The sequence below is a fragment of the Cytobacillus kochii genome (assembly GCF_044790165.1).
GTDB lineage: Bacteria > Bacillota > Bacilli > Bacillales > Cytobacillaceae > Cytobacillus > Cytobacillus kochii.
The window spans coordinates 3,862,725-4,093,410 of record NZ_CP085254.1 but is presented as its reverse complement, the minus strand read 5'-3'; the positions used below and the strand labels follow the sequence as shown (position 1 = coordinate 4,093,410).

The 230,686-nt window shown below is 37.1% G+C and carries 213 protein-coding genes, 1 tRNA gene, 1 other RNA gene, 3 pseudogenes and 1 riboswitch (2 of these 219 only partly in view); of the genes and pseudogenes, 185 read left to right on the top strand and 33 right to left on the bottom strand.

Translation table 11 applies throughout. The features are described from left to right. The 7 genes from rsgA to LG276_RS20855 form a co-directional block, all read left to right on the top strand. Positions 1-640, top strand: the 3' portion of a protein-coding gene (rsgA, locus tag LG276_RS20885) for a ribosome small subunit-dependent GTPase A (RefSeq protein WP_251162199.1). Its footprint begins 455 nt before the window's first position; 640 of the gene's 1,095 nt are visible here — the last part of the coding sequence; its start codon lies off the left edge, out of view; the stop codon is at positions 638-640. Positions 641-1,012: 372 nt separating this feature from the next. Then, positions 1,013-1,813 (top strand): MBL fold metallo-hydrolase, encoded by an 801-nt coding sequence (locus LG276_RS20880; RefSeq protein WP_251162198.1) that lies wholly within the window; start codon positions 1,013-1,015, stop codon positions 1,811-1,813. Positions 1,814-1,839: 26 nt separating this feature from the next. Next, positions 1,840-2,466, top strand: a complete 627-nt coding sequence (locus LG276_RS20875; protein WP_251162197.1) for a histidine phosphatase family protein — start codon at positions 1,840-1,842, stop codon at positions 2,464-2,466. Between the two features lie 12 nt (positions 2,467-2,478). Then, complete coding sequence (locus LG276_RS20870) at positions 2,479-3,510, top strand: DUF2804 domain-containing protein (RefSeq protein WP_251162196.1); 1,032 nt, start codon at positions 2,479-2,481, stop codon at positions 3,508-3,510. 16 nt (positions 3,511-3,526) lie between these two features. Next, positions 3,527-3,829, top strand: a complete 303-nt coding sequence (locus tag LG276_RS20865; RefSeq protein WP_251162195.1) for a hypothetical protein — start codon at positions 3,527-3,529, stop codon at positions 3,827-3,829. Positions 3,830-3,850: 21 nt separating this feature from the next. Continuing rightward, on the top strand, positions 3,851-5,068 hold the full coding sequence (locus LG276_RS20860; protein ID WP_251162194.1) for an MFS transporter: 1,218 nt from the start codon (positions 3,851-3,853) through the stop codon (positions 5,066-5,068). Between the two features lie 569 nt (positions 5,069-5,637). Next, complete coding sequence (locus LG276_RS20855; RefSeq protein ID WP_404292746.1) at positions 5,638-5,835, top strand: hypothetical protein; 198 nt, start codon at positions 5,638-5,640, stop codon at positions 5,833-5,835. Positions 5,836-6,130: 295 nt separating this feature from the next. On the opposite strand, the gene LG276_RS20850 is transcribed toward LG276_RS20855, so the two are convergent. Then, positions 6,131-7,285, bottom strand: a complete 1,155-nt coding sequence (locus LG276_RS20850; RefSeq protein WP_404292744.1) for an acyl-CoA dehydrogenase family protein — start codon at positions 7,283-7,285, stop codon at positions 6,131-6,133. A gap of 214 nt (positions 7,286-7,499) precedes the next feature. On the opposite strand from LG276_RS20850, the gene LG276_RS20845 reads away from it, so the two are divergent. The 8 genes from LG276_RS20845 to LG276_RS20810 all read left to right on the top strand — a co-directional run bounded on the left by LG276_RS20845 (position 7,500) and on the right by LG276_RS20810 (position 13,322). After that, positions 7,500-8,252: an amino acid ABC transporter ATP-binding protein gene (locus LG276_RS20845; protein WP_251162191.1), complete on the top strand. Its 753-nt coding sequence runs from the start codon at positions 7,500-7,502 to the stop codon at positions 8,250-8,252. Positions 8,253-8,269: 17 nt separating this feature from the next. After that, the gene (locus tag LG276_RS20840) at positions 8,270-9,115 is read left to right on the top strand and encodes a transporter substrate-binding domain-containing protein (RefSeq protein WP_404292742.1); all 846 of its coding nucleotides are present in this window, start codon (positions 8,270-8,272) and stop codon (positions 9,113-9,115) included. 51 nt (positions 9,116-9,166) lie between these two features. Next, positions 9,167-9,865, top strand: a complete 699-nt coding sequence (locus tag LG276_RS20835; RefSeq protein ID WP_224937224.1) for an amino acid ABC transporter permease — start codon at positions 9,167-9,169, stop codon at positions 9,863-9,865. Positions 9,866-9,883: 18 nt separating this feature from the next. Next, positions 9,884-10,636 (top strand): amino acid ABC transporter permease, encoded by a 753-nt coding sequence (locus LG276_RS20830; protein WP_281202718.1) that lies wholly within the window; start codon positions 9,884-9,886, stop codon positions 10,634-10,636. A gap of 152 nt (positions 10,637-10,788) precedes the next feature. Further along, complete coding sequence (locus LG276_RS20825) at positions 10,789-11,112, top strand: PadR family transcriptional regulator (protein ID WP_404292739.1); 324 nt, start codon at positions 10,789-10,791, stop codon at positions 11,110-11,112. Beyond that, positions 11,105-11,662 (top strand): HAAS signaling domain-containing protein, encoded by a 558-nt coding sequence (locus tag LG276_RS20820; RefSeq protein ID WP_404292737.1) that lies wholly within the window; start codon positions 11,105-11,107, stop codon positions 11,660-11,662. Before LG276_RS20825 ends, LG276_RS20820 begins: the two co-directional genes overlap by 8 nt. Then, positions 11,655-12,452 carry a DUF4097 family beta strand repeat-containing protein gene (locus tag LG276_RS20815; protein ID WP_281202716.1) on the top strand — a complete coding sequence of 266 codons (798 nt, stop codon included), beginning with the start codon at positions 11,655-11,657 and terminating at the stop codon, positions 12,450-12,452. Before LG276_RS20820 ends, LG276_RS20815 begins: the two co-directional genes overlap by 8 nt. A gap of 213 nt (positions 12,453-12,665) precedes the next feature. After that, positions 12,666-13,322, top strand: a complete 657-nt coding sequence (locus tag LG276_RS20810) for a hypothetical protein (RefSeq protein WP_404292735.1) — start codon at positions 12,666-12,668, stop codon at positions 13,320-13,322. 243 nt (positions 13,323-13,565) lie between these two features. Here LG276_RS20810 and LG276_RS20805 read toward each other — a convergent pair whose 3' ends face one another. Then, complete coding sequence (locus LG276_RS20805; RefSeq protein WP_224937218.1) at positions 13,566-14,774, bottom strand: M20 family metallopeptidase; 1,209 nt, start codon at positions 14,772-14,774, stop codon at positions 13,566-13,568. A 141-nt stretch (positions 14,775-14,915) separates the two neighbouring features. Between LG276_RS20805 and LG276_RS20800 the strand changes: the two genes are divergently transcribed. The 6 genes from LG276_RS20800 to LG276_RS20775 all read left to right on the top strand — a co-directional run bounded on the left by LG276_RS20800 (position 14,916) and on the right by LG276_RS20775 (position 22,458). Beyond that, positions 14,916-16,715: a sigma-54-dependent Fis family transcriptional regulator gene (locus tag LG276_RS20800; protein ID WP_289434718.1), complete on the top strand. Its 1,800-nt coding sequence runs from the start codon at positions 14,916-14,918 to the stop codon at positions 16,713-16,715. A 141-nt stretch (positions 16,716-16,856) separates the two neighbouring features. Next, positions 16,857-18,050, top strand: coding sequence for an iron-containing alcohol dehydrogenase (locus LG276_RS20795; RefSeq protein ID WP_224937216.1), 1,194 nt, complete (start codon positions 16,857-16,859; stop codon positions 18,048-18,050). 22 nt (positions 18,051-18,072) lie between these two features. Then, entirely contained in the window at positions 18,073-19,410 is a 1,338-nt protein-coding gene (locus LG276_RS20790; protein ID WP_404292732.1) for a GntP family permease, read from the top strand. A 21-nt stretch (positions 19,411-19,431) separates the two neighbouring features. Continuing rightward, positions 19,432-20,895, top strand: a complete 1,464-nt coding sequence (locus LG276_RS20785; protein WP_095371764.1) for a CoA-acylating methylmalonate-semialdehyde dehydrogenase — start codon at positions 19,432-19,434, stop codon at positions 20,893-20,895. An 89-nt stretch (positions 20,896-20,984) separates the two neighbouring features. Then, complete coding sequence (locus tag LG276_RS20780) at positions 20,985-21,644, top strand: carboxymuconolactone decarboxylase family protein (protein WP_095371765.1); 660 nt, start codon at positions 20,985-20,987, stop codon at positions 21,642-21,644. Between the two features lie 367 nt (positions 21,645-22,011). Next, positions 22,012-22,458, top strand: a complete 447-nt coding sequence (locus LG276_RS20775) for a VanZ family protein (RefSeq protein ID WP_224937213.1) — start codon at positions 22,012-22,014, stop codon at positions 22,456-22,458. Positions 22,459-22,660: 202 nt separating this feature from the next. Here LG276_RS20775 and LG276_RS20770 read toward each other — a convergent pair whose 3' ends face one another. Further along, on the bottom strand, positions 22,661-22,987 hold the full coding sequence (locus tag LG276_RS20770; protein ID WP_251162482.1) for a YnfA family protein: 327 nt from the start codon (positions 22,985-22,987) through the stop codon (positions 22,661-22,663). 65 nt (positions 22,988-23,052) lie between these two features. Here LG276_RS20770 and LG276_RS20765 point away from each other — a divergent pair, with 65 nt between their 5' ends. Both LG276_RS20765 and LG276_RS20760 read left to right on the top strand, forming a co-directional pair. Then, the gene (locus LG276_RS20765) at positions 23,053-23,283 is read left to right on the top strand and encodes a hypothetical protein (RefSeq protein ID WP_251162180.1); all 231 of its coding nucleotides are present in this window, start codon (positions 23,053-23,055) and stop codon (positions 23,281-23,283) included. Between the two features lie 216 nt (positions 23,284-23,499). Then, positions 23,500-23,682 (top strand): hypothetical protein, encoded by a 183-nt coding sequence (locus LG276_RS20760; RefSeq protein WP_251162179.1) that lies wholly within the window; start codon positions 23,500-23,502, stop codon positions 23,680-23,682. 30 nt (positions 23,683-23,712) lie between these two features. Here the strand turns inward: LG276_RS20760 and LG276_RS20755 are convergent, their stop codons facing one another. The 3 genes from LG276_RS20755 to LG276_RS20745 form a co-directional block, all read right to left on the bottom strand. Then, positions 23,713-25,242 carry an amidase gene (locus LG276_RS20755; protein ID WP_281202714.1) on the bottom strand — a complete coding sequence of 510 codons (1,530 nt, stop codon included), beginning with the start codon at positions 25,240-25,242 and terminating at the stop codon, positions 23,713-23,715. Positions 25,243-25,876: 634 nt separating this feature from the next. Then, positions 25,877-26,158: a hypothetical protein gene (locus LG276_RS20750; protein WP_251162177.1), complete on the bottom strand. Its 282-nt coding sequence runs from the start codon at positions 26,156-26,158 to the stop codon at positions 25,877-25,879. 132 nt (positions 26,159-26,290) lie between these two features. Further along, complete coding sequence (locus LG276_RS20745; protein ID WP_251162176.1) at positions 26,291-26,977, bottom strand: hypothetical protein; 687 nt, start codon at positions 26,975-26,977, stop codon at positions 26,291-26,293. A gap of 802 nt (positions 26,978-27,779) precedes the next feature. Here LG276_RS20745 and LG276_RS20740 point away from each other — a divergent pair. From LG276_RS20740 to LG276_RS20730, 3 genes are read left to right on the top strand one after another with little or no spacing between them, the layout of a single operon-like run. Next, the gene (locus LG276_RS20740) at positions 27,780-28,205 is read left to right on the top strand and encodes a hypothetical protein (RefSeq protein WP_404292728.1); all 426 of its coding nucleotides are present in this window, start codon (positions 27,780-27,782) and stop codon (positions 28,203-28,205) included. A gap of 23 nt (positions 28,206-28,228) precedes the next feature. After that, on the top strand, positions 28,229-28,993 hold the full coding sequence (locus tag LG276_RS20735) for a hypothetical protein (protein ID WP_224937207.1): 765 nt from the start codon (positions 28,229-28,231) through the stop codon (positions 28,991-28,993). Between the two features lie 57 nt (positions 28,994-29,050). Next, the gene (locus tag LG276_RS20730) at positions 29,051-29,476 is read left to right on the top strand and encodes a hypothetical protein (protein ID WP_404292726.1); all 426 of its coding nucleotides are present in this window, start codon (positions 29,051-29,053) and stop codon (positions 29,474-29,476) included. A 446-nt stretch (positions 29,477-29,922) separates the two neighbouring features. Here LG276_RS20730 and LG276_RS20725 read toward each other — a convergent pair whose 3' ends face one another. Further along, complete coding sequence (locus LG276_RS20725; RefSeq protein ID WP_095371775.1) at positions 29,923-30,537, bottom strand: nitroreductase family protein; 615 nt, start codon at positions 30,535-30,537, stop codon at positions 29,923-29,925. A 128-nt stretch (positions 30,538-30,665) separates the two neighbouring features. On the opposite strand from LG276_RS20725, the gene LG276_RS20720 reads away from it, so the two are divergent. After that, positions 30,666-31,001: a helix-turn-helix domain-containing protein gene (locus LG276_RS20720; RefSeq protein ID WP_095371776.1), complete on the top strand. Its 336-nt coding sequence runs from the start codon at positions 30,666-30,668 to the stop codon at positions 30,999-31,001. A 155-nt stretch (positions 31,002-31,156) separates the two neighbouring features. Then, a complete protein-coding gene (locus LG276_RS20715; RefSeq protein ID WP_224937204.1) occupies positions 31,157-31,606 on the top strand; it encodes a DUF1569 domain-containing protein in 450 nt (149 codons plus the stop codon). 4 nt (positions 31,607-31,610) lie between these two features. On the opposite strand, the gene LG276_RS20710 is transcribed toward LG276_RS20715, so the two are convergent. Together LG276_RS20710 and LG276_RS20705 are read right to left on the bottom strand one after the other, a co-directional pair. Continuing rightward, positions 31,611-32,072, bottom strand: a complete 462-nt coding sequence (locus LG276_RS20710; protein ID WP_224937203.1) for a low molecular weight protein-tyrosine-phosphatase — start codon at positions 32,070-32,072, stop codon at positions 31,611-31,613. Then, complete coding sequence (locus LG276_RS20705) at positions 32,065-32,676, bottom strand: TetR/AcrR family transcriptional regulator (protein ID WP_404292724.1); 612 nt, start codon at positions 32,674-32,676, stop codon at positions 32,065-32,067. The genes LG276_RS20710 and LG276_RS20705 overlap by 8 nt, the downstream gene beginning before the upstream one ends. Before the next feature lie 170 nt (positions 32,677-32,846). Here LG276_RS20705 and LG276_RS20700 point away from each other — a divergent pair, with 170 nt between their 5' ends. Continuing rightward, on the top strand, positions 32,847-33,617 hold the full coding sequence (locus LG276_RS20700; RefSeq protein WP_224937201.1) for an SDR family NAD(P)-dependent oxidoreductase: 771 nt from the start codon (positions 32,847-32,849) through the stop codon (positions 33,615-33,617). A gap of 49 nt (positions 33,618-33,666) precedes the next feature. On the opposite strand, the gene LG276_RS20695 is transcribed toward LG276_RS20700, so the two are convergent. After that, a complete protein-coding gene (locus LG276_RS20695; RefSeq protein ID WP_404292721.1) occupies positions 33,667-34,461 on the bottom strand; it encodes a GNAT family N-acetyltransferase in 795 nt (264 codons plus the stop codon). 354 nt (positions 34,462-34,815) lie between these two features. Here LG276_RS20695 and pgsB point away from each other — a divergent pair, with 354 nt between their 5' ends. From pgsB to LG276_RS20615, 16 genes are all read left to right on the top strand, one after another. Further along, positions 34,816-35,997, top strand: coding sequence for a poly-gamma-glutamate synthase PgsB (gene pgsB, locus LG276_RS20690; RefSeq protein WP_404292719.1), 1,182 nt, complete (start codon positions 34,816-34,818; stop codon positions 35,995-35,997). Positions 35,998-36,009: 12 nt separating this feature from the next. Next, positions 36,010-36,459: a poly-gamma-glutamate biosynthesis protein PgsC gene (gene pgsC / locus LG276_RS20685; protein ID WP_095371783.1), complete on the top strand. Its 450-nt coding sequence runs from the start codon at positions 36,010-36,012 to the stop codon at positions 36,457-36,459. 18 nt (positions 36,460-36,477) lie between these two features. Beyond that, entirely contained in the window at positions 36,478-37,632 is a 1,155-nt protein-coding gene (locus tag LG276_RS20680; protein WP_224937198.1) for a CapA family protein, read from the top strand. Beyond that, positions 37,629-37,787, top strand: coding sequence for a hypothetical protein (locus tag LG276_RS20675; RefSeq protein ID WP_251162169.1), 159 nt, complete (start codon positions 37,629-37,631; stop codon positions 37,785-37,787). Before LG276_RS20680 ends, LG276_RS20675 begins: the two co-directional genes overlap by 4 nt. 13 nt (positions 37,788-37,800) lie before the next feature. Continuing rightward, positions 37,801-39,420 (top strand): gamma-glutamyltransferase family protein, encoded by a 1,620-nt coding sequence (locus LG276_RS20670; RefSeq protein ID WP_281202713.1) that lies wholly within the window; start codon positions 37,801-37,803, stop codon positions 39,418-39,420. Positions 39,421-39,669: 249 nt separating this feature from the next. Next, positions 39,670-39,891, top strand: a complete 222-nt coding sequence (locus LG276_RS20665) for a DUF3311 domain-containing protein (RefSeq protein ID WP_224937195.1) — start codon at positions 39,670-39,672, stop codon at positions 39,889-39,891. Beyond that, complete coding sequence (locus LG276_RS20660) at positions 39,891-41,357, top strand: sodium:solute symporter (RefSeq protein ID WP_224937194.1); 1,467 nt, start codon at positions 39,891-39,893, stop codon at positions 41,355-41,357. Before LG276_RS20665 ends, LG276_RS20660 begins: the two co-directional genes overlap by 1 nt. A gap of 16 nt (positions 41,358-41,373) precedes the next feature. Continuing rightward, positions 41,374-42,996 (top strand): amidohydrolase, encoded by a 1,623-nt coding sequence (locus LG276_RS20655; RefSeq protein ID WP_251162167.1) that lies wholly within the window; start codon positions 41,374-41,376, stop codon positions 42,994-42,996. Positions 42,997-43,355: 359 nt separating this feature from the next. Further along, positions 43,356-44,726: a hypothetical protein gene (locus LG276_RS20650; protein ID WP_224937192.1), complete on the top strand. Its 1,371-nt coding sequence runs from the start codon at positions 43,356-43,358 to the stop codon at positions 44,724-44,726. Next, positions 44,683-45,414: a 3-deoxy-manno-octulosonate cytidylyltransferase gene (kdsB, locus tag LG276_RS20645; RefSeq protein ID WP_095371787.1), complete on the top strand. Its 732-nt coding sequence runs from the start codon at positions 44,683-44,685 to the stop codon at positions 45,412-45,414. The genes LG276_RS20650 and kdsB overlap by 44 nt, the downstream gene beginning before the upstream one ends. Further along, positions 45,407-46,288 (top strand): 3-deoxy-8-phosphooctulonate synthase, encoded by an 882-nt coding sequence (gene kdsA, locus LG276_RS20640; protein WP_224937191.1) that lies wholly within the window; start codon positions 45,407-45,409, stop codon positions 46,286-46,288. The genes kdsB and kdsA overlap by 8 nt, the downstream gene beginning before the upstream one ends. Continuing rightward, the gene (locus LG276_RS20635) at positions 46,251-47,234 is read left to right on the top strand and encodes a KpsF/GutQ family sugar-phosphate isomerase (protein WP_341097966.1); all 984 of its coding nucleotides are present in this window, start codon (positions 46,251-46,253) and stop codon (positions 47,232-47,234) included. Before kdsA ends, LG276_RS20635 begins: the two co-directional genes overlap by 38 nt. An 11-nt stretch (positions 47,235-47,245) precedes the next feature. Next, complete coding sequence (locus LG276_RS20630) at positions 47,246-47,767, top strand: HAD family hydrolase (RefSeq protein ID WP_251162164.1); 522 nt, start codon at positions 47,246-47,248, stop codon at positions 47,765-47,767. 12 nt (positions 47,768-47,779) lie between these two features. Beyond that, positions 47,780-48,199: an HIT family protein gene (locus tag LG276_RS20625; protein ID WP_404292715.1), complete on the top strand. Its 420-nt coding sequence runs from the start codon at positions 47,780-47,782 to the stop codon at positions 48,197-48,199. A gap of 20 nt (positions 48,200-48,219) precedes the next feature. Further along, the gene (locus tag LG276_RS20620) at positions 48,220-50,424 is read left to right on the top strand and encodes a hypothetical protein (RefSeq protein ID WP_404292713.1); all 2,205 of its coding nucleotides are present in this window, start codon (positions 48,220-48,222) and stop codon (positions 50,422-50,424) included. Next, positions 50,421-51,533, top strand: a complete 1,113-nt coding sequence (locus tag LG276_RS20615) for a capsular polysaccharide biosynthesis protein (RefSeq protein WP_224937186.1) — start codon at positions 50,421-50,423, stop codon at positions 51,531-51,533. Before LG276_RS20620 ends, LG276_RS20615 begins: the two co-directional genes overlap by 4 nt. On the opposite strand, the gene LG276_RS20610 is transcribed toward LG276_RS20615, so the two are convergent. After that, positions 51,530-52,036, bottom strand: coding sequence for a sigma-70 family RNA polymerase sigma factor (locus LG276_RS20610; RefSeq protein ID WP_404292711.1), 507 nt, complete (start codon positions 52,034-52,036; stop codon positions 51,530-51,532). The two genes, LG276_RS20615 and LG276_RS20610, sit on opposite strands and share 4 nt — an antisense overlap. 455 nt (positions 52,037-52,491) lie before the next feature. On the opposite strand from LG276_RS20610, the gene LG276_RS20605 reads away from it, so the two are divergent. The 7 genes and pseudogenes from LG276_RS20605 to tagH (LG276_RS20575) all read left to right on the top strand — a co-directional run bounded on the left by LG276_RS20605 (position 52,492) and on the right by tagH (LG276_RS20575) (position 63,206). Continuing rightward, complete coding sequence (locus LG276_RS20605; protein ID WP_404292709.1) at positions 52,492-54,720, top strand: CDP-glycerol glycerophosphotransferase family protein; 2,229 nt, start codon at positions 52,492-52,494, stop codon at positions 54,718-54,720. Between the two features lie 12 nt (positions 54,721-54,732). Continuing rightward, positions 54,733-56,052 carry a glycosyltransferase family A protein gene (locus LG276_RS20600; RefSeq protein WP_404292707.1) on the top strand — a complete coding sequence of 440 codons (1,320 nt, stop codon included), beginning with the start codon at positions 54,733-54,735 and terminating at the stop codon, positions 56,050-56,052. A gap of 177 nt (positions 56,053-56,229) precedes the next feature. Then, positions 56,230-57,123: a UTP--glucose-1-phosphate uridylyltransferase GalU gene (galU, locus tag LG276_RS20595; protein WP_404292705.1), complete on the top strand. Its 894-nt coding sequence runs from the start codon at positions 56,230-56,232 to the stop codon at positions 57,121-57,123. 41 nt (positions 57,124-57,164) lie between these two features. Then, positions 57,165-59,690: a CDP-glycerol glycerophosphotransferase family protein gene (locus LG276_RS20590; protein ID WP_404292703.1), complete on the top strand. Its 2,526-nt coding sequence runs from the start codon at positions 57,165-57,167 to the stop codon at positions 59,688-59,690. Positions 59,691-59,855: 165 nt separating this feature from the next. After that, a complete protein-coding gene (locus LG276_RS20585) occupies positions 59,856-60,689 on the top strand; it encodes an ABC transporter permease (protein WP_404292701.1) in 834 nt (277 codons plus the stop codon). A 14-nt stretch (positions 60,690-60,703) separates the two neighbouring features. Beyond that, a pseudogene (gene tagH, locus LG276_RS20580) lies at positions 60,704-61,489 on the top strand (teichoic acids export ABC transporter ATP-binding subunit TagH); the annotation flags it as partial. A 121-nt stretch (positions 61,490-61,610) separates the two neighbouring features. Continuing rightward, on the top strand, positions 61,611-63,206 hold the full coding sequence (gene tagH / locus LG276_RS20575; protein ID WP_404292699.1) for a teichoic acids export ABC transporter ATP-binding subunit TagH: 1,596 nt from the start codon (positions 61,611-61,613) through the stop codon (positions 63,204-63,206). 51 nt (positions 63,207-63,257) lie between these two features. Here tagH (LG276_RS20575) and LG276_RS20570 read toward each other — a convergent pair whose 3' ends face one another. Further along, positions 63,258-64,181: a LytR family transcriptional regulator gene (locus tag LG276_RS20570; RefSeq protein ID WP_251162155.1), complete on the bottom strand. Its 924-nt coding sequence runs from the start codon at positions 64,179-64,181 to the stop codon at positions 63,258-63,260. Between the two features lie 253 nt (positions 64,182-64,434). On the opposite strand from LG276_RS20570, the gene LG276_RS20565 reads away from it, so the two are divergent. Continuing rightward, positions 64,435-66,852, top strand: a complete 2,418-nt coding sequence (locus tag LG276_RS20565) for an N-acetylmuramoyl-L-alanine amidase (RefSeq protein WP_404292697.1) — start codon at positions 64,435-64,437, stop codon at positions 66,850-66,852. Positions 66,853-66,876: 24 nt separating this feature from the next. Here the strand turns inward: LG276_RS20565 and LG276_RS20560 are convergent, their stop codons facing one another. Both LG276_RS20560 and tagD read right to left on the bottom strand, forming a co-directional pair. Beyond that, positions 66,877-68,091: a CDP-glycerol glycerophosphotransferase family protein gene (locus LG276_RS20560; RefSeq protein WP_251162153.1), complete on the bottom strand. Its 1,215-nt coding sequence runs from the start codon at positions 68,089-68,091 to the stop codon at positions 66,877-66,879. Further along, positions 68,084-68,482, bottom strand: coding sequence for a glycerol-3-phosphate cytidylyltransferase (tagD, locus tag LG276_RS20555; protein WP_251162152.1), 399 nt, complete (start codon positions 68,480-68,482; stop codon positions 68,084-68,086). The genes LG276_RS20560 and tagD overlap by 8 nt, the downstream gene beginning before the upstream one ends. A 426-nt stretch (positions 68,483-68,908) precedes the next feature. Here tagD and LG276_RS20550 point away from each other — a divergent pair, with 426 nt between their 5' ends. The 4 genes and pseudogenes from LG276_RS20550 to LG276_RS20535 all read left to right on the top strand — a co-directional run bounded on the left by LG276_RS20550 (position 68,909) and on the right by LG276_RS20535 (position 78,069). Continuing rightward, complete coding sequence (locus tag LG276_RS20550; protein ID WP_404292695.1) at positions 68,909-72,235, top strand: CDP-glycerol glycerophosphotransferase family protein; 3,327 nt, start codon at positions 68,909-68,911, stop codon at positions 72,233-72,235. A gap of 28 nt (positions 72,236-72,263) precedes the next feature. After that, positions 72,264-73,460 (top strand): annotated as a pseudogene (locus LG276_RS20545) (CDP-glycerol glycerophosphotransferase family protein); the annotation flags it as partial. A gap of 367 nt (positions 73,461-73,827) precedes the next feature. After that, on the top strand, positions 73,828-76,605 hold the full coding sequence (locus tag LG276_RS20540) for a glucosaminidase domain-containing protein (protein ID WP_404292693.1): 2,778 nt from the start codon (positions 73,828-73,830) through the stop codon (positions 76,603-76,605). A 165-nt stretch (positions 76,606-76,770) separates the two neighbouring features. Continuing rightward, positions 76,771-78,069 (top strand): O-antigen ligase family protein, encoded by a 1,299-nt coding sequence (locus tag LG276_RS20535; RefSeq protein WP_404292691.1) that lies wholly within the window; start codon positions 76,771-76,773, stop codon positions 78,067-78,069. Between the two features lie 61 nt (positions 78,070-78,130). Here LG276_RS20535 and murJ read toward each other — a convergent pair whose 3' ends face one another. Beyond that, positions 78,131-79,666: a murein biosynthesis integral membrane protein MurJ gene (gene murJ / locus LG276_RS20530; RefSeq protein ID WP_404292689.1), complete on the bottom strand. Its 1,536-nt coding sequence runs from the start codon at positions 79,664-79,666 to the stop codon at positions 78,131-78,133. A 99-nt stretch (positions 79,667-79,765) separates the two neighbouring features. Here murJ and LG276_RS20525 point away from each other — a divergent pair, with 99 nt between their 5' ends. From LG276_RS20525 to LG276_RS20510, 4 genes are all read left to right on the top strand, one after another. Continuing rightward, the gene (locus LG276_RS20525) at positions 79,766-80,497 is read left to right on the top strand and encodes a WecB/TagA/CpsF family glycosyltransferase (RefSeq protein WP_404292687.1); all 732 of its coding nucleotides are present in this window, start codon (positions 79,766-79,768) and stop codon (positions 80,495-80,497) included. Between the two features lie 77 nt (positions 80,498-80,574). After that, entirely contained in the window at positions 80,575-81,681 is a 1,107-nt protein-coding gene (locus tag LG276_RS20520; protein ID WP_404292685.1) for a glycosyltransferase, read from the top strand. Positions 81,682-81,825: 144 nt separating this feature from the next. Continuing rightward, the gene (locus LG276_RS20515) at positions 81,826-82,875 is read left to right on the top strand and encodes an MraY family glycosyltransferase (protein ID WP_224937166.1); all 1,050 of its coding nucleotides are present in this window, start codon (positions 81,826-81,828) and stop codon (positions 82,873-82,875) included. Between the two features lie 242 nt (positions 82,876-83,117). After that, positions 83,118-83,645, top strand: coding sequence for a hypothetical protein (locus LG276_RS20510; RefSeq protein WP_404292683.1), 528 nt, complete (start codon positions 83,118-83,120; stop codon positions 83,643-83,645). 256 nt (positions 83,646-83,901) lie between these two features. Here LG276_RS20510 and LG276_RS20505 read toward each other — a convergent pair whose 3' ends face one another. Together LG276_RS20505 and LG276_RS20500 are read right to left on the bottom strand one after the other, a co-directional pair. After that, the gene (locus tag LG276_RS20505) at positions 83,902-85,008 is read right to left on the bottom strand and encodes an LCP family protein (protein ID WP_341105694.1); all 1,107 of its coding nucleotides are present in this window, start codon (positions 85,006-85,008) and stop codon (positions 83,902-83,904) included. An 88-nt stretch (positions 85,009-85,096) separates the two neighbouring features. Continuing rightward, positions 85,097-85,735 carry a YigZ family protein gene (locus LG276_RS20500; protein WP_224937163.1) on the bottom strand — a complete coding sequence of 213 codons (639 nt, stop codon included), beginning with the start codon at positions 85,733-85,735 and terminating at the stop codon, positions 85,097-85,099. Positions 85,736-86,072: 337 nt separating this feature from the next. On the opposite strand from LG276_RS20500, the gene LG276_RS20495 reads away from it, so the two are divergent. From LG276_RS20495 to hpf, 21 genes are all read left to right on the top strand, one after another. Beyond that, positions 86,073-87,215: a sensor histidine kinase gene (locus LG276_RS20495; RefSeq protein ID WP_095371820.1), complete on the top strand. Its 1,143-nt coding sequence runs from the start codon at positions 86,073-86,075 to the stop codon at positions 87,213-87,215. Between the two features lie 73 nt (positions 87,216-87,288). Next, positions 87,289-87,972 carry a response regulator transcription factor gene (locus tag LG276_RS20490; protein ID WP_224937162.1) on the top strand — a complete coding sequence of 228 codons (684 nt, stop codon included), beginning with the start codon at positions 87,289-87,291 and terminating at the stop codon, positions 87,970-87,972. Between the two features lie 308 nt (positions 87,973-88,280). Further along, positions 88,281-88,529: a hypothetical protein gene (locus LG276_RS20485; protein WP_404292680.1), complete on the top strand. Its 249-nt coding sequence runs from the start codon at positions 88,281-88,283 to the stop codon at positions 88,527-88,529. A gap of 445 nt (positions 88,530-88,974) precedes the next feature. Then, entirely contained in the window at positions 88,975-89,814 is an 840-nt protein-coding gene (locus LG276_RS20480) for a DegV family protein (protein WP_341105699.1), read from the top strand. Between the two features lie 83 nt (positions 89,815-89,897). Beyond that, on the top strand, positions 89,898-91,385 hold the full coding sequence (locus tag LG276_RS20475) for a DEAD/DEAH box helicase (RefSeq protein WP_404292678.1): 1,488 nt from the start codon (positions 89,898-89,900) through the stop codon (positions 91,383-91,385). Further along, positions 91,378-92,061 carry a ComF family protein gene (locus LG276_RS20470; RefSeq protein WP_404292676.1) on the top strand — a complete coding sequence of 228 codons (684 nt, stop codon included), beginning with the start codon at positions 91,378-91,380 and terminating at the stop codon, positions 92,059-92,061. Before LG276_RS20475 ends, LG276_RS20470 begins: the two co-directional genes overlap by 8 nt. 58 nt (positions 92,062-92,119) lie before the next feature. Next, positions 92,120-92,527: a TIGR03826 family flagellar region protein gene (locus LG276_RS20465; RefSeq protein ID WP_404292674.1), complete on the top strand. Its 408-nt coding sequence runs from the start codon at positions 92,120-92,122 to the stop codon at positions 92,525-92,527. A gap of 146 nt (positions 92,528-92,673) precedes the next feature. After that, positions 92,674-92,949 carry a flagellar biosynthesis anti-sigma factor FlgM gene (gene flgM, locus LG276_RS20460; RefSeq protein ID WP_095371825.1) on the top strand — a complete coding sequence of 92 codons (276 nt, stop codon included), beginning with the start codon at positions 92,674-92,676 and terminating at the stop codon, positions 92,947-92,949. Positions 92,950-92,961: 12 nt separating this feature from the next. Beyond that, complete coding sequence (locus LG276_RS20455) at positions 92,962-93,444, top strand: flagellar protein FlgN (RefSeq protein WP_404292672.1); 483 nt, start codon at positions 92,962-92,964, stop codon at positions 93,442-93,444. A gap of 24 nt (positions 93,445-93,468) precedes the next feature. Then, positions 93,469-95,328: a flagellar hook-associated protein FlgK gene (gene flgK / locus LG276_RS20450; RefSeq protein ID WP_404292670.1), complete on the top strand. Its 1,860-nt coding sequence runs from the start codon at positions 93,469-93,471 to the stop codon at positions 95,326-95,328. Between the two features lie 14 nt (positions 95,329-95,342). Then, the gene (gene flgL, locus LG276_RS20445) at positions 95,343-96,395 is read left to right on the top strand and encodes a flagellar hook-associated protein FlgL (RefSeq protein ID WP_404292668.1); all 1,053 of its coding nucleotides are present in this window, start codon (positions 95,343-95,345) and stop codon (positions 96,393-96,395) included. A gap of 63 nt (positions 96,396-96,458) precedes the next feature. Next, complete coding sequence (locus tag LG276_RS20440; protein WP_289434657.1) at positions 96,459-97,037, top strand: DUF6470 family protein; 579 nt, start codon at positions 96,459-96,461, stop codon at positions 97,035-97,037. A 12-nt stretch (positions 97,038-97,049) separates the two neighbouring features. After that, positions 97,050-97,502 carry a flagellar assembly protein FliW gene (gene fliW, locus LG276_RS20435; protein ID WP_322909704.1) on the top strand — a complete coding sequence of 151 codons (453 nt, stop codon included), beginning with the start codon at positions 97,050-97,052 and terminating at the stop codon, positions 97,500-97,502. Beyond that, positions 97,490-97,717 (top strand): carbon storage regulator CsrA, encoded by a 228-nt coding sequence (gene csrA / locus LG276_RS20430; protein ID WP_251162132.1) that lies wholly within the window; start codon positions 97,490-97,492, stop codon positions 97,715-97,717. Before fliW ends, csrA begins: the two co-directional genes overlap by 13 nt. Before the next feature lie 254 nt (positions 97,718-97,971). After that, complete coding sequence (locus LG276_RS20425) at positions 97,972-99,156, top strand: flagellin (protein WP_404292665.1); 1,185 nt, start codon at positions 97,972-97,974, stop codon at positions 99,154-99,156. A 205-nt stretch (positions 99,157-99,361) separates the two neighbouring features. Beyond that, positions 99,362-99,709 (top strand): flagellar protein FlaG, encoded by a 348-nt coding sequence (locus LG276_RS20420; protein WP_404292663.1) that lies wholly within the window; start codon positions 99,362-99,364, stop codon positions 99,707-99,709. Between the two features lie 127 nt (positions 99,710-99,836). Beyond that, on the top strand, positions 99,837-101,936 hold the full coding sequence (gene fliD / locus LG276_RS20415; RefSeq protein ID WP_404292661.1) for a flagellar filament capping protein FliD: 2,100 nt from the start codon (positions 99,837-99,839) through the stop codon (positions 101,934-101,936). Between the two features lie 11 nt (positions 101,937-101,947). Further along, a complete protein-coding gene (gene fliS, locus LG276_RS20410; protein WP_251162129.1) occupies positions 101,948-102,346 on the top strand; it encodes a flagellar export chaperone FliS in 399 nt (132 codons plus the stop codon). Continuing rightward, positions 102,343-102,693 (top strand): hypothetical protein, encoded by a 351-nt coding sequence (locus tag LG276_RS20405; protein WP_224937146.1) that lies wholly within the window; start codon positions 102,343-102,345, stop codon positions 102,691-102,693. Before fliS ends, LG276_RS20405 begins: the two co-directional genes overlap by 4 nt. A gap of 9 nt (positions 102,694-102,702) precedes the next feature. Further along, on the top strand, positions 102,703-103,080 hold the full coding sequence (locus LG276_RS20400; protein WP_180316929.1) for a hypothetical protein: 378 nt from the start codon (positions 102,703-102,705) through the stop codon (positions 103,078-103,080). A gap of 151 nt (positions 103,081-103,231) precedes the next feature. After that, positions 103,232-103,780, top strand: a complete 549-nt coding sequence (gene hpf, locus LG276_RS20395; protein WP_095371838.1) for a ribosome hibernation-promoting factor, HPF/YfiA family — start codon at positions 103,232-103,234, stop codon at positions 103,778-103,780. Positions 103,781-103,909: 129 nt separating this feature from the next. On the opposite strand, the gene LG276_RS20390 is transcribed toward hpf, so the two are convergent. Continuing rightward, entirely contained in the window at positions 103,910-104,557 is a 648-nt protein-coding gene (locus tag LG276_RS20390) for a GntR family transcriptional regulator (RefSeq protein WP_224937145.1), read from the bottom strand. A 214-nt stretch (positions 104,558-104,771) separates the two neighbouring features. Between LG276_RS20390 and LG276_RS20385 the strand changes: the two genes are divergently transcribed. Genes LG276_RS20385 through LG276_RS20355 form a run of 7 tightly spaced genes read left to right on the top strand, consistent with a single transcriptional unit; the run spans position 104,772 to position 111,622 of the window. Further along, positions 104,772-105,746: a metallophosphoesterase gene (locus LG276_RS20385; protein WP_224937144.1), complete on the top strand. Its 975-nt coding sequence runs from the start codon at positions 104,772-104,774 to the stop codon at positions 105,744-105,746. Beyond that, positions 105,743-106,528: a tyrosine-protein phosphatase gene (locus tag LG276_RS20380; protein WP_224937143.1), complete on the top strand. Its 786-nt coding sequence runs from the start codon at positions 105,743-105,745 to the stop codon at positions 106,526-106,528. Before LG276_RS20385 ends, LG276_RS20380 begins: the two co-directional genes overlap by 4 nt. 21 nt (positions 106,529-106,549) lie before the next feature. Continuing rightward, a complete protein-coding gene (locus LG276_RS20375) occupies positions 106,550-107,374 on the top strand; it encodes a metallophosphoesterase family protein (RefSeq protein WP_404292658.1) in 825 nt (274 codons plus the stop codon). Between the two features lie 18 nt (positions 107,375-107,392). Beyond that, positions 107,393-108,718 carry an ABC transporter substrate-binding protein gene (locus LG276_RS20370; RefSeq protein WP_289434648.1) on the top strand — a complete coding sequence of 442 codons (1,326 nt, stop codon included), beginning with the start codon at positions 107,393-107,395 and terminating at the stop codon, positions 108,716-108,718. Between the two features lie 24 nt (positions 108,719-108,742). Continuing rightward, the gene (locus LG276_RS20365) at positions 108,743-109,705 is read left to right on the top strand and encodes a carbohydrate ABC transporter permease (RefSeq protein WP_404292656.1); all 963 of its coding nucleotides are present in this window, start codon (positions 108,743-108,745) and stop codon (positions 109,703-109,705) included. Between the two features lie 13 nt (positions 109,706-109,718). Next, the gene (locus tag LG276_RS20360) at positions 109,719-110,534 is read left to right on the top strand and encodes a carbohydrate ABC transporter permease (protein ID WP_095371844.1); all 816 of its coding nucleotides are present in this window, start codon (positions 109,719-109,721) and stop codon (positions 110,532-110,534) included. 20 nt (positions 110,535-110,554) lie between these two features. Next, positions 110,555-111,622, top strand: a complete 1,068-nt coding sequence (locus LG276_RS20355) for an ABC transporter ATP-binding protein (RefSeq protein WP_404292654.1) — start codon at positions 110,555-110,557, stop codon at positions 111,620-111,622. 255 nt (positions 111,623-111,877) lie between these two features. On the opposite strand, the gene LG276_RS20350 is transcribed toward LG276_RS20355, so the two are convergent. After that, positions 111,878-112,306: a VOC family protein gene (locus LG276_RS20350; protein WP_289434640.1), complete on the bottom strand. Its 429-nt coding sequence runs from the start codon at positions 112,304-112,306 to the stop codon at positions 111,878-111,880. A 461-nt stretch (positions 112,307-112,767) separates the two neighbouring features. Next, a complete protein-coding gene (locus tag LG276_RS20345) occupies positions 112,768-113,073 on the bottom strand; it encodes a YkvA family protein (RefSeq protein ID WP_095371847.1) in 306 nt (101 codons plus the stop codon). 351 nt (positions 113,074-113,424) lie between these two features. On the opposite strand from LG276_RS20345, the gene LG276_RS20340 reads away from it, so the two are divergent. The 20 genes from LG276_RS20340 (at position 113,425) to LG276_RS20245 (ending at position 136,190) form a co-directional block, all read left to right on the top strand. After that, positions 113,425-114,492: a YecA family protein gene (locus tag LG276_RS20340; protein ID WP_289434637.1), complete on the top strand. Its 1,068-nt coding sequence runs from the start codon at positions 113,425-113,427 to the stop codon at positions 114,490-114,492. Between the two features lie 189 nt (positions 114,493-114,681). Beyond that, positions 114,682-117,207: a preprotein translocase subunit SecA gene (gene secA / locus LG276_RS20335; protein ID WP_251162118.1), complete on the top strand. Its 2,526-nt coding sequence runs from the start codon at positions 114,682-114,684 to the stop codon at positions 117,205-117,207. Positions 117,208-117,337: 130 nt separating this feature from the next. Beyond that, positions 117,338-118,448, top strand: a protein-coding gene (gene prfB / locus LG276_RS20330) for a peptide chain release factor 2 (protein WP_157733891.1) whose coding sequence is annotated in 2 segments (ribosomal slippage) — positions 117,338-117,409 and positions 117,411-118,448 — 1,110 coding nt in all. Because the reading frame shifts where the segments join, the coding sequence is not laid out codon by codon here. 564 nt (positions 118,449-119,012) lie between these two features. Further along, complete coding sequence (locus tag LG276_RS20325) at positions 119,013-119,585, top strand: hypothetical protein (protein ID WP_251162116.1); 573 nt, start codon at positions 119,013-119,015, stop codon at positions 119,583-119,585. Positions 119,586-119,624: 39 nt separating this feature from the next. Continuing rightward, on the top strand, positions 119,625-119,819 hold the full coding sequence (locus LG276_RS20320; RefSeq protein ID WP_251162115.1) for a hypothetical protein: 195 nt from the start codon (positions 119,625-119,627) through the stop codon (positions 119,817-119,819). Positions 119,820-120,335: 516 nt separating this feature from the next. After that, positions 120,336-121,211: a YitT family protein gene (locus LG276_RS20315; RefSeq protein WP_251162114.1), complete on the top strand. Its 876-nt coding sequence runs from the start codon at positions 120,336-120,338 to the stop codon at positions 121,209-121,211. 56 nt (positions 121,212-121,267) lie between these two features. After that, a complete protein-coding gene (gene cccB / locus LG276_RS20310) occupies positions 121,268-121,621 on the top strand; it encodes a cytochrome c551 (protein ID WP_224937129.1) in 354 nt (117 codons plus the stop codon). 527 nt (positions 121,622-122,148) lie between these two features. Continuing rightward, on the top strand, positions 122,149-122,835 hold the full coding sequence (gene ftsE / locus LG276_RS20305) for a cell division ATP-binding protein FtsE (RefSeq protein WP_251162113.1): 687 nt from the start codon (positions 122,149-122,151) through the stop codon (positions 122,833-122,835). Beyond that, positions 122,825-123,718 carry a permease-like cell division protein FtsX gene (ftsX, locus tag LG276_RS20300; RefSeq protein WP_251162112.1) on the top strand — a complete coding sequence of 298 codons (894 nt, stop codon included), beginning with the start codon at positions 122,825-122,827 and terminating at the stop codon, positions 123,716-123,718. The genes ftsE and ftsX overlap by 11 nt, the downstream gene beginning before the upstream one ends. A 91-nt stretch (positions 123,719-123,809) precedes the next feature. Continuing rightward, positions 123,810-125,192, top strand: a complete 1,383-nt coding sequence (locus tag LG276_RS20295) for a murein hydrolase activator EnvC (protein WP_224937126.1) — start codon at positions 123,810-123,812, stop codon at positions 125,190-125,192. A gap of 288 nt (positions 125,193-125,480) precedes the next feature. Next, positions 125,481-126,917 (top strand): S41 family peptidase, encoded by a 1,437-nt coding sequence (locus tag LG276_RS20290; protein ID WP_373370923.1) that lies wholly within the window; start codon positions 125,481-125,483, stop codon positions 126,915-126,917. Positions 126,918-127,421: 504 nt separating this feature from the next. Continuing rightward, positions 127,422-128,615, top strand: a complete 1,194-nt coding sequence (locus LG276_RS20285) for a PDZ domain-containing protein (protein ID WP_289434623.1) — start codon at positions 127,422-127,424, stop codon at positions 128,613-128,615. Positions 128,616-128,781: 166 nt separating this feature from the next. After that, a complete protein-coding gene (locus LG276_RS20280) occupies positions 128,782-130,254 on the top strand; it encodes an ATP-binding cassette domain-containing protein (RefSeq protein ID WP_289434621.1) in 1,473 nt (490 codons plus the stop codon). A 502-nt stretch (positions 130,255-130,756) separates the two neighbouring features. Further along, positions 130,757-131,191 (top strand): MarR family winged helix-turn-helix transcriptional regulator, encoded by a 435-nt coding sequence (locus tag LG276_RS20275; RefSeq protein WP_289434619.1) that lies wholly within the window; start codon positions 130,757-130,759, stop codon positions 131,189-131,191. Positions 131,192-131,233: 42 nt separating this feature from the next. Further along, positions 131,234-132,175, top strand: coding sequence for a ring-cleaving dioxygenase (locus LG276_RS20270; protein ID WP_289434617.1), 942 nt, complete (start codon positions 131,234-131,236; stop codon positions 132,173-132,175). A gap of 22 nt (positions 132,176-132,197) precedes the next feature. After that, positions 132,198-132,794, top strand: a complete 597-nt coding sequence (locus LG276_RS20265; protein WP_251162107.1) for a flavin reductase family protein — start codon at positions 132,198-132,200, stop codon at positions 132,792-132,794. A 14-nt stretch (positions 132,795-132,808) separates the two neighbouring features. Next, the gene (locus LG276_RS20260; RefSeq protein WP_289434614.1) at positions 132,809-133,414 is read left to right on the top strand and encodes an alpha/beta hydrolase; all 606 of its coding nucleotides are present in this window, start codon (positions 132,809-132,811) and stop codon (positions 133,412-133,414) included. Between the two features lie 18 nt (positions 133,415-133,432). Next, the gene (locus tag LG276_RS20255; RefSeq protein ID WP_224937119.1) at positions 133,433-134,035 is read left to right on the top strand and encodes an NADPH-dependent FMN reductase; all 603 of its coding nucleotides are present in this window, start codon (positions 133,433-133,435) and stop codon (positions 134,033-134,035) included. Positions 134,036-134,107: 72 nt separating this feature from the next. Continuing rightward, positions 134,108-134,716, top strand: coding sequence for an NAD(P)H:quinone oxidoreductase (gene wrbA / locus LG276_RS20250; protein ID WP_095371864.1), 609 nt, complete (start codon positions 134,108-134,110; stop codon positions 134,714-134,716). A 349-nt stretch (positions 134,717-135,065) separates the two neighbouring features. Continuing rightward, positions 135,066-136,190 carry an AI-2E family transporter gene (locus tag LG276_RS20245; protein ID WP_224937117.1) on the top strand — a complete coding sequence of 375 codons (1,125 nt, stop codon included), beginning with the start codon at positions 135,066-135,068 and terminating at the stop codon, positions 136,188-136,190. Positions 136,191-136,502: 312 nt separating this feature from the next. Here LG276_RS20245 and LG276_RS20240 read toward each other — a convergent pair whose 3' ends face one another. After that, positions 136,503-136,907 carry a hypothetical protein gene (locus LG276_RS20240; RefSeq protein WP_224937116.1) on the bottom strand — a complete coding sequence of 135 codons (405 nt, stop codon included), beginning with the start codon at positions 136,905-136,907 and terminating at the stop codon, positions 136,503-136,505. A 267-nt stretch (positions 136,908-137,174) separates the two neighbouring features. Here LG276_RS20240 and uvrB point away from each other — a divergent pair, with 267 nt between their 5' ends. The 5 genes from uvrB to LG276_RS20215 all read left to right on the top strand — a co-directional run bounded on the left by uvrB (position 137,175) and on the right by LG276_RS20215 (position 144,433). Then, positions 137,175-139,154 (top strand): excinuclease ABC subunit UvrB, encoded by a 1,980-nt coding sequence (gene uvrB / locus LG276_RS20235; protein WP_251162104.1) that lies wholly within the window; start codon positions 137,175-137,177, stop codon positions 139,152-139,154. 9 nt (positions 139,155-139,163) lie between these two features. Then, positions 139,164-142,043, top strand: coding sequence for an excinuclease ABC subunit UvrA (gene uvrA / locus LG276_RS20230; protein WP_289434610.1), 2,880 nt, complete (start codon positions 139,164-139,166; stop codon positions 142,041-142,043). Between the two features lie 147 nt (positions 142,044-142,190). Continuing rightward, entirely contained in the window at positions 142,191-142,535 is a 345-nt protein-coding gene (locus LG276_RS20225; protein WP_095371868.1) for a hypothetical protein, read from the top strand. 422 nt (positions 142,536-142,957) lie between these two features. Beyond that, positions 142,958-144,070, top strand: coding sequence for a DUF4097 domain-containing protein (locus LG276_RS20220; protein ID WP_251162102.1), 1,113 nt, complete (start codon positions 142,958-142,960; stop codon positions 144,068-144,070). Between the two features lie 18 nt (positions 144,071-144,088). Continuing rightward, positions 144,089-144,433: a phage holin family protein gene (locus LG276_RS20215; protein ID WP_095371870.1), complete on the top strand. Its 345-nt coding sequence runs from the start codon at positions 144,089-144,091 to the stop codon at positions 144,431-144,433. 20 nt (positions 144,434-144,453) lie between these two features. Here the strand turns inward: LG276_RS20215 and LG276_RS20210 are convergent, their stop codons facing one another. Beyond that, positions 144,454-145,077 carry a TetR/AcrR family transcriptional regulator gene (locus tag LG276_RS20210; protein ID WP_289434608.1) on the bottom strand — a complete coding sequence of 208 codons (624 nt, stop codon included), beginning with the start codon at positions 145,075-145,077 and terminating at the stop codon, positions 144,454-144,456. A 157-nt stretch (positions 145,078-145,234) separates the two neighbouring features. On the opposite strand from LG276_RS20210, the gene LG276_RS20205 reads away from it, so the two are divergent. After that, positions 145,235-146,017 (top strand): SDR family oxidoreductase, encoded by a 783-nt coding sequence (locus tag LG276_RS20205; protein ID WP_224937111.1) that lies wholly within the window; start codon positions 145,235-145,237, stop codon positions 146,015-146,017. Positions 146,018-146,179: 162 nt separating this feature from the next. Here LG276_RS20205 and nagA read toward each other — a convergent pair whose 3' ends face one another. Further along, entirely contained in the window at positions 146,180-147,337 is a 1,158-nt protein-coding gene (gene nagA, locus LG276_RS20200; RefSeq protein WP_224937110.1) for an N-acetylglucosamine-6-phosphate deacetylase, read from the bottom strand. A gap of 238 nt (positions 147,338-147,575) precedes the next feature. Here nagA and hprK point away from each other — a divergent pair, with 238 nt between their 5' ends. From hprK to LG276_RS20095, 21 genes are all read left to right on the top strand, one after another. Continuing rightward, a complete protein-coding gene (hprK, locus tag LG276_RS20195; RefSeq protein ID WP_095371874.1) occupies positions 147,576-148,511 on the top strand; it encodes an HPr(Ser) kinase/phosphatase in 936 nt (311 codons plus the stop codon). 34 nt (positions 148,512-148,545) lie between these two features. Then, a complete protein-coding gene (gene lgt / locus LG276_RS20190) occupies positions 148,546-149,382 on the top strand; it encodes a prolipoprotein diacylglyceryl transferase (RefSeq protein WP_095371875.1) in 837 nt (278 codons plus the stop codon). A 27-nt stretch (positions 149,383-149,409) separates the two neighbouring features. Beyond that, positions 149,410-150,348, top strand: a complete 939-nt coding sequence (locus LG276_RS20185; RefSeq protein ID WP_224937302.1) for a nucleoside recognition domain-containing protein — start codon at positions 149,410-149,412, stop codon at positions 150,346-150,348. After that, positions 150,341-150,991 carry a pyrophosphatase PpaX gene (gene ppaX, locus LG276_RS20180; protein ID WP_224937108.1) on the top strand — a complete coding sequence of 217 codons (651 nt, stop codon included), beginning with the start codon at positions 150,341-150,343 and terminating at the stop codon, positions 150,989-150,991. Before LG276_RS20185 ends, ppaX begins: the two co-directional genes overlap by 8 nt. Further along, entirely contained in the window at positions 150,988-151,491 is a 504-nt protein-coding gene (locus LG276_RS20175; RefSeq protein WP_289434606.1) for a DapH/DapD/GlmU-related protein, read from the top strand. The genes ppaX and LG276_RS20175 overlap by 4 nt, the downstream gene beginning before the upstream one ends. 577 nt (positions 151,492-152,068) lie before the next feature. Continuing rightward, positions 152,069-153,250 carry an ATP phosphoribosyltransferase regulatory subunit gene (locus LG276_RS20170; protein WP_095371878.1) on the top strand — a complete coding sequence of 394 codons (1,182 nt, stop codon included), beginning with the start codon at positions 152,069-152,071 and terminating at the stop codon, positions 153,248-153,250. After that, positions 153,247-153,891, top strand: a complete 645-nt coding sequence (hisG, locus tag LG276_RS20165; protein ID WP_224937105.1) for an ATP phosphoribosyltransferase — start codon at positions 153,247-153,249, stop codon at positions 153,889-153,891. The genes LG276_RS20170 and hisG overlap by 4 nt, the downstream gene beginning before the upstream one ends. Then, positions 153,892-155,181, top strand: coding sequence for a histidinol dehydrogenase (gene hisD, locus LG276_RS20160; protein WP_224937104.1), 1,290 nt, complete (start codon positions 153,892-153,894; stop codon positions 155,179-155,181). Continuing rightward, positions 155,178-155,765, top strand: coding sequence for an imidazoleglycerol-phosphate dehydratase HisB (hisB, locus tag LG276_RS20155; RefSeq protein ID WP_224937103.1), 588 nt, complete (start codon positions 155,178-155,180; stop codon positions 155,763-155,765). The genes hisD and hisB overlap by 4 nt, the downstream gene beginning before the upstream one ends. Beyond that, on the top strand, positions 155,766-156,404 hold the full coding sequence (gene hisH, locus LG276_RS20150) for an imidazole glycerol phosphate synthase subunit HisH (RefSeq protein ID WP_224937102.1): 639 nt from the start codon (positions 155,766-155,768) through the stop codon (positions 156,402-156,404). Continuing rightward, positions 156,401-157,132, top strand: a complete 732-nt coding sequence (gene hisA / locus LG276_RS20145) for a 1-(5-phosphoribosyl)-5-[(5-phosphoribosylamino)methylideneamino]imidazole-4-carboxamide isomerase (protein WP_224937101.1) — start codon at positions 156,401-156,403, stop codon at positions 157,130-157,132. The genes hisH and hisA overlap by 4 nt, the downstream gene beginning before the upstream one ends. Further along, positions 157,122-157,880: an imidazole glycerol phosphate synthase subunit HisF gene (gene hisF, locus LG276_RS20140; protein ID WP_289434603.1), complete on the top strand. Its 759-nt coding sequence runs from the start codon at positions 157,122-157,124 to the stop codon at positions 157,878-157,880. Before hisA ends, hisF begins: the two co-directional genes overlap by 11 nt. Continuing rightward, positions 157,877-158,515, top strand: coding sequence for a bifunctional phosphoribosyl-AMP cyclohydrolase/phosphoribosyl-ATP diphosphatase HisIE (gene hisIE, locus LG276_RS20135; RefSeq protein WP_224937099.1), 639 nt, complete (start codon positions 157,877-157,879; stop codon positions 158,513-158,515). The genes hisF and hisIE overlap by 4 nt, the downstream gene beginning before the upstream one ends. A gap of 411 nt (positions 158,516-158,926) precedes the next feature. Beyond that, positions 158,927-160,423, top strand: coding sequence for a tetratricopeptide repeat protein (locus tag LG276_RS20130; RefSeq protein WP_224937098.1), 1,497 nt, complete (start codon positions 158,927-158,929; stop codon positions 160,421-160,423). Positions 160,424-160,516: 93 nt separating this feature from the next. Continuing rightward, positions 160,517-161,470, top strand: a complete 954-nt coding sequence (gene trxB / locus LG276_RS20125; RefSeq protein ID WP_224937097.1) for a thioredoxin-disulfide reductase — start codon at positions 160,517-160,519, stop codon at positions 161,468-161,470. A 186-nt stretch (positions 161,471-161,656) separates the two neighbouring features. Continuing rightward, positions 161,657-162,154, top strand: a complete 498-nt coding sequence (locus LG276_RS20120) for a hypothetical protein (protein ID WP_404292650.1) — start codon at positions 161,657-161,659, stop codon at positions 162,152-162,154. Positions 162,155-162,405: 251 nt separating this feature from the next. Next, entirely contained in the window at positions 162,406-162,864 is a 459-nt protein-coding gene (locus LG276_RS20115) for an 8-oxo-dGTP diphosphatase (RefSeq protein WP_095371889.1), read from the top strand. A 25-nt stretch (positions 162,865-162,889) separates the two neighbouring features. Further along, on the top strand, positions 162,890-163,780 hold the full coding sequence (gene rapZ / locus LG276_RS20110; RefSeq protein WP_095371890.1) for an RNase adapter RapZ: 891 nt from the start codon (positions 162,890-162,892) through the stop codon (positions 163,778-163,780). Continuing rightward, complete coding sequence (gene yvcK, locus LG276_RS20105) at positions 163,777-164,745, top strand: YvcK family protein (RefSeq protein ID WP_095371891.1); 969 nt, start codon at positions 163,777-163,779, stop codon at positions 164,743-164,745. The genes rapZ and yvcK overlap by 4 nt, the downstream gene beginning before the upstream one ends. Before the next feature lie 27 nt (positions 164,746-164,772). Beyond that, positions 164,773-165,720: a DNA-binding protein WhiA gene (gene whiA, locus LG276_RS20100; RefSeq protein WP_095371892.1), complete on the top strand. Its 948-nt coding sequence runs from the start codon at positions 164,773-164,775 to the stop codon at positions 165,718-165,720. A 20-nt stretch (positions 165,721-165,740) separates the two neighbouring features. Then, positions 165,741-166,004, top strand: a complete 264-nt coding sequence (locus LG276_RS20095; protein WP_095371893.1) for an HPr family phosphocarrier protein — start codon at positions 165,741-165,743, stop codon at positions 166,002-166,004. Between the two features lie 505 nt (positions 166,005-166,509). On the opposite strand, the gene clpP is transcribed toward LG276_RS20095, so the two are convergent. After that, complete coding sequence (gene clpP, locus LG276_RS20090; protein WP_095371895.1) at positions 166,510-167,109, bottom strand: ATP-dependent Clp endopeptidase proteolytic subunit ClpP; 600 nt, start codon at positions 167,107-167,109, stop codon at positions 166,510-166,512. A 287-nt stretch (positions 167,110-167,396) separates the two neighbouring features. On the opposite strand from clpP, the gene LG276_RS20085 reads away from it, so the two are divergent. After that, positions 167,397-167,468: transfer RNA gene (locus tag LG276_RS20085), tRNA-Arg, on the top strand. 436 nt (positions 167,469-167,904) lie between these two features. On the opposite strand, the gene LG276_RS20080 is transcribed toward LG276_RS20085, so the two are convergent. The 4 genes from LG276_RS20080 to LG276_RS20065 form a co-directional block, all read right to left on the bottom strand. Further along, positions 167,905-168,372, bottom strand: a complete 468-nt coding sequence (locus LG276_RS20080; protein ID WP_404292648.1) for a hypothetical protein — start codon at positions 168,370-168,372, stop codon at positions 167,905-167,907. A gap of 117 nt (positions 168,373-168,489) precedes the next feature. Further along, on the bottom strand, positions 168,490-169,347 hold the full coding sequence (locus LG276_RS20075; RefSeq protein ID WP_404292646.1) for a manganese catalase family protein: 858 nt from the start codon (positions 169,345-169,347) through the stop codon (positions 168,490-168,492). A gap of 644 nt (positions 169,348-169,991) precedes the next feature. Then, a complete protein-coding gene (locus LG276_RS20070; RefSeq protein WP_404292644.1) occupies positions 169,992-170,246 on the bottom strand; it encodes a YueH family protein in 255 nt (84 codons plus the stop codon). Positions 170,247-170,447: 201 nt separating this feature from the next. Further along, on the bottom strand, positions 170,448-170,900 hold the full coding sequence (locus LG276_RS20065; RefSeq protein ID WP_095371898.1) for a hypothetical protein: 453 nt from the start codon (positions 170,898-170,900) through the stop codon (positions 170,448-170,450). Between the two features lie 190 nt (positions 170,901-171,090). On the opposite strand from LG276_RS20065, the gene LG276_RS20060 reads away from it, so the two are divergent. The 25 genes from LG276_RS20060 to LG276_RS19940 all read left to right on the top strand — a co-directional run bounded on the left by LG276_RS20060 (position 171,091) and on the right by LG276_RS19940 (position 202,587). Next, positions 171,091-171,366 carry a hypothetical protein gene (locus LG276_RS20060; protein ID WP_224937093.1) on the top strand — a complete coding sequence of 92 codons (276 nt, stop codon included), beginning with the start codon at positions 171,091-171,093 and terminating at the stop codon, positions 171,364-171,366. 396 nt (positions 171,367-171,762) lie between these two features. Then, positions 171,763-175,959 carry a S8 family serine peptidase gene (locus LG276_RS20055; protein ID WP_404292642.1) on the top strand — a complete coding sequence of 1,399 codons (4,197 nt, stop codon included), beginning with the start codon at positions 171,763-171,765 and terminating at the stop codon, positions 175,957-175,959. Between the two features lie 332 nt (positions 175,960-176,291). Further along, positions 176,292-177,524, top strand: a complete 1,233-nt coding sequence (locus tag LG276_RS20050; RefSeq protein WP_251162092.1) for a helix-turn-helix domain-containing protein — start codon at positions 176,292-176,294, stop codon at positions 177,522-177,524. Positions 177,525-177,608: 84 nt separating this feature from the next. Then, a complete protein-coding gene (locus LG276_RS20045) occupies positions 177,609-178,622 on the top strand; it encodes a DUF3231 family protein (RefSeq protein ID WP_224937090.1) in 1,014 nt (337 codons plus the stop codon). Positions 178,623-178,631: 9 nt separating this feature from the next. Beyond that, the gene (locus LG276_RS20040; protein WP_224937089.1) at positions 178,632-179,099 is read left to right on the top strand and encodes a hypothetical protein; all 468 of its coding nucleotides are present in this window, start codon (positions 178,632-178,634) and stop codon (positions 179,097-179,099) included. A gap of 367 nt (positions 179,100-179,466) precedes the next feature. Next, positions 179,467-179,552, bottom strand: a riboswitch (cyclic di-GMP riboswitch). A 225-nt stretch (positions 179,553-179,777) separates the two neighbouring features. Further along, the gene (rpoN, locus tag LG276_RS20035; RefSeq protein ID WP_224937088.1) at positions 179,778-181,112 is read left to right on the top strand and encodes an RNA polymerase factor sigma-54; all 1,335 of its coding nucleotides are present in this window, start codon (positions 179,778-179,780) and stop codon (positions 181,110-181,112) included. A 19-nt stretch (positions 181,113-181,131) separates the two neighbouring features. Further along, positions 181,132-181,380: a glutaredoxin family protein gene (locus tag LG276_RS20030; protein WP_224937087.1), complete on the top strand. Its 249-nt coding sequence runs from the start codon at positions 181,132-181,134 to the stop codon at positions 181,378-181,380. 194 nt (positions 181,381-181,574) lie between these two features. Next, positions 181,575-182,603, top strand: a complete 1,029-nt coding sequence (locus LG276_RS20025; protein ID WP_404292639.1) for a sugar-binding transcriptional regulator — start codon at positions 181,575-181,577, stop codon at positions 182,601-182,603. A gap of 15 nt (positions 182,604-182,618) precedes the next feature. After that, positions 182,619-183,626 carry a type I glyceraldehyde-3-phosphate dehydrogenase gene (gap, locus tag LG276_RS20020; protein ID WP_224937085.1) on the top strand — a complete coding sequence of 336 codons (1,008 nt, stop codon included), beginning with the start codon at positions 182,619-182,621 and terminating at the stop codon, positions 183,624-183,626. 284 nt (positions 183,627-183,910) lie between these two features. Then, the gene (locus LG276_RS20015) at positions 183,911-185,095 is read left to right on the top strand and encodes a phosphoglycerate kinase (protein ID WP_251162086.1); all 1,185 of its coding nucleotides are present in this window, start codon (positions 183,911-183,913) and stop codon (positions 185,093-185,095) included. Between the two features lie 26 nt (positions 185,096-185,121). After that, on the top strand, positions 185,122-185,883 hold the full coding sequence (tpiA, locus tag LG276_RS20010; RefSeq protein WP_404292637.1) for a triose-phosphate isomerase: 762 nt from the start codon (positions 185,122-185,124) through the stop codon (positions 185,881-185,883). Further along, positions 185,876-187,408: a 2,3-bisphosphoglycerate-independent phosphoglycerate mutase gene (gene gpmI, locus LG276_RS20005; RefSeq protein WP_404292635.1), complete on the top strand. Its 1,533-nt coding sequence runs from the start codon at positions 185,876-185,878 to the stop codon at positions 187,406-187,408. Before tpiA ends, gpmI begins: the two co-directional genes overlap by 8 nt. A 90-nt stretch (positions 187,409-187,498) precedes the next feature. Further along, positions 187,499-188,794 (top strand): phosphopyruvate hydratase, encoded by a 1,296-nt coding sequence (gene eno / locus LG276_RS20000; protein ID WP_095371910.1) that lies wholly within the window; start codon positions 187,499-187,501, stop codon positions 188,792-188,794. Between the two features lie 160 nt (positions 188,795-188,954). Beyond that, on the top strand, positions 188,955-189,860 hold the full coding sequence (locus LG276_RS19995; RefSeq protein WP_404292633.1) for a tyrosine-type recombinase/integrase: 906 nt from the start codon (positions 188,955-188,957) through the stop codon (positions 189,858-189,860). 664 nt (positions 189,861-190,524) lie between these two features. Then, entirely contained in the window at positions 190,525-191,484 is a 960-nt protein-coding gene (locus LG276_RS19990; RefSeq protein ID WP_404292631.1) for a hypothetical protein, read from the top strand. 422 nt (positions 191,485-191,906) lie between these two features. Beyond that, the gene (locus LG276_RS19985) at positions 191,907-192,350 is read left to right on the top strand and encodes an HNH endonuclease (RefSeq protein WP_404292629.1); all 444 of its coding nucleotides are present in this window, start codon (positions 191,907-191,909) and stop codon (positions 192,348-192,350) included. Positions 192,351-192,677: 327 nt separating this feature from the next. Beyond that, positions 192,678-193,454 carry a hypothetical protein gene (locus LG276_RS19980; RefSeq protein ID WP_404292627.1) on the top strand — a complete coding sequence of 259 codons (777 nt, stop codon included), beginning with the start codon at positions 192,678-192,680 and terminating at the stop codon, positions 193,452-193,454. Positions 193,455-193,615: 161 nt separating this feature from the next. Next, a complete protein-coding gene (locus tag LG276_RS19975) occupies positions 193,616-195,604 on the top strand; it encodes an excinuclease ABC subunit C (RefSeq protein WP_404292625.1) in 1,989 nt (662 codons plus the stop codon). Positions 195,605-196,210: 606 nt separating this feature from the next. Continuing rightward, positions 196,211-198,220, top strand: coding sequence for a hypothetical protein (locus LG276_RS19970; RefSeq protein ID WP_404292623.1), 2,010 nt, complete (start codon positions 196,211-196,213; stop codon positions 198,218-198,220). A 580-nt stretch (positions 198,221-198,800) separates the two neighbouring features. Next, complete coding sequence (locus LG276_RS19965; protein ID WP_404292621.1) at positions 198,801-199,778, top strand: hypothetical protein; 978 nt, start codon at positions 198,801-198,803, stop codon at positions 199,776-199,778. Between the two features lie 250 nt (positions 199,779-200,028). Beyond that, positions 200,029-200,307 carry a recombinase family protein gene (locus tag LG276_RS19960; RefSeq protein WP_404292619.1) on the top strand — a complete coding sequence of 93 codons (279 nt, stop codon included), beginning with the start codon at positions 200,029-200,031 and terminating at the stop codon, positions 200,305-200,307. Then, positions 200,288-200,407 (top strand): hypothetical protein, encoded by a 120-nt coding sequence (locus LG276_RS19955; RefSeq protein WP_404292617.1) that lies wholly within the window; start codon positions 200,288-200,290, stop codon positions 200,405-200,407. Before LG276_RS19960 ends, LG276_RS19955 begins: the two co-directional genes overlap by 20 nt. 564 nt (positions 200,408-200,971) lie before the next feature. Further along, positions 200,972-201,082, top strand: a complete 111-nt coding sequence (locus LG276_RS19950) for a hypothetical protein (protein WP_404294463.1) — start codon at positions 200,972-200,974, stop codon at positions 201,080-201,082. Positions 201,083-201,326: 244 nt separating this feature from the next. Continuing rightward, complete coding sequence (locus LG276_RS19945) at positions 201,327-201,863, top strand: recombinase family protein (protein WP_404292615.1); 537 nt, start codon at positions 201,327-201,329, stop codon at positions 201,861-201,863. A 4-nt stretch (positions 201,864-201,867) separates the two neighbouring features. Continuing rightward, a complete protein-coding gene (locus LG276_RS19940) occupies positions 201,868-202,587 on the top strand; it encodes an endonuclease/exonuclease/phosphatase family protein (protein WP_404292613.1) in 720 nt (239 codons plus the stop codon). Positions 202,588-202,777: 190 nt separating this feature from the next. Here the strand turns inward: LG276_RS19940 and LG276_RS19935 are convergent, their stop codons facing one another. Further along, entirely contained in the window at positions 202,778-202,966 is a 189-nt protein-coding gene (locus LG276_RS19935) for a hypothetical protein (protein WP_404292611.1), read from the bottom strand. Between the two features lie 265 nt (positions 202,967-203,231). Here LG276_RS19935 and LG276_RS19930 point away from each other — a divergent pair, with 265 nt between their 5' ends. The 10 genes and pseudogenes from LG276_RS19930 to ssrA all read left to right on the top strand — a co-directional run bounded on the left by LG276_RS19930 (position 203,232) and on the right by ssrA (position 214,275). Then, the gene (locus LG276_RS19930) at positions 203,232-204,689 is read left to right on the top strand and encodes a hypothetical protein (protein ID WP_404292609.1); all 1,458 of its coding nucleotides are present in this window, start codon (positions 203,232-203,234) and stop codon (positions 204,687-204,689) included. Between the two features lie 417 nt (positions 204,690-205,106). After that, positions 205,107-206,843: a DNA/RNA helicase domain-containing protein gene (locus LG276_RS19925; RefSeq protein WP_404292607.1), complete on the top strand. Its 1,737-nt coding sequence runs from the start codon at positions 205,107-205,109 to the stop codon at positions 206,841-206,843. Between the two features lie 37 nt (positions 206,844-206,880). After that, positions 206,881-207,222, top strand: a complete 342-nt coding sequence (locus tag LG276_RS19920) for a nucleotide pyrophosphohydrolase (protein ID WP_404292605.1) — start codon at positions 206,881-206,883, stop codon at positions 207,220-207,222. Positions 207,223-207,437: 215 nt separating this feature from the next. Then, positions 207,438-208,313 (top strand): hypothetical protein, encoded by an 876-nt coding sequence (locus LG276_RS19915; protein WP_404292603.1) that lies wholly within the window; start codon positions 207,438-207,440, stop codon positions 208,311-208,313. Positions 208,314-208,555: 242 nt separating this feature from the next. Continuing rightward, positions 208,556-208,669, top strand: a pseudogene (locus tag LG276_RS19910) (hypothetical protein); the annotation flags it as partial. A 1,049-nt stretch (positions 208,670-209,718) separates the two neighbouring features. After that, positions 209,719-209,952 (top strand): preprotein translocase subunit SecG, encoded by a 234-nt coding sequence (secG, locus tag LG276_RS19905; RefSeq protein ID WP_224937080.1) that lies wholly within the window; start codon positions 209,719-209,721, stop codon positions 209,950-209,952. 115 nt (positions 209,953-210,067) lie between these two features. Next, positions 210,068-210,814 (top strand): carboxylesterase, encoded by a 747-nt coding sequence (locus tag LG276_RS19900; protein ID WP_095371912.1) that lies wholly within the window; start codon positions 210,068-210,070, stop codon positions 210,812-210,814. A 77-nt stretch (positions 210,815-210,891) separates the two neighbouring features. After that, positions 210,892-213,174 (top strand): ribonuclease R, encoded by a 2,283-nt coding sequence (gene rnr, locus LG276_RS19895; RefSeq protein ID WP_373370930.1) that lies wholly within the window; start codon positions 210,892-210,894, stop codon positions 213,172-213,174. Between the two features lie 100 nt (positions 213,175-213,274). Further along, positions 213,275-213,742, top strand: coding sequence for an SsrA-binding protein SmpB (smpB, locus tag LG276_RS19890; RefSeq protein ID WP_095371914.1), 468 nt, complete (start codon positions 213,275-213,277; stop codon positions 213,740-213,742). A 173-nt stretch (positions 213,743-213,915) separates the two neighbouring features. Next, positions 213,916-214,275, top strand: a transfer-messenger RNA (tmRNA) gene (ssrA, locus tag LG276_RS19885). A 68-nt stretch (positions 214,276-214,343) separates the two neighbouring features. On the opposite strand, the gene LG276_RS19880 is transcribed toward ssrA, so the two are convergent. The 3 genes from LG276_RS19880 to LG276_RS19870 all read right to left on the bottom strand — a co-directional run bounded on the left by LG276_RS19880 (position 214,344) and on the right by LG276_RS19870 (position 215,743). Beyond that, on the bottom strand, positions 214,344-214,763 hold the full coding sequence (locus tag LG276_RS19880) for a hypothetical protein (RefSeq protein ID WP_404292601.1): 420 nt from the start codon (positions 214,761-214,763) through the stop codon (positions 214,344-214,346). Between the two features lie 260 nt (positions 214,764-215,023). Next, positions 215,024-215,425 (bottom strand): ArsI/CadI family heavy metal resistance metalloenzyme, encoded by a 402-nt coding sequence (locus LG276_RS19875; RefSeq protein ID WP_404292599.1) that lies wholly within the window; start codon positions 215,423-215,425, stop codon positions 215,024-215,026. Between the two features lie 15 nt (positions 215,426-215,440). After that, positions 215,441-215,743 carry an ArsR/SmtB family transcription factor gene (locus LG276_RS19870; protein WP_404292597.1) on the bottom strand — a complete coding sequence of 101 codons (303 nt, stop codon included), beginning with the start codon at positions 215,741-215,743 and terminating at the stop codon, positions 215,441-215,443. A 185-nt stretch (positions 215,744-215,928) separates the two neighbouring features. Here LG276_RS19870 and LG276_RS19865 point away from each other — a divergent pair, with 185 nt between their 5' ends. The 13 genes from LG276_RS19865 (at position 215,929) to LG276_RS19805 (ending at position 230,295) form a co-directional block, all read left to right on the top strand. Then, positions 215,929-216,264 carry a metalloregulator ArsR/SmtB family transcription factor gene (locus LG276_RS19865; protein ID WP_251162076.1) on the top strand — a complete coding sequence of 112 codons (336 nt, stop codon included), beginning with the start codon at positions 215,929-215,931 and terminating at the stop codon, positions 216,262-216,264. A gap of 12 nt (positions 216,265-216,276) precedes the next feature. Further along, on the top strand, positions 216,277-217,578 hold the full coding sequence (locus LG276_RS19860; RefSeq protein WP_281202966.1) for an arsenic transporter: 1,302 nt from the start codon (positions 216,277-216,279) through the stop codon (positions 217,576-217,578). A gap of 12 nt (positions 217,579-217,590) precedes the next feature. After that, positions 217,591-218,013: an arsenate reductase (thioredoxin) gene (arsC, locus tag LG276_RS19855; RefSeq protein WP_307317771.1), complete on the top strand. Its 423-nt coding sequence runs from the start codon at positions 217,591-217,593 to the stop codon at positions 218,011-218,013. A 161-nt stretch (positions 218,014-218,174) separates the two neighbouring features. Continuing rightward, positions 218,175-220,076: a helix-turn-helix domain-containing protein gene (locus LG276_RS19850; protein WP_404292594.1), complete on the top strand. Its 1,902-nt coding sequence runs from the start codon at positions 218,175-218,177 to the stop codon at positions 220,074-220,076. A 268-nt stretch (positions 220,077-220,344) separates the two neighbouring features. Further along, positions 220,345-222,516 (top strand): acetate--CoA ligase family protein, encoded by a 2,172-nt coding sequence (locus tag LG276_RS19845; protein WP_404292592.1) that lies wholly within the window; start codon positions 220,345-220,347, stop codon positions 222,514-222,516. Between the two features lie 8 nt (positions 222,517-222,524). Continuing rightward, complete coding sequence (locus LG276_RS19840; RefSeq protein ID WP_404292590.1) at positions 222,525-222,974, top strand: MaoC family dehydratase N-terminal domain-containing protein; 450 nt, start codon at positions 222,525-222,527, stop codon at positions 222,972-222,974. A gap of 20 nt (positions 222,975-222,994) precedes the next feature. Next, complete coding sequence (locus LG276_RS19835) at positions 222,995-223,414, top strand: MaoC/PaaZ C-terminal domain-containing protein (protein ID WP_251162071.1); 420 nt, start codon at positions 222,995-222,997, stop codon at positions 223,412-223,414. Positions 223,415-223,427: 13 nt separating this feature from the next. Then, positions 223,428-224,591 carry a thiolase C-terminal domain-containing protein gene (locus tag LG276_RS19830; RefSeq protein ID WP_251162070.1) on the top strand — a complete coding sequence of 388 codons (1,164 nt, stop codon included), beginning with the start codon at positions 223,428-223,430 and terminating at the stop codon, positions 224,589-224,591. Between the two features lie 11 nt (positions 224,592-224,602). Further along, positions 224,603-225,013 (top strand): Zn-ribbon domain-containing OB-fold protein, encoded by a 411-nt coding sequence (locus LG276_RS19825; RefSeq protein ID WP_251162069.1) that lies wholly within the window; start codon positions 224,603-224,605, stop codon positions 225,011-225,013. 18 nt (positions 225,014-225,031) lie between these two features. After that, on the top strand, positions 225,032-226,228 hold the full coding sequence (locus LG276_RS19820; protein WP_289434553.1) for an acyl-CoA dehydrogenase family protein: 1,197 nt from the start codon (positions 225,032-225,034) through the stop codon (positions 226,226-226,228). A 21-nt stretch (positions 226,229-226,249) separates the two neighbouring features. Next, a complete protein-coding gene (locus tag LG276_RS19815) occupies positions 226,250-227,383 on the top strand; it encodes an acyl-CoA dehydrogenase family protein (RefSeq protein ID WP_289434551.1) in 1,134 nt (377 codons plus the stop codon). A 22-nt stretch (positions 227,384-227,405) separates the two neighbouring features. Continuing rightward, positions 227,406-228,878: an aldehyde dehydrogenase family protein gene (locus LG276_RS19810; protein WP_251162066.1), complete on the top strand. Its 1,473-nt coding sequence runs from the start codon at positions 227,406-227,408 to the stop codon at positions 228,876-228,878. Positions 228,879-228,894: 16 nt separating this feature from the next. Further along, positions 228,895-230,295 carry an MFS transporter gene (locus LG276_RS19805; protein ID WP_251162065.1) on the top strand — a complete coding sequence of 467 codons (1,401 nt, stop codon included), beginning with the start codon at positions 228,895-228,897 and terminating at the stop codon, positions 230,293-230,295. A 143-nt stretch (positions 230,296-230,438) separates the two neighbouring features. Here the strand turns inward: LG276_RS19805 and LG276_RS19800 are convergent, their stop codons facing one another. Then, on the bottom strand, positions 230,439-230,686 hold the 3' portion of the coding sequence (locus LG276_RS19800; protein ID WP_224937063.1) for a DedA family protein. The gene runs 388 nt beyond the window's last position; the window shows 248 of its 636 coding nt (coding positions 389-636); its start codon lies off the right edge, out of view; it ends in the stop codon at positions 230,439-230,441.

Genomic DNA, 230,686 nt, shown 5'->3' with positions numbered 1-230,686 from the left:
ATCAGATTTATGTAATGAAATAGAAGCAAGGCTTAATGAAATATCTTCTATTGCAATAGGTGTAGCAGTACATGTTACAACAAGTGTTTCTGATGAAGGGTACCATTCCTTAAAAAGTTATCTCTCTAGCGGTAAGACAGTAGCGTTTATAGGTTCATCTGGAGTTGGAAAATCAACCTTAATCAATTGTCTGATAGGGCAAAAAATATTAGATACGAATGGTTTAAGAAATGATGATAAGGGCAGACACACTACTACAAGACGAGAACTGATTATGTTGCCAAATTTAGGTGTTGTTATAGATACCCCCGGTATGAGGGAACTTGGGATTATAAGTGCAGATTTAACGACATCCTTTTCTGATATTAATCAACTTGCTTTTGATTGTAAATTTAATGATTGTACACATCAACATGAGCCGAACTGTGCAGTACAAAAGGCAATTAAAGATGGTTTTTTGTCTGTTGAGAGGTTAGAAAGCTATTGGAAACTAAAAAAAGAGACTAAGTATCAAGGTTTGAATTCTAAAATGATTGAAAAAGAAAAGACAAATGAAATGCTTAGTAGTATGGGCGGCATGAAAAACTTTAGGAATTTCAGAAAGTCCATCAAAGAACAGAGTAGAGATAAAAAAAGATGAAGTCTAAGAAAGGATTAAAATAAAGAATAGGGTAACATCTCCATGTTGAGCTGTTACCCTATTTTTTGATAGATAGGTTGTATAGTTAAATAGGATTTTTATTTTTGAAATAGTGTACATAAACTGAAGGACGAGATTGACACGCAATATCTTATGAACATAGAAAGAATAAGTTCAGAAGATAAAAGAACTGAAAAATGGCTTTCTTTCTTCCAAAACGATCCATTTAATAGAAGCTATTTAATACAAATGTTGATATCTCTTATTTAGATATCGTTATCTATTCACATCTACCAAAAATTGCTATACTTAAGAATAGACCAACCATTATACATTAAGTACCTCAAAAACTCTTCCATTCCAAAATTTGAAATGCAGGTGAAGCTTGTGTTAATTAAAGATTCTTGGTTTACTGTGCAATTAATTGATAGTAAAACGTATGCGATTAGTGAATATGGCCACTGGGAAAAAGTACATTCGTTTTTACTCATTGGTGAAGAAAAAGCGGTACTCATTGATACAGGACTTGGAATAGATAACATTAAACGTATAACCGATCAATTGACTTCCTTACCTATTGAGGTCATAACAACGCATGTTCATGTCGATCATATTGGTGGACATGGATTGTACGATACGATTTACGTTCATGAGCTAGATAAAGACTGGTTAGTTAATGGTATTAGTGGTCTTACGCTCCAACAAATCCGCACTGATATACAAAGAGATATTACAATCCCCACCCCAAAAACATTTAATCCTGAAACGTATCAGCCTTTTACAGGAGAGCCGACCGCTTTACTAGCGGATGGTGATGTGCTGCAATTAGGGAATCGAAAACTCAAAATCTATCATACGCCAGGACACTCACCGGGGCATATTACTATTTTTGATGAAACATATAACTACCTATTTACAGGTGATTTATTGTATGATACCGAGCCTATATTCGCTTTTTATCCTTCGACGAGTCCCTCTGATCTCGTACGATCAATTGAAAAAATAGCGCTGATTCCCAATGTTGCAAAAGTGTTCGGATCACATCATACATTAGGATTAGCACCGACTGTTTTGCAGGAAGCTTATGATGCAGTTCAGTATTTAAAGAGTCATCAATTGGATCAGTTTGGGACAGGCATACATTCCTTTCAACAGATAAGTTTCCGATTTTAGTTTTTGTACAGAAAGAAGGGTGAATGGTGAAAATATACATGACAAGACATGGTCAGACAGAATGGAATAGAGAAAGAAGGCTACAGGGAAGATTAGATTCTGACCTAACAACAATTGGGAGGGAGAACGCCAAATTATTAGGAGAACATTTAAGCAAAGTCCCGTTTGATGCGATTTATGCCAGTCCAAGTGGAAGAACGATGATGACGGCGAGCCTGATTAAAGGCAATCGCCCAATTAAGATTTTTACTGATGAGGATTTACAAGAGATTTATATGGGAAGTTGGGAGGGGCAGCAACAATCAGATGTAGAAAAACAATACGCAGATGAGTTCCATGCCTTTTGGCGTGCGCCTCATCTCTATCATCCAACAGAACGAGAAAGTTTTCAGCAAGTACAGGATCGAGCAGTAAAAATGCTAAAAAGAGTGATGACAAACCATAAGAATGGAAATGTTTTGCTTGTTACACATACGGTCGTAATCAAAACGCTTCTTGCCTACTTAAAACAAATACCTATGGAAAATCTTTGGGATGCCCCGTACATTCATGATACATGTCTTTCAGTAATTGACATTGTAAATGGTCAGAAAAATATCCTATTGGAAGCAGATATGTCTCATCTTCAACCGGACCAATATGAATTCACTTAGGGAGGTTACATTGTGCAGAGAGAAATGACGGAAGCGGGTCATCTTTTAAATGATAAAGGGGAACTTGTTCAAGCAGGGTATGCAAAACAGCTCCTGCTTACATATGATCGAAAGGCCATCAAGGCTCAAGCGTGGAGAATAAAGGAATGGGATTATTATTTAGTTTGTAATGATGATTTTGGTGTCGCTCTGACCATTGCCGACAATTCCTACATGGCTTTATTAAGTGTGTCTTTTCTTGATTTTAAGCGTGCTTCTTATCGAACGACAAGTATGATGAAGCCTCTTACATTTGGGAAGTTGAACTTACCGTCGACTTCAAAGGAAGGCGATATTGTTTACCAAGATAAGCGAATTAAGCTGTCTTTTTCGCATATAAAGAATGGTAGGAAATTATGTTGTCATATGAAAAATTTCGATGGTAAAACTAATTTTGCCTGTGACATTGATTTAGTTAATGAGGCTAAAGATTCTATTGTAATGGCTATTCCATTTAAGGAAGATCGACAAGCGTTTTACTATAATCAAAAGATCAATGGGATGCGTGCAAAGGGCAGTGTCCACTATGGGCAAACAGAATATCAATTTCAGGAAAAGAATAGCTTTGCTACATTAGACTGGGGCAGGGGTGTATGGACATATAAAAATACGTGGTATTGGGGATCAGCATCTGGTGTTGTCGAGGGGAAAACATTCGGTTTTAATATCGGCTATGGTTTTGGCGATACTTCACTTGCCAGTGAAAATATGCTCTTCTATGATGGAGTGGCCCATAAACTGGAAGAGGTTACTTTCCATATCCCACAAAATAATGGAATCTTTGACTATCTCTCACCTTGGCGATTCACTTCAAGCGATGGAAGATTCGAAATGGACTTCATCCCCATTTTAGATCGTAAAGACCACACCTCGGTCATAGTTATTTCTAGTAATCAGCATCAAGTATTTGGTTATTTCACTGGTAAAGCGGTATTGGATGATGGAACAACCATTGTACTGAAAGACTTTCTTGGTTTTGCTGAGAGGGTGGAGAATAAATGGTGAGGAAAAGGTGGTTATTATGGGTTGGTTAAATATAGGGAGTCTGGTTTTAGGCATGGTTGCTTGGATCTTACCTTTGCTGAATCTTAGTCGAGAACAAGAAAATACCAAACGGTGGACGACGTATTCATTTTTAAGTTTCATCTGTTGTAGTACGGCTATTTTATTCCAATTAATGGTGCAAAAATTTCTTGTAGAAATAGAAGATTTTAGTGCCTTGATGGATATAACCAGTTCAGCTGTCCTAGCTTCAAGTGTGCTTTTAATCGTGACAATTCTATTGAATGTATTGGCGTGGGTAAAATATACGAAAACGATATAGAAGGGGAATGAAGGTGGGTCGATGATAAACGGAGAATTTATCAAAGTGTGGAGTCATTACTTATCGCGTCTTTTAAGTGATCGTTTTTATGAACTTATCCTTCCCCTCATTGTTCTCGGTATTACTGGTTCTCCTATTGTAACGACGGCTGTATTAATGGTGCAAAAGGCGGCATCGATTCTCTTTGCCATTCCAGTGGGAACGTTTATTGAAAGAATCAATGTGGTGACTGTAGCTTGGGTTGCCAATTTCGTATACGGCTGTTTGTTATTTTTTCTTTCTTATATTTTCGCTAGAGGTATAGGGGACCTATGGTTGATCACTATCATTATATTTTTACTCGGTTTTGCTGGTCTTGTTATTCAAATTGCCCAACAAGCAATGATTCCCCGCATTGTTTCGAGAGAAAGGCTTTTAAGTGCGAATAATTTACTTGAGGCAGCGGATGCCATTGTTACATTCATTGGCCCAGCCTTAGGTGGCTATCTCCTTGCAACATATGGTGGCTCGACTACCCTCATCATTTGTGGCACGCTCTATCTCGCAGCCATGCTTCTGCTTATTTTCATAAAATACAATCATCAACCAACGGTGAAAAAACAACAAACTTTAGTAAAAAGTGTAAGGACTTTTATCGAAGAATCGAAAGCAGGAATGGGCCATCTTTTTATTAATACGCCACAAATGTTAATTACTTTAACAGCGATATCTCTCTCTTTTAGTACCACCTTTATCATCCTCAGTGTCATCATGCATGCAGATTTAACGCTATCTTTTTCAGAAACACAAATTGGACTGTTACTGTCATGCGCCGGTATTGGTAATCTGCTAGGTGTTTTTCTCATGCCGCGGTTTAAGCAAATGAATTGGCTACCTTTCCTAGGTATCCTCATGGCTGTCTCAGGGGTTGGGATTATATTTTTGACCACTAGTCATTTTTATTTGATGTGTTTGGGGATGGTTCTATTTGATGGTGCGCTATCAATGGGATTTGTTGTCCAAATCTCTGTCCAACAAGGAATTACACCCGATCATTTAATCGCTCGCGTCAGAAGCGCAGTACATGTTCTGACAAGTCTTACCGGAATGCTCGCTACTTTCTTAGCAGGGGTGATAACTGAATGGAACACTTATTTGCCCTTCTTAATCGGGACCACAATATTAAGCTTATTATCTCTGTTTCTATTCAAATATAGACACAATGGTGTGAGGCTAAGTGAGATGAGACCACTGGATTGAAGGGAAATAGGGATAGTGGAGGTAATTAGGGAAAAAAAGATAAAAAGAAGTGTTGGGAAATGTGAAAGTTTCAATACGAACACAGCTAGGATGAAAAGCAGAAAGATGAATTGTCAAATTGGAGATACGAACACAACTAGGATGGAAAGCAGTGAGATGAGTTGCCAAAATGGGAATACGAACATAACTCGGACGAAAAGCAGAAAGATGAGTTATCAATTTAGGAATGCGAACACAACTCGGATGAAAAGGAGGTAGGTGAGTTGCCAAAATGGGAATACGAACATAACTCGGACGAGAAGGAGGTAGGTGAGTTGTCAAAATGGGAATACGAACATAACTCGGATGGTAAGCGGTGAGATGAGTTGCCAAAATGGGAATACGAACATAACTCGGATGAAAAGGAGGTAGGTGAGTTGTCAAAATGGGAATACGAACATAACTCGGATGGTAAGCGGTGAGATGAGTTGTCAAAATGGGAATACGAACATAACTCGGACGAAAAGGAGGTAGGTGAGTTGCCAAAATAGGAATACGAACATAACTCGGACGAGAAGGAGGTAGGTGAGTTGTCAAAATGGGAATACGAACATAACTCGGATGAAAAGGAGGTAAGTGACTTGCCAAAATGGGAATACGAACACAACTCGTATGAAAAGGAGGTAGGTGAGTTGCCAAAATGGGAATACGAACACAACTCGTATGAAAAGGAGGTAGGTGAGTTGCAAAATGGGAATACGAACATAACACGGATGAAAAGCAAGTAGATGTGTTGTCAAAAACGAAATCCGAACACATCCCAAATGAAAATAAAAAGATGTGGTGACGGACCTAAAATAGTCATGAGAAAAAGCAAGCGGTAAGATAGATTGCCAAATTCGTGATGACAAACATAACAAGTGACAAAAATGCGCTGAGTCGAAATCCCCCATTCCCCTACTACAAATGTTATCCTCTCAGTTTGAACCTCCCCAATCACCTCCAAACGCTACTTATCGCCACAAAAAAAGACACGGAGAAATTTAATTTTGGAATTCCCTCGTGTCTGATTCTAGCTTGCCCTTATTTATAGACAGCAATCGCTGATTCGGCAAGTTTTTGAATGGTGATATTGTCCATTGGCGGATTATGAAGACCAGCACGGACGTCTCGGTAATATCTTTGAAGTGGATTATTACGTTGTAAGCTTTTTGCTCCTGCGACACGCATCGCTTTATCGACAACGGTAAGTGCTGCATGAGTGACTTGGTATTTAGCAACAGCTAGTTCGTTTTCAATATATTTTCTTCTATCTATATCATCGTATACTTCTGCCACGTGATAGAGTAGATGTCTTGAAGCAAGCAAAGCGGCATCGATTTCACCGAGAAGTGTTTGTACATTCGGTAATTCACTAATAGACCCCTTTATACTATTTGGTTTATGCTCTAAGGCAAATTGTACGGCATAATCTCTAGCTGCTTGAGCAATTCCGAGATAGCAGGCGGGGATATGTAATACCCATCCATTTAAAGATTTTCCCCTGTCAGCAATTGTTTCAACGAGTGCCTCTTCAGGAATGACTACTTGATCTAATACGAGATCATGACTTCCTGTTCCTCTCATAGCCACGACGTCCCATGTTTCGTCAATAGATAATCCTGGCGTATCTTTATGAATTAAGAAAAAGCCAATCGTTTGTTTCTCCTCTATCCAGGCAGAAGTGAGAAAATAGGTTAAAGCAGGCGACATGGTTGTAAAATTTTTACGGCCATTAATAACCCACGAACCTTTTTGGCGCACAGCAGTTGTTCCGGGTCTGCCACCTCTTGTCGGGCTACCTGTTTGTGCTTCGCTCACAGACCGGTTCACAAGTGCGCCTTTTTGTACATCATTTGCAAAAGAGGCAAGTTGTTTCTCTGTCCATAATTGCTTTTCATAGATTTCACCTAATCCACCAACATGCCAGCCGATACTTAAGGCAGTGGCACTATCGTAGGAAGCAAGGGTTTCTTGGAAAAGAACCATGTCATACACACCAAGCCCCTCACCCCCATATTTTTTAGGTAATGTCACTTTTGTATAACCTAATTCCACTAATTCACGAATATTCTCATGAGGGAATTTCGCCTCTTCATCTATCTCTTGTGAACGACTAAGAAACGTCGCTTTTTTTTTCTGTAATGCATGTAACCACTTTCTCTGCTCTTCCGTCTTCACGAATAATTGTGAAACCAATGTCTCTTCCTCCTCTAATGAACGATCTAATCCCTACTTCCTTTGTTGGTTTAAATGTTAAACAAGTGGTTCAGGTTCGTCAAGGAGGGGATACTGGTTTGTTGAAATATTTAAAAAATAATAAAATTCCGACTTTACATATAGAAATTGTTTTGTTAATCTTTTTTTATAAAATTCTAACACCGATGCAGTAATGCAGGAAAGTGAGGTTTAAATGATCTTACTGAAGCATATTCATAAAAAGTTTAAAAATAACCATGTATTAAAAGGTATTGATTTAGAAGTATCAAAAGGGGATGTTGTTACAATTATTGGTCCGAGCGGTTCAGGAAAAACAACGCTCCTTAGATGTGTGAACTATTTGGAAAAACCAGACGAAGGAACAATATCAATCCATGATTTAACGATACAAACAAAAAAACCAGTAAAGAAAGACATTCTCCAATTAAGAAGAAGGACGGCGATGGTTTTTCAACACTATAATCTTTTTGAGAATAAAACGGTTCTAGAAAACGTCACAGAAGGTTTAATCGTCGCACAAAAGAAATCGAAAAAAATAGCGAGAGAAATCGGGATAGACATTCTAACTAAGGTAGGTTTAGCAGATAAGATCAATGCGTATCCGCAACAACTTTCTGGAGGTCAAAAACAAAGAGTGGGGATTGCCCGGGCGTTAGCGCTCAATCCGGACGTTATATTGTTTGACGAGCCAACTTCAGCACTTGACCCGGAAATGGTAGGAGAAGTGCTAGAAATTATTCGAGAAATTGCTAGTGGTGGGGTTACGATGATGATTGTCACCCATGAGATAGATTTTGCTCGTGAGGTTTCGAATAGAGTGGTATTTATGGATGATGGCCAGATTATCGAACAAGGGCCGCCTGACGACATTCTTATTCACCCGAAACAAGAGAGAACAAGGAAGTTTTTAAAAAGAATAATGAAAGAACCAGACTTTACTATCTAAGAGAATGGAGGACTAAAATGAAAGGGTTAAATATTGCATTTTTAATTATAATAAGCGTTTTATTCATTGCTGGGTGCTCGTCTTCAAGTAATGGGACAACTGAAGATGGTAAGAAAGTTATTACTGTCGCCATAAGTGACGAGGTGAATCCACCATTCCTATATGCGGACGAGAATAATGAGCCAATTGGTTACGATATGGATTATTTGAAAGAAGTAGAAAAGAAATTAGAAGACTACCATTTTGAATATGTTTGGGGAGAAGAGGAAGCAAATTTAGTTGGCGTGGATACAGGCAAATATGATTTTGCGATTAATTGGTTTTTTAAAAACCCTGAAAGAGAAGAAAAGTTCCTTTATCCAGAACAGGAATTTGGTTATTCACTCACTTCTCTCGTAACACAACCAGATCGTGAAGATATCAAAACATTAGAAGATATGGTAGGCAAAAAATTAGCACCGATGTCTCCTAGTGGTGGTTTAAGAACAATATTAAATAGTTATAACAAAAACAATCCTGATGAGCAAATTGATATTGAGAGTATTGAATTTCCTTCTAATGCAGATAACCTAGAGCGGGTTAATGATGGTAAGGATGATGCCATGTTTATTAATGTAACAACATTCAATGCTGTCCAAAAAGAGTTGGATTTAAATTTGAAAGTGGCCGGGATTGTGTCAAAAGAGCCTGTTTATGCCGTTTTTAATAAAGAACACACAGAATTAGCTAAAGAGTTCGATGAGGTGACGAAAGAGCTTATTGAGGATGGTACCTTACCAGATTTGGCTGAAAAATGGTTTGAAGTCAATTTCTTCGAGAACTTAGATTATATCAATGAGGAAAACTATAAATTTAATCCGTAATCACATCGAATTACGGATTATTCTTTGTTATTAGAAAGGGGAGAAGGTTGAATGTCTGTGGTGAATGATTGGTTTAGTTTGTTTATACAAGTATTAGATAAGCTACCAATCACCTTATTTATGTTACTCATTTCATTAGTTTGTTCATTAGTCTTAGGCGTAGCTATAGCGATTATCCGTATTAAGAGATTCAAAGTACTTTATCAAATCGCAACATTTTATCTCTCATTCTGTCGATCGACACCCTTATTAGTGCAATTATTTCTTGTTTATTTTGGGTTACCACAGCTGTTATTAGCTTTTCAAATTGATATTAATAGTATGGATCGGATGATTTTTGTTTTAATTAGTCTCTCCCTGCATAATGCTGCTTATCTTTCAGAAGTTGTACGTTCTGCCTATTTGGCAGTTGGTGAGGATCAATTTGAAGCAGCATATAGTGTAGGAATGACTTATACACAAGCATTATGGAGAGTGGTGTTGCCTCAAGCCTTCGTTTTATCTTTACCGAATTTAGGTAATAACATTATCGAGCTATTAAAAGATACTTCCTTAGCATTCACGATTGGTATTATCGATATTATGGGTCAAGTAAGGATTATATTAGGTAATAACCATGGTATAGGTATGTTTGAGATTTATGTCGTCATTTCTCTTATATACTGGGGCACTTGTATTTTAATAGAAATGGTCATTAGTACATTAGAAAAGGTTTTAAAGAAAGGAAAGATCAGTTTATCCAAATTATAATGAAGGAATGAACACTTAATGCCTATGATCAATTTTGAATTTGCTATTGAGCAGATTCCAGAGGTTTTAAAAGGGGTGCCTATCACCTTAGCGATTGCTGTTGTTGCAATGGTGTTTGGATTGATATTCGGTCTGCTAATTGCTCTTTGCCGAATTTATCGCGTCCCTATCCTTAATCGCCTCTTCATTATTTATATATCATTTATTAGAGGTACGCCATTATTGGTACAATTATATGTATTCTTCTACGGTGTGCCTGTTCTATTAGAAAAAATGAATCAATCTTTCGGTACAGCCTATAATGCTGATCATATTTCACCACTGCTTTACGCTTTTATTGCATTCACAATTAATGTATCAGCTTATCAAGCAGAAATTATGCGGGCATCCTTAAATGCTGTACAAATCGGACAAATGGAAGCGGCCCATTCTGTGGGAATGACTACTTTTCAAGCGTTAAAAAGAATTGTCCTACCGCAAGCTTTCTTAGTGGCCTTACCAAACTTGGGAAATACATTTATTGGTTTAATAAAGGCGACTTCACTAGCATTTGCGGTAAAAGTTGTAGAAGTGATGGCACTGGCAAAAATCATTGCTAATGATGGTTATCACTTTTTGGAAATGTACTTAGTCGCTGCTCTCATCTATTGGTTGATTTGTTGGTTATTGGAAGTGCTATTTGCCTATATAGAAGCAAAAATGAGGAATAAAGAGATAAAGCAAAAGAAAATGAACACAACGATTAGTAAAGATGTTCCTTTAAGAGTCTAAAGCTAAAATGAAGTCTACGGGCTTCTTTTTTTTGGAAAATTTCATTCAGTACCTTGCAATGTATAATACTACCTGCTATAGTATGATTACAGAATTTAATAACACATATTGTTTAGTACTATATAATATATAGTAGTGGAAGGAGGAAGAAAATGAACGTCCAGTTTAAGAAGGGTGTGCTCGAGTTATGCGTCTTAGTTTTGCTTGATAAGCAGGATCATTATGGATATGAGCTCGTACAGAAGATATCTGATCAAATTCAAATATCTGAAGGTACGGTTTATCCATTATTGCGCAGGTTAACGAAGGAAGAGTATTTTACAACTTATTTACAGGAATCTAAAGAAGGTCCACCAAGAAAATATTATCAGTTAACAGATAAAGGACGCACATATTTACAGGCGTTGTTAGCAGAGTGGTACGAATTTACAAACGGGGTTAATCATTTAATAAAAGAAGGTGTTAAAGATGAATAAACGGGAATTTCTCATCACCTTAGAAGCGGAATTAAAAGATATTGATAAACAAGAAAGAATGGAATTACTTCAAGATTATGAAGCCCATTTCGAATTTGGATTAGAAGAAGGGAAAACAGAGGAGGAAATTGCTAAAGATCTCGGTTCACCGAGAGGCATTGCTAAGGAGGTTAAGGCGAGTTACCATATCGAGCAAGCAAAAGGTGATGGTGGCATCCAAAATATTTTGCAGGCGACATTGGCTGTCATTGGATTAGGTCTATTTAATCTAATCATTGTCCTCGGTCCCTTCCTTGCCCTCGTTAGTATAATCTTTTCCGGTTGGATTGTAAGTTTTGCAGGTATTATTTCACCTTTATTAGTGCTCATCGACATTTTTATAACCTCATCATTTGAATTAGTGAACTTATTTGCTGCTATTCTTTTTTGTGGGTTGGGGTTATTATTATTGGTCGCTATGATGTTTGTTACTAAATTCATGAAGAAAATTTTTATTCGTTATCTTTCTTATAACGTCTCGATTGTTAAAGGAGGTATGAAGGGTGATTAAGAAGTTATTATTAATTGGTGGATTGCTCGTTTGCGTTGGTGGAGTCGGGTTTGCGTTTACCTATGGGCAATTGCAAGCAGAAAATGTTTCGGAGACGAAAACAATTGAAGAAGCCTTTAACAATGTAGAGGTTAAAACAGATAATGCCCAAGTTATCCTCGCTCCAACCGATGGCGAGGCAGAGGTGAGATTAAGTGGTGAAATGAAAGGAAAAGAACATGAGGATTTCAAAGTATCCGTTGCAGGAGATACTTTGAAAGTAGAGCATCAAACGGATAAAAGGACGTTTCGCTTATTTAGTTTTGATTTAGAAGAGTTTAATAAACAAATAGAAGTTTATTTACCAAGAGAAGCATATGAAGAAATAAGTGTCGAAAGCAGCAATGGTGTCATAGATGTATCGGAGTTGAATGCCAATCAAGTCATATTAGATACGAAGAATGGAAAGCTACGATTAAAGCAACTTGATAGTGATTATATTCATGCAAAAACGAGTAATGGTGCAATCATTGCAAATGATATACAAGGTGAAATAAAAGCTCAAACGAGTAATGGCGCTATCCAAATGTCACTACCAACTATTCACTCTCCGTTAGACTTGGCTACTTCCAATGGAGCGATTATTGTTGAGGTAGAAGAAGCAGTTAACAATACAACCATCACAGCTAACACGAGCAATGGTTCGGTGCATATCCTTGGATCGAATGAAGGAAATCGAACCATTGGTGACGGGTCGGTAGAAGTGAAGTTGAAGACAAGTAATGGGAGAATTGAATTAACGGAAAAATAAGGAACGTAGGAGGCAGTCCCTTGAGGCTGTCTCTTTTTTCTCGGCAGAAACCCGTGCGTGGAAAATATTGTAATATATTATGTTGGGAGAGGGTGTCCCGGTGATTAAGAGTTGTTAAAAGGAAGGAATGTTGTACTCGGCTAGGAATTGAGGGGTAGTATAGAGAAAAAATAACTAATCTCGTCACTCAGACAGGAGGAAAAAACAAATGCGGTGTGTGCAAAAGCAAAGGAAAACTTAGAGCCAACTGCGTGTAAAAGAGAGATACGCGCAAAAGCAAAGAAAAACTTAGAGTCAATTGCGCGTAAAAGAGAGATACGCGCAAAAGGAAAGGAAAACGCAGAGTCAACTGCGCGTAAAAAGGAAATACGCGCAAGAGCAAAGGAAAACTTAGAGCCAACTGCGTGCAAAAGGGAAATACACGCAAAAGCAAAGAAAAACTTAGAGTCAATTGCGCGTAAAAGGGAAATACGCGCAAAGGCAAAGGAAAACTTAGAGCCAGTTGCGCGTAAAAGGGAGATACGCGCAAAAGGAAAGGAAAACGCAGAGTCAACTGCGCGCAAAAGGGAGATACGCGCAAAAACAAAGGAAAACGCAGAGCTAACTGCGCGTAAAAGGGGAATACGCGCAAAAGCAAAGGAAAACGCAGAGTCAACTGCGCGTAAAAGAGAGATACGCGCAAGAACAAAGGAAAACTTAGGGCCAACTGCGCGTAAAAGAGAGATACGCGCAAAAGGAAAGGAAAACTTAGGGCCAACTGCGCGTATAGGAGAAATACCGCAAAAGCAAAGGAAAACCCAGTGGCAACTGCGCGTAAAAAGGAGATACGCGCAAAAGCAAAGGAAGACCCAGTGGCAACTGCGCGTATAGGAGAAAAACGCGCAAAAGCAAAACAAAGCCCCACGCCAACTGCGCGTAATACAGTCTTATGCATATGGTAATTCCTCTTCTTGTAGAAGGCGACTTCTGACCATGCAAATAAAGTGGTAAGAAATTGCTGCCACAAGTATATAAAAAGAAGCATTCGCCGCCCTCAGTAAAACCTACACCCTCTTAGACTCTAAGAGTGGATCACATCAACTATGATTCTAAAACAAAGTGCCTCAGAACAGATTAAAGCGTCTCAATGACTGTGGTATCCACTACACCTTGTTGTTCCATATACTTTACTGTAGCTGTGGCGAGCATGTTTGCTGCAATGAGCATGCCTCTTTCATCAATATCAAATTTAGGATGATGATGAGGGTATGGTGTTCTTCCAACAATAGCTGCACCGGTATTGAAGAAGGTGCCAGGAACTTTTTGTAAATAGTAAGCGAAGTCTTCACCACCCATACGAGGGGCAATCTCTACAGCCGCAGTTACACCAGGAACCTCACCAGCTAATTGAGCAACAAACTTTGTTTCAGCTGCATGGTTGACAAGAGCTGGATAGCCATGAACATATTTATAATCATAACTTGCAGCCGCAGTTAAGCAGGTTCCTTCGATTACACGCTCGATTTCTCTTTCCATCCTATTCCTTATGTTTTCGTTAAAGGTTCGAACCGTTCCTGTAAGTGTGACAGAATCAGCTATGACATTGAATGCATTTTTGGCATCGAATTCACCAATAGAAAGAACAGCAGATTCGAGTGGATCAATACGGCGGCTAACGATTTGTTGGAGATTAACAATGAGTTGAGCGCCGAGAACGATACTGTCATTTGCTTCGTGAGGATGGGCGCCATGTCCACCTCTTCCCTGGAGTTTAATATGGAAGCGGTCAGCCGCTGCCATGAGTGGCCCAGAACGATAGCCGATTTCACCTAATGGTTCACCGGATGAAATATGTTGACCGAAAATAACATCGACGCCTTCCAAGCAACCATCTTCAATCATCGCAATCGCACCACCCGGCATATATTCTTCCGCATGTTGATGAATGAAGACAATTGTGCCCTCAATTTCATTTTGAAGTTTATTGAGTACTTTTGCTAAAACAAGTAATGTCGCTGTGTGTGTATCGTGACCGCAAGCATGCATGACACCGGGTTTTTTAGACTTATAAGGAAAATCATTTTCCTCATGAATGGGTAATGCATCGAAATCCGCTCTTAAAGCGATGGTTTTTCCGGGCTTTGCTCCATGTAATTTAGCGACAACACCACGCTCTCCTACACCAGTTCGGACTTCATGTCCAAGCTTTTGGTGATAGTTAGCAATGAATTTGGGTGTTTCCACTTCTTGAAAAGAAAGTTCAGGGTGCTGGTGCAAATGTCTTCTGATTTCAACCATTTCGTTATAATGTTCTTGTAGTAATGAATAAAGCTTTTCTAACATATAAATCCTCCTTCTATGTAAAAAAATATGGTGAATCCTTCATCACGTTTGAGTGAATAAGTTTATAATAGTTGAAGAGGAGAATAAATTCCAATATATTTTTAGAATATTTCGTTTTATTTCTTGCGGGAGGTGCCTTTCATGTTTATTGAAGACCGTTCAAAGACAAGGGAAAAGCTAGAAAGAGAGGAATTCTTGAAAGTAAGGTATTGGATGTCGCCTGATCCACCTTGTATTTCTTTAGGAGAAACGTTAGGACAAGCTGGTGAAAAGATGAATCGATATCAAGTAAGTAGCTTACCAGTCATTGATGATCATAAGAAGCTAGTTGGCATCGTATCTATGAAAAAATTATTTTCTTATCTTCTTAAAGGTCAAGATAGAGATGTCACCATTCATCCGGTGCCAACGAGGAATTTTGCCTATGTCCGGTTGGATGATTCCATCCTCTATGCAGCTTCCTTTCCTTATGAGGAACTGCCAGTAGTAGATGAAAATGATTATGTTGTCGGAATGATTCATACAAGAGAGATGATGGATGGATATAAAAAATGGATTCATCGCATTGAACAGCAAGAGAATGCCACAGAAGTATTGAAGGTTATTTTAGAACGAGCTTACGAAGGGATCGCTGTTGTTGATCAGTATGGGGTCGTGCAGGAATTTAATGAAGCTTATAGTCAATTTATTGGTGTGAAGAGGGAGGATGCGATTGGCCGTCATGTGACTGAAGTGATTGAAAATACGAATCTTCATCAAACGGTTAAAACAGCTACACCAGAACGTGGGGTAGTCCAAAGAATAAATGGTCAAGATATGATCGTTCACCGTATTCCACTATGGCAAGATGGGAAAGTGATTGGTGCCATTGGCATGCTTATTTTTGAGGGTGTGACAGAAGTATATAAAATCTATCAATCATTACAAAAAAATCAACAAGAAAACAGTATTAATCGTCCGCCCTTCGTCGAACAACTTAAAAACGATCGCCATGTTACATTAGACGATATTGTTGGTGAAAGTAGGGAAATTAAAGAGATTAAGCGATTAACAAGGCGTGCTGCGCGTACAATGGCTACCACACTGATTACGGGAGAAAGCGGAACAGGGAAAGAAATGGTTGCGAAAAGCATGCATGTATTGAGTCCGTTTGCCGAGGGTCCTTTTATTAGTGTGAATTGCGGGGCAATCCCAGAAAGTCTGTTTGAATCAGAGCTATTTGGCTATGAAGAAGGTGCTTTTACTGGAGCAAAGAAAGGTGGGAAATTAGGTAAATTTGAATTGGCGCAGTATGGAACGCTCTTTTTAGATGAGATTGGCGAATTACCTTTAGTCATGCAAACGAAACTATTACGAGTCTTGCAAGAAAAAGAAGCGGAGAGAATTGGTGGTAACAAGAAATACCCGATTCGTGCGCGGATCATTGCCGCAACTAATCGTAACTTGAAAAAATGTATTCAAGAGGGGAGCTTCCGTGAGGATTTATATTATCGTCTAAATATCATCGAAATTCCCCTTCCTTCCTTAAAAGAAAGGAAAACAGACATTCCGTTATTATTAAATGAATATACGAAAAAAATCTGCAAGCAATATCAAATCGAAGAGAAAATCTACACACCTGAAGCAATTGGAATGCTTGTACAACGGGATTGGCCGGGTAATATTCGTGAACTTGTTAATGTCATAGAAAGGTTAGTTACCCTCGTCGAACAACCCGTGATTGACATTACCCATATACATACTTATTTAGAAGAACAACCAAAATCCATCACAAAGGAACCTTCTTTAATAGAAGAAGCGAAAGATATGGGGAGAAAACGGGAAAGAGACCTCATTATAGATACTTTGCGTCAAGTTGGTGGCAATAAGAAAAAGGCAGCGGAACGTTTAGGTATTCATCGAACCACATTATATCAAAAGTTGAAAAAGTTTCAATTATGAATGAGTGTAGATATTTCACTACATAAAATCTACACATGTAGTGATTCTACTACACTACAACCCTTACAATCTTTTGAATGTAAGGGTTTTCTTTTTGGCACATCAATTGCATATAAATAAATGTATAGAGGAGGGAGAAAAATGAGTACGCAGATTTTTAGAACACCACAAACGGTCTTATATGGGAAAGGTTCTTTTGAAAAGCTTGGCGAGGAAGCCAGTTTAAGAGGAAAGAAAGCCCTTATTATTAGTGACCAAATTATTGATGGCCTAGGGTGGACGAAAAAAGCGGAAGCCATCTTAACAAAATCTAATGTTGAAACTATTCTTTATTTAGGTGTATCTACTGAACCAACTGATAAGTTTGTGGCAGAGGCATTATCTCTTTTTCAAAAGGAAGCCTGTGATTTAATTATTTCACTTGGAGGTGGAAGTTGCATTGACACAGCCAAAGCGGTAGCTGTATTAGCTACTAACAGTGGATATATTGGTGACTACATGGGCGCAGATAAATTAGCAAGTAGTGCGGCTATCGATCATATTTCTATTCCAACAACTGCTGGAACTGGATCTGAAGCAACAGATGCAACCATCATTACGAATACGACTAATGATGTCAAAATGATGATTAAACAACCAGCCTTTATGCCAACTGTAGCTATTGTGGATCCCGTGCTTTCGATGTCATCTCCCCAACATGTCACTGCAGCTACCGGGGTCGATGCGCTCAGTCACGCGATAGAAGCGTACATATCGAGAAAAGCACACCCAATGACAGATATGATGGCTATATCAGCTATGAAATTAATTGTCGAGAATATCGAGACAGCTTTTACAGATGGTGAGGATTTAGAGGCAAGAGAGGCAATGGCATTAGGTTCAATGCAAGCAGGGATGGCATTTTCTAACGCAAGTGTGTGTCTTGTGCACGGAATGTCAAGACCGATAGGTGCACTTTTCCATGTGCCCCATGGCTACTCCAATGCTATGCTATTGCCGGCTGTTCTAGAGTTTAGTAGAGAAGCTTGTGTCGATCGGCTAGCCGATTTAGGAAGAATCTTTACTAAAGGAAGTGAGCCTCTCACAAATGAACAAGCAGCCGATTTGGCAGTAGAATCTGTTAAAACGTTATGTGTGAACTTAAATATTCCTAATCTGTCTGGATGGGGAATAGATGAGAGTCTATTTAAACAATCGATTAGTAAAATGACGCATGATGCCATTGCAAGCGGTAGTCCTGGGAATAACCCGAGAGTGCCAACAGTTTCTGAGTTAGAAGATTTATATCTTGCTTGCTATCATTATCAATTTGCTCAAAAGGAACAAGTGAAGTAATAGTCCGGGGGAGGGCGTTTAAATGTTAGGAATGCTAGGGTTAATATTAGGTTTAGTCCTACTGATGTTTTTAACATTAAGAGGCATTAATATCATTATTGCTGCCATTCTAAGCTCGATTTTTGTTGCCATAACAGGTGGCTTAAATTTAGAGACGGCACTGGCAGGTTATTATATGGACGGCTTCACAAATTATTTTGCCTCTTGGTTCTTAATTTTCTTACTAGGAGCGATTTTTGGGAAGATAATGCATGAGACAGGTGCCGCTGAGAGCATTGCCCAATGGATTAAGAGAACATTAGGCGCGAAAAGAGCTGTATTTGCCGTAGTGGCTGCAGCCGCAATCATGACTTATGGTGGTGTAAGTTTATTTGTGGTCGGTTTTGCTGTTTATCCTATTGCTGTTTCATTATTTAGAGCGGCGAATCTTCCACATCGATTTATCCCTGCTGCCCTTGTGTTTGGATCGATTTCTTTTACGATGACCGCACCAGGTAGTCCAGAAATTCAAAACTTAATTCCAACTGAGTTTTTCGGTACAACTCCCACGGCTGGCGGTTGGGTCGGGGTACTCATGGCACTTCTTGTAATGATTACGGGAGGACTGTTATTAAGCAAATTCGTTCAAAATGCTGTTAAAAGAGGGGAAACTTTCTCATTACCAGGAAATAGGGCAAAAGAAGAAGTATCTGCAGGTTTGGCGGAGAAAACAGAAGGAGAAATCTTGGTAGAGGAAAAAACATTACCTCATATTGTTTTCTCAATTTTGCCATTAATCTGTGTTATTGTTATGCTAAATATTATTGCACAGTTTGCTTCTTCTACTGCAGCAGCCCTTATTTCATTAACGGCTGGTATTGTCCTTGCATGTCTGACGATGTACAAGTTTTTAGCACAATTTTGGAATGCGTTAGCAAAAGGAGCACAAGATGCACTTGTCGCCGTTGCGAATACTTGTGCGGTCGTTGGCTTTGGTAGTGTAGCTGCTCAAGTGTCTGCATTCGATACCGTAGTCGATGGACTTGTAAGTTTGCCAGGTCCACCTATATTAGGTTTGGCGGTGGCCGTCACATTAATTTGTGGAATTACAGGATCAGCCTCAGGTGGTCTAGGTATTGCTCTACCTATTTTAGCGCCGATCTATTTAGCTCAAGGTGTCGATCCAGGAGCCATGCACCGTGTAGCGACATTGGCTTCAGGTGGTCTAGATTCTATGCCGCATAACGGTTATGTTGTTACAACAGTGCGAGCGATTTGTGGAGAAACACATAAACGTGCGTACTGGCCAATATTCTGGCTCAGTGTAGTTATTCCAACCATTGCTATGTTACTAGCAGTAGTCTTGTATTCTATATTTTAAAATTTGAGAGGAGTATAACAAATGACAACAACTACAACATCTACATTAAAGAATTTTATTAACGGACAATGGGTAGAGGCAAAAACAGAAAACTATCAACCGGTTCCTAATCCAGCAACTGGTGAAGAGTTAGCGCAAGTACCGATCTCAACTATTGATGATGTCAATGAAGCAGTAAAAGCAGCAAGCGAGGCATTCAAAACGTGGAGTCAAACGCCAGTACCAAAAAGGGCACGCGTACTTTTTAAATATCAACAACTACTGGTCGACCACTGGGATGAGTTGGCACAGCTTGTAACCGAAGAAAATGGAAAAAGCTTTAAAGAAGCATATGGTGAAGTACAACGTGGGATTGAGTGTGTAGAATTTGCTGCAGGTGCACCCTCGTTAATGATGGGTAAACAATTACCTGATATCGCCACAAATATCGAATCGGGTATGTATCGCTATCCTGTGGGGGTTGTGGGCGGTATTACACCTTTTAATTTCCCGATGATGGTCCCATGCTGGATGTTCCCATTAGCCATCGCTTGTGGTAACTCATTTGTATTGAAGCCATCAGAAAGAACACCTTTACTTGCTAATCGCTTAGCAGAATTATTTAAAGAAGCAGGATTGCCAGATGGCGTATTGAATATCGTTCACGGTGCACATGATGTCGTGAATGGTTTATTGGAACATAAGGACGTTCCAGCTATTTCATTCGTTGGATCCCAACCTGTTGCTGAATATGTATACAAAACAGCTTCCTCTCACGGCAAGCGAGTACAGGCGTTGGCGGGAGCGAAAAACCATTCTATCGTTATGCCAACAGCTGATTTAGACGCTGCAGTTAAAGAAATTATTGGTGCAGCATATGGCTCTGCAGGAGAGCGTTGCATGGCATGTTCAGTTGTCGTGGCAGTAGATGATGTGATTGAGCCCTTATTGCAAAAATTAAATACCGCTGCTGATCAAATTACAATTGGTAATGGTATGGACGAAAATGTATTCTTAGGTCCAGTGATTCGCCCAGAGCATAAAGCACGTACAGCTAGTTATATTGAATCAGGGGAAGAAGAAGGTGCCGTTTTGGTACGTGATGGACGTAAGGATGAAGCTTACCATGAAGATGGTTATTTTATCGGGCCAACCATTTTTGATAAAGTAACACCGGAAATGAAGATTTGGAAGGATGAAATATTCGCACCCGTTTTATCAATTATCCGTGTATCATCTCTCCAAGAAGCAATTGATCTAACGAACCAATCAGAATTCGGAAACGGTGCTTGCTTGTTTACAAAAAGCGGCAGCGATGTCCGTCAGTTCAGAGAACGTATCCAAGTGGGCATGCTAGGGGTAAATATCGGGGTACCAGCACCAATGGCCTTCTTCCCATTCTCAGGTTGGAAAAATTCTTTCTATGGTGATCTTCACGCAAATGGTAGTGATGGTGTGGAATTTTACACACGTAGAAAAATGCTCACTCAACGCTGGGAGTTTTGATCGATTTAAAAGGAATTTGTCGAAAATAAAGGATTCTCTTCCTTTTTTCAAGAATATTTCTGGGGAAATAAAATGAATCGGAGGGGAATATGTTGGCAAATGACAGTTTGTATCAAAAATCAAAGATTAGTAGAATTGGAGAATTAGGAAAGTCAGCAGCGGAAGCCAATAAAACCTTTTTTGCCTTTGATAAGGCAGCATTAGCGGATGGCGCTATTACGGAAAGAACGAAAGAAATTATTGCTGTCGCCTGTGCTCATGTTACGGGGTGTCCGTATTGCATTGAAATCCATGTAGGTAATGCAAAGAAATTGGGGGTTTCAAAAGAGGAAATTACAGAAGCAGTCTTAGTAGCAACCGCTCTTAAAGCAGGCTCTGCCTTCGCACATGGCACTCATGCGTTAAATGCTTATGAGGAAGTAGAAGCAGATAACCTCTACCAAGCGGCTAATATGAAGAGAATGACTGAGTTGAAAGACTATGCTCCAGATGCGGTAAAAGGTTTCTTTGGTTTTGATGAAGCAGCTATGAAAGACGGGGCCATCAATAAAAAAGATAAAGAGCTTATTGCTGTCGCCGTTGCCCATATTACAGGTTGCGCCTACTGTATTGACATACACACAAAGAATGCGAAAAGACTCGGGATTACAAAAGAAGAACTTGTCGAAAGCATCTTTGTCGCAACTGCTTTAAAAGCAGGTTCCGCGCTAGCACACGGTATCAATGCATTAAATGCCTATGATGAATAGGTGAAATTAGATCACTCCACGGACATCATTGCCCGTGGGGTTTTTTTGATAGGTTAAATGGGGAGTCTAATAGTTTAGCCTCTCCTGAATAAAGTGGGAGAGATTAGGGTTACAACTAAAGGGATTGGCGTAGCTGTTAGCGTATGGGGGTCACGAGCACAAGAGGGAGGGGAGCTGTTAGAAGTGTTAGCAGAATGAGAAATGTACACAAAAGAATAGAAAAATACCAGTTGTACTGACAAATCACAAATGTGAACAAATGCTCTTTTTAGAAAATCGTCACTTGCCATATCTGTGCGTAATAACCGTGAAGGATGTCACCTACTAAGGTATAATAGAGTTATGACATATAAAGGACGACATGCTTATGAAAAAACAATTATATTGGCTCCCTAGTATTTTGTGGATGGCAATGATCTTTATTTTATCTCATCAACCGGGGACGCAATCAAGTCAATTAAGTGGTGGGATTACAGAAGTTATCGCTGCTTGGGTTCCATTTTCAATTGAAAACTTACATACTTTAGAGACTTTTATTCGCAAAAACGCGCATTTTTTTGCTTATTTTATTTTAGGGATATTTATTCTTTTTGCTATAAGACAAGGGAATATACTTACTCGTCAAAAGCTGCTTATATCCTGGATTCTCACAACAGTTTATGCGGCGTCTGATGAATTTCATCAACTTTTTATTCCAGGGCGTTCGGGTGAAGTAAGGGATGTATTAATTGATAGTGTCGGCGCAGCAACAGGGCTTATTTTATTTTCTATCGTTTATTATTGGCGGAAAAGTAAAAATCGTGGGTCCGTATAGTTACAAGAAGGTTCAAAAGGAGAAACGCCCACACAAAGACGGTTCAAAATCAGCATGAGATCGAAAATCACAAGAAGTGTGGGCAAATTTATAAAGTCCGCACTTGCTCCAATCACCCATTATGCAGACATCAGTCGCTTTTATCTAGAAAGACTTTTACATTACAATTAAACTAAGCACCAATACAGCATTAATCACATGCTTAATGACGAGGCGCTAGTAACATCACGCCAACACCAACCAAGCAGATGGCAGCTCCAATCCAGTCATACATATCAGGCGCTTTTTTATCAATGCCCCAGCCCCAAAGGACAGACAAAATAATGAATACACCACCATAGGCAGCATACACACGTCCGAAAGATGGGAAGGTTTGAAAGGTAGCAATCACACCATATAAGGCTAAGGCAACACCACCGCCAATTCCCCAATAAAAAGGTTTCCCCTCCCTTAGCCATAGCCAAATGAAATAACCGCCGCCAATTTCTGCAATTCCGGCTAATAAAAATAATATAATCGCACTCAAGATTTACTCAACTCCTATTTTCTATTTATGGTAAAATATAGGTAAAGATAACAAGGAGGGGTCATCTGATGAAAAAATTTTTAATATTCTTACTAAGTTTCACCGTTCTTATTTATGTATTTGAAATCGGATCCGGTCTAATCATGACACTTATGTATACACCAGAGATTACATTTGCTACAACACAAAGCCAAACAGTTGAATTTGGCACAATTTCTCATCCATTCTCCTATGTATTTGCATTATTCGCTAGCTGTATTGCTTATTTTCTATCTCAACGATTATATCATGCGAAGTAAACTTGAGGTCATGGTCATTGAAAAAGAAAAAAGATGAAGGGAGCAAAATAGAGACAGATGATGATTGGAAGAACTTTTTACGGTGCATCAACTGTTGGGGGAATGGCTATTGTTCTTGCCATCCTAGGGTATATCACTTATCTAATGAGTTAGTACAATCATGATGTTCTTTAAGAGCATCTTTTTTTATGGAGCATGAATATAAGGAGTGATTCAATGCTAACCTTCAGTTTCATCGGCATCTATTTGATGCCAGTCCTATGTATTGTTTTTTGCTTAAATTTGGTTTCCCTTTTGAAGAAAATCCGTGATGAAAAAGAAACAGAGAAAAATACTTTTTGGCTGACAGTATCGTTTAGCTTAATCATTTATACGATTATGAGTCTAGCAGCTAGGTAGAAAATAAAAAAAGCCCCTTCGATTGAAGGGCTACTCCTTTTTCACTAATTGCGGAGCTTTACGGCCACCGGCAGCTTTTTCATAGGCATAGGCCATACCAAGTATGTCACCTTCGCTCCACATTGTACTGAAAAAAGCGAGGTTAAAGGGGGAGCCGTTACTATAAAACCCTGCTGGTATTGTTATGAGTGGCAATCCACTAATATTAATTTCGGATATGGTAGAAGTCGCAACATCCTCACGATCTAAAGTTGGTACATCTTCTAGCATTGTTGGGTAAACAAAAGCATCTAATTGTTGCTCAGCCATAATGTAGGTAATGGTGCGTAACAGTTCGTTCTTCGTTTCTTTAAAGCGTGTTAAATCAGGTAAGCGTTCAGCATTTTCGAAAGCTTTGTCGGTTTCAAGTGGTCGGACAAAGGAAGCTAAGGGCTGGTCTTCTTCCCAAGGTATCGCTCCTGCTTTTAAGAAAACTTTTTCCATATTTAACGAAGGATCAAGGTTTTTGAAGTATTGATTAAGGTCGTAAAAAAAGGATTCTCTTCCAATCATTGTATCAATAGTTTTCATATATGGAGCCAGTGGCTTTACATGAAAAGGATCTTCAATCACCTCTGCACCCAGTGATTGCAATATTGAAATACTTTTTTTATAAAGTGCTTCCGTTTCTGCCGTCATTTTCGTTTCTCGCCAACTAGGGCCGTATAAACCAATTCTTTTCCCTTTCAAAGCATGTGATGAAAGGAAAGAGGTATAGCCCTTCTCTGGAATCGTACTAGAAATGGTTTTAGCATCATCAGGTGAATAGCCAGCGATAACATCAAGCATAATCGCTGCATCCCGCACCGTTCTGGCATGCGGCCCTAATACATCTCTTGTACTGCCAGCAAGCGGAGTCACACCTGTAGTAGGAATGAGTCCGAATGAAGGTTTAATGCCAACAATTCCTTGCGCTGCTGCTGGTACTTGTATGGAACCCGCTGTTTCTTCTGCTACTCCAAGAACGGTAAAATTACCAGATACGGCAGTAGCCGTGCCACTACTACTACCACCAGGTGTTAATTTTCTATTTACCGCATTGTATGTAGGACCTTTCCAACTAGTATTTGCGTGGTATGCACAACTAAAGGCAGGGATATTTGTTTTGCCGAGTATGATGGCATCAGCTGCTTTTAATCTAGAGATAATGGTGGCATCTTTCTGCGGTAATAATTCTATTCCACCTGTATGTTTAGAGAGTGGAGCCCAGCCAAATGTAGATGGAAAACCAACCATATCGACAGCTTCTTTCACAACTACGGGGATACCTGCTAATGGACCCAACTTTTTCCCACGCATCCGTTTCGCATCGATGGTTTTCGCATCAGTAAGCGCCTGTTCGTTCATAAATGTAAAAGCATTATATGTCGATTCATATTGTTCAATGCGCTCAAGAAAAGATCGAATGACTTCTTCAACTGTATACTCACCTGTATCATACAATTTGTGAAGCTGTTCAATTGTTATTTCCTCAAATAAAAATAAATGCTGATTTTCTGATCGTAACGAGTGCGTTTTCATCACATCATCTCCCTTCAACATTTGTGTATTTAATCTATACTATTACAATTGAGGAGCATTTGCATGATTATTGTTAGAAAATTTAACAAAATATAAAATATGTTATTGTGTTTGTGAGATGGGTTAATTTAAATCGGCCAAAGTGAACATTACTAATAAAAGAGTACACCATATGAAAACTCATTTAAATATATCATTTTGGTTTTATACATCGGTAGCTGGTGATATACTGATATTAGTAGGTAAGAAATTATGTTGTTTTTGCTCAATGCGTGTATTTAAAATCCATACTTTTGTTACTGTATAACGGAGATGGTGAAACATGACAGAGCCAGATGTACAAGTTCGTAAATTTAATTACGATGTAGATGAACGCTGAATCAAAACCATTCAACAAATTGATTGCGTTCGCAGCTCATTGAGTTTAAGATTCTAACCAAATCTCATTCTCGATGCAAACAGAAAAAAGGAAGGATGCCCTGCCAGGCACCTTCCTTTTTCCATTTTATTATCCACTAAGTAATCTAATCTAGATATTACACCAAAGTCCAAAGGCCAATCGAAAATAGCAGAGTTGAAGAAGGGAACCATCCTCCCCCAAGTATAAAAATCAAGATCTAATTACATAATAAACTTAAATCAGGTTTAACTTTTTCAACAATTTTACAAAAATCAAAATAAGTGATTCTTTTGGAATTTCACCAACTATGATGTAGTAATAAAGCAACCCTATTCCAAATAAAACGGCAATATATATCAAAAATCTCCCTATTACCGGTAAGGAGTTGACTATAGTTTCATACCATTGGATTGAAGTTACATTATTGTCTGGTTGTTCTTTCTTAATTATTGTGTGTTTTCTAAGTAGCTTATTTTCTTTTAATTCAGTAGGTTTTGTTGTTTTCTCAAATTGCATAATTTAAGTACCTCACACTTTCGTAATATTTTTTTTACGAAAGGCTGGCGACTTTCACTCTACATGTGAACATTTTACCATCTAGGGAAGAATTAGGGAATAAAAAAAGCAGCCATATAAGCTGCTTTTTTACTATTCAAATTTATACTCAACAGTTTGTTCACCAGTGATATCTTCAAATGTATCAGCATTCATTGTATTACCGAAAACCAATTTAACTGAATTAATATCTTTATCCTTGATAACAAAAGCGTCAGTATATTCCTTTTTCACTTTTCCTATAAACTCTGAATCTAAATCAGCGTCATCAATAAAGAAATCTTTCATCATACCGTCAATCTGTTCACCTTTATCAGTGATAACATTTACTAAGTCATACCATTCAATATTCTGATCTTGCGTGTTCTCAACATTATATTGGATTTGAACATAAGAAAAACCTTTTTCTAATAATTCCGCTTCTCCATCAATTGAAAAGGCCAAATCTTCAGCAAATACAGAATCAACATCTGATAACTCGATAACCTTAATATCTTGAATCGTTATTTTAAGTGGAGATACATTTACAGTTTCATTCACTTTATTTATTTTGATAAGTTCGGCAGTTCCAGCTTCACTTTCTGCTTTTTGACCGGGTTCTTCTAATATTGTATTTCCAGCTTCATCTTTCTTAGGCTCAGAAACTTTTTTGTCCTTTTGATCTGCTGCTTTAGGTGCTTCTTTAGGTTCATCCGCATTACTCGTAACTTCTTCACCACAACCAGCTAATACACCAACAACTAGTAGACCAATACCTATTAACTTATAAAACTTCTTCACTTGTTAAATTCCCCCATTTATTAATTTCAACTTTGTTATTATAACACTTAAACAATGAAAAAGGCACTAAAAAATTGGATATATATAGTAGTTACATGTAACTATTTATATAAAACAACAAAACCTTTCTTATCAGAGTAGAATAGGGGTTAAGAGCTTTGCTCTTTCGTTTTAATTTTTAATAATCTAATTTTACTAACCTTGTAGGGAGCCAAAAGGAGCTAGAGCAATTAATAAACAGTTGGAACTAGATCCATTCTACCTATGACTGCTGAACTACAGGCCTGCATCGTCACTTTTGCAGGTCTTTTTTTAATACTAAAACTACCTAGTAAATTGGAATGAGAGATAAGTATTTGGTAGAACAAGTGACCTATTAAATGGATGTGGAAGGTTGAATATTTTTCCTTATTTTTCTTGTTGTACATATAGGTAATTGGATTTAAAAGTCTTGCTAGCAAAGGAGTGGAAGCACTTCTTCTCTATTATTCAAGTGTGAATGAGTGTAAATAATAGGAAAAAAGAGAAAAACATAGATATCAATAATATATTCTGAATTTTTGGTAAACTATTACGTTTTTCATTATGATGCGTCTCATTTATACTACGTGTAGTGTTTTTTATCAAGAACAATATAGAACATATGAAAGAACAAATGACAAATGAAAGGGGGAAAGTGATGATTCTAGGATAAAAGTCACGGCAGTTGAATACTAGCTTTACTTTGTCCTAATAATGAACACACATCTATGGTTGATTCCCCTATGAAAAATAAATGTGAGCAAGAAAGGACAGTATGAGAGTGAAAAAGGTAACGACCATCACAATCATTATTTGTCTCATGATTGGTCTAACAGGTGTATTCGTTCAAGCATTTTCGAGCGAATCTCTAGGAAAGTGGAGTAATGAATTATTCGAGATAAGTGAGGAACAGACCAATAATGAGCTGGCAACCGCCTATGAATCTTGGTCTGAACAAATGAAACAGCAAAAGCTAGATGCACAACTAACCTATGAAAAAGCAATGGAAAAAAACGTAGTAGTTTCAAGTGAAGAAGCGAAAAAAGAGATCAACCAATACTTAACTTTATACAAAATAGATATTCAAAACATAAAAAAAGAACTAAGCCATTCATTTCATACGTATGAAGGTGAAAAGAAGGAAGAACTTAAATCTGAGATGGATCAAGAAATACGATTATTTTTAGAAGAAACGTTAGAAAAATAAATTTCGACAAAGGGGTCGGGAAGATGAAAAAGAAAATCATAGCTGGTGCAGTTACAGTCGGATTGCTAACCGGAGCAGGCTTCTCGTTAGCGAATACAGATGCGGGACAGGCTTTGAAAACTTGGTATGATAACTTATTTAACCAAACAAGTGCTGAGGTTCTAAGTGAATCGGATGCCAATTTTGAACAGTTATTAACAGAGCTCAGAGCAGAAAATGAAACATTAAAGGAGTTAGCAGCCAGTCAAATTGACGAGAAAACATTGCGTGAAATTGAAGGTTCTACTTTAGCTATTGACCAGGCCAAATATGAACATATTGCATCCCTCGATAGTGAGAAATTGTTGATCTTGGAAAATATGGATTATCAATTCTATCAACTATTTTTAGAAGGCTATTTTCATATTAAGGCAAAAGGCGATTTAATGCAGGAGGAAGCAACGGCTGGTTTCCAAGCTTTTGCTAGTGAGAAGGGCCAGTCGGCTTTAGAGCAAGTCACAGCGGAATTAAATCAAGCGAAAGCAGATGCAGTAACAGAACTTGAGCAAGAGATTGTAGCAGCGAAACAGGAAATTGTTACAAAAGTAGAATCTCAAGTTGAAATTAGTAGCCGAAATCTTCGTAATCAGGCGAATTGGAAGGCTGAAGAAATTCGAGAGGCACTAGATGCCATCCTTGCTAATTTAGTCGCAGAACAAGAGGCTGCTATAACAGCGAAAGCCGCTGAACTAGAGGCAGATGCAAAGATGAGTTTAGATGACGTTGTCAACAATATTGTCAATGATTAATTCGTTTCAGGGCCAGCTTACTTGGCCCTGGAAATCTCGTAAAGGGAGGAAAACAAAATGAATCATAAAAAAAGTAAATATATCAAAATATTGTTTAGTTGCCTTTTCGCAGGTTTCCTTCTTTCTGTTAGTTTTCGATTTGTGTCTGCAGGTGAAGATATGGAATCGATGCTAACGAATTGGTTCTCTGCAAAAAAAGTAGCGTCCATCGCCGAGATAGAAACGGCTGTAAACGAAGAAAAAAATAAGCAAATTGCTAAATTAAAAGAAGAAATCCCACAAAAACTAGCGGCAGCAGATCAACAAATAAAACAGAAAACGGAGTCAGAAGTAGCCAAACGTGTAGCTGAATTAGAAGCGTACACAAATGAATTGATTCAAAATTACGATCCAACCATTGAGGAGAATCAGAAAAAAATCGCTGAGTTAGAAGCCATAATGGAAGCAGCAAAGGCTGATATGACGGCAGTAGCTGAGGAGTAGTTGAGTGGATCCATTCTTAACTGATTCCACGACTTCATCACTAACACGGCCCGTGCCTTTATTGATAAAATTTGATTCGATGTGAGTTGAAACCAATCAAACAGAGATCCGCATTTGAAAGCTTGACGCGCTACCGGGTTAAACGAATCAAATTTACCGATGTCTCCAGTTAATTGACGTGTTTCCCACCTAATCTAACAAAAATAATCCAACACCTCCCTATATTGCTGCGTTTTCATATTAATCCACTCTAAGATTATTAAAATTTAAAAATCACCTGTCCTCATCTAAACCCAATCAAACTTCAATCTAAACTATGGATTCCAATTTCAATCCATAAAGGTCATTTACCGCACCATAAAAAAAACAAAGACCAAAAAGTCTTTGTTCACGCGTAACTTATTTTTCAATGGTTCTCATTGATAGTGGGTGCTATTTCCAAACGATTAATAAAACTTCACTACGCGCTCAAGAGGTAGTCTAGTTGTATTAAAGGCAGGTGCAGCGCTTTTGCCAATAGCGATTAATGTAATGGGGAATATGTTTTCTTCTAGCTCAAATTGTTTGGCGAAGGCAGCTTTATCGAAGCCTCCCATTACGATTGTATCTAGCTCACGTTCTTTTGCGAGCAGAAGCAATTGCATTGAAATCAGACCAGCATCATAGCTTGCGATGTTCATTAGTCCTTCTTTCGGTTGGCCAGGATAAAATTGGTGTGTATTGCTGATGGTACGGTCAGCAATGGATTGATCCATGTAACCAGCTTCGACATTTTGAGTATAGATTTCCTCAACATTTTTATAAGCCTCCGTATCACCAAGTACGGCAATAACAGCAGAAGCATTTTCTACAATCTTTTGGTTGTTGCCAAATACAGGTAAAGCCTTTTTCATTGCTTCATCTTGGATAGCGATAAATCTCCATGATTGTAAATTACTAGAAGAAGGAGCTGAAATAGCATGTGCTAATAGTTCTTCTAAACTTTCTTGATTTATTTTAAAAGAAGGATCGAATACCCTCACAGACTTGCGTTCATTCATAAGAGTAACTAATTCTGACATTTAACTCTCCACCTTTACTTATGTTTAGTAAGTTTATTTCGTTTATAAACTTACCATTCGTAAGTTATGTTGTCAACTAATGAATATATGGTACTATTTAATGAGGACAGGTAAAGGAGCTATAAAGAATGGATTGTAACCATAAATTGAAAACGGATTCTAAGCATATCTGTAGCAACTACCATGAAGCGATTGAATTTATAGGTCGCAGATGGATGGGCATGGTCATCTATTCCTTAATGGACGGACCGAAGAGATTTTCTGAATTAGCAGATGAAATTAATGGTATTTCTGACCGATTACTTACAGAACGGTTGAATGAACTCATTAAGGAAGAACTTGTGAGTAAAACATTTTTAGAAGATTCTTCGAAAAAAGTTGAATATGCCTTAACAGAAAGAGGAATGAGCTTGAAGAAAGTTATTGAAGCCATTCTTGCTTGGATTGCTGAAAACGAAAAGTAATAGTCGAGACAAATATTGTAGCTGAAGAACGAACAGATCTATAGAGGATTTGTTCTTTTTTTGGGCTCTTTTTTATATTAGAAGGAGTGTATAATTCTTTTGTTGAAAGCTATAGAGTGAATAATAAATTGTGAATGAAGAGGGGGAGAAGGGAAATGAAAAGTATCTATGATCCGGTATATTTAGAGGAAATTTTAACACGTATAGATCGTTTGAGTTCCAATTCAAAACGGCAATGGGGGAAGATGAATGTCGCCCAAATGATGGCTCATTGCTCAGCCTTTCAAGATATTGCGATGGGGGAATCTTCTCCAAAAAGGAGTTGGTTGGGAATCTTTGTAGGAAACTTCGCCAAACCGATTTTTTATAACGAAAAGACTTTACCTAAAAATATGTCTACGATTCCGACCATTTTAATTGTCAATGATAGGGACTTTAGCAAAGAGAAGGAAAAGTTGAAACAAAAATTGTTGCAATTCCATGCTGATGGACCAGAAAAGTGTACAACCCATCCCCATTCTTTTTTTGGTAAACTGACCGCTGAGCAATGGGGAAAGGGTATATACAAGCATCTAGACCATCATCTCAAACAGTTTGGTCTATAACGCATCATCTTCGTTCTTCCTTTATTTTCTTCATCAAGGCTTCACAACCAGCGCTCACTAAATCATATGTTTCCTGGAAATTCCCGGTATAGTAAGGGTCCGGCACATCCTTTGCACCTTCAGTTAAATCTAATAAACGGAATATTTTTGGATGCTGAGGTTGACCCAGTATACGGTATATATCTTTTATATTCGATTCATCCATTGCCACAATATAATCAAATACTTCGAAGTCTTCTTTCTGTAATTGACGTCCTTTTAATCCTTTAGAGGAAATACGATAGTCGTTTAAAATCGCGAGTGTTCCTTTATGTGGAGGCGCGTCAATGTGCCAAGAGCTCGTCGCTGCTGAATCTACGAATATTTCCTTCTCTAGTCCAACTTGTTCTACCTTATGTCTAAATATCGCCTCTGCCATTGGTGAACGACAAATATTACCTAAACAAACGAATAACACTTTAATCATGAGGCTGCCCCTTTCCTTTTACAAAAAATGATTCAGTCGAAACGACCATAAGTTCAACAATTTGTTCAGCCATATAAGTGGGTGTATGTGGAAAGTCCTCTTCAATCCAGCGAATAATGAGACCAGCAATGCCATTGGCTCGATAAATATATAACCATTTAGCGTCAACTGAACTGTCCTTAGGCAGAACATAGTCGTATTCATCTAAAAAAAGTTGTTCAATTGCTTGTGCCATTTGATAGCGGAAATCGACACGAATATGGTCACTTAATAATAATTGATATAGTGATGCATGTTCTTTGAAATAATTGAATAGAGTAATCTCCTCAATCGGAAGTTCTCGTAAATAAACTTGTTCATATGCTTGATAAGGAATACCAATTTGTTCAATCATCTCATGTAATGTCTCATCAATGACCTCTTTTAGTAACTCGTCCATCGAATGAAAATTGGCGTAAAATGTTCCACGATTATAATTTGTCTCTCTTGCAATCTCAGATATAGTAATTTGGGCGAAAGGCTTTTTGTATAATAATTCAATAAATTTTGTTTTAATAGCTGTGCGTGACCGTTGTACGCGTTTATCTAAAAAATCATGCTCCAAGAGAATCACCTCTTTCCTTATTATGTTGAATTCCTATATATTTTGCAATTTTACTGAACAAAATAAAATAGGTTGCACATTACTGAACAAAATGACCCAGTTTGTATATTGAGACACTAAAAATGATGAGATTTAATAGTAACTGAACAAAGGAAAGGGAGGAAAGAACAATGACATTTCCAGTATTAGAAGGTAAAGTCGCTATTATTACAGGCGCAGCAATGGGTATGGGGGAAGCGACGGCTAAACTTTTTGCAGAGGCAAAAGCGAAAGTAGTCGTAGCTGATTTTAATGAGGAAAAAGGCCAAGCAGTAGTAGAAGAAATCAAAGCTAGTGGCGGAGAAGCTGCTTTTGTAAAAGTAGATATCTCGAAATCAAAAGAAGTACAAAACATGGTGCAATTTGCTGTAGACACATATGGTAAATTAGATGTAGCTGTGAATAATGCTGCGCTAACACCAGATGATAAATTAGCCGCTGAGTTCGATGAAGATTATTGGCACCGTTTAATGTCTGTAGACTTAACAGGTACGGCTCTTTGTTTGAAATATGAGCTACAACAACTAGAAAAACAAGGAGACGGTGGTTCGATTGTTAATATCTCATCTGTAAGCGGATTCCGTCCACAACCACAAAATATTGCTTATGTAGCAGCCAAGCACGGAGTAGTTGGAATGACTAAAGTAGCTGCAATGGAATATGGTCCAAAAAATATACGTGTGAATTCAGTAGCTCCTGGTGCCATTGATACACCAATGCTTAGAGGTGCGCTTGATCAGTTTGGATTTACGGAAGAAGAATATGCTCCACAATTAAGCTTGTTGAATCGCTTTGGTCAACCAAGAGAGATTGCTCAAGCAAGTCTATGGTTAGCATCGGATGCATCTTCTTATATTACAGGTACCACTATTCATGCGGACGCTGGATATACATCTAGATAAGACGCAATTATGAGAGCTCTTTTTAAAAGGAGCTCTATTTTTTTACTCCTCATAACGATTCATCCCTCACCCATATCGCCTTCGTATAGGCAACCCTCATTCCTGCTCGCTCCATATTCCTCTGACTAACTGAACCATAGGAGGCTTGCCCAACTATCCATTTGCAGCCGATTTCCTGCGCATGTTGAATTCTTTGTTGAATAAGTGCAGACTGCACACCTTTTTGTCGAAAAGTAGGTAAGGTAGAAGCAGCGGCGAGGTTCCCCCCTTTTTCATTACAAAAAAGTACGCCGACACCAGCCGGTTCATGATCCACTAACGCTAAGTAAAAAGTCCATTCTGGTAACGAATAAAGGACAGCATTGTTTTGTGCTACGCCTTCAAGTAGGAAAGAAGGCATTTGAAAGCCTTGTGTGTATATGTCAGCAAAAGTCTGGAATTCATCTGGATGTAAGGCGCGAATTTCAATAGCGCTATTAACAGGTTTTATGGTATCTGGTAACTGCTTATATAAAGTGGTATGAAAGTCTATCTGATAAAAACCACGTTTGTGCAAAGCCTTTAATAATGATTGGGAATGATGACTTGGTGCAATTTCGAAGCGAACAGGAATATGTTTTTCATCATAAAAATTAACTATTTCATCAAGCAATAACTCGTCTTCTCCACAAAGCCCTTTGATCACATTAAAAGCTGGCCCCGGAATACTTTTAACGGTGTAAGCCATCGTTTGTCCGAATGATTGAATGGATACGCCCATTGGATTATTTTGTAGGTTTCCAATAGCAAGAAGGCGCGAAGTTAGTGTATCCATTTCGATTTGTTCCCATAATTTTTCATTCATACATTTCACATCCTTGTTCAACTTTTTTCGACACCCTTCTGGATATTTCCTCTTTGAGAAGTTTTTTTCTATCTTATGTCAGCATCGATGTCACCTGTCATCTAATTTTTATAAAAGAAATACCTACCTACGGACATAAAAAATGTTTTATAAGGAAAACGGTTTGAACAACTAGAAAAAATTGTTTATTAATAGTGATTTATCCCTCCGAAATTGTTGTTTTAAGTCAAATCTGGTTGTCATCTATCGGTAAAAAAAGTTTATTTCCATGTGATGGCTATGAAATATTTATATATTAATATATTAATCGTGCCAATTTGACAATGAAAAAAAAGGAAAAGAGGAGGCGGGCATATGTGGATTATTGTTGTTTGCTGTCTCATTTTATTAACGGCAGGAATTATGGAGAAAAGAAAACATCGTAAGAGGCTAGATGCGTTAAAGATACGAGTGAATATTAATGGAATCCGCGGGAAATCAACAGTTACAAGGCTTATTACCGGGATATTATTCGAAGCTGGTTATAAGACAGTAGGAAAAACAACCGGAACAGATGCGAGGATGATTTATTGGAATGATCCAGAAGAGAAACCAATCGTAAGAAAGCCTCAAGGGCCTAATATTGGTGAACAGAAGGAAGTGATTAAAGAGACGGTTGAGCGTGGGGCGGAAGCATTGGTCAGCGAATGTATGGCGGTTAACCCCGATTACCAAATCACTTTCCAAGAAGAATTACTACAAGCGAACATCGGCGTTATCGTTAATGTATTAGAGGATCATATGGATGTGATGGGACCAACATTAGATGAAGTTGCTGAGGCCTTTACAGCGACTATCCCACATAATGGTTATCTTATTATTACCAATGATGCATATCGTGCTTATTATGAAAAAGTAGCTGCGGAGCGTAACACGACCGTGATTGTTGCAGATAATAGTAAGATTTCAGAAGCATTTCTAAAACAGTTCGATTACATGGTTTTCCCTGATAATGCCTCTTTAGCACTGGCTGTAGCAGAAGCGATTGGTATTGATGAAAAAACGGCAAGACAAGGGATGCTCAATGCGCCACCAGATCCAGGAGCGATGAGAATTTCTCCAATTGGACATTCGAAAGAACCATCCTATTTTGTTAATGGCTTTGCGGCAAATGATGCGTCTTCAACTTTGAATATTTGGAAGCGAGTAGAAGAAGTTGGATACCCGACAAAGGAACCCATTGTTATCATGAATTGTCGTGCAGACCGCGTCGATCGTACGGAACAATTTGCTAGAGATGTACTACCATTTATCCCAATGAAAACACTTGTGGTGATTGGGGAATCGGCGGAACCAATTGTGAAAGCATACGAACTAGGACTTATACCTGCCCATTCATTAGAAAACTTAGAAGGGTCGGATACGGGAGAAATTCTCGAGCATTTAAAAGGAGAAATGAAAGGTTCTACCATTTATGGAGTCGGCAATATACATGGTGCTGCAGAACCGTTAATAGAAGAAATTCAACATTTGAAAATAAAACAATTAGTCAGTTAAGGAGCGTTTTCCATGTTTGGTGATGATTTATACATATCTCTTATTTTAGGCGTCCTACTCAGTCTCTTATTTGCTGAGAAATTTGGGATTATGCCTGCTGGGTTAGTCGTGCCAGGTTACCTGGCTCTTGTATTAGACCAGCCAATCTTTGTTTTAATAATTTTGCTCGTCAGTTTGCTAACTTATGTGATCGTAAAATACGGTGTATCAAAGGTCGTTATTTTATACGGACGTCGCAAGTTTGCTGCAATGCTGATTACCGGGATATGTCTCAAATTGATATTAGATTATTTTTACCCGATATTACCGTTTGAGATTAATGAATTTAGAGGGCTGGGAGTTATTGTACCAGGATTGATTGCAAATACGATTCAAAAACAAGGAGTTACCATTACATTAGGTAGCACACTGCTTTTATCCGCTGCCACATTTGGCATTATGTACGTGTATTACCTATTTTAAAGGAGAGAGAAGACCACAATGGAACATAAAAAGAAACCTAGGAAGCTTAATTTTCATGAACAACTTCTTCGTTTCTTAAAGAAGCAGAAAAGACGTATTCCTGTACATATCATGATTCTTTTTCCGGTGTTAATTGTCGCATTTGCTATTATCTATAGTTTTGATATTCGTACGGAGGCAGATGCTGAGCCAGAAGAGAATGCGCAAGTAACGGGCGTGGCTGTTGGAGATGTGATGGTCGGGAGACATGTGGAAGAAGTAACAAACCGTTATGGTTATGACTATTTATTCCGTTATGTAGAGCCTTTGTTTAATCAAGCGGACTATGCGACGGGGAATTTTGAAAATGTAGCAAGCGACCGAGAGCTTGAACCGATGGAAAACAAAGAGATTACTTTGCAAGCCAATCGTGAATCGGTTACGGCGATGAAGGATGCTGGTTTTCAAACGATGGCCATGGCGAATAACCATATGATGGATTACGGAGAACAGGGAATGATTGACACCCTTGATACTTTTCATGAACAAGGTATCGATGCCGTTGGCGCTGGGACAAATAGTACCGATGCTAGAAATCGTATTTCTTATCAGGAAATCAATGGATTAACGATTGCGACACTTAGTTTTTCCGACTTAAGTTCTGAAGAAACGAAGGCAGGAGAAAAACAAGCCGGGATATTAGATTTTGATCCAGCCACTTTTATCCCATTAACGGCAGAAGCAAAGAAAAAGGCAGATTACGTGATTGTCCATGCCCATTGGGGACGTGAATATAATAGTCGAGCGAGTGATCGACAAAAAGAGCTGGGAAGAGCGTTAGCAGATGCTGGAGCCGATTTAGTTATTGGACACCATCCCCATGTATTAGAGTCGATTGAGGTCTATGATGACACAGTTATTTTTTATAGCTTGGGTAACTTTATTTTCGACCAGGGCTGGTCAAGAACGAGAGAAACAGCACTCGTACAATTTCATCTCATGCCTACAGGGGAAACGAATTTCGAAATTACCCCTATGAAAATACGAGAAGCTACACCCGCCCCTCTATCAAACTGGGACAAGCTCTCACAGCAGTCAATTATCCGACAATTAACGAGAGACTTGGATGTGGATCACGCGACAGTTGATGATAAATTAACATTTACAGTTAAACAAAGGGAGGGAGAAGAATGAAGAAGGTATTGAAACGTTTATTGCCTTATTTATTTGTAGCCTGTTTATTCCTTTTCATCGTTGGCTTCAGTCAAACAGATACGCTAACAGAAAAAGAGGAACAAGAAATACAAATCGAGTTATTGAAGGTGAAGGTGCAACAAAACCAAGATTAAAGAAGGAGGAACAATGAAGAAAAAACTTATACTGCTAGGATTGCTGGTCGTTATTCTCATTGTGATTGTTCTTCTACGGGTTTTTGATGGAAAGGGTGAAGAAGAGGTGAGCCTCCCGATGATAGGAACAGAGAGCGGTGAATACGGGGTAAGTGCAAGCCACCCGTTAGCTGTAAAGGTAGGAATGGAAGTATTAAACGAAGGGGGTAATGCAGTTGATGCGGCTGTTGCTGTGTCTTATGCATTAGCCGTTGTCGAACCATATGGCTCAGGCCTTGGCGGTGGCGGGGAGACACTTGTATATCAAGAAGGGGTAAAGCCATTCGTTCAGCAATATAGAGAAATGGCTCCGCTCTCTTCGGAGGAAGTAGAATCAGATTCAGGCATTCCTGGATTTGTAAAGGGAATGGAAGATATTCATGAAGCTGAAGGAAGTATGTCGTTTAAGAAGATTATGGATAAAGTGATCCCACTAGCTGGAGACGGCTTCCAGGTAGATGAGGATTTATCTTATCGCTTTAAGGTAGCGCTAAATAATCGGATAGACGAGGATGAAGAATCACCTTTTATTATTGATGGGGAGCCGATAGAAGCAGGTGATCGTCTCGTGCAGCCAGCTCTTGCTCAGACGCTTAAAAAAATCCGTGATGGCGGTGCGGCAGCATTTTACCGAGGTGAGATGGCAGAGTCTTTCGCTGAGCAACATGAATCGTTTGACCGCAGTGATTTTAGTAAGTATACTTCACAAAAAATGAAAGCAGTGCATGGAGAGTTTATGGGATACGATGTTTTTTCATCTGCCCCACCATACTCAGGGCTGACCGTCATTCAATCATTACAGATGGCAGAGAAAGTATTAGAAGAACAAAAATGGGAAGATGAACCTTCATTTGTCGCCTCTTTCGGAGAAATTAGTAAAATTGCCTACGAGCAGAGATTATCGCAAATAGGGGATATGGATTATACCAATCTTGATTTGGAAAAATCAATGAGTAAAGAGTTTACTGATGAGTTGGTGGAGGAGCGTAAGGACATTTTCAAAAGTGCCCGATTAAATGATTCAGAGGCAGAACGTAAAGATTATGGGCATACCACTCATTTTGTTGTCGTAGATGATAGCGGGATGATGGTATCCACAACGAATTCATTAGGGAACTTCTTTGGAACAGGAGAGTATATGAAGGAAGGATTCTTCCTGAATAACGCACTCACCAATTACAGTGAAAATGAAAAAAGTCCGAATGTGTTTGAACCAGGTAAACGGCCAAGAAGCTTTATCTCGCCAACGATTCTAGCAAATGATAAAGAAGTTATCGGCATAGGCTCACCTGGAGGAAGAAGAATTCCTGCAGTGGTCACCGAATCCATTCTCTATCATCTTGTGTATGGTTATAGTTTACAACAAGCTGTGGAGCGACCACGTTTTTATTTAGAAGACGATAAAATTGAGATTGAACCAGGCTTCAAACGGGAAACCTATAACGAACTACAAAGTAAAGGCTATAAAGTGAAAATCAATGACAACGCCACTTACTTCGGCAGTGTCAATGCCTTATCCCTACAACTAAATGACCGTACATTAGACGGAGCTGCAGATCCCCGTAGAATAGGAGAATGGAAGAAAGCTGAATAAATGAAAAAGGCATTCAATCAAACGTTTGATTGAATGCTTTTTTTTGGGGAATTTAATCTGTGGTTAAGCAAAAGGTACCTCATATACTTTCTTTAGAATACCGCCATATTAATCATTTGAATATAGATGGAAAAACTTGTTGTCATAATGGGTGGTTAAATATTTTTACATTTTGTCGAATGATATCATTCTGTTAATAATAGATAATTATGAAATATCTGAATTATCATTTATAGAAAGGAGAAAAAAATGAAAAAGCGCAAATTTATTTCTTTGTATGTGGTTGTTACCATGATTCCGTTTTTATTACTTATTTTTCCGCTATTTGAATTAGTGAATCGTCCAACACCTATTATTTTGGGGCTACCCTTTTCATTTTTTTGGGTGATTTTATGGATATTCATTACATTTGTTGCATTAATTGTACTTTATTTTATTGATCCGGATAAAAATGAAGAGGGGGATTTTTAATGCCTCACTGGCAAATTGCATTGGTCATAATGATTGTATATTTAGTTGTATGCCTACTAGTTGGTATTTTTGCGGGTAGAGGGAGGGATAGTAGTTCGTTAGATGAATTTGCGGTTGCAGGAAGAGGGCTGGGTTTACTTGTCATGTGGTTCCTTATGGGAGGTGCGGTTTTTAGTGCTTTTTCATTTTTAGGCGCTCCAGGTTGGGCATATTCGCGTGGTGCCCCTGCTTTATATATTATTACATATACCGCATTTGCTATACTACCGTGGTATATTATTGGGCCTAAAATTGGGAAGATAGGTAAAAAGAATAATTTATATACTGTATCAGCCTTTTTGAAAGGGAGATTTAATAGTCCATGGCTGGCTATTGTAGTAGGTATGATTGCATTACTTGCTTCCATTCAATATTTGGCTACTCAGATGTCAGGCATGGCGATTATTTTCAATATTATGACAGAAGGGCGTATGCCTATCTGGTTAGGTGCGCTAATTTCTTACGGAATAGTGGTTGTATATGTGGCTACTGGTGGGCTTCGAGCAGCAGCATGGTCCGATGTTTTTCAAGGATTATTGATGATTATTGTTTCTTGGGTTGTAGGCCTCTCTATTGTTTATCAATTACATGGTGGTACATCTGATATGTTCACAACAATCGCCCGCGAAACACCTGAATTTCTTCAAATTGGAAAAGACGGTTCCACTATGAGTCCTATGGCTTTTACTACGATAATTCTTGTCTCTGTTATAGGTTTTCTCATGTGGCCACATCTTTTTTCTAAATCATATGCATCAAATGCCAAAATAATAAAGAAAACAGTACTTGCATATCCAATTTTTGCCCTATTCCTCGTCCCTCTCCTTTTAGTTGGTTATGCAGCTGTAGGGGTGGTCGATTCAGGGGAGTTGAGTAGCCCTGATCAGGTGCTGCCGTATTTAATTACGACAGTAATGAACCTTCCAGGATGGGTTTATGGGTTAGTAGGAGCGGGTGCTTTAGCAGCAGCGATGTCTTCAGCAGATGCCATCACTCATAGTGCTTCTTTGGAAGTGACTGATGGTGTTGTTAAGAATGTAAAAAAGAACTTAACAGATAAGCAAACACTATTAATTATGCGGCTTGGTGTATTTGTTATTGGTGGACTAGCTTACTATATTACTGTTTTTGGTGGACAAGGTTTAGTAGCTCTCCTTTTAGGAGCATATGGTGCTATTGTACAATTCGCTCCAGGTGTTTATAGTGCTTTATATTGGAGAAGAGCGACATCAAAAGGGGTATTAAGTGGGTTAATTATTGGCACTATTTTAAATTTCTATTATCAGCTTGTTGCTGATTCAGTTCCGTTTGATATCCATGCTGGTATTATTGGCTTACTAGCTAATGTATTTGTGATGATTACAGTTAGTTTGCTAACTAAACCTCAAGAAGCTGAACAAGTAAGTAAATATGTAGATGTAGCTTAAAGAAAGGAAGGTAAATATGATAGCAGATATCGTAATGACAAATGGTGAAGTACTGACAATGGATGAGAACAATAGAATTGATGAAGCGGTAGCGATTAAAAGTAATAAAATAATTGCAGTTGGCAAGAATTCTGAAATGAGTTCTTTCATATCTGATCAAACGAAATTAATAAACCTTGAAGGAAGAACACTTTTGCCAGGGTTTATTGATGCTCATCTTCATCTAACAATCTACGGGACGAATTTGCTTAGTGTTAGTTGTAAAGCTTCTCATATAAAATCCCTAAATGATATATTTAAAGATTTGAAAAAGAAATGTCAAGAGACTCCAAAAGGTGAGTGGGTACGTGCATGGGGGTTTAAGGAAGACGCTTTATTAGAGAAGCGTTTTCCAACAAAGCAAGAATTAGATCAAATATCGACTGAACATCCTATTGTTATTATTAGAACCTGTAATCATACTTCAATTGCAAATAGTAAAGCTTTAGAGATTGCAGGGATTAATGAACATACAAAGAACCCTGATGGAGGAATCCTAGAAAGAGATTGTTTAGGATTGTTGACAGGTAAGTTAATTGAAAATGCCCATATGCAATTATTTGAACATGCAGCGTACTCTAGTGAAGAACTAAAAGAAGGAATGGCTTTGGCATCTGATGATTTTGTTAAATATGGCATAACAAGTGTACATGATGCTGGAGCTTATGGAGATGGCGGCGAAACGATGCGAATGATGCAGGAAGCCGTCAATGAAAATAAGGTAAAGGTTAGGGTTTATGCCATAGTAGGGTCATTAACAAATTCACATGATTTCGTGAGGAATATGATTAATGAAGGTAAGTTTAGTGGTCAAGGGGATCATCGATTTAGAATCGGACCTGCAAAGCTGTTTACTGACGGTAGCAGTACTGGTCCAACTATTGCCACAAGAGAAGGTTACACGCATAACCCTAAAGATTTCGGTGTGATATATTATGAGCAAGAGGAGTTAAACCGTATATTAGGTGAAGCACATGATAACGGTTTTCAAATAACTGCTCATGCTCAAGGTGATAAAGCAATTGAGATGGTATTAAATTGTATTGAAGAGGCACTAAAAAAGAATCCGCGAGAGAATCATCGCCATCGAATTGAACATGCGGGTATTGCTGCACCTGATTTACAGGAACGAATAAAGAATCTAGGAGTTATTCCTATCCCTAACCCAGGATTTATTTACGTGAACGGTGATCATTACAAGGAATATTATGGAGATCGTGTAAATGTCATGTATCCTGCCAAAGACTATTTGGATAAAGGTATTATTATAGCTTTTGGTTCTGACACTCCAGTCATTGATTTGGATCCATTACTGGGAATTCATTCAGCAGTTAATCGAAAATCTAGCAGTGGTAATCCTATCGGTGATGAGCAGTCTATAGGAGTATTGGATGCAATTAGAGCTTATACATGGAACGGTGCTTATGCTAGTTTTGAAGAAAATATAAAAGGAAGTATAGAGACTGGAAAATTGGCTGACCTAACGATTCTAAATGAAAGTATACTAAACAAACCTATTAATCAAATCAAAGATATGTTTGTTGAAAAAACGATGATAAATGGTGAGTTTGTTTATTCTTGCCCGCAAAAGGTGCTTTAGGAAAAAAATAGAAGAATAGTAAAATATCTTTAATGCGATAAAAGCCAGAAGTGTATTTAAATACATTCTAGGCTTTTTTTATTATGTGAAACTTATTATATTGAATATTTTTTATATGATGTCGCCAATAGCGAGTCGTGTGGGGAAAGCACATTATATTTCCACTAACAAACGTACCTCTTTCGTTTTTAGTTTAATTGTAAACCCTCTATTAACTATTATGAAAATTTTCTAACAAATGTAAATGTCTATTAAATGGTTTGTAAATAATCGGTAAATCCATCATTTTCCGGCGATTGTCATGATACACTCTAGGCAAATAAAGCGTTAAATACAGCCGATGAATTTGGAGGATGCTAATGGCTCATTTCATGTTTATTCGAGGCAACCGCAATAAGAGGCTTTTTCATGATATTGGGGCTGAGTTGGAGCGAAAAGGTCATCAAGTTCATTTAATACAGCTTGAATTAAATGAGTTACTAATGAAAACGACCATTCCAACCGTTTTTTTACCTAATCATGTGGCGAAAGAGGAATACCCGATTAGTGACAAGGAGTTAATGGATCTACAGATATATAATATTACTTTTACAAAAAGGGTACTGCAAAAGGAAATCCCGCTAAGTGAGCTTAGGATGTATAAGCGGTACATGGCAGCACTAGATCACCTGATTGATAAGTACAACATAGAAGTAATTTGCTTGTTTAATGGCTATCACTGGATTGACCAAATATGCCGTTATTTAGCAAAGAAGAAGGGTTTGCGGACGTATTTCTTTGAAGATGGGCTGTTCAGGCCATATACGATTACGTGTGATCCGAATGGGATTAATGCCTGTTCGAGCGTCCCGAGAGACTTCTCCTTCTATCAGGATATGGAGGTCGACCGTCCGCGTCTAATGAAATTTATGTTTCGCCCGGAGGAAGAATCACTTAAGCACCTAAAGAGGGAAAATCTAGTGAAGGTTGCTTCAGCAAAACTATTATCAATGGCAGGGTCACTTTTGCGTATCCACCCTAACTATTTTGCTCATATTAATTTCTGGCAAGGACTCAAATATTTCGTTCATAAGAAATGGTATAGCCGAAGAAAGGAAGATGAGGTTGACTTGCGGGGTGAATATATCTTTCTCCCGTTTCAAGTGTCTCGTGATACGCAAATTTTTTATCATTCACCACATATTCAATCAATGGAGCAATTACTAGAAATTACTTTAAAAGCGGTGGAACAATATAACCAGACGTATCACAGGCAAATCAAAGTCATTGTAAAGGAACATCCTGAAGACTTATCAAGACAAAACTATCAATCATTAAAGAACAAATATACAAATGTACAATTTGTTCAAAAATATCGGATGGACAAGCTTTTGAAGGCTAGCTTAGCTGTGGTGACGGTCAATTCAACAGTCGGAATAGAAGCGCTTGCTCATTACAAAAAGGTGATTACATTAGGAGATGCCTTATACAATATTGACCCGCTAGTGGAAAGATGTCCGCATCCAGATCTTTTATATCAAAGTTTGCAAAAGTCATTATCGACCCCTTTATCTATAGATAAAATTGAAAAATTTCTCTATTATTTACGATTTCATTACCAAACAGAAGGTGTACTCAATCGACCTAATAAACAAACAGCAAAGAATTTAGCAAATAGATTAGAAGATTATGAGAGAGGTGTATTGGATGAAAGCGATTGGAATCATTCCCGCAAGGTACGCATCGACTAGATTCCCAGGTAAACCACTTGCACTTATTGCTGGTGTACCAATGATTGAACGGGTATATCGCCAAGTGTGCCAATCGGAAGAATTAGAACGCGTCATTGTCGCTACTGATCACGAAGAAATTAAACGAGTAGTAGAATCAATCGGGGGTGAGGCGATATTAACAAGCGCCGCCCATGAAACGGGCTCTGACCGTATGGCTGAAGTAGCATCCAATATAGAAGGTGACTTTTTCATTAATATTCAAGGAGATGAGCCCCTCATCCAGCCTACACTGATTAATGAGATGGTTCGTACCTCTCGAAAACAGCAAAATAGGGCTGTAATCACCGCTATGAAAAAAATTAATCGCCCTGAAGATATCACGGACCCAAATGTGGTAAAAGTCGTTACAAATGAGCAAAATGAGGCACTCTACTTTTCGAGAGCACCGATTCCTTTTCAAAGAGGCGAGAAAACCGATTATTTTAAACATATTGGTGTCTATGGTTATCCACGTGAAATATTAATGAGATTCGTTATGCTCCCACAAACACCGCTTGAACAAGCAGAAATGCTTGAGCAACTAAGACTGATAGAAAATAATATCCTGATTAAAATGATTGCAACAGATGACCCGTTCCATGGTGTAGACACAAAGGAAGATATTCAAAAAATAGAAGAGATTCTAGGGGGAAAACAGTATGTCTAAAACAGTCAGATTAAATGATGAAATCGTATTTGGCGGTGAGCGTCCTTTTGTATTGATTGCCGGACCATGCATGTTAGAAAGCAAAGAAGTAGTGATGGAGACAGCGGCAAGATTAAAAGAAATTACCTCTCATTTAGGCATTCCATTTATCTTCAAAGGGTCATTTGATAAAGCGAATCGATCATCTATATTTTCCGAAAGAGGACCTGGACTTCAAGCGGGATTAAACATGCTAGCAAATGTGAAGGATGCCTTCCGCATTCCTGTGTTATCAGATATTCATGAGCCTAGCCAAGCGGCTTTGGCTAGTCAAGTACTGGATATTATCCAAATCCCAGCCTTTCTTTGTAGACAAACAGACTTGCTTACTGCTGCAGCGAAAACAGGAAAAGTCATCAATGTGAAAAAGGGTCAATTCCTCTCTCCTACTGACATGAACAATGTTGTGACAAAGTTAAAGGAAGCAGGCAATGAGCGAATATTACTTACAGAAAGAGGCTCAACATTTGGCTATAACAATTTAGTTGTTGATATGCGTTCATTACCAATGATGAGAGAAATGGCACCAGTTGTATTTGATGCCACACATAGTGTGCAAATTCCAGGAGGCAATGGTACAAGTACAGGAGGGAAGCGTGAATTTGTTCCTTACTTATCTCGTGCCGCAGCAGCAGTTGGCGTCGACGCTATTTTTATGGAGGTTCACCCTAACCCTGAAAAAGCGTTATCTGATGGACCGAATATGGTGAAATTAAGTGATGTAGAACAAATATTAAAACCGATTGTAGCCATGGATTGTTTATTAAAAGCATCATCCTATGCAGGAGGGAATGAGCATGCTGAATATGAAAACGAACCAGCTGGATTATACTAATCACGTGATTTCTGTATTGGAAAAAGAAGCAACAGCTATTATGCAGTTAAAAGATCAAGTCGGTCCACATATCAATGAAGCGATTGCCATGATTCTCCAATGTGAAGGAAGAGTGGTTATTACAGGCATAGGCAAATCAGGCATAATTGCCAGAAAAATCAATGCTACTATGGCGAGTACAGGTACACCTTCTATTTTCCTTCATCCATCGGAAGGCTTACATGGAGATTTAGGGATGGTTACGGCTAAGGATGTAGTGATAGCGATATCAAATAGTGGGGAATCGGAAGAAGTATTACAGCTCATTCCATCCATAAAAAGAATCGGTGCGAAATTGATTAGTATTGTGAAAAACCCATTATCAACATTGGCTAGAAAGTCAGAGATCGTCCTTTGTATAGGCAATGTAGAAGAAGCCTGCCCACATGGTTTAGCTCCTACAACAAGCACGACGGTTACTTTAGCTTTAGGAGATGCCTTAGCCATTGCCTTACTAGAAGCAAGAAACTTTCAGCCAGAAGATTTTGCAGTCTTTCATCCGGCAGGCTCATTAGGTAGAAGATTATTACTTAAAACAGCTGATGTGGTCGCTAATACCCGCAAAAACCCGATTATTGCTACACATGCAACCGTTCAAGAGGCACTATTCTCTATGACTTTACAAGGAATGGGTGCGATCAGTGTAGTCACAGAGAAAAATGAATTATTCGGTATTTTAACAGATGGTGATATTCGAAGAGCATTTGCGATGACGAATACAATACTTGAAGAACAAGTCCTTCAATATTGTAATCCACAACCCTATTTTCTATCAGAAAATCACCTTGCTTCTGAAGCGAAGACATTAATGGAGCAGCATAAAGTAAATGTGCTGCCGATTGTCAATGACAAACATGAGCCCACTGGTATGATTCATATTCATGACCTTATGCATCTTGGGTTGTAGGAGGCACACTGATGAAAAATATTCGCTTAATCGTGTTAGATGTTGATGGTGTGTTAACCGATGGCAAACTCTTGTTATCAAGCAGTGGTGAAGAAGTAAAGGCATTTCATGTACATGATGGCATGGGAATTAGCCTAGCGAAGTTTGTTGGGATAGAGGTCGCGATTATAACAGGCAGACGATCTGCGGCAGTTGAGAAACGAGCTGCGGAACTGAACATCAACCATGTGCAGCAAGGTGTGAAAGATAAAGTATCCGCCCTTTTACAATTAGCGGGTGAATTAGATATTGATGTGAATCAAATGTGTTATATCGGTGATGATCTGAATGATATAGAAGCAATGAATATGGTCGGGTTAGCTGCATGTCCAGCAAACGCGATGGAGGAAGTGAAGCAAGAAGCGGAAATCGTTGCGGAACGGATGGGCGGTAATGGCGCAGTGCGGGAGATTATTGAATCCATTCTTCGTCAAAGTTTTGATTACGCGGCACTAGTAAAGGATTTTCTTAACCAACAGGCGGTCAGACAGTAAGGAGTGTTTCTCTTGAATAGCTGTGAAATTTGTGAAAAACAGTTAACTCATAAGCGTGAAGTAATTTACAGTAATGATCGGTGGATGCTTGTTGCGGTTGAATCAAGGACTGCATTGGGCTATTTACACTTGGAAACGAAGAGACATATTGAACAGTGGCACGATTTAAACGAGGCAGAACAGCATGATTTTTTTCATATCGTCAAAGTGGTTGAAAGCGCATTGAAAGAAATAATTGGCAGTGAACGTTTATATATGACTTCAATGAATGAGCTTGTACGGCATCTTCATTTTCATCTTATCCCACGACTAGAAGGTAGTGCTAAGCGGGGGCTGCCATTTATTTCTGAGGTCATTGGAGGAGTCCCATCCGTATCTCTAAAGGAAATGGATTGGGTCAAACGATTGAAAACACATTTCGTACATGTATAAAGGAAGGAGGTATTGTACGTATGGGTTGGAAAAAGACAATAAAAAAAGGTTTAAAACAACTTTCACTGAAAAAAGGGAACGAACAAAAGCCATTTATTGAAATGGGAGAGAATTGGAGCAAAACTGAGGCAGTGCCTGTCGCCTTTATGTTCGGCTTTAATCCTTGGAAAAGGGAACATAGCAGCAAATTTTTCTCAGAATATCGCACCGCGTTTGTTTTTGGCCAAGGGGATTTAAAAAGATTGCAACCTTTCATCAAAAAGGCTTCTCAGGTAGTATTTATCGTCTGGGGATTCAAAGAACCTGAAGGGCTAACTGCTTATGCAGCTAAGAAAGGTATTAAAGTCCTTCGTGTGGAAGATGGCTTTGTCCGCTCAGTAGGCTTAGGTGCAGCCCATACGTTTCCTCTATCCATTGCTGTTGATTCAAAGACCCTTTATTTCAATGCTCGGCAACCATCAGATTTAGAAGAATTATTAAATACTTACGAGGTATCAGGAGAAATGTTGCAGCGTGCAAGAGAATGTCGGCTACAGCTTATTCAACAGGGCGTATCAAAATATAACCATACGGCGCAAACTGATATTCAAAAGATTTATGGTGAGAAAAAGTCAAAGAGAATTTTAGTTATAGGGCAAGTAGAAGATGACGCATCCATCCAATATGGACTAGAAGCGAAAATGACCAATAATGATCTCGTTCGTGCAGCTGCAAAAGAGCATCCAGAATGTGAAATCATTTATAAGCCACATCCCGATGTTCTTGGCGGATATCGCAAAGCATTTTCTAATCCAATGGATGTGACCGATGTGGCGAAAGTTGTAACTGAACCGCTTGGTATCGTTGATGCGCTCCAGACGATTGATCATGTATACACGATGACTTCTCTCGTTGGCTTCGAGGCCCTTATTCGCCGTATACCAGTTACTTGTTACGGATCGCCATTTTATGCAGGCTGGGGCTTAACAACAGATAGGCAGCCAAACGCTAGAAGGCAACGGAAACGTACGATTGACGAGTTATTTGCGATTAGCTATCTTGTGTATCCGCGGTATATGAACCCAGATACCGGTGAACATATTCAACTTGAAGAAGCAATGAAAATCTTAATTAGACAACGTGCAGAGAGTATGGAGCTAGAGGGTGATAAGAAAAGACAAGCACTTGCCTTTTCTGAAGCTGAACAATTATATAAACAAGCATTAAGTTTAGTTTATCAACCTAGAAGAGAGCAAGTGTATATTGAACTCCTAAATGATGCGAGACAATACGAAAAATCCCTGCGGCTAATAGAAGAAAAGCAGCGACAGAACAGCTTACCTGACTCTCTATATTGCGAAAAGGGCATTGCTCATGCCGGTCTAGGGAATTATGAAGCAGCACTTATCTCCTTATTAAAAGTAGAAAAAAAATCTAAGCGACAAATGCTTGCTTTAATCAGATTACTATGGAAGATTGAAGGCCCATCAGATAGGTTATTACAAGCAACAGAAGAGACATTAAAAATGTTGGATGTAGATTTTTCTAAAGAAGATATCATGCAGTTTGCAGCTATCCTTAATCATTGCGGTCACCCCTATAAGGCGAAACGGCTTTTACGGGAGAAACAAATAGAACCAATAGAGGTGCCTTATCTTTCTTTGGCAGTCAATTTTGATTTCGATCAACTAAACGCCTCTACTTATAGTGAAAAAGTGGTTGTCAATCAATTGATTCAATCAGAAGGCCAGTTTCAACAACTGCTGACCACTCCAAAAAAGATAGGTATTATACTAGAAGCGACATCACAAGAGGCGGTGCATCATTTCTGCCAAAAATTTGATACCCTCATCTTTGTCACAAAACCAACCTTTTCATTGGTTGATCGGAACCGTTCATTCGTTATGTTTAGTGCCATTCATCCCGAATTGCATGAGCAGGTGAACTTATCACAGGTGGAATTATTATTATGTAATGAGCCGGGCCTTATTCATCGCTATCCCCATGGCTCAGATTATATGCGTACATTGATAGAACGAGGTGTGAAGCTAGAATCTTACCCACAAGGTTTGTATCGTGAGTTAGTCAATCAACTCGGCAGAAAACCAAGCGATCGTGAATTATTACTCTTCTGGATCGTTCAACAAACAGGAGAAAAAATAGCCGAGGAACAAATCCTTTACTCAGGCAACAGTAAAGACAAGGATATGCTTAAATCCTACATCGTAGAAGGTGTCCTACAGTGAACAAATGGCGAGTATTAGCAAAGAAAGGTGTTAGGAAAGTAAAGGAGCTACGAAAATATACACAAAGCGTTCGCCAAGTGAAAAGGAATAGTGGAACAAAACCGATCGCGTTAGCATTTTACTTTTCCCATTGGAAACAAGAGTGTGTGAAGGAATTTTTTCGTGAATATGAGATTATTTTTATCCCCCATACTTTTACTACTGTTTTTTTACACAGGTTGCTCCGTGTAAAAAGGGAAAAAGTGTTCTTAATATGGGGATCTAAACAACATGTACAGCTAGAAGATATAGCCGAAGCCTATCAAGTTCCCATATATCGTGTTGAGGACGGCTTTGTCCGCTCTGTTGGTTTAGGGGCGCTGCATACATTGCCATACTCCTTATGCATAGACAAGACAGGTATTTATTATGATAGTACACAACCAAGTGACTTAGAGCATTTACTGAATCATCATCATTTTGACCAAGATATCTTAGATCGTGCAGCGCGCATCATAGAAGAAATAAAAGAAAACGGCTTAAGTAAATATAACCATCTTTCAACTAAAGATGTGAATGTAGTCTACGGCAGGAAAGCGAACAAGCGGATATTAGTCATTGGACAAGTAGAAGATGACGCTTCGATTATGATGGGAGCAGCTACACGTTGGACGAACAATGACTTGGTCCGCTTAGCTAGGGAGGAAAATCCTCATGCGCAAATTATATATAAGCCGCATCCTGACGTATTATCTGGTAAAAGACCGTTGCAATCCAATCCAAAAGACGTCACGCATCTAGCACAGATTGTCAGCGAACCAATTAGCTTGCATGATTCACTTAAAACCGTTGACCATGTTTATACCATTACTTCTTTATCCGGTTTCGAAGCACTCATGCGAGGCATTCCCGTTACAACAGTCGGAGCCCCTTTTTACTCCAACTGGGGCTTAACAGATGATCGTCAAATGGTAGCCAGAAGAAGAAGGCAACGCACACTTGTAGAAGTATTCGCTGCCGCCTATTTACTTTATCCCAAATATATGAACCCGAATACCAAAGAACCTATCACTCTAGAAGAGACCATCCAATTAATTAATGAAGAAAGGAATGCTCCCGTTCACACTTAATGGCGCGTTCCTTCTCGCCCCATCTTCTTCCTTAAGGATCTCCGTGCGCCTTCCCGCCACTGCTTCACAGCAGAAATAGACACCCCCTCTTTAATGGCAATCTCTCGAATCGAGTGATCATACATGAGTGTATACCATACCCACTTAAACTGCTTCTCCGTCAAACATCCTCGACAAACCCGCAAAAACTCAAGGTCTACAGTAGAATCATCACTCGTTTCATCATCAGCCACCAATAACCAAAACTCTTCCTCAGCCACTACCCGCCGCTCTGCATAGTTAATCGACCGCTTCAACTCATTCAACAATTTCCCCCTCACACAAGCATAAGCATAACTAATAAAAGGCTTTCCCACCCCTTCATCATATCGCTCCCAAGCCTCCCACAAAGCAATCACACCCACCTGATAATATTCCTCTTTCTCCCGATAAATCCCCAAACTCCTCATAATCTTAAAAATCATTGGCTCATACGACTTAAGCACAACCTCAAACTCCTGCACTCTCTATCATCCTTAAAGGAAGCGCGCTTACCGGTTTTTTCCTAGGTAGGGGTAGTTTAATGAATTACATAGAACATTGACAAAATAAAAAAACTATTTTTATTGCCGGGAAAAGTTATGTATTTCTAAGAAAAACAAAAAAATTAACTAAAAATTAGATATTTTGCACTGTTTAATTACTAAATACAAACAAGTAATTTTAATACTGGTCAATCTAGTGAAATTTTCCTGATATAACCATTTATAATATGATATTTTCAATGAAGAAGGATAATAGTGGTATTGTTTGGTCCTATTTTACTGATATAATAGTTTTGGTGTTTTGTGATTTGACAAAGTATTTATTCAAAAATAGGAAAATGTTATTTTATCTACACTTTTATAATATTGGAATTTACTTTACAATGTTTTATATTATATAAGTTCTTTTAACTAGCTTTGAGAGGGGAAACAAAATGGAATTTGATATATCCGTAATTATACCTACATATAATGTAGAGCTTTACATAGATGAAGCTTTAAATTCTGTAAAGAAGCAGAGTTTCAAGGGTAGTGTTGAAGTAATAATTATAGACGATTGTTCAACTGATAAAACTCATGAACTTATTGAGGAGTTTAAAAGAGTTAATGATTCAAAAAGTTTTAGTATTAAAACTATCTATCAAGAAAAAAACATGAGACAAGGTACTGCTCGTAATAGAGGTATTGAGGAGTCGAACGGGAAATATATATTCTTTTTAGATGGGGATGATATTTTAGACTCTAGTTGTTTTGAGAAAATGTTTGATAAAGCAATTGAGGGTTCTTATGATTTTGTTTTATGTGATTGGGCTTATTATTATGAGGATAAAGGACTTGTATATGTTAATAATGATCTTTTCTTAAATAAACAAGTGTTATATAACATTGATTGTGAACAATTATATGAGGCACCAACTTATTTTAGTGTTAATAAATTATATTTAAAAGAGTTTTTGATAAATAATAATATAAGGTATGGAGAGGGGTATATTTATGAAGATTTTGAATTTTACCTTGATGTTGCACAAAAAGCCAATGCGATTGCAATAATCTCTAATCCTTTGTATTGGGTACGTGTAAATGAACATTCGACTACAAAAACTAATACTATGGGGGCAGACCATATAAATTCGTATTTAAAAGCAGTTGAAAATAGTATGAAGTTGTTTAATCCGAGAGGGAAAAGTTCATATTATCAGGTGTATAAACATTTAATACAAAAATCTATTTACTATGCTAAAAAGAGGGCTCCGATTGGGTATAAAAGAAAGACTTTAAAAAAAGTTATCTCCATATTAAATACGAAAAATAAACATTACTATGTCCCCCTAAATATTATACCTTTAAACCATTTATTATTCCGAAGAAGGTATGTTCAGAGAAGTAAGATTAATAGAATTTTATTTGTGGATTGGCTACAGTCTAAAGGGAAATTAGTACCTATTTTTAAAATTGCAAAAAAATATAAAAATAAGATTAAATATAATAAGCTGACTGATTCTATTCGAAATACTAATTACTATAAAAACAAGAAAAAACATCAAAAGCTAAAGAAAATTGAGTCGTTTAATAATAGACCGATTAATGACAATTCTATATTATTTTTGGGCTTTGATTATAGATATATAGGAAACTCAAGATACTTTTTTGAATACTTACAGGAAAGGAAATCTCAATTTGAGATTCATTTCGTTACAAAAGACAATAGGGTGCCTTCTGAATTCAGAATTACTCCAAGGTCAATGAAATTCTATGAAAAATTAGCAACCTCAAAGGTTGTTATTGGAGAAAGTTGGTTACCTCTAGATTTTAAAAAAAGACAAGGTGCATACTGGCTTCAGATGTGGCATGGGACACCCTATAAAAAATTGTTATTTGATAGTCATGAAATGTTTATTTCAAAATATAACAGGAACCATAAAAAGCAGAAACAAAGAGATATTATGAGGTGGGATTTTCTACTATCTGATTCCCCTAAAGCATCTGAAAAGTTTATATCTGCCTTTGTTATTCCGAAAGAGAAAATATTAAACTTTGGTTACCCTCGCGTTCAATGGCTAAAATCAAATCAAGAAAACACAGAACTAATTGAATCAATTAAAAAAGGTTTGAATATACCAATTGGGAAAAAGGTTATTTTATACGTTCCAACATGGAGAGATTATAATTTTAAATCCCATAGACCTAATAATAAGTATAAATTGGATTTAAATATCCTTTTAGAAAAACTAAACGATGATTACGTAGTAATTGATAAAGATCATAGTATGAGTTTGGGAAGTAAGGAAGTAAATAGTCAGGTTATTAATCCATCTTCAAGTATTGACGTTCAAGAACTTATTTTGATTTCTGACTTAATAATAAGTGACTATTCTTCAATTATATTTGATGGTCTAGCAATCAATAAGAAATTCTTATTATATATAAATGATTTTGAGCAGTATGAAAAGGCAAGAGGAGTTTACGAAGATATTAACAAGCAATTATTAGAATTTAATTCTACAGATGTTGAAACACTAGCGAATAAAATAACTTTCTTAAATACAGAATATCCGAATGTGACTTATGAGAAAGTTAAATCAGTTTTAGCAAATATATATACGGAAAACTCCAACTTAATGTTAGAAAACTTTATACAAAAGTTAATGAATAGTAAGGAATAGAAAGGAAATATGATGAAATTCTCAGTAATTATACCTATTTATAACTCTGGGAAGTATCTAAGTACAACTATCGAGAGTGTAATAAGTCAAGATTACCCTTTAAATGATATAAGCATAATTCTAATAAATGATGGTAGTACGGATAATAGTGAAAAAATATGTCATGCATACTTAGAAAAGTTACCAGAAACCATAATATATAGAAAAATAAATAACAGTGGACCTTCAGTTGCTAGAAATATTGGTTTGTCCTGCGTTCCTGTTTCAACGGATTATGTAGTTTTTCTTGATGCGGATGATAAGTTGAGTTTGGATTATTTGAACAATGCCTTTTTGTTCTTTACCGCTAATCCTACAGTTAATATTGCTGTTTCACCTATTGTGTATTTTGGAAGAGTGCAAGGAGAACATAAATTAAATTATAGATTCAGTAGTAAAAATGATAGGGTTATAGATATAACTAGAGAATATAGTAGTCCACATTTTTATATTGGTGGGACAATTCTTCAGACGAGGGTTCTGAATGATTTGGGATTGACGTTTAGATCTGATATTAGTTTTTTTGAGGATGCTTTTTTTGTAAATCAATTTATACTCTCTGTTGAAAAATATGGTCTTATAAAAAACAGTATTTATTTTTATAGGAAAAGAGAAGAACAAAATTCTTTGGTTGATATAAATTGGGAGAAGAGGGATAGGTACATCCCTCTTCTAAAAAAATCATATGTGCCATTATTAAAGTTATCAATTGAAATGGATAATAATACCTTACCTTACGTGAGTTATTTAATAATTTACCACTTAAGACTTTTTTTAATCTCAAAAAATTACAGTAAAATGTTAGATGTATTGGAAGAATCGGAAGTGGAAGAGTTTATATACCTTATGCGGTTGCTATTGGGGAAAATAGAAGATAAATATATTCTAAAACAAAATTTTAAAACAATAGAAAAAAAGGTATTATTAAAGGTTAAATATGGTAAACAATATGATGTCAATAAATTTACCTCTTTTAGGAAAATTATCATTGAGAAATTACGACTGAAATACCTTTATTACCAAATTGAAGGTACTTCATTTAATCGAGAAGTTTTTGTTAAATACAAAAATAAACTAATCCCTTGCACTATTAAAAATAGTGAAGAATTAGTAGTACAACAATTTGCAATTACAACAACTCAAAAACGGTTTGAATTTATAGTAGATATTCCGTGGTATATTTCTAAGTTTGAATTATGTGTAAAGGAGAATGAGGAAATAACCTCAACTCGGAAAGTGAACCTACTAACAAAATTAATTAGCACTATAAAAAAAGAATTGATAAGTAAGTAATTGAAAAATTAAATCTTATATAGGGTAAATACCTTAAACTATTAGTTTAAGGTGTTTTTTATAAAGACTAATGTGATGATAAATATTTTTTTAGATATATTTATTATGAAAAACATGGTAAATTATCTTCTATATACTATTTTTAGAAAATTAAAACCATTGCAAAGGGGTCGTTCAATGTCTAGTATAAAAAAAGCTATTATCCCAGCAGCCGGATTAGGAACAAGGTTCTTACCGGCTACCAAAGCTATGCCAAAAGAAATGCTCCCTATTGTTGATAAGCCGACCATTCAGTACATAATTGAGGAGGCTGTAGCCTCAGGTATTGAAGACATTATTATTGTTACCGGTAAAGGAAAGAGAGCAATCGAAGATCATTTTGATTATGCTCCAGAGTTAGAGAAGAACCTCTTAGATAAAGGAAAGTTAGATATTTTAGAAAGGGTAAGATACCCCTCTAAAATTGCAAATATTCATTATATAAGACAGCAAGAACCGAGAGGGCTTGGGCATGCGATTTGGTGTGCGAGGAATTTTATAGGTGATGAACCTTTTGCTGTGCTATTAGGTGATGATATCGTACAAAGTGATGTGCCATGTATTAAGCAATTAATCAATCAATATGATTTACTTGAAGCTTCAATTGTAGGTGTCCAGACTGTAGATGATGATGAAACAGATCGTTATGGTATTATCGATCCTTCCAATAATAATGGAAGATTGTTTGAGGTCAATCAATTTGTTGAAAAGCCCTTAAAAGGTAATGCCCCTTCTAATTTAGCGATTATGGGAAGATATATATTAACTCCAGATATTTTTAGTTATCTAGAAAATCAAGAAATTGGTGCTGGTGGGGAAATTCAATTGACTGATGCTATTCAAGCATTGAATGAATATAAGTCGGTATTTTGCTATGATTTTGAGGGAACAAGATATGACGTAGGAGAAAAATTAGGGTTTATTAAAACTACTATAGAGTTCTCACTCCAGAATGAGGAATTAAAAGATGATATTATGAAAATATTAGAAAATATAGTAGAATCAAATAAAAATAAAGAATACTCAAAATAGTATTAATTAGCATATTTTTACTGAAAGAGGAGCAGATCATTTTGGCAGGTAATCTAATGAAATACTTCAGTCGCAAAGTTCCTTTTATTAAACAACCTATACGTGATTATATTAAGAATGAACGGTTTAAGATTCGCGCGAAGTATAATTATTATGTGAATCATTTAAAAGTGGAAGATCGAGTGATTTTGTATGAGGCATATCATGGTAAAAGTTTTACGTGTAATCCATTAGCTATTTTTTTAGCGTTTGAAAAAAGAACTGATTTCGATCAGTTTCTTCATATTATAGTTGTGAATGAAAACGATTCTTTTGTAGACACATTACCAAAAAGAAAAAATATAAAATTTGTAGCAGTAGATGATGATCTTTATTTAAGATACTTAGCTACTGCTAAATATCTAATTAATAATACGTCCTTTCCTTATTATTTCATTAAACGAGAAGGTCAGGTATATGTGAATACATGGCATGGGACACCCCTTAAGACGTTAGGAAGAGATATTAAACAAGCGGGCATGACTGATCATATGAATATCCAGCGGAATTTATTACAAACGGATATATTGGTTAGTCCCAATCAATTTACATATGAAAAACTATTGTCTTCACATGATATTTACGAAATTTTTCCAGGATGGGTTGCTGATATTGGTTATCCTCGTGTCGATCGAACGCTAGCTGCTTCAAGTAAGGATGTATTGTCTCAGTTAGGGGTAACGAGTGGAACTAAGGTGATCTTATATGCCCCAACGTGGCGGGGGACGGTAGGAAATGAGGCAGATATGAGTGAGCAACTACTTCAGGATGTCCTCCATTTAAAGAGGGAATTAGGCAGTGACTATACTGTATTATTGAAGTCTCATTATTTTACCTTTAAGTACTTTGAGGAAAACCAAAAACAAGAGCTATGTGTACCAAATGGCATGGACACAAATTTATTGCTATCAGCAGTCGATATTTTAATAACTGATTATTCTAGCATCTTTTTCGACTTCTTACCGACAGGGCGTTCAGTCATTTTCTATGGAGATGATATTGAACAATATAGTCATGAAAGAGGATTCTACCTCCCGGTTGATCAATTACCTGGACTACTCACTCAAAAGCTAGAAGATGTAATTGTGCATATTAAAAATATCGACTTAGAGCAAGAGAAATATAATGAGAAGTACAAAGAATATCAAGAACAGTTTTGTTATAATGATGATGGCCAGGCTGCTTCAAGACTGTTATCAATCTTAGTAGACAATGAACAAAAGCATTTAATTAAAACGGAAACAAAAAAAGAGAAAATTATTATGTATTGCGGAGCTTTCTATAATAATGGTATAACGATGTCTGCTTTAACCTTATTAAATGCGATTGATTATGATAAATACGAAGTGGTTGTCATAGAGAATCCGAAAGGTTCTGAAGAAAAATGGGTAAATATTAAAAGAGCTAATCCTAATGTTCATTTTATTTATCGACCTGGGGTTCTCGGTAGAACAGTTCTTGATAGCTATAAACATCAATGGATCTTGAATCGTGGTGTCAGTGGACAAATTGTAGAAAAGGTACTACCAGCACATTTATATTATAATGAGTTTCGCCGGTTAGTTGGGGACGTGAAATTTGATCATGCAATAAATTTTGGTGGTTATAATGATTTTTGGAGTCTCCTATTTGCCTTTTCGCGAATAAAGAATAAATCTATTTATCTTCATAATGATATGATGGAAGAATTTAATAAGAAAATCAAAGGCAAATTTAAACATAAAAAGAATCTAAAAGTGATTTTTTCTATTTATAAATATTATGATAGAATCATCTCAGTAGCAGAATCGACACACGAAACGAATATGAAAAACTTAGAGCAGTTAGTACCAGATAGTCACAAAAAAATGACATATGTTAATAATCTTGTTGATAGTAACCGTGTGAAGACACTGATGAATCAGTATGATTATATCGAAGTGAACGGGAATAATTATCTTGTTACGGACCAATTAGCAGAGTCTGTTAAGTTAACTATTCAAGGAGTCATAGCTCCTGAAGAGGTAGATGTGAACTTTGTCACTGTTGGTAGACTTTCACCTGAAAAGGGTCATGAAAAATTAATTCATGCATTTTGGGCTTTATACCAATATGATCAGCATATTAAGCTTTATATCGTTGGGGAAGGACCACTAAAAGAATCATTGCAATCTCTTATTAAGAAGCTAAAAATGAATGATCGCATTATATTGGTGGGACAATTATCTAATCCCTTTGCTCTTATTAATCAGTGTGATTGTTTTGTTCTTTCTTCAAATTATGAGGGTCAAGGACTCGTGCTACTCGAAACATTGATTATAGGTAAACCGATTATAGCAACAGATGTAACAGGTGTTAGAAGTGTCCTTAAAGAAGGCTATGGTGAGTTAGTAGAGAACAATCAAGAAGCATTGGCTGAAAAGTTAATTCAATTTGTTGAGCGTTACCGACAAAAATGTTTACCTAAGAGAAGTTCATTTCATGATGAACAATATAATCAAGAAGCCTTAAACCAATTTTATGGTAAAGTACTAGGGAAATCATTATAATATTGTTATCGGCAATGTAAGGGAATTATTCATCTTTTAATTCCCTTTTTATTTTTGCTCTGTCGCAACAGAAAATGACAATTTCATCATTCAATGATAAAATATTTTCTCGGGGAGAGTAATTCATTGTTAAAAGAAAATTAAAGGCACGGAAAGGAAAAACGCATGCGTTCTGTAGTGACAGTTTTAAAAGAACAAATCAAAAGTTTTTATTTAGTTAGACGCCTTTCTGTTTATGAAATGAAAAGTGCGAACAGAAACAACTATTTAGGGATTCTATGGGAAATTATAAACCCTATGATTCAAATTGCGATTTATTGGTTTGTGTTTGGCTATGGGATATTTAAAGCTGTTGGTAGACCTGATGTAAAAATGGCTGATGGGGATGTTATTCCTTATTTTTCATGGATGTTATCAGGCATAGTCGTTTGGTTCTTTATTAATCAATCGATCACAATGGGCTCGAAATCGGTCTATTCGAGAATTAAGATGGTATCCAAAATGAGTTTCCCAATGAGTGTCATACCTACCTATGTGATTTTTGCAAAGCTTTATCAACATTTAATGTTACTAGTTATTGTGCTCATTATGTTCCAATTTATGGGTTATCCAATTTCTGTATATTATATACAATTACCTTATATGATGTTAGCGACCTTAATATTCTTGGTTTCGCTATCACTGATCACCTCTACTATTTCAACAATTGTACGTGATTTTCAAATGGCTATTCAATCAGTAGTGAGGATTCTCATTTATGTATCACCATTCTTATGGCCACCATATGAACTAAAGCCTGAGATTGTGCCAACATTAATGCAGCTGAACCCGATTTATTACTTAGCAGAAGGATATCGTGCGACAATCTTAGGTCTCAATTGGTATCCATTTGTGAATTGGGAATATAGCCTTTATTTCTGGGGAATTACTATACTATTATTTGTCGTTGGTTCGATTTTACATGTGAAATTTAGAGATCGCTTCGTAGACTTTCTATAAGATGGATGTGAATTATGGAACATTCAGTTGTTTTAAACAATATAACGAAAAAATATAAAATGTATGATGGTAATAAGGAAAAGTTATTAGATATTTTATTACCGAAAAGTTATGGTGAAGATTTTTACGCGTTGCAAAATGTTAGTTTTACAGCTGAAAAAGGTGACGTTGTTGGATTTATTGGAGTGAATGGTTCGGGTAAATCTACACTATCCAATATCCTTGCCGGCATTATCCCACCCACTACAGGTGAGGTAACCATCAATGGGAAGACGGCATTAATTGCGGTTAATTCAGGTTTGAATAATCAATTGACCGGGCGCGAAAATATCGAATTAAAATGTCTGATGCTCGGTTTTAGTAAAGCCCAGATTAAAGAGTTAGAACCGGAAATTATTGATTTTGCTGATATAGGTAAATTTATTGATCAACCGGTCAAAAGCTATTCCAGTGGGATGAAATCACGTTTAGGCTTTGCTATTTCTGTAAATATTGATCCGGATATATTAGTGATTGATGAAGCACTTTCAGTCGGTGATCAGACATTTGCCGATAAATGTTTAGATAAGATGAATGAGTTTAAAGCAAAAGGGAAAACAATTTTCTTTATTAGTCACTCGATTGGTCAAATGAATCGTTTCTGTGAGAAAGCACTTTGGCTGGAGTATGGTGAAGTGAGAGAGTTTGGGCCGATTAAAGAAGTCATGCCAAAATATCAGGCTTTCTTAAAGGAATATAAAGCGATGAGTGCTTCCGAGAAGCGTGCCTTTAAAGAAAAGGCAATGAAGAAGCAAGCAGGACTTGTTACAAATTAAATAAATGTTTATGAAGTGTGAGGCTAAATTGATTTTTAGCCTTTTTTTCTTTGCAAAATTTGGTATAGTAAAAAGGACTAATTTAATAAATAATGGGGAAAAAGATATGGCCATTGAATCAGTTCATTTTGAGAATGTAACGAAGCGTTTTAAAATGTATCAAAACAATAAAGAAAAACTATTAGATATATTCGTACCTAAAGGATACGGTGAAGATTTCTACGGATTGCAGCATATCAACTTCACTGCTTATCAAGGCGATGTCATTGGTGTGATTGGTATTAATGGTGCTGGAAAATCTACACTGTCCAATCTTATTACAGGAGTAGTACCTCCTACCACTGGTGATATAACGATTAATGGTAGTGCATCGCTTATTGCTATTGCATCAGGTCTTAACAATCAATTAACAGGTCGAGAGAATATTGAATTAAAATGTCTCATGCTAGGGTTTAATAAGAGAGAAATTCAGCAATTGATGCCTGAGATTATTGACTTTGCTGATATTGGTAAGTTTATCGACCAACCAGTTAAAAACTATTCTAGTGGTATGAAGTCACGATTAGGCTTTGCCATTTCTGTAAATATTGATCCTGATATTATTGTCATTGATGAAGCCCTCTCGGTTGGTGACCAAACCTTTACTGATAAATGTTTAGATAAGATGAATGAATTTAAACAAAAAGGTAAAACCATCTTCTTTATTAGTCATAGTATTGCACAGGTAAAGAAATTCTGTGATAAAGCATTATGGCTAGAGGCGGGAGAAGTGAGAGATTACGGCACTATCGGTGAAATTATTCCAAAATATGAAAAGTTCCTTAAGGATTTTAAATCACTAACCAAAGAGGAACAGAAGAAATTCAGACAGGATATTTTAGATAGGCGCAGTCAGTTGAATAATTATACTGACAACATTGAACCCAATAAAGCTAACGTTGTTTCTAGTGATATTCAGCGAAGTTCAAGAGTAAACAAACGTACAAAACCTAGTCGTAAAAAATGGAAATTTATTTTAGGATTAAGTACACTCTTAATACTCCTATCCGTTAGCACTCTATTTCTTATAAATAACTATCACTCATCGAATTCGACTGTGAAGACCAACCAAAATGAATCACCTGTAGCATCAGAAGAACCAAAAGCTGTAGAAGAAGGTTTAAAGGATGAATCATTAGATATTAGGTATGTAACGGTCTCAAGTGCTAATATAAGACAAGAACCAACAATGGAGAGTGAAGCTATAGACTTTGCTGTTTTTGGTTTTCCATATGAAGTATTAGAAGAAGAAGAAGGATGGGCTAAAATCCAACTAAATGATAATGAAGAAGGCTGGGTTAGTACAACGGTTTTGGCAAGATTAAATAATACAGTTGTTGACCAAGAGATTGAGACCAAATTAAATGGCATTGTTGGTCCTAATTTCCCTCTAGAAACTGTTATGAACACTTTAGGGCAAGGGCAAGTGATGGAGGAACCTTTTGAACATGCAGAATATATTTACAAAGATGAAGTAATCAATGGTGTGATTATTGATATGAATGGTCCATCTACAGATACCTTATTTAATCAATTGGGAGAACCAGATATGGAGTTAGAGGAGACGAAATCTTTCTTATATCATGGAGAAGAATTTGATTACTTATTTCAAGGAGTAGAAGATGGAACAATAAGCTCACTTCAGTTGATTAAAAGAAGTTAAAAAAAGGTCTTATTCTTCACCTCATAGGTTGATAGAATAAGACCTTTTTTCTTATATATCTAAGTGTGATTTCAATTCTTCTTGTACTTTTAATTGCTCTTCATTTGAAACGATTAAATACCAAACATCATTGATACGCTGACCATTGCCGGATATGGTTAGCTGGTCAATTTTTCCGACTGCATTTTTATAATTTTTTTGGATATCACGCATTTCATTGAAAGACAAGTTCGTTCTAACATTCTTACCTAACGCATCTAAGATGTCATCATAGTTTGTGAGTGTGTTAAGGCTCATCCCTTTTTTAATGACTCCTTGAATCACTTGACGCTGACGGTCTTGACGACCGAAGTCACCGTTTGGATCTTCTTTTCTCATCCTGACATAGGATAATGCTTCGTCGCCATTTAAGGTGTTTGCCCCTTCTGTAAAGGAAGAATTCCCTTGTTCAAATGAGAGGGAACTGTTAACTGTAATGCCTCCAACCGCATCAACAATATCTTTAAATCCTTCCATATTTACCTTGATATAATAATCAATTGGGATATCAAGGAAGTTTTCCACCGTGGCCATCGCCATTTCCTCATTGCCGAACGCATAAGCATGGTTAATCTTATCATCAAAGCCCTTACCGACAATTTCTGTACGTGTATCTCTTGGGATGCTTAACATTTTCATTGATTGGTCATTTGGATTAACAGTGATAACAATGATTGTATCTGAACGCCCTTTGTCTCCGCTTCTTTCATCTACTCCGAGCATTAAAACAGAAAATGGCTCTTGTTTAGTCAGTGTAAGCTCCTGCTCTCTTTTCTCTGTTTTATACTTGATTGGTTGATGCATCGTTTCTACAGCCCCTGAAACAGAACGATAGACCATAAACCCATAGATGCCAACTGCAATGACCATTAACAGAACAATAGAACCAGTTATTTTTAACCATAACGGCTTCTTTTTCTTAGGTTGGCTACGCATTTCTTTTCCCCCATACGAATGTTAATTTGATTGATATATGTTATAGAATACCAAATTATTAGTTCGGTGGATATAAAATAAATGTAAAATAGACAATATTAGACAAAAGTTCTTCTTATTCGTAAAGTGAATGTAAAAAAAATAATAAATACTGTCATATTTTAATATGTTAATATGAATGTGGGGTATGTAGAATTTAGCACTACTGGAAAATTAGTTATAAAGTATCATAACTTTAGAAGAGGAGGAGAAAATGACTAAACTAAAGAAACATATTTCCATGTTTCTTATTGCTTTATTAGTATTCGGTTTAACTTCGAATATAGGATATGCGAATGAGATAAATAATAAAAGTGTTGAACAAGAACCAATTACATATGTTGTAAATGAAGAGCAACAAGTTGCTGTATATCTTGAAGATTCACAAGAAAGCGAGATTTTATTTCATTTAATTAAAGATTCAGTATTTTATATCGTAGAACTAGGGGACGAGTACTCTTATATTCAAACAAAGGACGAAGAAGATAATGAAGTACTAGGTTACGTCCTTAATGAAGAAATTGATCAATATGCGATTGTTCAAGATAAACCTGATGAAGAAGAGTTAAGCGGTGAGAAACAGGAAGAAACGATTGAGACCCCTTTGACAGAAGAAGCGCAAGAGAATGCTCCTAATGAGGAAGAGGCGGTAAGTGAGGAGAATACTCCTATCGACTCAACAGAAGGACAAGATAATCTTACTGAAGAGGATGAACTCACTGAAGAAGAAAGTCAAACAGATGAATTAAAAGAAGATGAAGCACAACAAGCGCTACCAGATGAACAGGAAGTAAGTGATGAGCAACCTGTAAAATCAAGAATGCTTATGAGTAAAGCTTTAGTTACTGTACAAGGTGTCGCACTTAAAAACCCCACAAATGTTTACACAGAATCCAGTCGAAATTCTACAGTGTTAAAGAGCTACTCTCAAGGTAAAATTCTTAAATTTGAAAAGTCGAATAATCAATGGCTACAAGCAACTGTTTATGTAAATGGTAAGGCAGTAGCAGGTTACATCAATAGTGATGATGTTGACTTACTTGTTGAAAAGCAAGAGAGTTCGAGAGGAATCGTTTATAACGAGAATCTACATGTTTATTCTACACCGTCTAAAAACTCGAATGTCTTAAAGAGTTATAATGAAGGACATACGGTAGTGTATCAAACATATTCTTCTCAATGGAATGAAGCGAAAGTTTATGCTAATGGTAAATGGCAATATGGCTTCATTCATGAAGATGATGTGATTCCAGAAAACACACCACAATCTACGTTAAATGGTGTGGTGAAAAATGAAAAACTCAATGTGTATAGCGGATTATCAAAATCATCTAATGTGCTGAAAAGCTATAATGAAGGTACAAGTGTTAAATACAGAACACATACTGCGAATTGGTATGAAGCGACTGTCTATGTGAATGGAAAAGCGACTACAGGTTATATTCATAAAAGTGATGTAATCAATAGTGATGCGAAGCAAGAGACACTCAGTGGCATTGCAAAAAAACGTGTCAATGTATATAGCAGTACTTCAACAAGCTCAAGTATCCTAAAAAGCTATAATGAAGGTAGCACCCTTAAATATAAGACTTTCACGAAGAATTGGTATGAAGCAACTGTCTATGTAAATGGAAAAGCAACAACAGGCTACATTCAAAAAAGCGCAACTATTGACGAGGATGCAGCTAGAACTGATTATAGAGGAGTGGCTTTGGCCTCGCCAACAAAGGTGTATGCAAACGAATCAACTTCAGCTAATGTGCTGAAAAGCTATGGTTCTGGATCCATCCTTAAGTATCGTTCGTATACTGACAACTGGTACGAAGCAACTGTTTATGTAAATGGAAAAGCAACAACAGGTTATATCAATAAAAAAGATGTTGAAAATAGTAAGAACCCACAACAAACATTAACAGGTACAGCACAATCAAAAGTGACAGTTTATACAAAGGCCTCTAATACGTCTAGTGTCTTGAAAACTTATAGTAAAGGTTCCAAAATTAAATATAAAACCTTTACATCGAATTGGTATGAAGTGACTGTGTTTGTAAATGGAAAAGCTCAAACTGGTTATATTAAAACGAATACGATGGAAAAAGGATTACAAGGAAAAGTTATTGTGCTTGATCCTGGACATGGTGGTCATGACCCAGGGGCAATGGGCATAGAAAAAGACTTGAATCTTAACACCGCTAATTATCTGCGTTCTTATTTGAATGCCGCAGGAGCTGAGGTAATCATGACTCGGTCTACTGATGTATATTTGACATTAGCTGAACGTGTAGAAATTAGCCATCAATATAGTGCAGATGCTTTCATTAGCATTCACTATAATTCAAATCCAGACCCTAGTCCTAATGGAATTGAAACCTATTATTTACCTTCTAATGAGAATGAACGAGAGCTAGCCCAATTGATTCAAGATGGCGTTGTCGCTGAAACAGGGTTACGAGATCGTGGGGTTAAAAATAATGGGAACTTCCATGTCATTCGTGAGAATCAAAATGTGGCAGTCTTAGTAGAGTTAGGATTTCTTTCAAACCCTGAAGAATATGATGTTGTTACGAAAGCAGCTTATCAGAAAAAAGCAGCTAAAGGAATTTATAACGGTTTGAATCAATACTTTAATTAAAATAAGTATAAAAGTAGAGCGTAACTATTGGTTACGCTCTACTTTTTTATGTTCAGAATGTAAGTCTGCTTGTAAATATTTCACGAATCGATAACTCGCTTTACCGTCATTATTAGTATTCCACTCATGATTAAATGTATTTATTAAATGGTAATCAAAACTTTGCTGACGAATGACTTCAATTAGCTCATTAGTGGAAGAAACAACGGGACCGGGTACAAGTTCTTTATATTCGGTCCAAAACCCTCTACTTTCTTTATAATGATTTAAATCATATGGATAAAAAATCATAGGTTTATTCAGTAATGAAAATTCAAATGGAATAGAAGAATAATCTGTTACTAAAATATCTGTTATGAAAAGTAATTCATTGGTGTTAGCAAAGTGAGAGAAATCATAAACAAAATCTTTCATACTGTCATCGATAGTTACTGTATTTCTGATTGCTGGATGAAGCTTTAAAAGTATGAGGTAATCGGAATCTCTTAGATCTTGATACAATAGTTCTAAGTCAATTTTGAGCTCATAAGTCTCTAAGTTCTCATCCCTAAATGTAGGGGCATATAGTATTAATTTCTTGGTACGCAGTTCAGGATATTGTTGCAGTAATCGCTCTTTTTTCTTGTAAATACTTTCTTCGTGAAAAAACACATCTGTTCTTGGTATCCCAATAGGTAGGAAGTGATTTTCGTTTAGGTTAAACGCTTCTTTAAAAATTTCCTTCATTTTATCCGATCCAACAATGACTTGGTGGAACTGTTTATATACTTTTTGAAAACGTATTAATGCTTGTTTACTTCTTTTTTTATTTGAAGGATCCCTCAATCCGAAACGTTTAATCGCTCCATTCGCATGCCAAAGTTGGTAACACTTCACCTCTGTCTTAAATCGAATATTTGCTAAAAAACCATAGTAATTATCGACTAAAACAATTTTTGTCGTTGCCAGATGAAACAAACCTTCTAAAAAGGCGATGGGTGATGATGGGGTGAATTGTAAAATTTGATCATCATCTTGTTTAATAGCATTGAATTCAGATGTTAATGAACTTTTCGTCAATAAAAAAATAGTGCGACAAGATTGCTCTTGTCGCTTCCATTCTTTATATATATTTATGCTGTTCTCAGAAAAAGAAACTACATGAACAACTTTATTCTTGGTTGGAAAAAGAATATTAAAAAATTTAAAGACCATTCCAAAAAAGAATAAGTAGATATTGATAGCAATTTCTCTAGCCATTTTGTACTTCGAAAAGGTCGTTTTTAATTTTAGATGTAGAAATACCTACTGTTCGAGGCAAGTATACTACTTCACAATATTCTTCCAAGAAATCAAATTTTCCTTCCCAATCATCGCCCATAACAAAAACATCAATATCGTTATTAATTACATCTTGAATTTTTTGATCCCAGTTATCTTCAGCAATGACCTTATCTACATAACGAATAGATTCTAGAATCATTTTTCTGTTTTCAAAACTGTGGTAAGCTTCTTTACCTTTAATTTTGTTAAATTCGTCAGAAGAAATAGCAACTGTTAAATGATCTCCAAGATCCTTTGCTCTTTTTAATAGATTAATATGACCCCAGTGCAATAAATCAAAAGTGCCATATGTTAATACCTTTTTCATACGAAAAACCTCCTAGAATAGGCTTAGTAAAATATATAATTTCGTTGGTAAATGTCGTTTTTTGTAAAAATCAATAGTTCAATTTTAAAACAAATTGATAGTCTTATCAAGTTAGAAAGTTGGTTATTATGGCTAATTCCTCCAACAATTCACCTTATGTAAGTATTATATATCAATTTAAGTCATAAAGCTAAAATTCAAGGTTATTTTTATCATAATGTAAGAAATGTTATTTGTACGTAATTAGTTTTTTAAATACATTGTTTAAAAAAGGTTACAATAGATAGTACATATATCGTATGATTAAAGGTTTTATTGACAACGTTATTAAATTTGTGATAATTGTAGAGAGGTTTAAAGTGAACGTTTAAAACAAGAAAATAACATAAAATTCAATTTGGAAATATAAGGTGGAGAATAACAATCATGGCTTTTAAACGTCTAAAAAAAGTATTCTTTTCTAAGAAAGGAAAAAATACTGGATTTAAAAAGAAATTAAATATTATTCAAGATAGTATGATGAATATTACGATAACCGGTGAATTATTGAATGGTTATACCGTGAAAGAAGTTTGGGTGAAGTCTAGGGAGAGGGATTTTAGTTGCAAATTAGCAGAAATTAAAGCAACAAACATATTCTCATTTGAATTTAACTTATTTCAATATAAAGAATCACTAACAGAAGGAATATATGATTTTTTCTTTCTAATAAGGGTTCCGAGAGAGCAATTAAGTGAAAAACGCTTTGAAAAAATAAGTAAACATGAGTTTGAAGAAATCGTCGAAGGTAATCAACAATTTATAGAATATTTGAGCCCAATAGGTAAATATCTAGAAACCATTTGTACTGGGCTACAAAAGGTAGAAGACACAGATTCCTCCATGCAATTATATATCAATAAATCAAAAATATTATCAATGGCAGTAGACAGTGAAATATCTATAAAGCCTATTGTGAAATTGACAAAAGTGGAATCTAATAGTGATGTATTTAGCTTAGAAGGTACTTTAAATACTAAGTATATGGAAGTAAAAAGTGCTTCATTGTTACTTTCTGGAAGAGAGTCTGGAAATAAAATAAATATACCTGTCGATATAAAAATAAACAATGAAAAATCCTATAATTCAAGTGGGAGACATTTATACGATTTTTATGCTTCCATTGAATTTAATAATTATAAGGGTATGGATTTAGTTGTAGAAGATATATTTGATTTCTTTTTTGAAATCGATTTTGGAAATAAAATTGAAGCTAAAACTGTTAGGTTAGGGCGTCCAAATAGAAAAGTTAAGAGATATTCTAAAGAAGTTAATTTTAAAGAGGGTAACAATGTTCTAGTGTTGACCCCATATTTTACCATCAAGCATTTTAATTTATCTTTGCAAGTAAATAAGTTTAAGGAAGATATCTTTGGTTATTTGAATAATGTGGTTAATTATGCATGGTTATTAAGACCTTTCTATAAAAGAAAGGATATTTGGATTGTTGGTGAACGTCCATATAAAGCTCAGGATACAGGATATCGTTTTTTTAAATATATGAGAGAAAACCATCCAAATAAGAATGTATATTATGTTATAGAAGAGGATTCGCCTGAGAGAAGGAATGTAGAATCATTAGGGAACATTCTAATATATGGATCTAAAAAACATATATTGTATACTCTTATGGCATCAAAAATATTGGGTTCTCATCATGCAGATTATTTATTCCCAATGAGAACTGAAAAGTTTAAGAAATTGGTTAAAGCTAAAAAAGTATTTCTCCAACATGGTGTTATAGGAACTAAAAACACAAAACATTTCTATGGAGTAAATTCTCCAAGTTTTGATACAGATATGTTTATCGTTAGTTCAGATTATGAAAAAAATATAATTGTACAAGACTTTGGCTACTCACCAGAGAGTGTGGCAGTTACTGGTCTTTCTAGATTTGATAGCTTATTTGATAATAAAACTAAAGTAAAAAGGCAGTTATTAATTATACCTACGTGGCGAGAGTGGATTGTTAATGACGAAGTTTTTTTCGAAAGTGAGTATTTCGCTAGATATAAACAACTTGTTAATCATCCAAAGCTCCATGAACTATCAAAAAAATATAATTTTGATATAGTTTTATGTCTACACCCCAATATGCAAAGATTTTCATCGTTTTTTAACGATAGCCCTATTAAGATAGTTACACAAGGGGAAGTTGATGTCCAAGATCTTTTAAAAGAAAGTTCCTTGATGATAACCGATTATTCGAGTGTTGCATTTGATTTTAGCTTTTTAGAAAAACCAATTATTTACTATCAATTCGATAGAAATAGGTTTATTGGTAAGAGGCCATCACATCTTGATTTAGATAATGATTTACCTGGAGATATTTTATATGATCATGAGGAAATTTTAAAAACGTTAGAACTGTATGCTGAAAAGGATTTTAAAACTAAACCAGAAAATATTATAAGAGCAAAAAAATTCTTGAAATACAAAGATGAAAAATCTTGTGAAAGAATTTATAAAGCAACTGAAAAGTTGAAGCATAAAAGAAAGTCTTTAAAGGAAATATTATATGGAAGTGAATATATTAGAGCCATATATAAAAGGTTTAGAAAAGGAAGTTTATATTTCCCGATTGTAAAAGTTTTATATAAAATAATGAAGCTTGTCTTACCAATCGATGAAAAGTTAATAATTTTTGAAAGTGGTTTAGGGAAGCAATATGCTGATAGTCCAAGGTATATCTATGAAGAGTTAGTCAAGAGAGATAAAAAATATAAAACTGTATGGATATACAATAAGAACAAACGTTTCATGGACCCTTCTACAATAAAGGTTAAAAGGTTAAGTATTAGGTATTATTATTACTTAGCTCGAGCTAAGTATTGGATTAATAATCAAAACTTCCCGACATATATTAAGAAAAGAACTGACACTATTTATATTCAAACATGGCATGGCACTCCATTGAAGCGAATGTTATTTGATATAGAAACAATACAAGGTAGGGATGATACTTATCTAGAAAGAGTTCATAGTGCCACGAAGAATTGGGATTATTTAATTTCACCTAGTCAATATGCGACAAATGCATTTAGAAGCGCATTTAAGTATGAAGGAGAAGTATTAGAAATTGGATACCCTAGAAATGACATTTTTTATAAGGATAGTAATGAGAAGAAAATTGCTACTATTAAGAGGCAACTAAATATTCCTGACGATAAGAAAATTATTTTATACGCTCCAACATTTAGGGATAATGTAACACAAGGTACGAATAAATTTATGTTTGAACTAAATATGGATTTGAATAGAATGAAGCAAGAATTAGGAGATGAGTACATTCTTTTAGTTAGGATGCACGTCGTCATTAGTAATAAACTAACATTACCTAGTGAACTAAGAGATTTTGTATACAATGTATCGAACTATCCAGAAATTCAGGAGCTATATTTGATCAGTGATATATTAATGACAGACTACTCCTCAGTTATGTTTGATTATGCTAATACAGGAAAGCCACTTTTGTTTTTCACATATGATTTTGAAGAATATAAGAATGACGTTCGAGGGTTTTATATGGATTTTGAAAAAGAAGCACCTGGTCCTTTTCTGTATAATACTGAGGATATTGTCCAGTCAGTTAAAGAAATTCAAAATGTACATTTAAAGTACAGTAATAAATATCAGCAGTTTAAAGATAAGTACTGTTCTTTAGAAGATGGGAATGCTTCAAATAAAATAGTCAACCAATTTTTTAATAAATAAATTGTATTGACGAGTACTAAGGTGATGGAGAGTGCTTTCGAAAATAAAAAAGTTAGGGATAATTAAGAAGATATACAAATTAATATTTAGAGTCCTTGGTATGTTACCAGCAAGGAAAAATGTAATCGTTTTTGAAAGCTTTTTGGGAAAACAATATAGTTGTAATCCTAGAGCTATATACGAGTATTTAAAGATAAATGGTATGGGTTATGATATGTATTGGAGTATTGATCCTAGGTATGAAGAAGCATTTAAAGGCAAGGGTTTACAAACTATTAATAGGTTTTCGATTTCATGGTTATTAATTATGGCAAGAGCAAACTACTGGGTCTTTAACAGCCGGACTCCATTATGGATTCCGAAACCCAAGAATACAATTTATCTGCAAACCTGGCATGGTACGCCATTGAAAAAATTGGCAGCAGATATGAATGAAGTTCATATGCCTGGAACAACGACTGAAAAATATAAGAGAAACTTTTTAGAGGAATCTTCTAGGTGGGATTATTTAATTTCACCTAATCAGTATTCTACAGAAATCTTTTGTAGAGCCTTCAATTTTAATAAGCAAATTATTGAATCTGGTTACCCGAGAAACGATATTTTAAACTTGGGTAACGAAGAAGATACAATAAAACGAATTAAATTGAAATTAAACATACCACTTAATAAAAAGGTAATCTTATATGCTCCCACATGGAGAGACAACGAATACCATCAAGTAGGGATGTATAGATTCAATTTAAAGTTAGATTTACAAAGCTTGAAAGAATCCTTAGGTGATGAATATGTTATTCTATTAAGAATGCATTATTTGATTGCTGAGAATATAGATATAACTTCTTACAAACCATTCGTATATGATGTATCAACTTATGAAGATATAAGGGAATTATATTTAATCTCTGATTTGTTGATTACTGATTATTCATCTGTGTTCTTTGACTATGCCAATCTAAGAAGACCTATGTTATTTTATGTTTATGATATAGAGAGTTATCGTGATCAATTAAGAGGTTTTTACTTTGATTTTGAGAAGTATGCGCCTGGACCATTAGTGAAAGAAACAGAACAATTAATCGAAGAAATTAAATTATTAGAGAAGAATAATTTTAAGCTTCCACTATATTTTGATGAATTTTATAACAGGTTTTGTTCTCTTGAAGAAGGAAAATCAAGCAAGAAAGTTGTAGAAACGGTCTTTGGCAAAGTGGAAAATGTTTAATATTAAGTTAAGCGTACAAAAGCATCTTAAAAGTGCCTTTTGTACGTTTTTTTTTTGTTGCTTGTGTAGGAATAAATACGCATCAAAAGAACTGCAATCTATAAAAAAATGTAAAAACATAAGACAAATTGCCGATATTAAAAGTAATACTGGTTACTAGTCAATGGCTTTGGTAAAGTAAATTTTATGAGTTTAGGAGGTGTAGAGTTTTATTTAGTATTAGGTGGGCGTGTAGAGGAAACCTCTTATGATAGCTACCGGTTTTTTGAAAAATTAAATATTTGCTTCAAGTGTAAATCTGATAGTTATGTAAGGACCGCTACATGTATCCCTAAGATAAAGTATAGATTTACATGGGGGAAAAGTAGTGAAAAAAATATTTGTTAGTTTTTTAGTCTTGCTATTAATTTTACAGAGTATACCACAGAATATTTCGTTTGTTAAAGCGGAATCTCTACCTGAAACATTTGAGGCAATGGTATTTGCTGAAGAAATTGATGGTGATATTTCTGTCTACGAAGAAGAAAATGGTGAATCAGAAGTTTTATTTACTATAAAAGATGATTCTGAAGTATTGGTATTAAACTGGGGACAATATTTTTCCTTTGTAGAATATTCTTCTGAGGATAAATCAGAAACAAAACAAGGTTATATAGAGAATAGTAGAATCGTAGAAAAAGCGGAAGCGAGTGAATACCGCGAAGCAAGGCTATTTGATTTAAACAATCATGATGAAGAGGCTAAGAATGAGCCAGGCGAAACGGAAGAAATCGATGGGGATGAAGACCCTGAGGTTCCCCAAAATAACTCACAAGAAAACTTAGATAAAAGTGAGGATTTAACAGTAGAGGAACCTGAGGACAACGCTTCTTCCTTAGAAGAAACTGATTCTATTGAGATGGAAGAAAGTACACCAAGTGAAAATCTCGATGGAGAATCGGAAGTTAACCAAGAAGAAAAAGAAGAGGTTGTAGAACCGAAAGCAAGAATGTCTACTTTTGCTGCAACTGTCAGTCAAACACTCTATGGTGCTGCACTTAAAAGCCCGACGGTAATTTATGATAGCGCTAATCAAAGTGCCAAGCCTTTAAAAAATTATGTTCAAGGGTCAATCCTGAAATATGAAACTTATAATAACGATTGGTATAGAGCGGTTGTATCAGTAAATGGAAAGTGGCGAGACGGTTTCATTAAAAAGACAGACGTAGAGAACATACAAGACAAGAAAACCCTTCGAGGAGTAGCAACTACAACAACGAAGATTTATTCTAAAGCTTCTAAGAATGCAAGTGTACTAAGATCATATAATACTGGAAGCGTTTTGAAGTATACTACTCTAACTTCAAATTGGTATGAGGCTACCGTTTATGTGAATGGAAAATGGCAGACGGGTTATATATATAAAGGTGATGTAGAAAATATTACTTCTCAGCCAAAGACTTATCAGGGTGTAGGTTTAAAATCACCAACAAAAGTTTATCAACAAGTTACTACAAGTTCTAAGACTTTAAAAACCTATTCACAAGGCAGTATTTTGAAGTTCCAAAGTTTTATTTCTGGATGGTACTCTGCCACGGTCTATATTAATGGCAAAGCAACCACTGGGTACATAAAGTCTTCAGATGTTTCTTTACCTACAACTAATCCAGATACATTACATGGCGTAGCATTGAAAGATTCTGTTAATGTGTATAAAAGTGCTTCTAGAAGCTCTGGTTCCCACAAGTCATATGCTAAAGGAACGTTATTAAAATTTGAGACATTTATTACAGGGTGGTATAAGGCTACTGTTTATATTGGTGGCAAGCCGCAAACAGGATATATCCATGCTTCTGATGTAGAAATTCCTGTAAAAAACCCTGCTACTTATCAAGGGGTGGCATTGAAATCAGCTACTCCTATTTATAAAATGGCGAATGTAACTTCTGGTACATGGAAATCATATAAAATTGGTAGCATATTGAAATATGAATCCTTTATTAATGGTTGGTATAAAGCAACGGTCTATGTGAATGGGAAAAAGCAAACAGGTTATATTGCAGCTAGTCATGTAGAAAATGCTTCGCAATCATCGAAGGATGTACGATTATATGCAGTGCCAGACACTTTGAACGTATATACTATTGCGTCAAAATCTTCTAGTGCAATTAAAAAATACAAACAAGGTGATTTACTAAAAGTTTATCCATTTACTTCAGAATGGTACAGGGCTACTGTTTCTGTAAACGGAAATTGGGTAACAGGCTATATCCACAAAGATGACCTCAGTACAGAAAAACCAGGTTATCTCAATCTTGACTTAAGAAAACCAGCAAAGCTGACTGTACAGGAAATCAAAGCTTTATTTGATCGCAAAGGTCATGGGGATAGTAAGTTAAAGGATTATGCCCAAGAATTTATTAATGTTCAAAATAAATATGGGGTAAACGCAACTTACTTAGTAGCGCATACAATTTTAGAGACTGGTTGGGGAAAGCAATCCAACTTGTTCGATTATAAAAATAACTTATATGGATACGGGGCGTATGATGTTTGTCCATTCACTTGCGGTTACTATTTTGATAGTGTAGAAGATAGTATTAGTAATGTAGCGTACCAAGTGAAATCCGATTATTTAACTCCTAATGGTAAATGGTACAATGGACCAGACTTAATTGGCATGAATGTAAAATATGCAACGGATAAAGATTGGCAAAATAAAATTGCTCGATTAATGGAAGATTTACAGCCGTATGATGCTAAGTACTACTCGTCTACAAATGTTGTAACGAGCAATGGTCCTGCACCATCAGGTAATTGGAGTAGGGATATTCCAGCAGGCAAGCCATATCCATCAGATGTTGTTAAAAACATGCCGGCTGGTACGAAGGCAACAATCAACACCAATGCGAATTGGAGATCGTTCCCTTATGTGAATAATAATAGTAATGTCATTGGCACATTAAAAGTTTCAACTGAAGTGATTGTATTAGGATACAACACGGATGTAAAATCTAATGGTAGTTATCCATATGATACAACTTGGTATCGCATTTCAGTTAATGGTAAACAAGGTTGGATTTACGGTGACTATTTAAACTTTACAAATGCAAAACAAGCTAAAGTTTATACCTCTTCTTATGATTTACTGCAGCAATTCAAATAATGACTATACCGAGGGGAATACCCTCGGTTTTTTGTGTTTACATGTTTCTCTTTTCTAAAAGAGTACGGGAAAATCTGATGAACATATTTTGCACCTCTTATAGTAAATTCCCAATTTCCTCACATACTAAAACCATACAAATTCCACCAAAGAGGTTGTTTATTTATGCTGAAGACTGAAAAGAGAAATAAGGTGTTGTGGCTGAGTATGCTTTTTTTGTTATTACAGCCAATTATTGATGTGCTTACATCTTTGTCTATTCGTTTGAATGATCAAGCATTTACGCTTGGTTTAGCGATGCGTTTTTGTTTTTTATTATTTATATGTGCTTACTTATTATTTACATCATATGTAAGAAAACCCGTGATTTTAGGCTATCTGTTGTTATTTGGCTTGTTTATTGTGATTTCGATTGGGGTTCAGTTTACGATGAAACCTGTTTTTATGTGGGGACCTGAGCTGAAATGGTTAATGAAAAATGTTTATTTTGTTGTCTGTTTTCTATTCTTTCTAGTGGCTTTTCGCAGAGGGTTTAGGATTTCTCCGCTCTATTATTTGATGATAGCTGTGATTTTGACTGGGGCGATGATGACGGTGGCGGGGCTTTCTGATACTGCGTTTCCTAGTTATGATTATTGGAAGAGTGGTCATGTTGGCTGGTTTTATGCTGGCAATGAGATTGGCGCCATTTTGGCTATGGGGTTACCGGTTGTACTATATTTTGCCTTAAAACGTTCGTGGTGGTTAATGGTAGGATTACTCACGGTTATGTATGGGTTGCTGGCTTTAGGGACGAAAGTGGGTTATGGGGCGATTTTGATTACATTGCTTATCAGCATTGGTACCTCTATTGTTCTTCGTTTGGTAAAAAGAGAATACATACAAAGAACTAAATTAGTTACACTTGGCATTTTGTTTGTTGTTTTTATTCTTATGACACCATATACCCCAGTTGCCCATAACATGGAGCTACAGCTTGATTGGCTTGGTGTTTCAAAAGAAGAAGGGAATACGCAAGTGATGACAAGTGAACAGAAGGATAACATCGTCTATAGCGGCAGGGAAACTTACTGGGAAGAGTATCAAGCTTATTTTCAAGAGGCGCCATGGATGCAAAAGCTATTTGGCATGGGTTATGGTGGCAACTTTACGGATGAAGCCAAAACGATTGAGATGGATTTTTTAGATTTATTTTATTCCTTAGGAATGATAGGGTTTAGTTTATATTTGCTGCCCTTTGTCTATATGCTTTGGCAATTGATTAAACAAGCATTTCAAAATATGAAACGATTGATGGACTTAGAGGTCATTTTAGTACTCACTGGAGTAGCTCTAGGTCTTGGGGTCGCTTTTATCGCTGGTCATGTATTAACAGCACCTGGTGTGAGTATTTATTTAGCTGTATTAATGGCTTGGCTAGCCTGTGGAATCCAATCCGTGCGGCTTGAGAATTCTATGAACTAAGAATTCTCAGCTGCAAATTTCGAATGAACGCATTTTTTAAACAAACGTTTGATTGATTCTGTTAGGGCTTTCTCTTGAGTGTCCTAGCCCATTCAGCGAACTTTTCCATTTCGGATATTCTCAATAATGTAGCCACTAGTATAGTGAAAATGACGGCGGTGAAGGTTGTCACTGATATCGACAGCAGTGCTGGTAAGTAGGAATGATAGAGCTTATGTAAGCCGAAAAGACCGCCAGTTACGAGTAAGAACATCGTGAATACTTTTCCTTGAGAAAATAATAAATCCTTCATCTCTTGTCTCGGTATGTCTAATTCCTTCCGTAAAAAATATAGCAAAACAACCGTCTGTGAGACCATGCTGATAGAAGTAGCCAAGGCTACACCACCAATACCCATTAAAGGTGTTAAAATCAAACTAAAAATGATATTGACGATAATAGAGACGATTGCAGCTATCATGGTCATTTTCTCATTTTGTAAGGCAATAAACGAACGATTTAAAAATTCCTTTAATGCGATGGCGATCATACCGATTGTATAAAAGAAAAAGGCAATGCTCGTTATAGTAGTAGCGTTCGTATTGAATGCGCCTCTCTCATAAGCTACTTCAATCAATGTCCGGCTTTCTATTAACATGACCGCACTAATAGGTATGCCGACTAAGCTAATAATCGTCATACCGCTAATGATTAGTGGAGTAAGCTCATTCTTATTCTCTGTCGCCGTATCAATAATGGATGGAAACAACACGGTGATAAAGGATAGGAGAATGATACTTAACGGCAGAAACATCAGCTTGTTTGCATAGTTTAAGGCTGAAACGCTACCATCTATCAGTCCAGATGCAAAAAAGCGATCAATGACTGTATTAAACTGAAAAGCAATGGACGTAATAATTAATGGCATAAAAGAAAAAAAGGTTCTTTTAATGAATAGAGAATAGGTTTTAAAATGAAAATTAAGTCGAATTACTTTATACTTCTTTATAAACGGGTATTGTACAAGAAATTGACTAATGGCTCCTAACAAAGTGGCAATGGCTACACCGTATATCCCATAGAACTGTGAGAGTACGACAATACTAATGATAATCAGGATGTTTTGCGGGATGGCTCCCATTGCGGGTGGTGCGAATTCCTTTTCGTATTCTAAAATGCCAGTTGAAACGGCAGATAAAACGTAGAAGCAGAAGCTTGGTAGCATGATAATCGTTAATACATTTGTTACATACCACTGTTCTTCGGTGAACCCTGGTGCCATCCATTGGGTAATGATAGGGGTGAATAGAATTGCGATGACAGTAATCACTAATGCAAGAATGAGGAATAAAGTCGTAAGTACCCCTACTACGTTTCGTGCTTCTAGTGAATGCTGTTTTTTTAATTCAGCATATAGAGGGATGATACCAGTTGTAATGGACATGCCAACTGCTGAGAATAATAAAACAGGGATGATGGATGCTACAAAGTAAGCATCAGCCACTGTTGAAGTACCGAAATAAGAGGCCATAAGCAATTCTCTTACAAAACCTAGAACCTTACTAATGATTGCAATACCTGTTATGAGTCCCGCAGCTTGGATAAGCTGTTTTTTCATCATGAATCTCCTTTAAGGAAAAGTGCTTTTTATTATTAGTATAATCAGAACGGTGTAAACTAAAACACCGACTATTAAGATAAAGATTGAGGTTATAAAATGAGTCATGATTACGTAAATATACTTGGGGTTCCCTTTATTAATACAAGCTTTGCAGAAATGGAATCCATTTTAACCAACCATATAGATAAACAAGAAAAAACATTTGTCGTGACAGCGAACCCGGAAATCGTTATGTATGCCAAAGAGCATAAAGATTATCAAAAGATCATTCAGTCTGCTCATTACGTGGTGCCTGATGGTAATGGGATTCTACTTGCTGCTAATATGCTTCAAAAGCCGATAAAAGAGCGTGTAACAGGCTTTGATTTAACAATCTCCTTATTAGAAGAAGGAAATAAAAAAGGCTGGCATGTATATCTTCTCGGAGGAAGGGAACAAGTAAATAAAAGAGCAGCTGAAAATATAGAAAAAGATTATCCGGGAATTAACCTTGTCGGTAGACATAATGGTTATTTTGATTGGGAAGATGGGCAAGTGGCTGAAGAGGTAGCAGCTTTAGCGCCAGATATTGTCTTGGTTGCTTTAGGCTTTCCACGTCAGGAAGCATGGATCACCACTAATTATCATCGCTTCTCTAAAGGGTTATTCATGGGGGTCGGTGGCACGATTGACATTATATCTGGTGAAATGAAACGAGCGCCAGAATTTTGGCAAAACCTTAAGTTAGAGTGGTTTTACCGCCTATTGAAGCAGCCCTCTCGTTGGAGAAGGGTGCTCGTTTTACCTCAATTTGTGAAGCAAGTACGGCAATCCAGAAAGCGAGATTGAAGTAAAAATCCCTAGAATCTGCAACTATTTTCTAAGCTGTTCCGTCTGATACTATGAAGAAGGATGGAATATCAACGATGAAAGTACTCCATTTAAATGCAGGGAATGATACAGGTGGGGGCATGACACATATTCTTGATTTATTAGAGAATAGTGACCCTTCTGTTTTTACGCTAGGGATTTTTGAACCTGGACCGATTTATCAGAAGGCATTACAGCGAGGGATTCGCGTAAAGCTTTTCGCTACGAAAAAAAGATATGATCTATCAGTCATTCAGCGTTTAAAGAAATATATTGAATCAGAACAAATGACGATGATTCATACACATGGTGCGCGAGCAAATCTTTATGGTTATTTGCTAAAAAAAACCTCCCGAGAATGTAAGTGGGTGACAACATTACATAGCAATCCCTATGATGATTTTCTTAATCGGGGCTTGAAAGGAAAAGCCTTTACTAAGTTGCATTTATGGCTTTTGAAGCACCCTGATTATTATTTCGCCATTTCTAATCGTTCCAAAGAGCTCTTGCTCTCCCATGGTGTGGATGGGAGTAAAGTGAAGACTATTTTCAATGGCATAGATTTTAACAGACAGATGCAGTCTTGTACGCTTGAACGCAAAGGGTTAGGGCTTGAGGCGAATGATTTTGTGATTGCTATGGTGGCGAGACTCACACCTGTAAAGGGCCATCGGATTGCCTTAGAAGCCATCAGCCGTGTCATGGCTAAAGCACCTCAGGTCAAACTCCTATTAATAGGAGATGGCTTTTTAGAACAAGAATTAAAAGCTTTTGTGAACAACAAAGGATTAGCTAAACAAATAAAATTTTTAGGATATAGACAGGATATTGATGCCTTATTACAAATTTCAGATCTTCATCTATTATCATCATTAAGTGAGAATTTTCCAATTGTCTTATTAGAGGCAGCAAGAGCGAAAAAGCCGGTGATTTCGACCGATGTTGGTGGAGTCTGTGAATTGATTCCATCGAAAGATTATGGCTGGCTTGTTCCAGTGAAAGATGTCGACGCCTTAGCTCTAGCAATTGAAGAGGCGATCAATGCCCATTATGTAGGTTCCTTGAAAAAAATCGGTGAAAATCTCTATAAACATGCATCAAGGTGGTTTAGTGTGGAGCATTTTCGGGAAAATGTGATGGACGCCTACAAAAATTGGACATAAATATTGCGGATTTTGTCAAAAAAAGTACCTTTTTAAATGGTACAACTATGATATAATAGGTTCGATATACAATTGTACGAATTTGTAAATTATGCCTGGTTCCAAGTGTGAAAGAGGGGCATGCTATCCATAAGGAGGGTCTTTATGATTTATTTGACCTTAATATTATGTTTTATATGCTCCGTTCTTTTAACACCGCTGGTAAAACGACTGGCCTTTAAGATAGGAGCAACAGACAAACCAAATAATCGAAAAGTCCATGAAAAAGTGATGCCTCGTTTAGGTGGTTTAGCGATTTATTTAAGCTTCATGCTCGGTGTGCTAATCTTCTCACCAAATAAAGAAGTGCATATCCCGATCATGGTCGGTGCATTTATCATCGTTATAATCGGTATGTTAGATGATAAATATCAATTACCTGCTAAGTATAAATTGATAGGGCAAATTGCTGCCGCATTAATCGTAGTCTTTTGGGGAAATGTGGAAGTTGAGTTTATTAACAACCCATTCTTTGGCGATAATCGGATCGACTTTGGTTATTTTGCTATCCCTATTACAATCTTATGGATTGTTGGTGTGACGAATGCAATTAACCTAATTGATGGTCTTGACGGATTAGCAGCTGGAGTATCATCGATTGCGCTATTTACGATTGCTGGAATGGCTGTATTCATGGGGAATACGTATGTAATTGCCATGGCTTCTTTGTTAATGGTAGCTACACTCGGGTTTCTTGTCTTTAACTTTCATCCAGCGAAAATATTTATGGGCGATACAGGGGCTCTCTTTTTAGGATATATGATTGCTGTCTTGTCATTGCTCGGCTTTAAAAATGTAACAGTGATTTCGTTTATTATCCCTATTTTAATTTTAGGTGTCCCATTATCCGATACGATTTTTGCGATATTTAGAAGGATTTTAAACAAGCAACCGATATCAGCACCAGATAAATCACATCTCCATCATTGCTTATTGAATGCAGGCTTTACCCATCGCCAAACAGTCTTATTAATTTATGCGATGGCAGCTACTTTTGGCATGATTGCCATTATCTTCTCTCAAGCAAAAGTATGGGGAGCCATCTTACTAATAGCCGTTGTCCTTGTCATGCTCGAATTATTTGCCGAACTGATCGGTCTACTCGGCAAAGACTACCAGCCCCTATTGAAAAGACTCAAAGGAAAAGGCAACTGATACAAAAGCTAACCAAATTGGTTAGCTTTTTTTGTAGATTAAGAGGTTGATAAGGTTGAGAGAAAAAATTTGGTAGTAAAGCTTTACCTAGAGCCATTGGATAACTATATTGGTGGGCGAGAACTGTTTGAAGAAATGATGCGGAATAATAAATGCTCATGAATGTTGCGAAATAGAACGTAGAATGGGAACTGCGCGCAAGACTTGAGAGGTAATAGGAGAGAATTGCGAACAAATGGTATATGCGCGCAAAAGTGAGAGGGGACAGACAAGGAACTGCGCGTAAATGGAGTATACGCGCAAAAGAGAGAGGGGATAGGCAAGGACCTGCGTGTAAATGGAGTTTACGTGCAAAAAGAAGAAGAAAGGGCCTGAGTGCTGCGCGTAAGCCGTGTATACGCGCAAAAGAGAGAGGGAAAAGACAGGGAACTGCGCGCAAGCCGTGTATACGCGCAAAAGTAAGAGAGAAAGGTCACGGAATTGCGCGCAAGCGGTGTATACGCGCAAAAATGAGAGGAAAAAGCCAGGGAACTGCGCGCAAATGGCATATACGTGCAAAAGTAAGAGAGAAAGATCACGGAATTGCGCGCAAGCCGTGTATATGCGCAAAACAGAGAGAGAAAAAAGCCAGGGAATTGCGCGCAAATGGCATATACGCGCAAAACAGAGAGAGAAAAAGCCAGGGAATTGCGCACAAGCCGTGTATAAGTGCAAAAGCCAAAAGGAGAAGGCTGAGAAGTGCGGGAAAGCCATGTATAAGTGTAAAGTAACAAGAAACGGAGATGCATGTATAAATTCCCGTACATTCTTATAAAAAGGCTATCAAGCTTTATAAGGTGCCCCTTTAATTGAAGAGAAAAAAATAGAAAGAAGTCTGGACAAACAAGAAATGCCCATACCACTAGCTAGAAAATAAGAGAGAATGAGCCCACCTAAAAGAGAACCACAACAGTATGAGTAAGATGTGTCTGAATAAAAACCCCCAAACAGTTTTTTGTTTGGGGGTTTCTATAAAGCATAATTCTATTAATATTCGCTATTGTAACCAGCTTCACTTGATTCAGTAGAAATTTCGCCGTCTGTTGAACTCTCGCCATTTGTCGGATCAGTAGATTCATTTTGTCCGAGGTTCGTAGTCCCTAAATCAAGATGGCTTTGTAGTTCTGAAATAACTTCCTGTAATCCAGTATCATCTATTTGATAATAATACACACGATTACCATTAGAGTTTGGTAAGTACATATCTTGACCTTTGAGATTGAGCATTTCAATATCTGGTGTCATGCCACTAGAAGTCGCATAACTAATAAGTGATTTCATTTGGTCGAAGGAAAGGTCTGTTTCCATATTGTTTCCAACTGCTTCGATGACATCCCCGTATTTCGAAATAGCATCTACTGATACGGCTTTTTTCATCATCGCTTTAACGATTTCTTGTTGTCTTTGCCCGCGCATAATGTCATTATCTTGCTTTCTCGTACGTGCTAGCGCTAATGCTTCTTCACCATTTAATGTTTGTAAGCCCTCTTCTAATTGAATAGCCCCTGCGTTGTCATTTGAGTCTTGCTCAGATAAGGCATAAGGTACTTCTACTTCCACTCCACCTAGTGCATCAATGATCTCAATGAATGCATCAAAATTTAACTTTAAGTAAAAATCAATGGGGATATCGAGTAGCTGCTCAACCGTTTCAATAGAAGTGAGTGGTCCGCCGTGAGCGTGAGCATGGGTGATTTTGTCTTGATAACCAAGCTTAGGAATCTGAACATAAGAATCACGAGGGATGCTTAATAGTTTAATAGATTTTGATTCCTTATTAAATGTTGCGACCATTAATGCATCTGAACGCGCTGAATTACTAAAACCCCGTTTACTACTATCATCGACTCCGATAATGAGTAGTGAAAAGTTATCAACATCAGGTTGTACAGCTACATCTCGCTTGGTTTCTCTTTCTAGTGGGTTATATGTGCTGTTCATCGCTGTCTCTGCTTTATTATAGAGATAGGCACCGTAGGCAGTGGCACTTAGGGCAAGGACTAGTAGAGGAAGAAGGATAAATGCGAAAACACGTCTTCTGCGCTTCACTTTACGTCTCCTCACCTTTTGGGCATTACGACCATCATAAGACATATGATTGCTCCTTTATTTGTAAAAATTTAATCGATTCTTTACATAGTTAATGTTTATTTTACAATGGATTTGCATATACGTAAAATATTTACTCAGAAATTGTCGATTCTAAATATAACACGTCACCTTCAGTTATTTCTGCTTGTCCATTTGTTAATTCGATCATCCAGGCATTGAAGTTAGCTGTTTCTTCGTCTTTTACATAAGTTTCAATTTCAACAAGATCGGCATAATGGATCTCTTTTATTGGATAAATGGAAGCACGTAATTCATTTTCGAGTTTTCCAAGAAAGGTATAATCAACTTTTGTATGCATGATGCGCATTAGCTTTCTTTCAACAATACCTGTAGCAAGTAAACCTTCGGATGTAGCTTTACCGTAAGCGCGAATTAAACCGCCGGCACCAAGTTTAATGCCACCAAAATAGCGGGTGACTACCACAACAGTATCCTTTAATTGTCTCTTTTTTAACACTTCAAGCATCGGTACACCAGCTGTACCACTCGGTTCACCATCATCGTTAGCTTTCTGAATTAAATCATGCTCACCAATTAAATAGGCAGAACAATTATGAGTGGCATTCCAGTTTTGCTTCTTTATTTTCTGAATAAATGCTTGCGCTTCTTCTTCTGTTTCTGCTCGGTCAATATATGCAATAAATCTAGATTTTTGTATAATAATTTCATGTTCCCCGTAACCTTTGACGGTATGATATTGTGGAAGCAAAAATATCGCTCCTTCCTGCAAGTCTCTTCCTATTATAATTCGACAATCTTCGGAAAACATAAATATTAATAGATTGTAAACAAACTTTAATATTGTCGAATCGTTGAAGTGATATAATAAGTATGTATCTGAGGATAACTATAGATATTGCCAATAATCCTCTTTTTTTAACATGAAATTAGGATATATGACATATAAAAAATTTTCAAGCGTGCGACTATTTATCGAATTTTGTGTCAAATGGTATTATTTTCTGCCGCTACACATGGTCGAATACCGCTTTTCAAGGTAAAATAAGGAATAGCAACAACAGGGTATACCCTTGGAGGAATCGCGAATGAGTATAAAAAAATTTGATACGAAGTCGCTCGATTTAATTTTAGAAAAAATGATAGAAACGGTCGGTACGAGTAAGAATGAAATTTTCCGGATTGGTGAGCAATGTCGAAAAGATTATGAGACCTTAACCGAAGAACTGAAAGATGTAAAGGTAATGGTTATTAAAGTCATTGATGAAGGCGACCGTTTAGAAAGTCAAACACGTTTTGCGCGTAAACGATTATCTGAAGTCAGTATGCATTTCAAAGATTACACGGAAGCGCAAGTACGTGATGCATATGAAAAAGCCCATCAATTACAAATGGATCTATCGATGAATCGGCAAATGGAAAAGCAGCTTCGTGACCGTAGAGACGACATTGAAAGAAGATTAGTGGGCGTTAGTGATACGATTGAGCGTGCCGAGCATTTAATTTCCCAAATTACTGTAGTCATGAACTACTTGATGAGTGACATCAAGCAAATGGGTGAGATGCTTGAAGATGCGAAGATGAAACAAGAATTTGGCTTACAAATCATTGAGGCGCAAGAAGAAGAGCGTAAAAGGCTCTCACGTGAAATACATGACGGCCCGGCGCAAATGATGGCGAATGTGATGATGCGCTCTGATTTGATTGAACGTGTTTATAAAGAGCGTGGCACAGATGAAGCTATGGAGGAAATAAGGAATTTAAAGAAAATGGTCAGAAGTGCTTTATATGAGGTCCGTAGAATTATTTATGACCTGAGACCAATGGCTTTAGATGACTTAGGTCTTGTTCCTACATTAAAGAAGTATCTACAAACAATCGAAGAATATCATAATTCGACCAAAATCACTTTCATGAATGTTGGTAAAGAGGTTCGTTTACCAAGTCAATATGAAGTGGCGCTATTCCGACTCATTCAAGAAGCTGTGCAGAATGCGATGAAGCATGCTGATGCAGAAGAGATTATTGTAAAAACTGAAATTAATAATGAAAGAATAGCAGTCGTAATTAGAGATAATGGTAAAGGGTTTGATATTAATAAGAAAAAAGCACAATCCTTTGGTATTATCGGCATGAGAGAAAGAGTTGAACTTCTGGAGGGCCAGCTTTCGATAGATTCTAATATTGGTAAAGGCACAATTATTATTATTCAAGTACCTTATATGAAATAATAGTTAATTGATGTTGAAACTGGTCAAACATCATGATAGATATAAAACAGTTGAAGATTGGGAGGGGAAGAACTTGAATACTAAAATAGTAATTATTGACGACCATCAACTTTTCCGAGAGGGCGTAAAACGTATTCTTGATTTTGAAAAAACATTTAACGTGGTAGCAGAAGGTGACGATGGCGACGAAGCGATTAGACTCGTTGAAGAAAATCAACCAGACGTAGTTATCATGGATATTAACATGCCGAATATTAATGGCGTGGAAGCAACGCGTCAATTAGTAGAGAAATATCCAGATTCTAAAGTAATCATTCTTTCAATCCATGATGATGAAAACTATGTTACGCACGCTTTAAAAACCGGAGCAAGTGGTTACCTACTTAAAGAAATGGATGCAGATGCATTAGTTGAGGCAGTAAAAGTAGTTGCAGAGGGTGGTTCTTACCTTCATCCGAAAGTAACGCACAATCTTGTCAACGAATACCGTCGCCTTGCTTCAGAAGGAACTGGCACAACAGGCGCTTATGGACAAATCGAAATCCGTCGTCCGCTACATTTACTTACTCGACGCGAGTGTGAAGTGCTCCAACTCCTTGCAGACGGAAAAAGTAACCGCGGCATCGGTGAAGCATTATATATTAGTGAAAAAACAGTCAAGAACCATGTAAGTAACATCCTACAAAAAATGAACGTCAATGACCGTACACAAGCGGTTGTCGTAGCCATCAAAAACGGTTGGGTAGAAGTTCGCTAAACCCAGCCTTTCATACATATGAAGAAACACTCCAAATATGGAGTGTTTTTTTGTTGAAAATGGAATCGGGTCGAAAATAGAACGGTAGGTCAAGGGAAGGGAAGGCGTCCATTTAATGAAGGGAGAGACATGATTATAAGAAATATGAGCAATGTATAAGTTTCGTAGATAATAGGGGAGGAGTAGAACATATGAGTAGCGTGAAAGAAGGAATCGCGACTAAAAAAAGAAGAGAGTGAAAGATAAGTAGAGCAAAGACAAGAATCGCGACTAAAAAAAGAAGAGCGGGGAAGATAAGTAGGGCAAAAGTGAGAATCGCGACTAAAAAAAGAAAAGAGGAGAAGATAAGTAGGGGAAAGGCAAGAATCGCGACTAAAAAAAGAAGAGAGGAGAAGATAAGTAGGGCAAAGGCAAGAACCGCGACTAATAAAAGAAAAGAGGAGAAGATAAGTAGGGCAAAGGCGAGAATCGCGACTAAAAAAAGAAAAGAGGAGAAGATAAGTAGGGCAAAAGCAAAAACCACGACTAAAAAAAAGAAGAGAGGAAGAGCTAAGTAGCGTAAAAGCAAGAATCGCATTTAATTTCTCGGGCCCCTCTCGAGCGTAAGATATTGGATATAGATATCCCTAAATTCCCCAAGAAAAGGAACCTGAGCTGAGAGTTGCGACACACATATAAGGGGGATTATCATATAAAATGTGTAAATCCTAATTGACTCTAGGTGTTTCAAAATTGAGTTTTTAACTGGATTATGGAGGAAGTGTTGACTCATGACCGGAGAAGGAGCTACCATACAATCAAAGCCTGCGCTCTTACATCACCGCAAAAGTTATAACCCCAGACTTCGAGTATGAATCAAACCAACCACCCACCCCAAAAGCCCACCAAAAAGTAAAAGATTTCCCATTAAACCTCTCTAAACTTAATGCATTTTTATTAACTTTCATATAGAATGGTAACAGAACATATAGTAGAGAAAAAAGTGAAGGAGTCACTCTATTTATGAAAACGGCCGTAGTAACGGATAGTACATCTTATATCCCACAAGAATTGAGAGAAAAGCTGAATATTCACATGATCCCGCTGAGTGTGATATTTGGCAATGAATCATATAAAGAAGAAATAGAAATCACTGCAGAAGGTTTTTATGAGGAAGTCAAACATAAGGATTTGCCGAAAACATCACAGCCATCTGTAGGTGATTTTGTCACATTGTTTGAAACGTTGAAGCAAGACTATGATGCCATCATCTCCATCCACTTATCAAGCGGGATTAGTGGCACCTATCAAGGGGCAGTCTCTGCCGGTAATATGGTTGAAGGCATTCCCGTCTATCCTTTTGACTCAGAAATTAGCGCGCGTGTACAAGGTTTCTATGTCGTCAAAGCAGCCGAAATGGCAGCTGACGGGAAGTCGCCAGCAGAAATTATGGACAAACTGAATGAAATGAAACAATCCATTCGTGCTTATTTCATGGTTGATGATCTGTCACATCTACAAAGAGGTGGCCGCTTATCAAGTGCGCAAGCAATCTTAGGAAGTCTTCTCCAAGTGAAACCATTGCTTCATTTTGAAAATAAGCTCATCGTGCCATTCGAAAAAATCCGTACGCGTAAAAAAGCAATGAAACGGATCGTGGATTTGTTAGCGGAAGATGCAGCAAGTGGAGAAGCTTATGAAGCCTCTATTATTCATGCAAATCGTTTAGAGGAAGCGCAGAAATGGAAGGAAGAGCTAGAAGCACAATTACCGAATGTCACTTTTGGTATTAGCTATTTTGGTGCAGTTATTGGTACACATCTTGGCGAAGGCTCAATGGGTCTTGGCTGGGTAAAAAAATAATACATCTACTAAGGAGTTATTATCGCAGACAAAACGAACCACTGCTGAAATAACTCCTTTTTTTAGCCACGAAAGGAGTCTATATGCGAATACTCATGAAAGATCACCTACTCATCCCCGTATTTCACCACGACTCAGCTTCTTACACTATTACAGAACTTCCGAACATTCCTCACCATAACCACAACCCTACATACCGCTTCAATCCACAAATTCAGACATTCCTATTCGGTAAACAATTACTACTAGATGAAATCCCTCACCCTGTAGAAGAACTATTCACCCTTGTGAACGAAGGTTATATCACGCTTCGTCGACCCTTTATAAAAGAAGGTAGAAAAATCAAATGTGCTCGCTGTGGCAGTAGTCATCATCTAGCGACATATCCTTGTGCCCGTTGTGGAAATGAGCAGTGCCATTATTGTCGCAATTGCTTGATGATGGGAAGAGTGTCGGCTTGTACTCCACTTTTTAGTTGGAATGGACCAAGCCCGAGCACCCTAATAGTCGACCAACCGTTAAAATGGGATGGGACGCTTTCTACAGGACAGCAACAAGCATCTACAGCAGTTGTCGCAGCCATTGATAACAAAAAAGAGTACTTGGTTTGGGCGGTATGTGGCGCAGGTAAAACCGAAGTGCTTTTTGCAGGAATTGCTCATGCACTAAAGCAAGGCCAGCGCGTGTGTCTTGCTACTCCAAGAACAGATGTCGTCTTAGAACTGGCACCCCGTCTGAAAAAAGTGTTTCCCCACACCACGATTGCCGCACTGTATGGTGGAAGTGAAGACCGGCACCTTTTTGCCAATCTAGTCATCAGCACAACACATCAGTTGTTCCGCTTTTATCGTGCTTTTGATACAGTCATTGTTGATGAAGTGGATGCCTTTCCTTACACAATGGATGCCACGCTCCAGTATGCTGTTCAGCAAGCGAAAAAGTCTGTAGCTGCCACGATTTATTTAACAGCTACTCCTTCAAGGAAGTGGCAAAAAGAATGTCGGCAAAATAAAAGAGCATACATGACCATCCCTGCTCGTTTCCATCGGTTTCCTTTACCGATTCCCCAATTTAAATGGATTGGACAATGGACAATCCCCCTAAAAAACGCCCGTCTCCCTTTTGTGTTAAAAAAATGGTTACAGCAACGCATTGAAAAAGAGAAACAGGTTTTGCTGTTTATTCCTAAAATTAAGCTAATAGATGATATGCTACCTCTCATACAAAAACTTCATCCTAAAGTGGAGGCAGTGCATGCGGAAGATCCTTTACGAAAAGAAAAAGTCCAGAAAATGAGAAAGCAAGAGACGCTTATTTTACTTACAACAACGATTTTAGAAAGAGGAGTGACTTTTCCTCATATAGATGTTGCTGTATTAGGAGCAGAAGAGCGCATTTTCACAGAAAGTGCACTTGTTCAAATAGCTGGAAGGGTTGGGAGAAGTGTTGAAGCACCAACAGGGGATGTTGTTTTTTTTCATTATGGTAAAACAACTGCAATGGTACGGGCTAAAAAGCAAATACTGCAAATGAATAAAGAAGCAAAACAAAGGGGCTTACTTCATGAATAGCTGTCTCTTTTGTCAAAAAGAAATGCAACTTCCTGGTGGATTTCAAGCATTGTTTCAAAAAGCTGCGCAGTCATTTTGGTGTGAAGACTGTATAGCAAAATGGGCATTTATCAAAGGTCCTACTTGCCCTACTTGTCACCGGTGGATGGAAACGGTTGAAATCTGTCTCGACTGTAAGAAGTGGCAAGCGGACCCAATATATAGCGGTTGTCTGGACGAGAATATTTCTGTGTTAGCATACAACTCTTTTTGTCAGCAAGTGCTCGCTCAATATAAGTATCGGGGTGATTATATCCTCGCAGTTGCAATTGCTGATTTGCTAAAATCGAAATTAAAACAGATAAGCTTTGATCTTATTACACCGATTCCGCTGAGTGAAGAAAGACGCTATGAAAGAGGGTTCAATCAATCAGAAGCATTGATCACCGCATTAGGTAAAAAGCCCACTATTCTCCTCACCCGTATGCATACAGAAAAACAATCAAAGAAAACAAGAAAGGAAAGATTAGAGACACCACAAGTTTTTCGATTCACGGGTCAACAAGAAATGAGCGGGAAGAAAGTGTTAATCGTCGACGATATTTATACGACAGGTACGACTCTTTATCATGCAGCTAAATTGCTAAAAGAGGCAGGAGTAAGTGAGGTTCGATCATTGACGATGGCAAGAAGTTAAAAAAGTTAGCCGATCCTGACGATATATAGAATAGAAGCTATCAGTAGAGGTGAAAAGAATGGCGGAGATCGCAAACTGCCCTAGATGTAATGCCTTATTTATGAAAAATCAAGTCAGCACCATTTGCCAAGCATGTTTTAAAAAAGAAGAAGAAGCGTACGAAGTCGTATATGCCTTTCTAAGGAAAAGAGAAAATCGTGCTGCGACTATGCAAAGAATAACAGAAGCAACAGGAGTAGAGGAGTGGCTCCTGCAGAAGTTTGTTCGATCAGGTCGATTAAAGGTGGCGCAATTTCCCCAGATAGGCTACCCTTGCGATCAGTGTGGTACGTTAATTCAAGAAGGAAGAATTTGTGAGTCTTGTCGCAAAGCATTACAAAAAGAATTAGAGCAATTTGAACGAGAGCAGGATCGGATAAAAGAAAGAGAGAGAACCTACTATTCTTATAGAGGTAAACAGTCTTAAAGAAGGAAGTCTAAAGAACTAATGTTTTCTTTTGGAATGATAGTATGTATGTAAAATTTACTAAAAGTGTAATATCACTTTAAACTCATTCTATTTATACCGATAATAGGAGTAATAAAAGGGACGAAGAAAGCGGGGGATTTATAATGAAGGTTAATCATTTTAACGCGGCAAACCAGGTCAATCCCTACCAACGCCAAGCGAATATGACAAAGCAAGTAGAGCAAGCGAAAACGAATCAAGCAGATAAACTTGAAATTTCTTCAAAAGCATTAGAAATGCAAAAAACATCACAATCAGATCCTGCTCGCCAAGCAAAGGTGGAGCAATTAAAAATGCAAGTGGAAAATGGTACGTATCATGTTGATGCGAATGAATTGGCGAAAAGCTTAGTTCAACATTTTCAACAAAAACGCTCTTAAGGAGGATGTGGTATGTCTGCTGAAGCACTTCTCACTGCGATGGAACGCTTAATATCTTATCATCAAAGCCTTTATGAGCTTGCAGGCCAGAAGACAGATATGATTAAAAAGGGTGATATGGCAGCATTAGATCAGATGCTAAAAGATGAACAAAGCCATGTCGCAACAATTAAGAAGCTTGAACAAGCGCGTATCCAGATCGCAGCAAGTCTTGTACCAAGTATAGATAAGCCAACAATAGCAGACTGTATACTAGTACTGGAACAACATGAACAACAAGCTTTACTTGAAAAAAGAGAGCAGTTATCATCCGTTATTGACAAACTAAAAGAGAAAAATCAATTGAATCAACAATTGATTTATCACTCCTTGCAATATGTGAATTTAACTATGAATCTCGTCAATCCGAAAGCAGCTGCGCAAAATATGAATTATATTCATCCGCAAAAAGCGAAATCTCAGGCTGCAACAGGAATGTTCCAGTCGAAAGTGTAGGATAGAGAAAAGAGAGGAAACGTTATGAAATCTACTTTTATGGGGTTAGAAACGGCGAAAAGAGCCATACATACACAACAAAGTGCACTCTATACAACCGGGCATAATATCGCCAATGCGAATACTGTAGGATATACGAGACAACGGGTGAACTTTACACAAACAAATGCTTTTCCGTCTGTCGGAATGAATGCGCCATACATGCCAGGACAAATTGGAACGGGTGTTCAGGCAGGATCGGTTCAACGCATACGCGAAGACTATTTGGATGTACAGTACCGTAATGAGCACAATAAATTCGGTTATTGGAATACGAGAAGCAGTGAGCTTTCCCGAATTGAAAGTGTCATGAATGAGCCGTCAGATACTGGCCTTGCGAATACATTAGATCAGTTTTGGAATGCTTTGCAAGACTTATCTACTAACCCTGAAGATTCAGGTGCACGTTCGGTTGTTCGTCAGCGTGGGATTGCCGTGAGTGACACTTTTAATTATTTGGCAGGACAACTGAGCGCTCAAAAAGCAGATGTCGGTGAGCAAATTGATATGAATGTGAAAACAATTAATTCAATCCTCACACAAATTAACCAGATCAATGAGCAAATTGCCAGCGTAGAACCACATGGCTATTTGCCGAATGATTTATATGATAAAAGGGACGTCCTTGTTGATCAACTCTCAGGCTTAGTCAACATTAAAGTGAGTGCTACACCAAGTGGTGGGAATGCAAGTAGTCAAGCTGCAGGGAAATATTCGATTGAATTAGTCGATGGGAATGGTAAAAGTGTCGGTACTTTACTCGATGGGAAAAATGATATCGTTCAATCATTGAGTGTCAAAAAAGACCCTGAAACACAAGCTATTGCTAGTTTGCAAATCGGTAATAAATCGATGGCAGCATCAGATTTCACTTCGAAAGGGAGCTTACTTGCGAATATAGATATGTACGGCAAAATAGATGCCACTGGGAAGGAAACAGGTGTTTATTCTGATATGCTTGCGAATCTGGACTTAATGGCTTTCCGCTTTGCCACGGCCTTTAATGCTGTCCATCAAAGTGGCTGGAGTTTATCTGAAATTGAGAGCGGCGTAAAGAACGGTGTGGACTTCTTTGAAATTGGCGATAATGCAGCAGGGGCCGCAGCCAATATAAAAGTGTCTGATTCAATCATGAATAATTTAAATCATATTGCCGCTTCCTCAAGTAGTGAGTTATTTACGGGTTCTATTACGAAACATGCGGACAACCCATCGACTGGTAACCCAACGATTCTGGGTGCGTTCAGTGGTATTCAAACATATGACACCCCGCCGATCACGATTAGTGAGGCAAAAATTGAGCTGACTTATGATAATGGCTCATGGAAGTACTCCGCTTATGATTTAGACGGCAATCCAATAGCTGACCATCAAAATCAAGCAGTGAAAGAAAATATGAATCTCTTTGGCCTTAAAATCGATACTAGTACAATCGCTAACTTACAATCTGGTTCTACTTGGTCATTTGAGTTAACAGGTATTGGACAAAACCCTTCGAGCGAAAGTTTTGTTGGTGACGGTTCTAATGCAGTTGCTCTGGCAAATGTAAAAGACATGATGCTCGATTTTAATGGATCAGATACAAATATGATGAGCTTCTACCAAGGGATGATTGGGGAGTTAGGAGTAACTACACAAGAGGCTAATCGAATGACGGAAAATGCTGCTACGCTAACCGACACGGTCCAATTTAACCGTTCTTCTGTAAGTTCGGTTTCTCTTGATGAAGAAATGTCCAATATGATCATGTTTCAACATGCTTATAGTGCAGCGGCTAGACAAATCACTGCAATAGACGAAATGCTTGATACCATAATTAATGGTATGGGCAGAGTTGGAAGATAAGGAGGTAATGACTGATGCGCGTAACACAATCCATGCTTTCACAAAATTCACTAAAACATATTCAAAACAACTATCAAAAGCTTGGTAAGTTAGAAGAGCAGCTATATACCGGCAAAAAAGTGAATCGCCCGTCTGATGATCCTGTAGCAGCGATGAAAGGGGTCAATTACCGTTCCCAAGTAACGGCTGTATCCCAATATCAACGCAATTTAGGTGAAGTATATAACTGGATGGATAATACGGAATCGGCACTGGATGAAACGAATAAAATTATCCAGCGTATCCGTGATCTTACGGTACAGGCTTCCAGTGATTCATATGATGCGGGTCAACGTAAGAACGTGGCTAGTGAAATTGAACAGCTGCGAAATCAATTAGAGACGATCGCCAATACAAAAGTGAATAATAAGTATATTTTTAACGGCTCAGATACAACGAATAAGCCAGTAGATTTAAAGAAAATTGATCAAAATGTTGATATCAGCACAATTGATGCGAATATTGCCAAGGATTATGTACTTTTCGATGAGAAGGGTAGTCAGCTTGTTTGGAATGAATCTTCGAATGCATTTAAAGCTCAAGATGGCACTGAAATCGGATTCCCGATACCAGATTCTTTTGTAGCGAAAGAAAAAGGAGCGGTTGCTAGCAATGCTGAAGGCGTAAAAATTGAAGTTTCTGCAGGCATTCATCTCGATGTGAATAGTAAGCCGCAAAATGTCTTTTCATTAGATTTATTTAAAGATATTGGCAACTTAATTGATAAGTTGAAATCACCTGATACAACAGCGGATGATTTATCTGGGGAGCTGGATATGATTGATCATCACCATAATAATGTAATCTCTGAAATGGCAGATATCGGTGCTAAATCTAATCGAGTAGAGATGGTGGAAAGTCGTTTAGGGAATCAAGAGATACTTGCCAAAACCATGATGTCTAATAACGAAGATATCGATGCAGAGAAGGTCATTATTGAATTAACATCCCAAGAAGCTCTCCACCGTGCTTCTTTAGCAGTAGGAGCAAGCATTATTCAACCAACATTAATGGACTTTTTACGATAAAAAACGCTGACGACGGTTCATCTCTATAGATGGGCCGCTCGTCATGTAAAGAGCGGTGAATCTATGCATACACCTTATTTAGAAATAACGACAAAACAAGCGCAACTTGGTATCAATTATTATCAACCTGTGATGAAAATCAAACAGTCGCAAGCAGACGTTTCGATGCATCAGCCACCAGCTAAGCTTACCATTAGTCATGAAGCATCCCGGCTTTTTATTGATCAATCAGAGGCGCGAGCTGACCTGGATAATAAAGGGGCAGGCAGGCGAGTCGCAGAGGCGGCTGAACAGGCAAAGATGACGGCAATAACAGGGATCTCTAGGCGAGTCCGTGAAGGTGATGCGATGATGAAAATTGAGAACGGAGCAGGCGCCATCCCACAAATTGCGAAACAAAATAGTGAGCCCAACCAAAAGACACCAGGGATCGGCTATTTACCAAAAAACCATTTCCGGGTACAAATCGATTATGATCCAGGGAACGTCGATGTGAACGTAACCCCGCAAACGCCAGCCATTGATGTAAGTATCAATCGACCACAAATCGCTCATGAAAACTGGCAAGCACAAATTTATTTACAGCAAAAAGAAGCGATTAACTTTGAACTAAGAGATTTTCAAGTGGATCAGCTTATTTAAGGAAGTGTTACGATGAAAATTGAGACAAAATATCAAGGGACAGTGGAAGTGTCAGCAGAGCAACACCTTCATTTTCCGGTAGGCTTGCCAGGGTTTCCAGAAGAACAGCAATATGTGCTTCTTCCCTTTTTAGAAGAACTCCCTTATTTTATTTTACAATCAATCAATACGGCAGAGTTAGCGTTTGTCGTTGTCGACCCGTATGCCTTTTTTGCTGATTACGAATTTCAGCTCAATGAAGCATCGCAACATGCGCTGCAAATTGAACAACCGGAAGACGTAGCTACTTTTGTTATTCTCACATTGAAGGAACCGTTTAAGTCATCAACGGCGAATTTGCAAGGTCCATTGGTGATTAATATGAAAAAACGAATGGGGAAACAGCTTGTCTTAAATGATGCGCGCTACAAGACAAAGCATCCGTTATTCCAGCTTATGGAGGAGGATGCCTCATGCTCGTACTAACCCGTCGCAAAAACGAATCGATTATCATTAATGAAAACATCGAAATCACGATCGTCGCTGTCGAAGGAGACCAAATCAAACTTGGCATCCAAGCACCAAAAGACATCGACATCTACAGAAAAGAAGTTTACCTACAAATTCAGACAGAAAACAACGAAGCCGCGCAAAACCCTGTTGATTTAATGGCACTATTGAAACATAATACTGAGAAATAAACCGGTTGGAGATATCGGTTTATTTTTTTTATATTTGTTTAATGATAAACAAACGAAACAAGAATACGTGTTGAAGTAATGATAAGGGAAGTAATCAGAAGGCAATAGAGACAAGTAATTTCTTAATTATTAATTTAATTATAAAAAAGTATTAAACAAACTTTATAGCACTCCGATAATAAATAAGAATAAAGCGACAAGCTTTACTTCAATCCACAAGGACGTGGAAAAATACAACTCATGGAGGAATTCAAATGATTATCAACAATAATATTTCAGCATTAAACACGTATCGTCAATTAGGCGTAAACAACAATGCAAACGCTAAAGCGATGGAGAAGTTATCTTCAGGTCTTCGTATTAACCGTGCAGGAGATGACGCAGCAGGTCTTGCAATCTCTGAAAAAATGCGCGCGCAAATCCGCGGTTTAGACCAAGCTAGCCGTAACTCTCAAGATGGTATCTCAATGATCCAAACTGCTGAAGGAGCGCTACAAGAATCACAAAACATTCTTCAACGTATGCGTGAACTTGCTACACAAGCAGCCAATGACTCAAACGTTGGATCTGACCGTGAAGAAATCCAAAAAGAAATCAACCAATTAACTTCAGAAATCAACCGTATCGGTAATACAACAGAATTCAATACACAAAAATTAATCGATGGTGGCAAAGATGGATCAGAAGCAGTGGCTGCTGTTGCTGGAACAACAACATTTGAAGTGGATACAACTGCTGCTGGTACACTTAGCATAGATGATGTAGAAATTGATTTTCTAGCTTCTGCGACTCCACAATCAATTGTTGATGATATCAATGCAGATACAACGTTGAGTGGTAAATATACTGCCTCTTTAGATGGTACAAACATAGTATTAACACAAAATGATGGACAAGAGTCTGCAACTGCAGCAACTGTAGTTGGTGGAACTGATGTTGTTAATACAGCTGGAGTAGAAGGAAAAGCTGCTGGAGCAGGTTCTAGCATTACTTTCCAAATTGGTGCAAACGAAAACCAAAGCATGAGCATCAATATCTCTGATATGAGAGCATCTGCTTTAGGAATCACTACTAATGATACTACTGATGCTAAATTAGGTGTAACTGACGGAACAAGCTCAACAATCCAAGAATCTGCTCTAAGTGTATTAACTCACGAAGATGCAGCTGCAGCGGTTACTAAATTCCAAGAAGCAATTGATAAAGTATCTGCAGAGCGTTCTAAACTAGGTGCTAGCCAAAACCGCCTAGAGCACACAATCTCTAACTTAAACAACTCTTCCGAAAACCTTCAAGCAGCTGAATCACGTATCCGTGACGTAGATATGGCTAAAGAAGTTATGGAAATGACACGTACAAACATTCTTTCTCAAGCTTCTCAAGCGATGCTTGCGCAAGCAAATCAAAAACCACAAGCGGTTCTTCAATTATTAGGTTAATTCGTCGCTTATTGGTATTTTCATCTAAGAAGTCTCAGCTTTGTCTGGGGCTTCTTTTTGTCTTTTTAGGCAAAAAGACCTTATGTATAAGAAAAAGGTCGCTGTTTTTTCTCTAATAAAAACCGAACTTTAGATTGATAGAGAGCCTTATGGTTGTTTCCGATATAAAGAGAAAATAGGTGATTTCGGTAAGGGGCGAATAGGGATGAGAGTAGAGTCGAATATGAGAATGATGGTGGACTCACCTTTTGTTATTCAGAAAGAAAAAAGCCAACATGAAAGAAATTTTACAATAAAAGATAAAGCAAAGATGTCTGCTCCTGAAGTACAAAAAGACTTCTTGCAATCAAAGGTGGAGCAGGCAAATAGTCATTTGCAGACGCATTATACTTCGGTACAGTTCCAATTACATGAAAAGCTCGATCGCTATTATGTAGAAGTCGTTGATGCAGATACAAAAGAAGTCGTTCGTGAAATACCACCGAAGGATTTCCTCGATATGATTGCAGAAATGACAGAATTTCAAGGACTGATGGTGGATCAAAAAGTCTAGAAGCTACTGGCTTATGCTAGTGGCTTTTTATTCGTGAACAGTGGCAATTAGTCAAATTTTTACTGTAAACGATAGGACTATAGTCGATATAATAAATAGATAGAGAGAGAAAAGGGGACGGATGGTCATGGCGAATTTTCGAATAGGTGGTTTAGCATCTGGTTTAGATACAGAATCCTTAATTAATGATTTAATGAGAGTACAGAGAGTGCCGATTGATAAATTGTCACAAAAGAAACAAACGCTCGAATGGCAGCGCGATTCATATAGAGATATTAACTTAAAACTAGCCTCATTCCGTGATATGACTTTAAATATGCGCTTGCAATCTTCATTTTTATCAAAAATTACGACTTCTTCTAATAGCAACAAAGTCACAGCAACGGCAGATTCGACAGCAGGGAACGGATCTTATACATTGTCTGCCGTGAGTAGATTGGCGACTTCTGCTACGAATGCAAGTGCGGGAAGAATAACTAGTACAGGTGAAAAGCTAGATACAACGAAAAGTCTATATAGCCAAAAGGACATTTTTGAAAATAGTTCATTCGATTGGAAGAGTACTGAACAAAGTATAAACGAAGAAATCACAGTAAAGAAAGCAGGAACCGAATTTTCATTACAAAAGCTTGGTAAGCATACTATAGAACAAATGGATAGTGTTACAGTTGGTACAGACAACTACCAAGTGGTGACGAGCCTAGATGACTTAGATGCTAGTCAAAAGCAAGTGTTTGTAGATGAGAAAACAGGCAAAATGACTTTCAGCCAACAAATTCCCGCCGACAGTAAAATTGAAGTGGAATACAGTATGGTTCAAAAAGATGCAATTTCTGTTGGCTCTGCAACAAAAGAAGTGCAACTTTCACAAATAGGGATCACAGAATTTGAGGATAGCATTACTTTTACATGGGACAAAAAAGATGCAGCTGGTAATATCATTAAAGACACGAATGGTGACCCAATAAAAGAAACGAAAACATTTACTGCTGGTACGGATGTGAATAATTTAGCAGAAGATCAATTTTATTTAGATAAAGAAACAGGCAAAATCACCTTCGGCTCTGACTTACAAGCAGGTGCAAAAGCGGAAGTGAGCTATGACCACCAATACTTTGAATTCAGTATGTCTACATTCAATGAAACAGGTGAAGTGAGCCAAACATTTACTTTTGATGCCCGTGATTCTTTAACGACAGTAATCGATAAAGTGAATAAATCGTCCTTAGGTGTCAATATGTTTTATGACCAACATTCTGATAAAGTAACGATTGCCCGAACGTCAACAGGTGATTTTAATCAAAGTGGCGATGGGAAAGAGATCTCTTTTAATGGTAGTCCGTTTTTAAATAATGTTCTAAAACTTGATAGCAATAATGAAAAAGGTGGAGAAAATGCGAAATTTACTTTAAATGGTTTAGAAACGGAGAGAACTTCTAATACGTTTACAGTTAACGGTGTTTCTTTTACTTTGAAGGATACATTTGATGCTGTTAATGGCGATTCGCCAGTTACCATTTCAATTAATAACGACACCGATCAAGCCGTAGAAAAAATCAAAGAATTCGTAGAAAAATACAATGAATTAATAGATAATATACAAGGACAGTTATCTGAAGAAAAATATCGTGATTATGCACCGTTAACAAGTGAGCAGCGTGAGGCGATGTCTGAAAAAGATATTGAGCTTTGGGAAGAAAAAGCGAAAAGCGGTTTACTTCGTTCAGATCAACAATTAAGTAGTTTACTAAGCAATATGCGTATGAACTTTTATACACCGCTAGAAGGTGCTACGAGTGAATATAACCAGCTGTCAGCTATTGGTATTACCACAACGAAAAATTATTTAGAAGGTGGTAAGCTCGAAATCAATGAAGATAAGCTGAAGGAAGCATTGGAAAATGATGCAGAAGGTGTATTTAATTTGTTCGCAGCAGATGGCGATACACTTGGTGAACAAGGGATTTCTAGACGATTGCGAGATACCGTTACACAATCAATCGATGCGATTACCTTAAAAGCCGGAAATGGCATGAAGACAAATAGTCAATTTACAATTGGAAAAAATTTAGATGATATCAATAATCGTATAACTGAACTAGAATCGAAATTAGCAGATAAAGAGCAAAGGTATTGGTCACAATTTGCAGCGATGGAGACACAAATGCAAAAAATGAATGAGCAAATGAATTATATGCTCACACAATTCGGTTATAGCTCGCAATAAGGAGTGAAAAGATGACAACCAACCCGTACCAAAAATATCAACAAACTTCTATTAATACAGCCACACCGGCAGAACTAACGATGATGCTTTACAACGGTTGTTTAAAGTTTATTAGCATTGCCAAGCAAGCAATGGAGCAAGGGGAAGTTGCGAAGCGCAATGAAAATATGCAGAAGGCGCAAAATATCATACAAGAATTTATGGTGACACTCAATCAAGAGGTTGAATTATCTAGTGATTTGCTACGAATCTATGATTATGTGTTGAGAACCTTAGTTGACGCCAATACACGCAATGATCTCACAGCTTTAACAGAAGCGGAATCAATGATTATGGATCTTCGTAATACATGGAAAGAAATGATGTTAGCGCAGAAAAAACCTCAAATGGTTGGCAGTGAACAATCATGACAGCGACAACTGATTTGATCGTTTGTACGCGTGAGTTATTACTTCATTTAAACCAAGGCTTACCTGAACATGAACGAGAAGCTTACATAAAGAAGACGGATGATTTGCTTGATCAACGATTTATTTTAATGAAACAAGTTGATTTTCAGTCAACAGAAGCTCAGAAGATGAAAGACGTGCTATTGAAGCAGGATCGTGCGATTAAACAATTATTAGATCAGCACCAGCAAATCATTAAGGATGATATCAAAAGATTGAAGGTGCAGAAAGTAAAGAGTAAGCAATATGCGAATCCGTATGAAGCTGTTGGGATGAGCGATGGTGTTTTTTATGATAAACGAAATTAGGTGATGAAGTTGAAGGAGGAGCAGTATATTCTCCTAAGAGAGTATTGTTCTGTGTTAAATACACTAGAAGAAAGCTTTACCTATATTGTAGATAGCTTTACAGATTTAGATAAAGATGATGGTGATGCGCTTCTTTTTGAGGTGATTGATTCTTTTCCACAAATCAAAGCAGTGAACGAGCAATTACTGCATTTGTTTAAGGAAAACAGTGAAATGGTTCATATTATGCATGTGTTTGAAAAGGTGCAGGAACAAGCTGATCGACTGGAGCAAACCATCGGTAACGCGCCAGAAAAACAAGAAATATTACGTGAGCAATTTTTCCCTTTGTTTGCAGCTTGGCACCGAATGATAGACTATGAATTGCAACCTTATTTATTTTCTTAATACCGTTAAAAAGGTTTTAGCAGGACTTTTTACGGGTAACATAGAAATATAGAGTATAGTCTTATTTAAAGACTAGCTTATAAGGATTAGCTGAAGAAGGACAGGCTAAATCATCCTTATGACTCTTATAAAGAGAAGGAGGAGTTCACTTATGAATTTTAACATTCGGGGTGAAAACATTGAGGTAACTCCAGCAATCAGAGACTACGTCGAGAAGAAAATTATGAAGTTGGAAAGATATTTTACTGAAACTCCTAATGTAAATGTAAACGTAAACCTGAAAACCAATAATGATAAAACGTCAAAAGTTGAAGTAACGATTCCGATGACGAATCTTGTACTTCGAGCAGAAGAGGCTCATGCTGATATGTATGCAGCCATCGACTTAATCAACGACAAGTTGGAGAGACAGATTCGTAAACATAAAACGAAAGTCAATCGTAAATTCCGCGAAAAAGGCGGCATTAACGAATTATTCGCTACTTTTGAGGAGCCTGAAGAACACCCAGAAGAAGACAATGACTTAGAGGTCGTTCGCCAAAAGCATTTTGACCTTAAGCCAATGGACAGTGAAGAGGCCATTTTACAAATGAACATGCTCGGCCATAGCTTCTTCGTCTTCACCAACGCAGCCACAAGCTTAACCAACGTCGTATACAAACGAAAAGATGGACGCTACGGACTCATCGAAGCGCAATAATATAAAAAGGAAGCAGGTAGGTGCTATGGCACTACCTGCTTTTTTCATGTGCGAAGAGAAGTTGATGCTACAGAAGATAAATAGTAGCAGAACATTAATATGTCTTCCCTACGTAAGTCGTGCAAGTATTCATATCGCTCCCATTATTAAGATGCGTTCCCTTATTTGTGCTCGCCATTCTTTTAGTAGTTCTTTTGTTTGTTCGTACTCCTTTGCCTCAATGGATAGGTAAAGTGCTTCATTATAATGAGCACCAGAAAAGATCCGTTTTTCTGGGTAAAGCAAGTAATTGGCCATAGAACCAATGATGATTTTGTCCATATGCTGATCCATAATTTGAAGCATGATTTGGTTTTGTCCAGCAGCTATGATTTGTCTTATGAATTGTAATGAGTGAGTCGCATAAGAGAAATAACGATCGTTCTCTTTATCTAGTAGTTGTTGCTCTAAATGTTCATTTAAAAGTGATAAATTAAATGAATAAAGCGGATTTGTTTCTACCTTTTCAAGCGCATACATTTGATGGGTGAAAATGACTTCGAACATATCTAGTATCTCTTTAGATGATACTTCCTTCACCATCACGCCTCTATTTTTTAAGGAGATCACTAACCCTTCTAGTTCAAGTTTAGCCATCGCATTAGAGATGGGTGTGCGACTCATAGCTAATTCCTCTGATAATTTATATATGGATAGTAAGCTTCCCGGTAGGTATTCACAAGTAAGAATTTTCGTTCGAATGGTGTGATAAGCGGTATCTATTAAAGATTTTGTCATTGTCGTAATTCCTCTCTGTCTAAATCCATTAATTGAACATCCTATGATTATACAATTATAGCGATGATTTTCTAAGAATACATCTTGTAACCTTTGAATTTACACTAAATTTAAAAATTTCACCAAACTCATAAAATGATTCATGTGAGATTAACATCTTATTAACATGCTAGTTGTATACTTCAGTTGTATTTAAATAAAGGAGGACAAATGGATGCATGTTATAGATCAAAAAAAGCTTGGGACGCAACATTATTTTAAAGAAGATTTTTCTAAGAATGGTAAGAGACCTTGGTTTGGAAACATGTCCACTCACCTTGAAAATGATTTTTCGTTTGCAGTTGTTGGTGATCGCTGTGGGATTACAACACCAGGCATTTTTGAGAAAGGTTTGCAGGTAGTAAAAGGCCTTAATCCTGATTTTGTCCTTTCGGTAGGTGATTTCATTGAAGGTTATTGGGATCAAGAGGAAGCGGCCCATGGAGAGTGGGACTATATTGATCAGTTAATTAAAGATGTAGACATTCCATTTTATTTAACAGTTGGTAACCATGACTATGGAAATGACACTATGGTTAAAGTTTGGCGTGAGCGAAAAGGTTTTGAGTATTACGCTTTTCGATTAAATGATTATTTATTTCTAGTGATGAATACAGAGGAAGATCCTTTAGGTATGCCTGAATCATTTGTAAAGAGTTTTAGAGATATTACCAATCAAGTAGTTGAAAATCCAGCAAAAGCAAGAGGGTACATTGAAGAATTCTTCGGACAAATGACTGAAGGGGCTTCGGAGGAAGATATTGAGAAGGGGAACTTACCTCATATTTCAGATGAGCAATTACAGTTTTTTGCTGAAGTGTTACATGAAAATAATGATGTGAAACATACTTTTGTATTTATGCATAAGCCAGCATGGAAAACGAAGGATCCTAAGTTCAGCCAATTTGAAAATATGCTTGAATCAAGAATGTATACGATGTTTGCAGGACACCTTCATCAATTGGAAGTAATGAAAAAAAATAACAGAAATTATATTCAAATGGGTCGTACGGGTGCATGTTGGCACGGTGATAGTGTAGGATCGATCGATCATATTCTTTTAGTAACAGTAAAAAATGGCGAAGTTGGTTTTCAAGTTATCGAACTAGATGGTGTCAGTGATTTGGAAAAGTATGAGGTGAATCAATGACAACAACAGGACTTTATTCTCAAACTGTTCCCCTAAAAGGGGCTCTGAATTTTCGTGATATGGGAGGGCTCGTTACCGTAGATGGTCGAAAAGTACGAAGAGGCATCTTATATAGAGCGGGAGATTTAAGTGGATTAACGACAGATGATATTGCTCAACTGTCTAAACAAAAGATTAAATATATATTTGACTATCGTAGAGAAGATGAAGCAAATGAAAAACCTGATCCGGAAATTGGTAGTGCCAAGCTTTTACGCGTACCGGTAATCGCTGAGGATAATATCGCCGAGCAAGTATCGAAAGTAAAGAAAAAAGAAGATGTATTCAAACACTATACTAAAGAAACATTTTTAACACTCTATTCTACTTTTCCGGTTCGAAATGCTTCTTACCAAGCTTTGATGAATTTATTAAAGGAACCAGAGAAAAACTTGCCGCTAATCCATCATTGTGCTGGAGGAAGAGATCGAACAGGTATAGGCGCCATGATTATTTTACTTACACTCGGTGTGCCATTTTCAACTGTGATGGAAGATTACCTTTATTCTAATGTTGCTTTAGCCACCTTTCATGAGCAAATGTTTCTGCAGGCAGAAGCAGCACTTGTGGAAGAGGAGGTATTGCAATTAAAAGCAGCTTTTTTATTACAGGAAGAATACTTACTTGCAACTAAATCTGCTATAGAAGAAATATATGGCGATTTTGATACTTATTTGTATCTAGAGTTTGGAATAACAAATGAAATAAGGAAAAAAATAAAAGATTTTTGCTTGCAAGAGTAATTTTCTAAAGGGGATATGAACATGGAGAAATTAAGGTTTGCTCATTTATCGGATACACATATTTTAAGAGAATACAAAGGCAGTTTAATTGAAACATTAACAGGTGTTGACAATAATCCAACTGAAACGTTGAAAGGAATATTACAAGCAATCACACAAGATGAAAAAGCGCCAGATTTCATTTTAATTAGTGGGGACCTTGTTCACGAAGGGACAGTTGAAGATTATGCTTTTTTAGCTAAATTACTAGAAGATCATATCATAGATATTCCTTATTATTTAGCTTTAGGGAATCATGATGTGACAGAAGCTTACTGGGAAGGTATAGGCAACGTAAAAGGAGAGAAGCGGGACTTATTTTACGAAGCAATTATTCAAGGCTATCGCCTAATCGTACTAGATTCTAGCTATGATCATAGTGGAAAAGGTGTAGTGAGTGAGGAACAACTACAATGGTTAAAGGAGACATTAGCTCAGCCTGCCCCTAATGGTTCGATTGTTGTTGTCCATCATCCATTGGAAGCTGGACAGGTGGTCGATGGTCATAGCTTATCGAATTCAGCAGAGGTATTGGCTATTATAAAAAATACCGATGTCAAACTAGTTCTTAGTGGTCATACTCATCAGAATAAAGTAACTACCTATGAAAATATTCTATTATCTACTGCGGGAGGAACTTCTTTTAGTATGGAAATTGGTCAAGAATTAGCTTCGTTTAATAATCGTACGGGCTATAGCATATGTACATTAGGCGAAAATGGTGCAAGTGTAGAACATGTTAGGTACCCAGATAAGTTTGATACATTTTTATCAGTAGAATTGAAGCAGATGCTTCAGCATTCTTAAGTGAAGGGGGAGGGGTAAATGGTTATATTAAAAAGTAAGAGGCTATCGATTATGCTCACTCTATTGTTAGGTATCGCTGCAGTGTTAAGTGCTTGTAGCTCTTCTGACGCTTCAACCGTCTCACAGGAAATGGGAGAATTAGATCCTGAGAACCCTACAAAGATAACTTTTTATTCTTATAGTTTAGCTGCTCCAACAATGAAAGAGGGTATGGAACATCTAATTAATGAGTTCAATGACACAATTGGAAAAGAAAAGGGTGTCATTGTTGAAGGGGTTGCTGATGCCTCTTATCAACAGTTTAAGGCAGATATTGCGGCTGGAAAAGCGGTTGATATTGTTCAACATACTTTTTCAACATTAGATAATTCAAGAGAAACTCTCGGATTCCAAGCTTATGAAGATGTGTTTCCAGCAGAAGAATTAAACAATCATCTCAGTGGCATTTCAGACAATGCATTGAGTTTAGGAAAAATAGATGGAAAGACATATGGGTTGGCATTTACATTTAGCACACCGATTGTTTTTATGAATGGAAAATTATTCGAAGAAGCGGGCTTAGATCCAACCAAACCACCACAAACGTGGGAAGAGATTAAGGAATATTCACTTAAAATAAATGAAGAGACAGGCAAAGATGGCTTTGCGTTAGCACCGGATAATGGTTGGACAACTGAAGGTGTGATATTAAGTAATGGAGGCAAAGTACTTTCTGATGATCGTAAGGAAGCGCAATTCGCAAATCAAGAAAGTATTGAAGCGATTGAAATGTGGAAGGATCTCTATCAAAACGGTGCCCATGCAGTTGGGAGTGATACGGAGTTACCCGAGCAATTTATGGCTGGTAATCTAGGAATGTACATTACTTCTACTGCATTGCATAGCGGATTTAAAAACGCTTCCGAAGCGGGTGGCTGGGAACTTTACGGCGCTGGTTTACCATCATTCGGAAACAATCCGTCTGTACCAGTGAACTCTGGCAGTGTTTTAGCTGTTAGACCAGATAATGATGTGAAAAAGGCAGCGGTTTGGGAGTTTATTAAATATGTTACTGGCAATGAAGGCTATACAATCATAACTTCTGAGGTAGGGTATTTACCGCTCAGAACAGAGTTAGCTGATGATCCCAATTATTTAAAAGGATTTATTGACGAAAATCCATTATATAAAATCAACTTGGAGCAATTGAAAAACATCCAACCAGCAGTAATTTGGCCAGCGGAATATGCAACTGAAATGTCCAATATATTTAGAGATGCGATTGTTCAATCGGTTTCAACGGATGCAGATGTAGAAAAAACTTTAAAAGCAGCAGAAGAAGAAATTAACCAATTAATACAATAGGTGTTCATGAGAGAAGGGAATCTTATGAGTGAGGTAAAAAGCATAATCGTATCAGAGCAAGGAAAAAAAGTGAACGAGCAGAAAAACAGACGTGTTGCTCGTTCACTTATAAAATGGAAACCTTATTTATTTTTACTACCTGCTATTCTTTTATTAGGGGTTTGGATGTATAAACCGTTACTATCTACTTTTGTTTTAGCCTTTCAAAAGTGGAGTATGGTCCCAGGCACAGAACCTATTGCAGTAGGGTTAGATAATTTTATTCGCTTGTTCCAAACTAAGGACTTCGTTCAATCTATTGAAAATACAGTTTTTTATACAGTGGGTATACTACCTTTCTCTATCATCATTCCAATGCTTTTAGCTGTAGCAACAAATGGGTTAAATGGCAGAGTGAAAAATGTGTATCGGGCAATGTTTTTCATCCCAATGATATTGGCACCAGTAACTGTAGGGGCAATCTGGAGATGGCTCTTTCATCCTGCCAATGGATTAGTCAATATTACATTACAAAAACTTGGAATCACCGATGCAAACATCTCTTTCTTTACTGATCCAGTCTATGCGAAATGGCTCATTCTTTTGATGACAGGATGGGGCTTGATTGGATTTAGTACGATTATTTTCTCTGCAGCATTGACCAATATTAACAGAGATTATTTCGAAGCAGCAGCTTTAGATGGTGCGACGAAATGGAAGCAATTAATGACGATCACTATTCCTTTATTGTCACCAACAATATTGTTTATGCTCACAATGAGTATTCTATTTTCTAGTCAATTTACCTTCGCTTATATTGATATTTTAACAGCAGGCGGTCCGTTCGGTACGTCAACGAATATTTATTATGAGATGTATAAATATGGATTCAGTAACTTAAATGCAGGATTAAGTTCAGCAGCCGCGACGTTATTTTTTATTGTATTTGCGATCATTGCTATCGGTTTAAATGTGTTAACGAAAAAATTTGCATTCTATGATAATTAAGGGAGTAAAAGTGATGAAACGGATAAAATCAGTAACGGTACTTCAGCATTTTCTATTAATAATGATGAGTATCATCGCTATTTTCCCACTATATTGGATGATTATCTCTTCATTTAAAAATGAATCTGAAATTTTCACAAGTTCTTTTATACCACAGGCACCAACATGGCAAAATTATCTATATGCATTCGCAGAAATGCCTATCATACAAATGTTATTTAACTCATTTGTAGTTGCTACTTTAATGACGATTTTGCAGTTGTCAACCAGTTTATTAGCGGGGTATGCATTAGTCCGATGGAATTTTAAAGGGAAACTTTTAATTTTTACATTACTTAGCTTAACTTGGCTGATTCCTTTTCAAGCGGTAATGATTCCAAACTATGTATTGATTAATCAAATAGGCTTAAATGAAAATCCATTAGGTATTGTCTTACCATTCGCTGCATCGACCTTTGCCATTTTATCAATCTATCAAAGTTTTAAGTCATTTCCTACAGCACTAATTGATGCGGCAAGGTTAGATGGAGAGTCTGACCTCGGTATTTTATTAAGAATTATCCTACCAAATATTCGTTCGACCGTCATATCATTGGGTATCATTCTTTTTATTAATGCTTGGAATGAGTATTTATGGCCAATGTTAGTGACGAAAGAAATGGAGAATGCACCCATTCAAATTGGCTTGAAGTCTTTTGTCAATTCCGATGTGAATATGTGGGGATCACTAATGGCAGCTACAACTATCTCATGTATACCGATACTACTTATCTATTTATTTTTACAAAAACATATCGTTGACTCTTTTGTTCGATTTGGCATCAAATAAATAAGCTGGGGGCGTAAATTATGGGGAGTATCAAAGTTGAACAAATGAAGAAATCTTTCGGTCAAAAAGAAATACTAAAAGGAATCGATGTTGATATACCAGATGGATCCTTTGCCATTTTACTAGGTCCCTCAGGATGCGGTAAGTCAACGCTATTGCGTATGATTGCTGGTTTAGAAGAACCGACAAGTGGGTCTATTTTTATTAATGACCAAGATATTACCTATAGCGAGCCTAAAGACCGTGATATCGGCATGGTTTTTCAAAATTATGCATTGTACCCGCATATGACAGTATTTAAGAACATTGAATACGGATTAAAAATAAAAAAAATAGAGAAAAACAAACGTCTAATCATGGTAAATAAAGTGATTGAGATGGTGGAGTTAACAGAACACGCTAATAAGCGTCCAGGTGAGTTATCAGGGGGGCAAAGGCAAAGGGTGGCGTTAGCGAGGGCTATTGTTAAAAGGCCGCACGCGTTTCTAATGGACGAGCCTTTGTCCAACTTGGATGCAAAACTGAGAAATCAAATGAGACAAGAACTTATTGAATTACAAAAAGAATTACAAACTACCTTCCTTTATGTCACACATGACCAAATTGAAGCGATGTCAATGGGGTCATATATCATTATTATGAATAATGGTCATATCATGCAAAAAGGGACACCGAAGGAAATCTATACAAATCCAGCCAATCTATTCGTAGCACAATTTATTGGCTCACCCCCTACAAATATATTGTCTTATGGTGATTATTCCATCGGTATTCGACCAGAAAATATGAGTATGAAGGAAGATGACCTTAATGTGAATGCTGATTATGTATTAACAGGTGCCGTTGTTTCTACTGAACATTTAGGTGGAGAATCTATCTATTGTCTTACAACGGATTGGGGGAAAGTTTTTGTAAAAGGTGAGTCCACGTGGCAAACACCTACTAAAGAAACCCAAATCGCATTTTCAAAAGAAGATGTCTTGGTATTTGATAAGAGTGGGGAAAGAGTGAGAGATGTTAATTTGGTAGAAAATCTTTTAGCAGAAATGAAGGTAAGTAATAATAGAAGAGAACCAGTGGTTTTATAACAGGTATGCGCAATTCCAGTTAGGAGATTGCGCTTTTTTAAGTTTTGTAGGGGTCACAGGGAATCATTCATTTGCCGAGTCCTAGGAATCGATTTTTTCTGGTGCTTCTTTTATTTGTGCCTCACAGTAAAATTTCGACGTTTGTTGTATCGCTCACAACCTTTAATAAATATCGCTTATTTTAGGATACATGACCAAAAAGCTGAATAAACAAAAGCCCCTTCTAAAGTAGAAGAAAGGGCTGATTTAAAACTTTCATTCGTCTTGCGGAAGAGCTGAAACTTGCCACTCTACTCCATATTTATCAGTTACTTGTCCATATGATGGGCTCCAAAACGTTTCTTGTAGAGGCATTGTAACTTTCCCCTCTTTAGACAATTTCTCAAATATTTGTTTTGATGAATCCACTGAATCGATTTGAATGGCAATGGTTACTTGATTTCCAATCGTATAAGGAGCTCCAGGAAAATTATCGGAAAGCATCATAGTGGTATTGCCTACTTTAAATTGAGCATTCAATACACGGTCCTGTGCTTCACTTGGAAGTGGGTGATCCGGATCCTCTGGCATCTCTCCAAATGTTTGTAACGAAATAAGCTCTGCGTTAAAGACATCAACATAAAATTGCACTGCTTCTTTTCCATTTCCATTTGTTACTACATAAGGGTTTACTGCTACAATCATTTTTAGCACCTCATCGTCTCATTTTTTGACCACAGAATATTTATTTGATACCTTGTATCAAACTTTATTTCTATATTTCTACTAAAACAGATTTACACCTTCTTATTTCGTCAAAAAAAGAGAAGCATTTAAGCTCTCTCTTAACTTCATACTTTAGATAATCCGAAAATAGTGTTAATAAGTACCCTCTACTATAGCCTTCATCTGCCTGTGAAAACCAACAGGCATAAGTTTCTTTAGATTCCCCTTCATATCAGGTATACGAACTGGGAGATTACGTAAGGAATATCCTTTCAAAAGTCACTTCGACTTCACTTCACTTACGGACAGCCTTGAGTAAATAAAATTCTTGCTTCAATAGCTTCCAAAAAGTAACATAACCAACATTGATTCATTGTCTTAATTAAACGCAAAAAAGCCCTCAACAAGAACAGAGGGCAATCCATATATAAGCATTTATTTTATTTCTTCACGGGCTTCTGGTTGTCATCCAAGAGCTTCGAGTACTTCAGTTTCAACCGGTCCGGTGCATATTTAACCATGCTTTGAAGGATAAAGGTTGTGAAGAGTACATCATCTGTGATACCGATGATATAAAGAAAGTCTGGAATGAGATCTATTGGAATGAGGATATAGGCAATCGATACGCCTACAGGAAGTAGTTTCTTCCATAAAGGAATATCTTTAGCTGCTAAGTATTCAAAGAAAAAAGGAATGAATCTCCAGAAGGTTAGGACAAACCCAACACGTTTAAAGAATTTCTTCATCTTCCTCTTCCTTTCCGATTGTTGTCTGTTATTTCCCTCATCATACCTGTTGAGACGATTATTGACAATCTAAATGCTGTTTATGTTTCATTACCCCTACTCTTTAGAAGATATCCTTTACTCTATCAGTTTAATTATACTGAATCATTCCATCTTTTATAATTTTCTATTAAATGACCTTAGCCCTAGATTAATGTTAGTATAGAATAGCGATAATTTTGTAGGTTAGCCGGGGGCACTTATTGTGAGTCGGCTTTTAGTTGAGTTGGAATATCCGCGATCAACGAAAGTAGATAACTAATCATATATAATAGAACAAGCTGTTCCTAGGTGATGAGAGGAGAATGAAATATGCAAACAGCTGTGAAAATTAATCGAAATGACCCTTGTCCTTGTGGCAGTGGAAAAAAATACAAAAAATGCTGTGCGAAAAAGGAAACAATTACTATTACAGAACTCATTGATAATGAAGTGAGCGAGTTACAAAAAGAATTACGTATTTTTGCGTATCAAAGATATGGTAATGCCATTAGAAGTGAGTATCAACAATTAATGGAAAAACTGGAAGATACCGATAAAGATGACGCGGAATTTTTCGAATTTATGATGCCTTTCTGGTATATTCCGTTTAAAACGGTTGAAGACGGTGAAACGATTCTTCATAAGTTTATTGAACATAAAGAATCAGCTGTCTTAAGACCAAGATTACAAGAAATTCTACAATCTTGGAAAGTGGCGATCCCGGTAGCTGGGAAAGTGATTGGACTTGATGATAGAGACTTACATTTTGTAGATACACTGACAAATGAATCGTATACAGTCGTATTAGATGAAGCAATGAATGATTTTTCTGAAGGTTGGTTTGCTTTCGGTGTATTATTCCCATATGAGGACAAATATACCGCTTTTCCTTGCTTATTCGAAGTATCAGAAGGAAAAGCAGCAGATTATGAGGGTTATCTAAAAGATGATTTTGCAGCAATTGGAAATAATCATGCTATCCAATATCTCGAAGATCATTTCTTGGAGCTCATGCATCGCCTTCCAGAGGCAGCTGCAAGTGTAGATATGGATGCTTATGAATGGCCAACCGAAGGGGCTAAACAAGTGGCAGAGCAATTTGAAAAAGATATGACTGTAGCGGGAGAACCGCAATGGGTCATTAATTTCGGTGTAGGTGTGTGGGTAGAATACATTAAACAAACGAATAAACGTATTCAAAAAGCAGAAAATTATATTGCTGCCCTACGTTATTTTGTTTATGAACAGTCAGGTGTCGAATCAAGTATGACACAAAAAGAGCTTGGGGAAAAATACGGGCTAACAGCTGGCCGAGTATCTACTTACTACAGGGATATTCAGAGCCAAGTAGCTGCATTTATTGACGATATTTTTAATAAAACAAAGCAAGATAATTAAATGGGAAAGAAGCTAGGAATGAATCTAGCTTCTTTCTTTATTATTTCGCCGCCCTAAATGACAAAATTACTCCTTCACACCTGACAAAAGTTGTCTCTACCCATGCGAAGTGGTATCATTAATACCATATATCATTGTTTCAGGAAGACTTTTTAAATAGACATCTCCAATAGATAAAGGAGCGTTTGTATGCTTGGGATTTTAAATAAGGTTTTTGATGTGAATAAACGTGAATTAAAACGCCTAACGAAAACGGCGGAACAAATAGAAGCATTAGCTTCGAAGATGGAAGCGCTGAGTGATGAACAGTTAAAAGCGAAAACGGGTGAGTTCAAAGAGCGTCATCAAAAAGGTGAATCGCTTGATGATTTACTAGTAGAAACATTTGCTGTGGTAAGAGAAGCGTCAAGACGTGTGTTTGGCTTATATCCTTATCCCGTACAGTTAATGGGTGGGGCAGCACTTCATGATGGCAATATATCTGAAATGAAAACCGGTGAAGGTAAAACTTTAACTTCGACGATGCCGGTTTATTTAAATGCGATTTCAGGAAAAGGTGTACATGTTGTAACAGTCAATGAATACTTAGTGACTCGTGATGCTACTGAAATGGGACAACTATATGATTTCCTTGGACTAACTGTCGGTTTGAACTTAAATGGTATGTCTAAAGAGGAAAAACAAGCAGCCTATGCAGCTGATATTACTTATAGTACAAACAATGAATTAGGATTTGATTATTTACGAGACAATATGGTGCTTTATAAAGAGCAAAAAGTGCAACGGCCGTTAAATTTTGCAGTTATTGATGAGGTTGACTCGATTTTAATTGATGAAGCGCGTACACCGTTGATTATTTCTGGATCCGCACAAAAATCAACGAAACTTTATTTACAAGCGAATGCCTTTGTTAGCCGCTTAAAGGTAGAGGAAGACTTCACTTATGATGAAAAAACAAAAGGTGTGCAATTAACGGAAGAAGGGATGACAAAGGCCGAGAAAGCTTTTGGCATTGAAAATTTGTTTGATGTTTCTCATGTTTCTTTGAATCACCATATTACGCAAGCGCTAAAGGCACACACAAGTATGCATAAAGATGTGGACTACGTTGTACAAGAAGGCGAAATTGTGATTGTCGACCAATTCACTGGCCGTCTTATGAAAGGTCGTCGTTATAGTGATGGTCTTCACCAATCAATTGAAGCGAAGGAAGGCTTAGAAATTCAGAATGAAAGTATGACCCTTGCTTCCATTACATTCCAGAACTATTTCCGTATGTATGAAAAATTATCAGGTATGACAGGTACAGCAAAAACAGAAGAAGAGGAATTCCGTAACATTTACAATATGAATGTCATTGCAATTCCGACAAACCGTCCTGTTGCACGTGATGATCGATCTGATTTAATTTATGCAACGGTGGATGGAAAATATCGTGCTTTAGTGGAAGACATAGCAGAACGCCATAAAAATGGGCAACCAGTCCTTGTTGGTACAGTTGCCATTGAAACGTCTGAAATTATCTCAAAATACCTAACGAAAAAAGGGATTCCGCATAATGTCTTGAATGCGAAAAACCATGGCCGTGAAGCAGATATTATTTTAGATGCTGGTAAGTCTGGCGCCGTTACGATTGCTACAAATATGGCTGGTCGTGGTACGGATATCAAACTTGGTGAAGGTGTCAAAGAAGTCGGCGGATTAGCTGTTATCGGTACAGAGCGACATGAAAGTCGTCGAATTGATAACCAGCTCCGTGGTCGTTCTGGTCGTCAAGGTGATCCTGGTGTTACCCAGTTCTATTTATCAATGGAAGATGAATTAATGCGTCGTTTTGGTTCGGATAATATGAAAAACATGATGTCGAAGCTCGGCATGGATGATTCGCAACCGATTCAAAGTAAAATGGTTTCACGTGCAGTTGAATCTGCACAAAAACGAGTAGAAGGAAATAACTTCGATGCCCGTAAACAATTGCTTTCATATGATGATGTGTTGCGTCAGCAACGTGAGATTATTTATACACAAAGAAATGAAGTGCTTGATTCAGAGAACTTAAGAGAAATTGTCGAGCGTATGGTTCATAGCGTCTTAACACGGAACGTCCATGCTTTTGCTTCACAAACAGAAGAAGATGGTGACGATGAATGGAACTATGAAGGATTAATTGATTACGTTAAAGGAAATCTTCTTCCAGAAGGAACAGTTACAGTGGAAGATATTCGCAGAAAAGAAGCGGATGAAGTAATCGATCATATTTGGGATAAAATCATTGCCTTCTATAATGAAAAAGAAGAAAAAATGCAAAGTGAACAAATGCGCGAATTCGAAAAAGTGATTATGCTTCGTGCTGTTGATACAAAATGGATTGATCATATTGATGCCATGGATCAACTTCGTCAAGGGATTCACCTGCGCGCGTATGGACAAATTGATCCACTGCGCGAATATCAAAAAGAAGGCTTCCACATGTTTGAAATGATGATTGCTGCTATTGAAGAAGATGTAGCGAAATATGTGATGAAAGCAGAAATTCGTGACAATCTTCAACGTCAAGAAGTAGCAAAAGGCCAAGCTGTCAACCCGAAAGAAAGTGAAGACGGTAAACAGAAGAAGAAAAAGCCTGTTGTCAAACAAATGGATGTTGGTCGTAATGATCCATGTATTTGCGGCAGTGGAAAAAAATATAAAAACTGCTGTGGTGCAAAAGGTTAACAATATCTGAATAAGAGCCGGCAAAAACCTGTTTATAAGGGTCGCTGCCGGCTTTTTACACGAAGTGTTTCACTTTGCCTGGAGAAGTTATATAATATAAAGGTTAAAAATATGTGTAGAGGTGACCAAGATGGAATTAGCAGAGATTCGTCATGAGTTAGAGAAAACAGCTAAAATTTTAGCGGACTTTAGGGGGTCTCTTTGACTTAGAAAACAAAGAGGCACGTATTGCAGAACTTGATAACGAAATGCTTCATCCTAGTTTTTGGGATGATCAACAAGCCGCACAAGTAGTGATCAATGAGTCCAATGCATTAAAAGAACAAGTCAATGAGTTCAATGATTTAAATGAGACGTTCGAGAATCTCGAATTAACATATGAATTAGTAAAAGAAGAAGCAGATGCAGAACTTCAAGAAGAGCTTGAAACGGAGATCGTCGCTTTATCTAAGCGTTTAGCTGATTTTGAGCTGCAATTGCTTTTAAGTGAAGAATACGATAAAAATAACGCGATTTTAGAACTTCATCCAGGTGCTGGTGGTACAGAGTCTCAGGACTGGGGTTCGATGTTATTACGTATGTACACTCGTTGGGCAGAGAAAAAAGGATTTAAAGTAGAAACATTAGATTACCTGCCAGGTGACGAAGCGGGAATTAAGAGCGTAACATTGTCTATTAAAGGACATAATGCATACGGCTATTTAAAAGCGGAGAAAGGCGTTCATCGACTCGTACGTATTTCGCCATTTGATTCTTCTGGCCGTCGCCATACTTCCTTCGTATCTTGTGAAGTAATGCCAGAATTCAACGATGAAATTGAAATTGATATCCGGACAGAGGATTTGAAAATTGATACGTACCGTGCCAGTGGAGCAGGTGGACAGCATATCAATACAACGGATTCAGCGGTAAGGATTACGCATTTACCGACAAATGTCGTTGTTACATGCCAGTCAGAACGTTCCCAAATTAAAAACCGCGAACAAGCAATGAAAATGTTGAAAGCGAAACTTTACCAAAAGAAAATCGAAGAACAAGAGCAAGAATTACTAGAGATCCGTGGAGAACAAAAAGAAATTGGTTGGGGAAGCCAAATTCGTTCCTACGTCTTCCACCCATACTCTATGGTCAAAGACCACCGTACAAACACCGAATCAGGCAATGTACAAGGCGTCATGGACGGAGACCTAGACATCTTCATCAACGCTTACCTACGTTCTAAATTGAGCTTAGGTGAGTAAGAAGAAAAAGCAGCGTCCACAATGGAGGACGTTGCTTTTCTTATATTGGTGATAATTGAAGCCGGAAACGAGGTTTGGTAAATGGGTCAGAATTGAGGTTGGGGATGAACGCTATGTGAAGTGGGTTTGGGAGTCACTTGGAAAGAAGAAGGGAGATGAGAGCTTCGTAAAGTGGAATTGTGAGTCACTCAGCAGGAAAATTGGAAATGAGAGCTTAGCAAACTGGAACTGTGAGTCGCTCAGAAAGAAAACGGAAGCTGAGAGCTTCGCAAACTGGAATTGTGAGTCACTCAGAAAGAGAACCGAAAGATGAGAGCTTCACAAACTGGAATAGCAAGTCACTCAGAAAGAAAACGGAAGCTGAGAGCTTCACAAACTGGAATTGTGAGTCACTCAGCAGGAAAATTGGAAATGAGAGCTTAGCAAACTGGAACTGTGAGTCACTCGGAAAGAAAACGGAAGCTGAGAGCTTCACAAACTGGAATAGCAAGTGACTCAGAAAGAGAAGCGAAAATGAGAGCTTAGCAAACTGGAATTGTGAGTCACTCAGCAGGGAAATTGGAAATGAGAGCTTCGCAAACTGGAACTGTGAGTCGCTCAGAAAGAGAACCGAAAATGAGAGCTTCACAAACTGGAATAGCAAGTCACTCAGGAAGAAAACCGAAGATGAGAGCTTCACAAACTGGAATAGCAAGTGACTCAGAAAGAAAACGGAAGCTGAGAGCTTCACAAACTGGAATAGCAAGTCACTCAGAAAGAGAAGCGAAAATGAGAGCTTCACAAACTGGAATAGCAAGTCACTCAGGAAGAAAACCGATGCTGAGAGCTTCACAAACTGGAATTGCAAGTCGCTCAGAAAGAGAACGGAAGCTGAGAGCTTCACAAACTGGAATAGCAAGTCGCTCAGAAAGAGAACCGAAAATGAGAGCTTCGCAAACTGAATTAGCAAGTCGCTCAGAAAGAGAACCGAAAATGAGAGCTTCGCAAACTGGAATAGCAAGTCGCTCAGAAAGAGAAGCGAAAATGAGAGCTTCGCAAACTGGAACTGTGAGTCACTCAGAAAGAAAATCGAAGCTGAGAGCTTCACAAACTGGAACTGAGAGTCACTCAGAAAGAGAAGCGAAAATGAGAGCTTAGCAAACTGGAATTGTGAGTCACTCAGCAGGAACCCTAAAAATGAGAGCTTCACAAACTGGAACTGTGAGTCACTCAGAAAGAGAACCGAAGCTGAGAGCTTCACAAACTGGAACGGTGAGTCGCTCAGAAAGAGAAGCGAAAATGAGAGCTTCACAAACTGAATTAGCAAGTCACTCAGAAAGAAAACCGAAGCTGAGAGCTTCACAAACTGGAATAGCAAGTCACTCAAAATGAAAATCAGAAGCGGAAGCACAGCTACCCCGTATCACGTAAAAGGTTTTCACATCTATGTTAAGGAAGAACAATTAGCACATCCACTCAAGAAGATTCCACAATGGAAAAGGGTTGAGGTTCTAAACGAATTATCCCACTATTCATGGCTACATAAAACCAAAAACATAACAAGCCGAGACCAAGCAACTCACTTTAAAGTAAGCCTCTACTTAGACCCCTCCACATGCATCCCTAAAATAAATCTAAATAGAGAACGTATAGTCTTCTCGCATAATCCCACCCACCACAACTCATAATAAATTTTATATCTTTGTTTATTCACCCCTTTAACACAGTAGTTGAATGTCATTTACATAGGATAAAAGCCATGCTATACTCACTCTCTGAAAAGACAAAGGTGATGAAAAGATTGAATTGTGCGCATATACTCGTAATTGAGACGATTTCTTATTGCCTCGTGTCCTTTAGCAAATGAACATCATATTAGACTTGGCACTAAGGAGGCATTTTACGTAAATGAATAGTCAAAAAGTAAATAAAAAGAAGCGAAAGACTGTATCAGGGAACTCAAAGTTAGTTGAATACGTATTCGTATTGATTGGATCGGCACTTGTCGCTATCAGTTTTAACTTATTTTTACTACCAAATGAAGTGGCCTCAGGGGGAGTAAGTGGGATTAGCACAATTTTGAAGGCTATTACAGGATGGGAGCCAGCTTATGTGCAGTGGGCACTAAATATTCCCCTATTTATTGCTGGGGTCATATTATTAGGTGGATCATTCGGTATTAAAACATTAGTAGGAACCATATTCCTTCCTTTCGTCGTTTTCTTAACAAAAGACTTGGAGCCTTGGACAATGGATCCGCTACTTGCCTCTTTGTTCGGTTGTATCGGTGTCGGTTTGGGTCTAGGTATTACTTTCCGCGGGAAGGCATCTACAGGTGGGACTGACTTAGCAGCTCAGATTATTCATAAATATACCGGATTATCTCTCGGTGTTTGTGTGGCACTGATTGATGGATTGATTGTGATAGCAGCTGCTTTTGTGTTTGATATTGAAAAAGGTTTATATGCATTAATCGGCCTATATGTAACGAGTAAAACCATTGATATCGTTCAGGTTGGCCTTGGTAGGAAAAAAATGGCACTCATTATTACGAACCGTCAAGATGAAGTTCGTGATGGAATTTTGAATAAAATTGATAGAGGTGTGACAAAACTATCAGCATACGGTGGATATACAGATCATGAACGTCCTGTTTTAATGTGTGTGGTTGATCAGACAGAGTTCACGAAATTGAAACAACTCGTTCAATCAATTGACCCATCTGCTTTTATCATTGTTAGCGATGCTTCAGAGGTACTTGGAGAGGGTTTTAAACGGGCGTAATATTGGTATAATTTCACTGTAATCTGTAAATTTTCCTATAAAGGGAGGTAAATGTAATGAAGAAAAAGCTTTTATCAATTCTTTTCGGCTCAGCTCTTGTTTTTTCACTCGCTGCATGTGGTGGCAATGATGAGGCAGGTGACGACACTGCAACAGATGATAATACGAGTGGTGAAGAGTCAACAGCGGATGCGGGAGATGCACAAAAACTGTATGACAATAACTGTATGAGTTGTCATGGTGGAGATCTTTCAGGGGGTGCTGGACCTGCGTTAGATAAAATCGGTGCTAACTACTCTGCTGATGAAATTCACGACATTATTATCAACGGTAAAGGTGCAATGCCTGGCGGACTCTTGAATGAAGAAGAAGCGAATACAGTTGCTGAATGGCTTGCAGCTAAAAAGTAATTAAAGAGAAAAAACGCGCTCACTCACAGCGCGTTTTTCTTTGGGAAAAATAAAGAAAAATCGACAAATGTTCACATTAACCTAGGGGGGGAAAACGTCACTAGCATATCGAGTCAACTATAGAGCTGCTTACATAATATTAAACGGAAAATTGCGACAAAAGAAAGGTCTAATTATCTAATATTGGAAAATAATTCTATTATAATTCCTCAAAAGTAGACATATTTACCTATAATATTACTGTGTTGAAAAGAAAATGTAATAATTTTATGCGTTATTTTGACAATATATGATGTTATAATGGGTGAAGTAAACGTAAGAAATGTTGTTTGATCCCTCGAGTCAATGGTTTTTAGAAGAAGATGTCAGTTTATGTCGATTAAATGCATCTTTATCATTCACACACCGCAATTGCCCCGCCTAAGGAAAAGAAACCCACTTTAACTGATGATTATTTTATAAAAAATAATTGGGTTAGGCTTGCGCAATTTTTACTAAAAATAAACTCCGGATATAAGGTGATCTACATGTTAGAAATGAAAAATGTATATAAAAAATATAAAAATGGTGTTACTGCAACAAATGGCATTGACGTGAAGATTGACCAAGGTGAGTTTGTCTATATCGTTGGTCCAAGTGGTGCAGGTAAATCTACATTTATAAAAATGATGTATCGAGAAGAAAAGCCAACAAGCGGTACAATCACTTTAAATGGCATAGATATGGGTTCATTAAAGAACAGTAAAGTTCCACTCATTAGGCGTAATATCGGAGTTGTCTTCCAGGACTTTAAGCTGCTACCGAAGTTGAATGTATATGAAAATGTAGCGTATACACTTGAAGTTATTGAAGAGAATCCGAAAAATATAAAGAAAAAAGTAATGGAAACATTAGATTTAGTTGGTTTGAAGCATAAGGTGCGCATGTTTCCAGATGAGCTTTCAGGTGGAGAGCAACAGCGTGTTTCCATCGCTCGATCAATTGTCAATCAGCCAAAGTTGGTTATTGCCGATGAACCAACAGGAAACTTAGACCCTGATACATCTTGGGAAATCATGAATATCTTTGAGGAAATCAACACGAGAGGTACAACGGTTATCATGGCTACCCACAACAAAACGATCGTTAATACGATAAAGCATCGTGTCATTGCGATTGAGAGTGGCAGAATTGTCCGTGATGAGCAAAGAGGTGATTACGGATATGAAATCTAATACTTTTTTAAGGCATATAAGAGAAAGTTTCAAAAGCTTAGGTCGTAACGGTTGGATGACATTTGCTTCTGCAAGTGCCGTCACAGTTACATTGATTCTTGTTGGTGTATTCTTTGCCATTATGATGAACCTTAACCATATGGCTAGCAGTATTGAAAGTGATGTTGAGATTCGAGTTTATATTGACCGAACCGCAACAGAAGAAGATGCCACAGCATTAGAAGAGAAGATTGCAGCAATGCCGAAAGTTGATTCTGTGACATTCTCTGGGAAAGATGAAGAACTAGATAGTTTAATTAGTAGCTTAGGTGAAGAGGGAGAAGCGTTTAAGCTTTTCCAACAGGACAACCCATTAAATGATGTTTACGTTGTGCAAGCAAAAACACCAAATGATACGATTCCATTAGCTGAGGAAATCGATGAAATGGAATTCACTGCTAACGTGAATTATGGACAAGGAACGGTTGAGAATTTATTCTCTACCATTAACTTTGGCCGTAATATAGGCATTATTTTAATTGTTGGTTTATTATTTACCGCTATGTTCTTAATCTCAAACACGATTAAAATCACTATCGTTTCAAGACGTCACGAAATTGAGATTATGAGATTAGTTGGGGCAACAAATTCCTTTATACGCTGGCCATTCTTTTTAGAAGGGTTATGGCTAGGGTTACTCGGGTCGATTATTCCAGTCGCTGCTGTAGGTACAGCTTATTATTACTTTTATGATTACGTATCGCCAAAACTTCAAGGCCATTTTATTCAACTGTTAGAGGTAACACCATTTGTTTACCAAGTAGGTGCGATTCTCATACTATTAGGCGCAATTATTGGCGTTTGGGGAAGTTTAATGTCTGTTCGTAAGTTTTTGAAAATATAAGGATGCTTGAGCTGGGTTGGCATGAGATGCTGACTTCAGCTCTTTATACATATTTGCCACGGGGAGAAACATACGAGAGGGGAAAATGAAATTGAAGAAAAAGATGGTAACATTATCTTTAGCCGCAATGATGAGTGTTGGAACGGTTACGGCAACATTGCCAACGAATGCTTTTGCCGATAAGCTTGGGGATTTAGAAAGTCAAAGTGAAGAGCTTAAGAAAGAGCAATCTAATATTGATTCGCAGATTGATAAGTCTCAAAAAGAGATTGAAAGATTAGTAGGCGAACAAGAGGATGCAAAGACTGCTGTAGAAAGACTAACGAAGGAAATCTCAGATGCAGAAGCGCAAATAGATGAGAAAAACAAAGAGATTGAAGCAAAGAAAGCAGAAATTAAAAAGCTTGAACAAGAAATAGAAGATTTAAAAGAACGTATTAAACAAAGAAATGAACTTTTAAAAGACCGAGCACGTTCGATGCAAGAATCAGGTGGAACAGTTAATTACATAGACGTATTACTTGGCGCACAAAGTTTCAGTGATTTTATTGGACGAGTTGGTGCAGTAGCGACAATTGTTGAGGCTGACCAAGAGATTGTAAGACAGCAAGAAGAAGATAAGAAATCACTAGAACAAAAACAAGCAAAAGTAAAAGAAGATTTAGCTTCGCTTGAAGGTATGCGTAAAGAATTAGAAAAAATGAAAGCAAATCTTGATAACCAGAAAAAAGAGAAGGCTAATCTTATTACAATTTTAAAAGAAGAAGAAGATCATCATCACGCTGAAAAAATAAGTGGTGAAGAAGAAAAAGAATTATTAGCTGCACAAGAGAAAGCTGTTGCAAAAGCAATACAGGCAGAAAAAGATCGTCAAGCTGAAGCAGCACGAAAAGCTGAAGAAGCGAGACAAGCCGAACTCGCAAGACAGGCGGAAGCAAAAAAAGCAGCTGAAGCAGCCAAATCAGCAAAACAAAATGCAGGCACAACTAGCAGTTCCGGCAACAGTGGTTCCGATAGTTCTTCAGGATCTAGTGGTGGACAAGAACAAGTACAAACACCACCTCCATCAAGTGGAGATTGGATTCGTCCTTCAGCAGGTGTATTAACTTCAGGTTTAGGACAAAGATGGGGCTCTTATCATGCTGGAATTGATTTAGCAGCTGCAGGAACAGTGCCTATTTATGCGGCAGCTGATGGTGTGGTCATTCAATCTTACCATTCATCTAGCTATGGTGAAGTCGTATTTATTGCACATTCTATTAATGGACAAACGTATACAACGGTTTATGCACATATGAGAAGTGGCTCAAGATCTGTAAGTAATGGTCAAACGGTTTCACAAGGTCAACAAATTGGTTTAATGGGTAACACAGGACAATCGACAGGACAACATTTACACTTTGAATTGCATAAAGGTGGTTGGAACCAATCGAAATCCAACGCAATTAACCCAGTTGGAATTGTACCATTGTAAGAGAGGAGCTTTTAAAGCTTCTCTTTTTTCTTTTACCCATCGTACGATATATAAAACAATTTTAGCATAAAAATGGCCCTTTTGATACCTCAACTGAGGTGAAAAAGAGTCATTTTTCACTTTTTTGGATATTAAAAGACTTGTGTTGCCTTTTTTAAGAACAGGTGGGATATAACAGAGCTCTCTTCGCTTACTTTGTGGTTAAACAATTTCCCAATCATAACTCGTCCTATTCATTCATATATTGGTGAAAGAGCCACAGTTGCTTAAAGAAGGGACGGCGGTTAAGTGGGCAATAAGAAAGTAGTCATATTAATGGTCATATCGTTACTTGTGGGCGCGATAGGTTCTTATGCAGGCTTTCAATTAAAGTTAAATATATCGCAAACAAAACAGTTAGAAGAAATGGGAGGTAATCAACAGCTTGCATCTGATTTGGAGAAAATGAACGCTGCTTATCAGCTCATTTACAAAAATTATGTTGAAGAAGTTGATGCACATAAGTTAACAGAAGGTGCGATTCAAGGGATGCTTTCCACGTTAAACGATGATTATTCCGTTTATATGGATGAAAGTACAGCAAAACAATTTAGTGAAACACTCGATTCTTCATTTGAAGGGATTGGAGCCGAGGTTAGTTTAGTAGATGGTAAGATCATTATTGTATCCCCAGTAAAAAATTCACCAGCAGAGCAAGCTGGGTTGAAACCAAATGACCAAATCATCAAGATTGATGATGAGAGTGTGGAAGGTTTTAATTTATTGCAAGCGACCTTAAAGATAAAAGGAAAAAAAGGGACAAAAGTCAAATTGACCATTATGAGAGAAGGTTTACAAAACCCGTTAGAAATAGAAATTGTCCGGGCAGAAATACCTCATATTACAGTCAATTCTGAAGTTATAATGCATGACAAGGAAAAAGTTGGCTATGTTGAGATTACTTCTTTTGCAACAGATACAGCTAAGGAATTTAAGATTGCTCTCAAGGACCTAGAAGAACAGGGAATGGACAGTTTGTTAATTGATGTACGAAATAACCCTGGTGGACTATTAAAAGTAGTTGACGAAATATTGGAAGAGTTGGTTACGAAGGATAAACCATATGTGCAGATAGAACAAAGAAACGGTGAAAGAATGATGAATTTCTCTCCTTTAGAAGAGAAGAAATCGTACCCTATCGGTGTCCTTATTGATAAGGGTAGTGCATCTGCTTCAGAAATATTAGCAGCAGCCCTCAAAGAAGCTGGTGATTATCCGTTAATTGGTACACAAACATTTGGTAAAGGAACAGTTCAACAACCTGTTCCAATGGGGGATGGCAGTAATATTAAATTGACCTTATATAAATGGCTTACACCTGACGGAAATTGGATTCATAAAAAAGGTGTCGCACCTACTTATGAAGTAAAACAATCTGAACTGTATGAGACTCATCCCATCCAAGTGGAGAAAACGTTAAAAACGGACATGAATAATGATCAAGTGAGGAATGCGCAATTCATATTAAAAAGCTTAGGTTATGCACCTGGTCGAGAGGATGGCTATTATAGTGCTGCAACTGCAACAGCAGTTAGAGCGTTTCAACATGCGGCCGGACTAACAGCAAACGGACAAATTGATGAAAAAACAGCCGAATCTCTTGAAAAAGAAGTCATTAAGCAAAGAAATAATCAGGACAATGATATGCAATTACAAACAGGCTTGCGTATTATGGCAAACCAATAGCGCTTACTCTCTATATATCAACGCCGGACAAACTCAATGTTTGTTCGGCTTTTAATGTGAGGTTGATAAAAAAGGCTACGGAGGAAATGGCAAAATAGGAGGAGGGGAGCATATACAGAAGTACCTGTATACAGTGGATGAACGAAAGCGAAAATCTTCGCTTTTTGGAAAAAAGGTTTTGCGAGTTACTCAAATATAAAAAGGGATGTAACTGTCAGGTAATAGCGTTAGTGTGTTTTCAAGTTAAAAAACAGAAACGAGAAACCACTCGGAAACTGCGCGAAAGAAGAAACCCCTTTCCCATTTGAAAGTAAATTCTATCGGAAAGAGATTTTCTCTCACTATTTGTCTATATTGAATACCGGACATCTATTCCTTGTCATTATAAGAAAATGTATTTACAAGTAGGAAGAAGACAATGGGTTGGCTATGTTTTTAAAGGGATATTTGGTAGAATATAGTCAGATTAGTAGATTAGATTAATGGTAGAGGTTGGTGGGAAGCTTGGCTGAGGCTTGGGCAATAGAGTTATTGAAGGGGTTAGGAAGGTTATTTCTAAACCCGGTCTTTTATTTAGTATTTCTAGCAGCTGCTTATTACGGTATACAAAGAGTTAACAGGGAAAGACAGCATTTCTTAGTCCGTGCTGAAAATGCCTATTTTGAGCTGAAGCAATTATTGCCTTTAGGGCTCATTCTCGGTGTTTCTCTTTCCCTTATTACCGTACTAGCTGGTTTAACTGTTCCTATTGAGTTACTTGTTTTTGCAACTGTTGCAACAATTATCTTGATACTGACTCCAAAAGCAAGATGGGCGACACCGGCTTATACGGTAAGTATTGGTTTTATTCTTACCTTCTTTGCATTAGAACAGAACTGGCCACTGCCTGCCTTCATCTCAACACAAGTAGAGGGCGTAGAGTACCTATTGCCAGCTGTAGCAATGATCATTGCCTTGCTTGTGATTGCTGAAGGAATAATGATCACCATCAATGGTCCAAAAGGGACGTCTCCAAGACTAATGAAGAGTCGCCGTGGTCAGGTTGTGGGTATGCATGAAGCAAAAAGAATGTGGCTTTTACCACTGTTTTTACTAATACCTGGTGACGCCATTAGTTTGGACTCAACATGGTGGCCATTATTTTCAATTGGAGATCAATCTTATGCTTTAGTAGCTGTTCCTTTCGCTATTGGTTTTCAACAACAAATCCAAAGCAAATTTCCGGCTGTAGCCGTCGCAGCTTATGGAAAAAAAGTATTCTTCTTTGGTGTATTGCTACTCCTAATTGCCAGTGGCGCATTTGTTTATCCAATTGTAAGCTTAGCGATACCATTACTAGCAATAGTAGGGAGAGAGTGGTTAAATTATCGCCAACGATCTGTAGATGCAAAGGCAGCGTTTTACTTTGCTAAAAAGAATGATGGTTTAATGATTATTGGTGTTGTCCCTCATTCACCAGCAGACAAAATGGGGTTAAAAGTAGGAGAAACTGTTCTTAAAGTGAATGGTTTGCAAGTGAATGACGAAAAGGGATTTTATCAAGCATTGCAAAAAAATGCAGCTCATTGCAAACTTGAAGTCATTGACACCAATAATGAAAATCGCTTTGTGCAAAGGGCACTTTATAAAACAGATCATCATGAATTAGGTATTCTCTTTATTAAAGAGGAATTTAAGAAAAGTCACCAAGCAGTTTAATATTTTTACCGGTTGTCTCTATGGGGCAATCGGTTTTTTTATCCAATAGATTGTAAAAAGAACATGTTCTTGATCCATTCTATTTATTCCTAACATGTGGAAATAGAGATAAAATTTAACAAAATTCAGATAACTTGTGTTAAATTAATCAAAAGGAGGTATTTCATTGACCCATTCGATATTAATTAAAAATATGTCTTTTCAGTATCATTCAATGGATAAAAAGATTTTTAGTGATGTGAATGTAAGTATTGATGAGCATTGGAAGCTTGCGCTGCTAGGGCGAAATGGTCGTGGAAAAACGACATTTATGAACATTTTAACAAATAAACTTCAATATACAGGGACGATTCAAACGCCACTGACATTTAAATATTTCCCTGCCTTTCCACTACAAGAGGAGAATTTAACAGTATTAGAGTTATTGCTTAAAGAAAATCCTAATGTTGACCGGTGGAGAATTGATTATGAATTATCACTCATCGGATTACCACCTCATATTAGTCAAAGAAAGTTCCATCAATTAAGTGGTGGGGAACAAGTGAGAGTGTTACTTGTAGAGCTATTCTTAAATGAGGATGCTTTTCCTTTAATTGATGAACCGACAAATAATCTTGATAAAGAGGGTCGTAACATAGTGGGGAATTATTTGAGGATGAAAGAAGGATTTATTGTAATTAGTCATGATGAATCCTTTTTAAACCAATTCGTCGATCATGTGTTAGCAATTGAAAAGCAGTCGCTCACCTTAATTAAGGGAAATGTGGATGTGTGGCGAAGAGAGAAAGAGAATGCGGATCAGCTTGCTGAATCTAGAAATAGTAAGTTAAAGTCAGAAATCAAACGGTTAAATGAAGTGTCTAGTAAGGTAAACCAATGGGGAATGAAACGAGAAAACAGCACAAAGGATGCGTCGGAAAGACGTTTAGCCGCGAAACAAATGAAAAGGGCGAAGGCAATAAAAAAACGCACAGAAGCAATGGTTATTGAAAAAGAAGGACTTATCGATAATCGGGAGAAGGTCTCACAATTGAAAATGCTTGTGAAACAACCTGAAAAGCAAGTTTTATACTTCCGGGATTTTTCGATATTAAGAGACGGAACCCCCTTATTCCAACCAATTTCCATCGATATGTATCCTAATGATCGCTTATTTATTGAAGGGAGTAACGGTGTCGGGAAGTCAACACTACTCCAATTTATATTAGGGATAAAGCATTTAGAGACAATAGGGGAGTATCGCATTCATTTACCGCGACAGATATCCATTTTAAATCAAAAAAATGAGCAAGATGTAGATTATGCGTCTTATACACAAAAATTGACTTCAAAAGAAGAAAAACAAGCTTTTTGGCATTTACTGTATCAGTTAGGCATAAATAGACACAGTTTCACTGATACATCTAGTCAGCATTGGAGTGCTGGGGAACAGAAGAGGGTATTTTTAGCTCATGCTTTATTAGGGGAAAATAATTTATTTATATGGGATGAAGTCACCAATTACTTAGACATATTTGTCATTCAGCAATTAGTTGAGACGATTAAGGTGTATCAGCCGACGATGATTGCAGTTGATCATAATGAATCTTACATAAATGCAATTGCAACAAAGACGATATCATTAATTCCTTACGAATAGAGGTTCTTGCATCATGTTCTAGACAATATATTAGCAAGAGAAGATGCGGATAGGAAAAAACAATGCTGTTAATGCTATTTATCTATCGTCAGCGAATCGTTTAGATTATCGTATGTATTTAATAGAAGTCAGCAATATTCATTTTATTGGAACGAAATATGTTTTTTGTCTAGGCTAGTCGGGGTGAAGAAAAAATGTCTCTGTTTTCACAAGGTAAAAGACTCGATCTTAAAATGTAGAGAAGGTCATTTGAAAATGGTGCACAAGCAATATGAGTAGGCGCCCTTTACCTATTGAAACCTTTGCTAGAAGATAAGGTTGCTAGCTATTCTAAAAGGTAGTACATCGAATTAGTTATTTAGTTTTCTACCTATATTGAATGAACACGATGGTTAGAAATTGAAAAAAAGTTGAAAATGGGATTGACATTAGTTTGAATTCGAGATATTATTATCTCATATTCAAGATAATTAAATTAAAGATAAAAAGTGAGGCGATGAAAATGGTTCATAAGAAGACATTAGATTCATTCGCTTGCTTAATGCAAACCAACAGATACATGCAAGATCAGATGAAAGACTGGTTACACAAATATAAGCTCACCTTTACAGAGTATTCCGTACTCCAAGTGCTGCATCAAAAGGGGAGACAATCGGTCCAGCAAATTAGTAAAAGCGTTTGGTTAACGAGCGGCAGTATGACATATGTGATTGACCGCTTGCAAGAAAAGGGCTATTTATCTAGAAGTGATTGCAAAGAGGATCGCCGGGTTGTTTTTGTAACTATAACAAATGCAGGGAAGGAATTAATGGATCTAATCAGTCCATATTTATTAGAACAGATTTCAACCTTATTTCAACAAACAACAGAAGAAGAACAACAAATATTAATTGATATTCTTCATAAAATAACACAAAATAAACTAACTCACACCTAATATCTCAAATTCGAGATACTTGAAGGTTAGGGACATGGAAGGATGTTCAAAATGGAAAAACAAACGATGGGAATTCATCACATTACAGCTATTGTCGGTCACCCACAGGAAAATGTTGATTTTTATGCTGGTATTTTAGGTTTACGTCTTGTTAAAAAAACAGTTAACTTTGATGACCCGGGAACGTATCATCTTTATTTCGGTGATGAAGGAGGTAAACCAGGTACAATTATTACTTTCTTCCCATGGGCAGATGCGTACCCGGGCATCATTGGTGACGGGCAAGTGGGAATTACTGCATATGCTGTTCCATCTGGCGCCCTACCATTTTGGGAGGAACGCTTAACGAGTAAAGGCATTTCTTTTGAAAAACAAGTACGTTTTGGCGAACAAGTACTAAGCTTCGATGATCCACATGGCTTACATTTAGAGCTTGTTGAAAGAGAAGCTGGGGACGAGAATACTTGGACATTTAATGGGATAACTCCGGATGTGGCGATTAAAGGTTTCGCCGGGGCCGTTCTTTATTCTAGCAATGGTGGAAAAACAGGTGAGCTAATTGAAACAATGGGTTTAACCAAAGTGGCTGAAGAAGGAGCATTCGTCAGATATCAATCAAAAAGCGACATAGGTAATATTGTCGATGTGAAGATAACAAGCTCAGGAAAAGGAAGAATGGGTGTAGGAACTGTCCACCACATTGCATGGCGCGCAGCAGATGATGCTGACCAATTAGATTGGAAGAAATATATTGAAAGCTTTGGTTATGGTGTCACACCCGTGCAAGACAGAAACTATTTTAATGCGATTTACTTCAGAGAATACGGCGACATTCTTTTTGAAATTGCTACTGATCCGCCAGGTTTTGCTCATGATGAAAGTCAGGAAACGATGGGGACAGAATTAATGCTTCCTGAGCAATATGAAAAATACCGTGGACAATTACAGAGAAGGTTAATTCCGATTGATGTGAGGGAAGTGTAATTGCAAAAGGAGGAGTTACGCAATGGTAAGTATTGATCCGAACGCGCAAACCGAGAGGGAGAATTACAAATTATTGATCGGAAGTATTATCCCGAGGCCGATTGCCTTTGTCACTTCACAATCAAACACTGGTGTGATGAATGGTGCACCATTTAGTTTCTTTAATATCGTGTCTTCTAATCCGCCGATGATTGCTGTTTCAGTAGCAAGAAGAGCGGGTGAGATGAAAGATACTGCTAAAAATGTGTGTGATACGAAGGAGTTTGTCGTTCATATTGTTGATGAGTCGAATGTTACGCAAATTAATGAAACAGCGGCTACTGTCTCACCAAATGTGGATGAATTAAAGCTCAGTGGATTAGAGACAATTTCAAGTACAGTTGTCAATGTACCAGGAATCGTGAAAGCGAAAGTGAGGATGGAATGTCAGCTTGCTCATCATATTGAACTTGAAGGGAATGCTGATCTTCTTATCGGTAAAGTTGTCTACTTCCATTTCGATGATGGCATTTATGAAGCGGGCAAAATCAACGCTAAGAATTTAGGGGCAATCAGTCGCTTGGCTGGAAATGATTATGCGAAAGTAGGAGAAGTATTTACAATGGTTCGACCGAAATAATGGAGGGGATTTACATGAAACATATTTTTGAAAAGGGTAGTGACGCATCAAAACCAACCCTATTATTACTTCATGGTACAGGGGGAAATGAGCTAGACCTTCTACCGTTAGCTGGCAAAATAGATGAAAGTGCATCAGTGCTAAGTGTTCGAGGTAATGTGCTTGAAAATGGGATGCCGCGCTTTTTTAGAAGGTTAGCAGAAGGGGTCTTTGATGAGGAGGACTTAATCTTTCGTACGAAAGAGCTTTATCAATTTTTAGATGAAGCAGCTGACAAATATGGTTTTGACCGCCATAATATCGTTGCTTTAGGATATTCAAATGGTGCTAATATTGCAGCCAGTATGATGTTCCATTATAAAGATGCTGTGAAAGCAGCAATCTTACACCATCCAATGGTACCAAGAAGAGGTATAGAATTGCCTGATTTAATAGGACAAAAGGTGTTCATTGGAGCAGGGACAAATGATCCAATTTGTTCATCCGAAGAATCTGAAGAGTTAAAGAGTTTATTAGAAAAAGCGGGAGCCGATGTTCATCTTCATTGGGAACATATGGGACATCAGCTTTCATTCAAAGAAGTTGAAGAAGCAGCAAAATGGTTTAAAGCCAGCATCTAAGAAATGGGGAGAAACAATATGGGCTTTTTAAATAAATTATTCAATAAAAATAATCAACATCCTAAGGAGGAAATGAAAATGGAAAAATTAAATATCGGTATTATTTTAGGAAGTACAAGAGAAGGTCGCGTAAGTCCACAAGTAGGTCAATGGGTGAAAGAAATAGCTGATGCACGTGGGGATGCAAATTATGAAATTATTGATATTGCTGACTTTCATCTTCCGTTCCTTGGTACAACAGATGGCACAGAGCCTGGTATTGCAGCATGGGGAGATAAATTAGATAGTATGGATGGATTTGTGTTTATCGTACAGGAATACAACCATAGTATTAGTGGTGCTTTGAAAAATGCGATTGACTTTGCTCGTGATCAATGGGCGAACAAAGCAGCAGGTATTGTCAGTTATGGATCTACTGGTGGTGCCCGTGCAGCAGAACATCTACGTGGCATTTTAGGTGAGCTACAAGTCGCAGATGTACGCACACATCCAACACTTTCACTTTTTACTGATTTCGTAAATGGTAATGAATTTAAGCCACAGGACTTGCACCAAGCAAATATGAAAATGATGCTTGATCAAGTGCTAGCATGGAGCGGTGCATTAAAAACATTAAGATAAGTTTAATGTATAGAGCTGAAAGGAATAGAAACAATATAGATGTATGTGAAGATCAAGGAGGATTCTATTCAAATGAGTATTAAATTAGCAGTCATTTATTATAGTTCAACAGGCACCAACTATCAAATGGCACAGTGGGCAGAACAAGGGGCAAAAGAAGCCGGCGCTGAAGTGAAGTTGTTAAAGATTCCTGAAACAGCACCTGAAGCAGCCATCGATTCCAATCCTGCATGGCGTGCCAATGCTGATGCTACGAAAGATGTACCAGAAGTTACACTTGCTGACCTTGAATGGGCAGACGCGATTGTTTTTAGTTTCCCAACTCGTTTTGGTAACATTGCTTCACAAGTGCAAGCTTTTATTGATACTGCTGGGGGCCTTTGGGCACAAGGCAAACTTGCGAACAAAGTAGTAAGTGCAATGAGCTCTGCTTCAAATCCTCACGGAGGTCAAGAAGCAACCCTTCTTTCATTCTATACAACTATGTTCCATTGGGGCGCGATTGTTGCCGCACCGGGCTTCACTGACCCAAGCATATTTGCTGGTGGCGGTAATCCTTACGGCGCAAGTTCAACCCAAGGACAAGATGGTAAAATCGTTGAAGATAATGAAGCAGCAGTTAAACATCAAGCCAAACGTACGGCAACTGTTGCTGAATGGATTCAAAAAGGCCAAGAATAATCATGCTTTAAAAAGGTATTTTAGGGAGACTCCTAAGATACCTTTTTTTTAACTTGGGATATAAGTGAAATTTCCTATCTAGTTCCCATGCGGTTGTGTGAATGGATAAAGAGATTTCCTTAACACGTGACTGATTATATAAATGACTGTTGGTTAAAATAGCCGAAAGGAAATATTTGTCGAAAAAATTTCATGGAAAATATCCTTATGAGGCGACATTTTGTGGTGGAATGCATTACAATAATACATACAAATAAATCCTAGTGGTTTTCCTTTTTGAGAAAAAGGGAACTACATATGAAAATGTAGTCTATAGAGAAAAATTTATTTTTTGGGAAAAGGTGAGAATGTGAACAAGAAGAAATTCCAGTACTGGTCTCTTCAAATTCTAATTATTGTGTCCGTCATTTTTGTAGCTTCAAAAATTTCTTTTTTATTTGAACCGATTGGAATCTTTTTTTCCACGTTGTTCTTCCCTATTATTATCTCGGGGTTCTTATTCTTCATTTTAAATCCATTTGTGCATTTAATTGAAAAAGCAAAAATACCTAAGATATTATCGATCATTTTACTATTTGCAATTGTTGCTGGATTGATGGTGCTTGTTGTTAGTATTTTTGTACCAAAAATTTCAGCCCAATTGGCAGGGTTATTAAATGAACTACCTACCTATGTTAAACAAACAGAACAGTTCTTTAACAACTTCTCGCAATCTGAGGGTTATCGCTGGTTAATGAATCAAGATTATGTAACACAAGAAGAAATAATGGGTTATTTAGTTGATTACGCTAATCAACTTCCACAAAGGATTACGAATGGTCTCAGCGATTTAGTTGGATTAGTTGCAAATATAGCCATTACGATTATTACTGTACCATTCCTTTTATTCTTTATGTTAAAAGACGGGGAGAAGTTCCCACCTGCACTAGGGAAATTTGTTCCCAAAAGTTATCGTGCTGAAGCAATTGATACATTAAAAGAAACAGGTAAAACTCTTTCTTCTTATATTCAAGGTCAGATTACGGTCGCATTATTCGTCGGGACAGCATCTTTTATTGGTTTCTTAATTATTGACCTACCATACGCAATTGTTTTGGCATTAATTATTTCAGTAACGAATATTATTCCTTATGTTGGACCATTTATTGGTGGCGCACCGGCGGTTATAGTTGGTTTATTTGAATCGCCTACGATGGCGATTTTAGCAATAATAGTCATCGTCGTCGCACAACAATTAGAAGGTAATTTAATTTCACCATTAATTTTAGGGAAAACATTAAATACCCATCCAGCAACAATCATTATTATCTTATTGGTAGCAGGAAACTTAGCTGGTATATTAGGCATGTTACTTGCTGTACCAACATACGCCGTTGGGAAAACCATTGTTTTAAGCGGTGTTCAATTTATAAAAGCAAGGAAAATGGCAAAAGAGATGGAAGCTGAAAAAGGTCCGCATCCAGCAGATATATAAATAAGTAGAACCCCATCAAAGTGAGATGGGGTTCTACTTTTCTTAGGGGAAAGCGTTTAGTTTTAAAGTTTTTAATAAAAGAAATGTTAACTAATCAGATTGAGAAGGATGAGCTGAGGTGCGTGTGGTTGATTAAGAAGATGGGAATGAACTATCTTTTATTTTAGTGGGTGGTTGTAATTGACTTGTTTATAACTTTTGATTCAATCATTGTATGTTCAATTAAACTTGGTTAGGTTTTCAAGTTTACTAGATGCCCCTAACTATGGACTCATTCTATTACCCGTTTATGGAGAAGGAAATGCCATCCAGTTAGCTAACCCAAATCCAAATACTAAATACACCTATGGGGAATAGAAAAAAGAGAGGGATAAGCCATTTTCGATATTTATAACTAAATGTATAATCTCCTTTTTTACGGTCAAAGGTGTTTTTAGAAAAGAGGATCCTGTAGGTGAAAAAAACGTAAATGATAACGAACAGCAGTAGAAATGTAACGAGAAAGAGCCATTTCATATCAACGAAGCCCAAGTTTGTGACACGAAGTATTTCTGCAATAACAAAAAGCCCCGAAAGACATACAGCACCAACAATTTTAATGACGAAGTCTTTTTCATATGCTTTTTCCTCGTCATTACTGTTCATATAATCTTTAATGGTTTTTAGGGCATAAATAAAAACGGCTAGCCACGCGAATGCAAAAATAAAACCAAACAAAAAATCACCTCGTCTATTTCGCCATATAACAAAAGACGATTTTATATAGAATAAAGTTTCAAAATAAATGAAAAGTTAATTTGGACCTTCATACCCTTTTATATTAATCCTAACCTTCTTTTCATCTCTTTGTCGAATGATAATCGAATATTTGTTCGCTTTTTTGTGGTTTAGATAAGAGGATTTGTGGTAGAATGAGGATATAGAAAATCGGAATGAAATAATGATTAGACACGCTTTACTTTTTACATAGAGGAGGTTTCTGATTTGGATCAAACATTTGAATTAGTTTCAAAATATTCCCCACAAGGTGATCAACCTGCAGCGATTAAAGAGCTTGTAAATGGGATTCAAGAGGGGAAAAAGCATCAGACATTACTAGGTGCAACTGGAACCGGGAAAACGTTCACTGTTTCTAACGTCATTAAAGAAGTGAATAAACCAACGTTAGTAATTGCTCATAATAAGACGTTAGCAGGTCAATTATATAGTGAATTTAAAGAGTTCTTCCCCAATAATGCGGTAGAGTATTTTGTTAGTTACTATGACTACTATCAACCAGAAGCATATGTTCCATCCACTGACACATTTATTGAGAAAGATGCGAGTATTAATGATGAAATAGATAAGCTCCGTCATTCAGCTACCTCCTCATTATTTGAAAGAAATGATGTTATTATCATCGCCAGTGTTTCTTGCATTTATGGTTTAGGATCCCCTGAGGAATATAGAGAACTTGTCTTAAGCTTAAGAACGGGAATGGAAATAGAGCGAAATCAATTATTAAGGAAACTAGTCGACATACAATATGAGCGCAATGATATGAACTTTATACGTGGGACATTTCGTGTACGTGGTGATGTCGTAGAGATATTCCCTGCTTCGAGAGACGAGCATTGTTTACGTGTGGAGTTTTTTGGAGATGAAATAGATCGGATTCGGGAAGTCGATGCTTTGACCGGAGAAATATTAGGCGATCGTGATCATGTAGCCATTTTCCCGGCATCTCACTTCGTTACCCGAGAAGAGAAAATGCGTGTAGCTATCGAAAATATTGAAAAAGAATTAGAAGAAAGACTGGCATACTTACATGAAGAAGGTCATTTATTACAGGCACAACGCCTAGAACAAAGAACGCGATATGATCTAGAGATGATGAGAGAGATGGGTTTTTGTTCAGGGATTGAAAACTACTCTCGTCATTTAACTCTTCGTCCAGCTGGTTCAACTCCTTATACTTTACTTGACTACTTTCCAAAGGACTTCTTACTTGTTATTGATGAATCTCATGTGACATTGCCGCAAATAAGAGGGATGTATAATGGTGACCAAGCCCGTAAGAATGTATTAGTAGAACATGGTTTTCGTCTTCCTTCTGCAATGGATAACCGTCCTCTTACTTTTTCTGAGTTTGAAGATCATATTAGCCAGATTGTTTATGTTTCTGCGACTCCAGGTCCATATGAATTAGAACAAACACCTGAAATGATTGAACAAATCATTAGACCTACTGGATTGTTAGATCCTATTATTGATGTCCGACCAATAGACGGCCAGATTGATGATTTAATTGGTGAAATTAATGACAGAATTGAGAAAAATGAACGTGTTCTCATTACGACTTTAACGAAAAAAATGTCTGAGGATTTAACGGATTATTTAAAGGAAATTGGTATGAAGGTTCAATACCTACATTCCGAAGTGAAAACCCTTGAGCGAATTGAGATTATTAGGGAGCTTCGTATGGGTACCTATGATGTGTTAATAGGTATTAATTTATTGCGAGAAGGGCTTGATATTCCAGAAGTTTCACTCGTAGCGATCCTTGATGCCGACAAAGAAGGATTTTTACGTTCAGAACGTTCACTTATCCAAACGATTGGGCGTGCTGCTCGTAATGCAAATGGTCAAGTTATAATGTATGCTGACCGAATGACAGACTCGATGACAAAAGCTATAAGTGAAACGAAACGCCGCCGTAGCATCCAAGAAGATTACAACACAGAACACGGTATCACGCCACAGACGATACAAAAAGAAATTCGTGATGTAATTAGAGCGACACAAGCAGCGGAAACGCCAGAGGAATATAATAGTGCTGATAAATTAAGTCAATTAAATAAAAAAGAACGTCAAAAATTAATAGCAGATATGGAGAAAGAGATGAAGACTGCAGCAAAGGATTTAAATTTCGAACGAGCGGCAGAGCTTCGTGATCTTATTCTTGAACTGAAGGCGGAAGGATGATGAACGGAAATGGCAATGGAGAAATTGATTGTTAAAGGTGCTAGGGCACATAATTTAAAAAATGTCGATGTAACAATCCCAAGGGATAAGCTTGTTGTCCTAACGGGATTATCAGGATCGGGAAAATCGTCCTTAGCGTTTGATACGATTTATGCAGAAGGACAGCGCCGTTATGTTGAATCCCTCTCTGCCTATGCAAGACAGTTCTTAGGACAAATGGATAAGCCGGATGTGGATACGATTGAAGGTTTATCTCCTGCGATTTCTATAGACCAAAAAACAACTAGTAAAAACCCTCGTTCAACGGTAGGAACTGTAACAGAAATCTATGATTATTTACGTCTATTATTTGCGAGAGTAGGACACCCAACCTGCCCTAATCATAATATAGAAATTTCTTCCCAAACTGTTGAACAAATGGTAGATCGCATTATGGAATATCCGGAAAGAACAAGATTGCAAGTACTGGGACCTGTTGTGTCTGGTAGAAAAGGAACACATGTAAAGGTATTAGAAGAGGTAAAGAAACAAGGGTTTGTTCGTGTTCGGGTTGATGGTGATATGCTCGATTTAGGAGAAGAAATCGAGCTTGAGAAAAATAAAAAACATTCTATTGAAGTGGTTATTGACAGAATTGTTGTGAAGGAGGGCGTGGAGGCCAGATTAGCTGACTCGCTCGAAACAGCACTGAAAATGGGAGAAGGAAAAGTCATAGTTGATGTGATTGGAGAAGAGGAATTATTATTCAGTGAAAATCATGCTTGTCCTATTTGTGGTTTTTCAATTGGAGAACTTGAACCGAGAATGTTCTCTTTTAATAGTCCTTTCGGTGCCTGTCCCGATTGTGATGGCTTAGGTGTAAAGCTAGAAGTAGATCCGGATTTAGTCATCCCTAATAAAGATCTCACTTTGAAGCAGCATGCGATTGCACCTTGGGAACCGAATAGTTCACAATACTATCCACAGCTTTTGGAAGCAGTATGTACGCATTATGGCATTGATATGGATATCCCCGTATCAGCTATTCCAGATGAACAAATAGATAAAATCCTTTATGGTTCTGGTAAGGAAAAAATATATTTTAAATATGAAAATGATTATGGCCAAGTGCGTGAATCACATATTGTTTTTGAAGGTGTGATGAATAATATAAAGAGAAGATATAAGGAGACAAGCTCTGATTATATTCGTGAACAGATGGAGAAGTACATGGGGGAACATAAATGTCCTACGTGTAAAGGCTACCGTCTAAAGAAAGAAAGCTTAGCAGTCTTGATTGATGGACATCATGTTGGAAAGCTTACAGATTTATCTGTTGAAGAAGCTTATGACTTTTTTGGGCAATTACACTTAACAGAAAAAGAAATGAAAATTGCTAATTTGATCATGAGAGAAATTAAAGAACGTCTTGGATTTCTTATTAACGTTGGCTTGGATTATTTAACGCTCAGCCGGGCTGCTGGAACTCTCTCAGGTGGGGAAGCCCAACGAATTCGTTTAGCAACCCAAATTGGTTCACGGTTGACTGGAGTGTTGTATATTCTTGATGAACCTTCTATTGGATTGCATCAAAGGGATAATGACCGATTAATCGAAACGTTAAAGAACATGCGTGATATCGGTAATACGTTAATTGTGGTAGAGCATGATGAAGATACGATGCTTGCAGCGGATTATTTAATTGATGTGGGTCCAGGTGCAGGGGTGCATGGTGGTGAAATTGTTTCCAAAGGTACACCAGAAGAAGTAATGAAAGATGATTACTCTTTAACCGGTCAATATTTATCAGGGAAAAGATTTATCCCACTGCCGATAGAAAGAAGAAAAGGTGACGGTCGTTTTATTGAGATTAAAGGGGCTAAAGAGAATAACTTGAAGAATGTGAACGTCAAGTTCCCTCTTGGTACATTCACGGCTGTGACTGGTGTCTCAGGCTCAGGGAAGAGTACGTTAATCAATGAGATTCTCCATAAAAGCTTAGCGCAAAAACTACATCGAGCGAAAAGTAAGCCGGGTGCACATAAGGAAGTGACAGGAATTGATCAACTAGACAAAGTCATAGATATTGATCAATCGCCTATCGGAAGAACGCCACGTTCTAATCCGGCTACCTATACAGGAGTATTCGATGACATTCGTGATGTGTATGCTTCTACAAATGAAGCAAAAGTTAGGGGCTATAAGAAGGGGCGCTTTAGTTTTAACGTCAAAGGTGGCCGTTGTGAGGCCTGTCGTGGAGATGGGATTATTAAAATCGAAATGCATTTTCTTCCTGATGTATATGTGCCATGTGAAGTCTGCCATGGAAAACGTTATAATCGCGAGACGTTAGAAGTTAAATATAAAGGGAAGAGTATTGCAGAAATCTTAGAAATGACCGTGGAAGATGCACTTACCTTCTTTGAAAATATCCCTAAAATTCGTCGTAAGTTGCAAACAATCTATGATGTTGGATTGAGTTATGTTAAATTGGGCCAACCAGCGACAACCTTATCAGGTGGAGAAGCACAAAGGGTAAAACTGGCTTCTGAACTACATCGTCGTTCTAATGGTAAATCATTTTATATTTTAGATGAACCAACCACGGGCTTGCATGTCGATGATATCGCTCGTTTACTTAATGTCTTGCAGCGCCTTGTTGAAAATGGAGATACAGTGCTCGTGATTGAACATAATTTAGATGTAATTAAAGCTGCTGACCATTTAATTGATTTGGGTCCTGAAGGTGGACTTAAAGGGGGGACGATCCTAGCTACAGGTACTCCTGAAGTGATTGCAGAAACAGCCGAGTCTTATACAGGAAAATATTTAAAACCGATTCTTGAACGTGATCGCAAAAGAATGAAAGAGCAAATTGAGCATAAAGAAGCAAGTGTAACGAATGCTTAATGGTTTTAATAGAAAATACCACGGGTTTATCGGCTCGTGGTATTTCCTATTAAAAAAGATAAAGATTTGTAACTCTATAGCAAAAGGGATGTAACTATCCTTCGTTATAATCATAGTATTATAAGGGGAGAGGGTGACTATACGATTATGGAAGATTATTTAGCTAAATCATTAGAGGAATGGAAAGAAGATATCTCTGAAGTGCTTAGTCAAATTAATGAGGAATATGATCAAATTAAGCTTGAGCTAAAACTTTACTCCTATAAATATGGAATAACTAAACAAGTCATTCAATCTACTGTCAACGATGAGATTATTGAAAGTATAAGAGAACGTTATCACAGACCGTTTGAAGAGAAGTATAATGATTTGAAGGAGCATGCAAAAGATTTGGAAGAAAAAAGAAAAGTATTTCAAATGTTCGTTAACAAGATTGATGAGGTTAAGCGTAAGGAATCTCCTCGCACAACTGACTTGGCGGCCTATCAATAAATTTTTATAGGTACATAGCTTAAGCAGGTCCTAGGTCATAAATATCCAGGACCTGTTTGGGTTTTACTAATTTAATTCGCAACGATTTACCTTCTTTAACTCTTCATTTTCCCTATACCACAGGAAACGAACCTTCAAATCTAGACCTCATGACATAAATCCCAGTCAGACTTGAGACTGGTTTTTTTATTTAAGTGAAACTTTTGCCCCTGACTATCGTACAATTGAGTAAAGAAAAATTGAAGTATAAGCCTAATTTTCGCTGATTAGGGGTAAAAATGAAATATAACCAACTTTCATTTTTCAATACTAATCATGCTGGAGATTGTCCTAAGCATACTTATTAGATATTGATACTTATTTAGCCTAAGATAAAAAGGATAATAGGGCATAGACAAAATGAACCTTATGGAGGGAATAGAATGAAGGAAGAAAGAAAACGCATTTTAAAAATGGTGGAGGATGGAAAATTATCTGTTGAAGAAGCTTTAACTTTATTAGAGAAATTAGAAAAAGCCGAAGATACGGCTGAGCAAAAGCAAGAAGAAATTATTAAAGAATTGTCTACAGCAGTAAAATTTGAAGAAGAGAAAAAAGAAGAACCTTTTAATTATAAATTTAATTCAGCAAAAGATAAGATCATTGATTTTGTCGACTCTGCATTTAAAAAGATTAAAGATGTCGATTTAGACTTTAACTTCGGACAGTCACATAGTATATCCCATATTTTCCATCAATCTGACGGTACCTTTAATGAAATTGAAGTAGATGTCGCAAACGGAGCTATCAAAGTTGTACCGTGGTCACAGACTGATGTAAGAGCAGAGTGTGAAGTAAAAGTGTATCGTGCGGAGTCTCAAGATGAGGCTCGGAAAAAATTCTTGGAGGATGCTGTATTTACCGTTGTAGATGATAAGCTGAAGTTCTCTACTCAACAAAAATGGATAAAGTTAGATGCGATACTATATGTACCTGAGAAGGAATATAATAAATTAAAACTTCGTACCTTTAATGGACCGATTGAAAGTGAAAAGCTAAAAGCGAAAACCTTTAAGGCAAAAACGGCAAACGGTAAAATTACAGCAAAGCAATTACAAAGTAAACATGCAGAGTTAGAAACCGTTCATGGAAAAATTCATGTTGAAAATGGCACGGTTGATATACTTGAAGCAGAGACGATAAACGGTGCTGTACATGTAGATGGAGATTATGAGAGAGTGAATGCACATTCTTTTAATGGGAATGTAGCTTGTGCTGTTGGGGGTTCCCGCTGTGAATCGATTGAAGCAAAAGCAACAACTGGAAATGTAGAAGTAACGCTTCCCCCATTTGCAGAAGTAAGTGGTGAACTTAAAACGAATTTAGGAAGTTTTGATATTCATATTGAGGGAATTGAGATATTAGAGGAAAAGAGTGATGTTATTCAGAAGGTGCTTCGTTTCCGCTCTATTAAAGATCCTCAAGGTGGTTTAAGGTTAAATGCAGATACAAAAACAGGGTCTGTCACAGTAAAAAAATCTAGCTCAGTTTTCTAATGGAAAGGTGTCATATGTATGAAATGGTTAATTGGTATTGTCATTAATGCCATATTATTTATTGCTTTATCTGGCTTTATAGGAGATTCTTTTTATTTATCAGGTTTCGGATCTGCGTTGTTAGCTAGTTTTATCCTATCCATTCTTAATATAATTGTTAGACCGATATTGATTTTATTGACATTACCAATTACGGTCATTTCGTTAGGGTTATTTTTATTCGTTATCAATGCAGTAACCTTAATGATTACGAGTGGATTAATGGGAGATACTTTTGAGATTGCCGGCTTTGGCACAGCTATTCTGGTGGCAATTATTATGTCAGTAGCAAATTTGATTATACAGAAGGTTCTCTGGGATTAAGTAAAAACACACCGCCTTTTTTAAATGGGTGGTGTGTTTTTGCTTTTAGTTGCAATTGAAAACTCCTTAGCAAATGAATGTAATATTTGAATCAAGCGCAGACTCATGTCATCAGGGCTGACATCATAACCATTTTCAATCCAGTTGACGAGTAGTCCTGCTGTCCCATGGGCCATATAGAGTTTATGGACCGAGTAGTTAATATCTAGTTGATTAATCGCTGATAAGATAAAACTCTCCTCCAATACTTCATAAATCGCTTTAGGTAGATCTCGATGCAATCCTGGGATGGTATCGTTTTTTAATAAAAGATTGAAATAAGCTTGCTCAGAGTATATGAAGTGTGTTAGTTCAAATGATTTTGGATCCATCTCGGTAATACTGATGGCTTTGCCTTTTTCATATTTATTCATGCTTTTTTCTTTTACTTGTTTGAACATTTCTCTTTGCAATTCATCCGTTAGGCATTGCTTATCTTGAAAATGAAGATAAAACGTCGTGCGATTATAATCGGCTCGTTTAATAATATCCGTCACTGTTACATGGCTATAGCCTTTTTCATGAATAAGGTCAATGAAAGCTTTTTTGAAAGAGGATTTCGTCCGCTCACTTTGCTTAGAGATACTACTTTTATACTCAACCAATGTATTTTTCCTCCTAAAATAAACACATTATAGTAATGTGTAGATTCTATCGACAAATTCAAAAGAATTACTGATTGTTGCTAATTATGAATCCGTTTACACTAAAAGAGAAGTTGTGAAAATAGTACCACAACGCATATGAAAGGGGTAGTTTTATATGAATCGTTTTGAAGATAAAGTCGTTATCATTACAGGTGGGGGATCTGGACTTGGTAGAGCGGCAGCAAATCAAGTAGCAGTAGAAGGCGGTAAACTTGTTTTAGTAGATTTAAATGCAAAAGGCTTAGAGGAAAGTAAACAAGAAATACTTACAGCAGCACCTCAAGCAGAGATAGAAACAATTGAAGCGAACGTAGCGAATGAAGAAGATGTAAAAAAATACGTGGCGTTTGCTGTTGAGAAATTTGGTAAAATCGATGGCTTCTTCAATAATGCAGGCATCGAAGGGAAACAAAACTTAACAGAAGACTTCGGTATCGAAGAATTCCAACGTGTAGTTGATATTAACTTAAACGGCGTATTTTACGGTATGAAGCATGTGTTAAAAGTGATGAAAGAACAAGGTCATGGTTCAATTGTTAATACCGCTTCCGTTGGTGGAATCCGTGGAGTTGGTAATCAATCAGGGTATGCTGCAAGTAAACATGGTGTAGTAGGCTTAACAAGAAACTCTGGAATCGAATATGGCCAATTTGGTGTAAGTATTAAAGCAATCGCTCCTGGTGCGATTATGACGCCGATGGTTGAAGGATCATTGAAACAAATGGGCGGAGACAATTGGGAAGAAGCAGGAAAAGAATTTGTTAGCGTCAATCCAATGAAACGCTTTGGTAAACCAGAAGAAGTCGGCTACCTAGTAGCATTCTTACTATCAAACCAAGCAGACTTCATTAATGCAACGGTTGTACCGATCGATGGTGGACAATCTTATAAATATTAATAATGATGAATGAAGCAGGGAGATGAGACATCTTCCTGCTTTTTTGAGCTTAAAATCTAATAACACCTTCGATTCAAGCAAAAACCACGTCGACTACCAAAGAGCCTATAAATCACCGTACAATATAGAATAGTCTTTGAATCCCCGGGCAGAATGCCTTAATTACATCCTTTCACCTTTACAAAAGGTATCTATTACATATAATTCCCTATTTAAAATCACTAAATCAGCTTCCTTGCCACGATCGATACTACCGATGCAATGAAACTGGCCGATTTTCTTTGCTGGGTTGACGGTAGCCATATGGATGGCTTCATGCAAAGCGATATCAGTAAAATGTATCATATTTTTAATCGCTTCATTCATCTTTAGTATACTTCCGGCAAGCGTTCCATCGACTAATGTCGCTACACCTGATTGCAGATGAACTGTTTGTCCACCTAACTCATATTCCCCATCTTCCATATGCTTTGCCCTTATACTGTCAGTAATTAAAATCAGGCTTTGATATCCTTTAACCTTCAACAGCAGTTGAATCATTTCTGGGCTAATATGTAGACCATCGGCAATGATTTCGGCAGTAAAGGAATCAAGTAAAAGTGCGGCACCTGCTGTCCCAATTTCGCGATGATGTATGCCAAGCATACCATTGAAGAGGTGAGTCATATGAGAGACGCCGTAAGAATGAACGGTTTCGACTTGTTCGTAAGTAGCTTCTGAATGACCAATTGATGGGATGGCTCCGTCTGCAATTATTTGGTGTAATAACCTTTGGTGTGGATCCATTTCGGGTGCATACGTAACCAGTTTTATTTGACCTTGAGCCAGTGATTGCCAGTAGGAAAATAAATGGGGATTGGACTCTTGTATATCTGCTTTTGGCTGTGCACCTGCCTGATGTAGATTGATAAAAGGGCCCTCTAGATGTATGCCAAGTACTTTTGCCCCTTTATAAGCATGAAAACGGGCGATATTTTCAATGGCTTGAGTTATTTTTTTTGTTGGAGAAGTAATGGTTGTTGCTAAGAAACTTGTTGTTCCTTCTTTAGGTAATATCTGTGAAATGGTCTTTAAGGCAGTGGCTGTACCATCCATCGCATCGGCACCAGCCACACCATGTATATGGAGATCAATAAAGCCAGGACTAATATAGCTACTGTTTTTTAAATCATATATGTAATCGTAGCGAGTAGTCTGTGGACATGAAGCCATTTCACCGAAATCTTCAATCAGATGGCCATTTAATGTTAGATAACTGTTTGGTGAAACATAATGTTGAAAAATAATATCGGCATTAATAAAAAGGGTCTTCTTATCCATTAACTAAAATCCCTCCCTTTTGTTCAATGTATTGATTAGTCATTCTCTCCATTTATTTCGTTTCAGTGTATAATAAACAACGAGAGTCGACAATGATATGGAACGGGTTTTTTCGTATACAATGACAGTTTCAATTTAAAGCGTTTGGTTCTCGCGTAAAAAGTGCTAAAATAAAAAACGTATCAGATGAGAATGGATGAAAGAAGAATAGATAACTACAGGATAAGGAGGGGTAAGAGTGGCAAAGGTTCGCACAAAGGATGTTATCGAAAAATTCGGGTTAGAATTACTAAGCGGTGAAGAAGGTATCAACCGTCCGATTGTTACGAGTGATATTTCTCGACCAGGTCTTGAATTGGCTGGCTATTTTGATTATTTTCCGGCAGAACGCATACAATTATTAGGGAAAACAGAACTGTCATTTGCTGAAAAACTAAATGACGAAGAGAGAGAAGCAAGACTGGAGATGCTATGCTCTGACATTACTCCAGCAATCATTATTACGAGAGAGCTAGAAGTACCAGAAGAATTACTTGAAGCGGCTGAGAGAGAAGCCGTACCGATTTTAAGAACAAAGCAAAAAACCACGCGTTTTTCTAGCCTTTTGACGAATTTCCTAGAAAGTAAGTTAGCCCCTACGACTGCCATTCATGGAGTGTTAGTCGATATATATGGCGTGGGAGTCCTCATTACAGGAAAGAGTGGTGTCGGTAAGAGTGAGACGGCATTAGAACTTGTCAAAAGAGGACATCGCTTAGTAGCGGACGATTGTGTAGAAATTAGACAAGAAGATGAGGACACATTAGTCGGTAGTGCACCAGAACTCATTGAGCATTTATTAGAAATTCGTGGACTCGGTATTATTAATGTCATGACTTTATTTGGTGCAGGTGCCATTCGCCGATTTAAAAAGATTTCCCTTGTGATGGACTTAGAAATATGGGATGCTCAAAAACAGTATGATCGTTTAGGTTTAGAAGAAGAAAAGATGAAGATTATTGATACGGAGTTAATTAAAATGACCATTCCTGTCCGCCCAGGTCGAAACTTAGCGGTTATTATTGAGGTAGCGGCAATGAATTTTAGATTAAAACGTATGGGTGTAAATGCAGCAGAGCAATTTACAAATCGATTAACGGATGTAATTGAAGATGGCGATCATGAAGATCGTTGAGATTTATTAATACATAATTAAAGGAGATATGACTATGTTGTTAACAGTGGCGCCAATTGATCCGGTTGCCTTTAGTTTAGGGCCATTGTCTGTTAGATGGTATGGCTTAATCATCGGTATCGGCATTGCACTCGGTCTTATTTTGGCGATGAGAGAGTCAGAGAAAAGAGGACTAGGTAAGGATTTATTTGCTGATTTATTGTTATGGGCTATTCCGATTTCGATTATTTGTGCAAGGATTTATTATGTGATCTTTGAATGGGACTACTATTCTCAGTATCCAGGTGAAATCATTAAAATTTGGAACGGAGGCATCGCCATTCACGGTGCATTAATCGGAGCAGTTGTCACTGCGATTATTTTTGCAAAGAAGCGTGGTGTATCCTTTTGGCAATTAGCGGATATTGCTGCACCTAGTATCATCCTCGGCCAAGCCATTGGACGTTGGGGGAATTTCGTCAACCAAGAGGCGCATGGTAGTGAAGTAAGTCGACAATTCTTAGAAAACATGCATCTACCAGAATTCATTATTAACGGGATGTATATTAATGGGGCTTATTATCATCCGACATTTTTATATGAGTCAGTTTGGAATTTCGCTGGATTTGCACTGCTACTACTACTAAGACGTGCTAATTTAAAAAGAGGGGAATTATTCCTTAGCTACGTGATTTGGTACTCTATCGGTAGATACTTTATCGAGGGAATGAGAACCGATAGCTTAATGGTGACTGAAATGTTAAGAGCAGCACAAATGCTATCGATCATATTAATAGTTGGGGCTATCGTAATTATTATATATAGAAGAGTAAGTGGGAATGCAAAAGAGAGGTATTTAGATCCTCCACAGAAACAAGCAAAAGCAAAGTAAGGGTCAGCAGAGGGGGAGTAGCAGGTGATACATTCTGTTAAAGCAGGATTAAAGGTTGGTTTTAAGACCACTTGGACATTGGGGAAAATTATCTTTCCTGTTACGTTAATTGTGGCGTTATTGCAACATACGCCAGTTTTACCATGGGTGATTGAATTAATCGCACCGATTATGGGAATATTTGGTCTATCGGGGGATGCGGCCATTCCTTTAGTTTTAGGAAACTTCTTGAATGTTTATGCTGGTATTGGTGCGATTCTCACGTTGGATTTAACGGTAAAAGAAGTATTTATACTAGCAGTCATGCTTTCGTTTTCTCATAACTTACTGATTGAAACAAGTGTAGCCATGAAAGTAGGCGTTAAACTATGGATTGTACTCGCTGTTCGGCTCGGTTTAGCCTTTCTATCGGGGATTATTATTAATCTCGTTTGGAATGGCGGTTCTGAGATGGCAGAGTATGGTTTTGTTGGAGCAAGCGAAGAAACGATTGAAGGCATATGGCCGATTGTATGGAATGCAGTAGAAAAAGCAGGTCTCGGTATTTTTCAATTAGCGATTATTGTCATTCCATTAATGGTAATTGTACAGATTATGAAAGACCGTAAATGGCTTGCAGTATTTTCTAAATGGATGGCCCCATTAACAAGAAAGCTAGGGATGAGAGAAAATACATCGACAACTTTAGCATCAGGATTATTGTTTGGCTTAGCATTTGGAGCCGGTGTGATGATTCAAGCAGTAGAAGAGGATGGCGTTAGTCAAAAAGATGTCACTTTAGCGTTTATTTTCTTAGTAGCTTGTCATGCGGTTGTGGAGGATACTCTTATCTTTATACCTTTAGGAATACCTGTGTTACCACTTCTTCTTATTCGCATCGTAGTCGCTGTGATTTTAACAATGATTGTCGGGATGATTTGGAGAAAGCTTGAAGCAACACCGAGAAAGGAAGCGTATTATGGCTAAAATTGATACAATATTATTCGATTTAGATGGAACGTTAATAGATACGAATGAACTAATTATCTCTTCATTTTTGCATACATTAAATCATTATTATCCAGATAGCTATCAGCGTCAGGATGTACTACCTTTTATGGGTCCAACATTAGTCGAGACATTTACATCAATTGATAGGGACCGTGCGGATGAGATGGTTCATATGTATCGTACATTTAATAAAGAAAACCATGATGTATTAGTGAAAGAGTTTTCAGGCGTGTATGAGACGGTCCGCACACTAAAGGAATCGGGTTATAAATTGGGCATCGTAACAACAAAGATGCTAGACGTTGTTGAAAAGGGTTTACGCTTAACAAAGCTGGATGAATTTTTTGAAGTGATTGTTGCCCTTGATCATGTAGAAAAGCCGAAACCGGATGCTGAGCCTGTTTTAAAAGCATTATCACTATTGGACTCAGAACCACAAGAAGCCATCATGATTGGTGATAATCATCATGATATTATAGGTGGCAGAAATGCAGGTACGGTGACAGCAGGTGTTGCTTGGTCAAGTAAAGGAAGGGATCATCTTCTTCAATTTGATCCTGACTATATGTTAGAGACAATGCCGGACTTATTAACGATTTTAGAGGAATTAAACAGATGAGGAGAACCGAACGCTATCCTGTTGAAGGAGCGAACTCCCTTTGGCATGTGTATAAAACGGTCCCTTTTTTGAAAGTAGTAAAGAACTTTGTTGTGATTCAGCTGGCACGTTACACCCCGTTTTTAGGGGTGAAAAGCTGGCTTTATCGTACCTTTTTACGGATGAAAATCGGTGAACAGACGTCATTCGCGCTTATGGTAATGCTCGATGTCATGTTCCCAGAGAAAATCAGTGTGGGGCGTAATAGTGTAATTGGATACAATACTACTATTTTAGCCCATGAATATTTGATTAAAGAATATCGTCTGGGAACTGTAGAAATCGGTAACGAAGTCATGATTGGTGCCAACTGCACGATTCTTCCAGGAATAGTAATCGAAGATGGTGCGATCGTTTCCGCTGGTACACTTGTACATAAAGACGTACCCGCTGGTGCTTTCGTAGGTGGTAACCCAATGCAAATCATATTTACAAAAGAAGAAATGGAACAACGGTCATAAGCATCTGCTAACTTCACTTTCGAAAAGAAAGGGGGACAGCGGATGTTTTTTTTGTTACGGATGATGGTTAACAAGAAAAAAAGACTGAGGTACGTAAAAAGATTTTTACAGAGAGATTTGGCGCCAAGGTGCCATGCCCTCACATGACATGAAGATTCACCAGTTTCGTGAGGTCGCTCGAAGCGGATAGCAGCGCAAAGGAGAAATTCCTACTGCCCGTTTAGACTATCGTAAATAAGGACTTGACTCCCTCGTCCCCATGCTAAGCAACGAAAAGAGCTTTTGCACTCCCCCTGTTTTGATTTCTCACACCTCCCCCCTTTAAAGGTAAGGACGTCGAACAAAAATAGAACCTTCCATTATCGTAAACGCCCTGAAGTTGAGACTATGGCAACAAGCGGGATCATTACATTCCCAATTAGAATATTTTAGATTACATCCCTTTGTTGTGAATTTCTTTCATTTTTCTCAAAATTAAGTGTTTAGGGTTGACGTTTAAAGGTGAGAAGCGTACACTACTAAGTAACTTCAATTTATTAGCATGGTAGCGAACTAAAGTAAAAATGAGGTGAACGAGTTGAGTCGGTTATTTATGTTTGAAAAGCCTTTAGGCATGAGGGATACATTGCCTAATCTATATATGATGAAAGAAGAAGTACGGGTGACAATGGCCAATGAAATGAAACGCTGGGGCTATCAATTTATTGAAACGCCTACGTTGGAATATTACGAGACAGTTGGTACGGCTTCAGCTATTCTCGATACACAATTGTTTAAACTGCTGGATCATGAGGGACATACACTTGTACTAAGACCAGATATGACAGCCCCTATTGCTCGTGTGGCTGCGTCTAAGTTATTAAAGGAAAAGTTGCCACAGCGTTTAGCTTATTCGGCTAATGTGTTTCGGGCACAACAGCGAGAAGGTGGACGGCCGGCAGAATTTGAGCAAATCGGTGTCGAATGTATTGGTGATCCAACAGTTAGTGCGGATGGAGAGTGCTTAGGATTAATATCCTCCGCTCTAATGAAAACAGGATTGGAGCAGTTCCAGATTTCCGTTGGCCATATTGCTTTTGTAAGGAGCTTTTTCCAAGAGATACTCGGTACAGATGAAAGAGTGGAGCAATTGATGCGATTCCTCTATGAGAAAAATTATGTTGGTTATCGTGTACATGTAGATCAGCTATCATTGTCATCTATTGATAAACAAAGGTTAAAACAGTTTCTAAAATTAAGAGGCGGACCAGAAGTCATTAAGGAAGCGGAAGACCTATTAGAGTGCAATGCAGGCGTCGAAGCGTTAAATGAATTGAAAACCTTATGGGGAATTATAGCTGACTATCAACAGGATGCCCTCATAAAATTGGACCTAACATTAGTCAGTCATATGAGTTATTACACAGGTATTGTTTATGAAGTGTATGCAGGTAATGTTGGTTTTCCAATTGGCAGCGGTGGGCGGTATGATTTATTACTAGAAAAGTTTGGGAAAGCCAAAAGTGCAACTGGCTTTGCCATTCGATTAGATCATTTACTTGAATCGTTAGACAAACCATTTGAACAACCACCTCTTTCCTGTATTGTGTTTAGTTTAGAAAGAAGAAAAGAAGCTTTTATGTTAGCTGAACAGCAACGACTTGAAGGGAAGAAAGTCGTTTTGCAAGATATTAATGGCGTAGAAGATATTGATGCTTGTTCAGCACTTTATGAAGATATCACTTATTTAGTTGGTAAACAGAAGGAGGGGTCGCGATGAAGGATTGGTTAACAGTTGCGATGCCAAAAGGAAGAATTTTTACTGAGGCAGCGGAGATGTTGAGAATGGCTGGCTTCGAGTTGCCTCCTGAATTCGATGATTCGCGGAAATTAATTATCGATGTACCTGAAGAGTGTTTCCGCTTTATTTTAGCTAAACCGATGGATGTGCCAACATATGTGGAATATGGTGTTGCCGATCTTGGAATAGCCGGGAAAGATGTCATGCTTGAAGAAGAACGTGATGTATATGAATTGCTTGATTTACAGATTAGTGCTTGCTATTTAGCTGTTGCTGGCTTGCCTCATACCCAAATGAATGATGTCGCACCGAAAATCGCTACGAAATACCCGAATGTAGCAGCAGCTTATTTCCGTGAACAAGGTGAGCAAGTCGAGATTATTAAATTAAACGGTTCGATTGAATTGGCACCGCTTATTGGTTTAGCTGATCGTATTGTTGATATTGTTTCTACAGGAAGAACATTAAAAGAAAATGGATTAATAGAATATGAAGACATCGTCAATATTACATCAAGGCTCATCGTCAATCCGGTTAGTTACCGCATGAAAGACGCACGTATAAGTGATGTGGTTGAGAGACTGACAGAAGTGATCGAGCAGGAAAAGGTGGTTAAGTAAGTGGACATATTAAAAGTAACAAACGACCTTTCTATCAAGCGTTCCATTGACGGTGGGACAGAAGAACAAAGGCAAACAGTAAAGGAAATCATAGCAGCTGTACGTCAAGAAGGTGATCAAGCGATCATTCGTTATACAGAAAAATTTGATGGGATTCTATTAGATGATTATCAAGTGAAAGCAGCAGAAATAGACCAAGCTTATAGAGAATTATCTAAGGAAACCATTTCAATTATAAAAGAAGCAGCAGAAAATATAAGAAACTATCATATGAAGCAATTGCAAAATTCATGGATGACGACTGAAGTCGATGGCACCTTGCTCGGACAAAAAATAACGCCGATTGATTCTGTTGGTGTATACGTGCCTGGTGGGAAAGCGGCTTATCCATCTTCTGTGTTAATGAATGTTTTGCCGGCAAAAGTAGCAGGAGTAGAAAGAATTGTGATGGTTTCTCCTGTAGAGCGCAAAACAGGAAAAATACCATCTGCTGTCCTTGTTGCAGCGAATATTGCCGGGGTAACAGATATATATAAAGTAGGTGGAGCTCAAGCGGTAGCTGCACTTGCCTATGGTACAGAGACAATCGCACCAGTGGATAAAATAACAGGCCCAGGTAATATTTACGTCGCATTGGCGAAGAGAGAAGTGTATGGTGAGGTCGATATCGATATGATTGCTGGACCAAGTGAAATTGCTATTCTTGCTGATGACTCAGCAATTCCAACCGAAGTAGCAGCAGACTTATTATCACAAGCAGAACATGATGAAATGGCTTGTAGCATCCTTGTTACGAATAGCGAACAACTCGCTAACGAAGTTGCCATCGAGGTGGAAGAACAGTTAGCTACTCTACCAAAATACGATATTGCCAGCCAATCGATTCAACAATTTGGTCGTATTTATGTGACAGAGACGATAGAAGAATCGATTGCAGTGATTAATACAATTGCTCCTGAACATTTGGAGGTTTTAACAGTCAATCCATTATCACTTTTAGGAGCTATCCGCCATGCGGGTGCAATATTCTTAGGTAGATATAGCCCTGAGCCTGTTGGTGATTATTTTGCTGGTCCTAATCATGTCTTACCAACTAACGGCACAGCAAGATTTTCAAGCCCGTTGAATGTGGATGATTTTCGAAAAAAATCGAGCATTATTTACTACAGTGAAAGTAGATTTACAGCAAATGCGGAAAAAATCGCTTCATTTGCAAGACTAGAAGGTTTAGAAGCTCATGCAAGATCGATTGAAAAAAGACTCCAAAGTGAAAGGAAAGAAGGGAAATGACAAGAACGGCTGAGTTGCGAAGAAAGACTAATGAAACAGAAATTCAACTATCACTCAATATTGATGGAGAAGGAACAAGTGATTTGGAGACAGGCGTTCCTTTTATGACACATATGCTTGATTTATTTGCTAAGCATGGGCAATTCGATTTAACGATTGATGCAAAAGGCGATGTCGAAATTGATGATCACCACACGACAGAGGACATAGGGATTTGTCTCGGACAGGCATTGCGAGAGAGCCTTGGTGAAAAAAGAGGAATTAAAAGATACGGCAATGCCTTTGTTCCGATGGATGAAGCACTAGCACAAGTGGTTGTCGACTTAAGTAATCGACCACATTTAGAAATGCGTGCTATCTTTCCTAATCAAAAGGTAGGTACATTTGATACCGAACTAGTGCATGAATTCTTATGGAAATTCGCCCTTGAGGCGAGAATGAATCTTCATGTGATCGTTCACTATGGTCAGAATACCCATCATATGATTGAAGCAGTCTTTAAGGCACTTGGTCGAGCCTTAGATGAAGCAACAACGATTGATCCAAGAATAAAAGGCATTCCTTCCACGAAAGGGATGTTATAAATGATTGCGATCATTGATTATGGAATGGGGAATTTATTCAGTGTCAGTAAAGCACTGGAAAGGTTAGGCGAACCTTATCTGATTACAAATAAAAAGGATGAGATCCTTTTAGCCGATGGTGTGATTGTCCCTGGGGTTGGAGCCATTAGTGATGCCATGCGACTTTTAAATGAGACGGGTATAGCAGATGTCCTCAGAGACTATGCGGCTAGTGGTAAACCAATATTAGGCATTTGCCTAGGGATGCAATTACTGTTTGAAGCAAGTGAAGAAAACGGTGGATGCCGTGGATTGGGATTGCTTCCTGGAACGGTTGTGAAAATACCTGGTGTAACAACTCAAGGTGAAATGTATAAAGTCCCACATATGGGCTGGAACTTATTACAGTTACGACGACAATCAGCGATTTTAAAGGATGTCGAAGAGGGATTTGCATATTTTGTTCATTCTTATTATGTAACAACAGAGACAGATGAAATTATTTTGGCCGATAGCTTATATGATGTTTGTGTCCCAGCAGTTGTAGGAAAAAATAATGTCTTTGGTACTCAATTTCATCCGGAAAAAAGCAGTATGACTGGCATGAAAATCTTAGAAAACTTTACAGTGCTTGTATCAGAAGGGGTGAGTGTAAAATGAGTCTGACCATCTATCCTGCGATTGATATGCGGGGCGGGAAATGTGTTCGTTTATTACAAGGCGACTACGATAAGGAAACGGTATACGGGGACTCTCCTTTTGATATGGCAAAAACCTTTGTAGAAGATGGGGCTAGCTGGGTGCATATGGTGGACCTCGACGGAGCAAAAGCCGGAAAGCCGGAGAACGATCGTTATGTCATTCAAGCAGCAAAGAAGTTAAATGCAAATATCCAAATTGGTGGCGGTATTCGGACCGAGGAAGATATACATTTTTATCTAGATGCTGGGGTATCAAGAGTAATTATCGGCAGTGTAGCCATTTCAAACCCTAAATTTGCTATTGAAATGATTAGGAAGTATAAAGAGCGTATTGTAATTGGTCTAGATGCTAAAGACGGTTTTGTTGCAACAAATGGCTGGTTGAATACATCACAAGCAACAGCTGTTGAGGTGGGCAAACAATTCGCGGACGTCGGTGCTGAAACGTTTATTTTTACAGATATTGCTACAGATGGTACGTTATCTGGGCCGAATATTACAGCAACTGTCCAATTAGCACAAGCGACAGGAAAAGAGGTCATTGCTTCTGGTGGAGTCAGTTCTCTTGCTGATCTCAAATTAATTAACCAAGCAGGTATTCCTGGAGCTATTGTCGGTAAAGCCATCTATGAGGGGCGTTTTACTGTGAAGGAAGCATTGGAAGGGGGGCCTTTCCGTGCTTACTAAACGAATTATTCCTTGTCTCGATGTAAAAGAAGGAAGGGTCGTAAAGGGTGTCCAATTTGTTCAATTAAGAGATGCAGGTGACCCAGTGGAATTAGCACGTTTTTATGACGAGCAAGGAGCAGATGAGCTTGTATTTCTTGATATCTCTGCTTCACATGAGGGAAGAAAGACAATGGTTGATGTTGTTCAAGCAGTAGCGGCAGAACTAGCCATCCCTTTTACAGTTGGGGGTGGTATTCATACACTTGATGATATGAAGAAGATTCTTCGAGCGGGTGCAGATAAAGTTTCATTAAATACCGCAGCTGTCAATCGGCCAGAGTTAATTACAGAAGGTGCTGAATTCTTCGGGGCACAATGTATGGTTGTCGCTGTAGATGCTAAGTTCGATCAAGATTGCGGTACATGGGTTGTGTATACACATGGTGGAAGAGTAAAAACAGAGTGGAAAGTGCTTGAGTGGGTTAAAGAGGCAGTGCGAAGAGGTGCTGGTGAAATTCTTCTCACAAGCATGGACTGTGATGGTGAAAAGAAAGGCTTTGATATTGCCTTAACAAAAGCTGTAAGTACGGCAGTAACCGTTCCTGTCATTGCTTCAGGAGGAGCAGGGGGAGCTAGTCATTTTTCTGATATATTCCTTGAAGGGAAGGCAGATGCAGCCCTCGCTGCTTCTATTTTTCATTATAAAGAAACTTCCGTCGCAGAAGTGAAGGCATATATAAAAGATAAGGGAGTGTATGTAAGATGATTGATCAAGTGCAATTTAATGATCAAGGCCTTGTGCCAGCAATTATCCAAGATAGTGAAACGAAAGAAGTCCTAACGCTTGCGTACATGAATAAAGAATCTTTAGCAAAGACGATTGAAACAGGGGAAACTTGGTTTTTCAGCCGTTCACGCAATGAACTTTGGCATAAAGGGGAAACCAGTGGTCACACGCAAAAGGTCGTAGAAATGAAGTGGGATTGTGATCAGGATGCTATTTTAGTACAGGTCTTACCAAATGGTGTTGCCTGCCATAAAGGAGAAATTAGCTGTTTTCATGAAACGATTTATACGGGGAAAGAAAAAGCTGTAATTGCAGATTATCAAATTCTAAAACGGTTGGAAGAAGTTATTGCTGAGCGCGAGCATGCACGTCCCGAAGGAGCTTATACGACCTATTTATTCGAGAGTGGTGTCGACAAAATATTGAAGAAAGTCGGCGAAGAATCAGCAGAAGTAATCATCGCAGCTAAAAATCGTGATCGTGAAGAACTAAAATGGGAATCTGCTGATTTACTTTACCATTTAATGGTGCTTTTACGTGAACAAGAACTGCCATTTGCCGAAGTATTAAACGTCTTGAATAAAAGGCATGAAGAGAAAAAGCCAGTTTCATAAATGGTTGAATGGGACGATTTCTGTAAGTAGAAATCGTCTTTTTTGAGTGCACGATTTTTTAAGATTAGTTTAATCGTACTTTTCCACTTTTAAATTATCAAAATATACCTTGTTAACTACCGTCAATGATATGCACATACAAAACTTATTCTGTACTCTTATTACCTTCTCGTTCAATTTATATGAATGCTAATTAAAGAGTGATGTTCGAGAAATCCGTGCGCTTTATTAGCATGTTACACTTTCTTAATAAAAAAATCATAAAATAGTCACATTTTTGAAAGTGTTGATTTTTTAAGCTGAGTTAGATAATCATGCTATCTTCACTTTTTTCCTTATCTTGTCACCCCCTTCTCGAGCGATTATTCGTATGTTATACTCAATTAGTTAATATATTTTATGGAGGATTCCATGCGTAAAGACTCTAAAGCAAGAGATCATAAAGGAAAAATTTTATCATTTATCCCTACGGGTGAGTATTATTTTTCAAAAGGCATTAAAGCTTACCACCGCAGGGATTTTCATAGAGCGAAGAAGTACCTCCAACGTGCGATGCATTTAGAGCCAGGCGAACCGATGATTGTTTGTCAGTTGGCAGTGGTGCATGCCGAAATGGGAGAATATCAAGATTCTAATCAGCTACTCCGATTAATATTAGAGGAATTAGATGAAGAGATGGTTGAGTGTCACTATTTTTTAGCTAATAACTATGCACATTTAGGTTTTTTCAAAGACGCATACCATCATGCTACATTATATATAGAACTAGATCCAGAAGGCGAGTTTGTTGAAGATACAGAAGAGTTGTTGGAGCTCCTTACGTTAGAGGATGACGATCTAAACGAACATCTATATGAGCAGGACGACTTAATGGTCAAACAGGAACAAGCAAGGGAGTTACTTGAGACCGGTTATTTTCCAAAAGCTGTGGAACTACTCAATGGTGTCATTGAAGAGTACCCAGAATATTGGTCGGCTTATAATAATCTAGCCCTAGCTTATTTTTATCTAGGCGAAACAGATAAAGCCTCGGATGTGTTGAAACAAGTATTTAAAGACAATCCGGGGAATTTGCATGCCCTTTGTAATAAGCTTGTTTTTGCTTTTTACGAAAACGACTTTAAAGAGGTGCGAGCGCTAAAGGATGCTTTATTAAAAGTACATCCCATCTCTGTTGAGCATCAATTTAAATTAGGGGCAACGTTAGCACTTATAGGGGAATATGATAAAGCATATGCATGGCTCGGTCGTCTCTATAAACTAGGGTTTAACGGGGACGCTTCTTTTTACTACTGGCTCGCATACGCTGCCTATCATACTGGTAAAGAGTCAGTAGCTCAAGTGGCGTGGAGAAGGGCTGTTGAATTAAATCCGGAAAAAGAAGGATTGGAGCCTTGGAGCGATACGTCAAAAAGTGCTCAAGGGTTCGAAGATCATGTTTCTTCTATTCAACAAAGGCTAGATAGTGACTATCCAGAAGAACGATTGTTTGCCTTGTTTTTAACAGCAGTTTCAGGTAAAAAGGAACAATTATTAGAATCTGACCGTTTAAAAGGAAATAGGAAGTTCTCTGCGTTAGAGAGGGATTATGTAGCTTATCTAAAATTTGGTGAGGCATCTCAAGATACGTCTACAGCACATGATATAGCTGGATTGCTTTATGAAAATTACTCACCTGTTGGGGCAAAAGAAGCAAGTTTGTATTTAATGTGGTTTTCTGCGTATTTACAGTTAACCCAAGCTGGGGTGACGATTAAAAACCCTCATGCATATGCCGGTGCAATCACTTACTCTTGGCATAAGCTAAGAAATGAGACTGTATCACAAGCAACAATCGCAAAAAACTTCGGAATCTCTACATCAACTTTAAGAAAATATTTGCGATTATTGAATGAATACCTTCGTTGAGCAAAAACTTGGACGTTTTCCTATAAATTTTATAGGATAAAACCAAGAAGGTCATAATAGAACAGAAGGCTTCAAGACAAAGGAGTGGGAATGATGGCTGAAGAAAAAATTTACGATGTCATTATTGCAGGAGCAGGTCCAGCAGGAATGACCGCGGCAGTATATACATCTCGTGCAAATTTATCAACATTAATGCTTGAACGCGGGGTACCAGGCGGACAAATGGCGAATACAGAAGAAGTGGAGAACTATCCAGGATTTGATCATATTCTTGGACCTGAACTTTCTACAAAAATGTTCGATCATGCGAAAAAATTTGGTGCGGAATATGCATATGGAGATATTAAAGAAATCATCGATGGCAAGGAATATAAAACAGTCATTGCTGGTTCTAAAGAATACAAAGCACGTGCGGTTATTATTACAACAGGTGCAGAATATAAAAAACTAGGTATTCCTGGTGAAAAAGAGTTAGGCGGCCGCGGTGTTTCTTATTGCGCGGTTTGTGACGGTGCATTCTTTAAAGAAAGAGAACTAGTAGTTATTGGTGGAGGCGACTCTGCTGTTGAAGAAGGTGTTTACTTAACACGATTTGCAAGTAAAGTAACCATCATTCACCGTCGTGATAAATTACGTGCACAACAAATCTTACAACAACGTGCCTTTGATAATGATAAAATTGATTTCATTTGGAACCATACAGTGAAAGAAGTTAACGATAAGGACGGAAAAGTAGGCAGTGTCACGATTGTATCAACAGAAACAGGTGAAGAAAAAGAATTCAAAGCGGATGGCGTGTTCGTTTACATCGGTATGAATCCACTATCGAAACCATTTGCAAGCCTTGGTATTACGAATGAAGAAGGCTATATCGTAACCAATGACCAAATGGAAACGAATGTTCCTGGTATCTTCGCTGCTGGAGATATTCGTGAAAAAACATTGCGTCAAATCGTTACCGCAACAGGCGATGGTAGCATTGCCGCTCAAGCTGCTCAGCACTATATTGAAGAGCTGCAAGAAAGTCTAAAAACAGCTACAAATTAACGAAAAAGGGGATCATAATCCAACTTTATTCATCATTTACAAAAAGTCATTTCGTTTTAACTCTACTGTAACCTGGGTGAAACAAATTTCGGTTATGATAATAATAGAAATTGACCCCCTTTTAAAGATATATTCCTTTTACAGCACAGGTAGCTCCTGTGCTCTTTTTTTTTGGTTTTTGAGCAAATGAGGAAATGGTTCACTCAGAATGAAATCACGAATGAGAGCGAAGTAAAAGAGATTTGCATGTCACTTAGAATGAGAAAAAGAAATGAGAGCGAAGCAAAGTGGGTTAGCGAGTCACTCAGAATGAAAATCACGAATGAGAGCGGAGCAAAAGAGATTTGCACGTCACTCAGAATGAGAAAAAGAAGTGAGAGCGAAGCAAAGTGGGTTAGCGAGTCACTCAGAATGGAAATCACGAATGAGAGCGAAGCAAAGTGGGTTAGCGAGTCACTCAGAATGAAAATCACGAATGAGAGCGAAGCAAAAGAGATTTGCGCATCACTCAGAATGAAAATCACGAATGAGAGCGAAGCAAAAGTGAATTGCGCTTCACTCAGAATGAGAAAAAGAAGTGAGAGCGAAGCAAAGTGGGTTAGCGAGTCACTCAGAATGAAAATCACGAATGAGAGCGGAGTAAAAGTGAATTGCGCATCACTCAGAAGAAAAAGCCCAAAGTAGAGCAAAGCAAAATTCTTTTTCCACAGATCGAATGTAGCACACCGGTTGGATATTATAATAATGGATAGACACTTACTATAAAGAAGTCTAGGCAATTTGCTTAGGACGAAGAATCATGTTCAACCTGTATCGTTGTAGCGCTATGACAAAAATAGTATAATATAATGATAAATACTATGCTTTCATTCATTAGAGTATCTAGGTTCATCTGTTCTCTAATAATGAGTGGCACAAAGTAAGAGGTGAATAGGATGCAGCGGGTCACAAACTGCGTATTATTAAAAGATGATCAAGTATTGTTGTTACAAAAGCCACGCCGAGGATGGTGGGTTGCACCGGGCGGAAAGATGGAGCCAGGTGAATCGGTGCGTGACTCTTGTATCAGAGAATATAGAGAAGAAACAGGGATTTACTTAAGGAATCCAAACATAAAAGGGATATTTACTTTCATTATGAAGGATGGAGATCAAGTACTTTCTGAATGGATGATGTTTACCTTTTTTGCTACAGATGCGGACGGATTAAATGTAGATGAGTCAGAAGAAGGAAAATTGCGATGGGTCGAAGTGGACAAAGTGAAGGATTTACCAATGGCTGCAGGAGATCATCATATTCTTGAATATATGATTAATGGCAATCGCATGATTTACGGTACATTTACTTATACACCTGACTTTGAATTAATTAGTTACCGCTTAGATCCAAGCTAAAAATGAATACAGGGGGAAGCGAGAAATGAGTTCGGTTGCAGCAAAAGAAACACAAATGGTCATTATTACGGGGATGTCTGGCGCAGGTAAAACAGTGGCGATTCAAAGCTTCGAAGATTTAGGCTTTTTTTGTGTAGATAATTTACCACCGACCTTATTACCGAAATTTCTTGAACTGATGAAGGATTCAGGGAATAAGATGAATAAGGTTGCGCTTGTGATGGATTTACGTGGCCGTGAGTTTTTTGAGCATCTTTTCAAGGCGTTAGATGATTTAGCAGATACGTCATGGGTCACACCAGAAATTCTTTTTCTTGATGCGGACGATGCGACCCTTGTAAGTAGATATAAAGAAACGCGTCGCTCTCATCCATTAGCGCCATCAGGTTTGCCAATGGAAGGCATCAAGTTGGAAAGAGAATTATTAGATGATCTAAAGGGTAGAGCGCAGATTATCTATAAGACATCTAATATGAAGCCGCGTGAATTAAGAGAAAAAATACTCCATGAGTTTTCTGTTAATAAACAATCTATTTTCACTGTAAATGTGATGTCATTTGGTTTTAAACATGGATTACCGATTGATGCCGATCTTGTATTTGATGTTCGCTTCTTGCCAAATCCGCATTATATTGAGCATATGCGTCCGAAGACAGGCTTGGATGAAGAAGTGTCTAACTATGTTTTGAAATGGAACGAAACAAATAAATTTTTAGAAAAGGTCACGGATTTACTAGCATTTATGCTCCCGCATTATAAGCGTGAAGGAAAATCACAACTTGTTATCGCGATTGGATGTACGGGTGGACAGCATCGATCAGTAGCACTAACCGAGTATATCGCTAACCATTTTAAGGAAGACTACAACACTCGCATCACTCACCGTGACATTGAGAGGAGAAGGCAAACAACATGAATAGAAAGCCGAGGGTCGTCATCATTGGCGGTGGAACAGGGTTGCCAGTTTTATTAAGAGGATTAAAAAAATATCCCCTTGATTTAACAGCCATTGTCACAGTTGCTGATGATGGTGGTAGCTCTGGTAGGTTGAGAGAAGAATTAAATATCCCACCTCCAGGAGATATTCGTAATGTTTTGGCAGCGTTATCAGATGTGGAACCCCTTGTAGAAGAAATGTTCCAGCATCGTTTTAAAACGTCCAATGAATTATCGGGTCATTCTTTAGGTAATCTGATTCTAGCAGCGATGACTTCTATTACTGGCGACTTTGTTCATGCGATTCAAGAGATGAGTAAAGTATTGAATGTGAATGGGAGAGTCTTACCTGCAGCTGAAAAGAGTGTTGTATTACATGCAGAAATGGAAGATGGAAGTATTGTATCAGGAGAATCTAAAATCCCTTACTCTGGCAAGAAGATTAAGAAAGTATTTTTGACTCCTGAGAAGGTAAGTCCGCTTTCGGAAACGATTGAAGCTATTCGAGAGGCTGATCTCATTATCATTGGCCCTGGTAGCCTGTACACAAGCATACTTCCTAATCTACTTGTACCGTCTGTAGGTAAGGAAGTGTGCCGTTCTCATGCAAAAAAACTGTATATCTGTAATTTAATGACGCAGGCAGGGGAAACTTTGGACTATCGCGCGAGTGACCACGTACAGGCAATATTTGATCATATGGCTGAGCCATGTTTAGATCTGATTCTTGTCAATCATGAAGAAATTCCAGAAGATATTCAAGAGCGTTATGAAGAGGAACGAGCGAAGCCTGTCTATTATGACCGTGATCGATTAGTCGAACAGGGGTTGGAAGTGCTACAGGGTGAGATTGTTAGCCTTGAAAAAGGGGCAATTCGTCATAATACGAATGAAGTCGCTAAAAAGATTTATCAATTAATTGTTAATGACATAATGAAAAACTAGTATTTGTCTGGTTAGGGGGGAGAAGGTATGTCTTTTGCTTCGGAAACGAAAAAAGAATTAACGAACTTGGAGACAAAGGATTGTTGCGGAAAGGCAGAACTATCCGCTTTGATTCGTATGAACGGATCTCTCTCTTTTTCAAATAAAATGTTAATTGTAGATATTCAAACGGAGAATGCAGCGATTGCCAGAAGAATCTATACGCTAATCAAAAGGAATTATGATGTGCAAGTTGAGCTGCTTGTTCGAAAGAAAATGAGACTTAAGAAAAATAACGTATATATTGTTAGGCTAATGGAGCAAGCACAAAAGATTCTTGATGATCTGCATATTATTAGTGCTGGCTTCCAATTTATCCATGATATCTCAATGGATTTAATTAAAAAGAAATGCTGCAAACGTGCTTATTTAAGAGGGGCTTTTTTAGCAGGGGGATCAGTCAATAACCCTGAAACCTCTTCCTATCATTTAGAAATTGCTTCAATGTATAAGGAGCATAATGACGCCTTGTCGAAATTAATGAATACTTTTGGATTGAATAGTAAAACATTGGAAAGAAAGAAAGGTTTTATTACCTATTTAAAAGAGGCGGAAAAAATTACAGAATTCCTTAATATTATTGGGGCTCATAGCGCGCTTTTACGATTTGAAGATATCCGCATTGTTAGAGATATGCGAAATTCGGTTAATCGCTTGGTCAATTGTGAAACAGCCAATTTAAATAAAACAATTGGTGCTGCCTTAAGACAAGTCGAAAACATAAGATATATTGAGAGTACCGTTGGGCTAAAGGTGTTACCAGAGAAATTACGCGAAATTGCTGAATTGCGTGTTACGTATCAAGATGTGACTTTAAAAGAACTTGGAGAAATGGTCTCTGGTGGCACGATAAGCAAATCGGGTATCAATCATCGCCTAAGAAAAATTGATGAAATTGCAGAAAAAATTAAAACAGGGCAATGGAAGGAATCTTAAAGTTTTTTGGAGGTTAGGACATGGTAGAAAGACAAGTGGAAGTCAAAATTAAATCAGGCTTACAGGCGCGCCCTGCTGCAAAGTTAGTGCAGGAAGCCAATCGCTTCACAGCAGATCTCTTTATCGAAAAAGGCGGAAAAAAAGTAAATGCCAAAAGTATCATGGGATTAATGAGCCTATCTCTAAGTGCTGGTTCCACCGTAACCCTCCTCGCTGAAGGCAGCGATGAAACCGAAGCCTTAAATAAACTGACTGCACTCCTACAAGAAGACATTGTTTCATAATCTGTATAATACACAAATAACCTGCGCACCCCCATTGCTAGATTGCTTCCTTTTAGCAATTGGGGTGCGTTTCTGCACAGCTATCTAGGTGGAAAATTGAAAAGAAGCCGTAGCAAAGAGGAATTGTGTAGCTATCCAGGTGGAAAATTGAAAAGAAGCCGTAGTAAAGAGGAATTGCGCAGCCATCGAGAAGGAAAATCGATAAGAAGCCGTAGCAAAGAAGAATTGTGCAGCTAACTAGATAGAAAACCACAAAAGAAGACCGAACAAATTAATTTTTTCTCTTATATCGGTTACGATTGCCACTCGACAAATTACGCTATTTCTACTTCTTTTTATCTCACCATTTTTCGTTCACCTCCCAACTATTTGTAAATCGACAATGAAACGTAATTTTATTCAACTATGTATTAACTCTAAATAGTCGATCTAACAACTATTCATTCATCGCAGAACAAAAGCCATCAGCAAAGGAAATGCTGATGGCTTTTGTTATTTGTGATGCTTATTTTTTCTCTTCTGGTGTATTGTTTGTAATGATTTTGTCGATAAGACCATATTCTAGTGCTCTTTCTGCAGTCATGAAGTTATCACGATCTGTGTCTTTAGAAATAACATCTAAAGGTTGACCAGTACGTTCAGCTAGAATTTGGTTCAATTTTTCACGTAAGAATAGGATGCGTTTAGCAGCAATCTCGATTTCAGTTGCTTGCCCTTGAGCGCCACCTAGTGGTTGGTGAATCATGACTTCACTGTTTGGAAGCGCAAAACGTTTCCCTTTTTCACCAGCTGCTAGTAAGAATGCACCCATGGATGCAGCCATACCAGTACAGATTGTTGAAACATTTGGTTTGATGTATTGCATCGTATCATAGATAGCCATACCAGCAGTGATACTTCCACCTGGACTATTAATATAAAGCGTGATGTCCTTTTCAGGATTATCTGCTTCTAAGAATAATAGCTGTGCCACAATTGAGTTAGCCACATTATCGTCAATCGCACTGCCTAACATAATAATGCGATCTTTTAATAGGCGAGAGTAAATGTCATAAGCGCGTTCCCCTCGGTTTGTTTGTTCGATTACTGTAGGGATTAAGTTCATTTCCAATTCCTCCTTTAAAGGTCAAAAAAGTTTTGGAAAGGTATTTTATACCTCGCCATTGGTAAATGTATGTAGTTTCATCATACATGGTTGGTCAATTAAGGTCAAACGAATCGCTTGATTATTTCAAGAGAATTATTCGACATTTTTTTCTAAGTTGATTTCCTCGTATCCATGATACCCACAAATTTTTGCTTTTAAACAACGAATGCTTGCATATAAAGGGTTTTTCCCATATAATTAATATTCGTAACACCAAGAAAAACGTGTTCCTACATATGAAAAATGCCCTCGTGGTGCAACGGATAGCACGTAAGATTCCGGTTCTTAAAATGGGGGTTCGATTCCCTCCGAGGGCGCTACATGCTTATAATATAAGGGATTATGGGAGATGTTTAATTTTTGTCCGACTTTTGTCCGACGAAGTTAAAAATCTCCTATTTTATTTACCCAAATCGGAAATTCATCAATCGATTATCGTTTAATTATTCTTAATATTCCTACATATAGATTATCGCTAATGCTTAAAAGAAGGTTAGTTTTAATATTTGAGGTGAAAAAAATTGAAAAGATAATTGAAGGAAAGGGGAGTTTAAGAGTTATACAATATGTTTTCTAAAAGTCACCAATCTCAAGAGCAATTCTCAAAAGTTGTACATAAGCGATCTACCAGAAAAAAGATGGTCAAAAGGTAAAAGAGCCCTATGGTATGTTTATCTAAATAAAATACAATGCATGTAACAACTAAATATTTAAGCTACATGAACAAGTGTGCAATAGCCTTCTACTAGATCCTTAATTTTCGATAGGTTCTACCGGTTTTTCAATGTATTGTTGAAAGCCATAATTCAAAAGAGAAAGGAAATAATAAAGGATAAGTATTCCAGTTCTTGTGAATTTTTTGAGTTTAAAGTGTCCAATCTTTTCGAAAAGAGGAGTTAAGAGATAGGCAAAAATAACATCCATAATTAAATTGGTAGTCGCATATAAGGGGAATTTGCCATAAGTAAAGTGAAACACCCATAAATTTATCGTGAAGAATGGTCCTAAAATAAATGCTAATGCATCAAATAACATAAATTTATAACCACCTTTTACTGTCCACCAATTAAATATTGGACTTAACATTTCGACAATGAGTAAAAGAAAAGAGCAAAATAATGTCACTGGTAAAAATCTTTTAAACGAATTTTTAGGTAGAAAAATAATAACGATTAACCATAATACAATTGCATTAAATATTCTAAAAAAATTAGCTAGCATTCACTTCACCTCTATTTTCCTTTAGATTATGTGGATGTTAACTAATTTATACAGGTTTAGTTAATAGAAGGTTTGAACGATATTATCGAAAACAAATAAAAAGAGCCTATAAAGGCCCTAATTATCTAAATCATATAAACCTGGTGCATGTTCATTTGGCATATCGGGCATTGTTGGCACAGGAAACCCTTTAGGTGGTTCAGTAACTGAAAGGTCTCCACCATTCCTACTAGGTGTTGTTCCAGTGAATACTTCCCCAATAAGTGTATCATCTAAACGGAAATTAAATTGGGCGTTGTGAAAGCCCATATCAACATATTTCTTACATTCAGGATATTTATTCAAGTCGTAGTTAGGAACAGGGAAGATTTTTCCCCAATTGACTCCTAATGTTTCTAATGCTTTTGCAAAAGCATTTTGATGCGCATTATCTCTAACCATAAGAAAAGCTACTGTTTCTCTTAGAGTTTTATTACTGCTCATCTCATAAATTCTTGATTTTTGAAGTACACCAGTTGATTCTAATGAAACATTATTGATTAAATTTGCTACTAAATTACCGTGGTCATAAACCCAGGAACCATTCCATGGGTTACCTCCTGCATCAACTGGTAAGGATGCTTTAGCACCTATAATGAAATGATGGGGATTTGCCCCATCTTGAATAACATCATCTAACGGAGCATTATCAAATGCTTGGTTACCTGGGCTAGAACCACCAGCACCATTTAAAAGTTGATTTATTGTCGATTGTACTAATTCTATATGACTAAGCTCTTCTATAAATACCCCTCTTAATAGGTCTCGATATTTTTTTGCTTTTCCTCTGAAGTTGGCACTTTGAAATGAATATTGCATCATTGTACGTATTTCTCCAAATTGTCCACCTAGAGCTTCTTGAAGCACCTTGGCTGCATGTGGATCTGGTTTATCAGGAACGATCATATTAATTAAATCTTCTTTGTAAAAATACATTAATGTATTCCTCCGTTTTTGAGTTGTAAATTCTAATAATAAATCTATTTTGTGTTAAAAAAATCGTTTTATCCATTTATCCATTTAAAAAGCGCATCTGGGGAGAAATCTTTCTTTGTGAAATCAAGGCTTTAGCCCACATTTTTTAAAAAACTAACCAAAAAAAACACAAAATGTGAACAAAAAAGAAGAGTCATGCATTGACTCTTCTTTAAATGAAATTCCGATGAAACTGCTATTATTATGCGATTTTATCGTGCAGAAAGGATGAGTAAAGATAAGAACAGTGAGCGTGAGGGATGCACTCTGAGAAGGGATCATTGGTTGGCAAACCAATGTAACCATTGTATTTTATGTTCAATCATTTTAATGCTGGGGTTAAATAATGATGTTTCATCAAAAAGGTTAAAAATTCATTTATAAATCTATAAGAACGCTAAAGAGAAACATTACAACCAAGATATTTATGTACATGGCTGCTATAACTATGCCATAATGGATTTTTTTTAAAAGGAATAATGAAGTTGGGGCTAGTAATCCCCCGAAAATGAGCATGCCGAATATTTCATTTGAATAGAAGAAAATAATCACCTACAGACAATTTTCTACTTAGTGTATTTCATTGATAAATTTTTATACGAAGGTTAACGAAATCTGTTTAATTCAGTAAGCTTGGACAGTCTATAGGCTAGCTCGTATGAATTGCCTTCATAAAGGTGAAATGAGAGTGAATCATTGAGGTATTCCACTTTTTGTTGGAATTCCTCTAAACAGCCTATTTGTGCTGACCAATGGAGGTCAGGAATAGAGACAATATATTTTTCTTCTGGAGTTTTAATAATGTATACATTTGAGTGTCTTTCTCCTAATAAATGCATTTTTTCTTGAAGATATTTCATCTATTCTACACCTCAACTTCTCCATTTATTAAAAGTATTATATAAATGAAAAGGAGACAAAGAAAGCAATATCTATTAGAAACACTGAAAAGGAGACTAAAGGCTCTAGGGAAAAAGTCTACAATAATGGGAATCGTTAACTTTTTCAAAATGAATTAATAAAAGAAGAGCCGATTGGCTCTATAAACCTTGATTAACTTCTCATTTGTATGGATCAATATACTGCCACTTTTGAAATAAGTAAATGAGTGAAGCACAAATAATACAAGTGATAAAAATGATGATATGGATAGAATCATCCATTTTATAAATCCCGAAATATTCATAAAGGTTCATGATACCAAAAGAAAAGACTGCATCGCTAATTGTATTAATTGTTATATAAATCCAAAAGTTACCAAATGTAAAGTATAGAAAAATAGTTGGTAAGACAATGTATAAGCCGTAGACAAAAGGAGTTGTATTAGTTAATGGGAAAATGGTTTGCACAACTTCAACTAGATGATATCTTTGATATAGTTGAAATACTATTGTTAAAAGCAGGGCACTTACTAATCCACCGGGAATGAAGGACTTTACCCTTTTAGTATCTAAAAAAAGGAGAAAGAACCAAGGTAGAATCAACATAGTCCACAAGAAAATATGGGTAAACATTCAACTATACCTCCAATAAGTAGATAATTATACTCTTACCGATAACACCTTAGTCTATGCATAAAAAGTCGGGAATCGCCGGAACCCTTAAATGAGTTGAGATGAGAAAAATTCTCGAATAATTTGTTCTGCAAACAATAAAAATAGGTTTCTAAATTTTATAATAAAAAATTTAAAAAAAGATGATTGTATGAGAGAAAAATTATTAAGTATTCAACTTCCTGATAGATATGAAGAAAATTTGTTTGAATATATTCCTACACTAGATGGTGTTCCAGAGTTAATTGATTACTTAAACCTCGGATACTCCAAAAACCAATACAAAAAAATGACATCATTAGTCACAATTGAAAGTATGAAATTCAATTTAATTGAAGCAAAAAAAGACAATGCTCTTTCAAAGGAGGAAGTGGAAAAAGGAAATAAATTGATTGTAGAAGCGATTGAAAGATATAACTCAATATAAAGCACTAAATAATCTTCATAAGATAGGTACTAGAAAACAAAAAACAATCATACAGCCATTTTAGCGCCGGAAAGTGATAGTAAAGCTGAAACTGTTCCTTTTCAGCTGTCTTTAGCAATTCTCATGTATACATCTTCATAAAAACTAAAACTAGCATATCTCAAGTTAGATGTGTTTTTTTGTGTTGGGGTAATTCCGTCAAACATCTCACTAAAAAACGCAAGGAGCCGCAAAAAAATAACCGAAAATGGTCCGTTTGTTTTCTTTTTTCGACAAATTCTTCGCTTTTTTGTACCGAAGTACCTAAAAATATTACCCCAATTTACAAGTAATAACTTCACAACCTATCATTAAATTATAAAAATAATAAATTTTCAAAAAAATAGGGGTGGAGTTATGAAGTTTAAAAAGCTAAAGCCGTTACTTACGTTGACGATGGCCGCTGGTATGATATTTTCGTGTAGTGTACCTAGTCATTCAATGGCAGCTGAGAATGATAAGTTCAATATGAAACAGATTGAATCTATGCTCAGTGGTTTATCCAAAGAAGAAAGAGCGACTTTGAATGAATTAAATGCGTCACCAACATTTACAATTTCTCCAGATATTAAGCAGGATAGTGCAGAATTAGTTTCTGTTATTGTAGAATTTAAAACACTTCCAGCAAAAGTGGCTGTTAAACAGCAACTTTTATTAGGTAAGCAAAAAGCGGTTAATAATGCAGAACAGCAAGTTGAGGCTTCTCATAAATCCTTTTCAACATTTATATCCTCAATGAAAAAGAAAAAATCTATTGATAAGTTTGATGCCAATAAGCTTGAGATCATTCATGAATACAAACACGCTTTTAATGGGGTATCAATGACTTTACCTGGTACGGCTGTTCAATCATTACTTGCCTCTGATGAAGTAAAAAGAATATGGAGTAACAAAGAAATCAAATTAGATTTACCTAGTGAAGATGAGAAGGTTAGTCCGAAAATGGCTGATAGTGTACCTCAAATTGGGGTGGATCAATTGCATGATGAAAATATTAAGGGAGAAGGCATTAAAGTCGGTGTAATCGATACAGGAATTGATTATAACCATCCTGATTTAATGGATGCTTATAAAGGATATCGCTATAGCGATGGCGAGAATCCTGCTGAGGTAGAGCCATCTTCAGTTAAAGGCTGGGATTTTGTTGATAATGATGCTGACCCAATGGAAACAACCTATGAAGATTGGGTTGGAAATGATGAAGGGTATCCTGAAGAATACGGTGGAGCGACTTATTATACATCTCATGGCACTCACGTATCAGGAACGATAGCAGCAAACCCTGATAACACTGTAGATTATGCTGTAACCGGGGTAGCACCAGAAGTTGATTTATATAATTATAGAGTGCTAGGTCCATACGGATCTGGAAGTAACGAAGATGTTATGGCTGGTATTGATAAAGCAGTTGCAGATGAAATGGATGTAATGAATTTATCACTTGGAACTTCTGTCAATGACCCACTAGACCCGACCTCTATTGCGATAAACCAAGCGATGCTTTCTGGGGTTGTTGCGGTAGTGGCTGCAGGAAATGCAGGTCCAGATGAAAAAACACTCGGTTCACCTGGTACAGCTGCTTTAGGTATTACTGTAGGGGCAAGTGACTCCGATATGAGTATCCCGACTTTAGATGTAACCGTTAAAGGACAAAAACTATCCTTAATGTTACTAGCGAAGAATTTTTCTGATAAGTTGGCATTACTAGAAGGTAAAGAGTTACCGATTGTTGAAGCTGGGATTGGCCAAGAGACGGATTTCCAAGGGTTAGATGTGAAAGGGAAAATCGCATTAATTGAAAGAGGCACTTTGACATTTGATGAGAAAATTAAACATGCGAAAGATGCAGGAGCAATAGCTGTTATTATCTATAACAATGAAGAAGGGCAAATCCCATCCTACTTGGGAGAAGGAAGTGAATATCTCCCATCTTTCCGCCTGTCAAAAGAAGATGGAGAGAAATTGAAAGCGAGTGGAGTCAATAAAATCACTTTAACAAATCTTGATGAAACGACAACAGAGGGAGATCATTTAGCTGACTTTAGTTCAAGAGGTCCGGTGAATGGAAACTATGATATTAAACCAGACGTTGTGGCGCCAGGAGTAGCGATATTTTCGACGATTCCAGAGTATATCAATAGTCCTGAAGAAGGAGTCGCATATGACAATGCCTATGCTAGAATGCAAGGAACGTCGATGGCAACACCTCATGTAGCAGGTGTAGCAGCATTGATTCTTCAAGAAAATGAAGCTTATGACCCTTTCGAAGTGAAGGAAGTATTGATGAATAAATCAGTCGACCTGAATGGCGATTATTCAGTGAATGAAGTTGGAGCAGGAAGAATCAATGCCTATGCATCTGTACATGCTGAAACGACAATTAAAGTACTTGATGAAACGGAAATGATGGAGGGAGAAGGTACCGTTGTTATAGATGAAGAGACAGCTTCTATAGCATTTGGTAGGGATTATTTACGTGATGATGGTGAAGCTATTAACCACTCTAAAGATATAGTAATCAAAAATAGCGGTAAGAAAAAATCTTATGACCTTACAGTAGAGTTTAATCAATCGATTGATGGGGTTGAAAATGCAAAAGAAAATAAGGTCACTTTAAAAACGAAGAAGTCTGTTACAGTCGGTAAAGGGAAAGAAAAAACGCTAAACGCCACCATCAATGTACCAGCGAATGCGAAGCCGGGTGCATATGAAGGCTATATTCGTATAAGTAATCAAGAGGATGCCCAAGAGAAATATCAAATTCCTTTTTCCATCTTTGTTACAGATAAAGGAATTGATTCTTTTGAAACGGATCGACCAACACTAGCGAATGATGTTGGGTTTTGGCAAAACTACTATCCAATTATTAACGGATTATTTACCTTGAAAAGTCCAATGGAAAGCATCGACGTGATCGTGAAAGATAGTCAGTCAGGTGAGGCACTCGGATATATTGGTTCGTTAAATGCTGAGAATATGATGCCAGATCGAGAATATTTCTTGCTGTATATGTTTACAGGAGCAATGTTGCCATTTACGGGAGACCCTAATCAGCCAATTGCTGAAGAATACGTAAAATTACCAGAGGGAGACTATGAAATAGTCATTTTAGCGAAGGATGATAGTGGAAAAACGTATACAGTTGACGCACCAGCAATCATTGACAATACCGCACCTGAGATTGAGTGGGATCACGAGCCTGGTGTGTATGAACTGAATGACTCGATGTTTACAGTCGAGGATGGGGAAGAGGCATTTTATGTTCATGGTAAAGTGGAAGATGAAACAATCGGACTATTAAATGAAAAAGGTTTACCGTACGATCAATCATCTAATACGATGTATTTTGACACTTCTAAATACGCTTATTTTGCAAGGACATTCCCAATTGATGCAGAAGGAAATGTGAAATTTGGCATTGAAAAAAGTGATATTGAAAATCAAGAGTTATATTTACGGTTAGCCACTTCCGATTTAGCGACAGCTGTTAAGATGGAGAACTATATTTTTGTGAAGGAAGGAACTCCATATGTTTCCGCTAGTTATGATAAGGAAGCGATAAAGAAAAAAGACAATATTACAATGACTCTTTCGCTAAACAATGTTCAAGATATGATGTCAGGGGAATGGCAAGTGAGTTTCCAACATGACTTATATGATTTCAAAAAGGCAAATTTGACGAAAGAGATAGAGCAATACACAAAACAAAAGGGCATTAAAGTGAATTTAGCTAAACCGGTAGTAGAAAAAAGTGATATTTGGAATAGTACGGTTACATTAAGTACTGCTCTATCTGGAAAAGCTTTTGATGGGCTAGATGGGGATATGCCATTAATTGATGTGACATTTAAGTTGAAAGATGATGCTTATTATGCTAAAACAAGTAGCTTTGAAGTAGTAAATGGAAAGTATACAAAAAAAGACGAGCAACAAGTTGATATTCCTTATTATAGTATCGATTCATTTGATGTGATTTCTAAACATACGACTGTTTCAGGCTCAGTAAACTTAGAAGCCTTTAATAGTGAGGAAGGATATTTTAACCGCGTTGGAGAAGCAAACGATTTAGGTATTAAAGTGTATGCTCAAACACGTTCAGGTAAGAATTATAAAGGTACGCTGGATGATCATGGACAATTCACTGTAAAAGGAATTCCAGCGAGCAGTCAGGATTATACGTTAGTTATTGAAGCACCAGGCCACCTAAAGAGCGCCACAACTTTTGTGCCTGGTAAGAAAATCGATGGCGAACTCTTTGGTCAACATCAGACCATCCGTCCAAAACTAGGATTAGCCGGTGATGTGAATGGTGATAAGGTCATTGATATTAAAGACATTCGAAAAATCGTTGATGCATATGGAGATGAAGATACCTCGAAGAAGAAAGAAGATATTAATCAAGACGGAATTGTCGATGAATTAGACATAAGAATAACAGAAAAGAATTTCTTAACGAAAGGTCCTGATGCTGAATCGAAACAACCAAAAGAAAAAATCGGTAACAAAGACCTTGAATATTTTCTTCGATTAATTGGTTTAACACCAATTGAATAGTACGAATCCTATCGACACGACTTATTGAACTGCCCCCTGTTAAGTAGACAGTGGAAATAATAAAAACAGTCTAAGCGGCTTTAGCTCTATATTCTTTAGGGCTAAGGCCGCTTAATCGTTTCTGATTTGCCCCCTCATTAGGTTATTTTTTTCGAGATAAGTTTCATGGTTTACTCTACCGTATAAAACTTGGTCCTCCTAGTTTGTCTATTACTTTTCCGTCATGTGTAAGACTGTTAAATAGGATTTCCTTGCCTTTCTCCATCATTTTTCTCTGCTATAATAGCCAAAAAGAGACATGATTAACTTTTCACTTATTGGGAGGTTCAAGGATGGAAGGAAGAATCATCAAATACTATCGAGAAGCAAAGAAGCTTACACAGAAGGAGATTGTACAAGGCATTTGTTCTATTACCCATTTAAGTAAAATTGAAAGAGAATCTACTCAATACTCCAGTGAAATTATTTATATGCTTTGTGAACGGTTGGAAATTAACATGGAAGATGAAATTGAACGATTTCACCAATTTAAGCGAAAGATGACTGACCTACAAAAGCAAATTATTATTCAAGATGATGAGAGAATTGAGCAATTAAAGAAAGAGTTAACAGCAAACTCGTTAAGAAAAGTACCTGATTTTCAAGCGAGTTACTTTTTAACAATGGCGAGGTACTTCTTATATAAGATGAAAGTGACAGAAGCTTATTACTTTATCAACCAACTTCAAAAGGAAGTGATAGAGCTAACCTCTTTTGAAGAGAATTCATTAAAGCATCAATTAGGGATATATTATTTTTTAACGGGGAGAAATAAAGACTGTATTCGAGAATTAAGTTCTATTGACCATGATAGCTATCATCAAAATGAATATTATTACCATCTAGCACTCGCTTATTATGCTGCTAATCAGAACGTACAAGCCTATTATTATGGTAAAAAAGCTGCTGATTATTTTCATTCAACGATGAATGTTAATCGCATGATAGATTCGGAAACATTATTACTTGTGCAGTTAAATGCGAAAGGTGCTCATGATTTTAAAGAGACGAAAGATAGGTATGAGGCTCTTTTTCGTTTATGTGAAGAGTGTGGCGAAGTAGAGAGAAAAGCAAAGGTATATAACAACTTCGCTTATGACCTTCATAAAAGGAAAAAATACACTGAAGCACACTATTACTATTTGAAAGCATTAGAAATTGCTTGCGAAAACTCTCCATTATACGCCATGTTTTTAGAAAATTATATTCATAATGGTTTTATTAGTGGGTTAGTACATAAAAAGGAATTGTTACAAGAAGTAAGAAAAGGGATTGAATTAGCAAAGACTTACCAATGGAGTGGGCTTTTTACATTTGAGTTTTACTCCTTCTTAATTGAGGGCAGAGAAGAGGAAGCATACGCCATTATAGAAAATAAATTATTACCTTATTATCGTCAGTCGGGTGATACGCTTATGATAGAAAAATACGAACAACGTTTATTTGCTTATTATAGGAAAATTGGTGACGTTGAAAACGCGTTTGAATTGGCAAAAAGTTTAATTGCTTCACCGACATTAGTTTAATTGTATATGGATGTAAAAAAACTGGGAATGTTTCCTTGAAGTTAAGGACACGCTATAGATAATCTTTCAAGTGGGAGGGTTAATATGGCGGAGAAAGATCAAAGGTTAACGGCATCTGAGTTAGCACAGCTATGGAATGCCTATATGAATAATAAAATGTATAAATGCGTCCTGCAATATTTTTATGAAAAAGCTGATAAAGGAGAGATTAAGGAATTTATTGAGACGGCTATCGAGATGTGTGATGAAATTATTTTTGATATTACGACGATCTACAATAAGAACAACCATCCATTGCCGAAAGCCTTTAGTGAAGAAGAAGATGTCAATGTAACTGCTCCAAAGCTTTACTCAGATGTGTTTATTCTTGCGTATATGCATGATATGACTCGTTATGGCATTATTGGTTATGGAACGGCATTAGCTATTGCGATTCATGAAGATGTGGATCAAATTTTCACAAAAGCATTGGAAAAAGGTTCACAATTATATAGAAGGGCAATTAAATTGCAGCAAGATAAGGGTGTTTTTCACCCCTCACCGTCTATTCCAATCCCAGAAAAAATTGAAATCGCTGAAAAAAATAGTTATTTAAACGGCTTTATAAGTGAACAGCGAGCATTATCAGTCGTTGAGATTATGAATGTGTACAATGATATGCAAAGAAATGCTTTAGGAAAGGCCCTGTTTTTAGGTCTTTGTCAAACAGTTACTTCCAATGATATCAAGAAATTCTTGCGGAAAGGCCTTGATTTGTTCGATGAAAATGTTCAAGAATTTGCTAATACTTTAATTAAAGATAGCATTTCTGTTTCACCGACTTGGGACTCAGAAGTGCTTAATTCTACCACACCACCTTTTTCAGAAAAGTTAATGCTATACCAAGTAGTAATGTTTATTGCTACGTTATCCGGCTATTATGGGACAGCATTAGGTACGACTACAAGACGGGATTTAACGGTAATGTATGCAAAGATAATGACCGAAACATTAGACTTAGGCAATCAATCGGCAAGTTTATTAATTAAATACGGTTGGCTTGAACAAGCCCCTCAGTCAGTAGACCATAGAAATATTTCCAAAAAGAAAAGGAAATAGGGATGTTCTGTGAGAAAAAATAACCCGATTGAGAAATTGTTTTGGTCGATTGCTTTTCCCGGTTTTGGTCAATATTTAAATGGTAAATTGTTTAAAGGGACTGTATTTTTAGTTTTAGAAATTTTATTTAATGTCATGGGTAATTTTAACGAAATTATTATGTTGAGCTTTCAAGGGAAAGTTCACCAAGCTGCTGAAGCCGCTAATTATGGATGGTTAATGTTTTATCCGTGTTTATACTTCTTCGCTATTTGGGATGCTTATAAGGATGCCGGGGGTGAAGGGAGTAAGTATTCATTCTTACCATTTGTATTTTGTGCTTATTTTGTAACGGTTGGTCTTATGTATTCAACAGAGGTATCAATATTTGGCGTGTTTTTTGGGCCTGTATGGTTACCGATGTTAGCTGTCATTCCTGGTGTCATAATCGGGTGGCTCATTCGAATGGTCATCCTTAAATTTTCAACTTCATCATAAAAGCCAACCCTTCGCGTGAATATATGGTTGGCTTTTAAATTTGGTATGTATACAATTAATCCTCATTTACTGTTGCTTTGCATACGGGACAAGTAATTTTTTCATTCGATCTAAATTGGATTTTCTTCAAATCTTTCCTCGTAAATGTAGCAAAAACATTATAGCGGAAACCGCATATACAAGAGTGTTGGTCTTTTACAATGTGGGTTAAATGGGTTTCTTCGCTTTGAACGGTTGGATAGATCATAAGACACACCTTTCTTTTTTGTGGGAAATTTAGGCAAAATTAGAAAGGTTTTTATATAGGAGACCTTTAGAAAGTCCATAAGAAGTAAAGGTGATTCAAGCGAAAATAATCACCTCACACATCTGCAACCCGGCTGCCATGACAATATATGCTTTAGGCCCGTGGCTTTGCGTCTTTTACTTTCGTAAAATTTGCCCAATATGATAGATTCTATCACATATTCATAGAGTATGGTCGATAAACGTCCTTTTTGTAACTAAAGGGAAAAATAACTGAAAAATCTAATAATTGTTTAGTTTCCACAAATCTTCCTTTTTCTTTTTTGATGATATTTACTCTACAATCTGAATAGTTATGTAGTGAGCTACCAATTTATTTCTATACACTATTTCAGATGATTATTGTAGAATGGGAATAAGGGGGTTTTTAGAATGAACTTGAAAGCAGGGTTATGGCAACAGCAAACATTAAAATTGACCATGACACAAGAGCTTACACAAGCGATTGCGCTGTTACAATATAATACACAAGAATTATCTGCCTTTTTGGAAAGTAAGGCGTTAGAGAATCCCCTTATGCAAATTGAAGCGAGTCCTGCACAAGCAGCCGATTCGAGATTTGATCGAATGAAACCATCAAAACAAAAAGTAGATGACAATAAACAGGACTGGATTGAACAAATCGGTTCAAAAAACCATACCACATTACAAGAATACTTACATTCGCAGTTAGCGATCGCAGAATTAAATCATATGGAATATAAACTCATTTCCTATCTCATTGGATGTTTAGATGAAAACGGTTACTTACAAACAGACCTACAAACTGTTGCGGAAAAATTCAACGTAAGTGAAGAGGATATGAATGAAGCGTTGATTGAGATTCAAAGTTTAGAACCCGCAGGAGTAGCAGCGAGAGATTTACAGGAGTGTCTATGGTTACAATTAGAGAGACTTCACCCTTATAATGAAATCGCTGAGAAAATCATTAGTGATTATTTTATTCTTTTTGCTGATAAGAAATGGAAAGAAATTGCGAAAAAAATGAAGGTAGACATAAAAGAAATCCAAGAAGTTTTTGATCTTGTGCAAACACTTAATCCAAGACCAGCTGCAGCCTTCCAAAATGAGTTAGCACCATATATTACACCAGAAGTCGTTATTCAGTGGGAAGATGGGACTTTTTCTGTAAGTATTTATGATGATGTGCTACCAAAGATTCGCTTTAATGAGAGCTATTTTCGTAAGTTTCAAGCAGGCGGAGATCAAGAAGTGAATCGTTTTTTGCAAGAGAAAAAAACGGATTTTCAATGGATTGCTAGAAGTATAGAGCAAAGAAAAGAAACATTATTAAAAGTAGCATTAAAAATTGTTGAAAAACAGCCTGATTACTTCTGGAAGGGCCCAAATTATTTGCAACCGATGACAATGAAAGAGATAGCTGATGAATTAGAGATACATGAATCAACGGTCAGTCGTGCGGTCCGTGAAAAATATGCGCAAACGCCATTTGGAACGATTGAATTGCGATCCTTTTTTTCTAGTACGATTAAGACGACGTCATATGAGAATACATCATCTGAGCAGGCGAAAAACGCAATAAGTGACATGGTCAAAGGTGAAGATAAGAAGAAACCTCTTTCAGATCAAGTGATAGTTAAGCGATTAGAAGAGGAAAAAGGTATTGTAATATCAAGAAGAACAGTTGCAAAATATCGTGATCAATTAAAAATTCCATCTTCTTCAAAAAGAAAAAGATACGAATAAAGAGTGGGGTGGATGATTATTGCAGATTGTTAAACTGTATACAAGAAAAGGATGCCCCTTATGTGAGCAAGCTGAGCTTGTCATTGAGATGGTCCAAGAAGAAAGTTTATTTCAATATGAAGCCATTGATATTGAAACAAGTGATGATCTAACAGAACGCTTTGGTTTAATGATTCCAGTTATTGAAGTAGACGGTGAGATCCTTCAATATGGACAAGTAGATTATGCCACTCTTTCTGAGAAGTTAAGTGGGGAAAATGATAAATGATTGAAAAATAAAAATAACCCTGCTAATATAAAGTTGTAGGGTTATTTTTAAAGATTAATGATTAAAATAGTGTAAAAAGGGTATAAGAATAAAGAAGAAAAAAATGAAGTTTTGACTTCATTATATATTTTTATTCTCGTGGGACACAAAATGTCTTGCGTGGACATATAATGTCCATGTAAAGGAGTAAGAAATTGAATAAGTGGATGAATGTTACTCAAAAAGTAATTCCAGACTTGATGGAAATAATGAAAAGACGATATGAAATTTTGCAACAAACCTCTTTAATGGAGCCTGTAGGAAGAAGGAGTTTAGCGACAAAAGTAGGCATGACCGAAAGAGTATTACGCGGAGAACTCGATTTTTTAAGAGAACAAGGCTTAATTATTGTAGATGCACAAGGAACGAAACTATCGGAGGCTGGAAAGCATCTCCTTGTAGATCTTCACGAGGTGATTAAAGAATGGTCGGGATTAAATGATAAAGAAATAAATTTGACTAAAATGCTTCAAATAGAAAAGGTACTACTTACTTATGGGGATACTGATAAGGATGAAACAGTAAAGTCAGAGTTAGGAAAAGAAGTAGCCCGACTTGTTCAGGTGATAGCTAATGGAGGGATGACCATTGCAGTAACGGGTGGATCCACAATTTCAACTGTAGCTGAAGCGCTTAGGAAACAGCAACATATGTCGGATGTCTTATTTGTTCCAGCCCGTGGAGGCGTCGGCACAGATATGAGATTCCAAGCCAATACATTAGCGGCGCGAATGGCAGAAGAATCGGGCGGCACATACCAAACATTGTATGTCCCAGATGTCGTCGGTGAAGAAATGTATCAATCCATCATCAAGGAACCAGAAATTAAGCAAGTGCTGAAAGTGATAAAAAAGGCGAATATCGTTATTCACGGTATTGGCAATGCACTTGAGATGGCAGAAAGACGTGGTACCCATACGGGAAATATAAAGGAATTAACAGAATCAGGTGCGATTGCTGAAGCATTCGGGTATTACTTTAATGAAGAAGGTAAAGTGGTCCATCGTTTGCAAACGGTAGGACTACAACTAGAAGATTTGCAACATGCAAGTTATGTGATTGCCGTTGCAGGTGGATCAACAAAGGCTAAAGCGATTGCTGCCTACATGAAACAAGCACCGAAACAAACAATACTTGTCACAGATGAGATTGTGGCACAGGAATTACTAAAAACAATTAATTAACGGAGGTTTCATACTATGACAATCAAAGTGGGAATAAACGGATTTGGAAGAATTGGCAGAAACGTATTTCGTGCAAGCTTTGAAAAGGAAAATGTAGAAATCGTTGCGATAAATGACTTAACAGATGCGAATATGCTTGCTCATTTATTAAAATACGACTCCATTCATGGAGCATTTCCGCACGAGGTAAAGGTAGACGGCGATAACTTAATCGTAGGTGGCAAAAAGGTTAAAGTGTTAGCAGAAAGAAATCCAGCTGATATTGGTTGGGGTGATTTAGGTGTTGAGTTAGTTGTTGAATCTACAGGCCGCTTTACAAAACGAGCAGATGCAGCGAAACACTTAGAAGCAGGTGCGAAGAAAGTGGTTATATCTGCTCCGGCAACCGATGAAGATTTAACGATTGTAATGGGTGTGAACCATGAGTCATATGATCCTGACAACCATCATATCGTATCAAATGCTTCCTGTACGACGAATTGCTTAGCACCGTTGGCGAAAGTTTTACATGATTCATTTACAATCAAACGTGGAATGATGACAACTGTCCACTCCTATACAAATGACCAGCAAATTCTTGACTTGCCTCATAAAGATTATCGTCGAGCAAGAGCAGCTGCAGAAAATATTATTCCAACAACAACTGGAGCAGCAAAAGCCGTTTCCCTTGTTCTACCAGAATTAAAAGGGAAATTAAATGGTGGTGCCATTCGTGTTCCAACACCGAATGTTTCTCTAGTTGATTTAGTTGCCGAGCTTGATAAAGATGTCACAGTCGATGAAGTGAATGAAGCATTGAAATCTGCCGCAAATGGAGAGTTAAAGGATATTCTTAGCTTTAGTGAGGAACCATTAGTTTCAGGTGATTACAATGGCAATCCTGCATCATCAACCGTTGATGGATTATCTACAATGGTCATGGAAGGCAATATGGTCAAAGTCATTTCATGGTATGACAATGAAAGTGGTTATTCTCACAGAGTAATTGATTTAATGGAATATATGGCTGAAAAAGGATTATAAATGTAGGTTTGGTAAACATTAAAAATAAAATTTTGCTTACAAACTCACATCTTTATGGATATTAGATGAATGAACGTCTATAATGATAAATGGTGAAGGGAGAAAGGGACCATACCTCTCCCTTTTATTTTGACTTTTTCTAAACGTTTTCGCGCTTTTCTTGCGCGAGTAAGAAAGAAAACGGTGATTTTTATACATATAAATGAATGAACATTCGCCTTTCTTGTAGTACAAGCAGCTAACTAGAAAATAGTCTATTATTATGTTTAGGAGGGCCTTTTACTATGAACAAAAAGAGCGTAAAAGATGTTGAACTAAAAGGAAAACGCGTATTTTGTCGTGTAGACTTTAATGTGCCAATGAAAGAGGGTCAAATTACGGATGAAACACGTATCCGCGCAGCGATTCCGACAATTAACTATCTAATTGACCAAGGAGCGAAAGTGATTTTAGCTTCTCATTTAGGGCGTCCAAAAGGACAAGTAGTAGAAGAGTTAAGGTTAACTCCTGTTGCAGAAAGATTATCTGCCTTGCTAGGAAAAAATGTTGCCTATGCAGATGAGGCGTACGGAGAAAAAGTAGAACAGGCAGTAGATGGTTTAGATGAGGGCGATGTTCTATTACTAGAGAATGTTCGCTTTTACCCAGGTGAAGAGAAGAATGATCCTGAACTTGCTAAGGCTTTTGCCCAATTAGCAGATGTTTATGTAAATGATGCTTTTGGTGCGGCGCATCGTGCACATGCATCAACAGAAGGAATTGCCCACCATATCCCAGCGGTTTCTGGTTTACTAATGGAAAAAGAATTAGAAGTGTTAGGCAAGGCACTGTCAAACCCAGACAGACCATTTACAGCTATCATTGGTGGTGCAAAGGTAAAAGATAAAATCGATGTCATTGATAATCTATTAGATAAAGTAGATAATTTAATTATCGGTGGCGGTTTAGCCTTTACGTTTGTAAAAGCACAAGGCCATGATATCGGCAATTCTCTATTAGAAGAAGATAAATTAGAATTAGCGAAAACGTTTATGAAAAAAGCGGAAGAAAAAGGCGTGAAATTTCTGATGCCAATTGATGCTGTTGTTGCTGATCGTTTCGCTGAAGACGCAGATAGTAAAACAGTGGCTATTAACGAGATTCCAGGAGATTGGATGGCATTAGATATTGGTCCTGAAACGGCTAATTTATATAGTGAAGTAATTGCAGATAGTAAGCTAGTCATTTGGAATGGACCGATGGGTGTATTTGAAATGGATCAGTTTGCTGGTGGAACAAAAGCAGTAGCAGAAGCATTAGCGGAAGCAAATGACACATACTCTGTTATCGGTGGTGGGGATTCTGCCGCAGCAGTCGAGAAATTCCATTTTGCTGATCGTATGAGTCATATTTCAACAGGTGGCGGTGCATCATTAGAATTTATGGAAGGAAAAGCCCTTCCAGGTGTTGTCGCTTTAAATGATAAATAAGTAATAAAAAGAAAGGACGAGATAGTATGCGTAAGCCGATTATTGCAGGTAACTGGAAAATGCATAAAACAATGAATGAGGCGAAGTCCTTTATGGAAGAGATTAACGGTCTTGTTCCAGATGAAATGGATATGGATACGGTCGTATGTGCACCTGCCCTATTTTTAGAGCGTCTTGTTGATTGTGTGGAAGGTTCGCCTATTGCCATTGGTGCACAAAACATGCATTTTGAAGATAATGGCGCATTTACTGGCGAAATCAGTCCTGTTGCACTTCAAGACTTAGGTGTATCATATGTCATCATTGGTCATTCAGAACGTCGCGAAATGTTCAATGAAACGGATGAGGCTGTGAATAAAAAAGCGAAGTCAGCATTTGCTCATAACCTCACGCCAATCATTTGCGTAGGTGAAACACTTGAGCAAAGAGAAAACAATGAAACAATGAGTTTTGTTGGCCAGCAAGTTGAAGCAGCGTTGTCGGGGTTATCTGATGAGCAATTAAAACAGACGATCATCGCTTATGAACCGATATGGGCTATTGGTACAGGAAAGTCATCCTCAGCGGAAGATGCAAACGAAGTATGTGCCCATATTCGTTCTGTCGTTAGTAAACAGTTTTCTGAGGAAATTGCCGAAGCTCTTCGCATTCAATATGGTGGTAGTGTGAAACCGGCAAACATTAAAGAATATATGAGTCAAGCGGATATTGACGGTGCACTTGTCGGTGGCGCAAGTCTTGAGCCATCTTCTTTCCTGCAATTATTGGAGGCGGGTAAGTATGAGTAAATCACCTGTTGCTTTGATTATTCTTGATGGCTTTGCCCATAGAGAAGAAGTCAAAGGCAATGCTGTTGCTCAAGCGAAAAAACCGAATTTTGATCGGTTATGGAATGAGTATCCACACGCTTATTTAACAGCAAGTGGAGAAGCGGTTGGTTTACCACAAGGACAAATGGGGAACTCCGAAGTCGGTCATATGAATATCGGAGCAGGGCGCATTGTTTATCAAAGCTTAACAAGAGTAAATGTGGCTATTCGTGAGGGGCACTTTGAGCAGAATGAAACATTCCTTGCAGCGATTAATCATGCAAAGAAAAACAATACAAGCCTTCATCTGATGGGATTATTGTCAGACGGTGGTGTGCATAGTCACATTAACCACTTGTATGCCCTCCTTCAGCTAGCTAGTGACGAAGGATTAAAAAAGGTCTATGTCCATGGTTTTCTTGATGGCCGTGATGTTGGTCCGCAGACAGCTAGAGGATATATTCAAGCAGCAGAAGCGAAAATGAAAGAAATTGGTGTAGGTGAATTCGCCTCTATTTCAGGTCGTTATTACTCAATGGATCGTGACAACCGCTGGGAACGTGTGGAGAAATCTTATCGTTCGATGGTGTATGGCGAAGGTCCTGCTTATCATAGTGCCCATGAATTAGTCGAAGATAGTTATGCGAACGGTATTTATGACGAATTTGTTATTCCTTCTGTTATTGTGAAGGAAGATGGATCATCTGTTGGAAAAGTTAGTGATAATGATGCCATGATTTTTTACAACTTTAGACCTGACCGCGCGATTCAGATTTCAAATACGTTTACAAACAAAGACTTCCGTTCATTTGATCGTGGTATAGGCCATCCAAAGACTTTATTCTTTGTTTGTTTAACCCATTTTAGTGAAACTGTTGACGGGTATGTTGCATTTAAACCGACAAACCTAGATAATACTCTTGGAGAAGTACTTTCACAAAATCACTTAACGCAACTGAGAATTGCAGAAACAGAGAAGTATCCTCATGTTACATTCTTTATGAGTGGAGGAAGAGAAGCGAAATTTCCTGGTGAAGAACGGATTTTGATTAACTCACCTAAAGTTGCTACTTATGATTTAAAGCCTGAAATGAGCGCCTACGAAGTAACAGATGCTTTGCTTAATGAAATTAGTCAAGATAAGCATGATGCCATTATATTAAATTTTGCTAACCCTGATATGGTGGGGCACTCAGGCATGCTAGAACCAACAATTAAAGCTGTTGAAACGGTTGATGAATGTCTGGGAAAAGTGATAAACGCCATTATTGCTAAAGGTGGAAAAGCGATTATCACCGCTGACCATGGCAATGCGGATGAGGTCATTACTCTTGATGATCATCCAATGACAGCTCATACAACTAATCCAGTACCTGTTATTGTAACGGAAAAAGGTCTAATATTACGTGAAGATGGGATATTAGGAGATTTAGCTCCAACTATACTTGATTTATTAAAAGTGTCTAAACCTGAAGAAATGACTGGTTCTACATTAATTAAATAAGTGCCGGTGTTCACTTCTTTGTGAACATGCGTGCCTTACATATAAATGAAGTTTGACAAGATGACAGCCAATGAAAAAGGAGAGATTATCATGCCATTTATCCAACATGTATATGCTCGTGAAGTATTAGATTCACGTGGAAATCCAACAGTAGAAGTAGAAGTATTAACCGAGTCTGGCTTTTTCGGCCGTGCGATTGTACCATCTGGTGCATCAACTGGTGAATATGAAGCAGTTGAACTTCGTGACGGAGACAAGGACCGTTACTTAGGTAAAGGTGTTCAAAAAGCAGTAGATAATGTGAATAACTTAATTTCTGAAGCAATTATTGGTTTTGACGTAACTGATCAAGTAGGTATTGACCGTACAATGATCGCACTTGATGGCACAGAAAATAAGGGCAAATTAGGTGCAAACGCGATTCTTGGTGTTTCTATGGCTTGTGCTCATGCAGCAGCAGAGTCTGTTGGTTTACCATTATACCGCTATCTTGGTGGTTTCAATGCAAAACAATTACCAACACCAATGATGAATATCATTAATGGTGGTTCTCATGCGGATAACAATGTTGATTTCCAAGAATTCATGATTATGCCTGTTGGCGCTCCTACATTCAAAGAAGCGATTCGTATGGGTGCTGAAGTTTTCCATTCATTGAAAAAAGTTCTTTCATCTAAAAGCTTAAACACGGCAGTAGGTGACGAGGGTGGCTTCGCTCCAAACCTTGGCTCAAACCGTGAAGCGCTAGAAGTCATCATTGAAGCGATTAGCAATGCAGGTTATGAAGCAGGTAAAGATATTTACCTTGCAATGGACGTTGCTTCATCTGAATTCTTTAACAAAGAAACAGGCAAATATGATTTAACTGGAGAAGGTCGTCTTGGATTATCTTCGGAAGAAATGGTTTCTTTCTACGAGGAGCTTGTTTCTGAATTCCCAATCATCTCTATTGAAGATGGGTTAGATGAAAACGACTGGGAAGGCCACAAATTATTAACTGAACGTATCGGTGGTAAAGTTCAATTAGTAGGGGATGACCTTTTCGTTACAAACACGAAAAAGCTAGCACAAGGAATTGAACAAGGTGTAGGAAACTCAATCCTTATTAAAGTAAACCAAATTGGTACGTTAACTGAAACATTTGAAGCGATCGAAATGGCGAAACGTGCTGGTTACACAGCAGTTGTTTCTCACCGTTCTGGCGAATCAGAAGACGCAACAATCGCTGATATCGCTGTAGCTACGAATGCTGGTCAAATCAAAACAGGTTCAATGAGCCGTACAGATCGTATCGCTAAATACAACCAGCTTCTTCGCATCGAAGACGAGCTTGGTGATTTAGCTGTGTATGATGGATTGAAATCTTTTTATAACTTGAGTAAATAATGTCTTGAACATTAAGATTTATGGCTGAATTGTATCGTACAAGGTACTTTTTAGAGGTATGAATTATGCGATACAATAACATGAATTAAGTCGTACAAACAATATTATTTTAAGCCTCCTATTTATGTGTGATAATCCCACATTTATAGGAGGTTTTTTTATGTTAGTTAAGGATTTACAAAAGGAGTTCACATTTGATTTACAGATTAAGAATTATTCTAAGAGGACTATTGCAACGTATATCTACAATATTGACCAACTTATGGCGTACTTAGTGGAACACCATAAGATAAGTGAGATTGAAGATATTTCAACTGTTCACATTAAAAGGTTTGTGCAACAGCAGCTAGAGAATGGAAATAAGTCAAATTACATTAATACTATCATCAAGTCCTTGAGGGCATTTTATAACTACTTGGTTAACGAGGAATATGTGAGTCATAATATTGCGGAACGAGTAAAGTTTTTAAAAGAGGAAAAAGTTATTATACAAACGTTTACTGATAAAGAAGTAGCAGCAATGATTGCCTCTTATGATTTTAAAACTTATTTGAATGCACGTAATAAAGTAATAATTGCTATGTTTGTAGATACAGGTATTAGAATGAGCGAACTGATTAATCTTCAATCTGACTGGCTCAACGAAACAAATATCAAGGTACTTGGAAAAGGGGCAAAGTGGAGATATGTCCCGATGAGCTTAATGCTTAAGAAGTATATGATTAGATATGATAGGTTGAAAGAGGGCTATTTTAAGAAAAAGCATCTTGAACATGGAAATTACTTTTTATCAAGGAGTGGGCGACCATTAACAAGTGTTCAAATCCAAAATATAGTACGAGCTGCAGGGATGAAAGCAAATGTGAGAGAAGAGATTAGGTGTAGCCCACATACTTTAAGACATTATTCTATTCAATCTAATTTGAGAAACGGATTGGATCTATACAGTTGTTCAAGAATAGCTGGACATGAGAGTATTCAAATTACTAAACGGTATTTAATGGGAATTGAAACTGAGAATATTTTAGAAATGGCAGCACAAACTAGTCCATTGATGTCTTTATAAAGGAAGAACTTAGACTGAAGATATTGTATACGACACTAGTTCGAACCTGTAATTTTGTATTAGATTAGAATTGTGTTATCCTTTAACTAGGAACGCTAGTGCTGTAACACTTACGCTTCGCCTAGGCACTTCCACAGTGCGTGGTGACCAATTGGAAATACAGAGATTCTAAAAAGTAACTCAAACCCTAACAAAGCATTCCGAACTGGTGAGGGCGAGTTACTTTTTTGTAACTTGAGTTAGAGATAGGATAAATATGTGTTGAGGAAGAGAGAAGTAGAAGGTATTTTAACTTCATATCAAGACAAGGTTAAATGCTTTGAAGATGAAAAGGATAAAAGGTTAAGACATCCTCGTGATTTAGGTTTAGATTAGAAACTAGTTGATTATGAATTAATGTACATAAACAAGTAGATTACCAGTCTTTAAATGTATGACTTAGTATCGCACTCTGCATTTTACTTTGAAGGGTGGCTCTTATTAATGTTGTAGTTTAAGAATGTATTTTCAACGAAAGATATTTATTTGCATGATCAAAGACTAAATATCATTAAACAAAAGTATTGCAATTAACATTACTCACTGTTATACTTTATTCATGGGTAACGGCATTCTATTGTTTTTTCTAATAGGCTCAAAAATGAACTGGAATGGAGGGTAGAAAGTGAATAACAGTAACATGTTTAATTCAGTAAATAAAGAAGCATTTATGGATTATAAGGGTTATTCAGAAGAGACAAAACGGGTAACTAGAACTTTGTTTGGAAAAATTGCTAAGATCGAGCGAGAAAAAAATCAAGATATTTATGATTTTGACAGAGAAAGCATTGAGCTGGTACTAAAGGAACTGAAAGCTTCAACTATTAGAAGTCTTCAAAGTTCTATATCAACCATTGATCAATACATTATCTATGCAATTCATAATGGTAAAATCAATACTGATAAAGACAATGTTGCAAGGTTTTATGGTAAAAAAGAAGATATCTCTAAATTTCTTGACAAGAGTGCGGAAGCGAATATGATCCTTCCTAAGGCAGAGGTTGATGCATTAAGTGGTTATGCTGAAAATGCCCAAGATGGAGTTATTTTAAATCTTCTATTTGATGGTGTTTCTCATAAGAGAAAATTTATAGAATTAAGAAATATCCGAATTCAAGATGTAAACGAGGATGCTCTGACTATTAATATACCTCAACTAGTGGATGAAGATACAGGAGAGCTATTAACATCCAGAACAGTACCTATTAGTAAGGAAACATTAAGAATGATTAAGTCTGCTATGAAAGAAAACAAGTATGTGAGCGTTAAAGGGAAAACAATCAGAAGCTATAAAATAGCTGAGAGCGATTATATTTTAAGGGGTCTGCGGAATAACTTTCAGATAAAGTGGGAGAATGTTCCCCAACGAATTATTCGTATCGCTGATATGGAAGGATATCCATATTTGAATGCCACAAACATCACATATAGTGGACAAATACATTACGCTAGAGAATTAATGGACAATCAAGGACAAACAATAGATGAAGCATGTAGAAACATTATGAAGAGATTTAATATTAGTGATAACGATGCAGCTTTCTTCTATCTAAAAGCAAGAGTTGAGAAAGCTACTACCATTTGATAAGCATATTGGGATTAGGGTGATAAGAAGTTATTCACCTCAAATTAAACAAATGTATTGCAATATAAAAAGAACAGACTTAAGTAATAAAACTAGTACCTGTTCACAGAAAGCTGCGTTGGATTTTCGATACGATAAGCATTAAGAGTACCTTTACAAGGGATAAAAAGCTAAAAACCCCTTACTAAAAAAGGGTTTTTACGATAAAAGAAAGGTGTGTCTAATAATACTAATATCAATTATGAACTATAAGAAAATGATAGCTAACTTATAAATTTGTAAAATAGTTCTAAAAAAAGACAAAAAAATTATATCAAAAGAAGAAAGAGAGGATAGAGTAGTAATTGTAATGAGAATGAGAGAATAGATATTGACTACTCGTATAAATGAAAAAAATGTGTTCTAAATGCAAGAGAATAATGGTGAAAGAAGAATTTAGTAGTGATAGAAGCAAAAATGACGGACTTACTAGTGCCTGTAGGGCATGTAATAGTGAGCGTGAGAAAAAACGAAGGGGAAATGGGGGTGATTTCACCCGACAACAAAAGCAAGCAACCTTTGAGAAGTACGGTCGGTTCTGCCAAATCTGTGGGAACATTAGTAATTTAGAAGTAGATCATAGGCTTGCACAGAATATTTCTAAGGCTAATAAAGCAAGTATTGAGGAAAATGCTTGGATTTTATGTAAGGGTTGCAATATTGCTAAAAATACCAAGATTCTAATTGAAGTTATAAAAGAAGTACCAAGAAAGACTCTAGGACCAATGCTATTACCACAGTATGCCAATAGAATTGTAGAAGGTTTCTTCGAAAAGGTAACAATTACTATTGGTGGTAAACAATTTACCGAAGTCAAATTTAAGTAATTGACGCTTATTGGATTTAATGATTAGTACACTCTGAATATAGGTGGGGTTTAAATGTTATATATAAAACCACACCCAAAAACAAGTTAGTTAAAATAAAAATCGCACCTAAAAAATAGGTATCACTATATATTAGATTCTACTAGTAATCTTCTAGTTAATTGGGCGATTTCAGTAGGGGAATAGATAGAAGAAGAATAGATAGAAGATATTATAATAGATGAAATGTAGAGGCACATGGTGGCGTAGCCCCCATGTTACCTCATAAAAAACTCTTTTGCGTTTAGGAGAGAAGATAAATAAATATTCAAGGAGAAAGATTAGCAAATGAGTACAGAGAAAAAATCAACTATAACTCTTGAGAGAGAAGAGTCATTTATCAAGATTTCCAAGTCGTTAATACAAACAAAACAATTAGGTAAGGGTGGTGAAATAGACGTTTACCATTTAGCAATCATAAAGTCTCTAGCTAATAACTTTTGCGGGGCAGCGTATACTGGAGTTACTCATTTAATGAGATTTATTGGTATGAGTACGGAACAAAGTTTAACCAAGGGAAGAACAAAAGAATCCTTACTCAGATTGCAAGAGATGGGACATATCGAAATTTACGAAGATAAAGCGATGGAAAGTATGGTATATGATTTAAAACCTGCTAACAACTACTTTTTCAAACCAACATGTAGGGACGAACAATGGAATTTTGCTAAGGTATTTTACAAGGATATTCAAAAGATTGTTGCAATGAAAAGCGATTATAAGCCAAAGATATTCGCAACTTATCTTAATATGATAGGCAATGTATTTTACAGTGTAAGCAACGTTCCAATTTCATATACTAAAATTGATACAATTGTAAAAGATACAGGAATAAACAGAAAGTCTGTTATAGAATATCTTAAAGCGTTGTATGAAGAGGAAATCCTAAACTTTGTATACTTTCATATCAATAATTCAATTACAAAGAATTACTGTACAAGATGGGTTCATAAAGAACATACTGCTCAATGGGCATTACCGCTTGCGGAATCTCATTACAAGACTGATAAAAGTAAATTTAAAGGTGGAGCGCCTGGAGTATCAGACGAAAGAGGAGTCTCTTAATTGAGGCTCTTCTTTCTCTTGTATCGAAGCAGATAATTGAACAATGAGTCAGAACTTATAACATCGACTTACACAAACTAATAAAACCCGTCTTTTATATTGTTTGTTATAATATCTTTATTGATTGAGATTATACATAAAAAAGTGAAAGGGAGGACTATATGGATAATGTTGTGAAAAAAATCGATAATATAAGAAACAAGGTAAAACAATTAATACAAAAAAATTTAAATAGGGAAGTAACACCAGAAACAAAACATAATATTTCAGGTATTTATATGATTTACATAGACAATTTCTCTTCTGAAAAGATTGTTCCGATTTATATAGGACAAGCAAAAGATATACAAAGAAGATATAAACAACATTTTTCCGAAATTCTTGCTTTAAATAGGCTTTCTTATGATGAGTATAATAAATATTTCTTTTCAAAATCTACATCTTTCTATGAAGGGCATTTTAAAGCATGTAAAATTTTCAAATATATTATAGAAAATAATTGTACTCTACAAGACTTCCATATGGTTATTTTAGAAGAGGTAGAAGAAGAAAATTTAGATGAAAAAGAACAGGAGTACTTTCAAAGATTATTGCCTTCATTTTTTGGCTTTAATCAATTGAATTCTTATCTTAAACGGGTTAAGTTTCGATTTTCAAACTCACAAATGAGCAACTCTGAAATAGATGATTATCTAGGGTTATTACTTGAAGATGTTAACGGTATAAATTCCTATTACAAATATGGATTTACAAGATTCAATTTTGAACATTCCTTACCTAGAGATATTACTTATCTATTGGAAGAAAAAGAGAAAGATAAACTAAATAGTGACATACAATTAAAATATGATGAAGTGAAAATTAAGTTAAATGAATTGTGTAAACGATACATAATTGATTTTGAAGAAATGCAAAGATTGGGCGAAAAGAAAAACAAATTATATAAAGTTTATAAAATCGCTAAAGATGAATATAATCAAGCGTTAGATTTGCTGAAAATAGACATAAGCCAGAAACTTGAAGAACTGAAAATCTACAGTGAGGAAGCAATTACAAATTTTATCTATAGTATAAAATATGAAAATAATCCTGAGTATAGAGAACTCTTTTATACATATCTGAAATCCAAAAAGTGTGATTTGAATTTTTATGAAATTTTTGGTGAACCAATTAAAAACGTGAACAAAAAATTAGAAGATAAGAACAATAAAGATGTTCCTTATCAAGAAGTATTGGATCTATACCTAAAAAGAGAGGATGAAATGAGACCTAAAAGATATAAATTGATATTTCCTTCTTGTCAATTTGAGTCTTTTTCTTTAGGAGACAGGTCTAAAAATTATTCAATAAAAATAAATGAAGATAATGATTTATTAAACACATGTCATATCCAAATAAACATTTCAAATAACGGAGTTAATCGAAGTATTGAAGTCGATAAAGAACCGTTTATTATTAGGTTTGATTATAGTTTCATTGATAATGAAGGAAATAAAACAGAACATGAGTATTACATTGATAATGAAACTACAAGAAATTGTCAGTCTGGAATACAGTATTTCGAGAAAGACTTTTATAATATGTTTGCTTTTAAGAAAGAGAAGTTTAAAATTTCTAGTCTAATAAATAATGAAATAGATAACTCTTATATTTCTATTCAGGCAGAATATAAGCATGGGATAAATGATTACACATTAAAAGATAAAAAGTTGATTAAATTATCGGTTGTTTTGGATGAAATTAAGCAAATGACTGATGAAGAGACTAGATTTAATATTGATGCTTCAGAATCGGCTAATTGCTTAAAAAAATGTATTATAAATGAAAGGCTACAAAATAAACAATTTGTAGAACAGATACTACTTACAAAGAAATTACTTAAACTTAAGAAACGTAAAAAAACTCGAATCAAGAAAGCTAAGGAAATAGTAAATAAATCTGTTTTAGCGGAAAGTAACAAGGTTAAAAGGGCTGAAGTATATAAACAAAAGGTATTAATAAAGTCGGATAGTGCTGTTAAGGTATTAAATTACGTTTCAAGTAGAGAAAAAGTTACTGCACAATGTACGAGTTGCGGATATGAGTGGAAAATACGTAGTGACCATTTATTATCGAGACCTTATTGCCCGTCGTGTAGAAAAAATTATTGATGATGTTGAGTCGGATGCCTTGTAGAGTTTTGATGATGATGGATCAATCATGATTTCTGAAAGCTTAGATGTAGCAACTAAGGTATTTCTAAATATCAATGAAACTATGATTATTACTATTAATGAGAGACAGAAGAAGTATATGAAATGGCATAGAGAGAATTATGTTTCAATGAGAACAATTGGTATAGCAGCGTGTGCAATTTGTTTTATCACAATTTCAATAGGTCGGAGGGAATTGTTATAAGAAAAGACAGTAAGGAAAATTGTCCCTTTGGTAATGCAAGATTACAGGGAGAGGAAATTCCAAAAGAGTCTCAATAAGCTTATGGTAATGCTGCGTATTTTTCCAAAAATCGGAATGTGCGATTAAAAAAAGGATAGAACTGTAAATTGGAAATGTCCAGTTTGCAACGGTGAATGGGAAATAGTTAAATAATAAAGGGAAAAAATTAATGGAACATAAATATAGTTTTCAATTTTGTAATACATTAGGTTAATAAATGAAATTTTGATTTTATTAACAGAATACATTAATTGGTATAATATGTCTTCAATAATTTTATTATTACTTTATATATCTACAAATTAGGGTGGGGTGTTATTATGAATGATTTAATTAATGAGCATTTTGATTTGTTGCACGAGGTGATTTATCTAATTGCCGACGATGTTCCAGATATAAAATTTCCAGTACAAAGAGTTGTTGATTTTTTATTAAGTGAAGGATACACAATAAGTATATCAGAATCCCAAAAAACATCCTTTATCTTATATAAAAATAAAGCTAAAACAAGTGTTACTGAAAATTTTATCTCTTTCGAAAAGCTTGAACAAATTGACAGAGAAAGATACAAACAAAATTTCTATAAATATCTTATATCCCGCTCAAAGATTTTTTACCAATCAGCTTTACAAAATGCAAAAGCGGCTAAAATTAATTTGATTCAAAATCAACGTAGAACTTGTGTAAGCAACATGTATTATTCATTACATAATAGTTTTGCGTCCATGGTAGAATTTTATAAATCAGAAATGTTAATAGACAAAAAAATACTAGAACTTGATAATACAAGTGAAGATGAGACTAAGCTGGAGCATTTTACACCAATAGCTCTTGGTGTATTTATAAATAATATTGACGAAATTCTTAAATCTGGAAAGGAAGACTTTATTTCTAGCAAAGAAATGAATGCAGGTCGTATGAAAAGTTTTGAAAACCCATTTACTTGGATTTTTCCACTTTATTCAAATTTGCTTGAAGAAGAAAAATTTCTTGAGATGGTTGAAACCATGGTAGAATCTTTGGACAAGGTAAATATAGAAAACTTAGGTGTAGATACTTCATCACGACGTTATGGTTTTGAAAATCAACTTAAATCAATCCTAACGAAAATTAGAGAAACTTCAAAAGAGGACAGAATTTCAAAATCCCAAAAATACATATGTATAAATATGGGGGCTTTTTTTGCATATGGGTATATGCTACGGCAATCAGCTGATTATGATTCATTATTTGAGGTGAAAATACCGCACCAAGATATAATAAACTGGACTATAGTTACATCTAACTTTGTTAATTTTGTATCTGAATTCTTATCAGAGACTAATTATGAGAGTAATGAAAGAGTGCAGAAATTGGATGCTGAAAGTTCAACTGAGATTTTGAAAAATTCAGATGATGACTATCAAAATACTGTAATGACAATGACAGGTATAATAATTGATAAAGACTTTAATCTAATCGAAGTAATAAGAAATCTATATTCACAAAAAGGGTATAAGATGATTAACCAAAGAGGAAGGATAACAGAGCTAACTGACTCTACCGATAATACAACTATCTGTAGGATATTGTTTGGTACTCCTTTGGAATGTTTTGTGTCTATGTCTACTCAGGGGTTATTTAGAATAGATATCGTACTTTCAGATACATTGATTGATACACAATTTAATAAAGGAATTAATCAGTTTTATCTAGAAAAGTTAATACACGAAGAAATTATTCAAAAAGACTTGTTATCTGTAGTTTCTAAGAATGCTAATATTGTTAGAGGTATTCCTAGCACACCTCAGTACAATTCTCTAAATTATTTGGACTTAGTATTAGGGATACATGAAAGAATAAAATACGACATGGATGGTAAAATATCAAGATATTTAAGAAGGTATACTGAAAAAATATCAAGTGAAAAATTTATTATTAACAGTGAGTTCTCTATAAATGCTTCAGAAAGGTTTATTAACAGAATTAGACCTGTTAATATTATTGTGCCTAGACTACCGAGAAGAAGAGAAGTAATATCACAAATTGAAAATGGTTCAGTGGAAAAGTTTTTATTCGTATTTTTTTATACTGATAGTGAAATTTCATCTGATACTAAAGAATCTTTTGTAACAAAAATAAGTGAAGAATATCCTCAATTAGATTTTAAAGCAGAGTTTGTCCAAGTTACTGATGTAGAAACACGGCAACTTATTGAAGAGGACTATAGTTATTTTGAAGTGAAAATTCTAAACCTTGTGGAAAAATTCGGAAATAGTCGAACCATGGAGGAATTTAAAGTTCCACAACTAGGAGAAATAATTGAATTGGAAACAGACGAAGAATTTTGATGTTGTTATTAAATAGCGATAGATTAAGGAAATATAAGAAGTAATTATTTTAATAAATTTACTGTCTTTTAGACTAGATGGAAAAATCTAGTCTTTTTTTGAATAAAGTTTGATACTGTTAGATTGTTCTTATACGGTTTACGATAATAAACATTTTACAGTTTTCTTATGTTTGGTTTGTTACTGATTGTCTGTTACTTAAAAATTAGAATTACGCTAGTTTATTGAAACAAGAAGTTAACCTAGTAAAGACGCTCTTATTGGATATTGGAGCGGATGAAAGGAACATTGGTGTAAACCTAAAACATGTCAGCACAATAACTAATAAAACTGTGATTTTATAAAGAGAGAAATCCCTTGCCCCTGCTGTAAATTGAAAAGAATGATTGGTCTTAGTGGAACGAAGTGTCATTTCAGCGACACTCTGTTCCTCGGCACTTGGTAAATGTAGTGTAATTCTATATTAGTTTGATATTTCTAGGATAATTAAAACATCTTGTACTAAAATATTGAAAATGGTAAAATTTACTAATATTATGTTGTGAGAAAAATCATAAAAAACTGTGAAAGAGGGAAAAGTATGAAATATAGATTTATTACTGTACTTCATAGAATGAAGTTAGAAACTATAAAAAACAAAGGAACTGAACTATTCTCAGGTGCTAGAATTTCAAATGGTTCTCAAGTCTTAACGGAAACGTTAGAAACAAGATTAATGAGTGGTACCCTTGGTGTTCACTCAATAAATGAATTTGAAAATAGCGTTTATGTCTATATTGATGGTGAATTTAGTGAAATACATACACAAGATAAAATGGATGAAATTGGAACAAAATATACCTTCATATTTCTAAGACAAATTCAAGAATTTATTCATTGTCTCTGGGAAATAAAAGATAATAATGTTTATGTAAGAGATGGTTTTTTACTAGCATATAACAAACATTTTGAGGATGGATGTACTTACAAAGCATCATTATCGGAAATTTATAGCTATTCCACTGATGAACTAAAAGAATCAATATTCTCAGATTCTGAAATACATACAGCTATTCACAATTTTGTTCCCTCTACTATAGAAGAATTGGACGAAGAAGATACTTTTGGTGGTCAGTTACCAAATTCTAATCACTTATTCAAAGTTAATAATTCTAATAGAATGGGCAGAGCAATCTACTTTACAGCAGGTGCGAGAAGAAGTGCTATTTTGCCAATGAAAATAGTATCATATTGTAATGCCCTGGAGTGTTTATTTACAATTGGAACATCAGAGGTTAATCATAAAATAGCTGAACGAGTTGCGATAATGCTAGGAACTTCAAAAGAATCTAAGAAAGATTTATTTAAACTTATCAAAAATGCGTATAATTACCGCTCTACGTTAGTACATGGTCAACATCTTAAGGGGTCGGAGGAAAATTTGGTTTCTATTTCAAAAGGATTAGATGATGTTCTTAGAAACTTGACTGTAGCTAAACACGAGATATTCTCTAAGAGTGATAAAGAAATGGAGGCATTTTTTCTAGAATTGCTATTTACTCATCACTCTGGAGATTAACATGAATAACTAGCTTCGCAAGAATGATGAAGAAATTAGGGAATTCTCCAAGTTCTTTTAATTGTCAATTTTAATAAGATTTCCTGAGAGATTTGTATAACCATTCTTTTAAATGTTTTGCACCATAGACAGAACCCTTAATCAGAAGCATAGAAAGTTACGAGAACACACACCCTCAGACGCTCAGTATGGTGGAATGGTGGCAAGGCAAATTGATACTATGAAAGCTGAGGGCATTGGATAACGTGATATGTTTATCGATAAGGCAAATGGAAAAGACTTTGACCGTCCGAAGTATCAATTACTTAAGCAGATGGTTCGTGATGGGGATATAGTCGTGTTTGATTCTATCACCCGAATGGGTCTAAATATGAATGAGACAATGAGTGAGTATGATTGGTTTGTTAAAAATGGAGTGCAATTGTGTTTCGTAAAAGAACCAATGATTAACACGAGCAATGAGCAGGACGACGTTATGAAAACAAGCTATTCAAAAAATCATTCTGACATTGCTAACGGCATTTGCTGAGAGGGAAAGAGATGAAATTAAGTCAAGGAAATCTGAAGGCATAGCAGTTGCAAGGAAGATGGGGGGGCAAGTTTGGTCGTCCTGCTGTAGCGATCCCTAAGGAGTGGGAAAAGAGATGAACCTGCTAGTTTGTTGCTAGAAATACTAAAAAAAGAAAAAGAAAAACTGTTAAGGATAAAGTAATTAACAGTGAAAAAGTATTAACACCTATTACTGATGAAGAAATACCATTTGAAATTCCCATTCATGGGTATGAGTAAAGGCGGCGCAAGAACTCTTAGATGTTAGAGATGGTACTCATGATACACTAAATATGTAAATGATAGCATTCCTTTAGTTACAAGTAAGCATTAAAAGGATGGAAACCTAGTTTTGATGATATAAAATTTATTATCGAAGAAGATCATATTAAAATAGAACAGCGTTCAAAAGTTGAGGATAATGACATATTATTTGCAATGATTGGTAGTATTGGTAATGCGGTTTTAGTGAAGAAAGACATTAGTTTTAGTATAAAAAATGTCGCCTTATTTAAACAGTATCCTAGTAAAAGCATATATATGCCATTTATCTATCATTTATTGAACTATTTTGAGGATGTTATGCGTAAAAAGCATCTGGTGGAGTAAAGTCATTTGTATTTTTAACTTTATTAAGGAATTTAATTATTCCTCTTCCACCACTAGAAGAACAGAAACATATAGTGTGTAAAATTGAAGAGATGCTTGAACTAACCAAAAGAATGAAAAATAGTATAAATGTCAATATTCAATAAGATAAAAAACAGCCCTCCATATTAAAAGGGCTGTTTTTTTGTTTTCTATCAACTTAGATCACCAGTGTATCATTTGAGTACACCCAATTGAAACATATACTTGACTCAGTATTATAGCTACTTCATGATGTATCATAAATAATGAAGAATAGGTGATAGAACATGAGGTATGGTTAGGTAGAGTTTCATCAATTGGACAGAATTTGACAGCGCAGATGAATCAATAAAAGACAGTGGTTGTGAAGTGATATATAAGGAGAAGGTCAGTGGAAGAGAGAGGAATAACAGAGAGGAGTTTAATAAACTACTTGGGATAGTCCAAGATGGTGACACTATAGTTGTTACGAAATTAGACAAATTCGCTAGAAGTACACGAGATGCATTAAGTACAATTGAATTACTTAACGAAAAGAATGTAAGTCTGATTGTCTTGAATATGAGTGGTGATAAAGTTGATATCCCTACAGCTATTGGTAAGTTAATGATAACTGTCTTAAGTGGTATTACTGAATTTGAAGCGGACATGATCAAGGAAAGACAATTGGAAGGTATTGAGTTAGCGAAGGAAAGAGGTGTTTATAAAGGAAGACCTAATAAATACACTGATAGGCACAGAGGTCTTCAACATGCTCTAGATTTGTTCCATAATAGAAATACTAATAAGCTGACTGTCAATGAGATAACTGATATAACCAAGATAAGGGCAGAGCAACTTTATATAGAGCAGTTAAGAAACAATAGAAGAGTGGAGTTTGATTTAAAACATGGAATGGAGGAATAGGAAGTTGAAGATATTAACATGGAATATAAATAAAGGTGGGTCACTTCAACGTATTAATAGCATAGTGCAACAAATAAACAAGCACTCAGCTGATATTGTTTTACTTTGTGAATACTGGAGTGGAGAAAAGGGTGAGGAACTCAAGAAACAGTTAAGGGAATGTGGATATGAATATGTCGTTACCAGTAATGGTGAAGCAAAACAAAACCACCTACTATTTGCTTCTCGTTATCCCTTTGAAGTACTTCCATCTTCCTATCAAAGAGAAAAAAATAAGGAACGGTGGCTTGAGATTAAGTTGATTCAGCAGGACTTGCATATTGTGGGTATACATATCCCTACCAAAAAGGATAAACAAGGAAAAAAGGATTTTTGGATAGAAGTGAATGAATTTGCAAGAAAGAATGTTAATAATAAAGCTATAATCCTAGGGGATTACAATACAGGTTTGCCAGAAGATGCGGGAGGTGCCCCTTTTTATGGTATGGAATACATGAGAAATTTGCTAGATTTAGGTTGGATAGATACATGGAGATACACTCATGGTAACTTTAATGGATATTCGTGGTATAGCATAAAGGGGAACGGTTTTAGGATTGATCACGTTTTTACATCACCTATTTTACATGAAAAGATACTAGAATCGTATTTTTCACATCAAGAACGTATTAGTAAAATATCAGACCATTCTGTTTTGATCGTAGAGCTTGCAATTGAGCCTTAATTCAGCTATTCTGATCACCTTTTTATTATTTTCTTCGTATTGGAAAAGGTGAGGGGGTATTTTACACATTATTTACCCCCGCATATCAAGGGGGAGTACATAGTTGGTATATACACACGTCACAAAAAGTTTAATGTTTCCCAAGCGAAGCTAAATGCTCGTCACTCTGGAAATACATAAAATCTGGTGATTAATCTCTCTGCCACTCTTGGTTACAATCTGGACATTGCCATTTAATAATCCTATCAGCTGCCATATATGTGATTCCGATTTTTCTTGTGAAATGAGTTGCACCATATGCTTTCTGCGATGCTATTGGAATAGGTTCTCCTTGTAAATTAGCATTGCAATACGGACAAAATTCTTTACGATTTATCATCAAACCACTCCTTCTAAACAAATCCTATGCTCTTATTCAAATTTAGCATATTTAAGTAAAATTTAATTAACTAAAAAATGGATTAATTGTAATCGGTATTACTTAATGAAATATCGATATTCATTGTTTCATTATAAGAATGTTTTCCGTTGAACATTCTTTACTACATCTTTAGGTAATAGAAATAACCTCATTATACCTTATCTTACAAAAAATGTTGTAAAATATATTGTAAGCTAAGGTGATAAATGGGGAGGGTTACAAGATGAAAATTAGTGAAATATTTAATTTAGAGAAAAGTCAAAGAGAACTAGATTTTGTTGATATTGATATTGAAACAGATCTGCCTCTCTTTTTAGATCCATATCATTTATCTTTAAAGGTTGATGTGTGGTCTATAGATGCCCATCGTACAATACAAAACTTCTTTCATTATGTAATTAATTTATATAAGGCAGGAAGGCGAGTAGAAGCAAAAAAACTCTTTTTTAACTTAAGTGAACCGAATGAAACATGTTTAGGGGTATCTAATGGAAAGCCAAGAGGAAGAGGGGTAGGTACAAATGAAGCAGTAGAAATTTTTGATAATATAACATCAAGTCAGGCAATTGAACATGGTTTAGTTGGTCATTTAGAAGATATGGTCATTTTTGTTGATAACGTTGGAAAGGATAAAATTTCTGACTTAATTACTAACGTTATAAGGAAACAGCTTATTGAATATACTCAAACTCAATGTGAATTACATGGAATTCCTTTAACAAAAGAAGTTCCTTCGGGATACTTTTGGGACTCGAGTGTACGTAAATGGAATAACATTCATACTGAAATGCTAGTAGTAGAAGAGAAAAAAATAATTTTAGTTCCGAAGAGTATAGTAACCTTTTCTTATAAATACACACCAGAAAGATATTGTCAACATTTTGTTTTGAATTTTTTGCAAAATGAACATATTCGAATCAATTCCTCGTTAGTTCAAAGAAAAAAACTAAAAAATGGTACAGAGAAAGTATGGGTTACAAAAAAAGATATTGCGGAGGCAGAAAAAACTTTTAGGAAAGAATATCTTAGAGAATTTACTAAGCAACACCCTGACATATTTGAGAATTTTAGATCCTCAACAAAAAATGAGGTTGAACCTCTTACACACGATCAATTAGAAATAGATGATGCATTTGATGAAATTGAATTCATTGATATATTGATAGATAGATTGAACAAGATACCGACTGGCGCAAAACATGCAGGAGAGTATCATAGACATATACTAGGAATAATGGAATTTATTTTTTATCCCAATCTAACTCGCCCAATAATTGAGCAAGAGATACATCAAGGTAGAAAGAGGATAGATATTAGCTTTGATAACTCAGCTACTACGGGTTTTTTTAATCAGTTACATGCCACCAAGGATATTCCAAGTCAATTTATCTTTGTTGAAGTGAAAAATTATTCTTCAGAGGTTTCAAATCCAGAATTGGACCAGCTTTCGGGTAGATTTTCTCCTAATAGAGGAAAGTTTGGAATTCTGGTTTGTAGAAGGATAGATAATATGGAGAAATTTTTAGAAAGATGTGCTGATACATATCACGATCAAAGAGGCTTAGTTATTCCTTTGGTGGATGAAGATTTTGTTTATCTATTAAATGAAATGAAGAATGAAGTAAAACACCCTGAGGAAGGATTGTTATCCGAAAGGTTAAGGAAGATTATCATGAGGTAGCAATATTATAAGAGCGCTGTTTCCATAAGTACTCTGTTCGATGCTCCTGCAATTAGTGTTAAAAATCAGTACGGGTAAATATTGAAAAAATGCATAAATATATAATTTTTCCCAATCCTGAGTAGCCTTACCAACGGAGTTTGGCTTAGTACCTAATAATTTTATAGGACAAATAAAGAAATTGTTAACAGTTGTTTCTTTATATAAAATTTGTTTAGCACGAGGTATTGGCGTTGGAGATCTTTCAACAAATAAAGATATAAGAATGTTCATAAAGATATACTTATTTATCTATCCTTTATAAGGGCTGTTCCATTCATTAGATAAGTAGTCCTATATAATGAAATAAGAGTTTATTCTTTGTTTTCATAGTGGATTGAAGCCAAATAGTAATAGCTTAATAGGAGGGGGATGTTAATGAATTATAATATTTTTGATTTTTCATTAGAAATAAACCAAACAATTGTTCACCAAATGTGTATTCGAAATCTGTCAAATATTGAACGTAGAGTTTTAAAAGATTCATTTGTAACGTACATATATTTCAATTTGGTGAAGGGAAATGTATATATAGGAGAGACAAAGGATTTTTGTACAAGACATGATCAACATATGAGAGAAAATCATTTCTTGGATGGAATGTTTGATAGATGTATTGTCATTTATAATGCTTCAAATTTTACTGAATCACATGTAAAAGATCTAGAATTCATGCTTATCAATCATATATTTGCTGAGATAGATGAAACGAATTTTAATTTATTAAATCGAAATAATGGTCAGGTTCAGCCAATATACAATGGTCATAATGAAATGGTGCAGATTTTTGTAAAACTTTGGGAGAAGGAGTTATTTGAAAAAGATTTAGTATTTACAAGAAAGTTGTCAAAGATTAGAAATAAGATTTTATTTAAGTATTCACCTTTTAAGCAATTAAGTCAGCAACAATTAAAGTGTGAAGAAGAAATTATTAAAAGTATACATAATAAACACATCGTAATAGGGGGAGCGGGAACAGGGAAAAGCATCTTATTAATGTCATTAATGTATAAGTTGATAAATGAAAATCCTAATTTAAGAATAGGAATTGTAACTACTGGGAATTTAACAGATAAATTTAACAGGGTGTTAAAGCAATTAAACTTAGCTGGAAAATTGAAATTTGAAAGGGCAGGTCAGTTAATTAACAGAGCTAAACAAGAAAAAATTGTATTTGACCTTATACTAGTAGATGAATCACACCGTCTACAACGTTATTATCCCAAAGGTCACCCAGCAACTAAAAAACATTTTAATAAAAATGAGCCTAGCATCAATGAATTGCACCTTCTAGAAGAAATATCAAAAGGTATTGTGTTATTTTATGATCAGTTCCAATCTATACGACCACAAGATATACTTCGGAAAGAGTTTAAGGAACAAACTGAATCATATGATGAAAATTACTTAAAGCAACAGTTTCGAATTAAAAGTAATATTATTAATAATGAGGAGTTTGATGGAGCAAGTTTTGTGAAGGGGATATTGTATGCTTTAAATATTACAAATAAACGTGATTTTGATCCTTCTGTATTCAAGTATAAAAATAAAGACTCTTATTTCCAGATTGTTAATTCTATTAGTGAACTATTTACTTTTACTAATGAAATGGAAGTGCTTCACGGTAATACAACTAATCGAGTTATTGCTGGTTATACGAAGGAATGGAGGTCAAATCCGAGGTCTAGACAAAATAAAGGGATAGAGAGGACTCAATTGCCGTTTGATTGGATAGAAGGCTTAACAGGATGGCATTGGAATAGTCAGCATGAAAAATGGGTTGAACTAGAGAGTTCTAAAAAGGAGATAGGATCAATTCATGCAATACAAGGTGCAGATATTGATTATGTTGGGGTTATTATTGGTAATGATATAACAGTTAACGATAAGGGGAGTATTGTCGGCGTAAAAGAAAATTATAAAGACACAGGTGGAACACCTTTAATAGAAGGGTTTAATGAAGAGGAGTTTACAGACTATATATTAAATATCTATTACATTCTACTTACTAGAGGTATTGAAGGTTGTAAAGTATACTTCGAAGACTCAAAGGTTAGGGAGCTTTTTGTAACGAAAATTTCTGAAGGAATGTCTACTTCTAAGATATCTTCTTAAATACAAATATGATTGAATTAAGGGGGATGATGTATGAATGGAAATTAAGGAACTAACGAAAAAAGTGATTCGTTTTAGAGATGAACGTAATTGGAAACAATTTCACAATCCTAAAGATCTAGCTTTATCTCTATCACTAGAAGCTAGTGAATTGCTTGAAAATTTTCAATGGAAAGAGAGCGATGAAGCTATTTTAGAGAATAAAGATAAAATAGAAGAAGAGCTTGCTGATGTACTTATATATTCCATGTTAATAGCGAATGAGTTGGAGTTAGATATAGATAATATTGTAAATAATAAATTACAAAAGAACGAAATGAAATATCCTGTTAATAAAGCTTATGGAAATAAATCGAAATACACAGATTTATCAAAGTGAATTATGAGTAAAATAATTTATTTTACTTGAGGGAAAAGAGAGTAGAGGGGTTTCCTTAACAAAAATTAGGAGACGTAATACGTCTCTTTTTTTACGATTTTAGTAATAGTATAATATGCATAGTGCGAAATTTGTAACAAAATATTGAGAAAATTGTGTTGATTTTTAGTATAATGGTATTATATTCCTAATTAGATAAAGAGAGGTGTAGTAATTTGGTTAGTATCTATGAAGCCTATTATAGAAATGACGATAAGCAGGAATTAGTTGATATTAATAACATAACAGTAGATGATTATAATAATATGTACAAAGGTCATCTTTTTTGTACAACAACAAATTGCACAGCTAAACTTTCATATGTCACTAGAGATAATAATACTAATCATTTTAGGACTTGGAGGGAGAGTCCCCATATAGAAGCATGTATTTATTTTTTTGAAAAAACAAAGTCTCGTGAAGGAAGAAGAACAGAAGGAGAAGTCACTGGTACAGCAAGTGATGAAAGGATAAAAAGATCTCTTAGAGAGGCTTTTGCATTAGAGATGTTGTCTGAAGCAGAAAGAAATAAACGCTTGGAAAGGGATAGGGAGAAGAGAAGAACTAGGAGAGAAAGAGAAAGAATAAGAGGTACTAGAGATTTCTCCCCTGTCCATAGAATAGTAACAAATCCAGATGAAATAAACGAGACTACCTTATCCGATGGATTTCGATTATTTAAGAAAAATGCTGATGCATTGCAAGAAAGAGATATAGGTCAAACTAGAACAGTTACTGGAATACTTAAGAACGTAGTAATAAATAATAGTACTAATAGTACTGTAGACATTGAGAAAAACAATATTAAAGTCCGTATTAAATTCGAAGAAGCATTTTTTGCTTCAAATAACCGCTTTATTGGAATATTTCACTTCTTAGAAAGATATTTTAAAGAGAATAATGGTCTAGTATTTTCTGCTACTGGGGAAGTAAGGTATAACCAAAAATCTAATCAATATGAAATAGTAGTATTTAATAGTGTAGGATTTTTAGTACATGGTAAATCATTAGAAAGTATAGCTGCCGAATACTCAATAATGGATAATGAATGATAATCCATTGTCGACCCTGCATCAAGAAGGTTTTGTTAATAAATGGAATTCGACGTTTCTTACACATTGTAAGGAACGTTTTTTGTTATTCAAGGAAATAATAAAGCCTTTAAAATATATTTGCTTGTACATTGATTCGATTGTCATATAATGATATATTTGAACTATGTAATACCATCAGATATAAATAGGAAGAAATACGTTTTTTGTTGTTGATTTAATTATGTTATTATAAAAAAATTATGAGCCGTACAGATCGTATCGCTAAATACAACCAGCTTCTTCGCATCGAAGATGAGCTTGGTGATTTAGCTGTGTATGATGGATTGAAATCTTTTTATAACTTGAGTAAATAATGTCTTTAAAAACAAACATCATTTTGTAAATGGTGTTTGTTTTTTTAGGCTATGTTGGTTTTAAGAGATGTGTGAGCTTCGTAGTGGAAATACGCGTAAATACATGGCGGGAAAAATAAGGAATTGTAAACAAAACCAAAAGCCCTGACTCGTTTATTATGGACTTGTGTCAAATTTTTGGATTTACTTTGAATGCTGACTCGTTAATCAAGGAATCGCGTCAAATTGTCGGGTTCCCTTCGGATGCTGACTCGTTAATCAGGTAAACGCGTCAAATTTTTGGATTCCCATCGGATTTTGACTCGTTTATCAGGTAATCGCGTCAAATTTTTGGGTTCCCATCAGATGCTGACTCGTTAATCAAGGAAGCGCGTCAAATTGTCGGGTTCCCATCGGATGCTGACTCGTTAATCAAGGAAGCGCGTCAAATTTTTGGATTCCCTTCGGATTTTGACTCGTTTATCAGGTAATCGCGTCAAATTTTTGGATTCCCATCGAATGCTGACTCGATAATCAAGGAAACGCGTCAAATTTTTGGGTGCACTTCGGATTCTGACTCGTTAATCAAGGAAACGCGTCAAATTTTTGGATGCTCATCGGATGCTGACTCGATAATCAAGGAATCGAGTCAAATTGTCGGATTCCCTTCAAATACTGACTCGATAATCAAGGAAACGCGTCAAATTGTCGGATTCCCATCGAATACTGACTCGATAATCAAGGAAACGCGTCAAATTTTTGAATCCCCTTCGAATTTTGATTCATTTATCACGAAAACACATCAAATTTTTGGATCCTCTTCTTAGTATACTTTGAAAAGAAAGGTCAAAAATACAGAAATATACATAATAGAGACTTTCCTAAAAAGCGGCTAATCACATCGTACAAAAATATGATCATCGTTTTTGTGAATAATTTGTAGTGTGAGCATCTAGGCATGCGGGCATGAACTTGACATTTCATGATAGATTAACTTGTCTGTACATAGTAAATATGCTAAAATTTGAGTATTAATATTGTACGTAAATGGTTGATATGGAGGTGCCCACATGCATACACTTTTAATTACACTGCTAATCATTGTGTCTATCGGTTTAATTGCCGTTGTGTTACTTCAATCTGGAAAAAGTGCAGGTCTTTCAGGTGCGATTTCTGGTGGAGCGGAGCAACTTTTTGGGAAACAAAAAGCACGCGGCTTAGATTTGATTTTACATCGTTTGACGATTGTTTTAGCTGTTTTATTCTTTATTTTAACAATCGCAGTTTCTTATTTTGCTCTATAAATAGAGACGAACAATGCAATGCCTGGCCTCAACGAAAGGTCGGGTTTTTATTTTGCCTATTACAGGGAAAACTAATCATGTTAAACAAACGTTTGATTGAAAGGAAGTATACATAATGAAAGTAGTTCAACCCAAACCATTCACATTTGGAGACGGTAAACGAGCAGTATTATTATTACATGGGTTTACTGGTAATACAGCAGATGTCCGCATGATGGCAAGATTCCTAGAAGGGAAAGGTTATACTTGTCATGCGCCATTATATAAAGGCCATGGCGTCCCGCCGGAAGAACTTGTCCATACGGGACCAGAAGATTGGTGGCAAGACGTCATGAATGGTTATCAACACCTAAAGGAAATGGGCCATGAAGAAATCGCGATTGCCGGCTTATCTCTTGGTGGGGTATTTTCCTTGAAATTAGGTTACACTGTACCTGTAAAGGGTATTATAACCATGTGTGCACCTATGCATATTAAGTCTGAAGAAGTGATGTACGATAATGTCGTTGATTATGCCCGACAATATAAGAAGCTAGAAGGAAAATCACCCGAACAAATTGAAGAAGAAGTAGCTAAGTTTAAAGAAACACCAATGAACACATTAAAGGCATTACAAGCATTAATTGCAGATGTCCGTCATAATGTGGATATGATTTATTCTCCGACTTTTGTTGTGCAATCAAGAGAAGATCATATGATTAATACTGAAAGCGCGAATATTATATACAATGAAGTAGAAAATGATCAAAAACAGATTAAATGGTATGAAGAATCCGGTCATGTCATTACACTTGATAAGGAAAGAGATCAGCTGCATGAAGATGTGTATCAATTTTTAGAGCAGCTTGATTGGCAAGTGTAAGTTGGATCGAAGTTTGAGGAGTGTTGTCAATCGTGGATAACCACAAAAAAGAGCTAGTCGATAAACTATTAAATTATATGAAGGACGAGGCGTACAAGCCTCTAACAGTACAAGAAATGGAGGAGGCTTTTGGGATAGAAGACTCCACCCAATTTAAGGATTTTGTAAAGACTTTAGTCATTATGGAGGAACAAGGCTTAGTTGTGCGTACAAGAAGTAATCGCTATGGATTACCTGAAAAAATGAATCTTGTGCGCGGAAAATTATCTGGCCATGCCAAAGGATTTGCCTTTGTTATTCCAGATGAACCAGGACTCGATGATTTATTTATCCCACCAAATGAAACAAATAATGCCATGCACGGTGATATTGTCTTAGCCCGTGTAGCAGCAGAAAGCGCTGGTCAAAGAAAAGAAGGAACCATCGTCCGCATTTTGGAACGTGGTGTGCAACAAATCGTTGGTACATACACTGAGAGTAAGCATTTTGGCTTTGTTATTCCAGATGATAAAAAGTTTGCCAGTGATATCTTTATCCCAAAAGCTGCTTCTAAAGGGGCAGTAGAAGGGCATAAAGTCGTTGTTAAACTCACAACTTATCCTGAAGGAAGAAAGAGTGCGGAAGGTGAAGTAATGGAAATTCTGGGTCATAAAAACGATCCAGGTGTTGATATTCTTTCCATTATTCATAAACATGGCTTACCGATGGAATTCCCTGATGATGTGTTAAAGCAGGCAGAGGAAACGCCTGATGAGATCGATGAAAAAGAAATTGAAAACCGTCGTGACTTAAGAGGCGAAACGATTGTTACGATTGATGGTGCAGATGCGAAAGATTTAGATGATGCTGTTACTGTGACGCAGCTTGATAATGGTCATTATAAATTAGGTGTGCATATTGCTGATGTATCTTATTACGTAACTGAAGGATCACCAATTGATGTGGAAGCAGAGGAACGAGCAACAAGTGTGTACTTAGTCGATCGTGTAATACCGATGATTCCCCATCGCCTATCGAATGGGATTTGTTCATTGAATCCAAAAGTAGATCGTCTCACACTTTCATGTGAGATGGAAATTACGCCTGATGGTGAAGTCGTCAATCATGAGATTTTCCAAAGCGTCATTAAAACAACCGAAAGAATGACTTATTCGGATGTGAATAAAATTTTGGAAGACAATGATGAACAATTAATTGAGCGCTATGAGCCACTGGTACCAATGTTTAAGCGTATGGAGGAATTAGCTGCGATTCTTCGTAAGAAGCGTATGCATCGTGGTGCCATTGATTTTGACTTTAAAGAAGCGAAAGTGTTAGTGAATGAAGAGGGTGATCCAAAAGATGTCGTCATTCGCGAACGCTCAGTAGCAGAAAGACTCATTGAGGAATTTATGTTAGCTGCGAATGAAACGGTTGCCGAGCATTTTCATTGGATGGAAGTACCGTTCATCTACCGTATTCACGAAGATCCGAAAGAAGATAAACTCAGAAGATTCTTTGAGTTTATTACAAACTTTGGGTATATTGTGAAAGGAACAGCCAACGCTGTTCATCCGCGTGCATTACAGGATATTATAGAAGAAGTACAGGGGACACCAGAGGAAATGGTGATCTCCACAATGATGCTTCGTTCCATGCAACAAGCGAAGTACGATCCAGAAAGCTTGGGTCACTTCGGACTATCAACAGAGTTTTATACACACTTCACCTCGCCAATTCGTCGATATCCAGATACGATTGTTCACCGTCTCATTCGTACGTATTTGATCGAAGGTAAGATAGACGATCGCACCCAAGAAAAATGGAATGCGATGTTACCTGAAATCGCGGATCATGCTTCTGAAATGGAGCGCAGAGCAGTCGATGCCGAACGTGAAACCGATGAATTGAAAAAAGCAGAATATATGCTTGATAAAATTGGTGAAGAATATGATGGTATGATTAGCTCTGTTACGAATTTTGGGATGTTTGTCGAACTACCAAACACGATAGAAGGTTTAATCCATGTCAGCTATATGACCGATGATTATTATCGCTATGAAGAACGACAAATGGCAATGATCGGCGAACGTACAGGGAATGTATTCCGCATTGGTGATGAAATTACCGTTCGTGTCATTAATGTCAATAAAGATGAACGTGCGATCGACTTTGAGATTGTTGGAATGAAAGGCACGCCTAGAAGAGAACGCCGACAAGAAACAAAAGTGTTTAAAACAGGTAGTTCAGAAAGAAAGCCAAGAAAATCTGCTGCGCCAGAACGAGGTGAAAAATCTGGTAAGCCAGATGGTAAGAAGAAGAAAAAACGCAAATTCTATGAGAATGCACCGAAAGCAAAACGAAAAAAGAAACGTAAATAGTCTAATGGAGGAAGCCTTTTTTGTAAGGCTTTCTTCCTTCTTTCCTTTGTTTTTGCTAAAATAAATAAAACTGCTGTGATTTAAGGGAGATGAGAAAGAGATGCCAAAAGGTGCAGGGAAAACAATCGCCCAAAATAAAAAAGCCTATCATGATTATACTGTCGAAGAAACATATGAAGCGGGTATTGTTTTACAAGGAACTGAGATTAAATCCATTCGTAACGGACGTGTGAACCTAAAAGATGCCTATGCACGAATTGTTAATAATGAATTATTCATTATTGGTATGCATATTAGTCCTTACGAGCAAGGGAATATTCATAACCACGACCCATTAAGAACGAGAAAACTTTTACTACACCGGAAAGAAATTAACAAACTAATAGGTGAGTCAAAAGAAAGCGGCTATGCCCTTGTTCCATTAAAACTATATTTAAAAAATGGCTTCGCAAAGGTTTTAGTTGGATTAGCGAAGGGTAAAAAGAAATATGATAAGCGTGAAGACTTAAAACGCAAAGAAGCGAAACGAGAAGTTGAGCGTGCCTTCCGCGAAAGACAAAAAATGTAATATACCAAAAGCTTACAATTGATATTTCGTTTGTTTGTGCTATAATAGTAATTGTCACTTCAAATAGAAGTGCACAATCTTTGCTCAAAGTTTATCGAGCATTCCGTATGCTGCAACGACTCAGTTGCGCACCTAATACAGTTAGCAGCTTTAAAAAACTGCTACTATCCAATGGGGACGCTACGGATTCGACAGGGATAGTTTGAGCTTAGGTTGCGAGTCGAGGGGATCGTCCTCGTTAAAACGTCAAAGCCTATAACTGGCAAACAACAAAACAACTTCGCTTTAGCTGCCTAATAGGCCTTTAGCGGTTCCTCCCTCCATCGCCCATGTGGTAGGGTAAGGGACTCAAATTTAGTGGGCTACGCCGGATTCCACCGTCTGAGGATGAAGGAAGAGAACAACCAGACTAGCTGCCCGGACGCCCGTCGATAGGCATAAGGAGCAGCGAAACACGAATATATCGACTACACTCGTAGAAGCTTAAGTGCCAATATCTTTGGACGAGGGTTCGACTCCCTCCGTCTCCACCAAATACATATTTGGTGGTTTTTTATTTGGTTAAAACCAATAACATATAAAAACAAGCTATTCAAAAAAATCAATGATCCTCCAATAGGTTAACATCAAACGTCTCTTTATTGCCATTCCATTCTATTTCGAATGTATGCATTTTATTTGGCGTAAACATGAATGTCCCTTCCTCTCTTTTACTAAGCTGGTTATTATCATCAAGCGTTTCCCCACCGCCGCCGGTGCCAAACAGTGAAGAATGAAAATACCAATGGTCAACTAATACATTTTTTTCATCACCAGTATATTCTATTTTTATCTCATGCCTATAGTTATCCTGATGAATAGATGTATATTTAGAGGTAACAACCCAGTATTGTCCTTCACCCCTAAAAGAATAAACTTCACTAGCAAATCTATAATTGTTTATATAGTTATAAATCAAAAAAGTAATGACACCTAGCAGAAGAATTAATAAGGCAAATATTTTATAGTATCTTTTTTTCATTAGAGCTTACCCCTCCTTTTTCTCCTCCTATACATCATATTATAATTGAAAATTAGGAATATTATGTACATAATAAGCAGGGTTTGAGAGGCAATAAGAAGTACAGTTTTGTTGCTAAGCAAACATATTAATACTAAAGGTAGTTATATTTCACTTTATGCTCCATGTGGAGGATTATAGTAAGTTAAAAAACAAGGCACTGATTCAGTATCTATGTTTTTTAAATTACTTGTTATTTTAGGAAATGAAAGAAATATCCCTTAGATATCTACACAGCATCTCTCACTCTGAACCCCGCGATCCGCCTTCGTATAAAAAAACTCCCACTCATTCCCATCTGGATCGGTGATCCAAAACTTGTCTTGTAGAGCGAAGCAGCAAGTGGTATCTCGTTCTTCACGTGCGAAGAATCCTTCTTGTTCTAATCGTTGTTTATGGTGATCGATTTCTTCTTGTGTTTCTACTTGGAAACCAAAGTGATTCACTTGATTACCGTTTACTTCGTCTTTTACATTAAGGGTAAAGTTGAGTCCAGGTTGTTCTAGTAAAAACTTACTGTAAGTGGGCTTGAGCTTGATTGGAGAAACACCAAATACTTTTGAATAAAAGGCGATAGATGCTTCTAAATTGGTTACGTTAATACCGATATGTACATATTTCATTTGAAATGCCTCCTTTTAATTGCAACAAGAATTACTTGATTTTCTAAAGATACAACAAAGTTCTTCTGATAAGAGATGGTTAACCGATCGCTCATTTAATTCATAGTAATTCCATTTTCCTTTTGTCTCTTTTGTAATTAAACCAGCATCGAGCAAAATCTTTAAATGATAGGATAATTTCGATTGCGGAAGAGAGAAAATCTCGGATAAATCACAAACGCATGTCTGTCCCCGTTGGCATAGCTCATACATAATTTCTAGTCTCTTTTGGTCGGCTAATGCTTTAAATTGTTTTTCATATTCAATGAATGGTTTCATAGGTTGCACTTCCTATCAAATTTTTTTGATGTGTTATTAGTATACTTTAACTATAATTGGAAAATCAAGAAATAAATCAAAAAAATTTGATGCGTTTTTTCTAAAAGGGATTGCTTCACTATAGATTTATCTATAAAATAGCATAAGGATATAAGCATTTACTTATACAATAAAGGAGTACCTTAATGAAAAGTACAATTGAGGAAGTTGCGCTTGTATTAAAGCTGTTAGGTGATAAAACAAGGCTAAAGATGGTGAAGATTCTTGAATCAAGGGAATGCTGTGTATGTGAGCTTGTTCATTTATTTGATATGAGCCAGCCAGCTATTAGTCAGCATTTACGTAAGTTACGTGATGTTGGTTTGATCATTGAATCAAGAAGGGGTCAATGGGTTTATTACGGTTTAAATAAACAATATGAGAACTTTCCCTTTGTTTGTACTTTATTAAATCAGCTTCCAAGTCAAGAGGGGCTACTTGAAAGTCTTGAAAAACAAGGTTTGCGCGTAATGTGTGATTAAGGAGGAATGGGTATGACAACGTCAGTGGTTTTGGCATCAGTGATTTTTTTAATCACACTTATTTTAGTCATCTGGCAACCTAAAGGGTTGTCTATTGGTTGGTCTGCCTGTGGTGGAGCGATATTGGCTTTACTAGTTGGTGTGGTAGATTTCCAAGATGTTTTGGATGTAACGTCGATTGTATGGAATGCAACGTTAACATTTATCGCTATTATTATTATTTCTTTGATTTTAGATGAGATTGGTTTCTTTGAATGGTCTGCCTTGCATATGGCGAGAGCGGCAAAAGGGCATGGTGTAAAAATGTTTGTCTACGTGATTTTGCTCGGAGCGATTGTATCTGCTCTGTTTGCGAATGATGGGGCTGCCTTGATTTTGACGCCGATTGTTCTTTCGATGGTAAGGAACTTGAATTTTAATGAGAAAATGGTCTTTCCGTTCATTATTGCAAGTGGTTTTATCGCTGATACAGCGTCATTACCCCTTGTGGTAAGTAATCTTGTTAATATTGTATCGGCCGATTTCTTTGGCATCGGATTTGTGGAATTTTTCACTGTCATGATTGTACCGAATTTATTTTCTGTTGCGGCAAGTATTTTGGTTCTCTATTTGTTTTTTAGAAAAAGCATACCCGGTCGTTATGATGGTACACAATTGCGGGAGCCACGTGTAGCGATAAAGGATCCACGATTATTCAAGTACTCATGGTGGATTTTGGCGATATTACTAGTTGGTTATTTTGCAAGTGAGTTTGTTGGTTTGCCTGTATCGATTATTGCTAGTATCATTGCTTTTATTTTTCTTATGATCTCTAGAAGAAGTGATGCAGTTGATGTGAAAACCGTTATGAAGGGGGCTCCGTGGAATATTGTTTTCTTCTCAGTCGGTATGTATGTTGTTGTGTATGGTTTGCGGAATGTTGGGCTAACGAGCTTGTTAACAGATGTTCTTCAATTGACCGTTGATCAAGGATTGTTTGCCGCAACAATGGGCATGGGCTTTATTGCCGCCATTTTGTCTTCGGTCATGAATAACATGCCGACAGTGATGATTGATGCGTTAGCCATTGCAGATACGAATGCAACAGGTATGATGAAAGATGCTTTGATTTATGCCAATGTCATCGGTTCTGACCTTGGTCCAAAAATCACGCCAATTGGTTCACTTGCTACTTTATTATGGTTACATGTGTTATCGCGTAAAGGGGTGAAGATTTCTTGGGGTACCTACTTTAAAACAGGTATCATTCTAACGATTCCCACCTTATTTATCACCTTATTAGGTCTTTATATATGGTTATTAATTATTCATTAAAGGAGTGTTCATATGACGAAAAAAATCATTTATTTTCTTTGCACAGGGAATTCTTGCAGAAGTCAAATGGCTGAAGGTTGGGCAAAGCATTATTTAAACGAAGATTGGCAAGTCTATAGTGCAGGCATTGAAGCACATGGACTCAATCCAAAAGCTGTAGAAGCGATGAAAGAAGCAGGGATAGATATCTCACAGCAAACTTCGGATGTGATAAATACCGACATCTTAAATCAAGCGGATTTGGTTGTCACCTTATGTGGCGATGCTGCTGATAAATGTCCTATAACACCGAAAGAAGTGAAACGAGAACATTGGGGTTTTGATGATCCTGCCAAAGCAATTGGCACGGAAGAGGAAAAGTGGCAAACGTTTACTCGTGTAAGAGATGAGATAGGCGAGCGGTTGAAGCGGTTTGCTGATGCTGGTGAAAAGTAGTCATACACCGTCATGGAAGTACCTCCATGGCGGGTATTTTTATTCTGAATAGTTAAAATATATAGTTAATTAAACTTTTGTTATGCTACACTTGTAATAAATAACGACCAACATTGTCTAAGTCACTCAATGAAATAAGGGTAGGAGGGAATAGACGGTTTATGACTAAAAAAGTTGTTCATAGGAATGGGAAGCGTAATGAAGGCAAAGCTAGACAATTGACAAATGAAATTGATAATTTTTTAATTCTATGTATTTATGAACAGCAAAAAGAAGCAATTGCCAAACAAGAGTCGATTGAAAAAGAGAAGGCACCTATTTATTATATCTCAGGTGTCAAATCTTTTATGATTTGGGAAAAGGCATATCAAGAAAATCCGGCTGTTTTTAATTCGTTAAGACAAATCGCAAGAGATCGCTTTATTCATCAATTGGCAGATCATATCGTGCATTTTCTTATCGAGAAAAACAAAAATTATTCCTCCCTATTTACAACGGTTTTTTTAGATCATCAACTAAGGGGACTTGCCATTTCAGCAATTGAAAATAGGCTAAGGACGGATACCTTTTTAAATGAGGAAGCTGCTTGGGAAGAGTTTTGTCAGTGGTTTCAGCGGGGAATCGCAGAGTGGGTATTAGATGTAATGGCTGACGATCTTGGGATGGAGCACCTCAGTCAACTAAAGAAAGCTGAATTAAATCAGCTCTTCTATCAATACCTGTCTAATTTTTTGCTGAACAGTAAAGAATTTCTTTCTATGTTCACGATAATCGTAAATGATTATGCTGATAAATGGATCAATCAACTTTTTAAATATAGTAAATGCACTGTACAGGAATTAGAAAAGGCTATCGCTCATGGAGTAGACTGGAGAAATTCATCTCTAGTCCCTTCTCAGAGAGAGAATATTTGTGTAATGAATAATGCCCCTTATCAAGCGGTACGAGAGGCGCTATATCAAGTTTTTCATTGGGATCAAGAGAAAGAAAGGTATTGTAGAAGAATCCAGAAAGGTCATGTGCAAGGCTTATTGATGATTAACGAGATAGTAGAAGATCAAAATGTAGATCGCTTTACGTTAACAGATTTGGATGTTGATGTACTCGATATGTTATGTGCCAACTTTCTTGCTATCGCCAAGCATCATGAAGATGTTATTACGATAGAGGTGGATGAACTGCTTCGGATGAGGGGCTTGTTACCTAAACGCGGTGGAGAAGGGAGACGCGGAGGGTATGAGCGGAGTCAACGTCTAAGAATTATGAAATCGCTTACAATCATAAAAAATCTTTGGATCGATATAGAGACTGTGGTATATCAAAAAGGAAAACCAGTCGAGAAAAGGTTAATGGGTAATGCTTTTGACGTGTATGACCAAAATGAATCACAGCAAGTGTTGAAATATAAAATGGGTCCTATATTTTCCCCATTTCTATATGGATCCGGTAGGCAGGTTATACATCTACCACTTAAAATATTGCAGTATGATCCTTACAGAAGGTCTTGGGAGAAGAGGTTAGGGAGATATATGCATTGGCGTTGGAGAGTCCAGGCAAAGAAGGGCGATTATTTAAAACCACATTATATTTCAACATTACTCGCAGCGATAGGTGAATCATTAAATATAAGATTGCCTTCAAGGACAAGAGAACGATTTGAGAGCGCGCTTGATACGCTACAAGAGGATGGTTTACTCTCTGCATGGTATTACGAAGCATGGGAAGAATCCATTGTGGATAGTAAAGGCTGGGGGAATACTTGGAAGCAAGCAAAGATTATTATTCAGCCACCTGAGGAAGTTGTTGAAAGGTATGCTCAATTGAAGAAAACGACTTTTGAAGTGAAAGTGAAAGACCATCAATCGTTAACAGATCACGTCCTTTTAGGTAAACGTGTAAGAGAAGTAAGAGTGACAAATGGCTTGTCGTTATCACAATTAGCGCAAGAAGTTGAGGTGTCACAAGCTTATATCAGTACGATAGAACGAGGAATTAAAGTCCCATCTAAACGGGTGGAAGGTAAGTTATTACGCTGGATAGAGATAATGGAAAAGAGGCAATGAGCACAAGTTGTGTGATCATTGTCTTTTTTTCGTGGTAATCCCTTGCCATTGTCGAGGTGATCTTGTGTCATAGTCGAGATGATGTAGTACGTAAAAAAATAATTGTGAAAGTTTCTGCCTACGGTAAGTAAAGGTTTAGTTGATATTTACTTTTTTTTACTACCTAATAATTAAATGTTTAATGTTTTCTTTACGCCTGATCCATTAGCGTTCATTTTGTAAGCTATCGATAGAAAGAAATTGATTTTTATTTAGTGAGGTGAATGTAATGATAAATGAAAACGTTTCCGCAAAGGATGAGCTACATTCTTTTTTTTATCCGCAATCAGTAGCCGTGTTAGGTGCATCAGAAAACCCGAAGAAGCTTGGCAATATCCAGGTGAAGGCATTATTAGATGGGGGCTTTCAAGGAGATATTTTTCCTATTCATCCTACTTCAAATGCCATTCATGGAGTGAAGTGCTACTCATCCTTACAAGCGGTTTCACATGCAGTTGATTTAGTCATCTTTTGTTTAAGTGCTCACCAGATTCAGCAAGGGCTAGAGCAATGTGTAGAAAAGAAAGTGAAGGCAGCGATTATTTTTGCTTCAGGATTTTCTGAAACTGGAGAGTCGGGAGAAAAACAACAAAAACAAATAGCGGATTATGCAAAAAAGCATGGTCTCCGTTTACTTGGTCCAAATTGTGTCGGCCTTGTTAATACGCTGAATGGTCTAGTCGGTACATTTTCTCCTGCTGTTATGAGCTATCCTCTTAGTGAACAACGCGCAGTTGGTTATGTATCGCAAAGCGGCGCCTTTGGTGTGCTTACGTATATGGCTGCTGCCCAACATGGATTAACGTTCAATTATTTTGTGAGTGTTGGAAATGAAATGGATACCAGTTTTGAAGATGTAGTCGAGTATATGGTTCATGATAAGCAAACGAAAGTGATCAGCGGTTATTTGGAAGGTGCGAAAAAACCTGAAAAATTAAGGGGATTGGCATACGAGGCGCTTGAAAAAGGGAAACCGATTATCGTTATGAAGGCAGGGCGAGGAACTGCAGGAAAAAGAGCAGCCGCTTCTCATACGGGTTCATTAGCCGGCTCGAACGATGTTTATGACGCATTTTTTAAACAAACTGGCATGATTAGAGCCAATGATTATGATGAAATTATTTCATTCTCGAAATTATTCTTATCTGGCAAACTGCCAACAGGGAGAAATACCGTAATTATTACAAGCTCGGGTGGCAGAGGGATTAACGAAGCCGATCGTTGTGAAGCTAATGGCTTGTTGATTCCAAAATTAAATGAGGAAACACAACGGAAAATCAAACAAGTGATTCCTTCCTTTGCTAGTGCAGCCAACCCAATTGATCTAACTGCAGCGGCTTCTGTATCGGCACCAGAGCTATTTACTGCGCCATTAAAAGCCTTAATGGAGGATCCGGATGTAGACAATATCATTCTTACAGAGTTCCCCTTATTTTGGGATGAAGAGACGAAGGAATTACAAGAATTTGTTGAGATGTGTAAAAACACGAATAAATTTGTGTTAGTAAGTACATTTCCGTTAGAAGGAATGAGTATACCTAAAGGGCAACAATATATGGTCGACCATGGTGTTCCAGTGATACCGGGTAACTTACAAGCGATATCTGCGCTCGCAAAGTTAGTCGAATATAGCGAAAAATATCGTGCGTATCAAAAAGAGAGTGTTCGAGAACGGGCATCTATTCAGAAGAAAGAGAACGTAGCGTATTTACTGCAAGAGAATCAAATTTTAAGCGAATGGGATGCAAGCAAAGTGCTACAGGCTTACGAAATTCCCACTACAAAAAAGAGCTTAGCAACTACCGTGGATGAAGCGGTTCAGCAAGCGAACAGTATTGGTTATCCTGTTGTATTAAAAATTGATTCAAAAGACATTTTGCATAAAACAGAAGCAGGTGGTATACGTCTTTCCTTGCAAAATGCAGAGCAAGTAAAGCAAGCATTCGATGACATTCTTCTGTCCGCTCACAAATATCATCCTGATGCCCACATTAATGGGGTGATGGTGCAGGAAATGGTGGCAAAGGGGACGGAAGTTATCGTTGGTGTGACGAGAGATGCCAGCTTTGGACCGGTGATTATGTTTGGTTTAGGCGGCATTTTTGTTGAAGTGTTCAAAGATATTGCTTTCCGGGTTGCACCGATCACAAGACAAGATGCGCTTGAAATGATAAATGAGATTAAAGGAAAAGCCATTTTCGACGGTGTACGAGGTGAAGAAGCGCTTGATGTAGAGGCCATTGTCGACATCTTACTGCGTGTATCCTCACTTGTACAAGATTATGACATTGAAGAGCTAGATTTAAATCCAATCATTGTGACTGAAAAGTGCGCAAAAGCGGTAGATGCACTAATTGTAACAAGCGCTGCACAAACAGAAAATATGCTCGCTAGGAGGTAGTGGTAACGATGCTCGATCAGACAATTATCGGTAAGACTGGGCCAACGTTCATGTTTGAAGTGGATAAAAGACATGTTAAACAATTTGCTCAAGCTATAGGTGATGACAATCCATTATATACGGAACCAACTTATGCTAATCAGAGTCCCTATAATGGGCTGATTGCGCCACCTACTTTTCCGGTGGTAGCAGGGGTAGAGGGTGAAGGAATAGAGCTAGATTTAGATAAAAAGAGAATGCTTCATGGTGAGCAGTCCTTTATTTATCATCGCCCACTAAAAGTAGGCGAGTCTCTTACTTGCCAAATAAAAGTAGCAGACCTTTATGAAAAAGAAGGAAAAAAAGGAAAGATGCAATTTATTATTCTGGATACCGAAATGAGAGACACAGAGGGGGATTTAGTGGTTACAAGTCGCATGAATATCATCTATACCCAGCCTCCAGTCCAGGCAGTATAACGATACGAGGAGGAATGACAATGCTAAGATTTGCCGATTTGGTAGACGGTCAAGAGTTAAAACCATTAGTGAAGCCTGCGGTATCGAAGGTTCAACTCGTCAAATACGCGGGAGCATCAGGAGATTACAACTTACTGCATACAGACGATGCTTTTGCTAGAAGTATGGGATTACCAGGAGCCATCGCACATGGCATGTTAGTCATGGGATTTTTGGGAGAATATATCCAACAATTAGCGGGTGTGACTGCAAGAGTAGCTAAGTTTAACATGCGTTTTGGAGCGATGACTAAACCGGGAGATGAGATTACTTGCATGTCTACTGTAAAACGCGTATACGAGGACGAAGGAAAGAAATATGTGGAACTTGAGTTGCAAGCAGCTAAATCAATAAAAGAAATCGTTGGATCAGGTTCTACATTGTTGGAATTCTTTGAATAAGGGGGAGTTGACGATGGAAAACATTAAAAACAAATATGCAATCGTCGGAGTTGGAGAAAGTGAACGTTCAAAAAAGTCGGGTACAACCCCGTTACATTTGGCGTTAGATGCAGCGCGAGCAGCTATTGCTGATGCTGGACTTGAGACAAAAGAGATTGATGGATTTATGAGTTACAGTGAAAACGATTCATGTCCGGCACATCAATTATCTACCTATTTAGGCGTGAGACCGAAATATGTAAAAGATATTATGGGTGGCGGAAGTAGTACAGAAATGTTAATTGCTGACGCGATTGGTCTGATTGAAACAGGTCAAGTAAATACCGTCCTTATTTATCGATCTATGAATGGCAGATCAGGCGTAAGAATGGGCGGTGGTGGCTGGGATGTGAACATGCTGCAAAATGCGATGGATGGCGGTAGTTTTCTCATCCCATATGGAGCAGGTAGTCCTGGGCAATGGTTTGGCTTATTTGCCACACGTCATATGCATGAAACAGGGTTAACGAAGGAGCATCTAGGTCATATTTGTGTGAGTTTTTATGAGCATGCACAAAGAAATCCGAAAGCCTTCTTTTATGGAAAGCCATTAACAATGGAAGCTTATCATGATACGCCTGACTTAAGCTTCCCTTTTAATAAGCATGATTTCTGCTTAGAGTCAGACGAAGCAAATGCAATCATTGTTACGTCCGCCAAACGAGCTGAACAATTATCGAAGCAGCCCGCTTATATTATGGGAATCGCCGCTAGACAATGTGTTTCACACGCACATTATTGGACAAATGTTGATGAAGTTGCTTCAGACTATGTTGCTAAGGATGTATACAAAAAGGCAGGGGTTACCGCAAAGGACCTCAATGTCGCCTCTATTTATGACTGCTATAGTTGGGTTGTGTTGCGGCAGTTAGAGGCATATGGGATAGCGAAAAGAGGCGAAGTGGGCGACTTTGTTGCCGATGGACAACTCAAGATGGGTGGGAAGCTGCCGAGTAATACAGCTGGTGGCATGCTTTCAGAAGGATACACCCATGGAATGAATAATGTGATTGAAATCGTGCGACAGATTCGTCACGACTATGAGGGATCAGACCGACAAGTGAAGGATTGTGAAGTTGGTTTATGTACGGGATGGGCAGGTCCAGATATTGCTGGTGCGATGATTTTAAGGAATTAGGAGGAATACGAATGAGCTATGAGAAACCGATACCGTTAAAAAATGAAGATAATGCCCCCTTTTGGGATGCGGCTGACCGCCATGAACTTTTTTTGCAAAAATGTCATACATGCCAACAGTTTGCCCATCCACCTGGACCGGCATGTGCAAAGTGTGGCAGCAGTGATCTGACATGGGAGAACTTAGGGACAGATATTAAAGGGCGTGTGTATTCTTACGTCATTTCCCACCGCCCTTTCCTGCCAGGATTTCAAAATGATACGCCACTTGTCATTGCCGTTATTGAATTGGTTACCTATCCAGAAGTGAAAATGATCGGTAACATTTTGAATCATGCGATAGAGGATATCCATATCGGGATGGAAGTTGAAATGACATGGCAGAAGATCAATGATGGGCGTTCCCTACCACAATGGGAATAGGTTGAGAGGAGAGAAGAGATGGACTTTTCATTTTCAAAAAAAGAAGAAAAGTTTAGACAGGAATTACGCACATGGTTAGAGGAAAACCTGCCACAAGGGTGGTTGCATGGAGACAGAGAATTACCAGAAGATATAAATGAGTATTCTCGCTTTTTAAGAGATTGGCAGCGCAAGCTTTATGAAGGTGGCTGGGGAGCGATTGCTTGGCCAAAAGCGTACGGGGGAAGAGAAGCTAGTTTAATTGAAGAAATCATCTATCAACAAGAAATGGTTCGCGTCAGTGCACCGCCTCTAGTAAATTATGTCGGCATCCATATGGTTGCCCCTTTGCTTATGCAAATGGGAAGTGGCGAACAAAAGTCAGCTTATATTACTAAAATCATTTCTGGAGAAGAGATTTGGTGCCAAGGGTATTCTGAACCAAATGCGGGCTCAGACTTAACAGCTATTCAGACAACCGCAGTAAAAAAAGGCGATCGTTGGGTCATTAATGGGCAAAAGGTTTGGACGAGTTTTGGTCATTTAGCAGATCGCTGTTTCCTATTAGCGCGTACTTCAAAAGGGGAGAAAAAACATCATGGTATTACCGTTTTCCTTTTGGATATGCATCAAGAAGGTGTAGAGACTAGGCCCATTATCCAAATGGATGGGGAACATGACTTTAATGAAGTCTATTTAAATGATGCGATTGCTTATGATAGTGATATTGTTGGTGAGATCGATCGTGGATGGCAAGTAATGATTGCATTACTGATGCATGAACGTACGGGTATTGGTGGTCAAGTGTTTACATTAGAGCAGCAATTTCAAGATTTAGTAACGATGGCTAAGGAATGGACGGAGGACGGGCAGTCTGTCATAAAAAAGGAAAGTGTAAGAAATGCATTAATTGATTTATATGCAAAATCTCGGGGATCTTTGTTGAATTATTATCGTAATTTAACGAAAACATTGAAAAAAGGTCAACCGGGCTCTGAGGGCTCTCTAGATAAACTGATTGTAAGTGAGGCGACACAAGAACTCTTTGCCTTATCCTTATCTATTCAAGGTCCACACGGGATTCTTTGGAAGCAGGATGCGGCTATTGGTGATTCGTATTGGCAGAATAAGTATCTTTATTCTTTTGGTATGACCATTGGCGGGGGAACAAGTGAGGTACAAAGAAATACTATTGCAGAAAGAATACTTGGACTGCCTAAGGATCTAGGACGCTAACAATGTTGGAGGTGAAAAAGAATGGATTTCGCATTAAATAAAGAACAGGAATTATTCGGTAGTTATGTAAGGAAGTATTTAACTGAGCAAGGTACAACCAATATTGCCCGTGCTTTTATTAATGGTGATAGACAAAGATTTGATCAAGCATTTCAAGGATTAGTTGAATTAGGCTATCCAAGTATCAATGTCTCAGAAGACTATGCGGGAATGGGCTTAGGATTATTAGACATGGTATTACCACTTGAGGAGATGGGGAGAAGTGTCCTACCGGGTTTGTTTTTGGAAACGAATAGTTTCGCTGTACCACTTATCGAAAAATACGGTACAGAGGAACAAAAACAAAAGTATCTACCTGCAATTGCCGATGGTTCCCTGCAGATTTCGGTTGCTTGGATAGAGCCAAAAGGAAGCTACACGGCGTCATCGATTCAATTACGTGGGGTAGAAAAAGGTGATGAATTTGTTCTTAACGGCGTGAAATCGTTAGTAGCAGATGTTGAACTAGCCGATACTTTTCTCGTTCCGATTCGAACCACTTCACCTAGCCATGAAGAGGGAATTTCACTTTTTCTAGTGGATAAGGCAATGATAAAAAACGTGACACAGCAGCAAAGTATTGATGAAACACGGAAGCTATCGCAAATTTACTTTGAGGATGTAATCGTTAATAAAGAGCAATTAATAGGAGAGCTAAACGAAGGTGATAACATGCTCGAGGAAGGACTGCTATCTTTTAATGCATCAATTTGCGCCATTATGGTGGGTTGTATGGCTGCGATCGTGGATATGGCAGCAGAATACGCAAAGATACGGGAACAATTCGGGCAACCGATTGGCCGTTTCCAAGCCATTAAACATGCGATTGCCAATATGAAAGTGGATTTAGAACTGTCAAGGTCGCTATCCTATTATGCCAATTGGGCTTACGATACAACAGCTGAGGATCGTCAGGAATCGATATTTGCGGCACGTATTTTCATTCATAACGCCCTGCAAAAAGCAGCAGCAGCTAATGTGCAAATACATGGAGGGATTGGATTTACTGAAGAATTAGATTGTCATTTATATGTGAAAAGAGCGCGCTATTATGAACACTATCTAGGTAGTAGTGAGTGCTATTATGAAAAGGCAGCAGCAGCTTTAGGATGGTAAAAGAAAAAAGAGGAGTGATTGAATGCAGACCATAAATGAAATCGAACATTATTTAAATGTAATCAATGGAAAGCAATTGCCAGCTACTCAAGGAAAACAATTAACAAGTATAAACCCTGCAAATGGCAAGGTGTGGGCAACGATCCCTTGTAGTACAGAAGAAGATATTGACTTAGCAATCAAGCATGCCAAACAGGCCGTCCCAGCTTGGTCGCAATTATCAGCAATGGAACGTGCAAAATATTTAAGAGAAATTGCGTTACAGGTTGAAAAGTATGGCGAAGAGTTAGCAATGTTAGAAACGAAGGATAATGGGTGGGTTTATCGGGAAACATTGCACGGTCTCATTCCATCATTAGTGAGTATTTGGTTAGACGCAGCAGGAGCGGCGTCACATGTCAATAAAGGTGAAACGGTCCAACTTGATGAGGAAACAATCGGGTACACGCTTAGGGAACCGTTAGGCATTGTTGTTGGTATTCTTCCATGGAATGCCCCATTATTTACCTTTACGATTAAAGCGGCCTATGCCCTTGCAGCAGGCAATGCCGTGATTATCAAACCTTCCGAGCATGCGAGTGTATCGAGCTTAAAATATACAGAACTGCTTAATCAAATTCTTCCTCCGGGAATATTAAACGTCATCTCAGGAGATGGTTCTACAGGTTCGTACTTGGTCGGTCATAGAGATGTTGATCGGGTGACGTTAACGGGATCAGGTCAAACTGCTCGTGCGATTACAAAGAAGCTGGCACAATCGCCAAAGCCTGTCACTTTTGAACTTGGAGGGAAATCCCCCAATATTGTGTTCGCTGATGCGGATGTAAAGAAAGCGGCAGAAGGCGTCACATTAAATGGTATTTTCACGGGGAATGCTGGACAAATTTGTGTCGGCGGCTCTCGCATTCTTGTACAAAAAGATATCTTACCCGATTTTCTTCCTTTAATGAAAAAGTCCATTGAAGAGTCAATTCATTTTGGTGATCCTATGAATCTAGCGACATCGATGGGACCAATTGCGAACAATGTCCAATATAAAAAGGTTTGCGACTTTATTGAATTAGGAAAGCAGGAGGGGGGAGAAGTCATCTTTGGAGGAAATTACGGTGGGGAGAGCTTCTTTGACGATCAAGCAGATCTTCAAAAAGGATACTGGGTGGAACCAACGCTGCTACTAGTGAAGGATTCTTCTCTACGAATCTGTCAGGAAGAGGTTTTTGGTCCGGTGGCGGTCGTCTTGCCATTCGATAATGAAGAAGATGCCCTGCGTCTTGCCAATGATACAAGCTTTGGCCTCGGAGCGGGCATATGGACAAACAATTTAGGGAGAGCCCATCGTATGATGAAGAAAATTGATAGTGGAAATGTTTGGGTCAACACGTATCGAAGAGTAGGACCAGAATTACCGTTTGGTGGATTTAAGGAGAGTGGATTTGGTAAAGATTCCTTATTAGAGAACACCCGTGAAAAGGCGTGCGTGATCCATATCGGGTAATTAAGGAGGGAATGGAGTGGAGGAAAAGTCTGTTAATCGTTCGTTTCATATTCTTTGCATCGGCATTTTACTTGTCGTGTTTGCAGAGGCAACACACATCCCAGCTTATCCAAAAATGCTCGAACATTTCGATTTAACTGCAGGCTATTCTGTCTATATGCAGCTAGGGTTTGCTTTAGGATTAACAGGCTTTCAACCGATGATGGGCTGGTTGTCTGATTCGTTTGGCCAAAAAATAGTCATATTGATCGGTTCAGGATTACTAACAATCGGTTCGATTATGGTGGCCATTGCTCCATCTTTTTGGTTGTTGGTGTTCGGTTTATTTTTAAAAGGCTTCGCCGGAGCGGCTGTGATTCCTGCCGGCGTGAACTTTGTCGGTACCGTATATACCGATAGTATGCGTGGTAAAATGATGGGTGTGTATGGATTTTATACGGTTGTAGGTGGTCTCATTGGTCCTATATTAAGTGGGGTTCTCGTGGATCGCATCGGTTGGTCGTCTATCTTTTGGCTCTGCTCAGTCTTTGGTATTATTGCTTTCCTGCTGTTTACTTTTGGCGTACCTTCTGTACAAAGAAGCAAGAAGAGCACAATTGATTGGTTAGGCGTAATATTTGTCTTTCTTCTTTTAGCAGGTCTACTTACGATTCCAACATTTATCAATCAGTATGGTGTGACATCATGGATGTGGTCACCAGCATTAGTAGTTGCTGTTGTTTCATTCATCTTTTTAATTATCGTTGAAAAGAGGACTAAGCAACCGTTACTGGATATTGACTATGCAAAGACACGTCATTTTTGGGTTCCATCTATCATTGCTATTATCATGTACATGTCTTTTAGTAGTGTGATGTATTTATTAACGTTCTTTGTGCAAAGTGTTCAAGGCCATTCGTCTACGGTGGTAGGGTTATTGCAATTTCCATTATTCCTAACTATGGCTATATGCAACCTCATTAGTGGGCGTTTAATGAGTAAAACCCAACCAGTGCATTTAATTCTCTGCAGTATTTTCTTGCTGAATGGTGGGGTTAGCATGTTGATTTTTGCTAATGAGGATACCTCTTTTGTCTATTTATTTATCTCTATGAGTCTTATAGGTTCTGCAATTGGGACAGTAGGACCAATCGTAAAAGCACTCGTTGTCTCTCGGGCACCTGTTACAAGGGTTGGCGTGGTCTCCTTTACTTATTTAACGATAGAAAATGTCGCTTCTCGTGTAGGGGCATCGTTTGCTTTAGTTACTTTCGCAATCTTTGCTGCTGGAGGAAATGGCGCGAAAGGATTATCATCAACCGCAGTTTTACTGACAATCTTTACGACTTTGAGTCTTTTTTTCATCTTTCTCATGCCTAAAGGGGAAGAAAAAGAAGCCCCCGCATCTGTTTCTCAAAAACAAACGATAGAAAAATAGATAGATTTAGCATTGTTGCACTTCCTAATGGGAGTGTTTTTTTGTCTAAGATTATGGACGATGTTAAGAAATAGTCATCCTTTAAATAGTAATAAATGAAATTATTAATAAGGTTGGGTTACTACCATGTACAATGCTTAAATTTACTTCTTGTTAATTTTTCTTTTCATGAGGAAAAAAACAACCGGAATACTAAAAGGAATAAGCGAAAGTACCAAAAGTGAGGCAACAAGATGTTGTTCTACAATGGGCATTTGCCCCAATAAAAGTCCTGCTAATAACCAAAAAAACACCCAGAGGAATCCGCCAAGGGCATTATGTCTAAAGAAAGATCGATAGGAATAATTCATTATTGCACTTGCTAGCGGGACAGTTGTACGCATAAGTGGAA

Excerpts from the sequence above, each read along its gene's own strand:
- LG276_RS20880 (WP_251162198.1), top strand. The coding sequence starts at position 1,013 with ATGCAGGTGAAGCTTGTGTTAATTAAAGATTCTTGGTTTACTGTGCAA.
- LG276_RS20865 (WP_251162195.1), top strand. The coding sequence starts at position 3,527 with ATGGGTTGGTTAAATATAGGGAGTCTGGTTTTAGGCATGGTTGCTTGG.
- LG276_RS20860 (WP_251162194.1), top strand. The coding sequence starts at position 3,851 with ATGATAAACGGAGAATTTATCAAAGTGTGGAGTCATTACTTATCGCGT.
- LG276_RS20845 (WP_251162191.1), top strand. The coding sequence starts at position 7,500 with ATGATCTTACTGAAGCATATTCATAAAAAGTTTAAAAATAACCATGTA.
- LG276_RS20840 (WP_404292742.1), top strand. The coding sequence starts at position 8,270 with ATGAAAGGGTTAAATATTGCATTTTTAATTATAATAAGCGTTTTATTC.
- LG276_RS20835 (WP_224937224.1), top strand. The coding sequence starts at position 9,167 with ATGTCTGTGGTGAATGATTGGTTTAGTTTGTTTATACAAGTATTAGAT.
- LG276_RS20830 (WP_281202718.1), top strand. The coding sequence starts at position 9,884 with ATGCCTATGATCAATTTTGAATTTGCTATTGAGCAGATTCCAGAGGTT.
- LG276_RS20825 (WP_404292739.1), top strand. The coding sequence starts at position 10,789 with ATGAACGTCCAGTTTAAGAAGGGTGTGCTCGAGTTATGCGTCTTAGTT.
- LG276_RS20820 (WP_404292737.1), top strand. The coding sequence starts at position 11,105 with ATGAATAAACGGGAATTTCTCATCACCTTAGAAGCGGAATTAAAAGAT.
- LG276_RS20805 (WP_224937218.1), bottom strand. The coding sequence starts at position 14,774 with ATGTTAGAAAAGCTTTATTCATTACTACAAGAACATTATAACGAAATG.
- LG276_RS20800 (WP_289434718.1), top strand. The coding sequence starts at position 14,916 with ATGTTTATTGAAGACCGTTCAAAGACAAGGGAAAAGCTAGAAAGAGAG.
- LG276_RS20795 (WP_224937216.1), top strand. The coding sequence starts at position 16,857 with ATGAGTACGCAGATTTTTAGAACACCACAAACGGTCTTATATGGGAAA.
- LG276_RS20790 (WP_404292732.1), top strand. The coding sequence starts at position 18,073 with ATGTTAGGAATGCTAGGGTTAATATTAGGTTTAGTCCTACTGATGTTT.
- LG276_RS20785 (WP_095371764.1), top strand. The coding sequence starts at position 19,432 with ATGACAACAACTACAACATCTACATTAAAGAATTTTATTAACGGACAA.
- LG276_RS20780 (WP_095371765.1), top strand. The coding sequence starts at position 20,985 with ATGTTGGCAAATGACAGTTTGTATCAAAAATCAAAGATTAGTAGAATT.
- LG276_RS20775 (WP_224937213.1), top strand. The coding sequence starts at position 22,012 with ATGAAAAAACAATTATATTGGCTCCCTAGTATTTTGTGGATGGCAATG.
- LG276_RS20765 (WP_251162180.1), top strand. The coding sequence starts at position 23,053 with ATGAAAAAATTTTTAATATTCTTACTAAGTTTCACCGTTCTTATTTAT.
- LG276_RS20760 (WP_251162179.1), top strand. The coding sequence starts at position 23,500 with ATGCTAACCTTCAGTTTCATCGGCATCTATTTGATGCCAGTCCTATGT.
- LG276_RS20755 (WP_281202714.1), bottom strand. The coding sequence starts at position 25,242 with ATGAAAACGCACTCGTTACGATCAGAAAATCAGCATTTATTTTTATTT.
- LG276_RS20750 (WP_251162177.1), bottom strand. The coding sequence starts at position 26,158 with ATGCAATTTGAGAAAACAACAAAACCTACTGAATTAAAAGAAAATAAG.
- LG276_RS20735 (WP_224937207.1), top strand. The coding sequence starts at position 28,229 with ATGAAAAAGAAAATCATAGCTGGTGCAGTTACAGTCGGATTGCTAACC.
- LG276_RS20730 (WP_404292726.1), top strand. The coding sequence starts at position 29,051 with ATGAATCATAAAAAAAGTAAATATATCAAAATATTGTTTAGTTGCCTT.
- LG276_RS20725 (WP_095371775.1), bottom strand. The coding sequence starts at position 30,537 with ATGTCAGAATTAGTTACTCTTATGAATGAACGCAAGTCTGTGAGGGTA.
- LG276_RS20720 (WP_095371776.1), top strand. The coding sequence starts at position 30,666 with ATGGATTGTAACCATAAATTGAAAACGGATTCTAAGCATATCTGTAGC.
- LG276_RS20715 (WP_224937204.1), top strand. The coding sequence starts at position 31,157 with ATGAAAAGTATCTATGATCCGGTATATTTAGAGGAAATTTTAACACGT.
- LG276_RS20710 (WP_224937203.1), bottom strand. The coding sequence starts at position 32,072 with ATGATTAAAGTGTTATTCGTTTGTTTAGGTAATATTTGTCGTTCACCA.
- LG276_RS20700 (WP_224937201.1), top strand. The coding sequence starts at position 32,847 with ATGACATTTCCAGTATTAGAAGGTAAAGTCGCTATTATTACAGGCGCA.
- LG276_RS20695 (WP_404292721.1), bottom strand. The coding sequence starts at position 34,461 with ATGAATGAAAAATTATGGGAACAAATCGAAATGGATACACTAACTTCG.
- pgsB (WP_404292719.1), top strand. The coding sequence starts at position 34,816 with ATGTGGATTATTGTTGTTTGCTGTCTCATTTTATTAACGGCAGGAATT.
- pgsC (WP_095371783.1), top strand. The coding sequence starts at position 36,010 with ATGTTTGGTGATGATTTATACATATCTCTTATTTTAGGCGTCCTACTC.
- LG276_RS20680 (WP_224937198.1), top strand. The coding sequence starts at position 36,478 with ATGGAACATAAAAAGAAACCTAGGAAGCTTAATTTTCATGAACAACTT.
- LG276_RS20675 (WP_251162169.1), top strand. The coding sequence starts at position 37,629 with ATGAAGAAGGTATTGAAACGTTTATTGCCTTATTTATTTGTAGCCTGT.
- LG276_RS20670 (WP_281202713.1), top strand. The coding sequence starts at position 37,801 with ATGAAGAAAAAACTTATACTGCTAGGATTGCTGGTCGTTATTCTCATT.
- LG276_RS20665 (WP_224937195.1), top strand. The coding sequence starts at position 39,670 with ATGAAAAAGCGCAAATTTATTTCTTTGTATGTGGTTGTTACCATGATT.
- LG276_RS20660 (WP_224937194.1), top strand. The coding sequence starts at position 39,891 with ATGCCTCACTGGCAAATTGCATTGGTCATAATGATTGTATATTTAGTT.
- LG276_RS20655 (WP_251162167.1), top strand. The coding sequence starts at position 41,374 with ATGATAGCAGATATCGTAATGACAAATGGTGAAGTACTGACAATGGAT.
- LG276_RS20650 (WP_224937192.1), top strand. The coding sequence starts at position 43,356 with ATGGCTCATTTCATGTTTATTCGAGGCAACCGCAATAAGAGGCTTTTT.
- kdsB (WP_095371787.1), top strand. The coding sequence starts at position 44,683 with ATGAAAGCGATTGGAATCATTCCCGCAAGGTACGCATCGACTAGATTC.
- kdsA (WP_224937191.1), top strand. The coding sequence starts at position 45,407 with ATGTCTAAAACAGTCAGATTAAATGATGAAATCGTATTTGGCGGTGAG.
- LG276_RS20635 (WP_341097966.1), top strand. The coding sequence starts at position 46,251 with ATGCTGAATATGAAAACGAACCAGCTGGATTATACTAATCACGTGATT.
- LG276_RS20630 (WP_251162164.1), top strand. The coding sequence starts at position 47,246 with ATGAAAAATATTCGCTTAATCGTGTTAGATGTTGATGGTGTGTTAACC.
- LG276_RS20620 (WP_404292713.1), top strand. The coding sequence starts at position 48,220 with ATGGGTTGGAAAAAGACAATAAAAAAAGGTTTAAAACAACTTTCACTG.
- LG276_RS20605 (WP_404292709.1), top strand. The coding sequence starts at position 52,492 with ATGGAATTTGATATATCCGTAATTATACCTACATATAATGTAGAGCTT.
- LG276_RS20600 (WP_404292707.1), top strand. The coding sequence starts at position 54,733 with ATGAAATTCTCAGTAATTATACCTATTTATAACTCTGGGAAGTATCTA.
- galU (WP_404292705.1), top strand. The coding sequence starts at position 56,230 with ATGTCTAGTATAAAAAAAGCTATTATCCCAGCAGCCGGATTAGGAACA.
- LG276_RS20585 (WP_404292701.1), top strand. The coding sequence starts at position 59,856 with ATGCGTTCTGTAGTGACAGTTTTAAAAGAACAAATCAAAAGTTTTTAT.
- tagH (WP_404292699.1), top strand. The coding sequence starts at position 61,611 with ATGGCCATTGAATCAGTTCATTTTGAGAATGTAACGAAGCGTTTTAAA.
- LG276_RS20570 (WP_251162155.1), bottom strand. The coding sequence starts at position 64,181 with ATGCGTAGCCAACCTAAGAAAAAGAAGCCGTTATGGTTAAAAATAACT.
- LG276_RS20565 (WP_404292697.1), top strand. The coding sequence starts at position 64,435 with ATGACTAAACTAAAGAAACATATTTCCATGTTTCTTATTGCTTTATTA.
- LG276_RS20560 (WP_251162153.1), bottom strand. The coding sequence starts at position 68,091 with ATGGCTAGAGAAATTGCTATCAATATCTACTTATTCTTTTTTGGAATG.
- tagD (WP_251162152.1), bottom strand. The coding sequence starts at position 68,482 with ATGAAAAAGGTATTAACATATGGCACTTTTGATTTATTGCACTGGGGT.
- LG276_RS20550 (WP_404292695.1), top strand. The coding sequence starts at position 68,909 with ATGGCTTTTAAACGTCTAAAAAAAGTATTCTTTTCTAAGAAAGGAAAA.
- LG276_RS20535 (WP_404292691.1), top strand. The coding sequence starts at position 76,771 with ATGCTGAAGACTGAAAAGAGAAATAAGGTGTTGTGGCTGAGTATGCTT.
- murJ (WP_404292689.1), bottom strand. The coding sequence starts at position 79,666 with ATGAAAAAACAGCTTATCCAAGCTGCGGGACTCATAACAGGTATTGCA.
- LG276_RS20525 (WP_404292687.1), top strand. The coding sequence starts at position 79,766 with ATGAGTCATGATTACGTAAATATACTTGGGGTTCCCTTTATTAATACA.
- LG276_RS20520 (WP_404292685.1), top strand. The coding sequence starts at position 80,575 with ATGAAAGTACTCCATTTAAATGCAGGGAATGATACAGGTGGGGGCATG.
- LG276_RS20515 (WP_224937166.1), top strand. The coding sequence starts at position 81,826 with ATGATTTATTTGACCTTAATATTATGTTTTATATGCTCCGTTCTTTTA.
- LG276_RS20510 (WP_404292683.1), top strand. The coding sequence starts at position 83,118 with ATGCGCGCAAAAGTGAGAGGGGACAGACAAGGAACTGCGCGTAAATGG.
- LG276_RS20505 (WP_341105694.1), bottom strand. The coding sequence starts at position 85,008 with ATGTCTTATGATGGTCGTAATGCCCAAAAGGTGAGGAGACGTAAAGTG.
- LG276_RS20495 (WP_095371820.1), top strand. The coding sequence starts at position 86,073 with ATGAGTATAAAAAAATTTGATACGAAGTCGCTCGATTTAATTTTAGAA.
- LG276_RS20480 (WP_341105699.1), top strand. The coding sequence starts at position 88,975 with ATGAAAACGGCCGTAGTAACGGATAGTACATCTTATATCCCACAAGAA.
- LG276_RS20475 (WP_404292678.1), top strand. The coding sequence starts at position 89,898 with ATGCGAATACTCATGAAAGATCACCTACTCATCCCCGTATTTCACCAC.
- LG276_RS20470 (WP_404292676.1), top strand. The coding sequence starts at position 91,378 with ATGAATAGCTGTCTCTTTTGTCAAAAAGAAATGCAACTTCCTGGTGGA.
- LG276_RS20465 (WP_404292674.1), top strand. The coding sequence starts at position 92,120 with ATGGCGGAGATCGCAAACTGCCCTAGATGTAATGCCTTATTTATGAAA.
- flgM (WP_095371825.1), top strand. The coding sequence starts at position 92,674 with ATGAAGGTTAATCATTTTAACGCGGCAAACCAGGTCAATCCCTACCAA.
- LG276_RS20455 (WP_404292672.1), top strand. The coding sequence starts at position 92,962 with ATGTCTGCTGAAGCACTTCTCACTGCGATGGAACGCTTAATATCTTAT.
- flgK (WP_404292670.1), top strand. The coding sequence starts at position 93,469 with ATGAAATCTACTTTTATGGGGTTAGAAACGGCGAAAAGAGCCATACAT.
- flgL (WP_404292668.1), top strand. The coding sequence starts at position 95,343 with ATGCGCGTAACACAATCCATGCTTTCACAAAATTCACTAAAACATATT.
- LG276_RS20440 (WP_289434657.1), top strand. The coding sequence starts at position 96,459 with ATGCATACACCTTATTTAGAAATAACGACAAAACAAGCGCAACTTGGT.
- fliW (WP_322909704.1), top strand. The coding sequence starts at position 97,050 with ATGAAAATTGAGACAAAATATCAAGGGACAGTGGAAGTGTCAGCAGAG.
- csrA (WP_251162132.1), top strand. The coding sequence starts at position 97,490 with ATGCTCGTACTAACCCGTCGCAAAAACGAATCGATTATCATTAATGAA.
- LG276_RS20425 (WP_404292665.1), top strand. The coding sequence starts at position 97,972 with ATGATTATCAACAATAATATTTCAGCATTAAACACGTATCGTCAATTA.
- LG276_RS20420 (WP_404292663.1), top strand. The coding sequence starts at position 99,362 with ATGAGAGTAGAGTCGAATATGAGAATGATGGTGGACTCACCTTTTGTT.
- fliD (WP_404292661.1), top strand. The coding sequence starts at position 99,837 with ATGGCGAATTTTCGAATAGGTGGTTTAGCATCTGGTTTAGATACAGAA.
- fliS (WP_251162129.1), top strand. The coding sequence starts at position 101,948 with ATGACAACCAACCCGTACCAAAAATATCAACAAACTTCTATTAATACA.
- LG276_RS20405 (WP_224937146.1), top strand. The coding sequence starts at position 102,343 with ATGACAGCGACAACTGATTTGATCGTTTGTACGCGTGAGTTATTACTT.
- hpf (WP_095371838.1), top strand. The coding sequence starts at position 103,232 with ATGAATTTTAACATTCGGGGTGAAAACATTGAGGTAACTCCAGCAATC.
- LG276_RS20390 (WP_224937145.1), bottom strand. The coding sequence starts at position 104,557 with ATGACAAAATCTTTAATAGATACCGCTTATCACACCATTCGAACGAAA.
- LG276_RS20385 (WP_224937144.1), top strand. The coding sequence starts at position 104,772 with ATGCATGTTATAGATCAAAAAAAGCTTGGGACGCAACATTATTTTAAA.
- LG276_RS20380 (WP_224937143.1), top strand. The coding sequence starts at position 105,743 with ATGACAACAACAGGACTTTATTCTCAAACTGTTCCCCTAAAAGGGGCT.
- LG276_RS20375 (WP_404292658.1), top strand. The coding sequence starts at position 106,550 with ATGGAGAAATTAAGGTTTGCTCATTTATCGGATACACATATTTTAAGA.
- LG276_RS20370 (WP_289434648.1), top strand. The coding sequence starts at position 107,393 with ATGGTTATATTAAAAAGTAAGAGGCTATCGATTATGCTCACTCTATTG.
- LG276_RS20365 (WP_404292656.1), top strand. The coding sequence starts at position 108,743 with ATGAGTGAGGTAAAAAGCATAATCGTATCAGAGCAAGGAAAAAAAGTG.
- LG276_RS20360 (WP_095371844.1), top strand. The coding sequence starts at position 109,719 with ATGAAACGGATAAAATCAGTAACGGTACTTCAGCATTTTCTATTAATA.
- LG276_RS20355 (WP_404292654.1), top strand. The coding sequence starts at position 110,555 with ATGGGGAGTATCAAAGTTGAACAAATGAAGAAATCTTTCGGTCAAAAA.
- LG276_RS20350 (WP_289434640.1), bottom strand. The coding sequence starts at position 112,306 with ATGATTGTAGCAGTAAACCCTTATGTAGTAACAAATGGAAATGGAAAA.
- LG276_RS20345 (WP_095371847.1), bottom strand. The coding sequence starts at position 113,073 with ATGAAGAAATTCTTTAAACGTGTTGGGTTTGTCCTAACCTTCTGGAGA.
- LG276_RS20340 (WP_289434637.1), top strand. The coding sequence starts at position 113,425 with ATGCAAACAGCTGTGAAAATTAATCGAAATGACCCTTGTCCTTGTGGC.
- secA (WP_251162118.1), top strand. The coding sequence starts at position 114,682 with ATGCTTGGGATTTTAAATAAGGTTTTTGATGTGAATAAACGTGAATTA.
- LG276_RS20325 (WP_251162116.1), top strand. The coding sequence starts at position 119,013 with ATGAGAGCTTCGCAAACTGGAACTGTGAGTCGCTCAGAAAGAGAACCG.
- LG276_RS20320 (WP_251162115.1), top strand. The coding sequence starts at position 119,625 with ATGAGAGCTTCACAAACTGGAACTGTGAGTCACTCAGAAAGAGAACCG.
- LG276_RS20315 (WP_251162114.1), top strand. The coding sequence starts at position 120,336 with ATGAATAGTCAAAAAGTAAATAAAAAGAAGCGAAAGACTGTATCAGGG.
- cccB (WP_224937129.1), top strand. The coding sequence starts at position 121,268 with ATGAAGAAAAAGCTTTTATCAATTCTTTTCGGCTCAGCTCTTGTTTTT.
- ftsE (WP_251162113.1), top strand. The coding sequence starts at position 122,149 with ATGTTAGAAATGAAAAATGTATATAAAAAATATAAAAATGGTGTTACT.
- ftsX (WP_251162112.1), top strand. The coding sequence starts at position 122,825 with ATGAAATCTAATACTTTTTTAAGGCATATAAGAGAAAGTTTCAAAAGC.
- LG276_RS20275 (WP_289434619.1), top strand. The coding sequence starts at position 130,757 with ATGGTTCATAAGAAGACATTAGATTCATTCGCTTGCTTAATGCAAACC.
- LG276_RS20270 (WP_289434617.1), top strand. The coding sequence starts at position 131,234 with ATGTTCAAAATGGAAAAACAAACGATGGGAATTCATCACATTACAGCT.
- LG276_RS20265 (WP_251162107.1), top strand. The coding sequence starts at position 132,198 with ATGGTAAGTATTGATCCGAACGCGCAAACCGAGAGGGAGAATTACAAA.
- LG276_RS20260 (WP_289434614.1), top strand. The coding sequence starts at position 132,809 with ATGAAACATATTTTTGAAAAGGGTAGTGACGCATCAAAACCAACCCTA.
- LG276_RS20255 (WP_224937119.1), top strand. The coding sequence starts at position 133,433 with ATGGGCTTTTTAAATAAATTATTCAATAAAAATAATCAACATCCTAAG.
- wrbA (WP_095371864.1), top strand. The coding sequence starts at position 134,108 with ATGAGTATTAAATTAGCAGTCATTTATTATAGTTCAACAGGCACCAAC.
- uvrA (WP_289434610.1), top strand. The coding sequence starts at position 139,164 with ATGGCAATGGAGAAATTGATTGTTAAAGGTGCTAGGGCACATAATTTA.
- LG276_RS20225 (WP_095371868.1), top strand. The coding sequence starts at position 142,191 with ATGGAAGATTATTTAGCTAAATCATTAGAGGAATGGAAAGAAGATATC.
- LG276_RS20220 (WP_251162102.1), top strand. The coding sequence starts at position 142,958 with ATGAAGGAAGAAAGAAAACGCATTTTAAAAATGGTGGAGGATGGAAAA.
- LG276_RS20215 (WP_095371870.1), top strand. The coding sequence starts at position 144,089 with ATGAAATGGTTAATTGGTATTGTCATTAATGCCATATTATTTATTGCT.
- LG276_RS20205 (WP_224937111.1), top strand. The coding sequence starts at position 145,235 with ATGAATCGTTTTGAAGATAAAGTCGTTATCATTACAGGTGGGGGATCT.
- nagA (WP_224937110.1), bottom strand. The coding sequence starts at position 147,337 with ATGGATAAGAAGACCCTTTTTATTAATGCCGATATTATTTTTCAACAT.
- lgt (WP_095371875.1), top strand. The coding sequence starts at position 148,546 with ATGTTGTTAACAGTGGCGCCAATTGATCCGGTTGCCTTTAGTTTAGGG.
- ppaX (WP_224937108.1), top strand. The coding sequence starts at position 150,341 with ATGGCTAAAATTGATACAATATTATTCGATTTAGATGGAACGTTAATA.
- LG276_RS20175 (WP_289434606.1), top strand. The coding sequence starts at position 150,988 with ATGAGGAGAACCGAACGCTATCCTGTTGAAGGAGCGAACTCCCTTTGG.
- hisG (WP_224937105.1), top strand. The coding sequence starts at position 153,247 with ATGAAGGATTGGTTAACAGTTGCGATGCCAAAAGGAAGAATTTTTACT.
- hisB (WP_224937103.1), top strand. The coding sequence starts at position 155,178 with ATGACAAGAACGGCTGAGTTGCGAAGAAAGACTAATGAAACAGAAATT.
- hisH (WP_224937102.1), top strand. The coding sequence starts at position 155,766 with ATGATTGCGATCATTGATTATGGAATGGGGAATTTATTCAGTGTCAGT.
- hisA (WP_224937101.1), top strand. The coding sequence starts at position 156,401 with ATGAGTCTGACCATCTATCCTGCGATTGATATGCGGGGCGGGAAATGT.
- hisIE (WP_224937099.1), top strand. The coding sequence starts at position 157,877 with ATGATTGATCAAGTGCAATTTAATGATCAAGGCCTTGTGCCAGCAATT.
- LG276_RS20130 (WP_224937098.1), top strand. The coding sequence starts at position 158,927 with ATGCGTAAAGACTCTAAAGCAAGAGATCATAAAGGAAAAATTTTATCA.
- trxB (WP_224937097.1), top strand. The coding sequence starts at position 160,517 with ATGGCTGAAGAAAAAATTTACGATGTCATTATTGCAGGAGCAGGTCCA.
- LG276_RS20120 (WP_404292650.1), top strand. The coding sequence starts at position 161,657 with ATGAGGAAATGGTTCACTCAGAATGAAATCACGAATGAGAGCGAAGTA.
- LG276_RS20115 (WP_095371889.1), top strand. The coding sequence starts at position 162,406 with ATGCAGCGGGTCACAAACTGCGTATTATTAAAAGATGATCAAGTATTG.
- rapZ (WP_095371890.1), top strand. The coding sequence starts at position 162,890 with ATGAGTTCGGTTGCAGCAAAAGAAACACAAATGGTCATTATTACGGGG.
- yvcK (WP_095371891.1), top strand. The coding sequence starts at position 163,777 with ATGAATAGAAAGCCGAGGGTCGTCATCATTGGCGGTGGAACAGGGTTG.
- whiA (WP_095371892.1), top strand. The coding sequence starts at position 164,773 with ATGTCTTTTGCTTCGGAAACGAAAAAAGAATTAACGAACTTGGAGACA.
- LG276_RS20095 (WP_095371893.1), top strand. The coding sequence starts at position 165,741 with ATGGTAGAAAGACAAGTGGAAGTCAAAATTAAATCAGGCTTACAGGCG.
- clpP (WP_095371895.1), bottom strand. The coding sequence starts at position 167,109 with ATGAACTTAATCCCTACAGTAATCGAACAAACAAACCGAGGGGAACGC.
- LG276_RS20080 (WP_404292648.1), bottom strand. The coding sequence starts at position 168,372 with ATGCTAGCTAATTTTTTTAGAATATTTAATGCAATTGTATTATGGTTA.
- LG276_RS20075 (WP_404292646.1), bottom strand. The coding sequence starts at position 169,347 with ATGTATTTTTACAAAGAAGATTTAATTAATATGATCGTTCCTGATAAA.
- LG276_RS20070 (WP_404292644.1), bottom strand. The coding sequence starts at position 170,246 with ATGAAATATCTTCAAGAAAAAATGCATTTATTAGGAGAAAGACACTCA.
- LG276_RS20065 (WP_095371898.1), bottom strand. The coding sequence starts at position 170,900 with ATGTTTACCCATATTTTCTTGTGGACTATGTTGATTCTACCTTGGTTC.
- LG276_RS20060 (WP_224937093.1), top strand. The coding sequence starts at position 171,091 with ATGAGAGAAAAATTATTAAGTATTCAACTTCCTGATAGATATGAAGAA.
- LG276_RS20055 (WP_404292642.1), top strand. The coding sequence starts at position 171,763 with ATGAAGTTTAAAAAGCTAAAGCCGTTACTTACGTTGACGATGGCCGCT.
- LG276_RS20050 (WP_251162092.1), top strand. The coding sequence starts at position 176,292 with ATGGAAGGAAGAATCATCAAATACTATCGAGAAGCAAAGAAGCTTACA.
- LG276_RS20045 (WP_224937090.1), top strand. The coding sequence starts at position 177,609 with ATGGCGGAGAAAGATCAAAGGTTAACGGCATCTGAGTTAGCACAGCTA.
- rpoN (WP_224937088.1), top strand. The coding sequence starts at position 179,778 with ATGAACTTGAAAGCAGGGTTATGGCAACAGCAAACATTAAAATTGACC.
- gap (WP_224937085.1), top strand. The coding sequence starts at position 182,619 with ATGACAATCAAAGTGGGAATAAACGGATTTGGAAGAATTGGCAGAAAC.
- LG276_RS20015 (WP_251162086.1), top strand. The coding sequence starts at position 183,911 with ATGAACAAAAAGAGCGTAAAAGATGTTGAACTAAAAGGAAAACGCGTA.
- tpiA (WP_404292637.1), top strand. The coding sequence starts at position 185,122 with ATGCGTAAGCCGATTATTGCAGGTAACTGGAAAATGCATAAAACAATG.
- gpmI (WP_404292635.1), top strand. The coding sequence starts at position 185,876 with ATGAGTAAATCACCTGTTGCTTTGATTATTCTTGATGGCTTTGCCCAT.
- eno (WP_095371910.1), top strand. The coding sequence starts at position 187,499 with ATGCCATTTATCCAACATGTATATGCTCGTGAAGTATTAGATTCACGT.
- LG276_RS19995 (WP_404292633.1), top strand. The coding sequence starts at position 188,955 with ATGTTAGTTAAGGATTTACAAAAGGAGTTCACATTTGATTTACAGATT.
- LG276_RS19980 (WP_404292627.1), top strand. The coding sequence starts at position 192,678 with ATGAGTACAGAGAAAAAATCAACTATAACTCTTGAGAGAGAAGAGTCA.
- LG276_RS19975 (WP_404292625.1), top strand. The coding sequence starts at position 193,616 with ATGGATAATGTTGTGAAAAAAATCGATAATATAAGAAACAAGGTAAAA.
- LG276_RS19970 (WP_404292623.1), top strand. The coding sequence starts at position 196,211 with ATGAATGATTTAATTAATGAGCATTTTGATTTGTTGCACGAGGTGATT.
- LG276_RS19965 (WP_404292621.1), top strand. The coding sequence starts at position 198,801 with ATGAAATATAGATTTATTACTGTACTTCATAGAATGAAGTTAGAAACT.
- LG276_RS19960 (WP_404292619.1), top strand. The coding sequence starts at position 200,029 with ATGTTTATCGATAAGGCAAATGGAAAAGACTTTGACCGTCCGAAGTAT.
- LG276_RS19935 (WP_404292611.1), bottom strand. The coding sequence starts at position 202,966 with ATGATAAATCGTAAAGAATTTTGTCCGTATTGCAATGCTAATTTACAA.
- LG276_RS19930 (WP_404292609.1), top strand. The coding sequence starts at position 203,232 with ATGAAAATTAGTGAAATATTTAATTTAGAGAAAAGTCAAAGAGAACTA.
- LG276_RS19925 (WP_404292607.1), top strand. The coding sequence starts at position 205,107 with ATGAATTATAATATTTTTGATTTTTCATTAGAAATAAACCAAACAATT.
- LG276_RS19920 (WP_404292605.1), top strand. The coding sequence starts at position 206,881 with ATGGAAATTAAGGAACTAACGAAAAAAGTGATTCGTTTTAGAGATGAA.
- secG (WP_224937080.1), top strand. The coding sequence starts at position 209,719 with ATGCATACACTTTTAATTACACTGCTAATCATTGTGTCTATCGGTTTA.
- LG276_RS19900 (WP_095371912.1), top strand. The coding sequence starts at position 210,068 with ATGAAAGTAGTTCAACCCAAACCATTCACATTTGGAGACGGTAAACGA.
- rnr (WP_373370930.1), top strand. The coding sequence starts at position 210,892 with ATGAAGGACGAGGCGTACAAGCCTCTAACAGTACAAGAAATGGAGGAG.
- smpB (WP_095371914.1), top strand. The coding sequence starts at position 213,275 with ATGCCAAAAGGTGCAGGGAAAACAATCGCCCAAAATAAAAAAGCCTAT.
- LG276_RS19880 (WP_404292601.1), bottom strand. The coding sequence starts at position 214,763 with ATGAAAAAAAGATACTATAAAATATTTGCCTTATTAATTCTTCTGCTA.
- LG276_RS19875 (WP_404292599.1), bottom strand. The coding sequence starts at position 215,425 with ATGAAATATGTACATATCGGTATTAACGTAACCAATTTAGAAGCATCT.
- LG276_RS19870 (WP_404292597.1), bottom strand. The coding sequence starts at position 215,743 with ATGAAACCATTCATTGAATATGAAAAACAATTTAAAGCATTAGCCGAC.
- LG276_RS19865 (WP_251162076.1), top strand. The coding sequence starts at position 215,929 with ATGAAAAGTACAATTGAGGAAGTTGCGCTTGTATTAAAGCTGTTAGGT.
- LG276_RS19860 (WP_281202966.1), top strand. The coding sequence starts at position 216,277 with ATGACAACGTCAGTGGTTTTGGCATCAGTGATTTTTTTAATCACACTT.
- arsC (WP_307317771.1), top strand. The coding sequence starts at position 217,591 with ATGACGAAAAAAATCATTTATTTTCTTTGCACAGGGAATTCTTGCAGA.
- LG276_RS19850 (WP_404292594.1), top strand. The coding sequence starts at position 218,175 with ATGACTAAAAAAGTTGTTCATAGGAATGGGAAGCGTAATGAAGGCAAA.
- LG276_RS19845 (WP_404292592.1), top strand. The coding sequence starts at position 220,345 with ATGATAAATGAAAACGTTTCCGCAAAGGATGAGCTACATTCTTTTTTT.
- LG276_RS19840 (WP_404292590.1), top strand. The coding sequence starts at position 222,525 with ATGCTCGATCAGACAATTATCGGTAAGACTGGGCCAACGTTCATGTTT.
- LG276_RS19835 (WP_251162071.1), top strand. The coding sequence starts at position 222,995 with ATGCTAAGATTTGCCGATTTGGTAGACGGTCAAGAGTTAAAACCATTA.
- LG276_RS19830 (WP_251162070.1), top strand. The coding sequence starts at position 223,428 with ATGGAAAACATTAAAAACAAATATGCAATCGTCGGAGTTGGAGAAAGT.
- LG276_RS19825 (WP_251162069.1), top strand. The coding sequence starts at position 224,603 with ATGAGCTATGAGAAACCGATACCGTTAAAAAATGAAGATAATGCCCCC.
- LG276_RS19820 (WP_289434553.1), top strand. The coding sequence starts at position 225,032 with ATGGACTTTTCATTTTCAAAAAAAGAAGAAAAGTTTAGACAGGAATTA.
- LG276_RS19815 (WP_289434551.1), top strand. The coding sequence starts at position 226,250 with ATGGATTTCGCATTAAATAAAGAACAGGAATTATTCGGTAGTTATGTA.
- LG276_RS19810 (WP_251162066.1), top strand. The coding sequence starts at position 227,406 with ATGCAGACCATAAATGAAATCGAACATTATTTAAATGTAATCAATGGA.